The organism is Domibacillus epiphyticus, from assembly GCF_001975785.1.
In the GTDB taxonomy this organism is placed as follows: Bacteria; Bacillota; Bacilli; order Bacillales; family Domibacillaceae; genus Domibacillus; species Domibacillus epiphyticus.
In genome coordinates this window covers 57672-288357 of the sequence record NZ_MSFI01000009.1, presented here as the reverse complement: position 1 = coordinate 288357, position 230686 = coordinate 57672, and the positions used below count along the sequence as shown (strand labels likewise).

Here is a 230686-nt window from a genome sequence, read left to right as displayed (position 1 = left end):
AAGTTGGCACAAGCACATTTGTTTTTTCAAGACCGAGCGCGCCTGCCAGCATATCATTAACACCGCCTTTCGCCACATCAAGATTCGTATGCGCTGCATAAACGGCGATATCATGTTTTATGAGCTTTTCAATGAGACGTCCTGCAGGCTGTTCTGTTAACACTGAAGCAAGTGGACGATAAATGATTGGATGATGGGCAATGATTAAATCAATTTGTTCGGCAATTGCTTCATCAACGACACTTTCCAGTACATCAAGCGCAACCATAACCCGTTTGCAAGGCTTATTCAGACGTCCAACCTGCAGCCCAATTTTGTCTCCTTCTACAGCATATGATTTAGGGGAAAATTGTTCAAATAATTGGATAACCTCATGACCGTTCGGTGTTTTCAATTTCCAGCACATCCTTTATCCATTGCTTTTTTTTCAGCATTTCTTCTTTTTTACGTGCCGCACTTTCACTGTCTTTTGCCTCTGACAGCTGTTTGAGCACCTGTTCAATTTGTTCAAGTTCACGCTGCCATTTTAACCGGAATGCATCGTTTTGATTATCTATTAAAATCGGACCGAAATAGATTTCTTGTTCTGTCAGCCTCCCTTTTAATCCGGATATAGCAGAAATCACTTCATATAGCTGACCGTCTTCTTCCAAAATGGCTTCGTCATCAATCATCCAGCCATTTGAATCAAGCCATGTTCGGACAGAATGTGATGCGATATTTGGCTGCAGAACGAGTTTGGTAACACCTTGCAGCTTATCCACACCATCTTCTAAAATCGAGGCAATTAGGGGACCGCCCATACCAGCAATCGTAACACATTCTACTTCCCCCGGCTCAAGTACCGCCAGGCCATTTCCTTTTCTTACATCGATATGTTTTGAAAGACCTTCTGACGCCACCTGGCGCTTAGCTGACTTAAAAGGGCCGTCTACTACTTCACCAGCTACTGCACGGCTCACAATGCCCTTTTTCACGGCATAGCACGGCAAATAAGCATGGTCAGATCCAATATCGGCAAATGAGTCTGCCGGTTGAATGAAAGAAGCCACTATTTCTAATCGCTTCGATAATTGATTACTGTTCATTTTTTTCACCGCTTTTTTTATAATTTCCCGTTCATTTTACCATAACGAATGAAATAAGAGGTCTTTGCAGTGTGCAAAGACCTCTTTTATTGATTATTTAATTTCCGCTACCCATGCAGCCATTGCTTCAGCGTTTTCAGCTGGAACTAGACCCGGCGGCATTGAGCCACGCCCATTCACAAGAACATCTTGAATTTCTTCTTGAGAAAGCTTTTCACCAACTCCTTTAAGAGCCGGACCTGCGCCGCCCTCATAGCTGCTGCCATGACAGCCGATGCACGAAGATTGATAATGACCTTCAGGATCAAATTCTCCACCTGCAGCTGATTCTCCGCCTTCTTCACCCTGTTTTTCCTCTTCTGCCACTTCTTTAGCGTTGTCTAGTCCATCAAGTGACAGGAAGAACATCAAACCGAGGCCGAATACCGCGATCAGTAAAAATGGAATGATCGGATTACGATTCATTGTTTACCCTCCCTTTATGTATACATATCAAGCTAAAAGTATAAACACCTATTATTTTACCTGACAAATGAGTTCACGAAAAGGCTTACGTACAAGATTTTTCCTGTCTGTCGCAATTTAGACACATTTATCCCCTAATTAAAAAGAAAAGAATGACAATAAAACCGAATACAGCAGAAATCGAAAAATATAGAAGCCTTAACTTCATTCCGGTATAAAACCAAAGGAGGCAATTAAAAAATAAAATCCCGTATAATGAAATGGCATTTCCTTCAAAAAAATGTGTATTTAACTCCAATGATAGCAGTAATAGCAGAACAGCAGCGCCTAAAAACAACAACGGGGCGAGTATTTTTTTTCGGGAAAAATACATAGCTAGCAGCAACAGCAATCCGACAAAACTTGTCAAAATCACTGTTTGCAAAATGAATGACAATTCCGTAAAATAAAGGACAAATACAGCGATTGGCAAGAGCATAGCGGCAATCAATGCGGCTGTTAAGTGGACTCGCCGGGTTCTTGCTCGCCTTCCTGACTCTGTATATTCTTCACCCTGTGTGTATAGTGCCAGCAAATAATCGCAATAATGCGGCGGCAGCATATGATTATCTTTCCAGACCAATATTTCATTAATGATAATTTCTTTTTTTTCTTTTTTCATCTTGCGTCACACCTCAATTTATTAATATTCGTGACGAAAGAACAATGTCCTTCTTTTTTACAACATAAAAATAAGCCGGGACATAGCCCGGCGTTCATTTATTCGAGAAAATCTTTTAGTCGTTTACTACGGCTCGGATGACGCAATTTCCGAAGTGCTTTCGCTTCAATTTGGCGGATCCGCTCGCGGGTAACACCAAATACTTTCCCTACTTCTTCAAGTGTTCGGGTCCGTCCATCATCAAGGCCAAAGCGGAGGCGAAGAACGTTCTCTTCCCGATCAGTCAATGTATCCAGAACGTCTTCCAGCTGTTCTTTTAACAGTTCATACGCTGCGTGTTCAGAAGGTGAAGTCGCTTCTTGATCTTCAATAAAGTCGCCAAGATGGGAATCGTCCTCTTCACCAATTGGCGTTTCAAGTGAAACCGGCTCCTGGGCAATCTTTAAAATTTCCCGTACCTTTTCCGGCGTTAAGTCCATCTCTTCAGCAATTTCTTCCGGTGCCGGTTCACGGCCTAAGTCTTGTAGAAGCTGGCGTTGCACCCGGATCAGCTTATTAATTGTTTCGACCATATGAACAGGAATACGGATGGTCCGTGCCTGATCGGCTATCGCACGTGTAATGGCCTGGCGAATCCACCAAGTTGCGTACGTACTGAATTTAAATCCTTTACGGTAGTCGAATTTTTCAACGGCTTTAATTAAACCCATGTTCCCTTCCTGAATTAAATCAAGGAACAGCATCCCACGGCCAACGTAGCGTTTAGCAATGCTGACCACCAGACGCAGGTTTGCTTCTGCAAGACGCCGCTTTGCTTCTTCATCGCCTTCTTCTATACGATGGGCAAGTTCAATTTCTTCCTGGGCTGACAATAAATCAACACGGCCGATTTCCTTCAAGTACATACGGACGGGATCGTTTATTTTCACCCCTGGCGGCACACTCAAATCATTTAAATCGAACTCTTCACTTTCCTTTTCGAGTTCTTGAATATTTGGATCGCCTTCACTGCTTTCTTCTTCATCAACCAGGTCAATGCCCTGTTCGGTAAGCGATTCATAAAATTCATCAATTTGCCCGGAGTCCACTTCAAATGAAGCCAGTTTATCCGCCACATAATTGTATGTTAATTCACCGCGCTTTTTACCGGTTTCAATAATGAGTTCTTTTGCTTTATCAAGTGTCAATTCAGTTTCTTTGGAACGTGTTGACTTTTCAGTCATAAGTCCCCCTCCTTCCAGCATCCTGGCCGTAACTTTTAACGGGTAAGCGATTTTTCAATCGCTATAATGTCATTTAAAATACGTGCAGCACCTACATAATCATGTCGTTTTTCAGCTTCATCCCGCTCTCTTTTTTTCTCTTCAATTTCAAAGCGGCGGCGCTGTTTATTTATTTCTTTTACATAATCCAGTAACTCTTCTTCGCCTGGCTCGCCGTTTACCGTCATCAAACTGATATCAACGGCAAGCCTGCGCAGCTGCTCATCAGTCAGCACGGTTAAAAATGATGCGGTATCTGGTTCATCCGCTTGTTCATAATACCCTAATAGGTACGTATAAAGTGCCTGATGCTCATCAATCGTAAACGATTCACCCTGCATCATGACACGGACACGCTCAGCGACATCCGGGCTGTTCAGCATATGAGCAAGCAGCCGCCGCTCCGCTGTTTCATGTCGGGGATACTGCTTTACCGGTCTTGCCTTCAAAACGACGCCATGTTTATTCAGTTCTTCTTTACGGCCGGGCTGGTCTGCTCTTTTTTTCAAGAATAACGCTTTTTCCTGCTCCTGCAATGCCTGCAGTGATAAGGAAAACTCATCCGCCAGCCTCCGTAAATAATGATCGCGCTCTACAGCTTTTTTTAAACCAGCAATTTCCACAAGAACATCTTCAATATAGCGGAATTTCTGCGAGTCCTCCCGCAAATTTTTCCCACGCTTGAAATATTCCATCTTAAATGCCATTAATGTTAGCGAAGCATCTTTCACATATGCCGCAAATGATTCGTGCCCATTTCGTTTTATAAACTCATCAGGGTCCAGACCATCTGGCAGCATTGTTACATTTACAGATATGCCGTTTTTATCTAGCATGTCAGCAGCTTTATATGCTGCATTTAATCCGGCATTATCACCGTCATAACAAATAATTGCTTCATTTGCAATTTTTTTTAACAGACGGACATGTTCCTCTGTAAGTGAAGTTCCCATCACGGCAACAGACTGATCAAAGCCGGCACGTACAGCGGCAATTACATCCGCAAATCCTTCAAACAAAATAAACTGTTTTTGCCGCTTAATTGCTGTTTTGGCAACGTGAAAGTTGTACAGAAGACTACTTTTATGGAACAACGCGGTTTCCGGAGAATTAAGGTACTTTGGCTGCACATTCTCGAGGCCGCGTCCTGAAAAGCCGACGACGTTCCCTCTTTCATCATGAATTGGAAACATGATCCGCCCGCGAAAACGATCATAATAACGACCGGTTTCTTCTTTTTTCAGCAAAAGCCCAGCCTCTTCCATTCGAGCAGGATCAAAGCCGCGTTTTTGTAATACATTTAGGCTAAATTCGTTCTGCGGCAATGACCAGCCGATTTGAAAACGGTCAATGTCTTCATCAGTAAATCCGCGTTCATGCAAGTAGTGAAGCGCCTCATTGCCTTCATTTGTATTCAATAAAAGATGCCGATAAAACTTCGCCATAAGCGCATGAGCTTCTAGAAAGTCAGCATACTCATTCGATTTTGACGGCTGAATGGTTTGTGAAGGAGAAATATCAAGTGTGACACCCGCAAGATCGGCAAGTCTGGCGGCGGCTTCTTGAAAAGGAATTTGATCAATTTCCATTAAAAAAGTAAACGCATTTCCACCTGCACCACACCCGAAGCAATGATAAATTTGCTTTTCAGGCGAGACAGAAAAAGAAGGCGAATTTTCTCCATGAAATGGACAGAGACCAAAATAGTTTCGCCCCTGCTTTTTTAGCTGTACATAATCGCCAATTACATCGGCAATGTCAACTCCCTGTTTAATTTGCTGAATTGTTTCTTCGGGAATTCTTCCTGCCATGTTTTTATCACCAGCTGTAAAATCGTATTTTTTATTTATTCTACACGCTTAATTATAATCCTTCTTTCAAACGAAAGTTCGTTTAAAAAAAGAACATTTCGTGCAAAATAGACCCCATCAATATCGATTTACATACTTAGTTTATTCTTTTGAAGGGGGGTCTAAACCTGTTTTGATCACATTTTTATCACAATTTTTTATTATAGAACATTTTTATGAAAATGAAAAGTACATAATCGAATGATTATGTACTTTTTCGACCGCGATACATGCTCATAATAATGTTGGCCGTCTCTTCGACGGCTTTGTTCGTGACATCAATGACTTCACAATCGATACGGGCTGTTATATCCTCAAAATATGTCAGTTCTTTTTCTATTCGCTCAAGATCTGCATAACTCGCACTGTCATCAAGACCGAGCGAAATAAGTCGTTCTCGGCGGATTTGATTTAGTTTATCCGGACTGATTTTAAGTCCGATGCATTTTTCTTTCGGCACTGAAAACAACTCTTCTGGCGGATCAACTTCCGGCACGATCGGTACATTCGCCACTTTCACCCTTTTATGGGCAAGAAATTGTGACAATGGTGTTTTCGATGTGCGGGACACGCCGATTAAAATGATGTCAGCCTTCAACAAACCACGTGGATCACGTCCATCATCGTATTTTACTGCAAACTCAATCGCATCCACTTTTTTGAAATACTCTTCATCAAGACGCCGGACAAGACCTGGTTCAAAAAATGGTTCCATCGAATACATAGATTCAAGCTGATCCATTAGCGGGCCGATCAAATCGAACACTTTTATATTTTCCGAACCCGCAGCTTCGACCATATAACGTCGGATTTCTGGTTTAACGAGCGTGTAAACCACAATTCCTTTATCTTCCTTCGCCATACTAACGACTTCATCAATATGTGACGGATCTTCTACATAAGGAAAACGCTTAATGACCGCGTGTGGGCCGCTAAACTGGCTGAGTGCTGCTTTTGTTACGAGCTCAGCTGTTTCACCAACCGAGTCGGATACGATATAAATAATTGGATCGTTCACGTATTTTTTGCCGCCTTCCTGTTAATGATCATCATCTGTTAATGACACAAACGCTCTAGAGATCGTTGTTTTCGTTACACGCCCTGTTACCTCAAACCCTTTAGCTGTCTTTTTGATAACTGGTACACAGTCGATTTGTCTTTCGAGCAAATTTTTCGCCACATCTATAAGCAAATCATCTTTTTCGCACACTGCAATATTTGGCATACGCGTCATAATGACATTGACCGGCAATGTATTTAAATCCTGCTGGCCGATGCTGGCACGAAGTAAATCTTTCCGCGATAAAACACCCGATAAACAAACGGAATCATCGACCACAAAAAGTGTACCGACATCTTCCAGAAACATTGTCACGATTGCTTCGTACACGGTTGACTGCTCTTTTACGACAACAGGCACTGCCTGAAAATCACGCACGTACAGCTTCATTAAATTTTCTGTAAGGAGCTGTGTCCCGGATTTTCCTGTATAAAAATAGCCAACGCGGGGACGTGCATCCAAAAACCCTGCCATTGTAAGAATAGCCAGGTCAGGACGCAAAGTCGCCCGGGTTAAATTGAGTTGTTCCGCTATATTTTCACCGGTAATCGGTCCATTTCCTTTAACGATTTCCAGTATTTTTTCCTGCCGTTTATTCAGCTCGATTGTCCTCACCACCCTGTCAAAATAAATCCTGTTTCCAATGTGTTATACGATTTATTCATTATTATATACTATTTTAGCAAAATACACACCGGGCAGTGCAGGAAGAGCCGTTTTATTTTACTAAAACTGCCGGAACATCAGCGAACTTCAGAATATAATGTGCCAGATGGCTCATGAAAGCCAGACGGTTTTGCTTCACTTTTTCATCTTCTGCCATAACCATTGTGTTATCAAAATATTGTTCAATCATTGGTTTTAGTCCTTCAAGAAGAACATATCGTGCTTCCATAGAATCAGCTTTATTCCATGATTTTTCAAGTTCTGTGTATGCAAGGTGCAGCTGCTTTTCTTCGTCATTTTCAAAAAGTGAAGTATCTACATTATGGCTGCCTTCTGCCTTTTTAGAAATATTCACGACGCGGCTGAGTGCTTCAATCGTTTCTTTAAAATCATCGTCCTCTTTGTGGTTCATTAATACTGAAGCAGCTTCTTCTGTTTCTTTTAACGTTCCGCCATTTTTTGCAAGAACGGCATCAATGATGTCATAGCGGATCCCTTTTTCCTGCAGGATGTGTTTTACACGAAGCATAAAGAATGCAATCATTTCCTTTTGCAATGTATCCGTGTCTTTCTCTCCAACACCGTCTTGTAGAATTTCTTTTACTGCTGTCCCAATCACGTCTTCAAGCGGAACGTTCCAGTTATGTTCCATCATTGTCTGTACTACTCCGGCTGCCTGGCGGCGAAGTGCATTCGGATCTTGTGACCCCGTTGGAATAATCCCGACTGCAAAGCATGCCGTTATCGTATCCAGCTTGTCCGCCAGACTGACAAGGGCTCCTGTTTCAGACGATGGAACCGTGTCTTCTGCAAAGCGGGGTTTGTAATGTTCGTTTATCGCTGCAGCCACTTCTTCTTTTTCGCCTTTTTGACGTGCATACTTTTCGCCCATCACTCCTTGTAGTTCAGGGAATTCGTATACCATTTGCGTCACAAGGTCAAATTTACATATTTGCGCCGCACGGTCTGCCGCTGCTTTTACTTCTTCTGACACATGAGTCAAGTTACCAAGTGCAGCAGAAATACGGCGTATACGGGCTACTTTCTCAGAAAGTGTTCCGATTTTTTCATGATAAACGATTTTTTCAAGCTTTTTCACGAGATCATCTATGTTTGCTTTTTGATCCTCTTTATAAAAGAAATCGGCATCCGCAAGACGGGCACGCAAGACTTTTTCATTTCCACGTGCTACTTTGTCAATCTCGTAGTCATTCCCGTTGCGCACCGTCACAAAATACGGCAGTAATGTACCATCCGCATCTTTCACCGGGAAATACCGCTGATGTTCTTTCATGGATGTAATAAGAACCTCTTCAGGCAGCGCAAGAAACTCTTCGTTAAAAGAACCGAATAAAGCCGTTGGAAATTCAACGAGATTGTTTACTTCTTCCAGAAGAGATTCATCCACAGGAATGGCCCAATTGTTTTCTGTTTCAAGTTTCTTTAAACCATCTAAAATTAATTTGCGGCGTTCATCGGGATTTGCAATAACAAATTGCTTCCGCAGCGTGTCCTCATATGAAGAAGCGTCTAAAACATTCGCCGTCTTCCCGAGAAAACGATGCCCTGTCGTCACGTTTCCTGTTTGTACACCCGCAAGCTCGAACGGAATCACGTTTGAACCAAACAGCGCAACTACCCATTTGATTGGGCGGACGTAGCGAATGTCGCTGCTGCCCCAGCGCATATTTTTACCAAATGTTAAATTCAGGACAACTTCTTTTAATAAAGGCAATAGATCTGCTGTGTGACGGCCTTTTACAAACTTATTAACGTAAGCATATTCAATTCCGTTCAATTCCTTAAAGAATATATCCTCAACAGACATTCCCTGTCCTTTGGCAAAGCCGGCAGCTGCTTTTGACCAATCTCCATTTTCTGATAGAGCAATTTTTTTAGCTGGGCCTTTTGCTTCTTCGTTAATGTCTTTTTGAGCTTCTGAAACGTCCTTGACAATGACTGCAAGGCGGCGGGGTGTAGAGTAAAGTTGTATGCCGCCGAATTCAATGTTTTGTTCCGTTAAAAATTTGCCGACTTTTTCGCCAAGCTGATTCATTGACTGCGTGACAAAACGAGCCGGCATTTCTTCCAATCCAATTTCAAGCAATAAATGCTGGTTATTCATGGTCTGCATCCCCTTTCCGATTTAAAATCGGGAAGCCTAATTTTTCCCGCTCATCATAAAATGTTTTTGCAACCTGACGGGCAAGATTACGCATCCGGCCAATATAAGCTGTGCGCTCTGTGACAGAAATTGCTCCCCGTGCATCCAGAACATTAAAGACATGGGAACATTTCAATACGTAATCATATGCCGGGTGAACGAGCCCTTCATCCATTTGGCGTTTTGCTTCTTTTTCATAAACACCAAATAGGTTAAATAGCATGTCTGGGTCAGATGTTTCAAATGTATATTTAGAATGTTCAAATTCCGGCTGATAAAAAATGTCATGCACCGTAAATCCGTTCGTCCACTCTAATTCAAAGACGTTTTCTTTTTCTTGGATATAAGAAGCAAGTCGTTCGATACCATATGTAATTTCAACAGATACCGGCTTGCACTCAAGGCCTCCAACTTGCTGGAAGTATGTGAACTGGGTAATTTCCATACCGTCAAGCCACACTTCCCAGCCTAAGCCTGCACAGCCGAGTGATGGATTTTCCCAGTTGTCTTCAACAAAGCGGATATCGTGCTCTAAAGGATCAATCCCAAGTGCTTTTAATGAATCAAGGTAAAGCTCCTGAATGTTGTCAGGCGATGGCTTCATGATAACCTGGAACTGATGATGCTGATAAAGACGGTTTGGATTATCACCATAGCGTCCATCTGCCGGACGACGGCTTGGTTCCACGTATGCCACATTCCATGGCTCAGGTCCAATCGCGCGTAGAAATGTATAAGGACTCATTGTCCCCGCGCCTTTTTCTACATCATACGCCTGCATTAAGATACAGCCTTGATCAGACCAGTGCTTTTGCAGCGTCAAAATCATGTCTTGAATATTCATGTCTTTTTCCTCCTTTTTTTCAACAAAAAACCCGTCCCTATGTACAACAATGTTGTGTACATAGGGACGGGTCATATTTGCCCGCGGTTCCACCCTACTTGCCTGAAAACCGGCCGCTTTTTTTACATTGATCTGCTCCAGAGTGCCTATTCAGCGCTGTTCTTTCCCCGGCTTCCACTATCCCGGGTTCGCTAAGAAAGAATACATCGCGTACTTTTTTCCTTCATTGCAGTGACTATTTGCTTTTATCTATTAAAAAGTAATCCAAAAATGAACTTTTGTCAATCATCATCCGACTCTTCCTTCACACTAAAAACGTGATCCATTCGTTCCATCTGCTCCAAAAAACGGCGCGATTTTAAATACAGGCCGGCATATTCATCATAATACATGGAAATCGCAGCACGGAGTTCTTTTTTTGTCGCTTCCTTTACATCAATATTTCCGAGCCGTTCAAGGTCAAAAAAATAAAATAAACGTAGGAGACGAAGCGAGACTTGTGACAGCGGCAAAAAGTGTGGATCGTGCTCAAAGCAGCGGTGGCAAATTAGTCCGTTTTCCCGGATTGAAAAGCCAAACTTCCCTTCCGTTTCCCCGCACACCGCACAGGCAGACATCTCTGGACGCAAACCAACTTGCGAGAGCATTTTCATTTCAAATATGTTCGTCACAATCGCCGCGTCGGCACCTTCATTTATGTAATCAAGGCTTTTTTGGAGCAAATGAAATAAATATGGATTTGTTTCACCGTCTTCTGTCGTTCTGTCTGTCAATTCAACGATATAGGCTGCATAAGCTGTTTTCGTTAAATCTTCTCGAATGTGCCGCATCGATGAAAGGGCTTCCCCTTGCTGCATCGTGCCGAGGCCGCGGCCTCCCTGCACAAGAAAAAATCCATGGGTAAACGGCTGCGTTACACCAGATAAGCGGCTGTTTGTTTTCTTTGCGCCTCTTGCTACAGCCGCTTTTTTTCCTTTTTCACGTGTAAACATGGTCACGATCTTATTCGTTTCACCATAGTCATTTGTCCGAAGTACAATGCCTTCCCATTTTTCAAGCATGATCTCAACCCCTCATGCGGACCATTAATACTCGTCTTCTTTAAAGCCAAAGTCTCGTAAATTGGATGCTTTATTGCGCCAGTCTTTTTGCACCTTCACCCACAGCTCAAGGAACACTTTAGATCCAAGCAAGTTTTCAATGTCATGACGCGACCGTTTCCCAACCTCTTTAAGAAGGGAACCCCCTCGGCCAATGACGATTCCTTTTTGAGAATCACGCTCAACAACAATTGTAGCCATTACATCAATCACGTCTTTTTCATCACGTTTTGCAATTTTGTCGATTACAACAGCAATGGAGTGAGGCACTTCCTCCCTTGTTAAGTGAAGGACCTTTTCACGGATTAATTCCGATACAATAAACCGCTCTGGATGATCGGTTACTTGATCAGCCGGATAATATTGTGGCCCTTCCGGAAGGAGTTTTTCTATTTGATCAAGTAAACGGTCAACGTTATTGCCTTCTAGTGCAGAGATTGGAACAATTTCCGCAAAATCAAGCAAGTCCTTATACTGTTCAATAAGCTGCATTAATTTGTCCGGATGGATCCGGTCTATTTTATTAATGACGAGAAAAATTGGTGTTTTTACGCCTTTCAGCTTTTCAATAATAAATTCGTCTCCGCGGCCAAATCCTTCTTCCGCGTTGATCATAAACAAAACAAGATCGACTTCTTTTAATGTGTTCGTTGCGGTTTTCATCATGAAATCACCGAGCTTATGCTTCGGCTTATGAATACCAGGTGTATCAATGAAAATTAACTGCGATGCATCCGTAGTGTACACACCTTGTACTTTATTACGTGTTGTTTGCGGTTTATCGCTCATAATGGCAATTTTCTGGCCGATTACACGGTTTAAAAAGGTTGATTTGCCGACATTTGGACGGCCAATTATCGAAATAAATCCTGATTTATACGCTGTATTACTCATTCAAATCCTCCGGTGAAAAAGCACCCGGCAGTAGTTCCGCTACGGTGAGCGTCTGCACGTCGCCTTCTAAATTAGTTAAAATAACGGTCATATCTGGCGGACAAAGTTCTGATAGAACTTGGCGGCACGCACCGCAAGGCGGTACAGGCCGTTTTGTATCTGCCACTACTGCAACAGCCGCATATTCTGTTACTCCTTCTGACCACGCTTTAAAGATAGCCGTCCGTTCGGCACAGTTTACTACGCTATATGCTGCATTTTCAATATTGCACCCGCCAAAAATACGGCCGTCTTTTGAAAGCAGCGCGGCACCCACTTTAAATTTTGAATAAGGGACATAAGCACGTTCACGCGCTCTTTTCGCTTCTTCAATTAATCGCTGCTGATCCATACCGATCACCTCTATTATAATTTCGGGATAAATATAAACAATCCGATTACGACTGCTGCACAGGCATATAACAGAACAGCACCGGCAGCAAGATCTTTCGCCATACCAGCGAGCGGCTTGTATTCTTCTGTGACGAGATCAACGGTTTTCTCAATCGCTGTATTAACGATTTCAAGAGCCATCATTCCTGCCATAACGAGAATGATGATGCACCATTCTATACGGGTGAGCGAGAAAATAAAACCAGCTGCCGATACAAAGGCACCGGCAGCGATATGAATACGCAAATTCGGCTCTAAACAAGCCCATTTCAATCCGTTTCCGGCAAACCGGAATGAAGACTTGAGCCTTCCTACGCTAAGCGTTCGTTTATCTTTCGAGTCCAAACGCATCAAGAATCTCTTTTTGCCGGCCAAACATTTCTTTTTCGTCTTCTTCAGTCATATGGTCATATCCAAGCAAATGAAGAAATCCGTGTACCGTTAAAAAGCCCAGCTCCCTCTCAAATGAGTGTCCGTAATCCTCAGCCTGTTCCTTTGCGCGTTCAATTGAAATGATAATATCACCAAGGACACGCGGCATATCGGCTCCTGTAATGGCCACTTCGTCTTCACCCATTTCCTCCAAAGCAAAGGAGATGACATCTGTAGGTGCGTCTTTATCGCGATATTCACGGTTAATTTCTTGAATACGGTCATTGGTTACGAACGTTACGGAAATTTCACTGCCATCCGGAATGTTTTCTTTTTCTGCTGCAAGCTGGAGGAGAGTCTCTGACAGCTTCGCCGCGTCCTCTGCCAGACTGTTCGTTTCATCGAGAAAATCAACGTCGAGTGCCATTCTTGTCGTCTCCTTTTTCCGCTTTTTCATATGCATTAATGACTTTCGCCACGAGTGGATGCCGGACAACATCATTTTGATTAAGATAAATAAAAGAAATACCGCTCGTGTTTTCCAATATCCGCTCTGCCGAAACAAGCCCTGATACTGCTCCTTTCGGCAAATCAATTTGCGTCCGGTCACCGGTAATGACCATCTTTGATCCGAAACCAAGCCGTGTTAAAAACATTTTCATTTGTGCATTCGTCGTATTTTGTGCCTCGTCAAGAATAACAAATGCATCATCAAGTGTCCTGCCGCGCATGTATGCAAGAGGTGCAACTTCAATTGTACCCCGTTCAATCATCCGTTCCGTATGTTCTGCACCAAGAACGTCATGTAATGCATCATATAGCGGACGTAAGTACGGATCAACTTTTTCTTTTAAATCACCTGGCAAAAAACCAAGACTTTCGCCTGCTTCTACGGCCGGGCGTGTTAATATAATACGTTTTACCCGGCTGTTCTTAAGTGCACGGACGGCCATGACAACTGCAAGATACGTTTTCCCTGTGCCGGCTGGACCGATTCCGAAGACTAGATCATGGCTGCGAATCGCTTCTATATAATCACGCTGTCCGAGTGTTTTAATACGAATCGATTTTCCTTTGGCATTTTTCGTAATTTCTTCTTCGTATAACTCATCAAGATATTCAATCGTACCGTTTTTTGCCATTTGAACGGCGTTGATCACATCACGTTCACTAATGTTTATTTGCTTGCGAATGACTGCCAGAAGCTGCTCGACCACAATACGGGCCTTTTCAACGTTATCCGCCGGTCCGGAGATATGAACCGCTTCCCCGCGTGTGACAATGGAGACATGAAATTCTTCTTCCATAATCGTTAAATTACGGTCGGATACTCCGAATAATAATATCGTTTCATTTTGGTCGCCAATTGCGACGGCTGCTGACTTTATTTCTTCCTGCATTCACTGATTCTCCTTAGTTGACAGGTTAGTTTGCAATATTTTCAAGTACTTGGAAGTGTATAATCATTTTAACTTTACCATTATCAACCCGCTTCTGTAAAACGTTTTCGCCTTGAATACGAGCCTTTTCAGGGAGGCGCATCATCATAGCTGTCCGGGCTGTCTGAATTGCTCTTCTTTGCATTTCCTCCTCTGTTTCCACCGTGTTTATTTTCTCTACCTCATAATCAGTCACCGTAAGGATCGAGAAGGGCAATGTATAAGAGAAAAAATGAAGCTCATATCGGTGCTCCTCGGACTGAAATGGCTTGCGCAATGAAGATGGTTTCCACAGGACATATTCTTTATCACCCAATGAAACATACACATTCAGTCTTTTTTTACCGCTCCTTGTCAACAGCTTGTCATTCCCCGCTGTTACTGTTACTTTATACCACGTCTCCGCTGTTACGGTGCCGCGTGCCGGATGTTTTTTTGAGCCTTTAATCAGCCTTTCACCTTTTTCAACAAATTCTCCTCGTCTCGCTTTTGTTTCACCATACTCAACAAACAAGTCGTGAATGACACCCGCTTTAGAAGCATATAAATGACGTCTGTCTGAGGCCGTTTCTTTTTGTTGTTTACTCAAAGAAACGTCTGCTTTGTAAACGACGCCGCTTTTTTTAAGTGAAAATCGAGTGACATTCGGTACGTGTAATAAAATGTTTTGTGACAACTCCTGTTCATTGACCCGCTCAAACCGTATGGCACCTTCACGAATTCCTTCTTTTTTTAAAAAAGCTCTGATCTGCTTTTCTGTCTGTACATCAGCTCCTGTTACATCAATCCGAATAATCATTGCTGAAAGGAGAACGATAATGAAAAAAAAGCAAATACTACACAACAAAAAAGTATAGTTTTCTATCATCCTACGCAAAAGAAACGGCAAGCCCGTCCCTTTTTCCAGACGAACTTTTCCTTTAAAATGACGTGCTTCTTTTCGCAGCAGACCGAGATGACGAACAGGCATTTGAAAGCGAATGATGTCTTCTTTTTCGTAATGAATGTGAACAAGGACAGCTCCGCACTCATGCAGCCTGCCGGGAAACAATGAAGCTTCCGGACCTGAAACAACAACTGTCACTGCACCCGACAAAAAAAGATTAGCCAAAACATTTCCCCTGTTTCGTCTCAAATTGAACATTTGTAATGGTTCCTTCAACGACAATTTCTGAAGGCATTAACTCTTTTACTTCTAGTAATTTACCTGTTATTCTTATCTTCGCTTCAGGCAGTTTAATGAGGACATCCTGATCCGTAAATTGTTCCAGTCTTTCAGGATGATGAATCAATATCTGCTTATTTCCGATTATCGTCATTCGTGGCACATGGCCGGTCACATCTTCAGGAAGCCCGGCCAATTTGCTGATAAACGCAGCACCATCTCTCCTTCTCATAAAAAACGCCCCTTTCTTTTCATATCGTATGAAAAGAAAGAGGCATTCATCACTTTTTGCGCTTTGATTTTGGCGGACCAAGTACTTCAGATAATATAATCCCTCTCAAGAAATCTTGATCGGACCATTCTTCAGCACCTTTTATTGGAGGTGATACCGGTTTGCGCGGACGCGGCTGTCTTTGTTCGCTTATTTGAACCGGTTTTGGGATAGGAGGATGATCGGACAGCTCTTTTACTTTCTTTTCTGCTTTTTCCGCCAACTTTTTTTCATGCTGCTCCCCTTTTTTTGGGGCCCGTTTTTTATCTTTATTTTTTTCTTTATTAAAAAACATAGAGATCAAGCCGGCAATGATGGCTAATATAAGTCCTTCCATTGCAAATGACCTCCTATTTACTGTCGTCTTCTTTTTTCTTTCCTGTCATACCACCGATCGCACCCCGCATATCCGTATCGGCTGATACGTTCTGGATATTTAAATAATCCATAACGCCGATATTTCCGGATCGAAGGGCTTCACCCATCGCCCGCGGTACATCCGCTTCCGCTTCCACTACTTTCGCCCTCATTTCCTGAACGCGGGCTTTCATTTCCTGCTCATTAGCAACTGCCATTGCACGGCGTTCTTCCGCTTTTGCCTGGGCGATGTTTTTATCGGCTTCTGCCTGTTCTGTTTGCAGCTCTGCACCGATATTTTTGCCGATATCAACATCCGCAATATCAATGGAAAGAATTTCAAAAGCCGTACCGGAATCCAGACCTTTGTTTAAAACAGTTTGTGAAATCATATCCGGATTTTCCAGAACTTTTTTGTGATGATCACTTGAACCAATGGTGGAAACAATCCCTTCCCCTACACGAGCAACAATGGTTTCTTCACCAGCACCACCGACTAGACGGTCAATATTCGCCCGAACCGTTATACGCGCTTTTGCTTTTACTTCAATTCCGTTCATCGCTACACCGGAAATAAACGGTGTTTCGATTACTTTTGGATTAACTGACATCTGTACCGCTTCTAACACATCACGCCCCGCTAGGTCAATTGCGGCTGCACGTTCAAATGATAAATCAATATTTGCACGGTGTGCGGCAATTAGCGCATTGACAACACGGTCAACGTTCCCCCCCGCTAAATAATGGCTTTCTAGTTGATTAATTGATACATTTAGTCCCGCTTTTGATGCTTTTATGAGCGGGTTTACAACTCGGCTCGGAATTACCCGGCGGAGACGCATCCCGATAAGGGTAAAGATGCTGATCTTTACACCTGCTGCAAGGGCCGATACCCAGAGCATTACAGGAACGAACGTAAGTAAAACACTAAGTAATATAATCGCCGCCACAATCGCGACGATAAGCAAAATTGTACTGCTGACTACCATAATATTTCCTCCTCTATTCGAGTTCTCTTACAACAATGCGGGCGCCTTCTGTTTTTACAACCGCAACTTCCTTGCCAGTTAATATAAAAACGCCTTCTGCGACGGCATCGATTCGCTCGCCGTCTATGTCAACTGTGCCAGACGGACGAAGGGGTGTTTTTGTAATCCCTTTTTTCCCAATTAAGTCTGAGCGATTTTCGTTCGACACGTACCCATGCTCTGTATTCGTCGAATCATTTAAAATGAATTTTTTGAAAAATTTCATTTCTTTTCCCAACACCTTTACCATCAAAATCAATGCTGCTGTTGAAATGGAAAAAGCGATTAAGAGTGAAATCGCCATCCAGTGCATACTTGCTCCAGCAAACAGAACACCGGCGGAAAATAGGATAAATCCAATTAAGCCGACAATTCCGCCTGGCAGAATTACTTCTGCCAGAATAAAGAGAATACCAAATAAAATAAGCAACACTGTCATAATATCAGCGTCTCCAGACATAACATGACCTGTTATAAACAAAATGAGTGCCAATGTGCCTGCTGCGCCGGGAAATCCGAAACCAGGTGTAAATAATTCCAGAACAAAACCCGTCAACATAACCGACAATAAGACTATCACAACAAAAGGATTTGTCGCAAATTGAACAAATGGTCCCCCTCCGTCATTTGCTGGAAGCATCGTCCCGGCTGCCAATATGCCGCTCCATTTAATGAATTGAATCGTTCTCACCGCCCTTCCTGCCGGCTCTTTTTTATTAATACGGAAAAGACATAAAAAGGTTTCAAAAAAGTATGGGTGTAAAAGATGTTTTTAAAATAAAACTAACCCCTATTTCATTCAAAGAGCGACTGAAACATAAAAAAACTGCCGTCCTAATGGTCGGCAGTTTTTTTTCATTACAACAGCTTTTGCTGGACAAGGCGGTTGACAAGTGATCCGTCTGCTTTACCTTTTACTTTTGGCATAAGAGCACCCATTACCTTCCCAATATCCGCTTTAACAGAAGCACCTGTTTCTGCGATTGTTTCATCAACAATGGCAGAAACTTCTTCTTCTGAAAGCTGCTCAGGCATATATTCGTTCACGTAAGTTAGTTCAGTCTGAATTTTCGCCACAAGATCCTCGCGGCCGGCTTTTTCAAACTCATGGAGGGAGTCTTTGCGCTGTTTCACTTCGCGAGAAAGGACTGTCAGTTCTTCCTCTTCCGTCAGGTCGCGGCCGCCTGCCTTAATGCCTTCATTTTGCAATGCAGCTTTAAGCATACGGATGACTGTCAGCTTTTCTTTCTCTTTGCTCTTCATCGCTTGCTTCATGTCGTCGTTAAGACGTCCGAGAAGACTCATAGTAAAACCTCCTCTTAGAACTTACGTTTGCGAGCTGCTTCTGATTTCTTTTTGCGTTTCACGCTTGGTTTTTCATAAAATTCACGCTTTCTGTATTCCTGCAGGGTACCTGTTTTAGAAACAGTACGTTTGAAACGGCGCAGTGCATCTTCAAGCGATTCGTTTTTGCGAACAACAGTTTTTGACATTTCTTTTTCCCTCCCTCCGAACACATTACGATGGAAATTCCATGTACTGAACTATTATAATACAACGAAAGTACATGGTCAAGAAACTTTCTTTACAAAAAAAGCGCGGTTAATAAGCACTTTCCCCTTTTAGACCTGTTACAATACTGACACCGGAGCTGGCACCGATTCGGGTTGCACCGGCTTTTATCATGGCCATCGCGTCTTGCATCGTTCGAACGCCTCCAGACGCTTTCACACCAATTTTTGGGCCCACTGTATCACGCATTAGTCTGATGTCGTCTTCTGTAGCACCGCCGGTAGAAAAACCAGTCGATGTTTTCACATAATCTGCACCCGCTGCCACTGCAAGTTCACACGCTTTCTTCTTTTCTTTCTCCGTTAAAAGGCTCGTTTCAATAATGACTTTCAAAAGCGCTTTCCCCTTTGCGGAAGCAGCTACCGCTTTAATGTCTTTTTCAACTGTATCAAAATCAGCGTCTTTTAATGCGCCAATGTTAATGACCATGTCCACTTCGGCTGCTCCGTGATCAATCGCTGTTTTCGTTTCAAATGCTTTCACTTCAGCCACCACAGCCCCGAGCGGGAAGCCGATCACTGTACATACTTTCACCTCTGATTCACGGAGTATTTCCGCAGCCTGTTTCACACGTGACGGGTTGACACATACAGATGCGAAGCCATAACGTTTTGCTTCTTCACATAGTTTTTCAATTTCTTCTTTTGTAGCATCAGCTTTTAATAACGTATGATCAATCGTTTTTGCAATATCTCCAAATGTATCCGAGATCATAGACAGCGCCCCTTCACAATAGTTATCCGAACGTTTTTATCATATCATCATTATGTATACCCCGCGAGAAAATTGACGTAAAAAAGCCGGCAATATGCCAGCTTTTTACCAATTAATATCCTATTGCTTCGATTTAAACAGCCGCGTGAGGTCTCCCTCAATTTTTCTGATAAACATCTCAGCTATATGTTAAGCGTGAAGCGCATCCAACACCCGGACAAATTGGCCTTCGTTGTACGGGTAGCCTGCTTTTGTAATTTTTACTTTCACAATTTTCCCAACCATGTCTTCTGTTACTGGGAAAACGACTTTCAAATAATTATCTGTATAGCCGCTATATAGACCCTCTCCGCCTTCTTTAAACGGCTCTTCCGGAATCACTTCAAGTACTTCGTTTTCAAAATCTGCAGCGTATTCTTTTGCAAGCTGATCAGAAAGAGCAATCAGTTTGTGAACACGTTCATTTTTCACGTCCTCGTCAACCTGGTCATCCATACGCGCTGCCGGTGTTCCTGTTCGTTTTGAGTAAGGAAAAACATGCAGTTCAGAAAAGCGGTGTTCTTTAATAAAGTTGTATGTTTCCATAAATTCTTCTTCTGTTTCACCAGGGAATCCTACGATAACATCAGAAGTTACAGCAAGGCCTGGAAGTGCTTTTTTCAAGCGATTCAGGCGATCTGCAAAAAAGTCCATCGTATATTTGCGGCGCATCCGTTTTAACACCGTATCCGATCCGGATTGAAGCGGAATATGCAAATGACGTACAACGATGTTGGATTTATCAATAACGTCAATGACTTCATCCGTTAATTGACTTGCTTCAATCGATGAAATGCGAATTCGTTTCAATCCTGGCACTTTCGCTTCGAGATCACGCAAAAGCATGGCAAGGTTGTAATCTTTGAAGTCAGAACCGTAACCACCTGTATGAATCCCCGTCAGCACGATTTCCTGATAGCCCGATTGAACAAGCTGATTTGCTTGACGTATAACCTCTTCCGGATTTCGTGAACGCATTAAACCACGGGCCCACGGAATAATACAAAACGTGCAAAAGTTATTGCAGCCTTCCTGGATTTTCAAAGATGCCCTTGTCCGATCTGTGAATGCCGGTACATCAAGCTCTTCATATACCCGATTTTTCATTATGTTTCCGACTGCGTTGATTGGCTGACGTTCCTGTTTATACTGCTCGATGTATTCAAGCATTTTTACACGATCTTGTGTACCGACGACAACGTCCACACCGGGAATGGCCATAATTTCAGCCGGGGACGTCTGAGCGTAACAGCCGGTTACACAAATAACAGCATCTGGGTTTTTCCGGACAGCACGGCGAATGACCTGCCTGCTTTTTTTGTCTCCTGTATTCGTTACGGTACACGTATTGATCACATACACGTCCGATGTCTTTTCGAAATCGGTCCGTTCGTACCCATTTTGTTCAAACAACTGCCAGATCGCTTCAGTTTCATAATGGTTAACCTTGCAGCCTAATGTATGAAATGCCACTGTTGGCATTGTAATCACCTCATCAATTCTGTATAAAACGAAATAGCGGAAAGCACATATAGTGGCGCTGTTTCGGCTCGCATAATTCTGGGTCCCAACGCACACGCTGTAAATCCGCCAGCTGTAAGCTGCTCCGCTTCTCTATCCGACAATCCGCCTTCAGGTCCACTGACAACAATTACTCTTTTTCCTGCAGTCAACCCATGTAGAGCTTCATAAAATGCAGACATGTCTCCCGCTTTCGCTGTTTCCTCATACGCATACAGCTTTATATCAAAGTCTTTTCCACTTTCAATCACCTTAGCAATAGAAAGAGGCTCTGAAACAGCTGGTATACGGGTCCGATGGGACTGTTCCGCTGCTTCCTTTGCAATTTTTTGCCACCGCTCTGTTTTTTTAGCACCTTTTTTCTGGTCCCACTTCACAACAGAACGGCTTGCTTCAAATGGAATAAACCCGGCTGCGCCGAGTTCGGTTCCTTTCTGTATAATATAATCGAATTTATCACCTTTCACAAGACCACACGAAATGACAACGTCCGCCGGCAGTTCAACTGATTTTTCCACCCATTCTGTCACTTCCGCTTCAGCAGAAACTTCATGAATGGCCGTAATTGTTGCTATAGCTGTCCGTCCGTCCGGAAAAACTGTATAAATGCGGCTGCCTGCTTCCATCCTCATGACACGGCTAATATGATGAAAATCTTCGCCGGAAATGGTGACCAATTTGTCTACAGGCATATCCGGTAAAAAATATCGCTGCATTTTAGCACCTCATTTAATTATTTTTTGGCTACAATGCATACCCAGTCTTCCATCACAACAGTCTCTTCGACAATGAGTCCTGCATCGGTCATTGCCTGTTTCACGTCTTCTTTTTTCTGACCAATAATACCGGATGCAATAAAGTAACCGCCAGGCCGCATAATTGTTTCGACATCCTTCGTAAACGATATAATCACTTCCGCCAAAATGTTTGCTACAACGACATCTGCATGATCATCGAGCCCATCGATTAAGTTATTTTTCGATACAGATACGATATTCTCTACTTTGTTAAGAGCTGTGTTTTGACGGGCAGCAGACACCGCAACTTCATCAAGATCGAGTGCGGTGACTTTGCTTGAACCTAGAAGCGCAGCTCCAATCGCAAGAACACCTGATCCGGTTCCAACATCCACCACATGATCGCCCGCTTTTACAAACCGTTCAAGCGCCTGTAAACACATAACTGTTGTCGGATGTGTTCCGGTTCCAAACGCCATGCCGGGGTCTAGTTCAATAATTAATTCATCGGTAGAAAAAGGTTCATAGTCCTCCCACGTTGGGACGATCGTAAATTTTTCTGATATTTTGACGGGGTTGTAATACTGTTTCCACGCTGTAGCCCAATCTTCTTCATGCACTTCATTTACCGACACACGCAAATTGCCGGTGTCAATTTGATAAGCAGCTAGATTTTTTACGGCTTCCGTAATATCCTCAACCGTTTCCTGCAAAAAGCTGTTAACTGGTAAATACGCTTTGACGGCTACGCCTTCATCCGGATAATCATCAGGATTTAACTCATATAATTCGCCGAACAAGCCGCCTTCCCGCTTTTTATCCAGTTCCGCTCGGTCTTCTATCACCACACCGCTCGCTCCTGCTTCATGCAAAATATTCGAAATCGGTTCCACTGCATCATTGACTGTTTCAATGCATATTTCAGACCACTTCATTCGTGCCAGCTCCCATCATGCAATTAGTCACGCTTTAATGCGCGCTTTACTTTATCAAAAAAACCATCTTCTTCACTAGGCTGTTCACCGCTTACTTCTGCAAATTCCCGAAGAAGCTGTTTTTGTTTTTCATTCAATTTCACCGGTGTAATGACTTTAACGTGTACATGCTGATCACCTGTACCATATCCTCGTACATTTGCCACACCTTTGCCGCGCAGACGGAATGTTGTACCACTTTGTGTCCCAGCCGGCACCTTTAATTTCACTTTCCCATGAATGGTCGGTACTTCGATCTCATCGCCAAGCGAAGCCTGGACGAATGTAACTGGCATTTCGCAGTAAATATCGTCGCCGTCCCGCTCAAACAGCTCATGCCGCATTACGCGAAAAACAATGTACAAATCCCCAGCAGGACCGCCATTTATACCGGCTTCCCCCTGGCCGGAAAGTCGAATTTGCTGACCCTCATCAATACCAGCTGGCACTTTCACATTAATTTTTTTATTTTTCGTAACGCGTCCTTGACCCGAACATGTTGAACATCTTTCTTTAATTACTTTACCCGAACCGCTGCACTGCGGGCATGTACGACGATTGACCACACGGCCAAATGGCGTATTTTGTTCTACACTAATCTGGCCGCTTCCTGCACAATGTGAACATGTTTCCGGCGATGAGCCCGGTTTTGCTCCATTTCCACCGCATGTAGAACAGTTTTCTTCTTTTGGGATGGTAATATCTTTTTCTACTCCAAATACCGCTTCTTCAAAAGTCAATGTCATCGTATATTGAAGATCATCACCTTGCCGTGGAGCGTTCGGGTCACGACGGCGCCCTCCGCCGCCACCGAAAAAGGTGCTGAAAATATCCTCAAAACCTCCGCCGAAGCCGCTGAAGCCTCCACCGCCAAAACCGCCTTGGTTCGGTCCTTCATGACCAAATTGATCGTACTGGGCTTTTTTAGCATCATCACTAAGCACTTCATATGCTTCCGTTATTTCTTTAAACTTTTCGTCTGAACCAGGTTCTTTGTTAATATCCGGATGATATTTTTTCGACAATTTCCGGTACGCTTTTTTAATTTCATCTTTTGTGGCGCTTTTTGCAACACCTAAAACGTCATAATAATCCCGCTTGCTCAACATTCCTCACTCCCGTTTCATTCACATAACCGCTATTTTAACACAGATCAATAAAAATATGGTGAATTGTTTCACGAAAAAAGCCAAAGCCGGAAAACGCTGACTTTGACTTTTTCGTGTAGCACTAACTTAGTTTTTATCTTTCGAGTCGTCGACTTCTTCAAATTCAGCGTCTACAACACTGTCATCTTTCGGTGTGCCTTCTGCACCTTGCTGTTCCTGCGCTTGTTTCGCTGCTTCTTCATACAATTTCATGGATAACTGTTGAACGATCTCGTTTAATGCATCGCGTTTAGTGCGGATGTCTTCGATGTCGCCTTTTTCTACTGCATCTTTCAACGCATCTTTTGCTTCTGTTGCTTTTTGCAATTCCGCTTCTTCTACTTTGCCTTCCAGTTCTTTTACTGTTTTTTCAGTTGTGAAAACAAGCTGATCCGCTTCGTTTTTCAATTCAACTTCTTCTTTTAGCTTTTTATCGGATTCAGCATTTTCTTCCGCTTCTTTTACCATGCGTTCGATCTCTTCATCAGAAAGACCTGAAGAAGACTGGATCGTAATGTTTTGCTCTTTTTGTGTACCTAGATCTTTCGCTTTTACATTTACGATACCGTTTTTGTCGATGTCAAATGTCACTTCAATTTGCGGAATACCGCGTGGTGCTGGCGGAATATCCGTTAATTGGAAACGGCCGAGTGTTTTATTGTCTGCTGACATCGGGCGTTCGCCTTGAAGGACGTGGATATCAACAGCCGGCTGGTTGTCAGCAGCAGTCGAGAACACTTGTGATTTTGATGTTGGAATCGTCGTGTTGCGTTCAATCAACTTAGTAAACACGCCGCCCATCGTTTCAATACCTAATGAAAGTGGTGTCACATCAAGAAGTACGACATCTTTCACATCACCTGTTAACACACCGCCTTGAATCGCTGCTCCCATCGCAACAACTTCGTCAGGGTTAACTCCTTTATGCGGCTCTTTCCCTGTTTGTTTGCGAATTGCTTCTTGTACAGCTGGAATACGAGTAGATCCGCCGACTAGAATAATTTTATCGATTTCAGAAGCCGATTTGCCCGCATCTTGAAGAGCTTGACGGACAGGCCCCATTGTACGCTCAACAAGGTTTGATGAAAGTTCATCAAATTTCGCACGTGATAACGTTGTTTCTAAGTGGAGCGGTCCTGCTTCACCTGCTGTAATGAACGGAAGCGAGATTTGTGTTGATGTAACGCCAGACAAATCTTTTTTCGCTTTTTCCGCTGCATCTTTCAAGCGCTGCATCGCCATTTTGTCTTTTGACAAATCGATGCCGTTTTCTTTTTTAAATTCTTGAATGAGGTACTCGATAATTACTTCGTCAAAATCATCGCCGCCTAAACGGTTATCTCCGGCTGTTGAAAGCACTTCAAATACGCCGTCACCCAGTTCAAGAATGGATACGTCAAATGTACCGCCCCCAAGATCGTAAACAAGAATTGTTTGATCTTCGTCCGTTTTATCCATGCCATATGCAAGTGCAGCGGCAGTCGGCTCGTTAATAATACGTTCCACTTCTAAACCGGCAATTTTACCAGCATCTTTTGTCGCCTGGCGTTCTGCATCATTAAAGTATGCAGGAACGGTGATAACAGCTTTGTTTACTGTTTCTCCAAGATAGTCTTCTGCATAAGCTTTCAAATGCTGTAATATCATTGCGGAAATTTCTTGTGGTGAATATTCTTTACCGTCAATTTTTTCTTTATGAGTTGTACCCATATGACGCTTAATTGAAATAATCGTGTTCGGATTTGTAATGGCCTGACGCTTAGCAACTTCCCCAACTTGACGCTCTTCGTTTTTAAAAGCGACAACAGATGGTGTTGTGCGGTTGCCTTCTGGATTTGGAATAACTTTCGCTTCTCCACCTTCAAGTACAGCTACACAAGAGTTTGTTGTACCAAGGTCAATACCGATAATTTTGCTCATTTTTAAATTCCCTCCTGAAATCATTTGCCTATAAAATTTATTCCACCTTAACGGACAGTAAGGCTCCCTATTTAGGGAAATGCCCCTTAAGGACCGATTCATTCAACTAAATAATAATGAAAATGAGAATACTCCCATTCATTGAAGGATCCGTTTATTGGTTTACTTTCACCATCGAGGCCCGGATCACCCGGTCCTTCAATTTATAACCTTTTTGAAGTTCGGCTAAAACCGTATTTGGTTCTGCGTTTTCATCTGTTTCCGTCATAACGGCTTGATGTATGTTTGGATCAAATGGGTGGCCAACTGTATCAATCGGTTCTACCCCTTCGCTCTCAAGAGCAGTTAAGAGTGTTTTATACACCATTTCGATCCCTTGCAGAACCGATTTTGTTTCTTCATGTTCCGGTGTTACCTGAAGTGCCCGCTCAAAGTTATCAAGCACCGGTAAAAGGTCCGTGACCAATTTTTGCGCGCGGTATTTCTCTTGCGCTTCACGGTCAAGGTTTGCGCGGCGTCTAAAGTTATCAAAATCCGCGCGAAGGCGCAAATACCTGTCTTCGGCTTCATCAAGCTGTTTTTGAAGAAGCTCTTCTTTACTTTCTGTTGCTTCCTCTATTACTACTTCATCATTTACTTCTTCTTTTTCTTTTTCATCAGTAGGCAATTCAGTTTTATGAATCTCCTCTTCTGTCAATGGCTTTTGTTCTTCTGCCACTGATTCCACCTCCAGACCTGTTCATTCAAGTGCGCTATAAACGCGTATTGTATAGCCGTGTCAGCACATTTGTCATATCGTGACTTAAAAAGTCAACAAGCGTAATAACACGGGAATATTCCATCCGTTTTGGACCAAGAATAGCAATCGTTCCAACCGGTTCGTCACCGACAGAATACGAAGCCGTAATTAAACTGCAGTCTTCCATTGCTTGTTCCGCGTTTTCAGTGCCAATTTTGACCTGAATTCCTGCTTCTGTGGGCCTGACCAACTCGTAAATGTCGCTTTCTTTTTCCATCATATCCATCACAAGCCGTACTTTTTCAATATCACGGAATTCTGGCTGGTTAAAAATATTTGTCTTCCCGCCGATAAAGAGCTTTCCTAGTTCCGGTCCACCCGCTGCATCCGCAAACATTTTCAGCACAGCTTCATAATTTTGAATGTGACGTTTCATCAATTCGGCTGTTTCCTGATATATTTTCCGCTGCAGCTCGGATAAAGGCAAACCAGTCAATCGGTCGTTCAAAATGTTGACCATTTTTTCAATGTCTGCCGCTTCAATCCCTTCCGGCAGAGAAAAAAGGCGGTTTTCAACATGACCGGTATCGGTGACAATGATGGCGACTGCTGTATCATCATCAATTGGGATAATTTGTAAGTTTTTCACTTTATGATCATTAAACTTTGGACCGAGCACGATCGATGTGTAGCTTGTCAGCTCCGATAATATGGTTGCGACATTTTGCACCGCTTTTTCAATACCATGCTGCCTGTCAGTAAAAATAGAATGAATCGCTGTTTTTTCACTTCGGGCAAGCGAACCAGGTGCCAGTAAATGATCGACGTAATAACGGTACCCTTTTTCCGATGGAACCCGCCCTGAAGACGTATGTGTTTTTTCTAAAAACCCCATTTCTTCAAGATCTGCCATTTCATTTCGAATTGTAGCCGGGCTGTAAGACACGTCCTCTTTTTTGGCAAGGTTTCGCGATCCAACCGGCTGTGCGGAACGAATAAAATCATCAATAATAATCTGCAAGATGAAAAGTTGGCGATCTGTCAGCACGATTCATCACCTCTGTTAGCACTCTTTATACCCGAGTGCTAAATCTACATTTAAATTATCAAAAACAATGCTTGCTGTCAACGAGTACGCTCACAATTCCGGACCTATTAAAAAAGATTGAAATACTTCGTTTCCAAGAAATTTCCCTTCATGTGTCAGCCGAATCGAATCGTCGTTTACTTCAAGCAAATTCCGATCCGTCATTTGTTTCAAAGCACCTTGAAACAATGACAGAGGATCTTCATTATACTTTTCTTGAAAATCTGTAATGGATACACCAGACATCTTTCTTAAGCCAAGAAACATTTCTTCTTCCATTTGTTCTTTCTTTGTCGGTTTCTGACTGGTCATGCGGGGCCAATGTCCTTTTTCTATCGGCTCCATATATTTTTTAAGCGGACCATAATTTGCATAACGAATTCCTTTTACATATCCATGTGCACCTGCACCAAATCCGTAATACTCTTCATTATTCCAGTATGTTAAGTTATGAATACTCTCAAAGCCAGGCTTCGCAAAGTTGCTGATTTCATACTGTTCTAATCCGGCCTCAGCCATCTGCTGCATGACCGCTTCGTACATTTCCGCTTCTGCTTCTTCTTTTGGCAGCGGCAGCTTGCCTTTGGTCATTAAATTGTAAAAGACCGTTTTCGGTTCAATAATTAATGAATAGGCTGAATAGTGCGGCAAGCGAAGTGCAAGTGCCTGTCGCGTTGTTTCAACAGCATCATCCACCGTCTGCTCCGGCAAACCGTAAATTAAATCGATGCTCAAATTGTCAAAACCAGCCTTTTCAGCATTTCGAACTGTTTGAAGCACATCCTCTTTCGTGTGGGTCCGGCCGATTCTTTTCAAATGGTCATTATTAAAAGATTGGACACCGATGCTAAGACGGTTCACGCCGCCTTCCTTTAAAATGCGCATTTTTTCCGGTGTTAAATCTCCGGGATTCGCTTCGAATGTATATTCCACTTCTGCTGCGGGCGGCAAATTCCGGGCAATGGATTCAACAAAATCGTGCAGCTGCTTTTCATCAAGAGACGTCGGTGTCCCGCCTCCGACAAAAATCGACTTGTATCCGGATATGTTCTCCGCCATTCCCATTTCTTTGTCCAGACTATGCAAATATTTTTCCACGGGCTGGTTTTTCATAAACACTTTATTAAAATCACAATAATGACATATGTGATGGCAAAACGGGATATGAATGTATGCTGCATTTGTCATGCTGTTCACGCCTTCCTTTTAAATAAAGGAAAGGTGCCCGAAAACCGGACACCTTTTCATTATTTTATTTCGATTGGTCATCCATTTTTAGGACAGCCATAAACGCTTCCTGCGGCACTTCAACTGATCCAACCTGCTTCATCCGCTTTTTCCCTTCTTTTTGCTTTTCAAGAAGCTTTCGTTTTCGGGAAATGTCACCGCCGTAACATTTGGCAAGGACATTTTTACGCATCGCTTTAATTGTAGAACGTGCGACAATTTTATTCCCGATAGCCGCTTGAATCGGTACTTCGAATTGCTGGCGCGGAATCAATTCTTTTAATTTCTCAACAATTACTTTTCCACGATCATATGCAAAATCGCGGTGAACGATAAAGCTTAGCGCATCTACTTGCTCACCGTTCAATAAAATATCCATTTTCACAAGTTTCGATTGTTTGTATCCAATAAGCTCGTAATCAAATGATGCATAACCTTTTGTACTTGATTTCAACTGGTCAAAGAAATCATAAACAATTTCAGATAGCGGCATTTCGTATATTACGCTGACACGATTCGTATCAAGATATTGCATGTCGATAAAAATTCCGCGTTTTCCCTGGGCCAGTTCCATAACTGCACCAACGTAATCGTTCGGCACAATAATAGATGCTTTCACGTAAGGTTCTTCCACGTGAGCGATTTTTTGTGGATCCGGCATATCCGACGGATTATCGATTCTAAGCTCTTCACCATCAGTCATCGTTACTTGATAAATAACGCTCGGTGCAGTCGTGATTAAATCAATTTTAAATTCACGTTCAATACGCTCCTGAATAATTTCCATGTGCAATAGGCCAAGGAAGCCGCAGCGGAACCCAAAGCCGAGTGCCTGTGATGTTTCGGGTTCATATTGCAAAGCGGAGTCATTCAATTCGAGCTTTTCAAGTGCTTCACGCAAATCGTTATATTTCGATGAATCAATCGGGTACAGGCCACAGTAAACCATCGGGTTCAATTTACGGTAACCCGCCAATGCTTCCGGCGCACTGTTTTTCGATGATGTTATCGTATCACCTACCTGAGTATCACCAACGTTTTTAATTGCCGCAGCTAAGTAGCCAACGTCCCCTACTGTTAGTTCATTACGAGGTGTCGTTTTGGGTGTGAAAACACCGACTTCTGTGACATCGAATTCTTTTCCAGTTGCCATCATTTTAATTTTATCGCCGACTTTTACCGTTCCATCGACAACGCGTATGTACGCAATAACACCACGATAAGGATCGTACAACGAGTCAAAAATCAGCGCTTTTAGCGGCGCATCAGGGTCTCCAGTCGGCGCTGGCACTTTTTCAACAACCTGTTCTAAAATTTCCTCAATCCCAATTCCTGCTTTTGCAGAGGCAAGCACCGCTTCAGATGCGTCCAGACCGATCACATCTTCCACTTCCTGGCGAACACGTTCCGGTTCCGCAGCCGGCAAGTCGATTTTATTAATGACAGGCAATATTTCCAGATCATTATCGAGTGCAAGATATACATTCGCGAGTGTTTGCGCTTCAATGCCCTGAGCAGCATCAACGACGAGAATCGCTCCTTCACACGCTGCAAGACTGCGAGACACTTCATACGTAAAATCAACGTGTCCCGGTGTATCAATAAGATGGAATATATATTCATTTCCGTCTTTCGCTGTATACGTAAGCTGGACAGCATTTAATTTAATTGTAATGCCGCGTTCCCGTTCTAGATCCATTGAATCAAGAAGCTGACTTTTCATTTCACGCGCGCTAAGCGCCTGTGTTTTTTCTAAGATGCGGTCCGCAAGTGTCGATTTGCCATGGTCGATGTGGGCAATAATCGAGAAATTGCGAATTCGCGTCTGCCGTTCTATTCTTTCGTTACCATTCATTATCATTGTTCACTCCTGTTATCGGCACATGTATACTAATGTGATTATATCAGCGTGCTATGCAATTGACAACGAACATTGAAAGGGAGCTTATTCCTTTTGTTCCGCTTTTACATATTGAGATAAGATATCGGCAAAAGCATGCGCGCTGCGTTCAAGTTCTTCGAGTGTGTTTTCTACCCCGCCCATTTCAATTAAGATCGCTCTTTTAGATAAGTCCTGATTAAACTTTCCATTCGTTTGACTGCCTGATTTTACAATGACACCACGGGACAGTCCCGGGTAGTGCTTTTCAAATAACCCATGGAGTGCTGCAGCAAAACGGGCGTTTTCTTCGTACCCCCTGTGTTCACCCCCCACAACAAAAACCGTTTTCGCCATTGATTTCCCATTGATAATGGCGGTTGTCACGTCCTTCGGCTGTGAATCACGGTGAATATCAATCAAATATTCAAGTGATGGGATCTCTTTTTGTGCGGAAGCAACAACCGTTCTTGATTCTTCGTAAGACGCGCTGTATCTTTTCCCTTTTTCATTTAAAATCTCCCCGATATCTGTTTTATTGACCGAAACTCCAATTTTATTTTCTTGAAGTTTTTTCGCAATCATGTCTCCTACTTCAACAATGTTTACAGGGGCTTGTCCATTTTTGGGCGTAAATGCTTCAGACGTATGCGTAAAATAAAGAAGAATCTTTTTTTTATATAAAGCCGGTGTCGGCTCTGGCGTTTCCTTCACAGGCGGCTGTGTAATGGACTTCGGATCAGGTTCGGCTGATTCAACCGGCATATTCGTATAGTTTGTCCCCTCACCGGCAATTAAAATGCGGCCATCATAAATTGAAAACCCAGGCAATTCCTTCCCTAGAAACGTCCGCGGATCCCGTAGGCTGATACTGGCGGCTGCGTTAAACGCTGCATCCACCCACTGCATCGTGTCCACTTGTTTCATATGTGATGACTGTTGAAACGTTTTGTTTTCAAAAGCCAGCAGCCGGTAAAAAGAAGCGACAGGTATTTCAGCCGCTGCCTTGCTCATGGACTCGGAAGAAAGGTGATAAGAAAAAGGCATTACGTTAAACAAACCCGCTGTCCAAAAAGGCATGGCAATAAGCGCCGCACACGCCGGGGCGATCCAGACAGCAGCATTTGATTTTTTTTGCAGAAGGATACGCGCCATCCCCTTTTCACGTCTTTCCCCTATACATATGCACAAAAGAAAAAAGCAGACCGAATTTCAGCCTGCAAAAAAAGAACGCGTTTCCTCTGGAGGACGGTTGTGAAGTGCTTCATTTAATGCGCTAGAAATAACAGCGGCTGCCCCATGAATAAATGAATCTGCTTCCTTCGGTGTTACGATCATATTCAATCCTGCAGGTGAAAGAACTTCGTGAATCAACTGCCGTTTTTCCTCTTCAGAGAGCATGCCAATGTTCCCTAAAAAAGCACGCTTCCAATTATCATCCACTCTGCCGCTTTTTTCTTCGAGATGCTTCATGACAAACTCGACCGCATCCCGCGTAACTGTTGCTGCGTCAATGACCGTCGGAATGCCTATTGCGATTACAGGTATCCCTGCCGTCCTGCGGCTTATTTCTTTTCGTCTGTTGCCAATACCGGCTCCTGGTTGAATACCCGAATCGGTCATTTGAACTGTCGCATTTAATCGTTCAATTGAACGGGATGCCAACGCATCAACAACAATTAAAAAGTCTGGTTTCTCACGTTCAATCAGCCCAAGCAGAATGTCTCCTGTTTCAATCCCGGTCATCCCCATCACCCCTGGCGAAATCGCACTGACAGGGCGATAACCTTTCTGCACATGCTCCGGGTGCAATTTAAACAAGTGATTTGTGACAATGAGCCGGTCCGTGACTCGCGGGCCAAGTGAATCCGGAGTTACTAGATCGTTTCCGAGACCGGCAACTAAACACGATGCATCCTTACTAATACCTGCAGAATCAATAAACGTTCTGATCTCTTCTGCCACAATACGGCTGATGGATGCGTGCCGTGAAGAATCCGTCCCCCGCAAATCGGTGGATTCAACTGTCACGTATAGTCCTTCCCTTTTTCCGGTGATCCGTTCACCATCTTCATTAATTTTTACAGTGGTGACAATTGTATTGTCCCGCTGTCTTTCAGTAGACACAATTCCATCTAATTTGCCTCCATGCTCCTGTTCTGCTATAAGCGCTGATTCAAGAGCTAAATCCGTTCTTACTGAAAAATTTTCCATTCGGCACACACCTCTTTTTTTCATGTAGTATGTGCGCTAGTGTAAAAGTTTATTCCTTTACACAGGATTGCTATTGCAATTATCTATTACCTTTGCTAAAATATCACTTGTTCTTTACTACAATAAATGAATGATAATAGGGTACGAATAAAACTTCGATCCATTTTAGGAGGTGACAGGAATGCCAAATATTAAATCTGCCATCAAACGCACAAAAACTGCACAAACTCGCACTGCCCGCAACGCACATGTGAAATCTTCAATGCGTACTGCTGTGAAAAAGTTCGAAACTGCAGTTGCTAATAACGATGAAAACGCAAAAGTATTGCTTGTTGAAGCAGTCAGCAAACTTGATAAAGCAGCTGCAAAAGGTCTTATCCACAAAAATGCTGCCAACCGTCAAAAGAGCCGTCTTATGAAGAAGCTCGCTAACTAATAAAAAAAAGTGTCCATAAACGGACACTTTTTTTATTTAAGTTTCATCATAGTCTGCAGCCGGAAGAAAAACATCTCAATGATCATTTTTTTCTCCATTCCACTGCTTTTCATTTCATAATCACTTTCTGCCAACAGCTGCACAATTGAAGACAGTTGGTTTTCTGAAAAAGAAAGGCTCTGACCGGAGGCAATTTTCACTCGAAATGGGTGTACTTTGAGCTGGCCAGCAATTTGCTGCTGTCCATACCCTTTTTTTGACAACTCTTTCACTTGGTAAATAAGCCTAAATTGACCGGCAATCACTGCTAATATTTTAAGAGGTTCTTCGTTTAATCGAATTAAATCATAATAAATACGAAAAGCAGCCTGCCATTTTCCAGTGACGATTTGATCAACAAGACGGAAAATATCACTTTCTAGTGTTCGTGCAGTTAATTTCGTGACGTCTTCTTCCGTTATTTCGCCACCAACACCCGCATGAACGGCAAGTTTTGCTATCTCCATTGCCAGAACAGACAAATTAAAGCCCGCTATATTTAACAATTGATGAATGGCAGCTTCTTCTATTGACGCCCCTTCTTCAGCCGCTTTGCTTTTAATCCAGCCTGACAACTCTCTTTCGGCCGGTCTCTTTGCTTCCAGGACACCCGCTTGCTTTTTAATTAGTTTCGTAATTTTTTTTCGTTCATCCATTTTTTCAAAACGAGCCAGAAACACGAGAATGGAATACGGCGACGGATCTTGTAAATATTGCTCCAGCTTTTTAAGATCATGATCGATCTTTGATTTTTCTGCGGTGAAAAATAACGGATTTTGAACGAAAACTAATTTTCGTTCTCCTAAAAAAGGGAGTGTCTCCGCTTCTTCAATCGCCGCATCAATCGGCACTTCTGTCATATCAAATGATGTTACATTTAAATCTGCCGCATCTCCGTCCAAGACGTTTTTAATCAATAGATTCCGAGCTTCCTCAATAAAATATTGCTCGGGTCCGTAAAGTAAATACAATGAGCGGAACCGGCCGTTTTTTAATTCCTTTAACACATCCATTCATTCTTCTCCCATCATTAATCTTTCTTCATTTTAGAAAAACAACAATCATTTCGCAAGGTCAGTGAAAATTGTGAACATTATTTGTCTTAAAAAATGGAAATACACAGCAGAGTCTGGATTTTTTATCATTGATTGTCTATACTTAAATTGAAATAGGAGGGGTAGTTGTGAACGAATTCGAAAAAAATGTACAATCTAAACGCAACGATGCAGTTGACTCCGCAGTTGGCTTTGTTGTCTCATTCGGCTTCTTTGCTACAATGTTTATCCTTGCCACTGTTATTCAACTCGTCGGTTGATTATCGTTTAGAAAAAGCCACCTGCCCATGCAGGCGGCTTTTTTATTCTGGCTGGATTGCGGTTGAAACTATACCATGTTCCCCTTTAAATGTATAGGAAATGCTTCCATGCTGATCCGTTCTATAAACGTATACCCCGGATAAATTTTCGAGCACTTCTTTATGGGGATGGCCATACCGGTTGTCTACTCCGGCTGATATAACCGCAAACTCTGGCTTGATCGATTTTACAAACCCATCAGAAGTTGATGTGCGGCTGCCATGATGGCCAACTTTTAGCCAGTCTACGTCGATCTTATATTTTTTCTGAAATTCTTGTTCCCCCGGCTCCTCAAAATCACCCGTAAAAAGCCAATTCTCTCCGCCTATGGATGCATACAGAACGAGTGAATCGTTGTTTCCTTCATAATTGCGGTCATTCGGAGATAGAAAGTGAAAAAATGAGCCTCCTGCCGTCCATTGCTCTCCTTCAAATCCTTCACGCACCCTGATCTTTTTATCCGAAGCGGCGGCTAAGATTTCTTTCATCACGTCCACATTTGCTGAACCGGGTGAAATAATGATCTCGTCAGCAGAAATGTATGACAGTACCTCTGCCGCAGCACCTGCATGATCATAATCCGCATGCGTTAAAATTAGCTTGTCCAGTTTTGTTACACCTTTCCTTTTTAAGAATGGAACCACTGTGTCCTTCCCAACAGAAAAACCGCCAGACCTGTCAGCCCACGCCTCTTTTTCAAATGGCAAACGACCGCCTGTATCAATCAAATACGTTCCCTTTCCATATGGAAGCCGAATAAAGATACTATCTCCCTGGCCGACGTCAATAAATGTCACTTCCCCTTCTGAGGAAAAACGGCTTAAACCTGTTAAAACCCCAATGAGCAACCCGCACAAAATTAGACTGTACCATATTGTTTCTTTTTTTTCCCACAAAATAAAAGATGAAATCGCAACCGTACATGCAATCAAAATCCATTCCATATCAGGTTGTCCGGTGACGACAACAGCAAAAGGTAAATCAGCCATCTTTGCGGCTAAGCTGTCCATCATTTTCAGAAATAAATTCGCTAGATCAGTCAGAAGATTCACCGGCATGAAAAAAGATAGGACAAAAGCGGCGAACAAAGCAGGCATCATAATAACAGAATAAAACGGTACGAACAGCAAATTTGCGAATGGCGCAATGATCGACAACTCAGAAAAATGGTAAATCAAAAATGGAAGGGCAGCCATTTGCGATATAACAGATACAGCCAATGACAGTTCAATGACATTCCGGGATCGTTTTAAAATAACTCCCGAGCTTAAGACAAGTGCCAAAGTAACGACATATGACAATTGAAAACCCGCCTGAAAAACTAGATAAGGGTCAAAGGCGAGCATAACAAGAAATGCCGCTCCAAGTGCCGATGCAGGTGTAAGGAGAACGTGTGACGAAATTGCCGCAATGATTGATCCCGTCATGAAGCAAGCACGGACAACAGGCGGAGAGGCGCCAGTCAGCAAAGCATAAAGAGGAAGAAAAATCAAAATAATAAATCGTGCCTGTTCACGTGTAATCCCGGCCCGGATCAGGACAAAAAAAATCAAACCCGTCATCATTGTGACATGCAGTCCGGAGATCGACAAAATGTGAACGATCCCGAGCTGTTCGTAATCCTCATTGACACTTTCACTGCTAGAAGTTCGGTCACCAAATAAAAGTGCGGCTGCAGTGGAATTAAGTGGTTCTGGAAACAAGTTGTAAACATGTTGAAGTGCGGCAATACGCCATCTGGCAGGCGCATAGTGGATGGAATCATTTATCGTGCAATGCTCCTTGGAGATGGATTCAGGAGATAAAATATAAAATGTGTGAATCGTAGATAAATACGTCCGGTAATTAAATTCCCCCGTATTTCTAGCTTCATTCGGTTTCACAGCTTCTGCTCTTATTCTGCACGTCAATCCGGGAGAAATCATAGACGCCAGCTGCTGTTTTTCTTCTTCTGATTTCATTCGATAAGAAAGACGTAAATTTTCACCAGTGAATACTTCATCAACACCTGCATTTAACCGATCGCCGTCCATTTTCAGATCATCTGAAAAGACAACTGTCCATTCGGTTTCGTCACCGGTGAAATGAGACATATGATGTGTCTGATGAAACAGTCCTATTCCATAAAAAACAACAAGTGCGCCGGTCATTAACATGCGATGATGACGACCGGCACCAATCCAAAGTAAACACGATAATGCAAACAGGAAGAATATAATCAAATACGGTGCCTCAAGAGCAGCTAGAGTTGAAGTAAGCGCGGCTGCACCCATTCTGAGAAGCTGCATTCACAACACCCTTTCGTTAAGACGAAGGTAAATGCATAACATCAATATCTTTCAGAAAATGACTATTCCATTTATTAGGATAGGCATTGCGGTATACAATTTTTGAGACACCAGCCTGCGCCAAAGTTTTCGCACAGTTTTCACACGGTTCATGTGTTACGTATGCGGCTGCACCTTTTAGTTTGTCACGTTCCGCATGAAGTACGGCATTTAGTTCAGCGTGCAGGCAGCGAATACAGCGCCCTTGATCAGACAATAGGCAGCCTGCTTCATTACAATGCTCATGCCCGTGTATGGACCCGTTATAGCCCGTTGATACAATGTGCTTGTCCTTTACAATAACACAGCCGACATTTAATCGATTACATGTTGATCGAGTGGCAACCACCTCGGCAATGTTTAAAAAATATTCATCCCAGCTTTTTCTCTCCATGAAAAAAACCTCTTTTCTGTCTTTCCCGATCGGTACCGGTTTCTCATAATAGTTTATCGACAACCTTTAAAGTACGTCAAATCCATTTTTACTTTACTGTAATATGTGATGCAAGCTTTTCAAATGTTTTGTCACCAATTCCGGATACATTCTTTAAGTCCTCCACCGCCTTAAAAGGTCCATCAGATTCCCTGTAGTCAAGAATCGCCTGCGCTTTCGCTTCGCCAATACCAGGCAACTCCTGCAGGCCCGATAAATCAGCGGTGTTTAGGTTAATCAATGGATGATCCACTCCTTCAGGCGTACCAGCACTACCAGCACTACTTCCCGCCTGGGTAGAAGAAGTAGTGACAGGCGGAGCTTCTTCGCCAATCGTTGGTACATAAATAACCATTTCATCGTGCACTTTTTGTGCAAGATTCACCGCTGCCGGATCTGCTTGTTCTGTTAAACCGCCCGCTTTCTTAATGGCATCGTTTACCCGATTATCGCTCGTAATTGTATAAATGCCAGGCATTTTCACAGCTCCTTTCACATCAATCGCGACTTCGACCGGAACCGGATCTTCTTCTTTCTGAATCTCTTCCGAAGCGGTTTCAACCACTGCTTCTGCTTCTTCTACTTGTACAGGCTCAGGCGGCAATTCTTCCTTTTCTGTTAATCCATACAACCAGAAGACCAAAACGACAAGACCCCCTGCGGCCGGAATCTTATACTTGTTAACTATCTGTTTTACATCCATCTTTCATCCTCTCTTTCAAATGGAATAATTGTTTATTTTGTACGTACAGTTAAAGGATGAACAGGAAAGGAGAATGCATCATGAATATTGGCATAATCGGGACAGGGAGTATCGGGACCGTGTTGACGGAATCACTGATCACGTCAAAAGCCGTAGCACCAGAAAAGATTTACGTGTATAACCGTTCACCAGAAAAAGCATATCAGTTGCAAAAATCATTTCCAGGCATTCACGTTGCAAGAAATATAAATGAAATAGCAGAAGAAGCTTATCTGCTATTCGTTTCTGTCCGTCAGCCGGATATGAAGCCTCTCCTTGAAACACTTTCAAAGTCGACAACGGTTCATCACTGTGTTATATCAACAGCTAGCGCCGTGTCCACCACTCAAATGGAATCGGTTCTTCCCTGTTCATGTGCGCGTGTGATTCCTTCTGTCACGAATACCATTTCATCAGGTGGAATTCTTTATTCATTTGGTGATTCATGCGGAATTGATTGGCAGAAAAAAGTAACAGGTCTACTTGATAAAATAGCGGGTGCTGCATTTAAAGTGGACGATGAAACCATTCGGGCCGCATCTGATTTAACAGGATGTGGACCTGCTTTTTTTTCAAAAATGGCCAAAATGTATGCTCAGCAGACGGTTAAATACGGGCTGGAAAACGAGCAGGCGGAAGAAATGGCGTTTCATATGATGATTGGACTTGGCGAGATGTTAAAAAAGAAAGAGTGGTCACTGGAAACATTGACAGAACGGACAACGGCTAAAGGTGGTGTTACGGAACGCGGTATGGTTGTCATTGAAGAATACGCGGTTGATCTGTTTTCATCGCTGTGCAGGATGACGCAGAAAAAAGCAGCTGAGGACAGAAAAGAGGCATCTGCCGCATTTGGCATTACTGAATCATTTCGACGGAACTAATCAATCCCCTTCTTATTTACAAAATCTTCACAAAAAAAGAGCGGCTTATTTGAACTGCACCTCCAAATTTTAGACACAATCTAAAATTTGGAGGTGTTTTTCTTTTGGCTACATTTACGAATAAAGAAAAAATAAAAAACGTGAAACGATATTTAAAAGAAAATGATGGTTGTCCAACAATAGATATTCGGAGAGAAGCTGTATGTATCGCCGGCGCTGACTGTTTAATGGGGAGATTATCACCTGCACGACCGGCTCAAGACCAGCCTATTCGCTTGTCCTTATATCGAGTACTATAACAAACAGCGCATTAAGGCAAAATTAAAGGGCATGAGCCCGGTACAATACCGGACTCATGCCCAACAAGCTGCCGAATGAAATAACCTGTCTATCTTTATGGGGTCACTTCAACTCAGCTGCTCTTTTTCGCTTTAAGAAAGATTCGTTCACTTGTCTCGGAAGGTGGATGTTCAGTAAAATCAGCGGTGATCGCTTCAATCGTAAAACCCGCTTCCACCAACCACTTTCCATACAATTCAGGGGAAAACGTGCGCTGATGATGCAGCTCATCAAACCGTTCATACAGGCCGTTTTCCAGCTGAACAAAAAAGGTCAATTCATGTTCTATACTGTTCTGTTTCTCCCCGGGAAATGCGTTCCAAATAAATGAAATGTCATCACGTGCATCTGCAAACGTTTGTGATTGAAACACATGGCTTATTTTATATACGGAATGGACATCAAATAAAAACAACCCGTCATCTTCAAGATGTTTATATACTGATTGAAATGTTTTTTTTACATCCTCTTCTGTTTCGAGGTAATTTAACGAGTCACAAAAAATCACCGCTGTTTGAAAACGGCCAATGCCGTCAAGCTCTCTCATATCCTGCTGAAAGAGCGGTATATTCAAGTTCTGGATATCTGCTTTTTCACGGGCAATCGAAAGCATTTCATCCGATAAATCTACACCGGTCACATCATATCCTGCTTGTGAAAATCGGATAGCAAGCTCTCCAGTCCCGCAGCCTATATCAAGGACACGCCCTCTTGGTGCTTCAGCCTGTAATAGAGCCGTCCATTCATCGTATGGGGCGTCCTGCATAAGGGCATCATACACAGACGCAAACCGGTTGTAACTCATGACGTTATAATATCGACGTGTGGTGCATCGCCCCATAAACGTTCTAAATTGTAGTACACACGTTCATCACGGTGGAATACATGAACGACAACGTCTCCAATATCTATTAGTACCCAGCGGGCTTCGTCAAAGCCTTCCATACGCTTAATGTCTGCACCAAGCTCTTCTGCTTTTTCTTTTACTTCACGGGCAATCGCCTGTACTTGCTTATCAGAATTACCATGGCAAATAACGAAAAAATCAGCCACAGGGGAAATGCCGTTCATATCAAGCGCGGTAATATTTTCCGCCCGCTTATCATCCGCTGCTTTCGTCACTGCATGTAAAATCGTTTTTTGTTCCGTCAATTAAACATCTTCTCCATTCTGAATATAATCATTGTACGTATCCAGGGTCACCGGAAATACAGGCTGTTGTTTGCTCATCAAAAACATAATTGAATTCTTCACAGCAGCAAGTACTGCTTTGTTCAAGCTTTGTGCTGCGATCTGACGTACTTCATCAACCCCTGGAAAACGGCGTCCTGGTTCTATATAATCCGCCAGATACACAATTTTTTCAAGCGTTGTCATGTTCGGACGGCCGGTTGTATGCCAGCGGATGGCTGACAGGATCACTTCATCTGTTATTCCCGCTTCTTTTTGAACTAGAAACGCTCCAACAGGCGCATGCCACAGTTCATGATGAAATTGAAGAAGCCGCTTATCCATCTGTTCGTCGATTAAGATCTGTCTCATTTCTTCTTTTTTACGAAATTTAGCATAATCGTGAAAAATAGCAGCAAGTTCTGCTTTCTTCACATCCGCCCCGTATTTTTCAGCCAAGCGGATCGCTGTCTCCGCGACACCTAATGTATGTGTATATCGTTTTTCCGTAAGCTGTTTCTCCACTATTTGAAGTGCTTCATACCGCTCCATAAAGACCGTTCTCCTTAATATACCGAATCACACCATCAGGCAGTAAGTATAACAACGGCTCCCCATTCGCTGCTTTTTTGCGAAGAACAGTGGAAGACAAATGAATTTCAGGGGTTTGAATAAGTGTAATTGGGTACGGTGTATCGCTCGAATAACCAGGCCGGTTTACACCAACAAACGTAATCATCTTACTCAATTCATCAATCCCGCGCCAGTTTGGTAAATACTCAATCATATCTGCACCGATGATAAAATAAAAAGATGCATCCGGTTCTTTATTCATTAATTCCCTCATCGTATCAACAGTATACGAAATGCCAGAACGATTCATTTCCGCCTTTTCTATTAAAAAGGAGTCATTTCCTTCAATCGCCAGTTCGGTCATGCGCAGTCGCGATTCATCACTCACATTCCCTTCCAGCTTTTTATGGGGCGGTGCAGCATTTGGCATAAACCTTACTTCTTCAAGACCCAGTGCGTGCTTCACTTCATTTGCCATGACTAAATGTCCGATATGAGGTGGATTAAATGTGCCGCCCAGTATCCCGATTTTTCTCATTTTGGCAGGACGATTTTTTTATTTTCTTTTGATTCTTTATATAATACAACCGTATGGCCGATTAACTGAACGAGCTCTGCTTTAGAACCTCTGGCAAGAGCTTCTGCCACCTCATGTTTGTCATCTTCGTTATTTTGTAAAATGCTTACTTTAATTAATTCACGCACTTCAAGCGCTTCAGAAATTTGCGTTGTCATATTTTCATTTACGCCGCCTTTTCCAACTTGAAAAATGGGTGTTAAATGATGAGCTTCCGCTCGCAAAAATCGTTTTTGTTTTCCCGTTAGCATGTTTTTCCTCCAAGTTTGTCAATAACTATTTTCTCCATCCGATCCGGATCGGCCAGTTTGCCTGTCCATTTTTCAAAAGCAAGAGCACCTTGATAGACAAACATTCTTAAACCATTTTGAACTCTGGCACCTCGCTGTTTTGCTTCTTTCATAATCGCCGTTTCAAATGGGTTATAAATTATATCCGATAAAAAAGCATCTGTGCGGATAGTGCTGAGACGAAGCGGTAAATCTTCCACTTTCGGCGACATGCCAATGGAGGTTGTTTGAATAATAATATCATATTCAGCAAGCTTCGCTTCCGCCTCTTCCATTGTCAGAATCGCTGTATTAACCGGATACGGGCAGCGTGCTTTTAACTGTTGAGCGTTATCGAGCGTACGGTTCGCGATATCGACATGCACAGCTCCCTGCTGGCTAAGCGTATAATAAATTGCCCGTGCAGCACCACCGGCTCCTATGATTAAAATATGTTTATCCAGCACCGGCTTTCCATACTCCTCATGCAGTCCCCGAATAAAACCTTCACCGTCTGTATTATATCCAATAAACTTTCCTTTTTCATTCACGACAGTATTGACGGCGCCGATAGCAGCCGCAAGTGGATCAATTTCGTCAAGCAATGGTAAAATAGCCGTCTTGTGGGGTACTGTTACGTTAAAGCCCGCAACCCCGATCACTTTCATTCCTGCAATTGCCACAGGTAAATCTTCTCTCGTAATATGAAATGGCTGGTAGTGCGCATCCAGCCCTAGCGCCGCGAATGCATCATTATGCATTGCAGGAGACATTGAATGCGCAATCGGATCGCCAATTACACCGTATAGTTTTTTCATCAAGCTTCCCCCAACATCATATTAACGACTTGCGTAGTGTTACAGCTGCTCCTTTTGGGACATACGCTGCGACCTTAGCTCCCGCTTCATTCACCGTTATCCAGCCAAGTCCAGAAAATACAATGTCTGTTTTCGCTTCTTTTATCGTCCATTCCTGACGGACCAATTCAAGCGCCTTTCCATCTTTCCCAGCCGGCTTTAATAGTTCGCCTGCATGATTTTCATACAAATCATCCGCTTTTTCAATTTTTGTACGGTGAATGTCAATCTCGTTGGACACGTGGCAAATAAATGAACGACGTCCCCCGCTTATATAATCAAAGCGTGCAAGCCCGCCAAAAAATAACGTTTGCCCTTCATTTAATTGAAATACTTTCGGCTTAATTTCTTTTTTCGGTAGAAGTACTTTTAAATCCTCTTTCTCAACAAAATGCGCCATTTGATGATGGTTAATGATTCCAGGTGTATCAATAAGTGCACGTCCATCAGATAGAGGGATTGCAATCATATCAAGCGTTGTACCCGGAAAATGCGACGTTGTAATAATATCGCCTTCACCAGTGATTTCTTTAATAATTCGGTTAATAAACGTTGATTTACCGACATTTGTACAGCCGACAACGTATACATCTTTACCATTTCTGTAATGCTCAATGGCATCAGCCGCTTCATGCACTTCATTCCCCTTAGCTGCACTTGTTAAGAGAACGTCCACCGGTTTTAGACCGAGCTGACTTGCTTCATGACGCATCCAATGAATAAGCTTTTCCCGCTTCACTGATTTTGGAAGCAAATCTGATTTATTACCGATTAAAAGTACGGGGTTTTTTCCGGCAAACCGGTGAAGACCAGGCAGCCAGCTTCCATTAAAGTCAAAAATATCGACAATTTTTACGATTAATGATTCTGTATCGCCAATCGTATTTAAGATTTTTAAAAAGTCATCGTCCGTCAATTCAACGTCCTGTACTTCATTATAATGTTTCAGTCTAAAGCAGCGTTTGCATACGACCACTTCTTTTTCAAGTGCTGATGCCGGGGCATATCCAAGACTATCCGGATTTGCTGTTTGTATGGCAACACCGCATCCATCACATGTTATTTGTTCATTGTTCACTGTCGTTCCTCCCATTGAATCATTCCTTTGCGGCGGAAGAAATTCATTAACCTGCGTTCAATTTTACGGTTAATTCTTGTCCAGAAACCATCTGTCGCCGCAATCGGAATGACCAAGATTGTATAAATACCGCTCCGGTTGCCGCCAAATACATCGGTCAATAGCTGGTCGCCAATCACAACCGTTTCATTTTTTTTTACGTTTAACAGTTTAATCGCCTTTCTGAATGCACGCCCCATTGGTTTACGCGCTTCAAAAATAAACGGCAAGTCAAGCGGTGTTGAAAACGAACTGACCCGCTTTTGATTATTATTGGAAACGATGAGCACTTTGATGCCAGCATTCTTCATTTTATTAAACCAGCTTAACAGCTCTGGCGTTGCATCCGGACGATCCCAGGCAACTAGCGTATTATCAAGATCAGTAATAATCGCCTTAATCCCCTTTTGCTTTAAGCGTTCTGGTTCAATCTCCAGGATGCTTTTCACTTGCTCATTTGGCAAAAATAATTTCAGCACAATTTACACCTCTAATTTCAGTCTGCTTACCTTATCATAGCCGATTTTTTCTTATGTGACAAAATAATAATCAGAACAAAAACTTTTCGACAAATTTTTCATTTTCTCCCTGTGGATAACGTTATACACAAATTCACACCATATAAATAAAGGTTTACCGCTATTTTTCAATGTACCATACGAAGTTATCCACGATACCTTGTGGAAAAACGAACGGTTGTTCTGATGTTAATTTTTTGGTACACTGTAAAAAAGATAACTATTACTTTCTGGAGATGAATGTTTATGCATACACTATCCGACAAACTGCTTCTTTCTTCTTATAAAAAAGCAAACGAGCTTAAATTGAACGATGAATTTATTGCATTAATAGAGAAAGAAATGAAACGACGAGCTATTCGTCATCAAAAATACACGACAAAGTAATATTGGAAGATCTCCCGCATACGATAAGCGATAAAGGGGGGATCACCATGATTGAACTTGCCGCCGCTCTCTCTTTTTTATTGAAAGAAGCGGTTTTTTTCGTTTCTTACGTAAAGCACAATGCCTTTCCGCATCCACTTTCGTCTGAAGATGAAAAAAAGTATCTTGCACTTCTTGAGCAAGGGGACCGTCACGCTCGTACAAAACTTATTGAACATAATCTCCGCCTTGTTGCCCATATCGTCAAAAAATTTGAAAAGACAAACGAAGATACAGAAGATCTCATTTCTATCGGTACAATTGGACTAATCAAAGGTATAGAAAGCTATTCCGGCAAGAAAGGAACAAAACTTGCCACCTATGCAGCGCGCTGTATCGAAAATGAAATTCTCATGTATTTTCGCGCACTAAAGAAAACAAAAAAAGATGTATCTCTATATGATCCTGTAGGACGTGACAAAGAAGGAAATGAAATCAGTCTCCTTGATTTGCTGAAAACAGAAGATGAAGATGTTGCAGCCCGTCTATCACTCGAAATGGACATTGAACAGATGAAAAGCTGTCTCTCTGTTTTAGACGACCGTGAAATGGCGGTCATTGCAGCAAGGTACGGTATTGGCGCCGGCAGCGATAAAACACAACGTGAAATAGCAGCTGAGATGAATATTTCACGCAGCTATGTGTCCCGCATCGAAAAACGAGCCTTGGCAAAAATGATGCAGGAATTTAAAAGGCTTTCGGCCAAACAAAAAAGGGGTCCAAAAGAAACCCTTCTGGAGCACCCTTCTTCACGTATGCCATCAGTCGATTGATGCAGAAATCATAACACCTGTCACTGTCGCCAACAGCAAACCTAAAATCATCATGACCATCCTTGCAACACTCCCTTTAAGTTCACTTCAATCGTTACTTCTACTTTATCATAAAAAGGAGTGCCTTGTTATCGTTTTCTTATCCTTTTCCCAGCTCTTCTGTCATTTTCATCACGAGGTTTGCTGAGTGAAGACCTGCTTTTGGCAAAAACTGCTCGAAGGAAATGTTTGATTTCTTTCCAGCAATGTCGGAAAGGGCACGAATGATCACAAATGGTATGTTAAACTGATGCGCCACTTGAGCAATCGCAGCCGCTTCCATTTCAACTGCCTGTAAATCAATAAACTTTTCAGCAATCGACTGTACACGCACCGGGTCACTCATGAATGAATCGCCGGTTGCAATCAGTCCTTTCACTGTTTTAACATCATCGCCTTCCGCACAAGCTGCTGCGATTTGAACGAGGCGCTCATCAGCTTGAAACGCAGGTGGGAGCTGCGGCACCTGTCCATACTCGTATCCGAATGCTGTAACGTCTACGTCGTGATGACGCACTTCTGTAGAAATGACCACATCCCCGACTTGAAGCTCAGGAGAAAGTCCGCCCGCAGACCCTGTATTAATAATAACATCGGGTTTGAATTCGTGAATTAATACAGCTGTAGTCATCGCCGCATTTACTTTGCCTATTCCCGATCTGAGCAATACCGCATCGACACCTCGTAATGTGCCAGCCGTAAATTCACTTCCCGCAATCGTTCTAACTTCTTTGTTTTCCATTTGTTCACGTAAAATGAGCACCTCTTCTTCCATGGCACCAATAATTGCTACTTTCATATTTTTCGCTCCCTTGTGTTTTTTTCTCTTTCAGCCGCAAAAAAACCCGCCGTCAAAAGCGGGAATATGCATTAACGCCCTTTGTCATTTTGTTCGAGCTTTTGTACCTTGACCGGTTTCCAGCCTTCACCATCCACCCATTCAATGTAAACACGGTATGCATCATTTTGATCCGTTTTAGGCGATACGGTACCGATCGCTCCCTGAGGACCGTTTCCGCTTATAAACCAGACTGTCATATTATCCTCGGGTATCCCCGTTGCATATGAGAGAGCATTAACTTTTTCCTGCCAGTCTGTGGAGTCTGTTTCAAAAGAGGATGTGTGATCCCCAGTTTGTGAAGTACCTACGCCTTTCCAATTCGGGTCGACAATATCCTGCTCCACATTCGGATCTGTTCCTTCTGTTATCACTACTTCTTCATCAGAATTTTCCTCTTCTTCAACTGGTTTTTCTGTTTCAGTCAAATCTTCTTCAGATTCTTCTTCCGTCACAGTTGCTTCCTGCTCTTGAGCAGGCTTCGATTCTTCAGGAGCTATTGCTTCTTCGTCATTCCCGCCTGCAAAAATTGTAAATCCAACAATAATAATAAGCAGGACCACAACTGCGATCGCTGTATTTAAAATGCGGTTCGTTTTTCTCCGCTTCGTTTTGCGCTCGGCACGCGACGTATGTTCCATAGCTTTCTCCTCCTCGTTACGCATCCATTTTAACATGTCTTCTTTACATGAAGAAAGGATTTACATAAAAAAAGCGCAAAAGGCTCATTCGCCTTAAGCGCTTTTTACTTACCCGATTGAAATAATTTTGACGTTCATTTCGCCTGCCGGTGTTTGTACTATGACTTTATCACCAACACGTTTACCAATCATGCTTTTAGCGATTGGAGAATCATTTGAAATTTTCCCTTCAAACGGATCCGCTTCAGCACTGCCGACAATTGTATAACTTTCTTCTTCACCGTCTGGAAGTTCAATAAAAGTAACTGTTTTTCCAAGTGACACCATATCGGAATTCAATGAATCTTCTTCAATGATCTTCGCGTTGCGAATCATTGTTTCAATTGTGCCAATCCGTCCTTCTACAAACGCCTGCTCTTCTTTCGCTGAGTCATACTCAGAGTTTTCTGACAGATCGCCGAAGCTGCGTGCGATTTTAATCCGCTCCACTACTTCTTTACGTTTTACTGATTTTAAATGTTCTAATTCTTGTTCAAGCTTTTCTTTTCCTTCCCGGGTCATCGGGTAAACTTTTTCGTTCGACAACTTCTTCCACTCCTTTAAATTCAAAAAAAACACTAAAATATGAGCGCGCGACCTCTTAATGAGGGCGCGCGTTTTCCCAATTATATGCCTGTTTCATAAAAACATACTATAAAATGTCTTTTTGTTCAAGAATTGTTTGTATTTTTGCAATTAATAAATCAATCGCGACTTTATTTTCTCCGCCAATCGGAATGATGACATCCGCATAGCGCTTAGTCGGCTCTATAAACTGATTATGCATAGGCCGTACAACGGATGTATACTGCTCCACAACGGAATCAAGCGACCTTCCTCGCTCCTGAATATCCCGCGTCAACCGGCGGATAAAGCGCAGGTCTGCGTCTGTATCTACATATAATTTAATATCCATTAAATCTCGAAGACGCTTATCCTCGAGTACAAGAATGCCTTCCAGGATGATTACATCTTTCGGATCAAGCAGAATGGTTTCATTCGATCGTGTATGCTGTGCGTAATCGTACACGGGCATTTCAACCGGACGACCGTTCATCAACTCTGTCATCTGCTCAATTAAAAGATCATTATCAAACGCAAAAGGATGATCGTAATTTTGCTTTAACCGTTCTTCAAACGTAAGGTGAGACTGATTTTTATAATAATAATCCTGCTCGATCATCATTATGGATCCGCCTTGAAAAAAATCATATATAGCACGCGCTACACTCGTCTTGCCCGAGCCTGATCCGCCGGCTACTCCGATCACAACCGGCTTTTTGTTCATAGGTGTCACAAACCTTTCCGCATCATATCGTCTTTAGAGACAGGATGGTCTACTTTAAATTGAACAATTTGAAGTGGATGGCGGGCTGCATCCAATTCATTGCCGTCTTCATCAACAACGGTTCCAACAACCTGAGAAAATGTATCCATGTTTGGACCAAAAAATTCAACCGTATCACCCGGACGGAAAAAGTTGCGCTGCTGAAGCGTCACAATTTGAGTCTCTTCGTCATAATCCACAACAAGCCCGGTAAAATCATGCGAAGCTTTTTTACCATGCACACCGAATAACTGTTCATCAGCACCAGGTGTCCCTTCGAAGAAAGCAGGCGCGGCCGGACGGTTTGCACACTTCTCAAGTTCCTCTAACCATTCAGGTTGAATTGAGAAGTTTTCCGGATCAGCGCAATACGCATCAATGACTTTCCGGTATACGCCAACAACTGTCGCAATGTAATGAATCGATTTCATGCGTCCTTCAATTTTCAAGCTGTCAATTCCGAGTTCAATCATGCCAGGGATAGACTGAAGCAAACGCAAATCTTTCGGACTCATCGCAAATGGTGAATCGCCTTCTTGGGTGATCGCTGTCTCAATACCATCTTCCATTTCCACAAGGTTGTAATCCCAGCGGCACGACTGGCAGCACCCTCCGCGGTTTGAATCACGGGCGGTCATATGGTTGCTGAGCACACAGCGGCCAGAATAAGCAATACACATCGCACCGTGAATAAATGTTTCGATTTCGATATCTACCTTTTCTTTCATTAACCGCATTTCTTCCCCTGTTGTTTCTCGTGCTAACACTACACGATCGAGGCCCTCTTCTTTCCAATACTGTACGGCACGCCAGTTAGACAACGACTGCTGTGTGCTTAAATGTACTTCCACATCGGGCGCAACACGTCGGCATGTTTCAATAATGAGCGGGTCAGCGACGATAATGCCTGTCACACCGACTTCACCAAGACCACGCAAATACTTTTCCAGTCCGTCAATATTTTCATTATGGGCATAAATATTCGTTGTGACGTACACTTTCGCACCATATTCCCGGGCAAACTCGACCCCTTCCTTCATTTCGTCAAATGTGAAATTCCCGGCATTCGATCGCAGCCCATATTCCTGGCCGCCAATATATACCGCATCCGCTCCGTAACGGACCGCGATTTTCAATTTTTCGAGTGTCCCCGCAGGCGCCAGCAGCTCCGGTTTTTTCACGATGACCCGTTTACCATCGACAATTGTTGAAATGTTGTCGTTTTTCAATGCTTCCATCATCGTTCCTCCTTATTTAATAAACTGTTTCTTTAAAGAAAAAGCCTGAATCAAGCGGTCTGTGGTCCTGTTGAAGTGCTTCTGCCGCTTCAAGCAGTTCTTCCTTCTCTTCTTCATATTGATCCGGGTATTCTACACACATATCTATTGCTTTTCGGTATAATTTTGTCACAGCAACACGGTAGTCTTCCGTTTGCAGGACTCCGTCAATTTTAAATGAATCAACACCTGCTTCGATCATATCCAATAATTCATCAATGATGCACATGTCGTTCGGGCTCATAATATGCGTCCCGTTTTGATCTTCATAAATCGGATATTTATTATTTCTTTCCTCGTCATGAAGAAGCATATTTTGCGCACCCTGCCGCTCTTCGATTTCCATGTTTTTTCCCATATATTCAAAGTAATGCCCAAGGAGCGGCCGCTTCGATTGAAACATGCACGTCATGCCATGCACCTGCACTTCAATCGCCACTTCTGCATTTTCTTTTGTTTCAATAATAGCATCCATGCTCAGTTCACGCGCCAGCACAACCCGGACAGCACCGCGTTTTCCCCAGTAGTTTGCTGTATACCAATTGGTTGCAGTAGTTTCGGGGTTCCAATGCAGAGGGAAGCCTGGCACCGCAGCGCGTACGGCCATTAAAACTGCCGGATCGCCAAATACAATCGCGTCTGCACCTGCTTCTTTTACAAACGACACATATTCATCAAGTTCCCCCGCAATTTTATTATGAAAAATGGCGTTTACAGCCACATATACTTTTTTACCGTATTCATGCGAGATTTTGATCGCTTCTTTTATTTGCTCCCGGTCGAATTCACCAGCAAGGCGAAGCCCATACCGCTGTTCACCAATGATAAACGCATCTGCACCAGCTTCGATTTGACGTTTGATTTCACTGACGCTGCCCGGCGTCACTAACAATTCTGGTTTTTTCACTTTTCTTCACTCCGTTTTAAGCTGACGGCAATTCCGTCTCCAGACGGCAAGATAATCGTCTGAAAATGATCGTGTGCCATCAGCCATTCATTGTAATCCGTTATCTTTTTAACCATTTTTTCTATTCTTTTTGATGGCGCCTCTATACCTGCCGCATACCCTTTAAACAAAACATTATCGGAATAAACCACTCCATCGTCCGTAAGCATTGGCGCATATAAATCAAAAAAACGCTTGTATTGTCCTTTTGCTGCATCAATAAAAATGGCATCATACGGTCCGTTCTTTTCGGCTTCTTCTGCCAGTTCAAGCGCATCACCTAATAATACACGTACTCGATCTGTATAGTTTGATCGTTCTATATAATGAATTGCCTGAGCGTGCCGTTCCACGTCCCGCTCCATCGTTATAATTTGGACGCCCGGAACCGCATCCGCTATACGAAGCGCGGAGTAGCCAATGGCCGTTCCTATTTCTAATATTCGGACCGGTTTTTGCAGCTTCAGCATGGTGAGAAGCGTTTCCATTCCAACCGGTTCCATAATCGGCACTTGATATTCCATCGCATACTGTTCCATTTCCGCAAACAATTCGTTTCGCGCCGGCAGCAACGATTCAATGTAGCGGTGTATATCGTCTTTCATTAAAAATAACCTCTTTTCTAAGAAAAAGAGAAAGCTGCAATAGCTTTCCCGAGTCTTCAGTGCCCGCATTATTCTACCATAGAAAAGAAAGAAAATCCATGCACGCATCTTATTGATTGTTCGTAATATATTTCCGTTTTAATGCATTATGTTCATCAAGTGTTTTCGCATAATATACATCTCCAGCCGGCGATGCAAGGAAGTAAAGAAAATCGGTTTGTTCCGGATCTAGTACCGCTTCCATAGAATCAATTCCACTGTTGCCGATTGGTCCAGGTGTCAACCCCTTTACCTGATACGTGTTATAAGGGGATTTAAACTCCAGGTCTTCATACAGCACACGGTCTTTATGTTCACCCTGCGCATACAAAACCGTTGGATCCGTTTGTAGTGGCATGTCGATCTTCAGTCGATTATAAAACACACTCGCAATTTTTTTTCGATCCGTTTTACCAGTTGCTTCCTCTTCCACAAGTGAAGCAAATGTTAAAAATTCATGAACAGTCATCCCGGATGCTTTAATTTGATCTGCGTACGGTTTCACCACTTCATCCGTTTTCGCAATCATTTCTTCCGCGATATCTTCTATTGGACGCGATGGATCAGTGATTTCATATGTCGCTGGATACAAGTACCCTTCAAGTGGATAACGAACGTTTTCATTCCACACCTCTTCTGTAATAAGTGCGGGGTGGTTACCCATCATTCTCTTTACAAAAGCTTCATTATTTAAAGCTTTCAGTACATCGTCTGCACTATGATCCGTTTCTGACGCAATGACATCGGCAATTTGGTTCAGTTGAAATCCTTCCGGAATCACAAGCCTGCCGTCTACAGCACCCGTTACTTTTCCTTCTTTTAATGAAGCGATTATATCATCCGGTGTCATGGAAGGAGAAAGTGCATAATGGCCCGCCTGAAAATCTGATTCTCCTTTATATTTCACATAATATTTAAAAAGTGCTGCATTTTTAACAACTCCATTTTCTTCAAGTATCCGGGCGATCGATGATAAACTTGACCCTAATGGAATGGATACAGCTACTTTTTCTATACTGTCCGCATCAGCCGGTTTCGCGGCACTTTGCCAGATGTAATACACTCCCGCTGCCCCTCCAGCCATCATAAGAAGGAACAAAACAAGCACTAATAAAACAGCCCGTTTCAGGCGCCCTTTTTTTCGGGCAGCCGGCGGATATAATTTATTCGACATAAAAATCCCCTTTCGACAACATCCTGCACTTTTCTTTATTATACAAGAAGGATGTCAAAAGAAAAAGGACAGGTGCTAAAGCGTCACCTGTCCGTCAAAATTATTCCTGTTCTTCATCATCGAGAAACGTATTGAGCATTTCTTCAATCATTTCCCACTCTTCATCCGACTCGATCGGCTGAAGTTCGCCGTCTTCTCCATCTTCGCCTGGAAGGAAAGATGACGCGTGGATTTCAATTTCTTCATTCTCGTCTTCTTCTGCTCCTACCGGAAAATAAAGCACGTATGATTTTTCGAATTCATCAGAATCGAAGGTGAAAAGCACTTCACAAAGCTGCTCGTTGCCATTCTCATCAATTACTGTTATTTGTTTTTCTCCATGTTCCATTATTGGTCACCTCGTTATTTTTGACTGTCGAGATATCCTTGAAGGATCATCACTGCAGCCATTTTATCGATCACTTTTTTTCTTTTCTTCCTGCTGACATCCGCTTCAAGCAATACGCGTTCCGCTGCCATTGTCGACAGCCGTTCATCCCAAAGAACAACGGGGAACCCAAACGTTTCCTCAAGCAGCGCCGCAAAACGCTGCGCCGCTTCACCGCGGGGACCTACTGTATTGTTCATATTTTTTGGAAACCCGACAACAAATTTGCTTACCTCATGCTCCCGGCACAGTTCACCGATACGCTCCATGCCAAAGATGCCAGCTTCTTCATCAATCTTTATTGTTTCTATGCCTTGCGCTGTCCAGCCAAAGGCATCACTGATGGCAATGCCTACTGTTTTCGTGCCGGCGTCAAGGCCCATTGTTCTCATGATGTCAAATCCTCCTGCTGTCCTTTCAAGTACGTTTTGACAAGTTCTTCAATGATTTCATCCCGTTCGAGCCGCCGGATTAAATTGCGTGCATCGTTATGACGCGGAATGTACGCTGGGTCACCGGATAGTAAATAGCCGACAATTTGGTTAATTGGATTATAGCCTTTTTCTTCCAGAGCCCTATGCACTTTAAACAATACTTCTTTTACATTTTCGTCATACGGTTCTTCAGGAAAGTTAAACCGCATTGTCTTGTCAAAAGAACTCACTGTCAGCACCTCACTTCATGCGGGGAGAATTCTGCCCGCTCCCGTACGTTATGTTCATTGTACAACAAATGGCGACATATTCAAATGGATTTCACCCATTCTTCCGCACTTTGTAGTGCTTCCTCTATTTTAGACGGATCTTTGCCGCCGGCCTGTGCCATATCCGCACGTCCTCCGCCGCCTCCTCCGAGACGTCCTGCTACTTCTTTGACAAGTTTCCCAGCATGATAGCCTTTCTCTGTCAAATCTCCTGTTACCGCCGTCACAACATTCACTTTGCCATCTGCAGGCGCCGCAAGAACGATGATACCAGGTGTCACTTTTTGTTTTAGTTCGTCCGCCATCGTACGGAGTGAATTCATATCTGCTGCCTGAACGCTTGCAGCAAGAAGCTGGACGCCATTAATCGTTTTAATTTGATCTGTCAAACTGCCTGCTTCTATATTTGACAACTTTTTCGAAAGTGATTCATTTTCACGCTGTAATTCTTTTAGATCCGCTTGAAGGCTGTCCGCTTTTGCTAAAATATCTTTCGTGTTTGTTTTTAATTTTGCTGCAGCCTCTTTTAATACTTCCGCCTGTTCGTTCAAATAGCGGAACGCGCCTTCACCTGTAACAGCTTCAATACGCCGAGTCCCCGCACCAATTCCACTTTCAGACAACACTTTAAACAACCCGATTTCTGCCGTACTTACGACGTGGCAGCCGCCGCAAAGCTCCAGGCTGTAATCCCCGATTGAGACGACTCGGACAATATCACCATATTTTTCGCCGAACAGTGCCATCGCCCCCATTGCTTTCGCTTCCGCAATTGGTTTAAGAGCGGTTTCCACAGCAATCCCCTGCCAAATTTTTTCATTGACGATCGCTTCAACCCGAGAGATTTCCTCAGCTGTAACCTGTCCGAAGTGTGAGAAATCAAAACGGAGACGATCCGGTTCTACAAGTGATCCCGCCTGATTGACGTGGGTGCCAAGCACATCTTTTAACGCTTGATGCATCAAATGTGTTGCAGTATGGTTTTTAACGATTTTCCCACGTGACACGACATCTACCTTTGCTGTCACACTGCTGTTTACTTTCAATATACCGCTTTCGACCACCGCGCTGTGAACATTTTGTCCATTCGGCGCTTTTTGTACGTCTTTTACTGCAACTCGCACCTCATCGGATTCAAGAACGCCTTTATCGGCAATCTGTCCGCCGCTTTCTGCATAAAACGGGGTTTCCGTTAAAATAAATTGAATTTCTTCTCCTTCATGCGCTTCATCGACCAGGGTACCATCTTTTATGATGACAGCTGCTGTTGTATCTACAGTAAGGCGGTCATATGTGAACGTGCTTTCAGTTGTGATAGATGATAAAACACCACCTTGCACTTGCATCGAATCTGTATCCTGACGCGCTGCACGTGCACGATCGCGCTGCTGTTTCATTTCCTCTTCGAAGCCTTCTCGGTCTGCTTTCATACCTTCTTCTTCCGCATATTCTTCCGTCAATTCAACCGGGAATCCGTACGTATCATATAAACGGAAAACATCCGCGCCATCAATTGTACCGGATCCGGCATCTTTGGCTTTTTTAATAACAGATGACAAAATGGCAAGTCCATCATTCAACGTTTCATGGAATCGTACTTCCTCGTTTTTGATTACTTTTTGAATGAACGATTGTTTATCGTTTACTTCCGGATAGTAGTCTTTCATGACGTCTCCAACAACCGGGACAAGCTCATACATAAATGGACGGTTAATGCCGATTTGTTTCGCATACCGTACTGCTCGGCGAAGCAGCCGTCTCAATACATAACCGCGGCCTTCATTTGATGGCAGTGCACCGTCACCGATGGCAAATGCAACCGTACGAATGTGGTCGGCAATTACTTTAAAAGCCGTATCTTTTTCTGCATCCACACGGTATTGCTCACTTGAAATACGTTCTGTTTCACGAATAATCGGCATAAATAAATCTGTGTCAAAATTTGTTGGTACATTTTGGACGACTGAAGCCATTCGCTCAAGGCCCATCCCTGTATCAATGTTTTTCTTTGGCAGCGGGGTGTACGTGCCATCCGGGTTATGGTTAAATTCTGAGAATACGAGGTTCCATACTTCAAGATAACGGTCATTTTCCCCGCCAGGGAACAATTCTGGATCGTTTTCATCATCACCATACTCCGATCCCCGGTCGTAAAAAATTTCTGTATTTGGTCCGCTTGGTCCTTCGCCTATGTCCCAGAAGTTCCCTTCCAAGCGAATAATACGCTCATCCGGTACTCCGACTTCATTCTTCCAAATTAAATATGCTTCTTCATCTTCCGGGTGAATCGTTACAGACAACTTGTCCGCATCAAAACCAATCCACTTTTCATCCGTCAGGAATTCCCAAGCCCAGTGAATCGCTTCTTTTTTAAAATATTCACCGATCGAAAAGTTCCCGAGCATTTCAAAAAATGTATGGTGACGTGCCGTTTTTCCTACGTTTTCGATATCGTTCGTCCGGATTGATTTTTGTGCATTCGTAATCCGGGGATTATCTGGAATAATACGGCCATCAAAATATTTCTTTAATGTCGCTACACCGCTGTTAATCCAAAGCAAGCTCGGATCGTCAATTGGCACAAGCGGTGCACTTGGTTCTACCCTGTGGCCTTTCTCCTGGAAAAATTCTAAATACAGGCGGCGAATGTCAGCGCCAGTTAATGCTTTCATAAAAAAATTCCTCCTTTAACTTATTTTATGTAAGATGTGGGAAAGGACGAAAAGACAGCAAAAAAAGCCCCATCCCCATAACAGGGACGAAGCTTCTTCGCGGTACCACCCTGATTGCGAATCAAATGGATTCGCCTCTCAAACGCCTTAACGCGGCATACGGCAGTGATTGCTGCACTCGGGACCCAGCTTTCTATCATTCTTCATCCAGAATTCCTTTCAGCCTTAGGGAATTCTTCTCTAATCGAATGGGCTATGATGTACTTTTGTCCTTCTCCGATTTGTCAAAATAAATTGATACCCGAATTATAAAAAGGATTAGACTGTTTGTCAATGCAGCAAGCACGCTTTACGACCATTCATCAATTGGACTAAGTGAACCGTCTTCTTCCACTTGGTGGATGACAAGGCCGCCTTCAAGTTCTGACATTTCCACACAGCAGTCACGGCAAAAAAATTGACCGGTGCCGATTTTCCCGATTTCGCGACTTCCACAGTTCGGACAAGTTGTCATTTATGGTCACCCCATCTTTTTTTAACAGTATGTCCGCCTGCCCTGTTCCTTATGCTTTACGCATGTAAAAAATCGAATGGCGTGATGCCTTCCATACCAATCATGGGATCAACTGTCATCCAGGTTTCTTCTGTCAGCTTTTGGTCAGATGATACAACGAGTGCTGAACCTTCTTCTGCAAGGCGCTCCGCCAGTGCCGTTTTACGGATCAGATCATCGTTTCTTTCGATCCCGATGTTAAATGCCTCTTCTTCGCCGCACAAAATAAGAAATTGCTTGCTGCGTGTAATCGCCGTGTACAGCAAATTGCGCCGCAGCATCCGATAATATGATTTCACAACCGGCAAAATGACAATTGGAAATTCACTCCCCTGCGATTTATGAATGGAGCAGCAGAACGCATGTGTAATTTGATTTAAATCATTACGCGTATACGTCACTTCGTTGCCTTCATAAGACACAATGACCATGTCCTCTTTTTCCGTGTTTTCTTTTGCAAAAAAGATTGAAATAATTTCACCAATATCACCGTTAAACACATTTTGTTCCGGCTGATTGACGAGCTGAAGCACTTTGTCACCGATGCGGTATGTAACCGAACCAAATGGAAGTTCTTTTCGCCGGTCGTCCGTGTTCGGATTGAGCACTTGCTGCAGCACTGCATTTAATTTATCGATTCCTGCCGGTCCTTTATACATGGGTGCGAGCACTTGTATATCTCGTGATTCGTATCCTTTCCCTGCCGCATTTTTAACGACTTTTTCTATCACCTCGGGAATTTGTTCCGTCCGGCAGCGTAGAAATGACCGATCTTTCTGCGGCTGTGTAAGCGCATCCGGTACATATCCGTCTTTTATGCTGTGTGCAAGGCTGATGATGGATGAACCTTCTTCCTGCCGATATATATCCGTTAACCGGACGGAAGGAATTACGGAAGATGCAAGCATATCTTTTAGGACTTGCCCAGGGCCCACCGACGGAAGCTGATCTTCATCACCGACGAGGACAATCTGCATGTCGTCTGGCACTGCTTTAAACAATTGATGAGCAAGCCAGATGTCCACCATTGACATTTCATCAACAATAAGAAGGCGGCCGCCAATTTCACGTCCATCCTCTTCCGGCTCTTCCTGACCGTTAAATCCGAGCAGCCGGTGAATTGTCACTGCCGGTAGACCGGTCGACTCCATCATCCGCTTCGCAGCCCGTCCGGTTGGTGCACAAAGTTTAATCGGAAACGGCTCTTCTTTGTCATATTGTTTCGGATCAAGCGACAATCCGTGCAATTCGCCATATAGTTCAACGATTCCTTTGATAACCGTCGTTTTCCCCGTACCCGGTCCTCCTGTTAAAATCATAAGTGGAGAAGAAAGAGCCGTTTGAATGGCGTGCTTTTGCGAAGGTGCATACGAAATACCCGTACGATCCTCGAGTTCACCGAGCGCCAATAAAAATTCAGATTCCGGAAACGTATTTGATTCTTGATCCAGCACTCGCTTTACGTTTGTAACGAGCCCTTTTTCAGAAAAATAAAGAGACGGCATGTACACACGTTTATGTTCTCCGGCTACTTTTCCGCTTTCTTCAAGTTCAATAAGGCGGGTTGCAATGTCGTCAAATTCAGCGGTGCCATTCGCACTTTTATCAAGCAGCTCTTTCACACTTTGCAAGAGCATTTCCGCTTCTGCATAACAATGTCCATCCTGCAGGCATTGTAATTCAAGCGTGTATAAAATCGCGGCTTTTAAACGGTCTGGATGCGCGCCGCTAATCCCGATTTTGGCCCCGATTTCATCAGCGCGAATAAAGCCGATTCCTTCAATGTCTTCAACAAGCCGATATGGATTTTCTTGAATGATTGAAAGCGATTCGTCAAAATACATTTGATAAATTTTCATGGACAGCTGCGGACCAAATCCAAAATCATTTAAAGCAACCATTATCTGCTCAAGACCTTGGTGTTTCATTAACGTATCATATATGGAGTCCGCCTTTTCTGCTGCGAGACGCGGAACGCTTTGCAAACACGTGCGATCGCCAATAATCTTCGAAATAGCCTCCTCGCCAAGCGTTTCCACAATGGACTCGGCCGTTTTTTTGCCGATTCCTTTAAACAGGTCTCCGGATAAATACGCAATGACACCTTGCTTCGTCTGAGGCATTTCTTTTTGAGCAGTTCGGGCTATAAACTGTCGGCCAAACCGCGGGTGATCTTTAAAATTCCCATGAAAGATATACATTTCATGTTCATGAACAGCTGGAAAATAGCCGGTGACAACGGCTTCTTTTTCTTCGTAATTTCCGTCTGTTTCGGTGACACGGACGCGAAGAACGGTGTAAAAGTTTTCATCGTTTCGGAAAATCGTCACAATATGCCGGCCTTTAAGAAACTGCTCCTCTTCCGTAAATAAATCTCTCGTTTCATGCGCCATGTCAGTCACCTCGCTATTCTAATTTTTCAAGCAATTTCTTTCCGTATCCGGCCAGCATATGATCCGGCTGAATCTCAAGCGCCTTATCAAAATATTCATTGGCTTTTTCAGCATTTTCGTGATGACCCGCATAAAGAACACCCAAATTATAATATGCATCCGCATGTTCCCGGTCCTGTTCAACCACTGTATTCAGATGTGTTGTCGCTTCCTCATACTGTTCTGTTTTAGCAAGTGCTAATGCAAACTGAAACCGTGCTTCCGTATCATGTTCGTCGAATTCAACTGCCCGCATTAAGTATGGAAGTGCCATGACAGTTTGATCGAGATAAAGAAAAGAAAGCCCCAGCATAAAATAGGAGTCGGCCTCCTCCATACCGTTTCGAATCGCTTTTTCAAATGATTGCGCTGCTTCCTCAAAACGCTCCTGGCCAAATTGAAAGGAGCCTAGCGCATAATGGGCAGCTGCAGCAAATGGATCAACTTCCACCGCTTTTTCATAAAATCGAACAGCCCGTTCCCCGTCTCCCATCTCCGCAAGTACATGTCCAAAATTTATGTATGCTGCCGCATCATTTGGCTTTTCTTCAATTTGCTGTGTAAACAGCTTCAGCGCTTCTTCCATTTTCCCTTCGCGCAATAGTTCAATACCCTGTTGATTTTTATCCATCGTAGCCTCCGAAAAAGGTTTTTTTTCATTATAACAAAGAAAACCGCCCCATCGTTAAATGGAGCGGCATGATTTATCCGACGTAATCAAGTTGTGTTCCTTCTTTAAAAACCCCGTCAATCGTGCCGCCGCCGAGACAGACGTCGCCATCGTAGAAAACGACCGCTTGGCCTGGTGTAATCGCACGGACGGAATCATCAAACGTAACATATGCATGGCCATTGCCAATTAATTTTACTGTCACCCCTGTGTCGGCCTGGCGGTAACGGAATTTTGCTGTACACTGGAATGTTTCCGGCATGTTGCGATCTGTTGTGAAGGAAACATTTACCGCACACAATGAATCAGAGTACAGTTTTTCATTATCAAAACCTTGCACGACGTACAATTCGTTTTTCTCAAGATTTTTTCCGCCGACAAACCATGGATCACCCGAACCGCCAATGCCAAGACCATGGCGCTGACCGATTGTGTAGTACATCAACCCATCATGACGGCCCATTTTTTCACCGGTGAATGTAACCATATCTCCCGGCTGCGCCGGCAAATACTGCCCTAAAAACTCCTTAAAGTTGCGTTCGCCAATAAAGCAAATACCAGTCGAATCTTTTTTCGCTGCCGTTGCGAGTCCTGCTTCCGCTGCAATTTCACGCACACGTTTTTTCTCAAGTTTACCAATCGGAAACATCACTTTTTCCAGCTGGCTTTGCGACAGCTGATTTAAAAAGTATGTTTGATCTTTATTATTGTCCATACCTCGAAGCATTTTCACTTCTTCACCGTTCCGCTCGATACGTGCATAGTGGCCAGTAGCTAAATAATCTGCACCGAGTTTCATCGCATGATCGAGAAATGCTTTAAATTTTATTTCTTTATTGCACATAACATCTGGATTCGGCGTGCGCCCCGCTTTATATTCATCTAAAAAGTACGTAAAGACTTTGTCCCAATACTGCTTTTCAAAATTGACCGCATAATACGGAATGCCAATCTGATTGCAGACGCGGATGACATCATCATAATCTTCCGTCGCCGTGCAGACGCCAAATTCATCTGTATCATCCCAATTTTTCATAAAGATGCCGATGACGTCATACCCTTGCTCTTTTAGTAAAAGAGCCGCAACCGAAGAATCAACGCCGCCTGACATGCCGACAACAACACGTGTATCTTTCGGTGCTTTCATTTCTTTCCTCTCTCTTTCCTAAGACAGCCGCTTGACGATATTCGCCGTTTTTTCCGCTGCCTGTACAATTTGTTCCTTTGTATTGTATAACCCGAAGCTGAACCGGATAGATGAACGCAGTTTGCCAGAATCCGCTCCGAACATCGCCGTTAATACATGGGAGGGTTCAATTGAGCCAGCTGTGCAGGCTGATCCGCTAGATGCAGCGATCCCTTCCATATCAAGATTGACCAGAAAAGCTTCAACATCCGTTCCGGGAAAAAATAAGTTTAGCACATGCGCAAGCGACTCATCAACTTTGCCGTTTCGAGAAAATGCAACATTATGTTTCTTTAACGTTTCAATGAAAAGAGATTTTAATTCTCGATAGTGATTCGTTCTTTCTTCCATCGATTGAACTGCAACTGAAGCAGCGGCAGCCATCCCAGCAATCGCTGCCGTATTTTCCGTTCCCGGGCGACGTTTTCGCTCCTGTTCCCCGCCAAATAAAAATGGGGATAGCGGCACGCCCGATTTAGCATACAAAACACCAATCCCTTTTGGACCGTTAATTTTATGGCCCGAGACCGCAAGAAAATCGACGTGCAACTCTTTCACATCAATCGGTAAAATACCATACGCCTGAACAGCATCTACGTGAAAAACAGCAGGGTGATCTTGGAGAAGGATGCCAATTTCTTTAATTGGCTGTATTGCCCCTGTTTCGTTGTTGCCATACATGACCGAAACAAGAAAAGTATCGTCCCGAAGTGCTGATTTTACATCAGCAGCAGAAACGACACCCGTTTCATCGACAGGCAAATACGTCACATCAAATCCTTCTTTTTCAAGCGCTTCACACGCATGTAAAACGGCATGATGTTCAACAGCGGTCGTAATAATATGACCGTTTTTTTTCAGGCGGGCGGTACCGAAAATCGCCAGATTATCCGCTTCTGTTCCGCTGCCTGTAAAAATGATATCGTTGAAGCCCCCATTCATTGTATCCGCAATAACAGTTCTTGCTTCATCAATAATTCTTCGTGCATCCCGCCCGAATGAATGAATACTCGATGGATTGCCAAATGTTTTCGTTAACACTTCCATCATCGCTTTTGCCGCATCTGGATGAACAGGTGACGTTGCAGCATGATCTAAATATATTCTTTCCATTTCAGCACCCCGTTAAATATAAAACATGTACGCATCTGATTCACCTGTTGTAGTATGTTTCGCAAGGTCATCAAGTGTCGTATTTTCAAGCACATTTTTAATCGCTTCACTGATCCGAATCCAGAGCTCCCTTTTGGCAGGCTCTTCTTCTTCAATTCCTTCGACTAACGTAATGGGTCCTTCGAGCACACGAATGATATCCCCTGCTGTGATTGTGTCCGGTTCATGACCAAGCACGTAGCCCCCGTATGCACCGCGAATACTGCGGACAAATCCTGCATTTCGAAGCGGCGCAATAAGCTGCTCCAAATAATGTTCGGACAAATCATGCGTTCCTGCAATCACACGTAAAGATGTCGGTCCTTCACCGTGACGTTTTGCGAGTTCAATCATAATGGTAAGTCCGTAGCGTCCTTTAGTAGATATCCTCATTCTTTTACACCTCTTCTTTTCGATTCAATCTATTGTTTATTATTATATCCGATAGTCTTTCACATTGCGGCAATGAAATACCAACAATGGTACCAATAAGAATACTGAAAACGAATGTACCGATACTGACCGGTCCTCCGATCAGCCAGGCGAGTCCCATCACAATTACTTCAATGCCCCTGCGGATGCTGGATACTTTCCATCCTTTTTTACGAACAAGAGCGAGCATAAAATGATCCCGGGGACCCGCACCGAGACGGCCGGAAATGTAAAATGACATTCCATATGCATGAAGGATAAGGCCTGATAAAAACATAAGCCATTGCCCTGAAAGAGAAGGCGGCGTCTCAATAAACGGAAGCCATAAAAAGAAATCGACAAACAATCCAACTAGAAGCATATTTAAATAAGCCCCGGCTTGCGGCCATTCTTTTATGTAAAGTGACCCAAGCATCAAAATAAAAAAGCCGGCGATAATCGTCCACGTACCGACTGTCAAACCGAATATTTGATACAGCCCGACATGCAGTGCGTCCCACGGGGTTGCGCCGACTTTTGCTTCTATAAGCAAAACAATGCCAAATGACATGACAAACAAACCGACTGTAAAAATCGTCAGCCGTATTCCAATATTTCCGTTCTTATTCACAGGCAGCATACTCCAATCTTCAATTTAGTATATCATTTTATATGTACAAAAAACATGCCGGAATACTGTGAATTATGATACATTGAGACAAAATACAAAAAAGGGGTTTTTTTATGAAGCCGCTTGCGTTCAGAATGAGGCCACGAACAATCGATGAAGTTGCCGGCCAAGACCATTTAACAGGAAAAGGAAAAATTATACGACGCATGACAGACGCTAAACAGCTGTCATCGATGATTTTATACGGACCCCCTGGCACTGGGAAAACATCCATTGCAGGTGCAATTGCCGGCAGTACAAAGTATGCGTTTCGGATGTTGAATGCCGTAACAAGCAATAAAAAAGATATGGAAATCGTTGCAGCAGAAGCAAAGATGTCCGGCAAAGTGATTTTGCTATTGGATGAGGTCCACCGGCTGGATAAAGCAAAGCAAGACTACTTGCTTCCCTTCCTCGAAAACGGGATGATTACGCTGATCGGCGCGACAACAAGCAATCCATATCATGCCATTAATCCGGCCATTCGGAGCCGATGTCAAATTTTCGAGGTAAAACCACTTACAGCAGAAGACGTAAAAAAATTACTCATTCGCGCACTTGAGGACTCAGAACGGGGGCTTGGCAATTTTCACACTGAAGTAACGGAAGATGCCCTTAACCATTTTGCTGCAGCATCAGGCGGTGACGTGCGAAGCTCCTTAAATGCTCTCGAACTTGCTGTCACATCAACGCCAGCTGGATCGAACGGCGTTATCACTATTTCACTTGAAACAGCAGAAGAATGTTTGCAAAAAAAAAGCTTTGCACACGATAAAGACGGAGATGCACATTATGATGTGCTAAGCGCGTTTCAAAAATCAATACGGGGCAGCGATGTAAATGCAGCGCTCCACTATTTAGCCCGTCTGATTGAAGCAGGTGATCTTGTCAGCATCGCCCGCCGGCTCATCATTATTGCTTATGAAGACATCGGACTTGCCAGCCCGCAGGCTGGCGCCCGTACACTCGCAGCAATTGACGCAGCAGAGCGTACCGGTTTTCCGGAAGCCCGTATTCCACTAGCCAACGCTGTCGTGGAATTATGTTTATTGCCAAAATCCAACTCAGCTTACAAAGCAATCGACGCAGCACTTGCGGATGTACGCGCCGGGCGTGCAGGAGAGGTTCCTGCTCATTTGAAGGATGCTCATTATAAAAGCGCGGCTAAACTCGGTCGGGGTATTGGTTACCAGTATCCGCACGATTTTAAAAATGGATGGGTCAATCAGCAATACTTGCCGGATACACTAAAGAACAAACGATACTACGAACCAAAAGCAACCGGGAAATTTGAACAGGCATTGTCCGGTGTGTACGAGAAAATTGAAAAAAGAAATGAGTAACCACTGTAACGAGTATTCAGTGCCGGATGAAACATTATATACAGAAACACAGCTCGTTGATAAAGAGTTAAACGAACGTGGAGAAGTAGTTGGCGGAAAGTGATCTTAGTTCTTATTATCATAAGTTTGCTGATAATGTTTTAACAGGGATTAGAAAAAGGAAAGAATGTCCCCATATAGAAGAAACGGGCAAGTATGATATTTTTATAGGAAGTTTTGTTTAGGGGAGATGCATGCATTAGGAAAATGAGGTGAAATATTAGGATAGAAAGAAATACCAGGAGGATCGTGATGGAAATTTTAGATTTTTTTAATCAACCAGCTAATCGTTTACCTGGTTTTGTAATTTTAGCTATTTTTTTCAGTATGATTGTAGTTACCGCTTTGTTGCTTAGGCGAAAGTATAAGTTATTGTCTACTTTATCATTGACAACAGGTTTCTTTATATATCTCCTATCTTCAATAATTTCTTTAGGAATACTAACGACTTTTCTCTTTTTAAATAATGATTCCTATAATAATTATGGTGTGGGTGGAAGCATAATAAGGCTTTTTATTAGTAATATTTTATCTGTGTTAGTTGGCTTTTTCCTAACAACTTTATTTTACTCCAAACAAATAAAAAGAAGAGATTGAATTTAAACGCTATTGTCTTCTGAAGTATTCCCTTTGTTAGTAGGGGTCATATTTGAATAATCCAATTAAATTTTATAAGAGCATGTTTTGATCCAAGGTTATTAGTAATAATTTGAGCAAACTTTATTATAAAGCAACAACAGTGTCTGTGCTTTCTATCTAAGGTACAATAACTATAAGAATAGTCATTTCAAGCAAGGGACAGAAATCGTATTTGCTATAGATAGGGGGACTATATGATTAAGTCTTTAAAGGGACAATTTATTTTATCCATAATAACTGCTATTTGTTTTATCTACCTTGTTCTTTCATACACTGACTTTACAGGTGAGGCAAAGTTTTCTCGAATCCTTTTTTTCACTGCGATGATTTTATCCGTATATAATACAGGAATGCTAACACAAAAATATATTAAATCTAAGAAAAGTTAATTTACTTTTGGGCGTTGGTCGAAGATTCGCCTAACTTTGAAAAATCCACTTCTCAATTAATAAGAATTAATTAACTTTAACTACATGATTTTGTAGCAAGGCTCTGGCTTATTAAGCCCAGAAGTAAACGACTTTATTATCCAATGGAGCAAAATCTCTTGACCACCAGAAAACTCCGGCGCAAATTGCACCGGAGTTTTTTAGCTGACCATAAAGAAAAACGGTATATACAAAGCGATGTATACGATGAAAAGAATACATGGTGTCCACCAGTGGATCTCTTTCCATCCTTTGTTGAAAACTTGCATAAAAAGTGATAAAACACTTCCCCCAAGTGCGATTACCGCGACGATTAAAAGAACCTGCTCCACAGTCCTCATCCCTCACTTTTTCTTTTTCATAATGCAGAAGCCATAATAGTATATTATGCGGCCACATCACGCTTTGAGAAAACGAAGAAAGCCAGCAGTTGGAAAATGATAAAATACAACGCAAGGACGATAAACGAAAAGCCCATCGTCATTCCTTCCACCATTACATTACCTGTTTCATACTGCAGCAAATTGGTGTTTGCGAATAATGAATATTTCGCCCAGTCGTAGCGCATAGCAATTAAATAGGTTACGTTTGGTCCCATAAACAAAAGGAACAGTGATAATCCGATTGCAAGTGAGCTGTTCCGGAATACAGCTGAAATCATAAACGCCATTGTCGCTAATATAAATACATCAACTGATTGCAGCACATACAACTTCATTAAATGGAAGAACATATTCTGCTCGACAATTTTTCCGTCAACATAGGCCAGATGAATCGATTCCCCCGTAATGCCGAAAAGTAATGCCCCAAGAATGACTGAGAACAAAAACAATATGGTGATCAAAAATAATCCAAACAGAACAACCGCGGCATACTTTGAAAATAACACGCTTGACCGGCCAATTGGTCTAATCAACAATAGTTTAATGGTTCCCCATGTGTATTCACTCGCAACAATCCCACTAGCCACAATAATCATAAACAAACCGGTAAAACTCAATAAATCACTAGCTCCTTCTACAAACGACCATACATAGGAAGATGTGGACACCGGTACATTTTCCGCTAAACGGTATTCATTAATGGCTATTTGACCTTCAATGTATTCTTTTTGTTCTGCGCTCATTTCCGGCTGATCCTGCAGCTGCTTTTCGTACGCTGCATTCTCACCTTTGACAACTTCCTGCCAGGATGGTTGTTTTGTCTCCTTGCTTTCATCATATTTCGTAAACGCAGCAAATGCTGACACCATTATAAACAGCAATCCAACCATTACATAAGTTCCCGGACGTTTAAACAATTTAATCCATTCGTTTTGAATAAGACCGATCATTAAACTACCTCCCGTTTTTCTGTAATATCTAGGAATCGTTCTTCGAGTGATTTTGATACTTTTTTCACTTCGTATATACTAATCCCTTTTCCGGCAAAAAGACGGATAAGAATCGGTATTTGCTCTTTGTCCATTTCAAAAATAAGACGGCCTTTAGAATTTTCCGGTGCAACATCTGGAAATAATGATTTTAAATACATGGTAGCTGCTTCCAAATCATCCACTTCAATACTGTACATGTCGACACCCTCTGCCAGCCATCCTTTTACTGATTGCACGTCAATCATTTTCCCTTTTTGCAAAATACCGATCCGGTCGCACATCATTTCCATTTCACTTAGTAAATGACTGGACACGATGACGGCCATACCTTCTTTTTCTGCGAGATCACGAATGTATTGACGAATTTCTTTAATACCGGCAGGATCAAGGCCGTTCGTAGGTTCATCTAAAATAAGCACTTTCGGACTATGAAGGAGCGACTGGGCAATACCAAGGCGCTGGCGCATCCCAAGTGAGTACGTTTTCACTTTGTCATGGATGCGGTCATCAAGTCCGACTAGTTTCACTACTTCATCAATACGCTCTCGGCTCACATTTTTTTGCATACGAGCATATTGTTTTAAATTGTCATAGCCGCTTAAAAATTTGTACATTTCTGGATTTTCAACAATCGCGCCGATGTGATGGATCGCCTCTTTGAATTCATCTCGAATGCTATGACCCGAAATCAAAATATCTCCTTCAGACATCTTCATGAGACCAACAATCATCCGAATCGTTGTTGTTTTCCCGGCACCATTCGGACCAAGAAAACCAAATACTTCTCCTTCGCGAATCGTAAAATTCAGAGAATCTATAATCTTTTTTCCTTTAATTGTTTTTGACACATTTTCTAATTGTATTAAAGTTTTCATGATACGTCCTCCTGCTTAAAAGTACTTTTTAGCCATTCCAAAATGGAAAGTCCTTGTTCCTCACGAATCTCTTCCACATTACAATGCGCTCTGATCTGTCCTTTTTCTAAAACAATAGCTTCTTCTAACACAGGTTCAATTTCCGTGATTTCATGTGTTGTAATGATCACTGTTTGTTTGCCATAATCGATGAATGATACAAGCCCTTTTACAATGGTGTCCCGCACCATCGGATCAAGTCCCATAAACGGCTCGTCAAGCAGCAGTACATCCGTCTGTCTTGAAAGTACGAGAAGCAGTTTTAGCCTCCCTTGCTGCCCTTTTGACAGCTGGCTCACTTTTTGATGTCGATCCAGCTCCATAAATACGAGTAATTCTTCTGCCTTTTCCATTGAAAAGTCACTGTACTGTGAATGAAAAAAATCGATCATCTGGTCAATTTTAAAACTCGGGTATAACATGCCTTCACTTGCTAAAAACGCCAGGTTAGATGCAATTTTTCGATCTGCTTTTTTTTCGCCTACCTTCACAATTCCTTTTGATGGATATACAAGACCGGCCATCATTTTCATGATCGTCGATTTTCCACTTCCGTTCGGCCCAAGAATGCCGTACACTTTTCCTTTTTCAAATGTGAAGGTGACATCATTAAGTGATTTTCTTTTTCCATATTCTTTTGTGATGTGCGTTAATTCAATCATGACCGCTCTCTCCTTCCTTTAAAAACCGGTTGACTGATTCATGAATTTCACGGTCTTCAAGCCCGATGCTTCGCATGTTTTCAATAAAAGCAGCAATCATTTCCTGTTGAATATCCAACCGCAGCTTCCGTTTCATATCGTTCTCTTCCGTCATAAATGTTCCCTGCCCCCGCTTTGTCTCAACGACACCAAGGCGTTCAAGTTCGCCATATGTTCGTTGAATCGTATTTGGATTCACACCGGACTGAATCGCCATTTCCCTTACAGACGGAAGCTTTTCACCCGGGCTTAATTCACCGCGCACAAACTGCTGAATAATCCGATCCGCAATTTGGCTGTAAATCGGCTTTGAAGTTTTAAATTCCGCGCTCATGTTTTACACCTCTACTTTTCGATCAAGAAGCCACCCGGCTGCCAGAAACAAGATGAGCAAATAAATCGCCCCCAGCACGATCGGCCATACTTGGATTTCTCCACCAGTCATCGTAAAACTAAAACTCATCGCATTATACGTTTCAAACTTTGATTCAGGCAAGCCGACTTGAATCGTCCACTGATTAAAGAATGACTGCACCATTTTCCATTCCGTGATTCGTGCAATAACTGTTTGAATAATGAGATACATCGCAATAATGATCACCCAGCGTATTTTTTTCAGAACCGGGTATTTCGTCAATGAATGGTAGAATGCCCATAAAAACAAGCCCCATAATGTAAAATAAAATGCGCCTAATGTAATGCCGCCATTCAACAGTACTCCTTCAAAGAACGGAAAACTCCCATTTTCCATGAGCGGAAAATATGGCAGCGGAACCGAAATCATCAAACTAATAAGCATCAGCACATTTGTTACGAAAAGCGACGTCATCGTGACGAAGAATGAGATCATCATTTTGGATAAAAGCAATTTCTTTCCGCCCGCTGTCCCGTGAAGCCAATACTGTCCTTTTTCTTCCGCTTTAAGTAGAATCCAGGCGGCAGTCGGAAGCATGACGATATGCCCCATATACAGCATCATTAAAAATGGAAAAACAAGATGAAATTGATCATGGTACGACGCAAACCCGGCGCCTGCTGCATAAATAACAACTACAGCACACAGCCATACCAACATGTACGTTTTTATCAGCCAAAAATCCTTTTTCAATAACCCTTTCAACATGAATCATCACCCCGTGTATTAGTGTACTATTGGTATAGTACACTAATACACAAATACAGGCAACCATTTTTTACAAATAAAAAACGTCAACCCTTTTAAAAGGTTGACGATTCATTTAACTTATTTGCCCACTGTCGGGCTTCGGAATAATATCTTGTAATTGATTTCTCATCAAATTTAAGTTTTGTCATTAATTCTTGCATCGCATCCCAATCGACTTCATCCATCGCGATGGCCAGCTCTAAATATGGTGTAATATTTGTTTTGTTTCCTAATAAAGTGGAATAAACATCATCCGATAACGGCATGTGTTTTAAAATTTCCGTTACCGGCCGCTTCAATAGCGCATCGATTAATGAAAACATTCCCGCTAAAAAAAATTCTGAAGCGTTGCCTGCATCCGTATCTTTTGCCATCAGCTCACAGGCTTTTGCCCTGAACAGTGAAGAATCCATTAGTGCTTTCGTGTTTCCAGAACGATCATTTCTCCCCTCACGCAGTGCAAGGACATAAAGCCATTTCTTTAGTTCAATAAACCCCAGCATCATTATTGCTTGTTTAATGGATTTAATTTTCGAACGTGTTCGGAGTGCAGGTGAATTAATCAGCTTCAGTAAACTATAAGATAGCGACACATCCCGTTCAATGACCGAAACTACTTCATCTATTTCGGGTTGTTCTCTTTGAAGCAAATTAATTACATGAAAATATGGCGCCACATTTGGCGGGATATCAGCTGCCTGAATAATTTGCGGCTTTGAAAAAAAATAGCCTTGGAAAAGCTCATACCCTGCACACTTCGCTTCTTCAAACTGCTCTCGTGTTTCCACTTTTTCCGCCAGCAGTGAAATGTGCGGATATTTATTTTTAACAAGCTGCTCTATTTCGTACCTCTCTTCCCGAGTGGCGTACAAGAAATCAACTTTTATGTACTTCGTGAGCATAAACAATTCATCGTATAAATGGAAATCCTTATTTAATATAAAATCATCCAGTGCAATCGAAAAGCCTTTCCACTTCAATTCACGTGCAATTTCAATTAAAGAGGAAGTAATAGGGACATCTTCAAGAATTTCGACGACCACGTGCTGTGGATTGAAATGTTCGGCAATATTTCGTTCTAAAAGATTTTCTGTGAAATTAATAAAACAAGGGTGTCCATTCGCAATCTTTTCAACACCAATCGTGACAAATGAATGAATAAGGACTTCAATTGTCGCCTGGTCCATATCTATTTCCGGGAAGGCATTCATCTTCCCGTTCCGGTATAACAGTTCGTATGCATGAACTTGCTCTTTTTTATCAAATATTGGCTGCCTTGCAAGAAAGATGTCCATTTTGCGATGCTCCGTTCTTCATCAATTATGTTTATTATACCAAATTTTTGGTATAAAAGTACTTTTTTGATGAATAAAAAACCATCCTATTGAATTGGATGGTTTGTTCGGTTTAATCATTTACTCGAGCTATTTTAATGTCTTTTAACACTTCACGAACGACATAGCTCGCCATAATTAATCCAGCGACAGAAGGAACAAATGCATTTGAAGCAGGCGGCATTTTTGCTTTTCTGATTTCCGCATCATCATTTCCGACGATCTGGCGTACATCCTCACGGATAACAATGGGACTTTCGTCGGAAAAGACAACAGGAATCCCTTTTTTAATTCCTTCTTTACGGAGGCGAGTACGGACAACTTTCGCAATCGGATCCGTGTGTGTCTTCGAAATATCCGCTATTGTAAAACGGGTTGGATCCATTTTATTAGCCGCACCCATGCTTGATATAATCGGAATGTTGCGCTTTAAACATTCTTTCATTAAGTGAATTTTGTAAGAAATCGTATCTGATGCATCAATAACAAAATCGAGCCCATAGCTAAAAAACTGTTCATACGTTTCTTCTGTATAAAACATTTTTAAGGCAATGACTTCACATTCCGGGTTAATATCAGCAATCCGTTCTTTCATTAAGTCCGCTTTCGGCTGGCCAACAGTTGATAATAGGGCAGGAAGCTGACGGTTTACGTTCGTAATATCGATCACGTCTTTGTCAACAAGAATCAGCCGGCCAACACCAGAACGGGCAAGCGCTTCAGCTGAAAACGAACCAACACCCCCAATGCCAAGTACAGCAACCGTTGTATTTTTTAATAATTCAAGTCCTTCTTTTCCGAAGGCCAATTCATTTCTCGAAAATTGATGAAGCATATAGAATCACTCCTGTTTTTGAACATAAAAAAAGACGGCGAATCCCAATCGTGCCGTCGTGTGAAATTATATGTTTTGAACCCGCTCATCGCAGGTGGGTGCCCTGTTATAGGCGTTGCAAGTCCCCGCAAAGGGCATGTGCGCTGTCCAAAAAACCCGGACTCCCTAAACATACAGCGTTCGGTCAAAACAAATAGTAAAACAAACGTACACATCAGGATTCGCCTTATTGATTACATATTATCATACGGTTTTTAAGTGGTCAACTCATAAAACCAATATAAATCAGAAAATTTAAATTATTCGGTCATTCCATTTATTTTGCTGTTTGACGGATACGCAAATGCAATTCTTCCAACTGCGCTTCCGACACTTCGCCTGGTGCATTTGTTAATACATCAGCAGCACTCGCTGTTTTAGGGAACGCGATTGTATCACGCAAGTTTGTACGGCCTGCAAGAAGCATAACCATACGGTCAAGTCCAAGTGCGATTCCGCCATGTGGAGGTGTACCGTATTCAAACGCCTCTAGTAGGAAGCCGAATTGTTCTTTTGCCTGTTCTTCCGTAAACCCAAGCAGTTTAAACATTTTTTCTTGAATGTCGCGTTCGAAAATACGGATGGATCCGCCGCCAAGCTCATAGCCGTTTAAGACGATATCGTACGCCTGTGCACTAACAGCTCCTGGATCGGATTCAAGTTTATCCAGATCTTCGCGTGCAGGCATTGTAAACGGGTGGTGTGCAGCATAGTAACGTCCTTCTTCTTCGTCATACTCAAGAAGCGGCCAGTCTGTCACCCAGAGGAAGTTGTATTTTGTTTCGTCGATCATGCCAAGCTCTTTGCCTAGTTTTAAACGAAGAGCACCAAGTGCATCAGCAACGATTTTCTTTTTATCGGCGACAAACATAATTAAATCGCCTGTTTTTGCGCCGGCCGTTTCAAGCATTTTCGCCTGTTCTTCTTCAGTAAAGAACTTTATAATCGGTCCTTTTAAGCCATCTTCTTCGACTTTCAGCCAGGCAAGGCCTTTTGCCCCGTAAATGGCCGCGAATTCTGTCAAATGATCAATGTCTTTCCGCGAATATTTTTCACCGCCGCCCGGTACACAAAGTGCTTTTACCTGGCCGCCTGATTCCACAACTTGTGCAAACACTTTGAAACCTGAGCCGCGGACAACATCCGCCATGTCGATCAATTCAAGGCCGAAACGTGTATCCGGTTTGTCAGATCCAAAACGGTTCATTGCTTCATCATATGTCATTCGCTGGAATGCACCTGTAATGTCTACATTTTTTACACGTTTTACGACTTTTTTCAGCATTTCTTCCGTCATTTGCATAATGTCTTCTTGACTCATAAAGCTCGTTTCAATGTCGACTTGTGTGAATTCAGGCTGACGGTCTGCACGCAAATCTTCATCACGGAAGCAGCGGGCAATTTGATAATAGCGGTCCACGCCGGATACCATTAATAACTGTTTAAAAATTTGCGGCGACTGCGGAAGCGCATAAAATTCACCCGGATGAACACGGCTTGGGACTAAATAATCACGTGCGCCTTCCGGTGTTGATTTTGTTAAAATCGGCGTCTCCACATCAAGGAAGCCATGATCGTCTAAATAGTCGCGAATCGTTTTTGTCACATCACTGCGCATTTTCAACGTATCGAACATAACCGGGCGGCGAAGGTCAATATAGCGGTACTTCAATCGAACATCTTCGTTTACCTCAGTTCCGTCTTCTATCATGAACGGTGGTGTTTTCGCTTCACTCAGCACGTTAATTTCTGTAACATGTACTTCAATCGTACCAGTTGGGATGTTTTCATTTACTGTTTCGGGATCCCGTTTAACGATCGTTCCTTTTACATCCAGTACATATTCATTCCGCACTTTTTCTGCTGCCGCAAGTGCTTCAGCTGAAATTTCCGGATTAAAGACGATTTGCATAATCCCTGTGCGGTCGCGTAAATCAATGAAGATTACGCTGCCGAGGTCACGGCGGCGCTGCACCCATCCCTTTAATGATACTTCCTGTCCAATATGTTCTTCTGTCATTTCTCCGTTATAAAACGTGCGTCCAAACATCTAGTTCGCCTCCAATTTTGTTTTTACGTAGTTCGCGAGCTCCTGTAAAGTCACATTTTCCTGAGAGCCTTCTGCCATATCTTTTACCGTAATGCGGTTTTCTGCCAGTTCATCCTCACCGAGAATAGCCGTAAAGCGGGCATTTTGACGGTCGGATGCTTTCAGCTGGGCTTTCATTTTACGATCCTGATAATCGCGGTCTGCAGAGAGCCCTGCTGTGCGAAGCTGGTGGACTAGCGCAACAGATCGATCTTTTGCTTCCTCGCCGAGCGCAACAATATAGCAGTCCAGACCTTTATCAACTTGCCATTCGATTCTTTCTGCTTCCATGGCGGCGATAAACCGTTCAATACTGAACGCGAAACCGATACCGGGTGAATCCGGCCCGCCGAGATCCTTCACAAGACCGTTATACCGGCCTCCGCCGCAAAGTGTTGTGATCGCGCCGAATCCTTCCGCTTCGCTCATTACCTCGAATGCAGTATGGTTATAGTAATCAAGACCGCGCACAAGTTTCGGATCAATTGTATAGGAAATGTTTAGCGCATCTAAGTAGCCAGTCACTTTGCTGAAATAGGCTTTTGATTCTTCATTTAAATAATCCAGTATCGATGGAGCGGTTGCCATCAACTCGTGATCCCGGTCTTTTTTACAATCAAGTATGCGGAGCGGGTTTTGTGCCAGGCGTGTCTGACAGTCTGAACAAAACTCCATAATGCGCGGTTCAAAATGCGCAATGAGCGCTTCCCGGTGTGCGTTACGGCTTTCAGCATCACCAAGCGAGTTGATCACAAGGTTTAGTTTTTTCAAACCGGCTGATTTGTATATATCCATAACAAGCGCAATCACTTCCGCATCAATGGCCGGATCTTCACTGCCGATTGCCTCCACGCCAAACTGGACAAACTGCCGATAACGTCCAGACTGCGGGCGTTCGTACCGAAACATCGGGCCCGTGTAGAACATTTTCACCGGCTGATCAGGATGACCGAACATTTTATTTTCAACGAATGAACGGACAACGGCTGCAGTCCCTTCAGGGCGGAGTGTTAAACTCCTTTCACCCCTGTCCTCAAACGTATACATTTCTTTTTGAACGATATCGGTTGTATCACCAACACCCCGTTTAAACAGCTCTGTATGTTCAAAAATTGGCGTGCGAATTTCTTTGTAATGATAGCGGCGGCATACGTCTTTCGCTATCGCTTCAATATACTGCCATTTTTCTGATTGTCCGGGCAAAATATCCTGCGTGCCGCGTGGAATCTTCACTGACATCCTCATTCCTCCTTATGTATTGCCCACATAAAAAAACTTCCATCCCTACAAATATTTGCAGGGACGGAAGTTTTCCGCGGTGCCACCCTCGTTAAAGCCGGAGCTTTCACTTTTTTGATAACGCAATACGCGGTTTTTCCTACTTTTGTTCAGAAAAACGCCTCGAAAGTGTCTTTTCATGAAGGCGCACCGTAAATGCTCTCAGTCTTGGCATTTTTCTCTGTCCGGGCGGTTATTCATTACTTTTCTTCGTCAACGGCTTTTATTATTCGTTATGGAACAAAGGCTGCATACGTAATGTCATACGGTGTTCAGCAGTACATCATAGCCGTGCAACACCTTTGTGGCCTGCTAACTGGCAGAACCGATGAAAAAATTATAAAAAACTTTCCCCTGTTTTTCAAGCTTGTTTTATTGCTTGCTGTCAAGAATCAGTGTGACCGGACCGTCATTGACGAGTGAAACCTCCATCATTGCTCCGAACACACCGGTTTCAACACATACACCTTTTTCCCGGAGAAGTTGATTAAATTGTTCATATAAAACGTTTGCCTGTTCACCGCCGGCCGCCTGCATGAAATTTGGGCGGCGCCCTTTTTTGCAGTCGCCGTAAAGCGTAAACTGTGATACTGATAAAATATCGCCATCGCATTCAAGCAACGATTTATTCATTTTCCCTGTTTCATCTTCAAATATGCGCAGGTGAACAATTTTTTCAGCTAACCAGGCGGCATCTTGATCCGTGTCATCATGGGTGACGCCGACAAGCAGCACGAGTCCAGATTCGATTTGACCGGTTATTTTTCCATCCACAGCAACAGAGGCTTTTTTGCTTCGCTGCAAGACTACTTTCATTTAAAACACCTTCAATCAATTCATAATGCGGCGGACCGAGTAAATATCCGGGATCTGCTTTATTCGCTCGACCACTTTTTGCAAATGATTCACGTTGCGAATGAAAATTGACATATCAATTTTTGCCATTTTATTGCGGTCCGAACGTCCGGAAACCGCAGAAATATTTGTTTTCGTTTCACTGACTGCCTGCAGCACTTCATTAAGAAGGCCTTGGCGGTCATAGCCGGAAATTTCAATATCAACGAGATATTCCTTTTGATTGGCCGCACCAGATTCCCATTCCACCGGGATGAGCCGGTTTTCCGTGTCTTCATCAGCCACAACATTTGGACAGTCGTCCCGATGCACCGAGACGCCTCTTCCTTTTGTAATGTAGCCGACAATATCATCGCCTGGCACAGGATTACAGCAGCGCGAGAGCCGGATTAATAAATTGTCAATCCCTTTAACTGTAACACCGGCATTTCTCTTCTGTGCTGCCGGGTTCTGCGGCGTTTTAATTTCCTTGACAACTTCTTGAATGGCTGCTTCCTGATCGCGCTGCTTCCGAAGTTTCTCGGTCAGCCGGTTTGCCACTTGAAGTGCTGTAACACCGTTATAACCAACAGCGGCATACATATCTTCTTCATTTAAAAAGTTGAATTTTTCCGCGACTCGTTTTAAGTTTTGCTGTGTAAGAACTTCTTTTACGTCAAACTCCATATTTTTAATTTCACGTTCAACCATGTCACGGCCTTTTTCAACGTTTTCTTCACGGTTTTGCTTTTTGAAAAACTGGCGGATTTTATTTTTTGCTTGGGATGTCTGCGCCATTTTAATCCAATCTTTACTTGGACCATATGAATGCTTCGACGTGAGCACTTCCATTATATCGCCAGTTTTCAGTTTATAATCAAGCGTGACCATTTTTCCGTTTACTTTGGCACCGATCGTTTTATTGCCGATTTCCGAATGAACACGATAAGCGAAATCGATCGGTACAGAACCAGCTGGAAGTTCTATGACGTCGCCTTTCGGTGTAAACACAAATACCATATCGGAAAATAAATCAATCTTCAGAGATTCCATAAATTCTTCGGCATCCTGAGACTCATTTTGGAAATCAAGAATTTCCCGGAACCAAGTCATTTTCTTTTCAAAAGAGGCATTCTCGTCTACAGTACGCCCTTCCTTATACGCCCAATGCGCGGCGACCCCGAATTCAGCAATGCGGTGCATCTCTTCTGTCCGGATTTGCACTTCAAGCGGATCTCCCTTCGGACCGATCACCGTCGTATGAAGGGACTGGTACATATTCGTTTTTGGCATGGCAATATAATCTTTAAAACGGCCAGGCATCGGTTTCCAGCATGTATGAATAATGCCAAGGGCAGCATAACAATCTTTAATACTATCGACAACAATCCGGACCGCCAGCAAATCATAAATTTCATTGAATTGCTTATGCTGCATTGCCATTTTCCGATAAATGCTATAAATGTGTTTCGGACGGCCGGAAATTTCCGCCTGAATGTCCATGTCATCAAGACGGTCGCGCATTTCATCAATGACACCGTCCAAGTAAGCCTCACGTTCATCCCGCTTACGTTTCATTAAATTCACAATTCTGTAATATTGTTGCGGATTTAAGTAACGAAGAGCTGTATCTTCTAATTCCCATTTAATTTTCGAAATACCAAGCCGATGAGCGAGCGGCGCAAAAATTTCAAGTGTTTCGTTGGAGATTCGGCGCTGTTTTTCCTGCGGCAAATGTTTCAATGTACGCATATTGTGAAGACGGTCAGCAAGTTTAATCAAAATAACCCGTATATCCTGTGCCATCGCAACGAACATTTTTCGATGGTTTTCCGCTTGCTGCTCTTCTTTTGACTTATATTTAATTTTCCCGAGCTTTGTAACACCGTCGACAAGCATCGCTACTTCCGGATTAAACGCGTCCGTTAAATCCTGCAATGTGACGTCAGTGTCTTCTACAACATCATGCAGAAAACCAGAAGCGACTGTTGCAGGGTCCATTTCTAAATCAGCCAATATACCCGCCACTTGTACCGGATGAATGATATAAGGTTCTCCTGACTTACGGAATTGATGCTTATGTGCTTCTTTCGCATATTCATATGCTTTCCGGACAAATTCGACATGCTCTTCATTTAAATAGGCACGGGTCCGGTCAATGACCTGGTCGGCGGTTAATATCTGGTCTTTCGCCATATGATTTGTTCACCTTCGCCCTTTCCGAAAAAACTAATTGTTCTTATTATCGAAAAAAAGTGCAGGATGTAAAGCTATCCTGCACTTTTTTTATCGATCGGGCGAATTTTGTCGAATCAATCATATGGTATGAGCGTTAAAATGTCATATCCGTCCAGATTCGCTCGTCCGTTTAAATAATTTAATTCAATTAGAAAAGCAATACCTGCTACAACACCGCCGAGCTGTTCAACCAGTTTAATTGTTGCATCTATCGTCCCGCCTGTTGCGAGAAGGTCATCCGTAATTAATACGCGCTGACCCGGCTTTACAGCATCTTTATGAATCGTTAGCACATCTTTGCCATATTCAAGACCGTACTGCACTTTTATTGTTTCACGCGGCAGCTTCCCTTCTTTCCGAACGGGCGCAAAGCCGACTCCAAGAGAATACGCAACCGGGCATCCGACGATAAAGCCTCGTGCTTCCGGACCGACAACAAGATCAATTTCTTTTTCCCGTGCATATTTTACAATTTGATCCGTTGCATAGCGGAATGCTTCCCCATTATCCATTAACGGTGTAATATCTTTAAATTGCACCCCTTGTTTCGGCCAGTCCGGTACAATTTTAATATAGTCTCTTAAATTCATCTGTTTATTTCCTCCCTGTGTGCAGCCGGCTGCTTGATCCATTCATCGATGACGTTCTTTAGATCACGATAAGATGAATACAGAAGTTTTTGTTCAAGTTCGTATTGCGTCTGCTTACGACTGTAGGCTGGCGATTCGCTTAATTCCCGCTTCACCGCATCCTTTTGCACTTCAATCTTTCCATCGTTTATTTTAACAAATCCAAGCTCAAAAAACACCTTCGACATAAACCGGATGGCATCATAAGACCACCCTTGCTTTTTGGCAAGTAATTCGCCATGATTTTTCACATCAAACAGTCCCGATTTCAACAAAAACGCATAATACCATTTGAAATGATCCCGGGCTGGCATCGTACTGAAAAAATGACCTCCGGAGCTGTGAAAGTGTGCGTAAATCCGAGCCGGCCGCTTTCCAATGAGCAATGCCTTGATAACGGATTCTTCTTCCGGCAAATCAAGGAAAACGACATTTTTTTCATCAATGGAAAGGGCTGAAGCTTCCTCCATTGTTTTTACTGTAATAATGGAAGGATCTGCTGATTCCTCTGAAAACGAAATAACCATTCGGCTTTCCGGCACATCGTTGTACCACTTTGATGCCGGCTGTCCGCCGCGCATATCAAACAGCTGGTATTCATCAACACGCATATCTCGAAGTATAAACTGCGGACGGCGCACATTATTCCATTCGTTAATCGATAGTTCTCCAATGACCGACACTTCGGATGTTTTTGCAATCTGATCCGCGTAGTCTCCCATTCCGAACCCGACTCCATCAATCATTTGTCCATCCTGTTCAAGCGACACTTTTAAATGTGTTTGATTTCCTCCGATTTTTTTCATCGCAGCAAGTTTTGCATCTTTTACGTAAAAAAGGGGTTTCGGGTTGTTCATGCCAAACGGCGCAAGCTTGTCCAAATCCTCAATGGCCTGTATCGTCACATCAGCAAGCTCCGCTTCTGCGTCAACGTTTATAACCGGTGTGAAATCATCTTCTGTCAAGGTTTCGTTCGCAATTTTAACCATCCGCATGCGGAGCTCGTCCACGTCATCAATTGACAAAGTCATGCCGGCTGCCATTGGATGACCGCCAAAGTGCGGCAAAATGTCTCGGCATGTAGACAAGCTTTGAAATAAATCAAACCCTTTTATGCTGCGGGCTGATCCTTTCGCAATGCCTTTTCCGCTATCAAAGCCAAGCACAATCGATGGCCGGTAAAATGTATCAGTCAAGCGTGATGCCACTATTCCGACTACGCCCGGATTCCATCCTTCTTTTCCAACGATAATGACCGGGTACTCATCAGGTGGAAAATCACGGTTCACGATTTCAACTGCCTCTTTCGTCATCTCATTGACGATCGACTGCCGCTCTTTATTCATCGCATCAATTTCTTCGGCGAGCATCAGGGCCTCGTCCATATCATCAGTCATCATTAAGTCAGCTGCCGGGCCTGCATCATCAAGCCGCCCTGCTGCATTAATACGCGGTCCAATCGTAAAGCCGACCGTCTCCTCGTTTATCGATGACTGCTCCGCACCGGCCTGCTTGCAGAGCGCCACGATTCCAGGCCGTTCAGACTGACGAAGCGCTAAAATACCTTTTTTCGCAATTAATCTATTTTCCCCATATAGAGGTACAAGATCGGCAATCGTCCCAATCGCGGCAAGGTCAAGTAAATGTTCCGGCACATAACCGTACAAAGCATGCGCGACTTTAAATGCCACACCCACGCCAGCTAGATAGCCAAACGGATAGGACCCCTCCGGATGTTTTGGATGAATAATTGCCAGCGCTTCCGGCAGTTCAGGACCCGGCTCATGATGATCCGTGATGATTAAATCAACACCAATTTCTTTTGCTACCTGTGCTTCGTGAATGCCAGAGATCCCTGTATCAACGGTAATAATTAAACCGAACCCCATCTCTTTTGCATTACGAAAAGCCTGTTCATTCGGCCCGTACCCTTCTGTAAAACGGTTCGGTATATAATATTCAGCATGTATGCCATAATCACGGAGAGCTGTCATCAACACCGACGTGCTGCTCACCCCGTCTGCATCATAATCACCATAGACAAGAACAGGCTCATTCTGTTCTTTTGCGAGCTTAATCCGTTCAATCGCTTTGTCCATGTCTTTTAATAAGTATGGATCATGAAATGAAACACCTTCTTCAAATAAAAAAGCACGCGCTTCTTCTATATTGTCAATGCCACGACCTAAAAGCAATGATGCTGCGAGCGGGCTTGTCCCAATTTCCTCTGCGAACACTTCGCTTTTTTGCCGGTCAATGTCACGAACAATCCAGCGCATTTTTGATTTCAACATAATTTCACCCCACAACCTACTTATTATACGGCTCCTATAACGAAATGACAATAACGAGAAAACCGGCACCGAAACGATTTCATTTCGTTCCGGTGCCGGTTTTCATTATTCCCCATCCGGGACCAAGCGTATTGAATTTGCATCTGGATGTAATGTTTCTCGATTTTTCTGTTTTATTTCATGCAGCTCTTTTTTTAGCAGCTCATTTTGACGGAGAAGATCTTTATTTTGCTGCTTAAGCTTGGCTGTTTGAAGCAAGCCGAACATGAAAATAACGGAACCACCCATTAAAATAGAAAATAAGATAACAAGAATAAGCGGCCACTCACCTCGGCCAAATACATAGTTTACGGTGACTGGATCAACGTTCACTACCGCAAAAATGGCTGTTGCCAATGCAAAAATCAATCCTAAAATTAGTGCCGTTTGTATTTTCATCTTTATCCCTCCTTGCATGGGGTTCTTTTCCCTATTGTCACGGCTCGCAAAACATACCGAAGAACATTCTCCTTGAAATTCATCTTGAAAACGATCACGATATAAAGAAAAAAGAAAGCAGGATTGTTATGCAGCGGTTTTATGTGAATGTGATTCAAGGCAGAGGAAGCTATTATGACCTCGGGGTTTTAGCAGGGGAAAAATTAAAAGTAACGCCTCTCTTTCATATACATCAAAAGCGGCGAAAAAAATCCATTCGTTCGTATAGCATTGATTTTCAGCGTGTCAAACGGTATTTTAATGATTTTGCGCCCGTTATGTGGGAAGAGTTTGAAGGAATGGCGGAAGCACTTGGCTGGACACTGTACGATGTCATCCATGAATATAGCGGCTTTCAGCTTGATGACGTAAACAGCGGCTGCTCTGCCATGATGCAAAATGGCTTATTTGCCCGGAATTACGACTTTCATCCAAAAACGTATGAAGGAAGGCTTTTGCTTTGGCAGCCGGATCACGGTTATGCTTCAATTGGCATAAGCGGCCGAATGGTTGGACGTATTGACGGGATGAATGAAAAAGGACTCGTTATCGGTTTTCACTTTGTCAATCGCCGACGTGCTGAAGAAGGCTTTACGTGCAGCATGATTGCCCGGCTTATACTTGATTCATGTGCGACGACAGAAGAAGCAATTGAGCTCCTTTCAGCTGTTCCACACCGCCACTCATTTAATTATTCACTTTATGACGCATCGCTTCAGAGCGCTGTTGTCGAAGCATCCCCCCGTGGTGTGCATGTACATCGAAATACATTCGTGTGTACAAATCATTTTTTGTCCGATCAATTGGCGGGTGAAAATAGATACCATACGGCTGAATCAAAAGAACGGCTTGCTGCTTTAGAATCCTATTCACGAAAACCTCATTCCGCTGGAGAAGCCTATACACTGTTTAATGATCCATCATTCGGCGTTTTCAAGAAAAAATATAGCAGCTGGTCCGGCACCCTTCATACGACCGTGTATGAGCCGGCTACTTTGCGCGTACTCGTCGGAATTGGCGAAAATGCACGCCCCGTCCCAATTGATTTCAAGAGATGGAAAAATGGTGAGCGTTTTCCGATCACACGCATTTTCGGAAAAATTGATTCCAGTGAGATGTTCGTACATATGTAAAAAGAGTCAGGGTACAGACCCCGACTCTTTTTCTTATACTTGAAGCTCATCTTTATTTGTATTTTTTTCTTTATAAGTAATAAGTGTGCCTTTTTTCTTTAATTCTTTCTTTTTCCAGATGAGCCACAGCTGTGAGGCGATAAAGATCGATGAGTACGCACCGCCAATTAAGCCGACAAGCAGGGCAATCGAGAAGTTCAAAATAGATGGGCTGCCAAAAATGATAAGCGCCACAACGGCAATAACAACAGTTAAGACTGTGTTTAATGACCGGGTTAATGTTTGACGCAAACTTTTATTGACGATATCGTCCAGTTCTTCCGGTGCTGTAATTTTTCGCTTTTTCATCATATTTTCACGCATCCGGTCAAACGTTACGATTGTATCATTAATCGAATAACCGACGATCGTCAGAACCGCAGCAATAAATGTAATATCTACTTCAAGACGCGTTAAGCTGAAAAACGCGATAATGAAAAATACATCATGCAGCAGTGCCAGAACAGCTGCAACACCCATATAAAGCTCAAAACGAAATGCCACATACAATATGATGCCGATCGCTGCAATCGCCAGCGCCTTCACTGCATTTTTAGCAAGTTCTTTCCCGATAACAGGCGATACAGTACTTACGTTTGGTTCAACCCCAAATGCTTCATTGAACTGTGCTTTCACTTTAGCAATTTCCGTTTGTGTTAACGCCTTATCAAAGCGCGCTGACACAATTGTGTTATCGTTGCCGCCAATAGACGGTGTCCCCGCTTCAAATCCCGTTTTTTCCAGCTCTGCCTGAACAGCCTGTTCCGTTACCGGTTCACTTGCCATAAACTCCAGGCGTGACCCGCTTGAAAAATCGATTCCTAGATTCAGACGGAATATGCCGAGCACGATCATACCCGCAATGATCGCCACTAGAGAAAATGCAAACAGTTTTTTGTGCGGTTTAACGAAATCAAATTTATCGAAGCGCGTTGGCAAATCAAGCGCCTCATACCCTTCACTGATCGGATGGATATCTGATTTTTTCACACCAAATAGTCCGGGTTTATCTTTCAGCCAGTTACTGTTTACAAGCAAACCGAGTAAAACGCGTGCACCCCATATAGAGGTGATAAAGCTAACGATAATACTAATAATTAGAGTCGTCGCAAAACCTTTTACCGAACTTGTGCCAAAATAAAACAGAACGCCCCCGGCCAGCAGGGTAGTCAGATTGGCATCTACAACGGTTAGGAAAGCATTTTTGCTTCCGGTTTGAAACGCCGCACGTATTGGACGGCCAATTTTTATTTCTTCACGAATCCGCTCAAATGTAATAATATTCGCATCCACCGCCATTCCAACACCGAGAATAAGCGCTGCAATACCTGGAAGTGTCATGACACCATTCACCAATTCGAAAAAAAGCAATGTTAAATAGAGAAAGGCTGACAATGTAATGACGGCGACAGCACCTGGCAGGCGGTAATAGATAATCATGAACAGGAATATAAGTCCAATACCGACAATTCCGGCAAAAATGGTTTGATCGAGGGCCTGTACACCAAATTGGGCGCCTACAGATGTCGAATACACCTCATTCAGTTTTACTGGAAGCGCACCTGCTTTTAGCATTGCAGCTAAGTTCTGTGCTTCTTCAGCAGTAAAACTTCCTTCGATCGTCACTTCATTTGTATCAAAGACTTCACTTACATTAGGGGCAGACAAAAATTTGGGATCTTCTTTTTGACTCTCCGCTGCAAATGAATCTTTGCCTTCTTCAAAATCGAGCCAAATGACAAGCTGGTTGTTCGGTGCCATGGCAACAATTTTTTCCGTTACCTCTTTAAACTTCTCGCTATCTTTTAGCTTAATGACTACGTTTGGCTGGCCGTTTTCGGTAAACGACTGCGAAGCGCCACCTTCAACCAAATCGCTTCCGTCCATCATCAGCTTGTCGTTTACATCACGAAATGATAAATTTGCCTGGGTGGACAGCAAACTGCGTGCCTGCTCCTGATCCTCTACACCAGCAAGCTGGACGCGTATACGGTTCCCTTCTTCCACCTGAATACTCGGTTCACTGACACCGAGAACATTGATGCGCTTATCTAAAGCTTCTGCAGTATCCGCTACAACACTTTCGGTAATTTTTTGTCCTTCTTTTACAGGCTCTACTTCATACAGCACTTCAAATCCACCCTGTAAATCCAGACCGAGTTTAATATTTTTCAAGATCTCGTTCGCTGTTCCGCCCATCGTGCTAAATAAGACAACGACGATGAGAAAAAACGACACGATCCGGCTCCGCTTAACCATTTCAATTTCCACTCCTTAATATACTAAAAAAACAATTGATGAAAAAAATTCCGGCATCGTTCACCAGAATTCCTCAGCACAATTCATTATGAATGAGAAAAAAGAGACTGTCAATTTACTCCCTATCTTTACGCGGTTCAAACAAAAAGCTCATTTCTTGATCTGAAAGGGGCTCACTCCATTCAGGAGATTTATACGCGTTTACCTGCCTAAAATTCATATACTCACCCGGCTTCACAGATAATACATCCGCTACAAGTTTTGAAATCGCCAGATCTTTTTCTGACGTTTTCCATTTTTTTTTTGTTAAATAAGACCATAAAGTTGGAACATCCGCCGTTTCATACTGAAACAGCTTGAACTCTTCTACTTTACTAACTAATGCAGGCAAAAGCTTGTGATAGTGTCTTTCATACGGATGCATTTCCATCAATCTTCCCCCCTGTCATGCTCGTCCCTCTTTGTACATATATCTCATTATACAATATTTTCTTCACAATTACTTTTCTGGAAAAGGCGGTGACGCATTGTCCTCATTTATAAAAGGAACGATGTGGCTGGCAGGAGCCATTTTTCTTGTCAAAATACTCGGTTTCGTTAACAGAATGATCATCGCACGTTTAATTGGCGAAGAAGGTGTCGGACTATACATGGCCGTGTTTCCGGCATTTATTTTAACGGTAACTGCCGTACAGTTTGGATTGCCGGTTGCGGTAACGCGCAGTATAGCCGCAGCGGAAAACGATCAGCAGCGGAAACACATTTTCATCAGTTCGCTTTTTTTCACACTGACACTCGCTGCTGTGTTTACTCCACTTTTAATCGTGATTGCTCCCTACTTGGCAGAAACGCTTTTTCAGGACAGACGTGCCGTTTATCCACTATATGCAATTGCCCCATCCGTTCCAATTATTGCGATCTCATCAATTTTGCGGGGATATTTACATGGAAAGATGAATATGAAGCCAGCAGCGCTATCACAGTTAATTGAACAAATTGTTAGAATTGGTCTTATTATTGTGTCAGGCCGTATGCTCCTTCCGTATGGAATCGAATATGCGGCAGCTGGCGCGATGGCCGCTGCCTCTGCTGGCGAGCTTGCTTCCCTTATGTATTTACTTTTGTCATTTCGATTTGAATGGCGGAAAATTCGTAAGTGGCCTGGCAAAAGAACGAACCGTCAGCTGACAACCGAGCTCGCTGAAACAGCACTGCCGGCTGTCGGAAGCCGGCTCATTGGATCTGGCGCCTGGTTTTTAGAACCGATTGTTGTTGTTAAGAGTTTAGCAATCGCCGGAATAACCGCTGGAGCCGCAATGAAAGAGTATGGTGTGTTAACCGGTTATGCGCTCCCGCTTATGTTTTTGCCGTCCTTTTTAACGCTTGCTCTATCTTCTTCCCTTGTGCCTGATATTAGTGAATCATATAGTAAAAAGCAATATAGTGCGATTGCATGGCGCATCAATGAGTCTCTTCGTTTTTGTTTTTCATCAGGCGGTTTGGCGGTGATTGTACTGTTTCTATTTTCAGAGCAGCTTATGGCCGTGATGTATCATACTGAAAAAGGGGCCGGTTTAATTCAATTCATGGCGCCATTTTTTCTTTTATACTACTGCCAGGGACCGCTGCAGGCTGTTTTGCAGGCACTGAATTTATCAAGAGCTGCCATGATGAACAGTTTTTTCGGTGCAGCTGTAAAGCTGTGCGTCATTTATTTATTTGCCCGTCTTCCCCAATTTGGCATTACAGGGGCGGCAATCGGCATAGCTGTGAGCATCGTGCTCGTCACGCTTCTTCATACTGCTTCTATGTTAAAAGCAGTGCCGATGAAACTGCAATACGGTCTTTATGTAAAAATGGCGCTGCTGCTTGTCTTTACGTATTTCGCAGTTAAATCAGCTATGCCGTTTTTAGCTGCAGCACCCGTTCCATACCTGTTAAGCGGTATCGTGTTTTGTTTTATTGTCTATATGTTCGGAGCAATTGCCCTTGGAATTTTTAAGAAAAATGATATATCGACACTGCTGTTTTGGCGTTCATAAAAAGAAAGAGCCTCCAGAGACATTGGCTCTGGAAGCTCCTATTGATTAATTGCCTTTATCAGCAACGTCGCGTACAGCAGAACGGTCAAATGTTAAACGTGTGCCGTCGCCTACAACGATCGTGACAGTCGTTTCATCGGATGATTCGATCATTCCGTGAAGCCCGCCAATCGTGACAATTTTATCACCTTTTTGCAGATTGTTTTGCATTTCCATTACTTGACGCTGGCGCTTTCGCTGCGGACGGATCAGCAGGAAATAAAACAACGCAAACATGACGATTAATGGTAAAAACTGCGCTAATTGATTCATATTCGATTTTCACTCCTTTCTAAAAACAACAACGTCAAAAGTTTTTTGCATCCGGACGGTTGAACCCGTATTGCTCAAAGAACTCCTCGCGGAAATCACCAAGCCGGTCCTCTCGGATCGCTTGACGTACGTTTTCCATTAATTTTATCAGAAAATGAAGATTATGATAAGTCGTAAGTCTAATTCCAAACGTTTCATTACAATGAAGCAAATGACGAATATATGCACGGGAATAATTTTTGCATGTATAGCAATCACAGTTTTCATCAAGCGGACCAAAATCACGCGCATATTTTGCATTTTTGACGACAAGGCGTCCTTCACTAGTCATTAATGTTCCGTTTCTTGCTATGCGCGTCGGCAATACGCAGTCAAACATGTCAACTCCGCGCATAGCACCATCGATAAGAGAATCAGGGGAACCTACGCCCATTAAATAACGCGGCTTATCTGCAGGCAAATGCGGTGTTGTAAAATCAAGCACACGGTTCATCACATCTTTCGGCTCACCAACGGAAAGACCACCGATTGCATATCCAGGAAAATCAAGTGACACAAGGTCTTTTGCACTTTGACGGCGCAATTCCTCATACTCGCCGCCCTGTACTATGCCGAACAATCCCTGATCTTCTGGTCTTTTATGTGCAGCAAGACAACGTTCGGCCCAGCGCGATGTCCGTTCAACGGATTTTTTCATATATTCATATTCAGCCGGATACGGAGGACATTCATCAAAAGCCATCATAATATCTGAACCAAGTGCATTCTGTATTTCCATTGCTTTTTCAGGCGACAAAAATAACTTATCGCCATTAAGATGATTGCGGAAATGAACACCTTCTTCTTCAATTTTTCTAAATTCACTTAATGAAAACACCTGAAAACCGCCTGAATCGGTTAAAATAGCGCCATCCCAGTTCATGAATTTATGGAGGCCGCCTGCTTCCTGCACAATATCATGACCCGGACGGAGCCACAAATGGTACGTATTGCTGAGCAAAATATTCGCGCCCATTTGCTTAATATCTTCCGGTGACATTGTTTTTACCGTTGCAAGTGTTCCGACGGGCATAAAAACAGGAGTTTCAAAACTGCCGTGAGGCGTATGGACTCGACCAAGCCGCGCACCTGTCTGCTTACACGTTTTAATTAATTCATATTTAATGGCTGACATTGTCAAGACCGCCTTTCAAATCAATAATTAGCATCGCATCTCCAAAACTAAAAAAACGGTATTTCTCTTTCACAGCTTCGGAATATGCCTCGAGAACTTCTTTCTGCCCCGCAAGTGCACTGATTAACATAATAAGTGTTGATTTTGGCAGATGAAAATTCGTAATCATCCCGTCAATTGCACCGAATTTAAAACCCGGATAAATAAAAATATCCGTCCATCCGCTCGATGCTTTTACTGCACCATGATCCCGTGCAGCCGTTTCAAGCGTACGGACCGATGTTGTCCCGACGGCAATGACGCGGCCTCCATTATCTTTCGTTTCACGAATTGCCTCTGCTGTTCGTTCTGAAATGGTGTAGTATTCAGCATGCATATCATGGTCTTCTACCGAATCAACAGAAACAGGACGGAAGGTTCCAAGACCAACATGAAGTGTAATAAATTCAACACGGACTCCGCGTTCTTTGAGCTCCATAAGCAGCTGCTCTGTAAAATGAAGACCTGCTGTCGGTGCAGCGGCGGAACCCCGTTCTTTTGCATACACCGTTTGATAACGGTCTTTTTCTTCGAGCTGTTCTTTAATATATGGAGGCAGCGGCATTTCACCAAGCTCATCAAGCACTTCGTAAAAAATGCCTTCATATTCAAAGCGAAGCATACGGCCGCCGTGTTCCTTTTCAGCTGTACATACGGCTCTCAGCTTGCCATCGCCAAATGAAATAATGCTTCCTTCTTTAATACGCTTCGCCGGTTTCACAAGCGTTTCCCATTCATCTTCTTTTCCCTGCTTTAAAAGGAGCACTTCAATATTGGCACCCGTATCTTCTTTCACACCATAAAGACGGGCCGGCAGCACTTTCGTGTTATTTAACACAAGCAAGTCACCTTGCTGCAAATAGTTGACGATATGTTTAAACACCTCGTGGCGAATGTCGCCAGTTTCTTTATCAAGAATCATCATGCGGCTTTCTGCACGTTCTTTTAATGGAGTTTGTGCTATGAGTTCTTCCGGCAAGTCAAAATCAAAATCTTCTACTTTCATCTTCACACCTCTATTTATTTCCATTTTCCAATTACATAAAAAATAAGCGACAGCACAATACTTGCAACGATTGACGTTACAATTGGAAAATAAAAAGTCGCATTTTCTTTTTTTATGACAATATCTCCGGGCAGACGGCCTAGTTTTGTAAACTGCATGAAAAAGCCAAGAACAAGGAGTACTGCCCCAATAATCATTAATAGTTTACCCATTCCTGTCATGAAGTTGGCACCTCCAGATGAAAATGTTCATATGCAGCAGGCAGCGCGATCCTTCCGCGAGGGGTCCGCTGAAGAAAGCCAATTTGCAATAAGTATGGTTCATACACATCTTCAATTGTTGTCGATTCTTCCCCAATACTTGCAGCAAGTGTCTCAAGACCAACCGGACCGCCCTTAAAACGGCCAAGAATTGTCGTTAACAGCTTATGGTCAATATGATCAAGTCCAAGCCGATCAACTTGTAAAAGTTCCAGGGCTTCATTTGCTTTGTCAATCGTAATGTCTCCATTGCCGCGCACTTCTGCATAGTCACGTACACGTTTTAACAAACGGTTCGCAATACGGGGTGTCCCCCGTGACCTGCGTGCCAGTTCTTCCGCTCCTCGCGCATCTATTTTTGTGCCAAAAATGTCAGCCGTTCGTAAAACCACTTCAGTCAGCTGCTCCGTAGAGTAATATTCAAGCCGAGAGTGAACACCAAACCTGTCCCGAAGAGGCGCTGACAAAGAACCCGCGCGCGTCGTTGCTCCAATTAACGTAAATGGGGGCAAATCGAGTCGGACAGACCGTGCTTCGGGTCCTTTCCCAATAACAATATCAAGACAAAAGTCCTCCATCGCCGGGTATAATACTTCTTCAATTGAACGAGGCAAACGGTGGATTTCATCAATAAATAGCACATCCCCGGGTGCCAGCGCTGTTAAAACCGCAGCGAGATCCCCTGGCCTTTCAATGGCCGGTCCCGATGTCGTCCGGAATCCCGCTCCCATTTCATTCGCAATAACAGCTGCCATTGTCGTTTTTCCAAGTCCAGGCGGTCCATATAACAACACATGATCAAGCGTTTCTTCCCTTTTTAAAGCCGCTTCAATAAAAATTGACAGGTTTTGCTTCACTTGATCTTGTCCAATATATTGATTCAGTGTCTTCGGCCGGAGCGACTGTTCTTCAAACCGTTCATCTTCTCCTGCACCGACTGAGATCACACGATTATCTCCCAAACAAGCTCCCTCCTTTTATCCGAGCAGCAGCTGCAGACCTTTTCGAATGTATTCATCTGTTGACATCTTCTCTTCCTTTTCAAGGCGTCCGTTTATACGTTTAATTTCCCGTGCTGAATAACCGAGCGCTTCAAGTGCCAAAAGAGCTTCTTCAAGAGCAGCATTTCCAGATGGGGCGGCCGGTTCGTTCTCTGTTTGAAATAATCCGGAAAGTGGCTCTGGTGAAACTTCATCCAGCTTTCCTTTTAAGTCCAAAATCATTTGACGGGCAGTTTTTTTGCCGATGCCCGGGAACTTGATTAAGTATGCTTCATCTTCACGGTCAATCGCACCGACAACATGAGATGGCTCGCCTGAAGCAAGCACAGCAAGAGCGCCTTTCGGACCGATACCAGATACACTGATTAATTTTTCAAACAGCCGCTTTTCTTCCAACGTCATAAAGCCAAATAAAAGCTGTGCATCTTCCCTTACATGATGATACACATAGATTGTCACATTTGTTTGTTCATATTTTGAAAATGCAAAGGGGTTTGGCGTTAACAGCCGGTACCCGATTCCATTATTTTCGACCACGATATATTCCGGTCCAATGAAAGTAATAATCCCTTTTACGTATTCGTACAAATTGTCCGCTCCTTTAACACGATTCGTTCATTGTATCATACCATAAGTGCCCCGAGAACGAAACGCTTGTTCCCTAATCGTTAGGTAGCTTTAAAATATTCATCAACTGCTACAACAAGCGCGCCCATTCGCTCGTGTTCCGGTGACACAACTCGGATAACACCATGTTCATTCAATGTTCCGGTTGTCACTTTTCCAACTGAACCGGCAACTACTTTTTCATTAAATGCGTTAGCGAGATCAGCAGTTAAATCACGGACCGAAGCCTCCTGAAACAATACGCGCACTTGTGGTGATGCGGTAAAAAGCACCCCTTTAACATTACCGGCAATCACTTCGTCTACAAGTTGTGACACGACATAGGGCTGTGGAACGGTCGTTTTATAAGGCAGGACGTAAGATATGGATACCCCTTTTTCTTCCAGCCAGTTTTCAAGCGCCGGCACATGCTCCCCGTGCAGCTGCAGGAAAATATTTTTGTCGTTTATGTCCTGATCTTTAAGTGCGGACATTAATCCGGCGTTCGTACCGTCTCCGTCCACTACCTCCGGCTCAAAACCGTACTTTTTCAAAGCCTGCACTGTTTTATAACCACGGCTGGCGATCCGTGACTGACCAATTACCTGTTTAAATTCCTTGATAAGTCCCAGTGATTCCGCTGCTTCAAATAACACAGTTGTGCCTATGCCAGTCGTAAAAATACTCCAATCCACACCTTGTCGAACAACTGTTTCAATTGCTGATTTCATTTCGTCCGGTGAACATTTCACTGTCTCCTGCAACGGGCGCTCAAGCGGAATACCACCCTTTTTTTGAACCATTGTGCACATTTCTCCCATTTTTCTGGAACCAGCAATCGCTATTCGCTTATTCGTTAAGTTTCCCATGACGTCTCCCCGTTTCTCTTTTCCTTTAATACTATCTTTTTCAATAATGTTTTTCCATAAAAAAAGACGGTTCAACTAATGTCGAACCGCCTCGCTGTCATTACTTAAGTGGTTTTTTCAGGACGCCAAGCAGTACAGCTGTAACAGCAGCACCGGCAAGAACTGCTAAAAGATAAAGAAGAGGGTTGCCTTCCACGAGCGGGATAACAAAAACTCCGCCATGTGGTGCCCGAAGCCCGATTCCAAATGCCATTGCAAGCGCACCCGCAACCGCTGAACCGGCAATTGCAGCCGGAATGACACGCGCCGGGTCCTTCGCCGCGAAAGGAATTGCTCCTTCCGTAATGAAGGACGCGCCCATAATAAAGTTGGTTTTTCCTGCATCCCGTTCTTGCTGTGTAAATCTTGATTTAAAGAACACAGTTGCTAAAGCGATTCCAAGCGGCGGTACCATCCCACCTGCCATAATAGCCGCATGCGGTGCATAGTTCCCGGCTTCAATCATCGCAATTCCAAATGTAAACGCTGCTTTATTAACAGGTCCACCCATGTCAACTGCCATCATACCGCCAAGAACTAAACCAAGAAGAACAAGGTTGCCTGTACCCATATTGCCAAGAACTGTTCCAAGCCATTCATTCAAACTGCCAACTGGCCCATTAATCACATAAATCATCGTCACCCCGGTAAGGAATATGCCTAAGACTGGATAGATCAATACCGGCTTAATGCCATCAAGTGACTGTGGAAGACCGCTAAATAATTTCTTCAACCCGACAACAATATATCCTGCGAGGAAACCGGCAATTAATCCGCCAAGGAAACCTGAACCCCCTGTTGCCGCCAGCATTCCGCCAATCATACCGGGAGCAAGCCCGGGACGATCCGCAATACTCATTGCAATGAAACCGGCTAAAATTGGCACCATTAGCCCAAATGCTGTTCCGCCGCCAATATCCATTAATGCTTTGGCAAATGCATTATAGGACGGATCATCTGGTTTTACCGCATCAATACCAAAGGCGAAGGAAAGAGCGATCAAAATACCGCCGCCGACAACGAATGGAAGCATTGCTGATACACCGCTCATTAAGTGTTTATAGAAAGCGCTCCCCGCTGTACTTCCTCCTGACGCATCAGATGACGAGGCAGCATTTCCTCCACCTTCAAACACTGGTGCATCTTGATTCACCGCGCGCTCAAGAAGTCCATCCGGATTGCGAATACCTTGTGCAACAGGCACTTGAATTACATGCTTTCCTTTAAAGCGGTCCATATCCACTTGCTTGTCCGCCGCAACGATAATCGCGGTTGCGTTGGCAATGTCTTCTTCTGTCAATGCATTTTTCACGCCACTTGACCCGTTTGTTTCAACTTTAAAGTTAAGCCCTTTTTCTTTGGCTTTTGCTTTAAGCGCATCTGCGGCCATGTACGTATGGGCAATACCTGTCGGGCACGCCGTTACCGCCAGAACAGTCGGTCCTACAGTATTTTCAGGTTTTGATGTATCTTCCTCGACCGGTGCGCCTTCACGTGATTCAAAAGCTTGAACGATGTCATTTTCTGATTGTGCATTCATCAATACTTCCCGGAATGCAGGGTCCATTAAGAAAGAAGAAAGGCTTGATAATGTTTCAAGGTGCGCTTCGTTTGCGCCATCTGGAGCCGCGATCATAAAGAACAGATTCGCTGGCTGGCCATCAAGTGACTCATAGTCAATCCCATTGATGGAACGGCCAAATGCGACGGCCGGTGTCTTTACGGCGTCTGTCTTCGCATGTGGAATCGCGATCCCTTCTCCAACACCAGTAGTACTTTGTGCTTCGCGCGCTAAAATGGCTTCTTTAAAAGCAGCAAGGTCATTCAAACGTCCTGCTTGATCCAATTTCGCTGCAAGTTCATCTATAACAGAGGCTTTATCTGAAGATTTGAGACTCATGATAATCGTATCTTTTTTGAGCAAATCGGTGATTTTCATTGTGTATCCTCCTGTTCTACTTTTACTACTTTCACGCGGCTATATACATCTTCCACTTCTTCCTTCGTACATAAATCATCTGAAAAGGCCGTTGCACTTCCTGCTGCAACCGCCCAGTGAAAAGCCTCATGAGGAGCGAGTCCGGAATCAATTTTCGCCATAAATGCAGCAACCATAGAATCACCGGCTCCAACTGTGTTTTTGACCGTTCCTTTTGGCGGTGAAGCAAAGTAAACGGAATCCCGGTTAACAAAAACCGCTCCTTCGCCGCCCATAGATACGATGACATTTTCCGTACCGCCATCAACTAATTTTTTGGCAATCCCCGCTGCTTCCTCTTTCGTATTGACCTCTGTATGAAAGAGTTCACTTAACTCATGATGATTAGGTTTAATAAAAAAAGGACGATAAGGCAGCAGTGCCTTCAAAGCAGCGCCGCTCGTATCCACAACGACGCGTGCCCTTTTTTTTCGTGCAGTTTCAATGAGCGTGCCGGCATAATCCGCCGGCAAAGAGGAAGGGACACTACCACCAATATGAAGCCAGTCACGTTCTGTTAATTCAGCCGTTACTTGCACAAGACGATTGGCATCTTCTTCTGAAATAACCGGGGCAGGACCATTAATTTCTGTTTCTGTACCTGATTTTAATTTCACGTTAATACGTGTTGTCCCATTAACGGATGTAAATCGGTGGAAAACACCTTCCCGATCCAGTTCACTTTTTATAAATTCACCAGTAAATCCTCCAGCAAATCCGATCGCGCACGTATTGCTCCCCAGGCGCTTCAACAAACGCGAAACATTGATGCCTTTTCCACCTGCATAAAGGTCTGCATTATCCGAACGGTTTAAACCGCCTGCTTGAAAATTCTCAACCCGTATGACATAGTCGACAGCTGGATTTAACGTACAAGTATATATCATGTTAATGCCTCCTTGATGTCCGTTTTCTCTTCGAACATCCGTCTTAAATTATCAGTTATTTTGCCTGTCACTATTATTGCTTTATCCAATTCCGTTATATGAGCAAACGTGCTTTCCTGAAATTTAGATGCATCGGCCACGAAAAATGACTGCTGAGCACGTTTAAAGGCTTCTTTTTTGACAGCTGCTTCTTCAGGATCCGGTGTCGTATAGCCGGCCGTAAGATGAATACCGTTTACACCGAGAAAAGCTTTGTCAAACCAGTACTGCTGCAATCCATGAACCGCCCCTGTACCGGTCATCGCTTTCGTTGACTCTTTCAGCCTGCCCCCAGTGCAGTATGCTTCAAATCCATATTCAGCGAGCAATCGTAAATGATCAAATCCATTCGTTACAGCGACTATATTTTTCGCTTGAATAAATGGAATCATCGATAATGTTGTTGTACCTGCATCAATAAATAGGCAATCATTGTCTTCAATGAGGGAGGCAGCAAGACGTCCAGCTGCACGTTTTTCTTCTGAAAATAAGTTTGTTTTTTCATCCATTGTCGGTTCTGTTCGTTTACGTGATACTTTTGCTGCTCCGCCGTGAACACGCCTTAAAAGTTCAGCGTTTTCTAAATCGGTCAAATCACGGCGGATCGTAGATTCTGATGCACCAGTTACTTCCGTCAGTTCATGAATTTTAACCACTTCTTTTTCTTTTAAAAGATTCAGGATTATCACGTGGCGTTCTTCCGTCAACACTGCTTTCATCCCTCCTATTCTTTTTTTATACCCCTATTATACAACCGCTTTCATTTAAAAACAATCATTTTCAATCACCATATTTCAAAATCAATCACAAACAATCATACTCCCCCCAATGGAGGTTTATATTTAATAAAATCAAGACTGATTTAATGCCAAAAAAGACGTGCCTTTTCAGCACGTCTTCTTGCTTATTTATGACAGCATGGGCATTGCGGCTTCATGTGGGGCCATGCATGTTCTTTCATTTCTTCTGCCTCTTCTTCTCTCTCAGCTTCCACTTCAGGCATATAAGGCATCATGTGATGCATTGGATAGGGCACCGGACAAGGAATTGGATAAAAAAAGCAAGGAATTTGATGAATTGGCATCATCATCATCTCATGTTCAACTGGAGTAGGGGCTGGTACTGGCTGGGTCATCCACTGTTCCGGCATCGCTTCTTGTTCTTGCATTGGCGGTAACTGTATTGGAGGTGGCTGCATTGGAGGTACTGGCATCGGTCTTTCTTTCATCTCTTTCATCTCTTTCTCTTTCATTTCTCCCATTTCTTCCATCTCCATTTCCATGTTTGGTGGGTAAGGCACCGGTTTTTTATCTGCATACGGATGGTCACTGATCTTGTGTCCAGCAGAATCAGGCAATTTAATTTTCATGCCAGGCACAATCATTTCTGGATTGGCGAGGTGAGCATTTAACTTTTTCACTTCTTCAACCGAAACTCTGTGCTTTTCAGAAATCGACTGGAGTGTGTCGCCTCGCTGCACAATATGGATTTTCATCATTTCCCTCCTTAATGAGCATTCAACATATTGTATGCGCCCACTTCACCCTTGTTCCGAAAAAAATTCAATTCATGCAACAAGCAAGCTAGACAAATAGGCATACACGTACAAAGTGTAACGATTTCCTTATAAAATGGAGTCATTCTCAGTATTTCCCGGGAAAAGTTTCAACTGACAGCGCACTCGCATGTTTCCAATCAAGCAGATATGTTATGATAAATTGTGGAGGGATTAAGCATGACAGATAAAAAGAAACTGTCTGGCGAGGAGCGGCGTGAACTTCTTTTAAAGTGGCTTCAAAATGAAAAAAAGCCACTAACCGGAAGCGAGCTTGCTGAAAAAGCACGTGTAAGCCGGCAAGTGATCGTTGGGGATATGACGTTACTGAAAGCCCGCGGTATCCCGGTCATGGCGACGAGCCAGGGATATGTGTATTTGCCGAAGCACGATAGAGAAGGGTTTGAACGAGTTGTTGCTTGTATACATCCGCCAGAGATGGCCGAAAAAGAACTGCTTCTCCTTGTGGATCTTGGTATCCTAGTAAAAGACGTAAAAATTGAACATTCTGTTTATGGGGATTTGACGGCCTCCATTATGGTTTCGAATCGGAAAGAAGTTCATCGTTTTTTAGACCGTATTCAGGAAACAAACGCAGCATATTTATCCGAATTAACGGGCGGTGTCCATTTGCACACAATTTCGGCAAAAGATGAATCCGCATTGGATGAAGCAGAGCAAGCTTTGCAGGATGCTGGCTTTTTGCTAGAGTAGCGATCAAATCAGGATTTGTGTTCAAAAAAATCCTGCCTATAATAGACAGGATTTGAAGCGTTTCGGCTGCCTCGGTCAGGCAGTCTTTTTTATACTTTATTTTTAGCTTGTCCCACTTCATAACCGTAATAACTGCCGAGTACCTGCACGGTGCATCCAAGTGCTTCCATTTCAGCGAATGCGCCTGGAACAAGAACGTCATCGATGCGCTGTGCGACATCAATGATGAAAAAATAGTTGCCAAGCCCGGTTTTCAGCGGTCTTGATTCGATTTTTCCAAGGTTTAAATTTCTCCAGGCAAACGTCGCCAGTACTTGGTGAAGTGTACCCGGGCGATCTGTCGGCAATGTTACAACAATCGTCGTTTTTCCACCCGTTTTTGGCAAAGGAAACGTTAATTCTTCATGTGTTTTCGATAAAACAAGAAAACGTGTATGATTAAAATTAAAATCATGGATATCCGCCTGGACCGTGACAAGACCATATTCTTTTGCCGATAAGGAATTCGCAATGGCTGCTATACACTGCTCTGGATGTTCACTCACATATTTTGCTGCAGCAGCTGTTGACGTCATTTGCTGGGATGGAACACCATAAAATTCGCTACTTAGAAATTTATGGCACTGTGCAATCGCATGAGGATGCGAAAGTATACGTACGGCGTCTTTCCAGTGCTCTGCGTGATCGGGATGCACGAGTAAATGCTGCTGAATCGGCGCCGTTAGTTCACCGACAATGGTCAAATTGGCTTCGTGAAATAGATGATCAATTGTCATATTCACTGTGCCTTCAAGCGCATTTTCAATCGGGACGACAGCCAGATCCGCTTTTTCTTCCAATACAAAATCCATACATTCTGGAATTGTTACACATGGAATGCGTTCATCTTCCGGAAACGCATCCGAAACAGCAATATCAGTAAAGGTCGCTGCAGGTCCTAAAAAAGCAATTTTCCTCAAACCATTCACTCCAGTCTCTTTAAAACAGGTCAAGCACCCGATCCGAGCACTTCCACCGTATCGACAAATTCAAGTTTTTTCAACCGGGCTAGTAGTTCATCGAGCCCCACTTTCATATCTGTTACATTTAAAGACAGCGTTACGTTCGCACGTCCCTGCAGTGGAATCGTCTGATGAATCGTCAGTACATTCCCGCCGCAGCCGGCTACAACCGCCAGCAATTCAGATAGGGTTCCGGACCGGTCTTCCAGATGAAAAAACAGCGTAATGATCCGCTCTTTGACAATCGTGTGAAAAGGAAACACTGTGTCTCGATATTTATAAAAAGCACTCCGGCTCAAATCGACTTTCTGAACCGCTTCCCATACTGAATCTGCTTTTTTACGCTCAATTAATTCTTTCGCATCTAGCGTTTTTTTCATCGCTTCCGGAAGAACATCTTCGCGAACGAGATAAAATTTTTCATTCTGCTCTTTCTTTCCCACGTCCATCCCCCATTTTCCAAACCGCCATTAGCCGTTATTCAACAAACTCAAACTCATAATCTAGAAGACGTACTACATCTCCATTCTCTGCTCCGCGTTCGCGAAGCGCCTCATCGACACCCATCGAACGGAGCTGACGAGCAAACCGTCGAATTGACGCTTCTCTCGTAAAGTCTGTCATTTTAAACAACTTTTCAATTTTGCTTCCTGTCAACTCGAATGCGCCATCCGGACCGCGTGAAATAACAAATTCCGCCGCTTGCTTCTCATGACGGTACATCACTCGGTTTACAGATAGATCTTCCTCTTCGTGGTCAAGCGGAAATTCCGGTGTCTCAGCTACTTTATCCGCAATTGCAAACAACAAATCCCGCAGACCACTTTGTGTTAAGGCAGATACCGGAAATATCACCGCATCTTTATCAATTTGCTTCTTAAATTCTTCCAAATTCTTTTCCGCTTCCGGCATGTCCATCTTATTTGCAACAATAATCTCTGGACGCTCCGTCAAACGAAGATTATATTCTTTCAATTCATTATTGATTGTGACGTAATCCTCATACGGATCCCGCCCTTCCATCCCTGACATATCCAGTACATGAACAATGACACGCGTCCGCTCAATATGACGCAAAAATTGGTGGCCCAGTCCCGTTCCTTCATGTGCTCCTTCTATAAGTCCCGGCAAGTCAGCCATAACGAAACTGCGGCCATCTTCCGTTTCTACCATGCCAAGATTCGGCACGAGCGTTGTAAAGTGGTATGCCGCGATTTTTGGTTTCGCTGCTGTTACAACGGATAACAATGTTGATTTTCCGACACTCGGGAACCCGACAAGACCAACGTCGGCAAGGAGTTTTAATTCCAGTGTAATATTTCTCTCAATACCAGGCTCACCGTTTTCAGAAATTTCCGGTGCTGGATTCGCTGGTGTTGCAAAGCGGCTGTTACCTCGTCCGCCGCGTCCACCGCGGGCAATAATCGCCTGCTGTCCGTGCTCGACTAAATCAGCAATCACTTCCCCTGTCTCATCATCTGTTACGACCGTACCAGGGGGCACTTTGACGATCATATCTTTCGCGTTTTTCCCATGCATATTTTTGCTCATCCCATGCTCCCCACGGGGTGCTTTAAAATGACGCTGATAACGGAAGTCCATCAGCGTGCGCAGACCTTCTTCCACTTCAAATACTACATTCGCGCCATTGCCGCCATCACCACCGGCCGGACCGCCATTTGGCACATACTTTTCACGACGGAATGCAACCATTCCATTTCCGCCGTCGCCGCCTTTTACATATATTTTGACCTGATCTACAAACATATTGTTTATTTCCTCCTAAAAATTCACTTCCATTAGTATATCCTGATCGCCCAATTTCATGACCCTCCCGCTAACTGAATCAGGCTGAAGCAATTTCTCGATCCGTTCGATCAATAAGGATTTGCCGAAAAGCTCGCCATCCCACTCAATCCGCACCATCAGGCGGCCATCTTTTTCACCAAAACCAGCATATAAATATTGGCCGCTGTAATCTGAAATATGCCGGTCAAACAGCGAAAATAATGCTTGAAAAAAACGGACTGCTACTTCGTCGTCCACTTTCTCAATGATGATTTCATCCTCTATCTCAAATTCGAGAAAAAATTTGTGTTTCTCCCAATTAAATGTAATAAACATCTCCGCCATCCCCGGCATGCCAAGATTGCATAGTTTCGATTCCTGTACAGCTTTCACAATAATATGATCTGCTGCACGGGCAGCCTCATCAATTTTATTTAATGCAAGCAAGCCTTTTACTAGCTGCATGTCGTTCATCCAGTCATGCCGCGCATGACGGAGTGCTTCTATGACGGTCCAATCTTTTTCTTTCACCTGATAATACGCACCTCCTGGGCCCAAACAACGAATTCCTTTCTGTTAGTATAGCAGAAAAATTTACAGTTTGAACGTGAAAGATAGCTGTATGTGCATAAAAAAGGAGGCGCTCCGAAAGTTTACCTTTCAGAACACCTCCATTTTGTCTTCTGCTTATTGAGCAGCAGGATAAACACTTACTTTTTTACGATCGCGTCCAACGCGCTCGAAACGAACAATACCGTCCACTTTCGCGAACAATGTATCATCTCCACCACGGCCTACGTTTTCACCCGGGTGAATTTTTGTACCGCGTTGACGGTAAAGGATAGATCCACCTGTTACGAATTGACCATCAGCACGTTTAGCGCCAAGACGCTTCGACTCAGAGTCACGTCCGTTCTTTGTAGAACCTACCCCTTTTTTGGATGCGAAAAACTGAATATCCAATTTCAACATGTGTTTTCACCTCCTATAGGAAGTTTATTTGAATATACTGTCCGTACTCCCGTTCAATCGTCTGCAATGAAACGATCATGCCTTCTAGAAGAAGCTGCACCTGTTCCCGCTTATCAGCCGGCAAACCATCAGGAATGCGGCATGTGAGCAGACCACCGTCCCCCTGATTGATATCAGGAGTAACGTCTGTAAGTGCGATTATTGCATTCAGCGAACCGAATGAAACACAGGATGCACCAGCACAGACGAGGTCTTTGCCTTTTTCATCGAATTCAGCATGTCCTTCCATTGTAAACGATGAAATAAATCCGGATTGATCTTTTTCGACGTTTACATAAATCATCGGATCATCGCCTTATGCGTTGATTTTTTCAATGATTACTTTTGTGTAAGGCTGACGGTGTCCTTGCTTTCTGCGGTAGTTTTTCTTCGCTTTAAATTTGAAAACGATGATTTTCTTCGCGCGTCCTTGCTTTTCAACCTTTGCCGTTACAGTTGCGCCTTCTACGACTGGGCTTCCAACTTTTACGTTGTCGCCGCCTACGAAAAGAACTTTATCAAAAGTGACAGAGTCACCATCAGCTGCGTTCAATTTTTCAACGTAGATTGCTTGACCTTCTTCAACCTTGATCTGCTTGCCGCCTGTTTCAATAATTGCGTACATTTCTGCACCTCCCTGTTTACTCAGACTCGCCACGTACCAGGTGATCCGAAGATGCTTAAACCTGCTGTGTGCGGTTGTAGCACGGGTGCTACAAACAACATATGAATTCTATCACTTTCAAACTGACATGTCAATCGTCATTTTTAAAGACTTCACCCACTGATTGTTTCCCCTGAAAAAAACTATTTAATATTTGGTTTTCTGTTACATCCTCTTCTCCGTCTACAATGAAAAAATGAGTCCGGTTACGCCGAAATCTGCGAACCGTTGCGAGAAGGGTCTGTCGTCTATCTAAATGAAGACACAACATTCGAAGCTGCACTGGTTCGTAAAAGCGGGAGGTCAAAAACCGAATGAACATATACTCTTTTTCTTTCCACATCCTCAACAGCTGAACCGTTATATAGGAAACAGTCAGGAGTAATTGCAAGTAAAATGGAAGAAAACATACCGCAGCTCCCAGCAAACAGACAAGCCAGAAAAATGAAATGTGGATAGCCAGCCGGTAGGCATAATAATAAGGACGGATAAATGATAAAAAAAGGAGTATCATTTTCCCTCCATCAAGTGGCAGGACCGGGAGTAAATTAAACAAAAAAATTAAAACATTCAACTGGAAAAATAACGAATAAACAGCCTGTTCAATAATCCCTGCATGGAAAAGACAAAGTGCTGCTGCCGCTAATGGAATATGCATAAACGGACCAGAAAGAACAACAACCCACTCTTCAATGAGAGGCCTGCCGGAGTGTTCACTCGTTTCCAATTTCCCTCCGAAGGGCAGAAGTTCCACTTTTACAATACGCCATCCATAGATTTTTGCAGCAGCAGCATGACCGAGTTCGTGAACGAGAACAATCGTTAATAAACAAAGTGCTTCTGCAAACATTCCGACTGCCGCAGCCACAGCTCCCATCAGCCATGTAAGCGGATGAATACTAATCAACATCCTCTGTTCCCATCCGTTTTTTTGAGATAACCTGTCCATCTTTTCGTATCCAAATATACACGTATTCCTCCGCTGGCTGGCCGATTGTCGCCCCAGCTTCTATTTTTTCAAATAGCCGAAAATCGTCTACATATACTCCTTTGATTTCCGTTTCATTCCCGTCTCTATGCTGTAACATAATCGAATGATCGTCCCGATTGATTCGTACAACCATTCCCTCTCTTTCTGCTTTTACCCCGTGTGACACGTTTGCAGGAGTTGCTTCATCATAGTTTCTCTGGATTGAAGGCAGAAATGTTCCGAGATGATATTCATAAATATAAGCTGTTCGTGCAAATGTAAAATCACCAGTAAATACCTGAATGACTGCCGGCTGATCCCGATTTACATAGACAAAAAAATATAGAAGTGCTGCCGCAGCTATTTTCCCCTTCACCAATATGCCTCCCGCTTTTTTCTATCTATATGCAGGGGCAAAACTAAATACGAAAAAAACCGCTTCAATAAGCGGCTTTTTTGCTATCGGCCCATACCGATAAATTTCTTGAATTTCGAAATAAACGTTTCTTTTTCTGGATCCAGCTGCTGCAATGGGACAGATTCGCCTAAAATACGGCGTGCAATATTACGATAAGCAATGGATGCACGGTTATTAGGATTGTGCGCCACAGGTTCACCATTATGCGATGATTTAATGACTTCATCATCATCGGCAACAATGCCAATCAATTCTATTGACAAGTGAGCCGCAACTTCATCGACATCAAGCATATCGCCTTCCTTCACCATGTGATTGCGAATTCGGTTCACAATCAGCTTAGGCGGCGCCATCCCTTCTTCTTTTTCTAGAAGACCAATCACCCGGTCTGCATCACGAACGGATGACTTCTCCGGTGTCGTCACAACAATTGCCCGATCTGCGCCGGCAACTGCATTTTTATAGCCCTGTTCAATACCGGCCGGACAATCTATTAAAATGTAATCATAATCCTGCTTTAATTCATCAATCAATTTTTTCATTTGCTCCGGCGCAACGGCTGACTTATCTGTTGTCTGAGCTGCCGGCAGCAAATAAAGCAGATCATTAAAGCGCTTGTCTTTTACGAGGGCCTGATGTGTTTTGCAGCGCCCTTCGACAACATCAACCAGATCGTAAATAATCCGGTTTTCGAGTCCCATCACAACATCGAGATTGCGAAGACCGATATCTGTATCTACGAGGCACACTTTCTTTTCCTGCAGCGCAAGCGCTGTTCCTAGATTGGCCGTTGTTGTCGTTTTACCGACACCACCTTTTCCGGAAGTAATGACGATTGCTTCACCCACTTCAAAAGCCCCCTTTAAACGTCGATATATCAGGCCGCAAATACTTTAATACTTGCAGTCTATCAATTACAATTTGATTCTCATCATTAATAAAAGCGCATTCAGACTCTGTTATTTCTTCTTCATCATAACGGTCTGGTGCTCTGTTTAAATAGCTGCTGATCCGAAGCTGGGACGGCATCATTTTCGCAGCTGTAATGACCGCCTGATCATTGCCGTAACAGCCGGCATGTGCAACGCCTTTTAACGCACCTGCCACATAAATACTGCCTCCTGCCATTACTTTGCCGCCTGGGTTTACATCACCGATTAACAAAAGATCACCCGGAACTTCCAGCACTTGACCGGAACGAATCCGGCCAGCGTATGAAACAATTTCATTTTCTTCTTTCCAGCGCACAGCTTCGTCTATAGTCAAAACATTCGATTTAATCTCTTCGACGACAAGATGGCGTCGCTGGCGTATTAGACTTTTCAACGTTTCTTTTTCTTCTTCTGTTATGTAACGGTTACCGGTCTGCACGGATACAGTAATAAGTGTATCCTGTCCGTCTTTCGTTACTGCATCAAGCTTTTCTGTTAATTCTTCTATTAATTCATTATACGCGCATTTATCATTTAATTGAAGAGTCAGACCGTCTTTCGTCCCTTTAATGACTACGTTTTGTCCTGTTTTCATTGAAAGTATCCCACCTCTGTACGTCTCTTTATTCGACAAGACGGTGCTCATTTCCTTTTTTAAAGGATCAGCCGAATATGATTTTAAATTTTTGAAAAGCATTTCGGAGCGGAATGGCGAACAGGATATAACATAGTGCATTTAACGCAAGTGTCGGCCAGAGCCGTATCATGACAAATTGCTCAAATGAAGCTTCTGTTCGCTGAACAAGCACATTCAGTCCGTAAATCATCATTTCTAACAGCGCAATGTCAAAAAGCACAATTATGAAAAAAATAAAGAGCGTGCTTTGCAGCCATTTTGTTAATTTTGACGTGACGTAGACGATCAGCGGCAGGAAAAACATATAAGCACCCAGCAAGCCTGTGTAAAACATATCAAACAAAAAACCGAATAATAAGCCATATTTAACCGCCGTATTACGGTCAAAGAAGACTGACATAAATAAAAGTCCAATTAAAAAGAACCGTGGTACGGGCACATACGCTCCGTTAAAAGCATTTTCAGAAAAGAAGGTCATAAAGACGCTGTCACTGTAAAAAAGTACAATCATTAAGAGAGGAAGAAGTCCTTTTTTCACGGCCCTTCCTCCTCAATTACTACTTGCTGTCGGTCTTCTTCTTCTGGAAGAACCTTCGTCATAGCGCGTTTAGACACCATCACATGTTCAAGATCATAGAAACTGGCCGCTGGTTGAACGAGCGCTGTCTGTGTTAACCCGAATTCGTCCGGTACAAGATCTGTCACTTTCCCGATAACAAGCCCTTTCGGAAAAACTCCTCCCAGTCCAGAAGTGATGACGCTCTGTCCTTTTTTAACTTTCGAATCAGAAGGGATCTTCGTCATTTTCAGCATCTTTTTCTCTTCATCATATCCTTCAATCAGCCCGTAAACGGCAGTATCCGCCTGGATAAGTGCAGACACTCGGTTTTGCGCATCATGCGCCGATAACAGCTGAACCGTAGAGGTGAATTTCGATGTGCTTTTCACCTTGCCAACAAGTCCATCAGCTGTCATGACAGCCATATCTGGTTCAATCCCGTTTGATTCTCCTTGATCAATCGTAATTAATTCATACCAGCGATCGGGATTTCTGGCAATCACTGTGGCCTGCACCGGCTCATAATCTGATAAACTTTCTTCTTTTTCAAGCACTTTCCGAAGTTCGGCATTATCTTTTTCCAGTCTGGCAACATCGCTTTCAAGCTGCGCAAGTTCAGCCAAATGCACCCGCAGTTTTTCGTTTTCTTCATATGTATTCCGCAATCGGCGGACGTCATCAAAAAACTCTTCTACTGCGCCGGCCGGTTTCGATACGATATTTTGTCCAAAGCCGGTCACATCTTTTACAAATTTCTCCGGCCATGTAATATTAGCGCGATCGCGAAGGGAAAAACCAATCAATGCCACAAGGATAATGATGCTGCCGAGCAAAATAATTAAACGCTTGTTCGTGAAAAATTGCGGCATGAATTCCACCTCAGTTTAATAAGCATTCAAAACGTTAAGGCAGGTTCAATTCGCACCGGCAAAACCGGCGCGGAGAACCGGCCTCTTAAAGAAAATTAATTTATTTGTTTTTAAATAGATGAATATGATCAAGCGCAAGACCAGTACCGACGGCCACACAGTCAAGCGGATTTTCGGCAATAATAACCGGCATATTTGTCTCTTTGCTGATTACTTTGTCGAGATTGCGGAGAAGAGCACCTCCACCAGTTAAAACAATACCGCGGTCCATAATATCCGCCGCCAGTTCCGGAGGTGTTTTCTCCAACGTTCCTTTCACTGTATCGACAATGGCATAAACTGTGTCTCTCAATGCATCAGCAATTTCCTGCGCTGTAATTTCTATTGTTTTCGGAAGACCTGTCAACAAGTCGCGTCCACGAATTTCCATGTTCGGGATATCACTAGACTCCCCAGCTGAACCAATTTCCATTTTTATCGTTTCTGCTGTACGGTCGCCAATTAGCAAGTTATACTGCTTTCGAATGTATGCAATGATCGCGTCGTCCATTTCATCACCGGCAATGCGGAGTGATTCACTTGTGACGATTCCGCCAAGTGAAATAATCGCAACTTCTGTTGTACCACCGCCAATATCAACAACCATGCTTCCTGTCGGTTCCCAAACCGGAAGATTCGCTCCAATCGCTGCTGCAAATGGTTCTTCAATCGGATAAGCATCCCGTGCACCGGCCTGACGTGTCGCATCAATAACTGCACGTCGTTCCACTGCAGTAATGCCTGATGGTACGCATACCATCACATACGGCTTACTTGAAAGAAAACCGGATGAGCCTTTTGTTGCCTGCTTAATATAATATTTTATCATTGTCGCAGTCGTTTCATAGTCTGCAATAACGCCATCTTTCATCGGACGGGTTGCAATAATATTGCCTGGCGTTCTTCCGATCATATTTCTCGCATCGTTTCCGACTGCGACAATTTGTTTCGTATCTGTCTGTAATGCGACAACGGAAGGTTCTCGAACAATAACCCCTTTGCCTTTCGCATAAACAAGTGTATTTGCTGTTCCAAGGTCAATGCCTAAATCACGGCTGCCAATTCCAAACATGTTGTGTATCTCCCTTTCCTAATTGGATCCTTTTTATCTTGATGAATTCATTGTTGATGGTTGTTAAAATTGTACGAAAATCTGCTCAAAAACCATAACTATTATTATAGCGGAACGAAAAAAAAAATCATAGCGTTATAAATAACCTTTTTCTTTCAAACTGACAAATTTCTTCTCTCCGATGATAAGGTGGTCAAGCACGTCAATCCCAAGAATTTTCCCGCATTCGACAAGCCGTTTTGTCACATCTATGTCTTCTCGGCTCGGTGATGGATCGCCTGAAGGATGGTTATGCAAACATACAATCGATGCAGCAGATCGTCTAAACGCTTCTTTAAACACTTCACGCGGATGCACGATGCTGGCGTTCAGGCTGCCGATAAAAAGTGTCTGTTTGTGCATCACCTGATTCTTTGTGTTCAAATATAAACAGACAAAATGTTCCTGGCTTAGAAACCTCATTTCCTCCATCATATAATTTGCTGCATCCTCCGGCGAACGAATCATAAATCGTTCTTCATATTTCAGACGGCCGAGGCGCCTGCCAAGTTCAAGTGCGGCCATAATCTGAACCGCTTTTGCAATGCCGATACCTTTTATAGCCGTAATTTCTTCAAGCGATGCATCTTTTAATAAACGAAGCCCTTCAAATTCATGTAAAATACGGTTGGATAACTGCAGGACCGATTCCTGTTTCGTTCCTGTCCGGAGTAAAATAGCTAGAAGTTCATGGTTAGAAAGACTTTGAGGTCCTGAACCAATCATACGCTCACGCGGGCGGTCATGGGGCGGTACGTCTCGAATCATCAGTGGCTGGGCAGGTAATAATTGATCATTTGCCATTAATCCATTCCCCCTCATTTTTAGAGGAAGAAAAGCTGCCAGTTATAATACCGAGATGTTTTAAATGGCGATAAAGAGAGGATAGCGGAAGACCGACGACCGTAAAATAATCACCGCGGATCGCTTTTACAAAGAGCGCACCGGCTGATTGAATGCCGTAGCCGCCCGCTTTATCAAATGGTTCGCCCGTCTCGATGTAAGAAGCTATTTCTTCCTCCGTCAATTCCCAAAATTCAACATTCGTTTTTTCATGAAAAATAACTTTTTCATTCCGTGTAATAATCGCCACCCCCGTGTATACAGAATGGCCAGTTCCGGAAAGTGAAGAAATCATTTCTGCAGCCTCCGCTTTGCCAGCAGGCTTACCGAGAATTTGTCCGTCCTTGACTACGACTGTATCTGCACCGATTACTGCCGCATCCGGATAAAGTGCAAAAACGGCTTCCGCTTTACGGAGAGCCAGCTGTTCAACAGCATCAGCAGGGGCTGTTCCCTTTGGTATGGTCTCATCTGCATCTGCAGGGTGGACAGTGTAGGAAATATTAACTTGTGATAGCAATTCTTTTCTGCGGGGCGACGATGAAGCAAGAATAATGTTGGTCAAAGAGGATCACCTTTCTATTTAGGGAATAGGGAGAATACGAGTTCATCATACCAAATAAAAGAAAATCCAACAAATAAAAACCTGCCGGATATTGGCAGGTTAAGGAGATAGCGCCTCTTTTAATTGATCCAGCCGTTTTTGGTGATCTGCTTCTGCGGAAAATGTCTTTTCGGCGCTTTCTGTCATCGAAGCGGACACCTCTTTCACGTATACAGCTGTACCCTTTTCCTCAATCAGCTGCGCTGCCTGGTCAGCTTCACTTTTAGAAAGATAAGCCCCGAATAAAAGCATATACTGTTCCCCATGTTTAATAATAGATGCCGGCATCTTCTTTGCTTTAGCCGTCTTCAACCCTTTCTTCGCAGTTTCTTCTGTCGAAAAGAGCCCTCCTTGAATGACCGACAGTTTCACTTTTCCGCGTTTCACTTCCTGTACAGGTGTCTTGCTTACAGCTGCTGCGGCCGGTTTTTCATCCGGCACATTAACTGCCCGGATCATTGTCACACCAAACAGTGTACCGGTGATAAGGGCTGACATTACGATCACAGCACCAGCTGCCGGGCGAATGATTGATTTTTTTTTCTGTATAACAATGGGTTCTGTTTCCGATTCTAGTTCCGCTTCCTCACCGGGCAATTGCCAGATGAGAACATCGCTGCGTTCATAAGACCAATCTGGCTCGTCCATGTTCATCCCTCCTATTTTTTATTATGTATACGATTAATGAGAGAAAAAAGAACAGGGTTTGAGACCACTGTTCATAACGTTAATAGAATGATAAATACCAAACGAGAAATGACTCACCTATGAATAGTGATGTAATGGTTCCTGCGGCAATCCAGGGACCAAATGGAAATGGAACACCTTTCTTGACGTTCCCCCTCATTAGGCCGACAATACCCGCTAGTGTACCGAACAATACAGAAAAGAAAAAGGAAAGCAAAAACCCTGTGAATCCAAGACTTAAGCCAATGACTGCAAATAGCTTTATATCTCCCGCTCCCATGCCCCCTTTAGAAACAATCGCAACTAGCAAGGGCAGCAAAAATCCACTAACAAAACCAAATGCTGCATCCTGCCATGGTATGACAGGAATGACAGCTTGCTCTAATATAAACACAAAGAAAAAATACAACAAAATCGAATTCGGGATAATCATGTAAACAAAATCAGAAACTATGATAATCATGAGTAGAGAAATCAACGTTATGGCGGCAATCCATTCTTTCGTAAATCCAAATTGCCAATAAGCTGCCACCCATAAACAGCCTGTCAACATTTCAATTTGAACATATACGGGTGAAATAGGTGTTTGACAGGCGCGGCATTTTCCACGTTGCAAGACATAAGAAATAACCGGAATTAACTCAAATAGCGACAATGTTTTTTTACAAACAGGACAAGCACTTCGTGGACGAATAACCGATTTTCCAACTGGTATTCTTATGCCCGCTACATTAAAGAATGACCCGCAAATAAGTCCGTACGTAAAAATAAACAACGAAAAGAGTATTGCCTCCATTACGATTTCCCCCTATCAAAATTCCTGCTTACATGTCACATTATATAGAAAGAAAGGGTGTTCATCATTTTTTCAGCAAAACATGCTCCTTTTTACCTCAGAAATAAAGTAAAGAGAACCCGTAATTAAAAGGATATGATCCTGAGTAGCGTTAGCTTTAAATGAACGAATAATCGATTCGTACGAATCTGTTATCGCCTCTGTATCCGTTACAAAAATGGAGTAATCTTCTTTTTGGGCAGCTCTCGGAAAAGAAAACGGTACAAAATACAACTGGTCTGCTGCCGCTTTTAATTGATTGATCATGGCATCTAATGGTTTGTCTTTCATTGCTGCAAATAAAATGGTTATGTGTTTATTAGAAAACCGCTGTTCTAGTGTTTGAACAAGGGCCTTGATTCCTTCCTCATTATGAGCCCCGTCTGCAATAATAAGCGGGCTTTCTGAAATGGTTTCAAATCGGCCTGGCCAGCGGGCTTTTTTCAGTCCAATTTCGACGTGTTCATATTCGATTAAAAACGAATAAAAAGCACGTATAAAGTCAGCAGCCATGACCGCAAGCGCTGCGTTCTGCACTTGATGGATACCGGCTAATCCCGTTTCAAGATGATCCCTCTTGCTGAAAGCAGATTGAAAATGAAACTTCTCCCCCTTTTCGCTTGATCCGATCCATTCCGCACTAAAATCCCGGCCAGCCAGATAAACCGGTGCCTTTCTTTCTTTTGCTGTTCGGTCAATTACATCAAGGGCTTCAGGCTGATGGACGGAAGTGATAACCGGAACGCCGCTTTTAATAATGCCTGCTTTTTCAAATGCAATATCAGCCAGTGTATCACCAAGAAATGCAATATGATCCATTCCAATAGTCGTAATAATCGAGAGGATGGGATGAACAATATTCGTGGAATCCAAACGGCCGCCAAGACCGACTTCAAAAAGGACGATATCTACCGGATGAACAAACGCAAAATAATAAAACGCCATAGCCGTAATAATTTCGAACTCACTCGGTCCTCCAAATTCCATATCTTCCATTTCATCGGCTAGCAAGCGAATTTTTTTTGCAAGTTCCGTAATCTCTTCATCCGAAATCGAACGGCCATTTACACTGATCCGCTCATTAAATTGTTCTATATATGGCGAAGTAAACGTGCCGACTTCGTACCCGGCCTCATTCAAAATCGATCTCAGCATGGTGGTCGTCGAACCCTTTCCATTGGTTCCGCCTATGTGAACCGCTTTTAGTCTTTGTTCTGGATGATTCAGCTGCTCCATCATCCATTCCATGCGTGTAAGCCCAGGTTTAATCCCCGTACGAAGACGGCCATGTATCCACGAAATTGCTTCTTTATATGTTTCCATTCTTCCAGCTCCTTCTATGTACGAAAAAGACGAATCCGCCACATGAGCCGATCCGCCTTCTTCCATTCATTATTTCTTTAAGTCTTCAATCCGTGCTTCAACTGCCGCGAGTTTGGCACGATAATCGTTTTCTTTTGCGCGCTCTTCATCCACGACTTTTTGCGGCGCTTTTGCCATAAACCGCTCGTTTGAAAGCTTCTTCAACACACGATCCACTTCAGACTGCCATTTTGCTTTTTCTTTTTCAAGACGGGCAATTTCCTCATCAAGATTTAGTAATCCTGCAAGAGGCATAAACAGCTCCGCACCCGTGACAACAGCGGTCATTGATTTTGCTGGAGTTTCCGGAGCAAGTTCCATAACAAGCTCTTCCGGATTGCAGAAGCGCTCGATGTAGTAGCGGTTTTCTGTCAATGTCGAAAGAACGATCTCGTCTTTCGCCTTAATAACGAGCGGTACTTTTTTGCTCATCGGCGTGTTCACTTCCGCGCGGATATTACGAACAGCACGGATAATATCAACAAGCAGCTTCATATCCGCTGCCGCTTCTTTATTTGTCAAAGAGGTGTCCGCAACAGGCCACTTTGCCTCCACAATCGTTTCACCATTATGCGGCAGGTTTTGCCAGATTTCTTCTGTGATGAACGGCATAAATGGATGTAACAGGCGCATTGTATTGTCAAGAACATAGGCAAGAACGGAGCGCGTCATTTGCTTCGCCTGCTCATCTTCTCCGTACAACGGCAATTTCGCCATTTCTATGTACCAGTCACAGAAATCATCCCAAATAAAGTTGTAAAGCGTACGGCCAACTTCACCGAATTCATATTTTGCGGACAAATTTGTTACACTATCAATCGTATCGTTCAAACGCGTTAAAATCCATTCGTCAGCAACGGATTTTTTGCCGGATAAATCGATCTGCTCGTACGTCATTCCGTCCATGTTCATAAGAGCAAAACGGGATGCATTCCAAATTTTATTAGCAAAGTTCCAGACGGCTTCTACTTTTTCCGTTGAATAGCGCAAATCCTGCCCTGGGGAGCTCCCTGTCGCGAGGAAATAGCGCAGTGAATCCGCTCCGTATTGGTCGATGACTTCCATTGGATCCACACCGTTACCAAGTGATTTTGACATTTTACGGCCTTCCGCATCACGGACAAGGCCGTGAATAAGAACATCTTTAAACGGACGTTCGCCTGTAAATTCAAGCCCCTGGAAAATCATCCGGGATACCCAGAAGAAAATAATATCATAGCCTGTTACGAGAGCAGCTGTCGGATAGTAGCGTTTAAACTCAATTGATTCTTTGTCCGGCCAGCCCATCGTTGAAAACGGCCATAAAGCAGATGAGAACCACGTATCAAGCACGTCGTTATCCTGCTCCCAGTTTTCTGCATCTGCCGGCTCTTCATGGCCGACGTACACTTCTCCCGTTTCTTTATGATACCAGGCTGGAATGCGGTGACCCCACCATAATTGACGGGAAATACACCAGTCGCGTATATTATCCATCCAATGTAAATATGTTTTCTCGAAACGATCCGGCACAAAATTTACTTTTTCATCTGTTTTTTGCAAATCAACTGCCGCTTTTGCAAGAGGTCCCATTTTAACGAACCATTGCGTTGACAAATACGGTTCAACAACTGCGCCGCTGCGCTCCGAATGTCCGACCGAATGAAGATGCTCTTCAATTTTGAATAAAACGCCTTCTTCCTGAAGGTCCTTTACAATTTGCTTTCGGCAGTCAAAACGGTCCATCCCGTTATATTTGCCTGCTTCTGCATTCATCGTGCCATCCTCGTTCATAACTAGAATGCGCGGCAAATCATGGCGGTTTCCGATTTCAAAGTCATTCGGGTCATGCGCCGGCGTAATTTTTACCGCGCCGCTTCCGAATTCCTGGTCGACATAGTCATCACCGACAATCGGAATGATCCGGCCTGTAATCGGAAGAACAACATTTTTACCGATTAAATGCTTGTACCGGGCATCTTCTGGGTGCACGGCAACCGCTGTATCCCCAAGCATCGTTTCTGGGCGCGTCGTCGCAACTTCAATATATCCCGAACCATCTTCAAGCGGATATTTCATATGATAAAACGCGCCCTGCACATCTTTATATATGACTTCAATATCAGAAAGAGCTGTTTTTGTTGACGGGTCCCAGTTAATGATATATTCCCCTCGGTAGATTAAGCCTTTTTCATACAGCTTGACAAACACTTCACGCACCGCTTTTGACAGGCCTTCATCCAGTGTAAAACGCTCCCGGCTGTAATCCAGTCCTAGACCAAGCTTTGCCCACTGCTCACGAATATGAGAAGCATACTCTTCTTTCCACTTCCATGACTCCTCTAGAAATTTCTCACGGCCCAGATCGTAGCGGGTCGTCCCCTCTTCTTTCAGTTTTTGCTCCACTTTTGCCTGCGTCGCAATACCTGCGTGATCCATCCCCGGCAGCCAGAGCACATCATAGCCTTGCATTCGTTTCATACGCGTTAAAATATCTTGCAGCGTTGTATCCCATGCATGCCCAAGATGAAGCTTTCCCGTCACGTTCGGCGGTGGAATCACAATCGTATACGGTTTCTTCGATTCATCGTTTTTTGCTTCAAAAAATTTGCCGGCTGTCCACCAGTCGTAACGTCCTTTTTCGATCGTCTGTGGATCGTATTTTGTCGGCATAGTTGTTTCATTTTGTGCCATTATGTTTCTTCCTCCTTAACGAAAAAAAGCCCCGTCGTCTGAAAAGGACGAAGAGGATTGTTCGCGGTACCACCTTTTCCAGGTCCACACTTTTCTTTTGAATACCATTATCTTATCCGAAACTGCCAAAGTCCGTCAACCTTGCTCACACGTTTTTCCCCTTTTTACATACAATGAGAAAAAAGGCAGGTGTTCTGAATGATGCGCCATTATGATCGGTGGCCGCCCTGGCTCCGTCAATGCCGCTTTTTTGCGTGCCGGATCATTGTTCCTTTTTGCTGCTTTCAAGGAATCCGTACACTTTTCTTTCCAACAACATTTGATGTCATCTTACTTTCCATTCTTATTCTTCTGGCGGCTGGGCTTCACCTTGAGTGGATATAAGTTCAACATCACCCGATTTCTCAATTGAGAAGCGCCACTGTGCCTGCTGATCGGACCGTTCTCCAAGCCAGCTGAATATAGATGATTCTTCAGTGTTTCCTTTTTGCACAAGAACAGATGCTTCTTCCTCCACAACAGGGGATTCATCTGATAGTGCCTCAAGTCCTTCCTCTTCTATAACAACATGCTTATCATGCTCGTCATATGATTTTGTCTCAAGCGCCGCCTCTTCCATGACAGGCAGCTCATCATTGAAATTTGCTTGAGGTACTACCGGTGTTTCTTGATATCCAACTAGAGCGACTGCAAGCTCGGCTGTGAGCATAAGGCGGCCTGGCTTTTGTACGTCGTAGTCAAATGAATGAATTTGAATATCTGAGTCCGACGCTGCCTGACGGTGTGGCGGTATAAATGCATGAACAGGTATGTGACGGAAAAATTGGCGAATATTTTCCTCTTCTTCTGTGTCAATAAGATATTCTCCCGTTACTTCTATTGTACCGGTAAGAGTTGTCCCTTCCTTTCTCGGTTCGATTATCACCTGCGGGTCGAGTGAAATAGACAGCAGCTCCTCTACATTTTCACCGTCCGGAAATACTACATCTTCTTGAATGGAAACAAAAAATAAATCATCCATTACAATCACTCCTTTTCGCGCTATTGTATGCATAAGAGGCACGAAAAAGAAGTGTTTTTAACACCAATCCTTTCTTCTTTCATTCAATGATAGCGGAGGAAAAGAGCGGTCCTTATTCGGTTTAGTCTATTCGTCCATAAAAAAAAGCAGAAAGCCATTAAAAAGCGGCTTTCTGCTTTTTTACTAATATTGCAGCACAGCTGATTATGAAATCATTATTTTTTTAACCGGCTGAATGCTTTATCCGCTGCTTCAATTGTTTTTTCAATATCTCCATCTGAATGGGCTGTCGATAAGAATAGTCCTTCAAACTGCGATGGCGGCAGGAAGACGCCCTCCATTGCCATTTCACGAAAATAATCCGCGAATAAGGCTAGGTCCGAGTTTTTCGCATCATCGTAGTTGCGAACTGGCCCTTCATGGAAGAAGAATCCGATCATAGAACCTGCACGGTTAAATGTAATAGGAATACCATGCTTTTTCGCTGCTTCTGTCAGCCCTTTTTCCAGAAGATCCGCTTTACGGGTAAATTCCTCATATGAAGCAGGTGTAAGCTGGCGTAATGTTTCAAGTCCCGCCGTCATTGCCATCGGGTTTCCGGATAAAGTACCGGCTTGATAAATGGAACCAGCCGGCGCAATGTTGTTCATAATTTCCGCTTTCCCTCCATATGCTCCAACTGGCAGTCCACCACCGATTACTTTTCCGAGGCACGTAATATCTGGCGTGATGCCAAAGTGGCCTTGCGCACAGTTGTAGCCAACACGGAAGCCTGTCATGACTTCATCGAAAATTAAAAGTGCTCCATTTTGTTCAGTCACTTCACGCAACCCTTCAAGGAAGCCCGGCTGTGGCGGAACAACACCCATGTTTCCGGCAACAGGTTCCACAATAATACATGCAATATCATCACCGAACTGTTCAAACGCATATCGGACACTCTCTAAATCATTGTAAGGCACGGTAATTGTATTTTTCGCGACAGTTTCAGGTACTCCCGGGCTGTCAGGCAGACCTAGTGTTGCGACCCCAGAACCCGCTTTAATTAAAAGAGAGTCACCGTGGCCGTGATAGCATCCTTCAAATTTTAAAATTTTATTTCTGCCAGTATAACCGCGTGCAAGGCGAAGTGCACTCATCGTTGCTTCTGTACCGCTTGACACCATGCGGACGACTTCAATCGAAGGAACGCGTTCAATGACGAGCTCAGCCATTTCATTTTCGAGTAATGTCGATGCACCGAAACTTGTGCCTGTTTCCGCTGTTTTTTTGAGTGCTTCCACCACCCGTTCATTCGTGTGCCCTAAAATAAGCGGGCCCCATGATAACACATAATCAATATATTCATTGCCATCAATATCAAATATATGTGACCCTTTTCCGCGCTCCATAAAAATTGGATCAATGTTGACTGATTTAAACGCACGAACCGGACTGTTTACACCGCCCGGCATCATTTTTACTGCTTCTTTAAATGCTTCTTTAGACTTTTCTAATGAACGCATGAATAGAACCCCTTCCTTTTATTGTTCGCTTAACCAGCGTGCTGCATCTTTCGCATGATACGTCATAATTAAATCTGCGCCTGCACGTTTCATGCTCGTTAATTTTTCCAGCACGATCGCTTTTTCATCGATCCATCCGTTCATCGCCGCCGCTTTCACCATGGCGTATTCTCCGCTTACATTATAAGCAACGACCGGTGCATCAAATTCGTTTCGCACATCACGAATAATATCCAAATAGGATAGAGCTGGTTTTACAATTAAGAAGTCTGCCCCCTGGTCAATATCAGCAGCTGCTTCACGCATCGCTTCACGGCGGTTTGCCGGATCCATTTGGTACGTTTTCCGGTCGCCAAACTGAGGTGTGGAATCTGCTGCATCTCTGAACGGTCCGTAAAATGCGGACGAGTATTTAACGGCATAAGACATAATCGGAATTTCTGTATAGCCTGCCTCATCGAGACCATGACGAATCGCCTTGACGAAACCGTCCATCATGTTAGACGGCGCAATAATATCCGCTCCTGCTTCCGCCTGGCTGACTGCTGTTTTTACAAGCAAATCAAGCGATGGATCATTTAAAACGCTGCCACCTTCAACTACGCCGCAATGTCCATGATCTGTATACTCACAAAGGCAGGTATCCGCAATGACTAAAAGATCAGGGTATTGCCCTTTAATGTATCGTGTCGCCTGCTGGACGATCCCGTGATTGTGGTAGGCTCCTGTTCCAACAGCATCTTTCTCATCCGGAACACCAAATAAAATAACGGATTTAATGCCAAGACTGACAATTTCATCGAGTTCTGCTTTTACATGATCAAGCGACAGCTGGAATACACCAGGCATTGACGATACCTCTGTTCGAACGCCATTTCCTTCTGTAATAAACATTGGATAAATAAAGTCATTTACACTCAATGTTGTTTCGCGGACTAATGCACGCATATTGGCACTTTGACGAAGTCTGCGGTGTCTCGCAAATTCATTTGTCATTTTCTCGTCACTCCTCATAAAAGCTGCTCATTTCTTCAACGAGCGCATCAATGGTATATTCTTCAGGACAAACAGAGACTGCAAGCCCATATTTCAATGCTTCTTGTTTTGTTACCGGTCCTATACAAGCAAAATCCGCTTTAGGAATCGGTTCGTTCTCTTCCTTAATCGTTTGAATAAAATGCCTTACCGCGGATGGACTTGTAAAGGTAAACATATCCGCTTGTTTACGCCGGATAAGATCAAGCAATTTCACTTTTTCATCATCCGGAAAATACGTTTCATATACGATCCAGTCATCTGCTGCAGCACCGGTTTGGCGAATTGTGTGACCGATTATATCTCGTGCAAGGTTTCCTTTTGGAATGAGGGCTTTTCTCGGTGTAAACCTGCCTGCTATTATATCGTTAGCCAGATCATCCGCAGAAAACCGATCCGGAATATAAGAAACCGTCACACCGTATTTTTCCAGCACCTTTGCTGTTTTCGTCCCAATCGCCGCAAACTTCGACGGAATTTTTTTCACTTCAATGTTTGACCTGCTCAATTTTTCTATAAAGAACTCAGCGCCATTTTTGCTTGTGATAATAATCCAATCATATGTAAATAGTTGACTTAACACTTCATCATCTCGTATGTCTTCACACATACGGAACGCGATAAGCGGCACTGCGTATGCTGTGCCGCCCGCTTTTTCTATTTTATCAATAAACGGTGCTGCCTGTCCCGCGGGACGCGTTACAACAATTCGTTTTCCTGATAACGGCTGATCCGTTTTCACTGTGATTCCGCTCTCGCTGCTTCGATCAATTGTGCGGCGCCACGCTCTTTTAACAGGCGTGCAGCTTCTATCCCGATCTGTTCTGCATCGCTGCCTGTCACCGTTTCTTTTAAAACTGTATTGCCATCGGATGAAGCGACTAGTGCTGTCAAAGATAGGTTCTCTCCGTCAACTTTCGCAAATCCGGCAACCGGCACCTGGCACCCGCCGTCAATGGCTGATAAGAAAGCACGCTCTGCTGTAGTTGTTTTTTTCGTGTTTTCACACGTGAATTTTGCTAACAGTTCTAGTAATTCTGAATCATTTTCACGGCATTCAATCGCAAGCGCTCCTTGTCCAACAGCCGGAACTGACAGCTCATCATCTAAAAATTCGGTTACGACATCCGAAGACCAGCCCATTCGTGCAAGACCAGCTGCGGCTAAAATGATGGCGTCATATTCTTCATTCTCAAGTTTTTGAAGGCGCGTATCAATATTCCCGCGAATCCATTTAATTTCAATGTCAGAACGAACCGAAAGGAGCTGAGCGGCGCGGCGAAGACTGCTTGTGCCGATAATTGAACCGGAAGGAAGATCACGAAATGTTGCATGGCCTTTTGAAATGAACGCGTCACGGTGGTCTTCACGAGCGGGAACCGCACCGATCACAAGCCCTTCAGGCAGCACGGCCGGCATATCCTTCATGCTGTGAACCGCCATGTCAATCTCACCGTCAAACATCGCCTGTTCAATTTCCTTAACGAAAAGACCTTTTCCGCCGACTTTTGACAATGTTACATCTAATATACGGTCACCTTTTGTGACGATTTCTCTCACTTCAAATTCTGTTTCAGGAGATAGTTTTTTCAATTGATCGATGACCTGATTTGTCTGCGTTAACGCAAGACGGCTTTTTCTTGATCCAACAATAATTTTCCGCATAATACCATACCCTCCATGTAAACCGAAAGCCGGCGTCACGAATACCAGAAATGGAATGTCGACAGCCGGCTTCCGAGGAAAAAGTTAATTAATATGATAAGGAATGCACCTGCATTAATCCATGCAAGCGTTCTTCCAGACAAACCTTTTCGTACTTTGACATATAAAAATGCACTATATACAAATAGTAAAACAAATGAGGCAATAATTTTCAAATCAAACCAGCTGACATCAGGCAGTTTAATGGTTTTCCAGACAAGTCCGAGAATAAGGCTGAGCAGTAAAAGCGGAACACCCATTGCATTTAACACGACCGATAATTTTTCAAGCTGTCCAAGATCACCGAGCCTCCAAAGCCGCTCGTTCCACTTTTTCATTTTTAACAGCCGGTACTGCAGCAAATAAAGGGCTGAGAAAATGAAAGAAAGAGAAAAGGCTCCATATGATAAAATCGCCATCGTTATATGAATAAGCAAAAGTTCCGAAACAAGTTTTTCAGCTGCTGCCTGCGATTCAACTTGTATCGGTGCAAAGGTGTGCACCGTCATTATTAAAAAGCCGATCACATTTGTAAAAAGAACAGTAAAATCCATTCGAAGCAGTTTATTTAAAATAAGGGAGGCCGTCAGCAGAACCCATGCATAAAAATAAAGCCCCTCAAATATCGTGAGGACCGGGAATCTGCCTGTGTTATACATATAAAGACATAAAAAAATTGTTTGAAGACCCCAAACAATCGATAAAATCCAGAAGGCAATTTTATTCGCCTTCTGGTTGCGCTGTACAAAATCCAGGAAATAGAGTAATACGCTTACTGCATATAGAATAATCATCAATTCATGAAGCCGGGTCATTCCCTGTTCAAACATCGCGTTACCTCACTTAAAACTGGAGTAAAGGCTTTGCCTGAACTGACTGAACGCGCTCTTCTTCTGCCTGTGCCTGCTTCAATCCTTTCACATCTTCTTCAATATTGAAGATTTGCATGAACAATTCAAGCTTTTCTGCTGCACGTTTATCGCCTGCCAGTTCCTTCGCCTGCAAAATAGGATCTTTCAACATTTGATTCACGATGCTTTTCGTATGCTTGCTTAACACTTTCCGGTCGCGTTCGCTTAAATGGGATAGCTTTCGATCCAGGCTCTCCATTGTTTCCGACTGAATCGCCAATGCTTTTTGGCGAAGGGCAGAAATAACCGGCACCACTCCAAGCAAGTTTAGCCATTCATTAAAAGAAACAATCTCTTCTTCAATCATGAGACCGATGTTAGCGGCAGCTTTTTCCCGTTCAGCCATGTTCGCCTGCACAATGCCTTCCAGATCATCAATATCATAAAGAAAAACGCTTTCTATATCCGCAATTTCCGGTGCGATATCACGGGGAACAGCAATATCCACCATGAAAAGCGGACGTCCCTTGCGCAATTTTTGCACGTTTGTCATTAAGTCTTTCGTAATGACATATTCTTTTGAACCCGTTGAGCTGATTAAAATATCCGCTTCCATGAGCGCACATTGCAATTCGTCCATCGTCTTTGCCTGTCCATTAAAACGTCCTGCAAGCGCCTCCGCTTTTTCAAATGTGCGGTTCATGACTGTCACTTTCGTCGCTCCGCTTCCATGCAGGTTTTTAATCGCTAGTTCGCCCATTTTCCCGGCACCGAGGACAAGGACATGACGTCCTTTCAAATTACCAAAAATTTTCTTTGCGAGTTCTACCGCTGCATAGCTGACGGAGACAGCATTTGCTCCGATTTCTGTTTCTGCATGTCCACGTTTGGCAAGCGTAATCGCCTGCTTAAATAAATGGTTGAACACAGTTCCTGTTGAACCCATATCCTGTGATTGCAAAAAGCTCTCACGAACCTGCCCGAGTATTTGCGTTTCCCCAAGAACCATAGAGTTTAAACCAGATGCCACACGGAAAAGATGTTCAACTGCGGCTTCCTGTTCATATATGAACAAAAAAGGCGTGAATTCTTCCTGTGCAATGTTGAACCATTTTGATAAAAATTCTTTAATATAATAACGGCCGGTATGCAGCTGATCGACGACCGCATAAATTTCTGTACGGTTACATGTCGAGATAATGACATTTTCGAGCACACTTTTTTGTTTTTGAAGCTCAGTCATAGCTGAAGCAAGCGTGTCCTCTTGAAAGGAAAGGCGCTCGCGAATTTCTACCGGGGCTGTTTTATAGTTTAATCCAACCGTAATGATATGCATGTTACTGCACCCCCGAAAACGAATCATTGTGATTCCCATTATACCATAATGAGAAATTTTTATTATCCACAATTTGTGAACATATGCTAACATAAATAGCAGTACTTTCTATACGATCAAAGACCACGAACGTGACAACAATCGCCACGTCTTTGTGACCCACATCCTGTGGAAACGGACCAAAGACTACGAGCGCGACAACAATCGCCACATCTTTGTGACCCACATCCTGTGGGCCTCTACTTTATAAATATTATCAAAAAGAAATCATTTTTGCAATAGAACGAATTTGAAAGCGGGGACGTTTAGAAATGAATGAACAGCGTGTTTTTCCGGGCATCATTTTAATTGGGTTCGGCTTGTATTTTTTCTTTCAGCAATCAGCTATTTTATGGGTAAAACCTTACCTTGGATGGCCGGCACTTTTGCTTATTACCGGAATTGCCTTTATTGCGCAGGGATATAAAAATGACGGGAATGGCATCCTGTCCGGTGTGGTGCTGACCGGCTTTGGAATACATTTTTACGTCATCGATTACCTCGGCTGGTGGGCGAATGATACAGGTGTGTTCATACTGATCATCGCACTTGGCTTTTTAGTACAGCATCAAAAAACGGGCAGTGGACTCTTTCATGGAATCTTATTTTTAGTGATTGCGGCAGTAACGCTGTTTTATAACACTGTAAAAGGCTGGTTTGGCGCATTTGAATCGATCTGGCAGTTTTGGCCGCTCATTTTAATCGCAGCGGGCGGATATTTGCTGTTTGTGAAAAAAGGGAATGGTCGGCCGTCAAAGAAATGACAGGGCAAAACCTGATATGTATTTTCTACGTGTTCCCATATAAAAAAACGCTGCTCCGTTTTCTATAGGAGCAGCGTTTTTTATTCTTCATCCATATCAATTTCAGCTTTGTACACCTTATCTTCGTACATCCGCTTTTTGACAGCTTTCCATACTTCGTCTTTTCCAAGTCCTGTTTCCGATGAAAAAACGATGATGTCATCTAAAGGATCGAAGTCAAGTGTTTCTTTAACGACTTTTAAATGTTTCTGCCATTTTCCTTTTGGAATTTTATCTGCTTTCGTTGCAATGACGATGGCCGGAATTTCATAGTGTTTTAAAAATTCATACATCGCTACGTCATCAGCAGACGGCGCATGGCGTAAATCGACAATATGGATACAAGCCGAGAGCTGGGGGCGGTCCGTCATATATGTTTCAATCATTCGTCCCCAAGCCTCGCGTTCTGTTTTTGCTACTTTCGCGTATCCATAACCGGGCACGTCAACAAAAAACAGCGTGTCTTCAATTTTATAAAAATTCAGTGTCTGTGTTTTACCGGGCTTTGAGGAGATACGCGCCATACTTTTTCTGCCGATCATCCGGTTTATAAACGATGACTTCCCTACATTTGAACGGCCGGCCAGTGCAAATTCCGGAAGTCCGAGATCCGGGTACTGGTGCGGTTTAGCGGCACTTATGACCAGTTCTACATTATTTACTTTCATGAACTGCTTCCTCCGATCGCGATATCCATCACTTCATCCATCGTCGACACAGGCAAAAATGTCAGCCCTTTGCGGATGCTTTCCGGTACATCATCGATATCTTTTTCATTATCTTTCGGCAAAATAATGGTTGTGAGACCAGCACGATGCGCACCGAGAGACTTTTCTTTCACACCACCAATTGGCAGCACCCGTCCACGCAAAGTTATTTCACCGGTCATACCGACATCCCTCCGTACAGGACGTCCTGTCAAAGCTGAAATGAGCGCAACAGCCATTGTAATACCTGCTGAAGGACCATCTTTTGGCACTGCACCTTCTGGAACATGAATGTGTATGTCATGATGCTCATGGAAATTCGTTTCAATGCCAAGTTCTTTCGCTTTTGAACGGACATAACTGAACGCCGTCTGTGCAGATTCTTTCATCACGTCGCCGAGTTTACCCGTTAAAAGAAGTTTCCCTTTTCCCGGTGAAAGTGATACTTCAATATGCAGTGTATCGCCTCCAACCGCAGTGTATGCGAGGCCATTAACTACACCGACTTGATCTTCTGTATCTGCCTGGCCATAACGAAAAATCCGCTTGCCGAGAAACTCCTGTAAATTTTTTTCCGTGACAGTCACACGTTTTTTCTCGCCTGAAACGATTTTCTTCGCTGCTTTCCGGCAAATGGCTGCCATCTGGCGCTCAAGACTTCTGACACCTGCTTCACGTGTGTAATAGCGGACGATATCACGAATCGCATCTTCTTTTAAGCGGAGTTGGTTCCCTGATAATCCGTTTTCTTTTACTTGCTTCTGAAATAAGTGATCTTTCGCAATGTGAATTTTCTCCACTTCCGTATAGCCGGCAATCGAAATAATCTCCATCCGGTCACGTAAAGGTCCCGGAATCGCACTTAAATCGTTTGCTGTTGCAATGAACATAACATTCGATAAATCGTACGTTTCCTCAATATAATGATCGCTGAAATTATGGTTTTGTTCTGGATCAAGCACTTCGAGAAGCGCAGACGAAGGATCTCCGCGGAAGTCGTTTGACATTTTGTCAATCTCATCAAGCAAAAAGACCGGGTTAATTGTTCCAGCTTTCTTCATCCCTTGAATAATCCGGCCTGGCATCGCACCGACATACGTGCGTCGGTGACCGCGAATTTCCGATTCATCTCGAACACCGCCAAGAGAAATGCGGATAAAATTGCGCCCAATCGATTCTGCAATTGAACGGGCAAGACTTGTTTTCCCTACGCCTGGCGGTCCAGCAAGACACAAGATCGGACCACGCAGCGACTGCGTCAATTGACGGACAGCTAAAAATTCAAGCACACGCTCTTTCACTTTTTCAAGCCCGTAATGATCACGGTTCAATACATCTTCGGCTTTGTTTACATTGAGATCGTCTTCTGTCGCTTTTGACCATGGCAATGTCACAAGCCATTCCAGATAGTTACGGATGACCGCACTTTCCGCAGCACTTTGTGGAATTTTTTCATAGCGATCAAGTTCTTTCAGCGCCGTCTTTTCAACATGTTCCGGCATGGAAGCGGCTAAAATTCGCTCTGTAAGTTCTTCCACTTCACCTGATTTTCCTTCTTTGTCGCCAAGTTCTTGCTGGATCGCTTTCATTTGTTCACGCAAGTAGTATTCTTTTTGCGTTTTTTCCATCGACGTTTTTACGCGCTGGCCAATTTTTTTCTCTAAATTCAATACTTCCCTTTCATTATGCAAAAGGGCAACGAGACGCTCCAGTCGTTCTTTCACTGGAAAAGTAGCTAATATTTCTTGCTTTTCTTTAACTTTTAACGAAATGTGTGAAGCCGCTATATCTGCCAGACGTCCCGGCTCTTCAATATCCGCTACGGAGCTGAGTGTTTCTGAAGATCCTTTTTTTGATAATTTCATGTACTGTTCAAATTGCTTTAACAGCATTCTCATAAGCGCTTCTGTTTCCGCATCTTTTTGCGTTTCTTCCTCATGCACTTCAACAACCGCTTCATAAAATGACTCCTGGTCAATAACGGAAATCAATTTTGCCCGGTCAAGCCCCTCAACGAGTACACGAATTGTACCATTTGGAAGCTTCAGCATTTGCTTTACTTTCGTTAGTGTACCGACTTCATATACATCGTCACCTGACGGGTCGTCAAGCTCTGGGTCTTTTTGTGCCGATAAAAAAACAAGCTGGTCATTTAACATCGCCTTTTCAAGCGCTTCAATGGAACGGTCCCGTCCAACATCGAGGTGCAGCACCATCGTCGGGTATACGTGCATACCTCTCAATGGCAAAAGTGGTACTGTATAAATCGTTTCTGCCTTCATCACTAATCCCTCCCTGCAAAAACCATCCCAGCATGTACTACCGGGGCGCTTCTCTTTCTTTTTTACTATCTTAACGTAAAATGACAGATGATGTCGATTGAAAAGAAGGGACAGCGCCATTTAGGCACTGTCCCCTTTTCAAATCACATCATTATGCAGATGTTTTATCAACGGAACCGACTTCTTCGCCATTTTCGTCAAGCAGCCTTGGCGGTGCCTGGTCCGTTACAGTTTCTTCCGTAATGACACATGTTTTAATATCATCGCGTGACGGAAGTTCATACATTACTTCAAGCATAATACTTTCAATGATTGAACGCAGTCCGCGCGCACCCGTTTTACGTTCGATCGCTTTTTTCGCAATTTCGCTTAATGCTTTATCGTCGAAATCAAGATCGACATCATCAAGCTCAAGCATTTTTTGGTATTGCTTCACAAGCGCATTTTTTGGTTTTGTCAAAATTTCAACGAGCGCTTCTTCGTCTAGCTGTTCAAGGCTTGCAATGACTGGAAGGCGGCCGATGAATTCTGGAATTAAACCGAAACGAAGCAAATCTTCTGGAACAAGCTGTGAAAGAAGAGACTTATCTTCCACTTCTTCTTTTTTCGTTTCAGAGCCAAAACCGATTACTTTTTGACCTAGGCGGCGTTTAATTATTTGCTCGACACCATCAAACGCTCCGCCGCAAATGAAGAGGATATTTGTTGTGTCAATTTGGATAAATTCTTGATGAGGATGTTTGCGTCCACCCTGTGGCGGCACACTTGCAACCGTTCCTTCCAAAATTTTCAGAAGCGCCTGCTGTACCCCTTCACCCGATACGTCACGGGTAATGGATGGATTTTCCGATTTACGGGCTACTTTATCAATTTCATCGATGTATATAATGCCTTTTTCGGCTTTTTCAACATCATAATCAGCTGCTTGGATCAGCTTCAGCAAAATATTTTCAACGTCCTCACCGACGTAGCCTGCTTCTGTTAATGAAGTGGCATCTGCAATCGCGAACGGAACGTTCAAAATACGTGCAAGCGTCTGAGCAAGAAGTGTTTTTCCGCTTCCTGTCGGTCCTATTAAACAAATGTTTGATTTGGATAATTCCACGTCATCCACTTTGCTGTTAGAATTGATGCGTTTGTAGTGATTGTAAACGGCAACAGCGAGTGATTTCTTCGCCCGTTCCTGCCCGATGACATATTCACCTAGAATTTCGCGAATTTGTGCCGGTTTCGGTACATCTTTAAACTCGACTTCTTCTTCTGTGCCAAGTTCTTCTTCTACGATTTCTGTGCACAGTTCAATACATTCGTCGCAAATATAAACGCCCGGCCCTGCTACGAGTTTACGCACCTGGTCCTGCGATTTGCCGCAAAACGAACATTTTAACTGTCCTTTTTCTTCATTGAATTTAAACATCTGGTTCACCCCTTATGCTATGTTGGTGCAGCCGGAAAAATTCATTTGACCGGATTTTTTATTGACTACCCTTAATTAAGTTATGTATCGCATTGTAGCATATTTGAAGGAAAACAAAAACGAAAAAGCGTTATAGGCATATTTCAAGGTAGAAAACAAGGCACGATCAAGTCGCGCCCTGTCAGTTTGTTCTTTTATTATGCACTAATTTTGCTGTTTTCCACAAGGAATTCGACTGCTTTGCGAATTTTCAAGTCCGCTTTCATACCGTCAAGGCTGCCAAGTGCTTTTTGGATATCTTCTTTAGAAAGGCCAAATTGTTCAGCCATTTTGCTTACTTCAGCATCAACGTCTTCATCTGTCGGTTCAAGGTTTTCAGCTACAGCAATTGCTTCAAGCGTCAAGCTAGTACGCACGCGTGTTTCCGCATTTTCTTTCATTTGTCCACGAAGGTCTGCTTCCGTTTGACCTGAGAACTGGTAGTAAAGATCAAGATTCATGCCTTGCATAGAAAGGTTTTGTGTAAATTCCTGCAGCATGCGGTCGATTTCACTGTCAATCATCACCTCAGGAACGTCTGTTTCTGCATTTGCTACAGCTTTATCGACAAGGTCATCACGCAATTTTTGCTCAGAAGCGCTTTGTTTTTGCTCAGCAAGACGCTCTTTGATTTTTGCTTTCAAATCAGCAAGTGTTTCTACTTCTTCATCTGTTTCTTTTGCAAAATCATCGTTTAACTCTGGAAGTTCCTGTGCTTTCACTTCATGAAGTTTCACTTTAAATACGGCTGGCTTACCTGCAAGCTCTTCTGCGTGGTATTCTTCTGGGAATGTCACTTCTACGTCTTTCTCTTCTCCCGCTTTCATGCCAACAAGCTGGTCTTCAAAGCCAGGGATGAAAGTACCAGAACCGATGACGATTGAATAGTTTTCAGCCTGTCCGCCTTCAAATGCTTCGCCATTAACGAAGCCTTCAAAATCGATCACAACTGTGTCGTCGTTTTCAACAGCACCGTCTTCTTTGACAACAAGCTCAGCGTGGCGTTTTTGCAAATCTTTCAGTTCTTGATCCACATCTTCGTCTGTTACTTCAGTGCTTTCTTTTGCTACTTCAAGACCTTTGTACTCTCCAAGCTTCACTTCAGGCTTAACTGTTACAGTCGCTTTGAAGATGAATGGCTTGCCTTTTTCGAATTGTTCTACATCGATTTCCGGACGGTCAACCGGTTCAATTCCCGCTTCATCAATTGCGTTGCTGTATGCTTCTGGAAGAATCGCATCAATGGCATCTTGGTAAAGAGCTTCAACGCCGAAACGCTGTTCGAATAATGGACGAGGCATTTTTCCTTTACGGAAGCCTGGAACATTAATTGTTTTTACGACTTTTTGGAACGCAGTGTCGAGTCCCTTTTTGACAGTTTCAGCATCAACTTCAACCGTGAGGACTCCTTGGTTGCCTTCTAATTTTTCCCACTTTGCAGACATAAAAAATTCCCTCCAACAATCTATTAATAAATATGAACGTTCGCCCTATGTACATTCTTTCTGATACAAAAAGGACACAATACGACTTTTACATTATACCATACAGCCGCTTTCTTTCAACTAAAAGGCTGAAATTTCATCGAGTTCCTGCATAAACAACAGCGCCTTTGCTGCCTCTTGATCAATGGTTGAAGATGAGTCCACAGATCGATAGAGCGATTCAATGTGAAGAATGGCCGCTTTTGACCAGACAGCCGCCTCTACGTCTGGATCAAATGGCTGCAACAAAAATAACTGCTGCTTAATAAGATCCATCACTTGCTCAAATAAAACCGGATTTTCCTGACCAATTGTTTCTTCCAGATGAGCAGCAGCTTCTTTGAAAAATGGCCGGCTAAAAGCTTCACTCGTTAACACCGGGATTATCTCTTTTTCAAAATGAAATTTCCGCACCGTCACTTTTTGTGTACTTCCGATTTCTGTAAGCAGACCGAGCGCCATAGACTGGATAAATGGGTGTTCAGACGGGTCGGCTAACAGATTAATGAGCTCCCTCTCATACGGCGACGCATCAAGTGTTGATAATTCCGCAAGTTTCATCATTTTTTCTTGCACGGTCTCATTTTTATTGAGAAAAGCAGAGGCAGACTCATATTGTTTGACGGTCATCCTGTCTGCAAGTGCTTTTAAATGAGCAAAGTGTTCATACCGGTCCGGAGGCAGACCTTCTTCGAGGAGCGCCGATAACGTGTCTGCCACTTCTTTAAACCGTTTTTTCTGAATAAGCATCAGTACATGCAGATCGAGAACATCAAAATAATGGCCTTCACCCGCGTGAAGCATTTCACGCGAAAGCTCAATCCCTTCATCTACACTGCCGCTTTCATGAAAAGCAATGAGAAGGGCCATTTTCAACTCTTCCGTGCGATCCGTTTCAAACCGAAGCGCTTCTTTATACAGCCGGATTGCATCATCGAACCTTTTTTCTTCCAGTGCGATCTGCCCTTCTTTTTCAAGGTGAGTTGATGTGCCCGGAAATTGAATGACGTTTCCTTTTTTGATCCGTTTCTTCTTTTTCATCCTTTTCCACCCGTTCATGTTTTATTAATTGAAGTGTAGCACGGCATTTATGGAAAGAACAGAAAAAAGGCGGTACGCCAAAACGTGGCAGACCGCCTTTTCTTAAATAACTTCAAATATGGGTTAACTGCCTCTCGAGTTCCACTATTTTTATTGAACTTATCCCTTTTATCCTGTGCCCCTTCTTTTTTAATTTCGAGTAACTCCTGTTCAATCATTAATTTGTTAAACTATCAGCTAATAGTTTTTGAACCTCTACTTTATTACAAATATTCTCTTCTGCTTTTTCACAAAATACTTCTCCATTAAACGAGCAAAGTACTTATTTAACTATCTCTCTGGAACGAATGTAAGTAAAAATGAAAAAAGACGATCCGCACCATTACGTGTCAGACCGCCTTTTTGAGTTTTTATGTATGGCGTCCCAGGAGAGATTCGAACTCCCGACCGACGGCTTAGAAGGCCGTTGCTCTATCCAGCTGAGCTACTGGGACATCATTTAAAGACAATATTTATAATAACAATGAGAATATAAGATGTCAACATGATTTTTTCATTTTAGAAGGAAAGACGGAAAAAATTTCTGAATCGATTCTGCTCCATGTGTCGTTGCCATCATGCCCCGCATCGAATGTACGGGGCGGTCTGGCAATGGTCAGCGGCTAAATGTTGCTTTCATGTCTTCTACTTCAACATGTTTTTCATCAAAAAAGCGGACGGTGATCTGAAGTTTGTCCACTTCGACGATGGCATAAGTTTTTTCGCTGCGCCCTCTCGGAAGGGAGATGCTGCCCGGATTCAAATAAATAATGCCGTCCTGTTTCTCGACACCCGCAGTGTGTGAGTGGCCAAAGAAAACGAAGTCAGCACTGTTTTCTTTCGCTTTGTATGAAAGATTCATGAGCGTCATTTTGACATTATACCGGTGGCCGTGCGTGACAAAAACCCGGCAGTCTTCCACGCTTTCCAATACATCATTCGGGTATTGATCCTCCGAATCACAGTTTCCCCTTACAATCGTATAGCCCTCAACAGCCGGGTTGTCAGCGAGCAGTTCCGAGTCGCCGCAATGAATCATCACATCCACATTTTCTTCGTAGCGCCGTTTTAAATCAGTTAAAATACTATCCCATCCATGGTTATCGCTGACAACAAGCATTCTCATTTTGGTTCACCCGCCAATTCTGGCAGCGCCGCCCGCAATTTTTGCAGCGCAATCGCCCGATGGCTGATTGCATTTTTTTCAGCGGCTTTCATCTGTGCCATCGTTCCATCAAATCCATCCGGAATAAATAGCGGATCGTATCCAAACCCGTTTACCCCTTGATCTTCATATGCAATTCGTCCTTCACAGGCACCCTCTACAATAATTGGTTCACGATTGTCCGGAAATGATACAGCCAACACACAGGTAAACCGGGCACTTCTTTTTTCCTCCTCTACACCGTCTAATTCTTCCAACACTTTCCTATTGTTCGCTTTGTCATCTTTTTCAAGCCCTGCATAACGGGCTGAATAGACGCCAGGTCTCCCATCTAAAGCATCAATAACGATTCCCGAATCATCAGCAATAGCCGGTCGTCCGGTTAAACGGGCTGCTGATTCTGCTTTCAACAGCGCGTTTTCCGCAAACGTTTCTCCCGTTTCTTCAACATCCGGCAGCTCCGGATAGTCAATTAATGTTTTAACGACAATACCGTACGGTTCAAACATTTGCACAAACTCTCTTGCTTTTCCTTCATTTTTTGTCGCAATAATGACTTCGTTCACAGTTCTGTCTTCCTTTCATTAATCAACTCCGCCGCCGTGCCGAGAACTTCTGACTGTATCTCAAATAGTTTTTTCATTCCGGATTGTGCGGCTCCAAGCAGCTGCTGCAGTTCCTCCATAGAAAATGTCGCTTCTTCCCCAGTGCCCTGCACTTCGACAAATTGACCCGAGCCGGTCATTACGACATTCATATCGACTTCTGCTGCGCTGTCTTCTTCATAATTTAAGTCTATCACGACACCATGCTCTTTGACGATTCCGACACTTGTCGCCGCTAAAAAATCTGTAATCGGGTAAGCAGGAAACTCTTTTTCAATGGAAAGGTTATGAAGAGCCATTGTCATTGCGACAAATGCCCCAGTAATGGCTGCGGTTCTTGTCCCGCCATCGGCCTGTATGACGTCGCAGTCCACCCATATTGTACGTTCACCAATTACGTCAAGATCCACGACTGCCCGCAGTGCCCGGCCAATTAGTCGTTGAATTTCCATCGTTCGTCCAGTCACTTTGCCTTTTGTCGATTCACGCATATTGCGCTGGCCAGTCGCTCGCGGAATCATCGCATATTCCGCCGTCACCCAGCCCTTTCCGCTTCCTCTCATAAACGGAGGAACACGGTCTTCAATGCTCGCTGTACAAATGACTTTCGTGTTGCCGATTGAAATTAAAACCGACCCTTCCGGATGTGTTAAAAAATCCGTTTCAATCTTGACCGGACGTAATTCATGTTCCGTTCGTCCATCTATGCGCATAGTTGATTCCCTCCGTTTTTAACTGTATCCGCTGTCCATTGTCCGGAATTTGTGTACGTCTGTCAATCGTTCATTCTGCTGAGACAGCCATTTCTTCATTCACAAATAAAGGAGCGGTGATCGAAGACGGCACTTGCTCTCCTGTTTCAAGCTGTATGTTCGGCTTTCCCTCCACTTGAATAGCGAAACTTTCAATGCCCGCTGATTCCGTTAGAGTAAAAGCTAGAGGCTTTAATACACGGCTGGAAATGAGCGGTTCTCCATTATTCTCTAAAATCGCTTCGTTAAAATGCAAAACAGCCCGTCCGTTTTTTACAGATGGTTCTTTAACAAGTTTCGTTCCAGCCATAAACTCGGATGTAAGTCCCTTGCCGGCTTCCGGCCCTTTTGACAGTTCAAGTACAGCGGCAGATATGAGATCTGATGTATCAGCCGAAATACGCCGTGTCACCGGTACATAATAGGGACCATTTTCATTTTGCGCCGTGAAGTATACCGTCAACGGTTTCGTCACACCTGAATTAACATAATCGGCATCCATATTAATCCCATCTTCCCTCTTCATTCCTGCCTCTGGAATAGGCATTCCTCCTACAGGCATTGTTTGAAGTCTTTTCCCATCTGTCTCAATATGAACTCGGTCTGCTTTTCCAAAACCGGTGACCGTCCACGTTATGGCCGCAGCGATATTTGCTTCGTCTTCAGGTGCATAATTTTTGAACGAACCGGATAGTTTAACGACAGCGGTGTTCCCCTCAATGGCTACATCATCGACAACGGTTCCTTCTGGAAGCGGCGCACGAAATCCTTTCGCAAATTCACCTTCAATTAAATATTGTAGTGCTGCTTTTTCTTCATTTTCTGTTTTTTCTATCGGCATTGACTGAGGTACGACAAGGTTAGCTTGGTCAATCACATACAGTTCCGCCATGATCGTCTCAATGGCTGACGCCGGTCTGTCCACTTCCGCTTCTGTATAGACAACTCTCTTCGGCAGCGCATCTGTTTCGCTGTCGTTTCCAAATGAATAACTGCAGCCTGACATGACCAAAACCGCGGCAGCAAGCAATGTTTTTTCGTATACACGCAAACAGATCGCCCTCCTGAATATGCAATGGTACATGTATATGAAACGCATTTTATTGCAGAACAAAAAAGCCGGCATTACGCCAGCTGAATGGTTTTAATTTGAATGGATGGATCCCCGAGCCAATCCGAGGCGATCGTGTAAAATCCTTTCGTATTTCCCGTTGTAAAAAAGCGGTGTTCCGGATTCTCATCTTCCGCCATGATCTCATTAAACTCAAGAATCGCACTGACGCCATGAGCTGTTTCATCACCGGAACTGATAACCGAAACATCCGGTCCCATGTAGTCCGCAATAATTGGTTCAAGGAGCGGATAATGTGTACAGCCTAAAATGACCGTATCAGCTGGTGTGTTTTTCAACGGCTGCAGTGTTGCAGCAACAATTTCTTTGGCCTTCTCACTTTTATATGCACCACTCTCAACAAGCGGCACAAAATCCGGACAGGCTAACGGATAAATTTCCGCACTGGAATCCGTTGCTTTTATCGCTCGCTCATATGCACCACTTTTAATGGTTCCAACCGTTCCTAGTACCGCAATATGGCGATTTTTCGTCTCCTTAATAGCCGCCCGCGCACCAGGCTGTATAACGCCGACAACCGGAATTGGCATTTCCCGTCTAATTTCATCCAGTACAACCGCCGTTGCAGTGTTGCAGGCGATGACGAGCATTTTCATATCGTACCGTTCTAGAAATCTAGTCATTTCCCACGTGAATTTCCTGACTTCACCAGGAAGACGTGGGCCGTACGGGCAGCGGGCTGTATCTCCTACATAATAAATGGTTTCTTTCGGGAGCTGGCGCATCATTTCTTTCGCCACTGTCAGCCCTCCGACACCCGAATCAATTACGCCAATTGGTCTGTTCAAAAAAATCCGCCTCATTCCACTTTCATTTCAACATACATTTTTTCAAGGAGGCGATTTATACCGTCCACCTCTTGATCGGTAAAATTGCTTAGCACACCCTCAACGTACTGACGTCGTTTATTAATCACCTCTTCGATTATTCGTTCCCCTTCCGGCAGCAAATGGATGCGGACAATACGCCGGTCTTTCGTGTCACGGACTCGTTCAAGCAAACTCGCTTTTTCCATCCGGTCAATTAAATCCGTCGTTGTGCTGCAGGCAAGAAACATACGCGCAGAAAGCTCACCAATGGTCGTATCTCCCTTTTCAAATAACGAATGCAAGGCAATAAATTGAGGCGGGGTTATATGATAATCGTTTAATATTTCTCGTCCTTTTTGTTTAATAATGCCGTCAATATGACGTAAATTCCGTTCTATATCAGCGACTGCTTCTCCCAGATTGCTTCGTGTGAGAGACATATGCATTGCACCCTTTCATAAAAAACAGTTTCATGATTCTCGTATATTTTCCCTGTTTTCAGACTAAAATGCAAGAGAGCCAAAAGCAGTAAAAAACAGCGCTGATGAATCAGCACTGTTCATAAAGAGAGTTCTCCAAGACGCAATAGTTCGACAATCGCTTGTGCGCGCCCTTTCACACCAAGCTTTTGTATACCGTTTGAAATGTGATTGCGCACTGTCTTTTCGCTTATGCCGAGAAGAACAGCGATTTCATGTGTCGATTTTCCAACAATAAGCCAGTTAAACACCTCTTTTTCCCGTTTTGTTAAAATGGATGCCGCCACACACAATGTCACCCTTTCAAAGAGCAGCCAGTATTGGATAGCCGCCGCTACCATATCATATGCGAGGTATTTCTGATTGGTCGCGGCTATTTCCACACATCGCCTGCTTCACTTCTCCGCTTATCGGAACTGCTCGACCTGTTGATCTTTCAATTTGAACAATTGTACCTCGTCCTGTGAATACGATTTCTTCTTTTTCATTGACAGCCTTGTAATGAAGATCGCATGACGAGGTACCAAAATTCACTGTTTTTACATAAATTCGAAGAGATTCTTCGTAAAAAACTTGCTGTACATAATCACACTGCAAGTCAGCTACAACGAAAACATACTCATCCTTCCCCCATTCTTTTTTCAAACCACATTCACGTAAAAATTGAATTCTCGCTTCTTCAAAATATTTAAATGTCACCGTATTGTTTAAATGGCCGAGCATATCAATTTCTGAAAAACGAATGGTTACCGGCCAATAATATGAAAATTCAGCGGACCATTTTTCGATGTCTTCAATGTAATTAGGTTTTCGCATTGTTCCATCCCCCATAATGAATGATTATTCATTTTTGATTTTCAAAAAAACCTTCAGCTCATGCTGAAGGTTTCCATCATTAATCGACTGCGTGATCGCTTCCGAAGAAACTGCGGAATGACTGCATTGTTGCTTCACGGTTTAGTGCCGCAATTGATGTTGTCAAAGGAATTCCCTTCGGACAAGATTGCACACAGTTTTGCGAGTTACCACAGTTTGCAAGGCCTCCGTCGCCCATGATTGTTTCTAATCGTTCGTCACGGTTCATTGCTCCCGTTGGATGCGCATTGAACAAGCGAACTTGTGAAAGCGGCTGAGGACCGATAAAGTTTGATTTACTGTTTACATTCGGGCATGCCTCAAGACATACACCACACGTCATACATTTCGATAATTCATATGCCCACTGGCGTTTCCGCTCTGGCATACGTGGTCCAGGACCGAGGTCATACGTACCGTCAATTGGCACCCATGCTTTTACACGTTTCAATGAGTCAAACATACGGCTGCGGTCTACTTGCAAGTCACGTGTAACCGGGAATGTACTCATCGGAGCAAGACGGATCGGCTGTTCAAGCTGATCAACAAGAGCCGTACATGACTGACGCGGCTTTCCGTTGATGTTCATTGAGCAGGCACCGCATACTTCTTCAAGGCAGTTCATATCCCACGTAATCGGCGTTGTTTTTTCGCCTTTTGCATTAACCGGATTACGACGGATTTCCATCAAGGCGGAAATAACATTCATATTTGGGCGGTATGCTATTTCGAATTCCTCATTGTACGGAGCAGAATCAGCCGTGTCCTGACGTGTAATAATAAAGCGGACTGTTTTTTGCTCGCTCATTATTTCTCCTCCTTCTTCTTCGAATAATCACGTTTACGAGGCGGAATCAACGATACGTCAATATCTTCATAATGGAAAGCAGGTGCAGTATTTTCACCTGTAAATGTTGCCATTGTTGTTTTCATGAATTCTTCATCGTTACGATCCGGGAAGTCCGGCTTGTAGTGTGCACCACGGCTTTCGTTGCGGTTCAATGCACCGATCGTTATAACACGGGCAAGGTGAAGCATATTTTTCAACTGACGCGTAAACATTGCGCCCTGGTTGCTCCATTTTGCTGTATCGTTTATATCGATATTTTTGTAACGCTCTAAAAGTTCAACGATTTTATCGTCTGTTTGTTTTAATTTATCATTATAGCGGACAACTGTTACGTTCGCAGTCATCCATTCGCCAAGCTCTTTGTGCAGGACATACGCATTTTCCGATCCTTTATTAAGTGTCATAATGTCGTTCCATTTCGCTTCTTCCTGTTTCACGTAGTTGTCAAAAACAGAAGAAGAAACGGCATCTGCACTTTTCTCTAAACCGTTAATATAGCGGACTGCGTTCGGTCCTGCCACCATTCCGCCATAAATAGCTGAAAGAAGGGAGTTTGCACCGAGACGGTTTGCTCCATGCTGCGAATAATCACATTCACCGGCTGCAAATAGACCCGGAATGTTCGTTTGCTGTTCATAATCTACCCATAGTCCACCCATTGAATAATGAACCGCAGGGAAAATTTTCATTGGAACTTTACGTGGATCATCACCCATGAACTTTTCATAGATTTCGATGATACCGCCAAGTTTAATATCCAGTTCATGCGGATCTTTATGCGAAAGATCAAGGTAAACCATGTTTTCACCGTTGATACCAAGTTTTTGGTTTACACAAACGTCAAAGATTTCACGTGTGGCAATATCACGAGGTACAAGGTTTCCATACGCAGGATATTTTTCTTCAAGGAAATACCATGGTTTTCCATCTTTATACGTCCAAACGCGTCCACCTTCACCACGCGCAGATTCACTCATGAGACGAAGTTTATCATCACCTGGAATCGCTGTCGGGTGAATTTGGATGAATTCACCGTTTGCATAGTTTACGCCTTGCTGGTACACAATGGAAGCGGCAGAACCTGTATTGATAACGGAGTTTGTTGATTTACCGAAAATGATACCAGGTCCACCCGTCGCCATAATAACTGCATCAGCAGGGAAAGATTGAATGCTCATGTTCGATAGGTTTTGTCCTACAATACCACGGCAAATCCCTTCATCATCAATGATAGCACCGAGGAATTCCCATCCTTCATATTTCGTAACAAGTCCTTCTACTTCGAAACGGCGAACCTGCTCGTCAAGCGCATACAAAAGCTGCTGACCTGTTGTTGCGCCGGCAAAAGCAGTTCGGTGATGCTGCGTACCGCCGAAACGGCGGAAGTCAAGAAGTCCTTCCGGTGTACGGTTAAACATAACACCCATCCGGTCTAGCAAATGGATAATGCCTGGTGCAGCTTCCGTCATGGCTTTTACAGGCGGTTGATTTGCAAGGAAATCTCCACCATATACTGTATCGTCAAAGTGTTCCCATGGAGAATCGCCTTCCCCTTTTGTGTTGACGGCACCGTTAATGCCGCCCTGTGCACAAACGGAGTGAGAACGCTTTACCGGAACAAGCGAAAATAGTTCAACAGGTGTACCTGATTCCGCTGTTTTAATCGTAGCCATTAGTCCGGCAAGACCGCCGCCGACTACGATAACTTTACCTTTACTCATTGTGAGGTCCACTCCCTTTTCCAGTTCCGTACTTATATCTTTTTTACAGAAACCGGTTCATTACCGGTATTAAACGAATGCAAAGATCGCGCGCAAACCGATGATTGATAACGCGACAAAAACGAAAAGCGTTGCGTATGTAACAATTTGCTGCGAACGCGGTGATACAGCTATACCCCAGCTAACGCAGAACGACCATAATCCATTCGCAAAATGGAAAATAGCTGCGAGTACGCCAACTATGTAAAATGCGAGCATAAATGGATTGTCTAAAATATTCTCCATCATCTGAAAATTCACTTCAGCGCCCAATGCTGCCTGAACTCTTGTTTCCCATACATGCCAAGCTACAAACACAAGCGTAATTACGCCTGACCAGCGTTGAAGCATGAACATCCAGTTACGGAAATAGCTATAACGTCCTACGTTATTTTTCGCTGTAAAAGCAATATACAGACCATAAATAGCGTGGAACAAGAGCGGCAAGAAGATAATTAACGCCTCAAGCACATACACAAATGGCAAACTTGCCATAAATCCTGCTGCTTGATTAAATTCTTCTTCCCCTTTCGTCGCAAAATGATTGACGACTAAGTGCTGTGTCATGAACAGCCCAACTGGAATGACACCGAGCAATGAGTGCAGCCTGCGGTAAAAAAACTCTCGATTGTCAGCCATCATTTTCCCCCCTTAATCTTGAAGCATCCGACAAATATTTTCATTATTCGCACACTGCTTCACATGTTTATATTACGATGTGACAAGTACATTTTACTCTCATAAACTATTAGCGTCAAGGAGAGGTGGGCACATTTTTGTCCGGCTTTAGAAGCGGAATATACTTTTTTCACGACTAGTATTTGTATATAATAATAGCAAGAAAGTGGGGAGTTAATTTTGACGAAAGAAAACGAAGAACAGGAACAGACTGCACAGCCCGATCCGTCCATCTCTGTTTTCGGTTACGAACTGATTCGCGACGTCCTTCTCGGTGACATTTTAGGGAGTGATTCCGCCGACATTTTATACTGGGGTGGAAAAATGCTGGCACGCCGTTTCCCATGTACCGGCACGGAGGAACTGTCCGCTTTTTTCTCTGAAGCCGGCTGGGGACAGATTGAGTTGTTGAAAGAAAAGAAAAAAGAGATGATTTATCGCTTATCCGGCGGCATGACTGAGCGACGATTCGAGGTGCAGACCGACCCATCCTTCACACTCGAAAGCGGATTTATCGCCGAGCAAATTGCAGCCCGCCATGATGCAGCAGCAGAAGCGATTTGCAGTTTGCAAAAACGAAGCAAACAAGTAGAGATTACCGTAAAGTGGGAATAAAAACAGGCTGTCCAACTTCGGACAGCCTGTTTTATTCACCTGTTACTCTTTTATGATTGCATTCAATATCGCTACGGCTGTTTTTTCCGGGATTCCTGCACCCATAATCTCTTCTTTTGTCGCTTCTTTCAATTTTTTTAGAGAGCCGAACGATTTTAAGAGTTGTTTTTTCCGCTGTGGTCCTACCCCTTCAATATGATCAAGAATGGATTGAAACGCTCCCTTGCCCCGAATTTGCCGATGAAATGTAATAGCAAATCGATGCACTTCATCCTGAATACGCTGAAGCAAATAAAATGCCTGGCTGTTATGTTTGAGTGGGACAACTTGCAGCGGATTTCCGTACAGAAGCTGTGATGTCCTGTGGCGGTCATCTTTTGCCAGTCCCGCAATCGGTATTTCAAGCCCTAATTCGTTTTGTAAAATATCACGTGCAGCTTCTATTTGGCCTTTTCCGCCGTCAATAATGATTAAATCAGGAAGCGGCAATTGTTCTTTTAACACACGGGAATAACGCCGGCGGATGACCTCTCTCATCGACCCATAATCATCCGGTCCAGTGACCGTTTTAATTTTATATTTCCGGTATTCTTTTTTTTCAGGTTTCCCATCTATAAATACAATCATTGCGGATACAGGTGAGGTTCCTTGAATATTCGAATTATCGAACGCCTCGATCCGGAGCGGCACATGTATATTCATAGCTTCACCCAGCTGTTCCGCCGCTTTAATGGTTCTTTCTTCATCACGTTCAATTAACGCAAATTTTTCCCGAAGAGCTGCGCTCGCATTATTTTCCGCCAGTTTCACAAGTTCTTTTTTCTTTCCTCTCTGCGGCTTGGTCATCGGCACACCAATCAGCTGCCCAGCCAACTGTTCATCGACCGCATCGGGCAATAAAATCTCCTTCGGTTTAAAATGTTCCGGTGCTTCATAAAAACGCCCGAGAAACGTTAGAAACTCTTCTTCCGGTTCACTGTAGACCGGAAACGTCGACACATCACGTTCGATCAGCCGTCCCTGCCGCACAAAAAACACTTGTACACACATCCAGCCCTTATCAACCGTATAGCCGAACACATCCCGGTCTGTAAAATCAGCCATATTAATTTTCTGTTTTTCCATGAGTGTATCAATGTGTGAAATTTGATCACGGTATTCTTTCGCTCGTTCAAATTCGAGCTTTTCTGCCGCTTCTGTCATTTTATCGGTGAGCGCTTTTTTGACTTCTTGATGGCCGCCATTTAAAAAGCGCGTAATTTCGGCTGCCATCTTCTTATACGTCTCGTTTGACACGTCTTTTACACAGGGCGCCAGACACTGGCCCATATGATAATAAAGACAGACGCGGTCCGGCAATGATGAGCACTTACGGAGCGGATACAGCCGGTCAAGCAGTTTTTTTGTTTCGTTTGCGGCATGCGCGTTCGGATAAGGCCCGAAATACTTCCCTTTATCTTTTTTCACTTTACGCGTAATAATTAAGCGTGGGTGACGTTCTGCTGTCAGCTTAATAAACGGGTAGCTTTTATCATCCTTCAGCATAATATTGTATTTAGGATCGTGCTTTTTAATTAAATTCAATTCTAAAATAAGCGCTTCTAAATCAGATGACGTAATAATGTATTCAAAATCGGTTATTTCACTGACAAGACGTGTCGTTTTCGCATCATGTGAGCCGGTAAAGTATGAGCGCACCCTATTTTTTAATATTTTTGCTTTTCCGACATAAATAATGGTGCCATGACGGTCTTTCATTAAATAACAGCCAGGCTCGTCCGGCAAAAGAGATAATTTATGCTGGATTAATTCATTCATTGATGTCACCTCTTTTTGTACAAAAAAAGCATCCCGGCAATTCGGGACGCTCTACTGTTATTAGGCATTGCGGTTAACAAGTTCCGCCAATGCTTCTTTTGGTTGGAAGCCGATTACTTTATCAACTGGCTGTCCGTCTTTGAAAAGAATCAATGTTGGAATACTCATTACGCCGTATTGACCGGCAGTTTGCTGGTTCTCGTCAACATCAAGTTTAACGATTTTCACTTTGTCGCTCATTTCAGCATCCAATTCTTCTAGAACAGGAGCGATCATTTTACAAGGTCCGCACCATGGTGCCCAAAAGTCAGCGAGAACAAGTCCACTGCCAGTTTCTGCTGAGAAGTTTTCATCAGTTGCTTTTACAATTGCCATGTATATTACCTCCTAAGTTTCTAAATCATATCGAAAGTATACCACCGTTTTTCCGCGCAGGCTATCTATTTGCCTACTGTACAAGACAAAAACCAATAAAACATCGGAAATTTCACGGTGTTTAGGCATCGTGTTCATGTTAAATAAATGTCTCGTCTCCCAAGATTTCAGGAATTTGGAGAAGGTCAAACACGACCTGAACATCCTCCCGTACATTCGAAATGGTTACGTTTATTCCTTTTTCTTTTAACGATTGCACGATATTTAACAAAAGACCCATTCCAGACGAGTCAACGAATGGGACATTTTCAAAATCAATGTTGGCTTTTTTGTATTTTTCCATAGCAGGAAGCAATTCTTCTTCCACGATTTCAGTTGAGTCAATATCCAGATCGCCGTTCAGCCGTACAACAATCTTTCCGTCTTCTGTTTCCTTCATTAAATAGTCAATCATAAGAATTCCCCTTATTATTCAAATGCGATTTGTCCATGTTTATTCAAATAAGCGTGGACCCGACTTCTCGTTTCGTTGAATTTGTATTGTGCATTGCCAATTTTAATCGCGGTCCCTTCCATTACCTTATTTATAGAAATTTTTTGATCTTCCGGAACAGCTACAATTGTGGGTGTTCGGCTTTCTGCCCCTGCTTCATTAATCTCCGCGCCAAATCGACCGAACACCTCTCCTCCTCGTAAAGAACCGTTGATGGTTAATTTGCCGCCAGAATATATTTTCGTATTCACACTGCCTTGATCAAATACATTTACATCTCCGCTGCAATACAGACGACTGCTTAATACGTTCGGGACGGTTATATACGAATTTGGTTCAACCGGCATTTTACTTAGTTCATGAAGTTCTTGCATTTTTTCCGATAATTCTGTAATACTATCTACAGAGATCGCTTCGCTTGATAGAGATAAAAAAAGTTTTGATAGCGAGTTTGCTGTCTCTGACCATATCTTATCCGATAAATATTGTTCACCTTTTTTTACTTTATCTACGTATTCTCTGACTAAAGAAGGAAATTGCTTAAATTTCTTTTCTAATAAGATGTTAATTAAGGGCTGTAAACCGCCTCTGGAAAAATCACTCGCTTTAAAGCCTGGTGACAATGTCAACTGCTTAATTAATTGTATCACTCTAACTAAATCCTGATTAATAGGTCCCAGTAATTGACCAAGCTCCGTCACGAGCATATTATTTTTCCCTGCTGATACTTCCGATCCGATAATACTGCCATACGTAATCACTGCCCCGGAAGCAGTCAAATTCGCCATGTTTACAGTTTGGTGAACGAGGATATTTCCCTCAGCATCTATTTTCATGCGCTCGCACACTTCACCTAACACTTCCACATCACCCATAAAATGAATGTTGCCAGAAGAGAGATCAACATTGCCAGGATGAGTCAGCTTTGACATAATCGAAACTTTAACGATATTCCTTCTCTGCTCAACGTGAGGACGGCCGGATTCAAGCGCAATAATCTTATCATCAATAATCGCGATCCCTTTTCCGCTTTTAACCGATATCGGTATGGTTTGTTTTGCCGGAAGAGGCTCGTTTGTAACAGTTCTGCCCGGCTGACCTGGAACAGGAGGATGCACAATCGCAATAACACTCCCACTGTTTACATTCGGAATTGTTTTCGTTTCCCGGTAATCCACCCGTCCATTTTCTATTTCTCTAGGTCCTATTTGTGCATCCATATTAATTTGAAACTCTATCCACCCGTCTTTCCCAGGTGCAGCTTCTATACCGGTCGCAATTGTATATACCCCTGGTTCAACCGCTTCAATTGCCCGGATAATTTCATTTTGATGAAAGCCATGTTTTATTCTCAGTTCTTCCAGTCTACCCATAATATCTTGATAGGAAAGAGTGTTACTTACTTCTTTCTTTTCGTCTACCAATAATTCAATATGCTGAGCTGGGGCTATATCAAGAAGGAATCTCGTCGTTTTATAACCCGGCTCAATGTGGAGATCGACATTGAGTTTATGTGCATCCATCACCACTCTCCAGACTGTTTCTTTCTCTTCCATTTCCATTTTCACTTCAAAAAGGTCCGTTTCTGTCATCACGAAACTTTTTTCTGTGATTAACTGGTTGTTTTTATAAACGTTCACACCATCCGGAATCGATACGAGCGGGTAATGAGTAGGGGAACATCGGCAAACTAATCTTCCGTTTTCCACCCATGCTTTTCCTAAAAGATCATCAGCCTTTTTAGTGATTCGACGAGGCGCTGACTCTTCTTCCATTACACTATTTGAAACTGGATCATCCATCACATTTTGTGAATTTGTTAGTAATTCATCAATTAATTTGAAAGGATCTGTACTTTCTTCATGGTTTTGTTCTGAGATCGTTGTTTGCTCAAGTTTTGTAATTTTGACAATCGCTTCTTTTGATTTCATTTTGAAAAAGCTTTTTGATTCTTGTTGAATCACTTCAATATTGACTTCATTTTTTGAAGCTTCCAGTAATTTAAGTCCGACATCAATGGCTTCCTGAAGATTTTTCCCTTTTGAAATAATACTCTGCATTCTCTCTTCCCCCTATTTTATCAATGGAGAATTCAGGCTCGTAATTTCCGCTTGCTGATCACTAATTTTTAACAAAACCATTGTAATATCATCCCTTTGAGGAGCTCCTTCTGTAAACTTCTCAATCGATTCCATTACACTTTGTTCTATTTCACCAACACATTTTTGCTTATTTTCTATGAGGGTTTGGATGAGCCTGTCCAATTTATACTGTTCTTTCTCGTTATTTTGCGCTTCAACAATTCCGTCCGTGTAAAAGAAAATGGCATCTTTTTCGTGCAGCTGGATCGTGTAATTTGTATATACTTGATCCGGCAGTCCTCCGACCATAATTCCTTTTACTTTAGGCATTTCTTCCACTATGCTCTCTTTCCCTTTTATATAGAGAGGCAAATTGTGTCCTGCATTTGCATAAGTAAGTGTAAAGGTTGACGGGTCCCAGTCTGCACACAATAATGTGACAAAGGACTTGAGCGTTCTTAAATCACTATATAGCGCCTGGTTCATGGATGTTAACGTATCAGCTGGGCTGCTTGTCGTTTCCGCCGCGCTTCGAAAAGCGCCTCGTGTTAAAATCATCAGCATCGCGGCAGGAATTCCTTTCCCCATTACATCCCCGATCACAATTCTAATTTTCCCATTTAAAAGAGGGTAAAAATCAAAATAATCCCCGCCAATGAGTCGTGCAGGGACAGAAGAACCTAAAACTTCCCCCCCTTCAAAAACAGGGGGTTTCCCGTTTAAAAGCTGGGACTGAATGTTCCTTGCCATATTGATTTCCCGTTTCAATGTTTTATCCATGTCTGCTGATTCACCTGTATTATTATGATGTATACCCGTCATCCCGTCCTTATACATCAAATAACCTCCCCGTGAAATGCCTCTAAAATTTCGTATAATCCTACCATTTCAAACACGGTATGTGTCATCTCATCAATACCTTGAAGTTTCAGAGTGAAGTTTTTTTCATTTGATAAATAAATGGCATTCATAATGGAACCAATCCCTGTCGAATCAATAAACTCAAGTCCCGAGAAATCCAATATGACGGTTTCCATTCCATCAATTTCTTCTAAATACGGGTCAATTATATTGGTCGTAGTAATATCAATAAGTCCCTTAACTTTAAGGATAGTTATCACATTTTGGACTTCTTTTTCAACTGTTAATAACATTAAAACTCCCCCTTAAAGTTTGAATTTGCTAATATGTTCGAGCAATTTGTTAGAAATACTAGTAAGCTCACTAGACTGTTCGTGAAGAGACTGCATTAAATCTGATAATGTAATGGTCGTATTCGTTACTGAAGCCGTACGGTCATTCGCTACCTTTCTCATCTTCTCGATATCCTTTATAATGGTTGAATTTTCCTCGGATGATTCCAACACATTTAATACACTATTTAAAAACTCAGTAATTTCATACAATTGTTCCCTGGATTTCATTGTTGCTTCTGTTGATAATGCGTACATTTTATCAACGGACTGTGCGGCATCAGTTTCCAAAATCATAGAAAGCCGCTGTGTTTTTTTCGCCTGTTCCTGCGTATCCATGACAAGCTGATTCAATTTTTCCACCATTCGATTTGTTGTTTTTGATAATTTGTCCAGTTCGCTTCCGTCATTCACTTTACTTTTCGCTGTTAAATCGCCTTCTTCAAGAAGCTTAATCTGGTTAATAATTTTCTCTATGTTTTCATAGATCCGATTAAAGAATTTAGCAATCAATAAGAATAATGAAACTAGTGAAATTAAACCCGTAACGATTAATATTAAAGAGTGTTTATATAAAGGTCCACTCATTTCTTCATAATCCAATGCAATATAAATCACATTACCATTTTCTGTTGGTAAAAACATCTTATGTAATTTCTTACCATCATGTTCACCGTTCTCTTTAATTACATTAGTACTCTCAACCATACCTGCTAATGTTTTTTTATCCGTTTCATTCACATAGTTAAAAGTTCCGTAAACTACTTCTTTCAACGGGGGATAAACTTTTTCTGCTAGACTTGGATCCTTATACACTCTGGGATCCAACACAGCAATCTCCTCTACATACTCATTGTTCTCTTTGGTTGACTTAATCCAAGATTCTGGACCAACTTCCTGAGTGAATTGGTATACCTCATTTGCTTCAATAAACGGATTTATCAGGTAGTCCGTGCCTGTCTCATGATAGTATGCATATTTGAAAAATAATTGTTCACCATCATTTGCAGCAGATTGTGAAATGGGTAAACTAATCATATCGTCAGTCATATAGGAATAAAATCCATCAGATACAGGTGATTCGTCTTTTAATAACCTATCAAAGTTTGCATAGCCACTCTCACTATATTCTTTTATACTAAATCCTATTTCAGAAGGTTCAGTAGATTTTACACCTACGATATTATCACCATTCTCCGTTCTCGCAATCAAAGTCAATCCAGATAATCCTATTATGTCCCTAATATTCATTAGATCTTCATTTGTAATCTCATCTAAATTTTTATCTTTTAACATATCAGCTACACGTCTTGAATAAGATTCCATTTTTGAGTCAATCTGTTTTTCTATACTTTTTTCAGCTAAGTTAGTTGATTTAATACCTTGTTCAATGCTATTTGCTACCATGAAAGCTTCTTTTTCAACAGTTGTTTTAATTTGTTCATTTATAAATAATAGTTGAAGTACTCCAGATACTGAAGAAAGAGCTAATAGTATAATAAGTGTTTTTGTAATAAATTGTCTTTTTAATGTCTTTTTATTCATTTTAATAATCTCCTGGTCATCCCATATTTCTCAATGCTAATTTATCTACTTTTCCAAGATTCATTGGAAACTCCTTTAATTGATATATTTCATCTGGTACTTTATACTGAGCCATACTACTCTTACAGAATGTATACAATTCACTTATTTCTATTTGAGCATCTCCTACAATAAATGCTACTACCTTTTCACCAAAGATTTCATGAGGAACTCCTATAATTACAGCTTGCTTTATGTGTTTATGGGTTAATAAAAAATTTTCGATTTCTCCTGGTATAATCTGTTGTCCACCCTTTTTAATCATATCCTTTTTTCTACCAACAATTTGAATTCTGCCGTTATCTAACATAACTCCTAAATCCCCTGTGTAAAACCAACCATCTCGCATTACTTCTTTTGTTAGTTGTTCATTTCGATAGTATCCTGTCAAAGCAGCAGGAGAATGAAATACTAATTCATTATCTTCAGTCATTTTAAATCCTACTTCTGGTCCAATCTCCCAACCGGGCTCTTTCAAATCGAGAGACCACATTATTAATCCTTGTTCTGAAAGACCGTAGAGACCTATTAAATCACATTGTTTTAGTTCTTCTAAATCATTTATAAAAGATTCCGAAATAACTTCTCCGGCAAATACCAACATATTTATACTTTTGAAAATTGATTTATCCACCTTTTCAATAAACATATAAAGTGATTTAAATACAGATGGTGTACTTACAATTTTGTTACACTGGTTTTCTTTTAAGTACATGACAGTCTGAAATACATCAAATCGTTCAGGAATCACTAGGCTTAATCCTTCTTTCAAACAAGAAAACAACCATGTTATTCCATAAGGTGCAGTAATCGGAATAATAGAAAAAACTTTATCATCTTCAGATAAAGAAGATCCTTCAGTGATTCTCTTCAACCAGTAACTCCACGCCTCCATGTTTATCATCATTCCTTTAGGAATTCCTGTACTTCCCGAAGAACACCCAATCACATCAATCTTTTCTTCATCGAGTTCACTTTCTAGTCCTTCCTGTACTTCTTTATTCCAAACTTTATATTCCTTAGAACAATACATAATGATTTTCTTCCCGCTACTTAAAGACCAATTCCTTACTACTTCCCTAAAATTAGTATCTTTCGTTTCTTCTATAGTAAAAATTATATGAGGTTCAGTTAACTCTAATATGGAAGATAAGTCTCCTTTTCTAAGTTGAGCATTTATAGGAATGACCGTTCCACCTAACATGTTAACCGCCATGAACAATGAGGAATAATAGAAAACAGATGGAATAATAATTCCAATCCTTTTCCCTCTTAGATCTCCATGCTCACTCAACAACACTTTGTATTTATCTACTTCTTTTTTTAATTCACCATACGTATGGCTTTTATCAATCGTAGATAAAGCCATCTTATTTAAATCGTTATTCTTATCGAATACCCAATTATAAAACGTATCCACTATAATCCCCCTAATTAAAGCACTATACATATTACCAACAATACATCATAAATATTTTAAATAGACATTTAATCAAATTCCTCGGCTGGACAACGTATTCTGCCAGGTAGAAGTGTATGACCCAATATAGGGAGATCAACAGATTTTGCTGACCCGATTTAACCTGTAAGCCGAAGAAATAAGACGAGCACGATTAGAAAACACGGTAAGGGCATAGTTCCACCACTTATGCCGTACAGCTGCTAGATCTTTATGGAGACACGGCTGTCATATGTGTCATTGCATTTAAGCTAGAGACTAAAAAATGGCGATTTTGATCAGAACAATCTTAATCAGCCGTTATCTTTGTTTCTCTTTCAAAAATATATATTATTAATTTTATTATGCATCGATGGTTCATAAAAAGTGCCTGTATTTCTCAACCTCGTGTAAGCAGATTGTACATGCTTCCCACAGTTGCCAGGTCATCATTGCTTTGGATTTTATTTAGTTCCACACCAAATTTTGTATGAACTTCAAGAATTAAATTGACCATTTGGAGAGAATCAATACCTAGGTCATCTTTAAACGAAGAATGTTCTTGAACATCTTTTAAAGGAATGTTGGAAATCTTAGAAATTACTATTCTTAAATTATCAAGCGTCATGGGCCTCGGTACCTTTCATAAACCAATTTATTGTTAACTGCCGGATCTCTGGCAGTTTATAATTACAACAGTGTCCTTCTTCTTCGTATTCCTTAAAGTATTTTCCGTTTGGTAACTGATCGTATAACTTGTAGATTTTCTCGGAGGACACCATTACATCTTGTTTTCCATGTACTAATAACACAGGGTTTCGAAAACTCAAGCCTTCAAAAGAAGGAAGCATGTGTCCTTCCCCTTTTTCCAAAATATACTCTGTACGCTCAATAAAGTAATCCGGTAAACGTATTTTCTCATTCACAAATGCAGGTGATACTGCAACAGCTTTAGTTATTTTAGGATTACAACTTCCGTAAATAGCCCAGGAAGCGCCAGAGCTTGTACCAAATAAATAAAGCGGCAGATGTGGAAATTGAGTATGAGCGTAATCTATTATTGCATCAATGAATATTTGCCAGCGCTCAGTTGTTCCCCTGACTCCACAGTCCATGTATGTTTGTCCTTGTCCCGGTCCATCAAAGCTAACTGTAATGAAATTATTTTTCAAAAAATCCATTTCATACGTATAAAGTTCTTCTTTTGCCGAGTCGATCGGGTTTATAATCATAATCACACCAATCGCGCTATGCGGAACCCGTACTCTTCCAAAACATTTCTTTTTTTCAATTTCAAATTGAACATATTCTGTTTTATACGGTGATAATTCGTCCGCTTGATAAAAGGCATGTAAACTTTCTTGGAGCCATGATCTTTTTTCTTCATTTCTTTCCGGTATCAGCCAGTACATCAGCTGATAATAAAGACCAGCTATTTGAAAACTGCATTCAGCTTCTTCTTTGAAGTCCGCCCCTATCGCGTCTGCAAGGGATTGTTTTGCAAGCTCCTGCCAGCCCTTCATCCATCTATCTTTCGTTAAAAAAGACTCGCGAATCCTATTCAGATGAGCCTCTTTCACACCATGTGCTTTCCATCTATCCCAAAACCCTTCAATTAAAGAAGCCGTTACAAGGGTCTTGTCCATTGTAGATAAACATTTTTGATTTTCATCCTGTCGCATTCAATTCGCCTTCTTTCTCCTTACTTATATCAAACGTCAAAATGAGTGTGGATCCTCTGGAAGAGGTATACAATAATACTTGTTTTGACATTTTCATCATAAGTGTAAAGCCTTGTCCCATCGACTTTTTCGTGGAGTATCCGGCTAACAAAGTAGTGCGAGGCAAATCCTCTAAATTAAATCCCGGACCATTATCCTCGATTATAAATCTGATTTCATGATTTTTTTCATCCTTGATCAGCGTCATTTTTCCTTCTTCCGCATGTTTAATCGTATTCGTAATTGCTTCCGACAATAACAACAGCCAGCTCATAATAGTTGATTTGCTAACATTCTCTGATTCAAGGCTCTGTTTAGCTAAATTTCGGCACTCAGGTATGTCGGAACGATTCTTTATCATTCCTTTACAAAAGACCGTTCCTTGTCGATAGGTGTTCACTTCTTCTTCTGAAATAAGTAAAAACTTCTCTTGTGTGGCTGCGAAAATAACATCTCTGTAAATGACCCATTTTGGATCCATTTGTGTGTTCGAATCAACTTTATTGTCATGAACAGCCGCTTCATAAGACATAGAAAACAAATCCGTTTTGTGCATTTCATACGCTTTTAATAATGCATTTTGTATATCCGGATTAACATCCAAGTTTTTCACTTGAAGTGGAATATTGTGTTTCAACTTATTCCATTTCAGCATTTGTTCACTTAAATAGAGAAGGTATTCATATTGATTTTCTTGATTAGAGTCATCGAAAGAGAGTTGTGAGAAAGAATGATAGAATAGTGCCGCTCCCTCATCTGAATGCAAGCCCACATATTGCCCTAATTTTTTTGCAAGGAAACCTCTGTTTGTCATATAAAAAATGTCTAGGTATGGTAATTGTGGAGGAAGAGACGGAGCACTAAAATTCGGTTCTTTGGAAGAATCTTTAAAAACTTTTTCAATAAACCGTCTCAAAGCATAACCTCCCTCCTTACAAAATGCCTAAAGGAGGCATAATAGTAACTTCGTCCACATAGGCGCCAGACGGTTGAGTAATGATGTTCAATAAATGTTGTGCAACTGTTTTTGTTGGAATCATATTCGATAACTCTGGTTTTGGTTCAATGCTATCCCAAAAACTACTGCTGACAGCCCCCGGCAAAACAGCTGTAACCTGCACCCCTTTTTGCCGCAATTCTAGTTGAAGTACTTTCGTTAACCCGTACAAACCAAATTTCGAAGCAGAATAGGCTCCTCCCCCCGCCAAGGCAGTTGTGCCTGCGATCGAGATTAAATTTAAAATATGCCCCTTCTGCTGCTGTGCCATATGCTGTCCAAAGTACTTGCACAGTAAATACGTCCCGCGTAAATTTACAGCAATCATTTGATCAAATTCATCTGTTGTGGAATCGATAACACTTGCAAATGTCCCAACTCCGGCACTATTGATTAGTACATCCATCGTGCCAAATTGTGCGGCCGCCCGTTCGAAAAATACTTTAACAGATGTTTCACTCTGAACATCCAGCGGGATTTCCAATAGATTTTCACCGACATGTAACTGACTGCTGCGGCTTCCAAGTACTAAATTTGCACCAGACTCTTTCAATAGCTCGGCTGTTTCTTTTCCGATCCCTTTGCTGGCACCTGTAATGACAACTGTTTTCCCTTTCAATAATTCACTTGTCATTCGCTTCTACTCCTTATCCGGCCCGTAATATTCGAAATAGTTTTTTTCCGTTTCGTATAAGCCGATTTTGTAGAGATTTTTAAGCTCAGAGGATAATAAGTCCCAGATCACGACCGTGACATTTTCCGATGTGGGATTTAACTCTTTAAATTCCTCTGTATCTAAGTTCAAATGTTTATGGTCAAATTTTTGCATAATCTCTTTCTCAACAAGGCTGTCAATATCGGCAATATTGGCTGTCATCCCTGTGATCGGATCTGGTTTACCGCTAACCGTTACTTCCAAGTAATAATTATGTCCATGCCCATAAGGGTTGTTGCATTTTCCAAAAAGCTCCATGTTTTCTTCATCACTCAATTGATTGCTGTGCAGCCGGTGCGCTGTGCAAAAGTGATATTTTCTCGTTAATCGAACCACTTCTTCATCCTCCTTTTCTGAATATAGAAAATCGTTCTCATACAGTCTAATTTTATGAAGATCGCAATGATCGATCTTCCCATCCAGTGAATTCCATATATAATCTACAATCACTTCTGTCGTTGGAATCTTTTCTTGAAAATATTTATGTTCTTTATTTAAAAATTTCCCGTCTAATTCATCTTGAACAAATGATTTAACTACTTTATCAATATCGGTAATGTTCACCACGATGCCTGATGTTTTGTCCAGTTTTCCTTTCACCATGACTTCCAGCCGGTAATCATGACCATGACCGCTTGGATTGCTGCATAACCCAAAGACGGTTTTATTTTTTTCCTCACTCCACTCGTCAATCCGATAAGAATGAACAGCAGAGAAGAACATTTTTCTTGAAAGATAAAGCATATTGGATCTCCTCCTATTCACCTCTTAATAGAGCCTGTTCAAACTCCCGAACCAATGAGATATCTTCTTTGAAAGCACCTTTTTTAATCGTCGTAACAGTGGAACTGCCTGGTTTTTTTACACCGCGGGCACACATGCAAAGATGCTGTCCTTCAACAGTGACCATTACCCCATCCGGCTGAAGAACATTTGTGATCGCGTCTGCAATTTGCTGTGTCATACGTTCTTGAACTTGGGGTCTTTTTGATGTAAGTTCTACCAGACGCGCAAATTTACTTAATCCAACGACACGTCCATTCGGAATATAAGCAATATGAGCTTTCCCAAAGAACGGTACAAGATGGTGTTCACAGAACGTATAGTATGTTATATCTTTCACTACTACCATTCCTTCGTATTGCTCTTCGAACGTTGTAGTTAATGCCTGCTCAGGAGCTATGCCTACTCCAGAAAATACCTCTTCCAACATCTTCTTAACACGTTTCGGTGTTTCCTTTAAACCTTCACGGGCTGGATCTTCTCCAATTAATTCCAAAATGGATTCAATATGATAATCTAATCCTTTTTTTAGTTCAATGCTCATTTCGATTCCTCCTGAATTTTATACATTTTAGACGAAAAAAACCCACCAAAAAGAATGGTGGGCGTATACGAAGAAGAGATCGTGTTACAAAAAATTGCAAACTTTCCCTTTGTTCATATATTCCAATCCTTTTCGGCAACCCGGCGGTCATAGCTTTAAGCCTTAGACCCGTAGCTTTGCGTCCTTATCTTTCGATAAGTTTGCCATTATCGTAGAATTACTACTTTTTCTCTACTTCGTGCATTTGTATGCAAAAAAGCCCACCAAAAAGATTGATGGGCGTATACGAAGAAGAGATCGTGCAAAAAAACTGCAAACTTTCTCCTTTGTTCATATATCCAATCCTTTTCGGCAACCCGGCGATCATAGCTTTAAGCCTTAGACCCGTAGCTTTGCGTCCTTACCTTTCGATAAGTTTGCCACTATCGTAGAATTACTACTTTTTCTCTACTTCGTGCATTTGTATGCAAAAAAGCCCACCAAAAAGATTGGTGGGCATATACGAAGAAGAGATCGTGTTACAAAAAAATTGCAAACTTTCTCCTTTGTTCATATATCCAATCCTTTTCGGCAACCCGGCGATCATAGCTTTATTTGCCTTAGACCCGTAGCTTTGCGTCCTTACCTTTCGATAAGTTTGCCATTATCGTAGAATTTACTGACAATAATATAGTGCTTCTGTCATGATTATATTCCTGTATTTTTTAAAAAGCAACATATTTTTTTCTGAAATTTTATAGTTTTAGTTATATAGTATTAGCTGTTTGAGGAAGCCCATTCATGGCTAGCAAAAAGGAATTTTTCTATATAGCCAATTCCAGCAAGTAAGTTCCCTGTTTTCCAAACATAAAAAGCGTGCAGACAAGGATTTTCAAACCTGTCTACACGCTCGTTTCAAAAACTGTTTCTTTTTAAACCTGTGCAGCTTTTATTTTTTTAAATTCCTCCGTCAGCATCGGCACGACTTCAAACAAGTCACCGACAATGCCATAATCGGCGACATTAAAAATGTTGGCTTCAGGATCTTTGTTAATGGCGACAATCACTTTTGAATTGGACATGCCTGCTAAATGCTGAATCGCTCCAGAAATACCGCATGCAATGTATAAATCAGGCGTAACCACTTTACCCGTCTGTCCGATTTGCAAGGAGTAATCACAGTAGTCGGCATCACATGCACCACGTGAAGCGCCGACTGCACCGCCAAGAACATCAGCCAGTTCTTTAAGCGGTTTAAATCCTTCCTCGCTTTTCGCACCGCGTCCACCGGCGATAATGACCTTTGCTTCGGATAAATCAACACCATCCGCTGCTTTGCGGACCACATCCTGAATAACCGTACGTAAATCTGTAATAGATACAGAGATTTCTGAGACATCACCAGTGCGCGATGTATCTTTCTCAAGCGGCTCAATATTATTCGGGCGAACCGTTGAAAAGACGACACCTTCTTTTGCCGTGATCTTTTCAAATGCTTTTCCTGAATAGATTGGGCGAGTGAAGACAATTTCCCCGTCTTCTTCCCCCACGAATGTGGCATCCGATATTAAACCAGCTCCGATTTTTGCCGCGATTTTTGGAGATAAATCTTTTCCAAGGGCGGTATGACCGAAAACAATTCCTTCCGGCTGCTCCTGCTCCACGACCGCCATAAATGCCTGTGAAAACCCATCGGACGTATACTGTCCAAGCTTTTCATCTTCAACGGTCAACACTCGGTCCGCTCCGTATTGAATCAGTTCATTTGCTAGGGATGCGACTGAAACGCCTATTAACACGCCGATGACTTCGCCTCCCTGTGCCACTTTTTTACCGGCAGCAATCGCCTCAAACGATACGTTGCGCAGTTGTCCGTCCCGCGCTTCCCCCAACACCAATACTTTTTTCCCCATAAAAAAGCCCCCTTTTGTTAAATAGAATTTAAATGACTTTCGCTTCAGAACGGAGCAGGCTGATAAGCTCTTGTACCTGATTGGCTATATCCCCTTCAAGAACACGGCCTGCTGCTTTATTCGGCGGCAGGAAAATATCCAGTGTCTTCGTTTTAGCTTCAACATCTTCTTCTTCAAGGTCAAGATCATCCAGTTCTAATTCTTCCATCGGTTTTTTCTTCGCTTTCATAATGCCTGGAAGGGATGGATAACGCGGTTCATTTAACCCTTGTTGACACGTGATGAGCAATGGCAGCGACGTTTTAATTTTTTCTGAATCCCCTTCAACATCACGCGTAATAGTAACATCGGTTCCGTCAATGTCAATGTTTGTGATCGTCGTTATATACGGAATGCCAAGCATATCAGCTACTCGCGGTCCAACCTGGCCGCTCCCTCCGTCAATCGCAACATTCCCGGCTAAAATAAGGTCTGCTTCTTTATCTTTCAAATATTCCGTTATAATCCGTGCTGTTGTATATTGATCGCCTTCTTCAATGTCATCTTCCGTGTTAATCAAGACCGCTTTATCCGCTCCCATAGCAAGAGCAGTGCGAAGCTGTTTTTCCGTTTCATCGATGCCGACTGATACGACGGTTACTTCGCCGCCTATTTCATCACGAATTTGGATCGCTTCTTCAACGGCATATTCATCGTACGGATTAATAATAAATTCCGCTCCGTCATCTTGAATTCGACCGCCGGTAATCGAGATTTTTTCTTCCGTGTCAAAAGTTCTTTTCAACAAAACGTAAATGTTCATCCTATTCCCTCCTATTAATTAGCGGCCTTTAAATTCCGGTGGACGCTTTTCGATAAATGCCTGAATGCCTTCTTTCGCATCATCCGATGAGAAAACGGTTCCAAAATAGTCCGCTTCTTTTTCAATGCCTTTATAATATTCGGCATGTTTCGCATAATTCAATAATTCAATGACAGCATTGACGCTGACAGGGCTTTTGGCCGCTATGGTTTGTGCCAGTTTTCGTGCTGAAGGAAGCAGCTCCTCCTCTGAAAATGCAGCGTTGGCAAGTCCCCATTGAACGGCTTCTCTTCCTGATATCGGTTCACTTGTCAGCATCATTTCTGCCGCCTTAGCCATACCGACATAGCGGGTAAGACGCTGCGATCCCCCAAAGCCCGGTACAATACCGAGCTGGAGTTCCGGCAAACCAAGTTTCGCATTTTCAGTGACATATCGGATATGGCAGCTCATGGCCAGTTCCAGTCCACCGCCGAGTGCTGCTCCGTGGATCGCCGCGATAACTGGCTTTGGAAATGATTCAATTCGTTCCATAACACGCTGTCCTCTTGCAGCCACTTTAGAAAACTCTTTTGCTGTTGATATGGTGGTAAACTCTTTAATATCGGCGCCCGCAGAGAAAAAACGTCCATCACCAAATAAAATAACCACCCGGATATCCGGCTCATTCTCGATTGTATCGAGCGCCTGCTCAATTTCTGAAATGACCAAACCGGCAAGCGCATTTGCCGGTGGCCGGTTGATAACGATTTCCGCGATATGCTTTTCTTTCGTTACGGATATGTAGGTCATATTCTCACTCCTTTTTAGGCTGAAAATCCATTCAACAGCATATCTGCGACTTCTGGTGCTGACGCAGCAAGATCATATTTTTGATCGTTCATCACCCATGTTGTGATCATTTCGTCAATCGTCCCAAAAATCATTTGCCGGGCAAGACGAATGTTCAAATTGCTTCTGAACTCTCCGCTGTCGATTCCACCTTGTAAAATACGATCGATTAGCAGCAAGTACTCTTTCAGCACTTCATTAATTTTCAAGCGAAGCTCTTTATTGGACTGCCGCAGTTCCAGCTGGGTTACAACGGCGAGATGCCGATCTTCTGATAGAAAAGAAAAATGATTTTCAACCAGCAGAAGCAGCTGATCCGAAGCTTTTGATTTTTCATTCATGATTTGCCCTGTTTTTTCAACGAATGACCCCATCTTTTCTTGAAAAAGGGAAATAAGGATATCCTCTTTATTTTTAAAATATAAATAAATCGTTCCATCCGCTACCCCGGCCTGCCGGGCAATTTTGGACACTTGCGTTTGATGGTAGCCGTTTTCAGCAATTGCAATAACAGCGGCATCGATGATTTGATGATATTTTGGTTTGTTTTTTTTCATGTAAACAAGCCGCCTTCCCGATCGAAATAAATGAATGACTATTCATTCATGGTTTTATCTTACAGCCAATTTTTGATTTCGTCAAGTCGGCGGCTCTGAAAAATCAACCGATCTGCTCTTCTGTCTTTTTCTTTTCTTCTTCTATTAAAGAACGCCGCAAGATTTTCCCGACAGCTGTTTTTGGAAGCTCATCGCGGAATTCATAAATTCGTGGAACTTTGTAAGCAGCGAGATGTTTCCGGCAATAGTTGTCCAGTTCTTTTTCGTTAACGTGATGTCCTTCTTTTAGGACAATATATGCTTTCACTGTTTCACCACGGTACGGATCCGGTACACCTGCAACAACCGCTTCCTGGATTGCCTCATGTTCGTATATAACTTCCTCGACATCGCGTGGATAAATATTAAACCCGCCTGCAATGATCATATCCTTTTTCCGGTCCACAACGTAGAAATACCCCTTTTCATCCATATATCCGATATCTCCGGTTAAAAACCACCCATTATGGAACGACTGATCTGTTTCATCCGGGCGGTTCCAATAGCCTTTCATTACTTGCGGTCCTTTTACTGCAATTTCTCCCAGTTCCCCTGGTTTTTCAACGGGTTCGTTCGTCTGCAAGGAAACAATCACCGCATCTGTGTCCGGCCATGGAACCCCAACACTTCCCTTTATCCGATCTCCCCAAATGAAGTTCGCATGTGTCACCGGTGACGTTTCCGTAAGGCCATATCCTTCCACAAGCTTTCCGCCGGTGATGTCTTCAAACTTTTGCTGGACATCAACTGGAAGCGGAGCTGAACCGCTGATACACGCATCGATTGATGACAAATTGTATTTGGTCATGTCTGGGTGATTTAAGAGCGCGATGTAAATGGTCGGTGCCCCAGGGAAAATAGTCGGCTTTTGTTTTTGGATTGTTTTCAGCGTCGTTTTCGCATCAAACTTCGGCAGAAGCAGCATTTTATATCCTTGCATGACCGATAAAATCATGACCGTTGTCATGCCGTATACATGAAAAAAAGGAATGATGCCGAGCAGTGTTTCTTCTCCAGGGCGATATTTATACATCCATGCACCGCACATTGACGCATTCGCCACCAGGTTTTTATGTGTTAACATAACCCCTTTTGGAAAACCTGTCGTGCCACCTGTATATTGTAAAACGGCGGGATCATTTTCAAGATCAATGTCCAATTTCTCTTCTTTTGCAGCTGGCTCCTCCATGATCTTTATAAAATGATGATTATTGTTCCGATTTTCAATGTGCACAACGATGCCGGTTTGCTTTTTTTGTATATACGGGTAAATGATGTTTTTTGGAAATGGCAGGTAATCTTTGATAGCGGTTACAATAATGTGTTCAAGTAACGTACTGCTGATGATTTTTTGAATGCGTGGATATAATAAGTCGAGTGCAATAATTACTTTCGCGCCACAGTCTTTTAGCTGATATTCAATTTCCCGTTCTGTGTATAACGGGTTAAACTGTACGACGACAGCTCCAGCATACATAGCACCGTAAAAACTAATGACTGCCTGCGGACTGTTTGGCAGCATAATCGCCACCCGGTCTCCTTTTTCAACACCGATTTTTTTCAAATAGGCGGCTGCCTTTAATGCGGATTCATACAACTCTTTGTAGGATAGTTCTTTGCCGAGGAAATGAATGGCGGTTTTCTCTCCGTACTCAGCTGCTGCTTTTGTTAAAAAAAGCGGAAGCGGCTGTTCCGGGTAATCAATCGTCACCGGTATTTCCGGCGGATAATGAGCAAGCCACGGTTTTTCAGACATCTTCATCCACCCCTTTGTCAGAAGAATACGTACTCACACATAAGTATAATGAATACTCGTTCATTATACAAGTAAATAAAAAGCCGTCAGAAGACAGCTTTTTAATTTATAAACATATAAATGATCCCGATCAGCAAAAATGCAGCGCAGCATCCCAGCAGTACTTTTGCCAGTGTTTCCATGTGTCGTTCCTCTTTTCTGTTTATAGAAGCGCGGCGCCTATCATATAGGATAACCCCGCTGAAATAATGAAAGAAATAAAGCCGACAGCCCGGTTATCTCGTTCGATTTCTTTATCGACATTAAAGCCGGGTGTTAAAAATTCAAACATAAAGTACCCGATCAGCAATAAAACAAACCCGAACACACCCCAGCCGGCCATCATCAGCACAGAGTCATTATGCAATATGGAGTGGCGGAATACGTTGGCAATCCCGAAGATTTTTCCGCCTGTTGCCATCGCCACCGCCATGTTGCCATTCTTAATTTCCTCCCAGTTCCGGTAAGATGTGACGAGTTCAAAAACAGCGAGACAAATAATGATACAAATTGTCGCAATGCTGTAATAACCGGCAAGCTGTACATATTGATTTTCCCAAAAACCGGTCACATTGTCAGCCTCCTTATTTCAATTCAGCGACCGTTACACCGAGTCCGCCTTCCCCCGCTTCGCCAAAACGAATGTTTTTCACCATGCGATGTTTCGTCAAATACCCGCGAACACCTTTCATCAGTGCCCCCGTCCCTTTTCCGTGAATAATCGACACTTGATGGTACCCGGCGAGCAATGCATCATCCAAATATTTCTCCACACGGTTAAGAGCATCTTCATACCGCTCCCCCCGTAAATCAAGCTCCGGTGAAACATGATGTCCCTTGCCACGAATCGTCGCAATCGGTTTTGGCTCTTTCTTTTTCTCCGATTTAATAAATTGCATATCGGATTCAGCCACTTTCATTTTGATGATGCCCATCTGGACAATCCATTCATCGTCCGCTGCTTTTTCGATAATACTTCCTTTTTGACCGAAGCTGATCACTTTTACTTCATCGCCCGGTTTCCAAAGACGTTTCGCCGGTTCAATCGCCGGTTTTTTCTCTTTTTGTTCCGGTATAGCCCCTTCAAGGCGCTTTCTTGCATCAATCAGTTCGTGTTCCTTAACATTCGCGCCTCCAGCTAAACGAAGCGCACGCAAATCACGCATGACTTCTTCCGCTTCTGATTTTGCTTTTTCAATAATTTCAGCTGCTCCCGCACGCGCTTTTTCTTCTAATTTCTCTTTTTGCTCATGATAGGCAATGACTTCTTTTTGCAATTCCCGGTGTAATTTTTCCGTATCGCGCAAATAATCGCGTGCATCCTGTGCATCTTTTTCGGCCTGTCGTCGGCTTGCATCAAGCGCCGCAATCATGTTATCGACTTCATGAGAATCTGCGCTAATCATATTTCGAGCCCGTTCAATAATCGCTGAATTAAGACCAATACGCTTTGAAATTTCAAACGCGTTGCTTCGTCCTGGAATTCCAATTAGCAGCCGGTACGTCGGGCTCAATGTTTCAACGTCAAACTCCACGCTTGCATTAATCACGTTGTTGCGATTGTAGCCGTACGCTTTCAATTCCGGATAATGAGTCGTCGCGATAATTCTCGCGCCTCGTCCAATTACATCATCAAGAATCGAAATAGCCAATGCAGACCCTTCCTGCGGATCCGTCCCGGAACCGAGTTCATCAAATAAGACGAGACTTTCATGTGTCACTTCTTTTAAAATACTTGAGATATTCACCATATGAGAAGAGAATGTGCTTAAATTTTGTTCAATGGACTGCTCATCCCCGATATCTGCGAAAACAGACTGAAATATTGCTGTTTCCGATCCATCTTCCGCCGGAATAAAGAGACCGGACTGCGCCATTAAAACCGATAAACCCGTCGTTTTCAGCGTCACGGTTTTACCGCCTGTATTGGGCCCGGTAATGACGATGGCTGTGTAATCTTTGCCGATCACAATATCACTCGGCACCGCTTCATCAGCCGGCAAAAGCGGATGGCGTGCCTGAATGTAGTGAATATAGCCCTCTTCATTAATAATCGGTTTCGTAGCGTTCATTGAGCGGGCAAACTTCCCTTTAGTAAAGATAAAATCGATTTCCGACAGCATTTTCGTCATTGTGAATAACGCCGGAGCATGTTCAGCCGTCTCCATAGTCAATTCACGCAAAATTTTCTCGACTTCATACTGCTCTTTTACGGTTAATTCACGAAGTTCATTGTTTACATTCACAACGGACGCCGGTTCCACGAATAACGTTTGTCCGGATGATGACTGATCGTGAACGATGCCGCCGTAATGCGAGCGATATTCCTGTTTCACCGGGATAACATAGCGGTCATTCCGAATCGTAACAATGGCATCAGAGAGCATTTTTTGTGCATTTTGTCCACGTGTTAAGCTCTCCAACTTGGAGCGGATTCGTGATTCCGCTGACCGCATGCCATGTCGTATGTGACGCAATTCATCACTCGCTGAATCAAGTACACGTCCATTTTCATCCACCGTCCGCTTAATCTTATGTTCAAGATCCGTAAGTACAGGGATGACTGCCGTTTTTTCCGGTAAAATACGAAGCGTCACCTGTCCTTCCGATCTGACATCTTCAATAAATTGGCGGATCTGCCGGCTTGCAAAAATCGTACTGGCAATGCGGACAAGTTCCACACCGCTCAAAGTGCCGCCAATTTGCGCACGCTTTGCATGAGAACGAACATCGTAAATGCCATCCAGAGGCACATTCCCTTTTATCCGGATCACAGCTGCCGCTTCTTCCGTTTCATCAAGCCATAGTTGAACTTCTTCTGCACGAACTGACGGTTTTAGATCTTCCGCAAATCTTCGCCCGATTTCTGATGAGGCATGATGGGCAAGTTTTTCAATAATCTTGTTGTATTCAAGTGTTGCCAGCACTTTTTCGTTCAAGTCTAGATCACTCCTTAAAAGGCATCAATTGCTGCGCAAAAAGGAAAGTAACTGCTCTTTCGGCCATGTGTTCACAACTGTTTCCGGACGGAGCCAGCCTTTTCGCCCTGCACTTGCACCTGTTTCCATAAAATGAAGATGTTCAATTGCGTGAGCATCTGTATTAATAAATATTTTCACACCGGCGTCCTGAGCCATTTTTAAATGATCGGCCGATAAATCAAGACGATGCGGATTTGCATTGAGTTCCAATGCTGTATTCGTTTCAGCAGCGAGTTTTACAAGCTCCTGCATATCGACTGAATAGCCGTCCCTCCGTCCAATGATGCGCCCGGTTGGATGAGCGATCAATTTTACATACGGGTTGTGTAAGGCTTTTTTAAGCCGATCCATAATCTTTTTCTGCGGCTGTGAGAAATTTGAATGAATCGATGCGATGACAAAATCAAGCTGTTTAAGTACATCATCATCATAATCCAGCGAACCATCCGGTAAAATATCCATTTCAATTCCGGAGAACACTTCAATGTCGCTATATTTTTCATTCAACTCTTTTATTTCTTCGTTTTGACGAAGAAGACGTTCTACGGACAAACCATTTGCCACTTTTAAATATTGTGAATGGTCGGTAATCGCCATATATTCGTATCCAAGTCGACGGCACGCTTCAATCATTTCTTCTATCGAAAAAGCGCCGTCTGACCAGGCGGTATGCATATGCATGTCACCTTTTATATCGGAGAGTGAGATTAGCGTGCCTTCTTTATATTTATCTGTTTCTGTCCCGTCTTCACGAATTTCCGGCGGAAACCATGGAAGACCAAGATGTTTGTATACTGCTTCTTCCGTATCAAATGTTTTCACGGATCCGTCCGGCTGTTCGATGCCGTACTCGCTCACTTTTTCATTACGTTCTTTTGCGATCTGGCGAATTTTTACATTATGATCTTTTGATCCGGTAAAATGTTGGAGCGTACTCGCGTACTGTGCCGGTTCCACAATACGAAAATCAATCGACACGTCAAACTCTCCATCAATGATGATTGAGACTTTCGTCGGTCCAGCCGCAATAATTTCCTTTATCCCCGGAATAGCGAGGAGCTCTTCTTTTACTTTTTCCGGTTCCTCTGTTGCAATTATAAAATCAAGGTCTTTTACCGTTTCACGCAGACGGCGTAAACTGCCAGCACGTGATGACCGGCTTACTCCCGGCATTTCTTCTAAGTATGTCTCGATTTTTTCTGCAACCGGCAGCATATATGCTATCGGAAGACGATCCGGACGTGTCCCGGCTTTTTCAACTGCGGCGAGAATTTTCTCTTCCGTTTTCGACCCAAATCCAGCAAGTTCCCGTACACGGTGCTGCTCACACGCTTCCTTCAATTCTTCCATATTCGAAATGCCTAGCTCTTTATACATTTTGGCAATCTTTTTCCCGCCAAGTCCAGGAAGGCCGAGCAATGCCACGAGTCCTTCAGGCACTTCACCCGAAAGCTCAGTCAGCACCATCGATTCACCTGTTTCGATATATTCGGCAATGACAGAAGCAGTCCCTTTCCCAATTCCAGGAAGCTTTGTGAAATCCTCAATCTCAGACACACTGCGGTCATCTGCTTCCAGTGCAGCTGCTGCTTTTCGAAATGCAGATATTTTAAAAGGATTATCACCTTTTAATTCCATGTATACAGCGATTTTTTCCAAAAGACGGATAATATCTTTTTTATTCACCATGTGCATGCACCTCTTTCATTAATAGTAGCAGAAAAAAACTCCTCTACCAAATTGGAGAGAAGTTTTTCAGCCATTGGCGGCATTTCTGTTTTTCACTCGGCTTACTTCCATTTTCATTTCCTGCAGTTCTTCTTCTAATTTTAAGTAGTCGCTCACCATATTAACAGCGGTCAGCACTGCTATTTTTTGCGTATCCAGTGAGGCATTACGGGCGCCGATTTCGCGCATTTTTTCATCAACCATTTCCGTTACGCGGCGTATATGGTATTCTGATTCAGTTCCCACAATGGTATACTGATACCCGTAAATGTCAACTGTTAGGCGATTTCTTTGTCCGTTCGACAAGGTTACGGCCCCCATTTCTCATGCAATCCTGTTATATATCATACCACGACAGTTTTAGTGTGAAAAGGATGAAAGTCAGGAGGTTTGTCAAATTGAGTCATACTGTATTAGTTGTTAACAATGAAACATTGGAAAAAATGAAGAATCATTATGGTGTTCCTCCCAAACTTCCGGCTGGTGCAGTTTTTGCAGCGAAAGCGGACGGCTGTTCTGTGACAGGCTACCGTTCGGGGAAAGTGCTCTTTCAAGGAAAGAATGCGGAATCCGAATCATCAAAATGGGCGGGTGAAACAGCAGCCCCTAAGAAAAAGTCAGTACCGAACGCTGTTTTGCCGGATGGATTTGCATCCATGTCGGTTATAGGAAGCGACGAGGTCGGAACAGGTGATTATTTCGGACCGATTACGGTTGTTGCCGCTTATGTAGAAAAAAGCCGTATTTCAGAATTAAAAGCACTAGGCGTTCGGGATTCGAAAGATATGAAGGATCCTGAAATCATTTCTGTAGCAAAAAAACTGTTAAAGGACATTCCATACAGCCTTCTCATCCTTCGCAATGAAAAATACAACGAGCTGCAGGAGAGTGGTATGTCCCAAGGGAAAATAAAAGCGATTTTGCACAACCAGGCACTCTTCAAACTCCATGAAAAAATAGCACCCGAACTGCCGGAAGCTGTGTTAATTGATCAATTTGCTGAAAAAGCGATTTATTATAGACATTTGAACGGTCAAAATGTGATTGTTCGCGATAACGTGTTTTTCAGCACGAAAGGGGAAAGTATTCATATCGCCGTCGCTGCGGCATCGATTCTTGCCCGCTATGCGTTTTTAAAAGAAATGGATAAACTTTCAGAAGAAGCAGGGTTTCCCATTCCAAAAGGAGCAGGTCAGCTTGTTGACGAGGCAGCCGCCCGTTTAATTAAAACTTACGACGAGAGCATCCTTCGTCATTTTACGAAACTTCATTTTGCCAACACAGGAAAAGCGAAGAGCATTGCCCGGAGTAAATAAACAAAAGGACCCGATCGGCATGATCGAGTCCTTTCTGATTATTATCCGCGCAATTCAGCGTCAGCCTGTTCTTTTAATGCAATGAGTACTTTCTCATGAACGGCTGTTACTTCTTCATCCGTTAACGTTTTTTCCGGATCGGCATATGTCAATGCAAATGCGACGGACTTTTTGCCCTCTTCCATGCGCTGGCCTTCATATACATCAAACACGCGAACACTTGTTAAAAGTGACCCGCCTGCATGCTTAATAACAGCTTCAAGTGCCGCTGCTTCTACTGTGCTGTCCACAACAAGAGCGATATCACGGCCGATTGACGGGTAGCGCGGAATCGCTGCATAGGAGAGGTCTTCACGTGCTGCATGCAACATTACATCAAGCTTCAATTCAAAAAGATATGCTTCTTTTACATCTACTTCTTTTGCGAGTGACGGATGAAGCTGGCCGATAAATCCTACCGGTTCAGAATCAAGCAATACTTCTGCCGTACGGCCAGGATGGAAACCGGCCGGCGCCGCTTTCTGGAATGTCAGGCGGTCTTGAAGTCCGATGCGGGCTGCAAGTCCCTCAACGATTCCTTTTACCGTAAAGAAATCAACAGCTTTCTTTTCCCCCTGCCAAAGGTGCTCATGCCACATGCCTGTGACAACACCCGCAAGACGCTCTTCTTCTTTCGGCTGTACATTCTCGCCTTCGTTTAAATAAATAGAGCTTGTTTCATACAGAGCGACAGATGCCATTTGTCGGGCATTATTGTACGCTGCAGCTTCAATCAAATGCGGCAGTAAACTTTGGCGCAAAAACGCTCGTTCTTCACTCATAGGCATCGAAAGTGCTACAGGTTCACGTTGTTCAAGCGCAAATTCAGATGCGCGTTTAGAAGACGTGAGTGAATACGTAATCGCCTGGTTAAAACCTGTTCCCTCCAAATAACGGCGGACAATGCGGCGTCCAAGCTGATAAGGAGACAGTGAACCGGGCTGGACAGCTCCTTCCGGTAAAGTGAGTGGAATATGGTCATAGCCATATAGACGTGCCACTTCTTCTGTTAAATCTTCCGGAATCGCAATGTCGCCACGGCGTGTTGGCACCGTAACGGTAATTTCACTGCCAACCGTTTCTGTTTCAAATTGCAGACGGCGGAAAATATCTTCTACACTATCCATTTGAAGATCAGTTCCAAGAACAGTATTTAATTTTTCAAGCGTAATGGAAACTTGTTTCTGTTCCATGCTCAAATCCCCTGCAATGACAGATCCTGAAAGAACCGTTCCGCCTGCCAGATCTGCCATTAATTCAGCAGCACGATCACATGCAGCCTGAACGCGGGATGGATCTACCCCTTTTTCAAATCGGGCGCTGGCTTCAGAACGAAGCACATGGGCTTTCGACGCTGTACGCACGATCTGTCCGTCAAAGTAAGCAGATTCAATTAAGACGTTTACGGTTCCTTCGTGTACTTCAGAGTTTGCGCCACCCATAACGCCCGCCAGTGCTACCGGTTTTTTCCCGTCTGTAATCACGAGCTGATCGGAAGACAGCGTCCGTTCTGTATCATCAAGAGTAACGAATTTTTCCCCGTCAGCCGCACGGCGGACAACAATTTCTTTTGAACCAAGACGGTCAAGATCAAATGCGTGAAGCGGCTGGCCATATTCCATAAGGACATAGTTCGTTATGTCTACGACGTTATTATGTGGACGAACTCCAGCATTCATTAAATACGTCTGCATCCAGAGCGGAGATGGACCAATTTTCACGTTTTTTACAACACGTGCAATGTAAAGCGGATTATCCGCTGGCGCATCAATTCGAATGCTAATCGAATCCGCCGATTTTTCATCTGCTTCAGCAGGATTAGGTTCAGGCAGTTTAACGTCACGGTCTAAAATAGCTGCTACTTCATAAGCTACGCCAATCATGCTAAGAGCATCTGAACGGTTCGGGGTGAGTGACAGTTCCAAAATCGCATCGTCTCGGTTGAGCGCCTCGAGTGCATCTTCACCAGGCGTCACATCGTTCGGGAAATTAAAAATACCTTCTGCGTATTCTTTCGGTGCCAAACGGCTTTCAATGCCCAGCTCCTGCAATGAGCAAATCATGCCATTTGACTCTTCACCGCGCAGTTTCGCGCGTTTAATTTTGAAATTGCCCGGCAGCACAGCACCTGTTTTTGCAACGGCTACATATTGCCCGGCATCAACATTTTTCGCACCGCAAATGATTTGCACCGGCTCATCTTCACCAATATCAACGAGGCATTTGTTTAATTTATCCGCATTAGGGTGCTGTTCACGCTCTTTTACATACCCGACGACAATATTTTTCATTTCGGAAGCAGGTGTTTCCACTCCTTCAACTTCAATGCCGGCACGTGTAATTTTTTCCGCCAGTTCCTGCGGTGTAACGCCGGACAGATCGACGTACTGTGCCAGCCATTTATATGAAACAAACATATGAATCCTCCTTTTTATTCATGTACCGAAAATTGTTTTAAGAAGCGTAAATCATTTGTGTAAAAATGGCGGATGTCATCAATGCCGTATTTCAGCATCGCGATACGCTCCTGTCCCATTCCGAATGCAAATCCCGTATATTTTGTCGAATCGAAACCGGCCATTTCCAATACGTTTGGATGAACCATGCCGGCACCAAGAACTTCAATCCAGCCTGTTCCTTTACAGATCGAGCAGCCTTTTCCACCGCACATGCAGCTTACATCTACTTCAACAGACGGTTCTGTAAACGGGAAAAAACTTGGACGGAGACGTATTTCACGGTCTGCACCGAACATCTTTTTCGCAAAAACATCCAGTGTCCCTTTCAAATCGCTCATTCGAATGTTTTCACCAACAACAAGCCCTTCAATCTGTGTAAATTGATGAGAGTGAGTCGCATCATCACTATCTCGTCTGTACACTTTACCCGGGCAAATAATTTTAACCGGGCCTCGCCCTCCATGTTTTTGCATTGTCCGTACCTGAACTGGTGATGTGTGCGTCCGCATTAACAGTTCAGGTGTAATGTAAAATGTATCCTGCATGTCACGTGCTGGATGGCCTTTTGGTAAATTTAACGCTTCAAAGTTGTAATAATCCTGTTCTACTTCAGGTCCTTCCGCAACGGTATAGCCCATTCCGATAAATAAATCTTCAATTTCTTCTGTGATGCGTGTTAGCGGGTGCTGTGCTCCTATTTTTACCGGGCTGCCCGGCAACGTTACGTCGACGGTTTCCAGTGCGAGCTGCTGTTCAATGGCAGCTGCTTCAAGCACCGTCTGTTTCTCTTCAATTGCATTCGCAATCGTTTCGCGCACAACATTGACGAGCGCCCCCATTTTTGGACGTTCTTCGGCGGAAAGTTTCCCCATCCCTTTTAACACTTCAGTTACCGGCCCTTTTTTGCCAAGATACGCAACGCGAATATCGTTTAACTCTTTTAAGTCCGCAGCCGCAGCAATTTTTTCAAGAGCCTGGCTTTGCAGTTCGTTTAACTGTTGTTCCACATTTGTTCCTCCTTTTTTACAAATAAAAAAAACCCCGTTCCCGGAAAGGGACGAGGCTTTGATTCGCGGTACCACCCTTTTTAACGCGCAAAAACACACGCGTTCACTTCATTCGGATAACGGCTGTTTAAAACCGGTGTGCCTTTACGCTATAGCGGTCCAAGCACCAGCTCAGGAGGTGAACTTCTTCCGTCTCTTTTTAAAAATGCTTTCAGTCTGGGGCATTTTCTCCCTAAAAAAAGAGTTGAGGCGTACTTTTCTCCGTCACAGCCTTTAATTTATCAAATTCTCACTCATTATTATAGACAACACTTTTTTGAAATTCAATTGTTTTCCCGAAAATGATAAAGAAGAATGCCGGCTGCGACCGCTACATTGAGCGATTCACTTCGGCCAAAAATCGGAATATATATATTTTTTGTTGTCTTTTGAAGCAATTCCGGCCGGACACCGCTTCCTTCATTACCGACTAACAACGCAAATGGACCAGTCTTTTCACTTCGGTAGTCAGATGCTCCTTCAAGAGCTGTCCCATATACCGGAATATCACGGTCCATTATTTGCTGAATGGCTGCTTCCAAGTCCAGATTGATGATTGGCACATGAAAGTGGCTTCCCTGAGCGGAACGCAGTACTTTTGGATTATATACATCCGCAGAACCAGAACCGAGTACAACAGCATCAATCCCCGCCGCGTCAGCTGTACGGATCATCGTTCCGATATTTCCCGGGTCCTGCACCTCGTCGATTAATAAAAAGGTGCTGCCCTCGCTTAGTTCTGTTTGGCTTGATTTCCGGCATACCGCAAAGACACCCTGGCCATTTTCTGTATCAGATAATTTTGCAGCGGCTTCCGATGACACCATTGTCACATCAAGATCATCTATGTTCCATGATGGCGGAATGACAGCTTCTTCTGATAGTAAAAGTTCCTCAATATATGGTTTATACTTGAGCGCTTCTTCCACTAAATGAAAACCCTCTAATAAGTAAAACCCTGTTTTATCACGTTCTTTTTTTGTTAGTAATTTTTTCACTTGTTTTATGTGCGGATTGCTCGCCGATTGGATATAGTTCACGATTAGAATCCCCTTTCGTCGATTCATTATAGCATTTTTCTGTATAACATAAGCCACTCCGGTCAAAATAAGAGCAACAAGGAGGGGAAAAAATGAATTTACGAAACGCAATCATAAACAATTTGCAAGGCCAAAATCCGAATCAGCTGTCTGAAACGATTCAAGACGCCGTTTCAAATGGAGAAGAAAAAACGCTGCCTGGTCTTGGCGTTATGTTTGAACTCTTCTGGAAAAATAGCCAGCCTAATGAAAAGCAAGCCGTTCTTCAAAAAATGGCCACTGCTCTTCAATCTTGAGCGCTTCGCTATAAGGAAAAGAGGCCTTGCTGAAAGCAGCGGCCTCTTTTTTATTAATCAAACGTAATGGTATTAACTGTTTCGCGGTCAAGGCGAAGAATCACTTCACCGAGAAGTTTCACAGCGTTTTCGTAATCATCACGATGAAGCATTGCTGCATGTGAATGTATATAGCGTGTTGCAATCGTCACTGACAGCGTTGGAACACCGTTTGCGGTCTTATGGATTTCACCGGAATCCGTACCGCCTCCAGCCATTGAATCAAATTGATATGGAATTTCGAGTTCATCAGCCACATCCGTTACAAAATCACGTAGCCCTTTATGAGACACCATCGAAGCGTCGTACAAAATAATTTGCGGCCCTTTTCCCATTTTCCCCATCGCTTCTTTTTCCGTCACACCTGGTGTATCCCCTGCAATCCCGACATCCACGGCAAATGCGATATCCGGTTCAATCATATGTGCTGATGTTTTCGCCCCACGCAATCCGACTTCTTCCTGCACTGTTCCGACACCATACACAATATTTTCATGCTGTTTATCCTTAACATATTTCATTACATCAATGGCAATAGCACAGCCAATCCGGTTGTCCCAAGCTTTTGCAAGCATCATTTTTTCATTATTCATGACCGTAAACTCAAAGTATGGCACGACCATGTCACCCGGACGAACTCCCCATTCCGCAGCTTCTTCACGGCTTGACGCACCGATATCGATAAACATATCTTTAATATCAACTGGTTTTTTACGCGCTTCTGCCGGTAGAATGTGCGGAGGTTTTGAACCAATGACACCCGTCACATCGCCTTTTTTCGTTACTATTGTTACGCGCTGTGCAAGCATGACCTGGCTCCACCAGCCGCCTACTGTTTGAAAACGAATAAACCCTTTATCATCAATGCGGGTTACCATGAATCCAACTTCATCCAGATGGCCGGCGACCATAATTTTCGGTCCATTTGCATTACCTGTTTTTTTAGCGATTAAACTGCCAAGCCCATCCGTTGTCACGTCATCTGCGTACGGTTCAATATATTTTTTCATTACGCCACGGACTTCACGTTCATTTCCGGCAATGCCTTTTGCATCCGTTAATTCCTTCAGCATCCTTAACGTTTGATCAAGTTTCTTCATTAATATATCCTCCTTTAATAGCCTGATTTTTGGCGTTCATAATTCACTTCATTTTTCGAAATATACGCTGCTTCTACCTCATCCGGTGTAAATCCGAGCATTTCTCCGAGTGAAAAATACCGGTTCATCAGTGTTTGATAATTCTTCGCTGTTTTCTCTTTTTGGAATGCGTGAACAGACTCCATGACGAGGAGAAATTGCCCAGTTTGATCGGCCGCAACCGCTTCAACAGCCGGCTTCGTTCGATCAAACCCTGTAAGCAACCCTAACGATAAAACAAAATGGACGCCATCGACGAATTCTTCCAGTATGATATTTCGTTCGGACGGTCCTTTTGTACTCCAAAATTTAAAGCAGCGCGTTTCATTGGCCAGCTCACCGATTTCAACGAGCAAGGCAAGCACTTTTTCATCAAATAAATCCCTTCCCGCAAGGCTATGTCCTTCTTCTATGTAACGATCAAGTCCGTGCTGCATCTCAAACAACTTTTCAATCTTCACATTACTCCCCCTATCATGCCCAATATAAAGAGATCCAAAACAGCAAGAATCGGCATTCCGTATTTAAAGGCCGCATGCTTTGTTTTATGCCGGTGTGTCCGCATCGCTACAAAGCTGCCTGGCGCGCCGCCTAACAGAGCAAGCAGCCAGAGTGTATTTTCGCTCGTCCGATACTTCTTTTTTCGTGCTTTTTTCTTATCGCCCGCCATAACGATATATGAAATAAAATTAATGGCAGTAAAATAGATAAATATGATTGGCACAGCTGCACCTCCACTTTCATTCTACCAAAATTAACCCTCAGCCGCATGATTTGAAGTGTTTCGAACCACAAAAAAACTGTCCTGAAATTATTTCAGGACAGTTTGTCAGTTACGATTAACCGAGTTGTTTTTTTGCTGCATCAGCAAGCTGCGCAAATGCTTTTTCATCGCTGACAGCTAGATCAGCAAGCATCTTGCGGTTTACTTCGATGCCAGCAAGTTTCAAACCGTGCATTAAACGGCTGTATGAAAGACCATTCATGCGAGCTGCTGCATTGATACGTGTGATCCATAATTTTCGGAAATCACGCTTTTTCTGACGACGATCCCGGTATGCATATTGCAGGGATTTCATCACTTGTTGATTGGCTACTTTATATAAACGATGTTTCGAACCGAAATAACCTTTTGCTAACTTAAGAACCTTTTTACGACGTTTGCGTGTTACAGTACCGCCTTTTACGCGTGGCATACTATTTCCCTCCTAATGATGTTACGTTAATTTTCTTACAGATTATCAAGCATGTGGCGAATGCGTTTGAAATCGCCTTTAGACACAAGAGTGCCTTTACGCAATTTACGTTTTTGTTTCGTAGACTTGTTGGCAAACAAGTGGCTTGTGTAACCGTGTGAACGTTTCAGTTTACCTGAACCTGTTTTTTTGAAACGTTTGGCAGAACCACGGTGAGTTTTCATTTTTGGCATTTCGACTTCCTCCTCAAACTGGTTTACTTTTCGTTTTTCGGTGCCATGACAAGAAACATGCTACGGCCATCCATTTTCGGCTTTGACTCAATTGTCGCAACGTCTTTACATGCTTCTGCAAAGCGGTCAAGTACACGTTGGCCGATTTCTTTATGAGTAATCGCACGACCTTTAAATCGGATCGACGCTTTTACTTTGTCACCCTTTTCCAAAAACTTAATCGCATTGCGAAGTTTTGTATTGAAATCATGATCATCAATCGTTGGACTGAAGCGAACTTCTTTCAATTGGATGATTTTTTGGTTTTTGCGGGCTTCCTTCTCTTTCTTCTGCTGTTCGAACTTGAATTTTCCATAATCCATAATGCGGGCTACAGGCGGTTTCGCGTTCGGTGCTACAAGCACAAGATCAAGATTAACGCGGGCTGCAATTTCAAGAGCTTCCCGTTTTTGTTTAATGCCGAGTTGTTCGCCGTTTTGATCAATCAGGCGTACTTCACGTGCACGGATGCCTTCATTTAAATTCATATCTTTGCTAATAATAAGCCACCTCCAGGTCATTTTAGAAAACACGTCTCGTTAAAAGAACGGGGTTCCCGGTGAAAACAGAGCGCTCTGCCTGCATGAAAAAGGCGGGGCATCCAGTAGAATGCCCCGCCAGTAAAAAGCTGTCCAAACAGCTTTGTCGTTTACCATGTCAACCTGCCGACTGTTGTCAGACGAGGTGAGAAGCGGGCGCTTCTGCTTTCTTTTCTCGTGTGTTCTATTCACCTAAGTAACTGTATCATATAATCTCTCAAATGTCCAGAGGAGCAATTGAAAGAACCAACGTTTTAAATAATACCATTACATGTTGAAAAAAACAACTCTTTTTTTCAGATAATAAGCCGGCACGAACTCACTCTGAATATGTTTATCTTTTTCCTTCTTGCTGAACATGCGAACTGAAATCATCAAATGACATTGTTTCCGAGTTTTGTTCGCCGTATTTGCGGACGTTAACAGAACGAGTCTCAAGTTCCTTGTCGCCGACAACGAGCATATACGGAATTTTTTTCATTTGCGACTCGCGGATTTTGTAGCCGAGTTTTTCTTCACGGCTGTCCATTTCAACGCGGATGCCGGCCGCTTTCAGCTGATCTTTCAGCCCTTTTGCATAATCATAGTGGACTTCGTTTGAGACAGGAATAATTTGTACCTGCACCGGCGCCAGCCATGTTGGGAATGCCCCTTTGTACTCTTCAATTAAGAAAGCAACAAATCGCTCCATTGTGGAAACAACGCCCCGGTGAATAACAACTGGACGGTGCTGTTTGCCGTCTTCACCGACATACGTTAAGTCAAAACGTTCCGGCAATAGGAAGTCTAGCTGTACAGTAGACAATGTTTCTTCTTTGCCTAGTGCTGTTTTCACCTGTACATCCAGCTTCGGTCCGTAGAATGCCGCTTCGTCTTCTGCTTCCACATAGTCCATTCCAAAGTCATCCATCGCTTCTTTTAGCATCGCCTGTGCTTTTTTCCACATTTCATCGTCATCGTAATATTTCTCTGTGTTTTCAGGATCACGATAAGACAGACGGAATGAGTAATCGTTTAAATCAAAATCCTTGTACACAGCGAGAATCAATTCAACAACACGCTTTAATTCCTCTTTAATTTGATCCGGGCGTACGAAAATGTGAGCATCATTAAGGGTCATACCACGGACCCGCTGCAGGCCGGCAAGCGCTCCTGACATTTCATAGCGGTGCATTGTGCCAAGCTCTGCAATACGGATCGGCAATTCACGGTAGCTATGAATGTCGTTTTTGTATATCATCATATGGTGCGGACAGTTCATCGGTCGAAGAACAAGGTCTTCATTATCCATTTCCATCGCCGGGAACATGCCTTCCTGGTAATGCCCCCAGTGTCCACTCGTTTTATACAGCTCTACACTTCCAAGCACCGGTGTATACACATGATCGTAGCCGAGGCTTACTTCTTTATCAACAATATAACGTTCAATAATACGGCGGATTGTCGCACCTTTTGGCAGCCAAAGCGGCAAACCTTGTCCTACTTTTTGCGAATTTGTAAATAAGTCTAGCTCTTTCCCGATTTTTCGATGGTCGCGCTCTTTCGCTTCTTCAAGCATTTTCAAATGATGGTCAAGATCTTCTTTTTTGAAAAAGGCTGTGCCGTAAATGCGCTGAAGCATTTTATTATCGGAATTGCCGCGCCAGTATGCACCGGCAATATTTAGTAATTTGAATTCTTTCAGCTTCCCTGTTGAGGGCACATGCACTCCGCGGCAAAGATCAGTAAAATCGCCCTGCTCGTAAAGTGTCACTGTTTCGTCAGCTGGGATCGCTTCAAGAAGCTCAAGCTTATACTCATCATCAATTTCTTTAAAAAACTGTTCCGCTTCCGCACGCGAGACTTCTTTCCGGATAACCGGGACATTTTCATTAATAATTTTTTTCATTTCTTTTTCAATCTTTGGCAAGTCTTCCGGCGTGATGGATTCATCTAAATCGATGTCATAGTAAAAACCGCCTTCAATGACCGGACCAACACCAAGTTTCACTTTATCAGCGCCATAAATACGTTTTATTGCCTGCGCCATTAAGTGAGCCGTACTATGCCGCAAAATTTCAAGCGCGTCATCATGTTCCGGTGTGATGATTTCAATTGCACCATCCTGTTCAATCGGCGTACGCAAATCAATATGCGCCCCTGATACTTTCCCTGCAATTGCTTTTTTCTTTAAGCCCGGGCTGATGGACTGGGCGACTTCTTCCATTGTTGTGCCCTTTGGAAATTCCTTTACAGCTCCATCCGGGAATGTTAATTGAATTGACATATTTCTTCCTCCTTTTTGTTAAAAAACGTCAAAAAACCCCGCTCCTTCGATAACGAAGGGGCGAGGTTTAATCGCGGTTCCACCCAACTTTCCAGCATACGCCGGCTCATTGCAGTCAGATAACGGTCTGTTGCCGCCGCCCGATACTAACAAAATACGTGTTCACAGGCAGAGCTCAAGGGTGGTGAAAGGATTTTTCGCGCCGGGAAAGTTGCAGCCGTATTGCTTTCCCTCTCTGTAGACGTTCCGAATCTAACGTGTCCCTGTCGTCGCTTTTCATATGACGTTATTATAGTATCACACTGCGTGAAAATCAAGAGTGATTTATTTGCGCCGGTTAACACCGGTCATTTCTACCGGAACGGTTAAATATTTAATCCGTTCCATAATTCGTGCCGCTTTCAACGCTTCTGATTCACCACGCTGCGAATACGTTAAATGATGTTCAAGACCATAATAGTCAAAATTCGATGTAAACAAAACAGGCAGTCCTTCAAGCATCCGGTGTTGCAAAATAGTCCCTAAAATGTCGTCGCGAATCCAGCTCGACATCGTTTCTGCACCAATATCATCAATCATCAGTACTGGAGCTGACTTTACTGCTTCTACTTTCGCACCAGTTGTCTGATCATTAAGCGACTGTTTCATTTCACGAACAAACTCCGGGAAGTATACAATCATAGATGCAATATGTTTTTCGGCGAGCTCATTGGCAATGGCGCCAAATAAAAATGATTTTCCAACGCCGAATTTACCGTGAATGTACAATCCTTTTGACATTTCCCCCGGTGTAAACCCATCCACGAAATCCCTCGCCGATTTGACAGCTTCAAGCCTGCTCCTATTGTCTATTTCCACTGCAGGAAAAGTCGCTTTCAATACATCTTTCGGCATATAAAAACTTTTTACATGACGCTGCAAATGCTTCATCTCATCCTCACGCAATTTTTGAGGACATCGTTTATATTCAATTTCAACTGCACCCCGGCTTACGACAAGCTCGGGTTCATATCCCTTCATAATATTTATACAGCCATCAAGTGAGGGACATTTGCTGCAGGAATGACTTTGTGATCGATATTCATCCAATTTTACAATTCCTTTTGAAATCGCTTTGTCACTTAGATTATTCTCCTCTATAAATGAGCGGATCGCTTTATCACTCATCACTTCCTGTCTCGATTTTTCATATAAATCACTAAATCCGGGTGACGTTTTCAAATTCCCGAGTGCTTCATTAATCTTTTTCACCGGCAGGCGCCCTTTCTGTACGTTTTCTTAACGCTTCTTCAAGCTTTCGTTTTTCTTCTTCAAAACTATGATCAACCGTTTCTTTTTCTTCTTTCTGTTCTGTAAACCACGCCGGCAATTTTTCCTGACGCGTTGTTTTTCTATTACCTGATGCTTTCGGCTTGTCTTTATTTTTTGCCCATTCATCGTATTGCCGCTGTTCACTTTTCGCTAGGTTCATTGCATCCACTACGGTCTTTACTTTTTTACGTGCCCAGTGTGAAGCAATTTTATCAACGTAGCTTTTCGAAAGCTTCATATCCGTTTTTAGCATAACATATTGAATAAGGACGTTGGCCACGCCCGGCTCAAGATTATACTGAAGCATGACCTGCTCGATTATTTGCATATCTGATTTAGACGGAACGCTCCCAGAAATATCGATTAGCAGCTGTCGCGGCGACACTGTCTCCAAATAGTGAATCAGTTTTTCCTCCTGCGTTTTTGGCTCAATAACAGCCGGTGAAGGAACCGATTGATTACGCGGCGTCATATCGGGCAGACGGCCGCCAGATTCGAATTGGTAGGCATCACGCGCAGACTTCCTTAATTCTTCTACATCGATTTCATCGTGTTCATTAATCGCTGACAAGACAAGATTTTTCATTTCAAGCGGCTGTATGCCATATAAAAACGATAATTTTTTTATCGTTTCTTTTATATAAGGAGTCAACGCTGACTTTGGAATCAGTGCATCTTTCAGCGTTAATTCAAGCGCTGAAAAATCAAAAGTATGAGCTAAAACAGGACCAGAGCTTTCCCCGTTTTTAGCAAACCTGCTTCCAGGCTGTGCGACACTATCCATCTCAGCTTCCTTTCCATCTGTATAGCTTGTCGTAAAAACGTCCGGAAAGTCATGCGTTACATCAAGAAAATCAGCTGTTTTTACTTCTTTATCACAAAACATCTGTTTTAAACGCAAAAAATGCGGCCGGCCGATTTTCCGGTACAAAAATACATTTAAAAGTCCGTCTGAAAAAAATTGATCCGGCGGAAGAGGAGGCTGGATTTCATACAAAAATTCACGAGTAGAATCCGTTCTTTTTACATATGTTTTTAATAGACCAATTCCCTCAAGTTTCAGACGGTCTTCGTAAATTTGCTGTGGACTGCAGCCGAGTGTATTCATTAAATGATAATGAGGAGCTCCGCCGGACGATAGTTTACCGTCTTCCACTTCCGCACACATCGTCATATAAAGGCTCACTGCCTGCGCACCAACGAGCGGCTGATATAACAGAGCGATCACTTTTCGCTCAAGGCTGTCAATACAGCCGAATAGTGAAACCGTATATCCGTCTGCAGGCTGCATTTCATTCCAATGTCTATTCATGCTGTTCACTCCTGACAGAAGAAAAAAAGCCCGGAGCGCCGTATCTCCCGGGATTATTTTTCTTTGTTAATAATTTCTTTTAACTCGTCTAAAAATACGTTAATGTCTTTAAATTGTCTGTATACAGAGGCAAATCGAACGTAAGCCACTTCATCAATATCAGCGAGTCTGTCCATTACCATCTCGCCGACTTTATCTGAATGAACTTCTGAAATACCTTTTGCCCGTATGTCTCGTTCAATGTCCGCTGTCATTTTTTCAAGTGTACCAAGGGGAACTGGCCGCTTTTCACATGCCTTTATTAATCCACGCAGCATTTTTTCGCGGTTGAACTCTTCGCGCATTCCTTCTTTTTTAACAACGATAAGCGGCATATGTTCAACTCGCTCAAATGTCGTAAACCGGTAGCTGCACTGTTCACACTCACGACGCCGGCGGATGGAATGACCATCATCAGCAGGCCGCGAGTCAACCACTTTCGTTCCGTTAAAGCGGCAGTCAGGGCAAATCATAAAAATCAACTCCGATTTTCTGTCTTTACTCCTTATCATACTAAAAAAAAGACGGCATGGAAATAGAAAAGAGGTGTATGATATCATACACCTCTTTTTGTTTACATGACGTTTGCAGCTTCTTTAAGTTGTGATTGCACAGGACCCATACCACGCGGCATTTCAATTGTTTCGCGTGTTTCAGCTTCTAGCGCTTCTGCGATATAGTTTGCAGCAATATTTGGATCTAGATCCCCGCATGTATATACATCAATGCTTGCATACCCATGTTCAGGAAAACTATGAATCGTTAAATGTGACTCGGAGATGATGACGACTCCACTTACTCCCTGCGGAGCAAATTTGTGGAACGCGACTTCGCGGATTTCCGCACCTGATTTAAGAGCGGCGTCGACAAAAATTCTCTCGATTACTTCCATATCGTTTAATTTGTCAAAATTGCAGCCCCATAATTCTGAAATGACGTGACGACCCATTGTTTCCATGATCGTTTCCCCCTTTTACAAAGTAAATTTTTGTGTCAATTGTAAAAGTGATCACTGCCACGGGGGAAAGTTAGTCCGAAGAGGTCCTAACCCTTTAAGCAGAATTTATTTCACAAATTTGAGTATAAAACCTGCCGCAACATTTTGCAACAAGTTTCTTTTAAATTTTTGTATAAAGAAAAACTCCGGCATATGCCGGAGCTTGTTACCGCTTACGTTATGCTGTAATCTTCACTTTCTTTTTCATTTCATCCGCCACAAAATGAACAAGATCAACGACACGGCATGAGTAACCCCACTCATTATCATACCAAGCGAGCACTTTCACCTTCGTTCCGTCCATGACGATTGTCGTCAATCCATCAACAGTGGATGAATGGGGATTCGTGTTAAAATCAACCGATACAAGCGGTTCCGTAGTAAAATCTAAAATGCCTTTTAGTTCATTTTCTGATGCGTCAATAAATGCAGCATTCACTTCTTTAGCTGTAACCGGACGCTTTACATCCACAACGAGATCAACAAGTGATACATTCGATGTTGGAACTCGAAGAGCCATACCGTGAAGTTTTCCCTTAAGCTGAGGAAGCACTAGTGATAATGCTTTGGCAGCCCCTGTTGATGTTGGAATAATTGATTGCCCGCACGCACGTGCGCGGCGCAAGTCTTTATGTGGATTATCAATATTTTTTTGATCATTTGTATACGCATGAACGGTTGTCATTAAACCGTTTTCAATACCGAATTTGTCTTCAAGCACTTTTGCAACAGGTGCTAAACAATTCGTTGTGCATGAAGCATTTGAAATAACATCATGATGTTCAACATCAAGTGCTTCTTCATTCACACCCATTACAATTGTCACGTCTTCATTTTTGCCTGGCGCCGTTAATACCACTTTCTTCGCCCCGGCTTCCAGATGAAGTGCTGCTTTTTCACGCGCATTGAATTTTCCAGTTGCTTCAATCACAATATCAATGCCGAGTTCACCCCAAGGCAATTCGAGCGGATTACGGCTTGAAAGCAGCTGCACGCGTTTTCCGTTAATGATCAATGCGCCTTCCTCCGATTGTACGTCTCCCTCAAACTTTCCATGATTCGTATCGTACTTGAGCAAATGCGCTAGCGTTTCCGCCGGATAGCTGGCATTCACCGCTATAATATCAAGTTCATCATCTAAAATCGCCTTGCGGAATACCATGCGGCCAATACGGCCAAATCCGTTAATCGCTACTTTCGCCTTTGTCATAAATCGGGGCCTCCTATACTTTAATGTTATACTTTTTATTTAAATTACCTAGAAATAGTATAACATATTAAAAATAGAATGGAATAATAAATTGCCCCAATTTTAAAATTCTTTAAATTCTGATAAATAGGGACATAAAAAGACCCGATTAAGTTTCCAACCTTAATCGGGCAATCCATTTATTTACCTGCTTTACCGTTTCATCGAGTGATCCACTATTATCAATTATATAGTCAGCCAGTTCCTTTTTCTCATTAATCGGCATTTGCGATCGAATTCGGGCATGCGCTTCCTGCTCCGTATAGCTGTTTCGCTTCATTAATCTCTTTAGCTGCGTTTCTGGATCAACATAGATCAGAAGGCTTTTGTCTACCATCCAGGTAAGCTTGCTTTCAAATAAGAGCGGAAGATCAAAAATAATGGTTCTTTTTCCTGCTTCGACAGCCTTCTCTTTTTCATCTAACATCCATTTTCTAACAGATGGATGAACGATTTCGTTTAACTGTTTCCGCTTTTCTTCATCATGAAACACAATTCCCCCCATTTTTACCCTATCAAGGGTTCCTTCTGATGTTAGAATAGCAGAACCAAATACATTAATAATTTTCTGTAATGCCGGCTGTCCTGGTTCAACCACAATACGTGCAGCTTTGTCAGCATCAATGACCGTAAATCCTTTTTCCGCCATAATGCTGCTGACTGTACTTTTCCCACTCGCTATCCCGCCAGTTAACCCTATAATAATAGCCATTACGATTGTTCCTCCGGGAGCGGCTGACAATGAAGGCATATATGCGTGCCGCGGCCGCCCGTTTTGGTTTTCACAATTTCCTCACCACACTCAACACAAGCCTCTCCAGCACGGCCATACACGTTTAGCACTTCTTGAAATGTCCCTTTTTTTCCTTGACTATTCACATACGAGCGAATTGTACTTCCACCGCGGTCAATTGCTTCAGCTAGTACACTTTTCGTAAAGTAATGAATGCGCCCAGCTTCTTCTTTTGAGATCGAGGTGGATCGCCGGTGTGGATGAACACGTGATCGGAATAATACTTCATCGACATAGATGTTTCCGAGCCCGGTCACAATTATCTGATCTAAAAGGGCTGTTTTTACCTGGCGTGATGTTCTCTTAAGCCGATCGTATAAATAATCAGCTGTAAATTGAACATCAAAAGGTTCTGGCCCGAGACCAATCAACGGTGCATGTCTGTTTTCTGTCCCTTTTTCAAATAAATGCATCGTCCCAAATTTACGCACATCACGATAGCGCAGCTCTGTCCCATCTGTAAATGTGAACACAACGTGCGTATGCGGTGCTTCCGGTTCTGACTGTTCCTTTACAGAAAATTTCCCTTCCATGCGCAAGTGCGTAACGAGTGCGTAATGATCGAGATGGAAAATTAAGAATTTCCCCCGCCTTGAAATATCCTGAATGGTTTCACCTGCAAGCGCATCTTGAAACTGTACCGTCTCTTCTGGACGCTTAACGATTTTAGGCCAGCGGACATCCGCTTTTGCAACTGTTTTTCCAACGGCAAGATCAATCAATGTGCGCCGGACCGTTTCGACTTCTGGCAATTCCGGCATATTGTTTCACTCCTTATTTTGCATCGTACCATGTCGGTCCGAATGAATAATCCACTTTAAGCGGTACATCAAGTTCAAATGCGTGCTCCATAACTTCTGGTACGATTCGTTCCATTGCAGCAATTTCTTCTTTCGGTACATCAAAAATTAATTCATCATGTACCTGCAATAAAAGCTTCGATGTTAATGATTCCTTTTCAATCCGTTCTGCAACATCAATCATCGCCTTTTTAATAATATCTGCAGCACTTCCCTGGATAGGTGTATTCATCGCCGTCCGTTCACCAAACGAGCGCAAATTAAAGTTGCGGCTTGTGATCTCAGGAATGTAGCGGCGTCTGTTCAATAATGTTGTCACATATCCTTTTTCTTTCGCTTCCCGGATGATATCGTCCATGTATTCCTTTACACCCGGATATGTGTTTAAATAACGCTCAATAAATTCTGCTGCTTCTTTTCTCGTAATGCCCAGGTTTTGAGATAATCCGTAGTCACTAATGCCGTATACAATTCCAAAGTTCACTGCTTTTGCCTGACGGCGCATATTTGATGTAACATCTTCCTGACCGACATGGAAAACTTCCATTGCCGTAGCAGTATGAATATCCATATCTTGACGAAACGCCTCCATTAACTTTTCATCACCACAAATATGTGCAAGAACGCGCAGTTCAATTTGGGAGTAATCGGCCGCAAACATAACCGAATCCTTTTTTTCTGGAATAAAAGCCTGTCTGATTTTCCTTCCTTCTTCCAGGCGGATCGGTATATTTTGCAAATTCGGTTCAGTTGAACTTAGACGACCAGTCTGCGTCAACGCCTGATTAAAACGAGTATGAATTTTGTTCGTTTCCGGATCGGCTACTTTTAAAAGCCCTTCAATGTAGGTCGACTGCAATTTCCCAATTTGACGGTAATCAAGAATATGCCGGACAATTTCGTGAGATGGTGCGAGCTTTTCAAGTACTTCAGCTGATGTGGAATAACCTGTTTTTGTTTTTTTCAAAGGAGGCAGACCAAGTTTTTCAAACAAAATAACGCCGAGCTGTTTTGGTGAATTAATATTAAATTCTGTACCAGCAAGCTCATGAATCGTCCGCTCCATTTCCTCCAGACGTTTTTTCAGTTCTGCACCCATTTCTTCGAGTCGGTCCATATCAACGCGGACTCCTTCAGATTCCATATCCGCTAGAATTAAAGCAAGCGGGAGTTCCAGCTCATCAAATAACTCATTCTGGCTATTTTCGGAAAGCTCCCTCCGGCACGTATCATCCAGGCGACTGAGCGCTTCCGCTTTCGCACTAACGTGCTTTGCGAAATCTTCTTCAACAGGAATTGCCCGTTTGGCTCCTTTTCCGTATACCGCTTCATCGGATGCAATCCCGGTTTCACCATGTAATTTTGCGACACCTGCAAAATCATCAGGTGATTCAGACGGATTAATCAAGTACGAAGCAAGAAACACGTCAAAATCAATGCCTGCGAGTTCAATACCGTGTCTCCGTAATGCAATGACCGTCCGTTTCGCATCAAAAACAGTTTTACGAATTGATTTCTCTTCCGCCCAATTTTTAAAGGCATCAGACGCAAGTGCTGTTTCACCAGTCATGAAATACGTCATACCGCTGCCAGATACGGCAATGGCTGCAACTGGTGATTTATGATAATTCACGTCAATCATTTCCACATAAAGGGATTCTGCGCATTCAAAGTGCTTGGGCTCCGGCTTTGTAATGGTGTTGAATAAAACATCAGAAGTTTCTTCTACTTGTTCTGTACGGTTCAATCCCTCAATCAATGTTTTAAATTCTAGTTCGCGAAATAAATCATATAATTGATCTTCATTCGATCCACTGTAGATGAGCCGGTCTGTTGTGACATCTAAAGGTACATTTCTCATTATGGTCGCAAGCTCTTTACTTAACAGTGCCATATCTTTGTTGTCGTGCAGTTTTTCTTTCAATTTGGCACCACTAACATCATCAATAGATTCAAGAAGGGCTTCAACAGAGTGAAATTGTTTCAGCAATTTGACCGCTGTTTTTTCACCAATTCCGGGAACGCCAGGAATGTTATCAGATGAATCCCCCATTAATCCTTTCATGTCAATAATTTGATCCGGCGTCAAACCATACTTTTCCCTTACATGTTCAGGGGTATATTCTTCAATATCAGTAATGCCTTTTCTTGTAATACATACCGTTGTTTTTTCCGTTGCAAGCTGTGTTAAATCTTTATCCCCAGAATACACTTTTACTTGAAACCCATTATTTTCAGCTTCGAGCGAGAGTGTACCAATAATATCATCCGCTTCGTAGTTTTCTAATTCATAATATGGAATGCCATATGCTTTTAACAGCTCACGCACATATGAAAATTGCTCGGACAACTCGGGCGGCGTTTTCTGGCGCGTTCCTTTATATTCTTTATACGTTTCGTGGCGGAAAGTCGTTTTACCGGCATCAAATGCCACGAGAATGTGTGATGGTTGTTCATCTTTCACAATTTTATTTAACATCATCGCAAATCCGTATACGGCGTTCGTATGTATCCCTTTTGAATTGCTCAAAAGCGGCAGTGCAAAAAACGCTCGGTATGCAATACTGTTACCATCGATCAATACTAATTTTTTGTTCATGTTGCCTCCTTTGCACTTCTAAAAAGTGCGCGTAAAAAAGCCGTTATTTTCTTTCTTATTCTACCATGTGCAGAACAAAAAAAGAAAACAACGGCTTATTCGTCATCCTGATAAAAAAAGCGGAGGTCCCTCGACAAAGAAGGGATCCTCCTCCAACAAAAAGCTGGATAAAGGGGGTTGATATTTATACTATATCAGTTAAATATAAACAGGTTGTAAACCTTTCGTTAATATTTTGTAAAATTGTTGGAAAGTTTTTTTTGAAAAGAAACAGTGAATGCTGTTCCTTTGTTCACTTCGCTCTCCACACTTATTTTTCCATGGTGCGCTTCCATTATATGTTTTACAATGGCAAGGCCAAGTCCAGTCCCGCCTGATTCACGGCTCCGCGCTTTATCAACTCGGTAAAATCGCTCAAAAATACGCGGCAGTTCTGCTTTCTCAATCCCTATACCGTTATCTGAAACAGTAACATTTACTGTTTCACCAGCATCACATCCCTCAATTTTTATATTACCTCCTTGAGGTGTGTATAGTATAGCGTTCGTAATTAAATTTAGAAAAACCTGCTTTAATCTGTATTCATCACCCGGAATGATCAGTTCCTCTTTCAGCTGCACACTCAAATCAATTTGCTTTGATTCAAGTCTTGTTTCAAGTGTTACAATGACTTCATTAAGCAATTTGTTTAACAAAACAGGTTTTATATTTAATACAAGCCCTTTTTGCTCAATTTTCGAAAGATCCAGTAAATCAGCTACGAGTGTTTCCATCCGGCCGCTTTCTTTCCAGATAATATCGAGAAACATTTTCGCCGCTTCTGGATCATTTAACGCACCGTCGAGCAATGTTTCCGAAAACCCTTTTATAGACGTAATCGGCGTTTTTAACTCGTGCGATACATTTGCTACAAAATCTTTTCTCATTTGTTCAAGGTGTTTCAACTCGGTAATATCGTGGAAAACAACTAAAATGCCTTTCCATTCATCATTCGTTCCGATAATAGGTGCACCTGACACTTCCAATACTTTTTGTTCCAACTGAAACGGGATCGTCATCTGACGGCGGACATTTTTTTCAGTCATAAACACATCTTCTACAATTTTCGTAACTTCATCTTGTGTTATCGCTTCATGATACCGCTTTTTAATAATACGTTCATTTCCGAACATCTTTTTAAACGAACGGTTCGCCATTATAATATATCCACGGTCATCAATTAAGAGAAGTCCACTTTCGATGTTTTCAATCAATGTCGTTAAACGATTTTGATGTACTTCCTGCGCCTGCATCATTTCCTGCAGATTTCGGGCAAGAATATTAATGGATGTATTCAGCATGCCCACTTCATCCGGCGGTGTTTCATACGTTCGCGCCCGGTAATTCCCCTTCGCCAATTCAATTGCAACAGCGGTTGCAGACTCGACTGGTTTGACATAGCGGCTTGTAATTTTCGTTCCAATAAAAATAATTAAAATTAGCGACAAACCAAGCGACGTTAATAAAATCAGCCATATTTGGCTATAAATATCATCTAATGCATCCACCCGCATGCTCATGACAATATACCCTTCTTTTTCACCATTCACGTTGACGATATCTTTCCAATGATATTGAATATCCATTTTACGCCGCAATGCATTTTTATAATGTTCCGGATTTACTGTTTCTGAAATACGGTGAACGACATCACGGTGAATCGCTGTGTGCTGTTCATTACTGGCGCCGCTGTCATATAATATGTTTCCTTCATTATTAGCAACTGTTAATCGATTATCCATTTTACTGCTCCACTCATTGAGTAAGACTGGATTAAAGAAAGCAATACCACCTGAGTTACTAATTTCATCTGCAAGCAGCGCGGTTTCTTTTTCCAAACGATCATTAATTGTGGCTAAATAATACGTTTTAAAAAGTTGCCCAAGCCATACACCAAGAGCTACCAGTACGACAGCGATAAGTGTCACAAGTGACAAAATGAGCCGTGTACGAAAATTGATCATGCTTCTTTCGGTTCTTCCAGCTTGTATCCAAGCCCGCGAATCGTTTTAATGTATTGCGGTTTTTTCGTGTTTTCTTCGATTTTTTCACGCAAGTGGCTAATATGGACGTCAACAATGCGCGTGTCACCAACGAAATCGTATTTCCACACAGCGCTAAGAAGCTGATCCCGCGTCAGCACACGAGTTTTATTTTCTGCCAGGAACAAGAGCAATTCAAACTCTTTGGGTGTCAGTTCCAATAAATTATTTTTGAAATATGCTTCATACTTTTCCGGAAATAATGACAAATCGGCTACCTCAATATTTTGATCTGTTTCTTTTTCCTCTTCAGGCTGCTCCACCGGTGATTGCTGCACACGGCGCAAGATTGCTTTTACTCGGGCAATCAATTCTCTTGGGCTGAACGGTTTTGTCATATAGTCATCGGCTCCAAGTTCAAGACCAAGCACTTTATCAAACTCTTCATCCTTAGCTGTAAGCATTAGAATAGGTGTCGTTACGCGGCGCTGCCGCAAATCTTTACATACTTCCATCCCATCAAATTTTGGAAGCATCCAGTCAAGGATAATTAAATCTGGTGATGTTTCTTCCGCACGGAGGAGGGCTTCTTCTCCATCGCATGCGGTTTCTACCTCAAATCCTGCTTGCTCTAGATTATATTTAATTAATGTAACGATAGATGACTCATCATCTACGACTAAAATTTTCTTCATTGCGCCCTCCCTGGTAGTAATGTCTATCTTCCATTATAACGAAATTGTTCTCCATGAGAAAGAGCCGTTGTTCTTACATATAGAATTAAAAAAACCGCCTGGTTAGGGCGGATTCCTTGACTCATATTAAGCAAGAATGGACATAACGTTACGGACAGCATTAGCAGATTTATCAAGACCTGCTTTTTCTTCTGCAGTCAGATCAAGTTCGATAACTTTTTCAATACCACCGGCACCAAGAATAGTTGGAACACCTAAGTACAAATCGCGGTAGCCATATTCCCCTTCAAGGTATGCAATAGCCGGAAGAATACGGCGTTGATCTTTTAAGATCGCTTCTGCCATTTCAACAAGTGAAGCGGCTGGTGCATAGTATGCAGAACCGTTACCTAGAAGCTGCACGATTTCGCCGCCGCCTTTACGTGTACGCTCAACAATTGCATCTAGGCGGTCTTTCGGAATCAATGTTTCAAGTGGAATACCGCCAGCATAAGAGTAGCGTACAAGCGGAACCATGTCATCACCGTGGCCGCCTAATACAAATCCAGTTACATCTTTCACCGATACTTGAAGCTCCTGAGCAACGAACGTGCGGAAACGAGCAGTATCAAGAACACCTGATTGGCCAATAACGCGATTTTTCGGAAAATCTGATTCCTTTAATACTGTGTAAGTCATCGCATCTACCGGGTTCGTCAATACAATAATTGTGCAGTCCGGAGAATATTTTACAATTTCAGAAGTTACTGCTTTCATTACTTTTTGGTTTGTTTGAACCAGATCGTCACGGCTCATGCCTGGTTTTCGTGCAATACCAGCCGTAATAATGACAATATCCGAACCGGCAGTTTCTGCGTAATCAGAGGTACCAGTAATATTGGCATCAAAGCCTTGGACCGGACTTGCTTCCAGCATATCAAGTGCTTTCCCTTTTGTCGGGCCATCCGCTTGTGGAATATCAACAAGAACTACATCAGCAAGTTCTTTTTGAGCAAGAAGGAATGCTGTTGTGGCACCCGTAAAACCGCCGCCGATTACAGAAACTTTTTTACGATTATATGTTGTCATAATCAAAAAATCCTCCTATTCGGTAAAGTCTATATGAATAAATGCCCCCTCAAAGAGGGAGCATTTTTCATTAAAGATTTTTGATCAATTCGTCCGCAAACTCAGAGCATTTCACTTCTGTTGCACCATCCATCAAGCGCGCAAAATCGTAAGTAACGACTTTAGACGAGATTGTTTTCTCGACTGATCTTGTGATCATGTTTGCTGCTTCATTCCAGCCAAGGTGTTCAAGCAGAAGAACGCCTGAAAGAAGGACTGAAGATGGATTAACTTTATCAAGACCTGCGTATTTAGGAGCTGTACCATGAGTCGCTTCAAAAATCGCGTGGCCAGTTTCATAGTTAATATTTGCGCCCGGAGCAATGCCAATTCCGCCAACTTGTGCAGCAAGTGCATCGGAAATGTAGTCTCCGTTCAAGTTCATCGTTGCAACAACATCAAACTCTTTCGGACGAGTCAAAATTTGCTGTAAGAAAATATCGGCAATCGAATCTTTAACAATTAGCTTGCCAGCTGCTTCAGCATCAGATTGCGCTTTATTTGCTGCTTCTGTGCCTTCCGCTTCTTTGATTTTATCGTATTGCGCCCATGTGAAGACCTTGTCACCGAATTCTTTTTCAGCGAGGTCATAGCCCCAGTTTTTGAACGCACCTTCTGTAAATTTCATAATGTTGCCTTTATGAACGAGAGTAAGAGATTTACGGCCTTCTTTCAGCGCATAATTAATTGCTGCTCGCACAAGGCGTTCTGTACCTTCTTTTGATACAGGTTTAATACCGATTCCTGATGTTTCAGGGAAGCGGATTTTATTGACACCCATTTCATTTTTAAGGAATTCAATGACTTTATTCACTTCATCAGTGCCTTCTGCGTACTCGATACCCGCATAAATATCTTCAGTGTTTTCACGGAAAATAACCATGTCTGTATCTTCAGGACGCTTAACTGGTGAAGGTACTCCGTCAAAATAGCGAACCGGACGAAGGCATGTAAAAAGATCCAATTCTTGACGAAGTGCAACGTTCAACGAACGGATACCGCCGCCAACTGGAGTTGTAAGAGGACCTTTAATTGCGATCAAATACTCTTCAATCTGGTCAAGTGTTTCTTTTGGAAGCCATTCACCTGTTTGATTGAATGCTTTTTCGCCAGCAAGAACTTCTTTCCAGACGATTTTCTTTTCGCCGTTGTATGCTTTTTCAACAGCTGCGTCCAATACGCGTGAAGCTGCAGCCCAAATATCAGGACCGATTCCATCGCCTTCGATAAAAGGAACAACTGGATTATTTGGTACGTTTAATACACCATTTTGCATTGAAATTTTTTCGCCTTGAGTCATCTTGCATTTCCCTCCAATTCCATGATCAAAGGTTAGAGGACGAGGCCTCTAACCTTCGTTTGCCACATTCATATTACACTAGTTTTTCAGTTTATTGCAAATACTTCCTTAATTAGACACGTTGGTAGATTGGTACGTATTTTTGCTTATCTGGCCCTGTATATTCAGCGCGTGGACGGATCAGTCTGTTGTTTGCATACTGCTCCAAAATATGAGCAAGCCATCCGGAAGCACGGCTTACTGCAAAAATCGGTGTGAATAGATCGTGATCAATTCCCAGGCTGTGATATACAGATGCAGAATAAAAATCTACATTCGGCGGTAGATCTTTTTGAGAAGTCACAATTTGCTCAATCTCAACAGACATGTCATACCATTGTGGTTCACCTGTCTGTTCTGTTAAACGCTTTGACATTTCGCGTAAATGTTTTGCACGCGGGTCGCCTTGTCGGTAAACCCGGTGGCCGAATCCCATAATTTTTTCCTTGTTGTTTAATTTTTCGAGAATATAAGGCTCAACATTATCTGGAGAACCGATCTCAGACAACATTTTCATTACTTGCTCGTTCGCCCCGCCATGCAGCGGTCCTTTTAATGCGCCAAGAGCAGCTGTTATACCTGAATAAATGTCAGATAGCGTTGCAACGCACACTCGTGCTGTAAATGTAGACGCATTCAATTCATGGTCTGCATGAAGAACGAGGGCTTTATCAAACGCTTCGATTTCAACATCAGTCGGCTCCTTGCCTGACAACATGTATAAAAAGTTTGCTGCAATGCTAAATTCTTTTTTCGGTGCAACGGGTTCCTGGCCTTTGCGAATGCGCGCAAATGCCGTTACGAGTGCTGGGATTTTCGCCTGAAGACGAATCGCTTTGCGATAATTCGCCTCGTCTGTCATCACATCTGCTTCTTCATCATATAGACCAAGAAGTGAGATAGATGTACGAAGAGCAGCCATTGGATGAACTTTGTCGATAGGATACATTTTGAAATGGTCAATTATTTCTTGAGGGATGTCATAGCTTTCCGATAGTTGCTGCTTTAATTCATCAAGCTGTGCCTGTGTCGGAAGGCTTCGGTGCCAGAGCAAATAAATTACTTCTTCAAAACTTGCATTTTCAGCTAAATCATCAATATCATAGCCTGCGTATGTAAGTGTGTCATCAATAATGGAACTGACAGATGACGTTGTAGCAACTACTCCTTCAAGTCCGCGTGCAGTTGTCATAAAGTATCTCTCCTTCGCCTTTTAATTTCCCCTTACCCGCTTTTTTATTTATGTATGTATGTGGCCGAGCAACTGCTCAGTACCATTTAGAAAAATAAAAAAGCTCGTTTACTACTTATGTACACTTTTTCAAACGGAAAATTGCAGCAATGTTCAAAAAGGTGTGCGCTTACATTCCCTATTATAAACAATTGGCGCATGTTTGTGAATCAAAACGTGTCAAAAAGTTCAAAATTTTTTTGCGAATCGTTTAAATTTCGAACATGACACGTGTTTGATTTATGTTATTATTAAATGTTTCACTTAAAAATTCTGGTTTTTATTGTAACGCTCCGCGGTTTTATAGGCGTCATATATTCCCCAGATCCATACGATTGGATACGTAATAAATCCAATAAGCAAAAACATTAATGCCGCATTGACCATCTGTATAACAATTAAAAGAAGACCCTTCAATATCTGTCCATTATAGATTTGACCGACTCCCGTCCAAAAAAAGCTCAGTACAGCTGCAAGACCTGCATTTTTCACGATGTATTTCCCCCTTCGATGTTATTACCTACACTATACATTAAAAACGCGGCAATAGTTTCGTTCTTTTGCAAATTTATTGAAATGACTCAAAAATTTTCATTGCAAAATAAGCAATTCCCGCACCTATAAGCGGTCCAACTGCAACACCATTAAATAGTGCGACAGCAAGGATCGTTCCGAAAACAAGTGCTGTCGTTATATGTGGATCCTCCGCAAGTAAAACAATCCCATTCTTTGCAATGAGTGCAACGAGTATCCCTGCCGAAAGGGCAATCCATGCATATGGAGATTTCAGTGCAGCACCCAGATCCTTAAAGCCGATTGCACCAGTTGCGATCGGGATAAGTACTGCAATTGTAATAATCGTCACACCCCAGTTGATGCCATTTTTTTGAAGAAAATCAAACCATTTTGTATCAAGACCTGATGCTTTTAATACAATCAATAATCCTGACGCAATTAAAAGGGAATGGTTTTTAGCAATTAAGCTGATTCCCAGCAGTAATATTAAAAATAAATAGGCGTACATTTCATCACTCCTAAAAAAAAGACGCATGGCTGTCCCCATCTCTACATACGTGTATAGAAGAAATGGAGGATGGCGCCATGCGGTTATGGAATATGCTACTGATACTATCGATTATAGGATTTACATTCTACTTGTTTTTACCCGTGCTAAAACCATTTTTAATCGGGGCATTTTTTGCCATTGCAGCACAAAAACCAGCCCGCATAATGCAAAAAAAATTAAGTATTTCCGAACAAACGGCTGTTTTTTTCGCTCTCTGTTCTGTTGCGTCTCTATTTTTATTCATTTTATTAATCATTGGTTTTGTCGGAGCGAGGACAGCTGCCCATCTTACCTCTGTAATCCCAAAATATAAAGACATCATCGTTTTAAACATAGAAGAGACGATTCAAACAATATCAGCGGCTCTAAGTGATCAACAAAAAGAGAATGTCATATTTTTTATTGAAACAATGAGTGATTCAGCCGTTACGATCGCCGGTCAATATGCTGAATCCTGGCTCCTTTCAGGTACAGCTTTTTTTCTTCGGATACCCGGTGCCGCTTCTGAAATCATTGTGGCTGTTTTGTCCGCATTTTTTATTGCGAGAGATGGACGGCGTATCATCCGTTTGATTCCAGCCCTTGTGCATGAACGGATTTTACTGGCCATTTCTTATTTCGTAACGGCTGTTCAATCATTTATGACAGCACAAATCATTTTGTTTATCATCACATTCGCTGCCGCTTCTGGGGGCTTTTTTCTTCTGAGATATCCACATGCGATAGAGGTAGCATTTTTAGCTGCCATTGCGGATTTAATCCCGCTGCTTGGGTCCAGCCTATTATTTATTCCATGGATGGCTTTCTCAGCACTCACCGGTCAGTATATGGCTGCCATTTTACTCGCCATTCTTTATGTGGTGCTCGTTATCATGCGACAACTGCTGGAGCCGAAGCTTGTATCTGGTGCTATCGGTCTTCACCCGCTCGCCGTTTTGTTTTCCGCTTTTGCTGGATTAACCTTTTTTGGTGCAGCCGGCATGGTCTCTGGACCATTACTCCTTTTAGCCTGTCAGTCTATTTATCGCTCAGGATTAACTCAGCTGCTGTTTATAAAACGTTAGCGTGTCCATTATAAATAGTGCCTCTGGCTGCATCGACCGTAATTTCCTGTCCATCTTCAAGCTTTGTAATAGCACCTTCTACGTCAACGATAACTGGAATGCCAAGGCTGATTCCCACAACGGCCGCATGGCTTGTCAATCCGCCTTCTTCAGTAATGATCGCTGCACATTTTTCAATCGCCGGCATCATGTCCCGGTCTGTTCCATACGTGACAAGAATATCTCCTTGCTGTACTTTTCGAATTGCTTCCTCTGCTGTTTTTGCTTTAACAACTTTTCCATAAGCAGAGTGACGTCCGATTCCTTGTGCTTTTAATAAAATGTCGCCGACAACATGAATTTTCATTAAGTTTGTTGTACCTGATTCGCCGACCGGTACACCTGCTGTAATGACAACAAGATCACCATGTTTAATAAACTCCTCGTCCAGGCAGCGAATGATCGCATTATCTAGCATTTCATCAGTAGAGGAAACACGCAGCCCGATAACCGGGAAAACACCCCATACGAGTGATAAACTTCTTGATACACGTTCACTGTCTGTTACGGCAAAAATCGATGCCTTTGCGCGGTATCTTGAAATCATGCGGGCTGTATGGCCGCTGGATGTCGGTGCGATAATGGCATGTACGTCAAGCGCTTCCGCTGTTTTCGCTACAGATTGACCAATCGCATCAGTCATTGTTAATCGTCCTGTTTTATTTCTACGACGCGGTGGAATATCTCTCATGTGCAATTCTGCTTCCGCCCGCACTGCAATGTTGTGCATCGTTTTAACCGCTTCAAGCGGGTACAAGCCTGCTGCTGTCTCGCCGGAAAGCATAATGGCATCCGTACCGTCAAAGATCGCATTCGCTACATCACTAGCTTCCGCTCGTGTTGGACGAGGGTTTCGCTGCATAGAATCAAGCATTTGTGTAGCCGTTATCACTGGTTTCCCCAGCATGTTACATTTTTTAATAAGTTGCTTTTGAACAATTGGTACTTCTTCGGCCGGGATTTCAACACCAAGATCCCCGCGGGCAACCATCAACCCATCCGAAACTTCAAGGATGTCATCAATATTATCGACGCCTTCCTGGTTCTCGATTTTCGGTACGATTTGAATGTGTGTAGCATTATTCTTTTCAAGCAGTTCACGAATCTCGAGAACATCTGATGGACGGCGGACAAAAGATGCAGCGATAAAATCAACATCCTGTTCAATGCCAAAGCGTATATCAGCGGCATCTTTTTCCGTAATACCAGGCAAATTAACAGAAACACCCGGTACATTAACTCCTTTTTTATTTTTTAATGTACCGCTGTTTAATATGCGGACAGCAATTTCCCCATTTTCACGATCTGTGCCTGTTACTAAAAGAGCAATTAGACCATCATCAAGCAAAATACTTGAGCCTGGTTTCACATCATCAATAAGACCTGGGTACGTAATAGAAAACTTTTCAGGGGTGCCTTTCACTTCTGTCATAGAAATGACTGCGTCTTTCCCGCTGACTAATTCAATTGACCCGTTTTCCATGTCATGTGTACGGATCTCTGGACCTTTCGTATCAAGCAGAATCGCAACCGTTTTTCCCGTGTTTTTTGCTGCTTGGCGAATGTTTTTAATGCGGGCGGCATGCTCTTCGTGACTTCCATGAGAAAAGTTTAGACGGGCAACATTCATACCAGCTTCCAATAATGATTGCAACGTTTCAAGACTTTCACTTGCTGGACCGATCGTACAGACAATTTTAGTTTTTTGCATCGATTGTTCCTCCTGTTTTCTCGTTAAATCGAAAGCTCCTGTGATAATTCATACATGCGCTGATCAATTTTATGAGGTTTCGCCAACGCTTCAATAATATCATAATCAACTATTTGATTTTGTTCGATTCCAACTGCGCGTCCACCTTTGTGTTCCATAAGCAGTTCCACTGCATGCGCACCGAGGCGGCTTGCGAGTACACGATCAGATGCAGTTGGTGAACCACCGCGCTGCATGTGGCCAAGTACAGATACACGTGTATCAAAATTGGTTAATTCTTCAATGATCGCACCAAACTTCGCACCGGTCATTACACCTTCTGCAACAATGATAATACTATGTTTTTTTCCGCGCTCCTGTCCCCGTTTTAATTTTTCAGCAATTTTTGTCATATCGTAAGGAGCTTCTGGTATTAATATTGTTTCTGCGCCTCCTGCTAGACCTGACCAGAGGGCAAGGTCACCCGCGTGCCGGCCCATTACTTCGACAATAAAGGTGCGCTCATGGGAACTCGCAGTATCGCGAATTTTATCAATTGCATCTATCACGGTGTTTAGCGCTGTGTCAAACCCTATTGTAAATTCTGTACCGGGTATATCATTGTCTATCGTACCTGGTACACCTACGCAAGGAAAACCATGTTCTGTCAGTGCTTTTGCACCCATATAGGAACCATCCCCGCCAATGACTACCAGTCCTTCGATGCCGAATTTTTCAAGTTGTTCAATGCCTTTTTTTTGGCCCTCAAGTGTTTTGAATTCAAGGCATCGAGCAGAACGGAGAATGGTTCCGCCGCGGTGAATAATATCTCCTACTGAACCGCGATCAAGCTTTTCAATATGTCCATTTATCAAACCGTGGTAGCCTTGATACACGCCGAACACTTCCATATCATGATAAATTGCTTTACGAACAACTGCCCGTACCGCTGCATTCATCCCTGGCGCGTCGCCACCACTCGTTAATACACCTATTCGTTTCATTTTACCTTTCACCTCAAGCTCATTATTGGCAGTCAAAACTCCCATATGACTATCTTCTTTTAAGATAACAGAAGGCTTTCTTCTTCACAATCTTTAGCCTGGAAGTAAGCGCTCACACCAAAAAAAAGCCTATTTCGGGACATTTTTAAACCCGAAAGAAAGACCCAAAAAGGTTATCTTTTTGGGCCTGTTTTTTGATCAGCATATCCACCGATCTTTTTATATTTCTCATATCGCTGCTCGATCAGTTCATCGTGATGTATCGTCTGCAACAACTCAATCGCCGGCTTTAATACTTCATCAATTAATTCTGCCTGGCGCTTTGCGTCTCGATGTGCACCACCGCGCACTTCAGGTATAATTTCGTCCACGATGCCGAGTCCTCGTAAGTCGGGTGCGGTAATTTTCATTGTCTCGGCCGCCCGTTTTGCAAGAGAAGCATCTTTCCATAAAAGGGCTGCTGCGCCTTCCGGGGAGATAACAGAATATGTTGAGTTCTCAAGCATGAATAAACGGTCGCCAACGCCAAGTGCAAGTGCACCACCGCTTCCGCCTTCTCCAATGACAATACAAATAATTGGAACATGAAGTCCTGCCATTTCAAAAATATTGCGGGCAATCGCTTCACTTTGGCCTCGTTCTTCTGCTGCTTTCCCCGGATATGCACCTTTCGTATCGATTAGGCATATAATCGGACGATTAAACTTTTCAGCCTGCTTCATAAGGCGAAGTGCTTTCCGGTACCCTTCTGGATGAGGCATGCCGAATGTGCGCTGTATATTTTCTTTCGTGTCACGGCCGCGCTGATGGCCGATGACCGTGACAGGTACGCCGTGATATTTGGCAACCCCAGCGACAATCGCTGCATCATCACCGTACGTCCGATCCCCATGCAGTTCAAAAAAGTCCTCAAATAAGTGAGAGATGTAATCAAGCGTTGTCGGACGATTCGGGTGACGAGCCATCTGCACTCTATCCCATGGTGTCATACTGTTATAAATATCATCTTCAAGCTTTTTTAGCCGAAGTTCGAGCTTCGCAATTTCATCCGACAAATCCACATCAGATGTTGAGGTAAAGTTTTTTAATTCCGCAATTTTTTGCTGCAGCTCCCGAACCGGTTTTTCAAATTCTAGTCCAGTCATTTTTTATCACCGCCTGGTTGATGAATATCAAGTAAAAACGATAGCTTTTCTTTCATGTCACTGCGGTGAAGAACAGCATCGAGTTGACCATATTTCAATAAGAATTCAGCAGTTTGAAAGTCTTCAGGCAGCTTTTCACGTATCGTCTGCTCAATAATTCTGCGGCCGGCAAATCCGATTAAGGCACCTGGTTCTGCAAAATTATAGTCACCTAGAGACGCAAAACTTGCCGAAACACCTCCTGTTGTAGGATGTGTCATAACAGAAATAATGAGCCCTCCCCGGTCACTGAGCCGCTTTAATGCTGCTCCCGTTTTCGCCATCTGCATGAGAGACAAAATGCCTTCCTGCATACGCGCACCGCCGGAAGCTGTAAAGATAATAAACGGAATATGAAGACGAATCGCTTCTTCTACGGCACGGGCAATTTTTTCTCCAACGACAGATCCCATGCTTCCCATACGGAAAGATGCATCCATAATGGCAAATACTGCCTCGCGTCCTTCTATTGAGCCAACACCGGTTACAATTGCTTCGTCCAAACCGGTTTTCTTGCGGTCAGCAGCTATTTTTTCATCATAGTCTGGAAAATTAAGCGGGTTTGCTGTAGAAAGATCAGCATCCAATTCACGGAACGATCCTTCATCGAGGAGTGATTCAATCCGTTCATGTGCGGTCATTTGATAATGATAGCCACAACCGAGACAGACGTGAAGATTTTTTTTCAATTCTTTTGTATACATTATTTTTTTGCATTTCGGACACTTTTGCATAATTCCTTCAGGTACATCCTGCTTTGCTGCTTCCGATGGAATGGTTGCGTATTTTCTCTTCTTAGGTTTTTGTTTTGAAAACATATCTTTAATTGCCACTTTTCCACCCCTTTAAGAATCCTTACGAGTGATTAGTTTTCTTTATTCCTTCTATAAGCTCATTTAATCGGTCATGATCATAGGCAGCACTGCTTCCGGCATAGTCGGAAATGACCAGCCATATTTTTTTCAGCAGACTGTTACCTGTAGCATCCATTAATTCATGAAAATCCAACTTGTTACGAATGATTTTTTGATCGAAATCAGGCTGCCCTGCCAGTATGGCTAGACAGCCCATCTCTAAAACGGCTTTCATATCATAAACATGTTCTTTTTTTTGATCGTCATTAAAAATAAATGCTCCGATAAGCGGGACAAGATGATGGTCTTTAAAATCACGAAGAAAAGTCCCTTCCCCCCGTCTCGTTTCAATTAGACCAAGAAGTTCGAGCGCACGAAGCGCTTCGCGAACAGAAGAGCGGCCAATTGATAGCCGCTCTGATAGTTCACGCTCTGACGGAAGTTTGTCACCTGGACTGATCTGATCCGCTTTGATCATCTCTTGAATTTGTGAAATAGCTGCCACAAACTTTGATGGCGGACGATGTGATCCCGTCATTTACTCACCTTTGCCAATTAATGAAACTTGAATCGTTTTTTCACGAACTTCTTCCGGGTCTACTTTTATACGGGCAACACCCGTCTCCATTGCAGTTTTCGCAACCGCTGCTGCTACAGCCGGCGCAACCCGTGGATCGAATGGACCAGGAATCACATAATCCACATTAAGTTCATGTTCTTCAATAAGTCCAGCAATGGCTTCAACCGCTGCCTGTTTCATTTTTTCGTTTATATGTGTTGCACGCACGTCGAGTGCCCCCCGGAAAATACCAGGGAATGCAAGGACATTATTTACCTGATTGGGAAAATCTGAACGGCCTGTTCCAATCACTTTTGCACCGGCCAATTTTGCTTCCTCCGGCATAATTTCCGGTGTTGGATTTGCCATTGCAAATATGATCGGATCGTCATTCATCGATTCAATCATTTCTTTCGTAAGCGCACCAGCAACCGATACGCCGATAAAGACGTCCGCATCTTGAATCACATCTGCCAGACTGCCAGACTGCTTTTCCCGGTTTGTGAATTTTGCGACTTCTTCTTTGACCGGGTTCATGCCTTCCGCACGCCCCTCATAAATCGCGCCGCGGGAGTCACACATAATAATATTTTGCACGCCATAGCCTGTCAATAGTTTAATAATTGCAATACCAGCCGCTCCAGCACCATTTGCAACTACTTTAATATCGGTCATCTTCCGTCCCGTAAGCTTAAGCGCGTTAATCAGACCTGCCACGGTTACGATTGCTGTACCGTGCTGATCGTCATGGAAGATAGGTATATTCGTTTCTTTTTTCAGCCGTTCTTCGATAATAAAACAATTCGGTGCAGCAATATCTTCAAGATTGACGCCGCCAAATGTCGGCTCCAACAATTTAACAGTTTCAATAATTTTTTCAGGATCTGTTGAATTTAGGCAGATCGGAAACGCATCTACGCCGCCAAAACTCTTAAACAAAACTGCTTTTCCTTCCATGACCGGCAAAGAAGCTTCGGGACCAATATTGCCAAGTCCTAGCACAGCAGTCCCATCCGAAACAACGGCGACCATATTCCCTTTCATTGTATAATCATACACTAATTCTGGTTTTTCATAAATTTCTTTGCATGGTTCCGCTACACCCGGTGAGTACGCCAGACTCAAGTCACGCGCGTTTTTCACTTCTGTTTTAACAGCTGTAGCCAGTTTCCCTTGGTTCTCTCTGTGTAAATGTAGTGCTTCCTCACGATTGGACATATTCTCATCTCTCCTGTATGTTCATTCAAGTGGTCTGACCACATGATTTACTATAACACTTTAAACGATTACCGTTTAATTGTAAAGCGTTTACGTTACTTTAGCACGACATTTTTTGTCCCACACTCCTCTTTCAATGCGTTTAGGAGATGTTTTTCTGGCGAAACAAGGTATTTTTTTCCGAGCCGAACCGTCTCTTTCGTCCTTTCATAATGAATAACAACAGATGCAAACCCTGGATATTCCATTAACAAACGATATACTCGCTCAGCACGGCTGTCGGTGTCTGTGCCTTCTGGCAGTTTAATATAAAGCGTCTGCTTCTCTTCAAGCACTTGATTTATCCCTTTGTCTAAAGGCAGAATCTTTTGTACAACAATCTGCACACTATTATTTCGCTCCTCTGCTGCACCGGTAATGTACACCCGAGCTCCCTTTTTAATGAGAGCTGCTGCATTGCGGTACACATCCGGAAACACGACAGCATCCCGTTCACCAGTCTCATCCAATACTGTCATGAACACCATCTTATCGCCTTTTTTCGTACGGATTTCACGGATCGCGCCAATTAACCCCGCTGTCTGCACGTGACTGCTTGTTTGAATTGACAGCAGCGGTATAGCACCGGTCTTCGTCAATAAAGGACGAAGGCTCGTAAGGGGATGATCGGAAACATAAACACCAAGTACCTCTTTTTCTTTTTCCAGCTTTATTTCACCAGGCATCTCCTCTGCATCTGTATACTTTGGTTTAAACGATATGTCCAATCCCTCAAATAAACTGCCTTCTTCTGTATTTAGTAGAGCCGCATGTTCTATTGCTGCGTCTATGCTTGCAAGCAGAACGGCTCGATCCTGACCAAACTCGTCCATTGCACCGGAAATAATAAGCGACTCGATTGCGCTGCGATTGATTGCATGGGAAGGAACACGCAGGCAAAAATCAAACAGGTCTTTATAAGGCTCATTTCGCCTTTCCTCAATAATGGCTTTAGCTGTTGATTGGCCAATGCCCTTCACCGGGACAAGCCCGAACCGGATCCCTTCTTTCACAGCTTGAAACGAATAGCCGCTTTTATTTACGGATGGCGCAAGAAACGGAATAATAAATTCTGCTGCTTCCGCTATGTAATGCCGAAGTTTTTCTTCATTTCCGGAAGATGACTGCAATAGTGACGCGAGAAAATGGGCCGGATAATGGGCTTTGAGCCAGGCGAGCCAATAGGCAATCATGCTGTAGGCAACCGCATGGCTTCGATTGAACCCATAGTCTGCAAATCGGACGATTAAATCATAAACCCCGGAAGCAGTTTTGCCTTCAATGCCTTTTTGGGTCGCGCCGTTCAGAAAATGACGCCGTTCTTCTTCAAGTACTTCCTTTTTTTTCTTGCTTACAGCACGCCGAAGCATATCTGCTTCACCCGGGGTGAATCCGGCCATTTCAACAGCGATTTTTATAATTTGCTCCTGATATACAATAATCCCGTACGTCGGCTTTAAAATAGATTCTAGAATCGGGTGCAAATAAGTGACTTTTTCCTCGCCATGTCGACGTTTTATGTAGACGGGAATCTGTTCCATCGGACCTGGCCGATACAACGCATTCACCGCAACCATATCTTCAAAACGATCCGGCTTTAGCTGCATAAGCACTTTTTTCATGCCGTCAGACTCAAACTGAAAAATGCCACCCGTTTTTCCTTTTGAAAGGAGTTCAAATACTCGCGGATCATCAAGTGGCAGCAAATTTAGATCGATGGATTTACCTCTCATCCGTTTAATAGACGATAGAATCCGTTCGATAATCGTTAAATTACGAAGCCCAAGCAAGTCAATTTTTAACAGACCGATCGATTCCAAAGCTTCCATCGCATATTGGGTTAAATAAACGCCATTATGACCGTCCATTACAGGAACTCGGTTTGTAAGCGGCTCTTCGGATATAATCATGCCTGCTGCGTGTGTTGACGTGTGTCGGGGCAAACCTTCAAGCTGAAGCGCTGTTCGATAAATACGCTCATTTACCGGCGATTCATTCATCCACTGTATTAAATCAAGTTCCGCCAGTTTCGTTCCTGGGATGGAGGGAATTTGTTTTGACAGGCGGGATAATTCAGCTGAATCAAGCCCAAAGACCCGTGCCACGTCACGCATAACGGCTTTGGCGGATAAAGTACCGAATGTAACAATCTGTGCGGCATTAAGCGCACCATATTTACCGACAATGTATTGGATGATTTCTTCCCGCCGGTTATCCGGAAAATCGATATCGATATCCGGCATCGTGATCCGCTCCGGATTTAAAAACCGCTCGAATAAAAGTTCGAATTTGATCGGATCTACATTTGTAATACCAAGTGCAAAAGCGACCAGCGAACCGGCTGCTGAACCGCGTCCAGGTCCGGTTAAAATACTCTGGCTTTTTGCATACGCCATAAAATCATGCACGATTAAAAAATAATCGCTGAATTTCATCCTGCTGATCACGGTTAATTCGTAGGAAAGCCGTTCCATATAAACTTTACTTTTATCTCCCAGTCCTTCCATACATAGCTTTTTTAATAGAGAACCAGCTGTTTCCCCAGCTGGCAGCGGGAAAGAAGGAATTAGACGTTCTCCAAATGATATAGTCACCTGGCATAACCGGGCAATTTTCTCCGTATTCTTCACAGCTTCCGGAATGTGAAGAAATTTCTTTTTTATTTCATCAATTGTTTCAAAAGCATTCGTCGGTTCAGCCATTTCATCTGCTGTGTCAAGCAATCTATTTTCACGAATAGCCTGCAGGCATCTTGACGCAAACGCGTCTTTTTTATCGGCATATAGGACGTTTCCAATCGCAACAAGTGGAGTTTCAGTAATCTCCGCCATATCTCTTAGTACCTGTTCCGAATCATATCCGCGGATGCCAATGTAAAACTGCTCAAATAGCTTTTTGAATAAAACCGCGGCTTGTTCCGTTACTTCGCCGTCCATTCCCGGCATGACTGCGACCAACCCTGCGGCATAGGCTTCAAGCCACTTAAGCGGCAGTCCGTCTTTCGCTTTTGTTTGTATCGCACTTGAAATTTTAACTAAGTGGGAAAGTCCTGTTTCATTTTTTGCATATAAAAGGAGCGGAAACGACTGCCCGCTTTCCGACTGCGCTTGAATAGATGCTTTCAAGCCGATAATCGGTTTAATGCCCTTTTCCATGCACGCTCTGTAAAATGGAATTGCTGCATGAAGCGTATTAAAGTCTGTTAAAGCGATCGCACTACAGCCGGCCTCCACTGCTTTGTCAACGAGTGAATGCGGTGTTAACGTTGCTGCTCGAAAGCTAAATGCTGTTTCCGTTTCTAGATGAATGAACATGTTCTCCGCTCCTTTCTAATAAAGTGAATGTATGTTCTTCTTCATGTATAAAAAAAGGAGAAATATATCTCCTTTTATTTTTCCGAAATTAATACTTTTAAGTCTGTCAATACATTTTCTGCTTCTTCCCAAGAATACACACTCGCACCGGCTGCAAGTGGATGACCTCCGCCGCCGTATTTCATCGCGAGACCGTTGATCACAGCTCCTTTGGATCGAAAACGGACACGGATTTGGTCATCTTCTTCAATGAAATACACCCAAGCTTGAATGCCTTTTACACCGTTTAAAATACTGACAAGCTGCGATGCTTCCGCCTGTGTGGCGTTAAAACGGGCAAGCAGCTCTTTCGTCAGTCTCACTTCCGCTACGCCGGATTCATCCATTTCGAAATTCTGCAAAATGTACCCTTCTATTTTAAGCACGTGCGCATCTTTTTCGTACATGTTATTGAACAATTCTTGACGGTTAAAATCATACTGCATTAATTCACCGGCATAAATCATCGTTTCAATCGTGGTCGATGGATATAGAAAACGGCCTGTATCGCTGACGATGCCGGCATATAACAACCGAGCTGCTTCTTTGCTCATTTTTAGTTGACCATCGGATGTTTTGTATAGATCATAAATCATCTGGCTGCATGCTGCAGCATCTACATCAACCCATCGCATATCACCATATGGATCCTCGTTGGGATGATGATCAATTTTAATTACTTCTTTCCCAAGTTTATAACGCTGGTCGCATATACGGGCTTGGTTGGCTGTATCACATACAATAACGAGAGCCTCATCATATACACTGTCTTCAATTTGATCAAGACGACGCATAAAGTAAAGCGTCGGTTCTTCTTGACCGACTGTATATACATTTTTTTCCGGGAATGTTGCCTTAATAATTTCTGCGAGGCCGCCCTGCGATCCGTATGCATCCGGGTCGGGACGTACATGCCGGTGAAGAATGATCGTATCGTATTCTTTAATTTTGTCAATTATGTGTTGTTTCACTTGGTATCTCCTTCTCCAAAAGGCTTATCCTGGTGGAAATCTACCACTTTTCCCGTTACAATAAAAAAAGAGTTTACTAAACGGAGGAATCAAATTCATGCCTTTTCTTGTCATTATTATTATCACTGCGTTTGTTTTTTATATTTTTTACAGAGTGCAAAATGTTCGCAGCAAACGGCCAATGGAAAAAAAGTGGCTGGCAGCGAAATCAAGTATGGCACTTGGACTATTTGTTGGTGTTTTCGGGATTAATACGTTGTTTGTCCAGCAAACGACTGTATCATACATCGTCGCCGCAATTTTTATTTTATTCGGATTTGCCAGCATGATAGCCGGCTACAAAATGTATAAGTATTATTTGCCATTTGCTCAAAAAGAAGCAGATGAGTTCAACAATTAATTTGTTAAAAGCAGGCTGGAAACAGTCTGCTTTTCTCATCTGTCGATCAATTGACACATCATCATAACCTTACCTGCAAGAATACCTGCATTATACACTTCCACATCTACTTTTCCGAACTTCCGGCCAATTTCCATCACTTTCGGGTAAATTTCAAGAGTTGATTCCATCTGTACCGGTTTCAAAAAGTAAATTGTGATATTTTCCACAACAAGATCGCCGCGTTTATGCGCACGAAGCGCACGATTCGCGGCTTCTGTTACAATCGTTGTAAAAACACCGTATGATATTGTTCCCAACTGATTCGTCATTTGCGGTGTCACTTCAAACTCGTACACATCTCCTGCTTCCCTATCTTCAGTAAGTATAAGCTGTTTTGCAATCGTATCATCAAGCGTCTCGGCAGCTTGAGGCTGACGCTGCGCCATTTGCATTGCTTTCAACACGTCTTGACGGCTAATAATCCCCTGAAGACGGTTTTGTTCATCTACAACCGGCAGCAACTCAATACCTTCCCAGATCATCATATGAGCAGCTGATGCAACGCTCGTTTTCATCGTCACTGTAATCGGGTTTTTCGTCATCACCTTATCAATGATGACTTCACGGCCGCTTCCCATGATATCTTTCGCCGTCACCATACCAAATACCTTTAAATGTTCATCCACAACCGGAAATCGACTGTGGGAAGTGTCACGATTTTTGTCAAGCCAGTCACCGACGGTATCACCAACTTCTAAAAATACACTGCTTTCAACAGGAGTTAAAATATCTCCAACAAGCACAATTTCTTTTTTTATAAGCTGATCATAAATTGCCCTGTTAATCATCGCAGCTACGGTAAATGTGTCATAGCTTGTAGAAATAACAGGCATCTCAAGATCATCAGCGAGTTTTTTCAATTCATCGCCAGCTTCAAATCCGCCTGTTATTAACACAGCGGCTCCTGCCTGCAGAGCAAGTTCATGTGCTTTTACCCTGTTACCGACAATAAGCAGGTTCCCTGGTTCTGTATATCGCATCATCGCTTCAAGCTGCATTGCGCCGATAACGAATTTATTAAGTGTTTTATGTAAACCATTCCGTCCACCTAGCACTTGTCCGTCAACAATGTTGACGACTTCTGCGAATGTTAGCTTTTCTATATTCTCTTTCTTTTTTTGCTCAATACGGATCGTGCCGACACGCTCGATCGCACTGACAAGTCCCTTCGTTTCCGCATCTTTAATCGCGCGATACGCCGTTCCTTCGCTCACCGAGAGTGCTTTTGCAATCTGTCTGACGGAAATTTTTTCACCGATTGGCAATTCCTCTATATACTGAAGAATTTGTTCATGTTTCGTTATCAACTGATCCACCCGTCCCTTTCCGTACATAGGCCCACATGATGTGGGTCTCAAAGGCGTGGCGATGCTGTCTCGTTCCCAGCCTTTGATCCATTCTTTTATTATAGAACAAAAGAACCGGAAAAAAAAGAAGCCGCCTCAAATGAGACAGCTCTATACTTATAGTTCAATCGTGTCGCCAGGTTTCATTACTTTTCCATTTCCGGATTTTATTTTAGCCGTAAACGCCTCAGGATCCTGCTTAATCGGCGGGAATGTATCGTAATGAATAGGAACCACTGTTTTCGCCTGTAAAAAAGCTGCCGCGAGAGCCGCATCGTCCGGACCCATTGTGAAATTATCCCCGATCGGCAGAAAAGCAAGATCGATGGGATGAAGTTCGCCGATTAATTTCATATCGGAAAACAGCCCTGTATCCCCCGCATGATATATCGTTTTCCCATCATCCATAATCAGGACTCCTGCTGGCATCCCCATATAAAGGAATGTTCCATCTTCCTGCTGGAGACCGGATCCGTGAAACGCCTGCGTGAATTTTACTTTGCCGAATTCAAACTCCCGGCTTCCGCCAATATGCATCGGGTGGGCATTGAGACCCTGGTGCTGCAAATAAAGGGCCAGTTCATTTACCGCGATAACAAGGGCACCGCTCCGTTTGGCTATCTCGACTGTATCGCCGACATGATCACCGTGACCGTGTGTCAAAATAATAAAATCCGGATTTTGTTCCTCGGCCTTCAAGTCTGTCAATTCATTGCCTGTAATAAACGGATCAATTAAAACGGTTTTACCGTTTGATTCAATTTTTACAATAGAATGTCCATGAAATGATACTTTCATTTTTCATTCTCCTCTCTGTTTATAATTCATTCTTATTTCCTTTCCCTTGTATCATTAGATCAAAACGGAAGAATTCCTTTATTTTTTCAGTTAAAAATAAACGCCATTAATCGATTTATTAATAAATTGAGGGAATTTTCACACTTATCACTTTCTATTTTTTGTGGTTGTTTGTACAATAAAAAGAGAAGGGGGGAAATAACTTATGTTAAAGTATACAAACGTATTAGTGGCTGTTGACGGTTCAAAAGAAGCGGAATGGGCGTTTAAAAAGGCCGTTCAAATTGCAAAACGGAACGACGCTGCCTTGAACCTTATTCACGTCATTGACACACGTTCATTCGCTGCTATTGAAGCTTACGACCGCTCTATTGCGGAACGAGCAAGAAAATACGGCAACGATCTGCTTGACGATTATAAAAAAGAAGCAGCAACGGCCGGAGTGAAGAATGTAAATACATTTGTAGAGTATGGTTCTCCTAAAGTTGTCATTCCAAAAAATGTGGCCAATCAAGTAAAAGCTGATCTCATCATCTGTGGGGCAACAGGTCTTAACGCAATGGAACGGTTCTTGATCGGGAGTGTTTCTGAACACATTACACGCGCGGCAAATTGTGACGTATTAATCGTCCGTACAGACGAAGCAATCTAAATTACCATCGCTTCCCCAAAATGCAAGCCATAACAGCATTCGACTGGGTACTTCAAGAGGTTTAGCCTTTGTTTCTAAATAGAAGTAAAAGATATTAACATTTGAAATTTCACATATAAAAATCCGCCACTCCATTGGCGGATTTTTGTTTTATTTGAGCAGTTCTTTCGCCGCGTTGATCTGGTTTTCAACCTGATCAAAACCCGTACCGCCAAGAGACTTCCTTCTCTTGACCGCTTCATACGGAGAAAGGACACCATAAATATCTTCTTCAATGACACTTGATGCTTCTTTTAGCTCCTCTAATGAAAGATCAAGCAGGAAACACCCTTTTTGAATACATGTAAATACGAGTTTGCCAGTGATTTCATGTGCTTCGCGGAATGGAATACCCTTGGCGGCCAGGTAATCCGCAAGCTCTGTTGCATTAGAAAAATCATTTTGCACAGCGTCTTTCATGCGGGCTTCATTTACCGTCATTGTATCAACCATGCCGGAGAATATTTTCAGAGAACCAAGAACCGTATGGACCGTATCAAACATGCCCTCTTTATCTTCTTGCATATCCTTATTATACGCAAGTGGAATGCCTTTTAAAATTGTCAGCAGACTGAACAGGTTGCCATATACTCGCCCCGTTTTGCCACGGATGAGTTCCGCCATGTCCGGGTTTTTCTTTTGCGGCATAATGCTTGAGCCTGTTGAGAACGTATCGTCCATCTCGACGAAGCGAAACTCCTGGCTCGACCAGAGAATGATCTCTTCCGCAAAGCGGGACATGTGCATCATAAGAATCGATGAAGCACTTAAAAATTCTAAAATAAAATCGCGGTCGCTCACGGCATCCATGCTGTTTTGATACACAGCAGAGAAACCAAGCAGTTCTGCTGAACGTTTACGGTCAATCGGGAACGTTGTGCCAGCAAGTGCCCCTGCCCCGAGCGGGGACACATCGATGCGTTTTAACGCTTCCTGATACCGTTCTTTATCACGCTGCAGCATCCAGAAATACGTCATTAAATGATGACCGAACGAGATGGGCTGTGCACGTTGCAAATGGGTATAACCAGGCGCAATCGTTTCTTTATGTTGATCGGCTTTCTCCACTAAAACCGATTGAAACTGGCTGATTAGACCGATAATCTCTTTGACTTGCTTCTTCAAGTACAAATGCATATCTGTCGCAACCTGATCATTCCGGCTCCGTCCGGTATGAAGTTTTCCTCCAACCGGACCGATCGAATCAATTAACGCTTTTTCTAAATTCAAATGGATGTCTTCAAGTGAAGTCGCATACTCGATTTCGCCTGCTTCCGCTTTCTTCTTTAAAACTTCCAGGCCTGACTTGATCTGATCCATTTCTTCTTTTGTTAAAATGCCTGTTTCACCGAGCATCGTAACGTGGGCGATGCTGCCTTCGATATCTTCAAAAACGAGCTCCTGGTCGAATGAGATGGACGCACCGAATTCGTCTACCCATTCTTCCGCTGATTTTTGGAACCGTCCGCCCCACAATTTTTTCGTCATGATTATTTTAACCCTTTCTCTTTATGAACACGGGAGCTGACGACTGTCGGTAGCCCGTACAGGTTAATAAAGCCAATTGCTGAAGCGTGGTCGAATTCATCATCTTTCGAATACGTTGCCAGTTTCTCATCGTACAATGAGTAAGGTGATTTTCTGCCTTCAACAATGGCATGACCTTTAAACAGCTTTACGCGGACTGTGCCCGTTACGTATTTTTGTGTTTCTTTTAAGAACGCAACAAGTGCTTCACGAACCGGGTTAAACCATAATCCATCATAAATAATTTCTGTCAAACGTTTTTCAATAACCGGCTTGAAATGAGCCAATTCTTTTACAAGAGTAAGGTCTTCCAATTCTTTATGAGCTGTGATCAATGTTGTGGCACCAGGCGTTTCGTATACTTCACGAGACTTAATGCCGACGAGGCGGTTTTCGATATGGTCGATACGGCCAACACCATGTTTGCCCGCCACTTCATTTAAGTGAAGGATCAATTCAGCCAGTTCCATTTCCTGTCCGTTAACTGCTGTTGGAACGCCTTCTACAAAATCAATTTCAATGATTTCCGGCGTGTCCGGCGTATCTTCCAAATGCGCTGTTAAATCATACGCATCAAGCGGCGGCGCAGCCCACGGATCTTCTAGTGCACCACACTCGTTTGCGCGTCCCCATAAGTTTTGGTCAATCGAAAATGGACTTTCTTTCCCGATCGGCACCGGAACGTTATGTTGTTTCGCGTATTCAATTTCTTCTTCACGTGACCATGCCCAGTCACGGACAGGCGCAAGTACTTCCAGGTCTGGGTTTAAAGCGCGGATGGCAACTTCGAAACGCACCTGGTCGTTTCCTTTTCCAGTGCATCCGTGTGCAACTGCTGAAGCATTTTCTTGTTCCGCAATTTCAACTAATTTTTTAGAAATTAATGGACGCGACAGTGCAGATACAACAGGATATTTGTTTTCGTACCATGTATGTCCCTGTAAAGCAATTAAAGCAAAGTCTTCTGCGAACTCTTTTTTTGCATCGATCATATAGCTTGAAACGGCGCCGACTTGCAGCGCTTTATTTTTAATAAATTCAAGGTCTTTTCCTTCGCCAACATCAAGGCAAACCGCCACAACGTCATATCCTTTTTCTTTTAGCCACGGAATCGCGACGGATGTATCTAAACCACCTGAATAAGCGAGAACTACTTTCTTACCCATCTATATTGCCTCCTCTATATTACGTTCACTAGTATAAATATTCATTAATCTTTATTTTTATTCTGTTAACATGTATAAAGAATATCACGTTATCCCTTGCCTTTCAAGTGCTTTTCATAAAAAAATACAGTTTTTTGTGTATTTATGTAGAAATCCTGTATAAACGCCTATTTTGCCATTTTCACTGAGTTCTATTAATATAGAAAAAAATATTTTAGTAGGTGATACCCATGTTTCAGCACGATGATCGGCTCGGTATTTCGATTCCTGTTTTGACTCGCGAATGGACAGAATATCCTCTTGAAAAACAGCAGCAGATTATGCATAAATGGGAAGCAGTCCGCGGCATAATCCCTGATCGTATTCAACAATTGGAAAAGTGTATCAACGAAAAGCAAGCCGCATTAAATAATGAAGAGAACTTCATCGTTTCATGCCGTCTTAATACAGAAATAAGCGAACTCGCTTCTATTATTAATGATTTATGGCTCTGGTTTCGTACCGTACCGGATGTACATCCCTCAGATCCGATTGAAAAAAGACATTCTTAAACAGACGAAAGAACCGGGATCATCACTTTCCGGTTCTTTCTTTTTTTTCATTTAAATAACGGTATTGGTAGTAACTTTCCGCAAATTCCGTCACTTTCTTCGTCAGCCGATAATTGACGCCCGCTCCGATTGCAACAGATAAAAGCGAAATGTTGAATACCTTTTTATTTCGCAGGGCCATCACCGCAGCAATTTTCATACTTTGACGGATCTGCTCTTCCAGCCATGTTTCATTGGCCATCCGTTCTTTACCTTCATAAAAGTAAAAAGGCTCTTTTCCGTCTTCTATATCGGAAATAACCTGTGCCCATCCTTCAGCTTTTAACCGATCCGGGAGCATGGCCGCATGAAAAACATTTAATGAAGCAGTCATTTCAAACGGGATTTCAACATCATATCCATACGATAAAGCCGTTAATTGCACGGCCCTTAAATTAACAGCAGTCATCCCTAAAAAATCAGCCGCAACGGGCAATGCCGCACCGGTTCCCGTTATCGCACCCTGCACGGCTGAATAAAATCGATTACGCGTCATTTGCTGACGGCTTATGTAGCGAAGCTGATCGATCGTCAATTTTCGTAAGTCCTGTATATGTTCAATATCCTCACGGATAATGCGGGCTGATGCAAGAATACGTTCTCGGGCTTCCTTTTGCTGAGAACCTTGTAAAAGAGAGTGTACATTAAACAAGGTCTGATCAACCCAAGCAAAGGTCCGATCCCGCACCTCTTCGGGAATTTCCTGTATGAGACGCTCCAGCACATTCGCCGCCTGATACTCAAGATCATTTCCTTCATACGAAACGAGCTGCTGTTCCCAATCCATGAGACGGTCCCAGCATGCATGGTCCCGTTCTGTCCACATAAACGTCACCCTTTCTGATGATCGCTGAACCAGCGGTCAATTTTTTGCACAATGCTAGCCGTTGCTTTTTTATCTGTCAGAGAAGGCATTGACGCAAGAAGCACTTCCTTTGGCTTTTTCAAACCAGGTGCTTTTTTACGCATCATTAAAATGCTTTTCGCTGCCTGCTTATTTTTAAACAATGATTCCGGCAGTTGAATAACTCCTTCAATATAGACTTCTTCTGTTAAAAAGGCTTGTAATTTTTTTGATTCCGGTGATTCAAATAGGCCGTTTGGTATGATAAAAAACAACTGTCCCCCCGGTCTTGTATGGCGCAAACTTTGCTCGATGAATAGATGATGCGCATAGGAGTGACCGCTGTCCGCGTTCAGCCGGTAGTCTGCTGCCCGAACATCATTTGGATAATAGCCGACTGGCAAATCACAGACAACAACGTCAACCGGATCGATCAAGAGTGGTTCAAGAGCATCCTGGTTATATAATGTTATCGGGTGACGCAAAAGGTTTGCACCTGCATAGGCCAGTTTTAAAAGCACTTCATCAAGATCTACACCGTGTGCTTCAACCATACCGTCAAATTCATTTAACACGGTCGTGACAAGGTTGCCAGTTCCAATTGCCGGATCAAGTAATATAAACGGCTTTTTACTGCCATTGCTTTTTCTCATTAAATACGCAATGAATACCCCAATGGAATCCGGCGTCATCTGATGATTTGGCTGTACATGTTCTTTCATGCCTTTTAAAATCGCAAGCTGATACGATTTGCGGATTGATTCTTTTGAATAACGTTCCAAACGGGCATTGTCATACAATTTTTGAACCCGTTTTTTATCTATTTCTGTAAGTTCTTCCTGAAGAACATATCCATGAAACAAATTTTCCGCTGTTTCACCGAGTGCTTCGAGATAGGTGACCGACAATGCTCGACCGAGTATAATAGCTGATTCATCAAACGTAGAAAAAAGCTGTTCAACTGTTACTTGTTGATTCATAATAAAAATCCTCTCTTTCACTTCGCAAAAAACAGCCGGCTCCGACAAGAATGTCAAAGCCGGCTGAGACTAGGCCGTACTGAATTAGTTTGCTGCTTTCGCTGCTTCGATAGCTGCTTCGTAGTTCGGATGGTCTGTTCCTTCCCCAACGTATTCCACATATGTAACCGTATCGTTAGAATCAACCACGAATACAGAGCGTGCTAGTAGACGAAGTTCTTTCATGCCGACGCCATATGCTTCAGCAAAAGAAAAGTCACGATGATCAGACAATGTTTTCACATTCTCAAGACCCGCAGCAGCACACCAGCGTTTTTGAGCAAATGGAAGGTCAGCTGAAATCGTCAACACTTCAACATTGTCTACATTCGCTGCTTCTTCGTTAAAGCGACGTGTCTGAGCATCACATACACCAGTATCAATTGAAGGAACAACGCTGATTAAGCGGACTTTACCAGCTGAATCTGCAAGAGTCACCGCAGAAAGATCGTTTGCAAGCACAGTAAAATCTGGTGCTTTATCACCTGCTTTTACTTCGTTGCCAATCAATGTGATTGGATTTCCTTTAAATGTTACGTTTGCCATATATAATTCCCTCCAAATTCAGCATTATACCTATATCATACTGAAAAAATTGCCATGATTGCAATGAAAAAGAGTTAAATGACCGCTTTTTTCTTTTGCGGACCTCTTATCTGTCCAAATGTAAAGACGGCTAGTGCGCTCCAAATGAACATGAACGACAATATCTGCGAGGATGTAAATGGTTCATGATAGACGAGGACACCAAGAAGAAGTGTCATTGTCGGAGCAATATATTGTAAAAATCCAATCATATAAAGCGGTATTTTTTGAGCCCCGTGCCCAAATAACAATAATGGTATCGCCGTCAGGATGCCGCCGCCCATTAGTAGCAGATCCGTTTTTACATCACCTGAAAACAAACTGATGCTGCCTTTCATAGATACATAGATTAGAAAAAGAATCGCAAAGGGCATGACAACCGCAGTTTCAATCGTCAAACCTACTGCTGCATCCATTTTTATCATTTTTTTCGCCAGTCCATAAAATGCAAAGGATACCGCAAGCGATAATGAAACCCATGGAAATGAACCATACGAAAATGTCATTATGAGGACACCTGTCGCGGCGAGCAGAAAAGATAGAAGCTGTGTTTTGGAGAGCGCTTCTTTTAACACGACGATGCCCAGAAGCACACTCATAAGCGGATTAATGTAATACCCCATACTCGTTTCAATAATATGATCATGATTAACCGCCCAAATAAAAACGAACCAGTTGATACTAATTAATAACGAAGCAATGGATAGAGCGATTGACTTTTTCGGATGTGTTTTAACTTCTATCAGTACATCCCGAAGCGGTGCCAGCTTTTTCATTAGCAGAAGCAGGATGATCATAAAAACGAAGGACCAGATAATCCGATTCGCCAGTATTTCATACGATGACACACTGCTGATCAGTTTCCAGTAAATCGGAATAAGCCCCCATATGATAAATGAACTTGCTGTAAACAGTATACCTGATTTCATTTCATTCCCCATTTTTACACCCCATTTATTTCTGAACTCGAAATATATTGCAATAAAAACCCGTGCCTTTTTTTAGGCACGGTCTTCTTACAATAGATCGTCCAATTCTGTTGCTTTTTTCGGCAGCATGATGATTTCCGTATCGTGGATTGCCTGATCAATCAGTGGGTCAAAGTCCAGAAAACTTTCAAAAAACTGGACTTTCTCTGTTTTAGGCCGTGTTTTGGGTGCTGCCGGTGTAAAAATCGTACAACAATCTTCAAACGGTAAAATGGAAATATCGTGCGTACCGATTTTTCGGGCAATCTCCATAATATCAAGCTTGTCCGAAGCTATAAGTGGACGCAGGACAGGTGTATTCGTCACATCGTTAATCGCCGCCATGCTTTCCATCGTCTGGCTTGCAACCTGTCCCAAGCTCTCACCCGTCACAAGTGCAAGTGAGCCAGTCTGTTGACGAATACGATCCGCAATACGCATCATTATTCTGCGCGTAGACGTCATCGTGTAGTTTTCCGGTACCTGCTTATGGATGGTTTCTTGAATGTGTGTAAATGGAACAATATGAAGCCGGATATTACCGCCAAACTTCGTCAATGTGTCCGCTAAATCAACAACTTTTTGCTTTGCCCGTTCACTCGTATATGGAGGGCTGAAAAAGTGGACTGCTTCGATTTCTACGCCTCGTTTCATCATCATGTAGCCTGCAACAGGGCTGTCGAGACCACCAGATAACAGCAGCACTGCTTTCCCTGCAGCACCAGCCGGCAAACCGCCTGCTCCTGGATACGTTTCACATGATAAATAAACCGCCTCTTTCCTTACTTCAACAACAAGTGTTATATCAGGATTACGCACATCAACAGTTAATTGTTCAGTACCGCGCAAGACATGACCTCCAATGGCATGATTTAACGCATGTGTATCCAAGGGAAACGTTTTATCTGCACGGCGTGTTTCCACTTTAAAAGTCGTCTTCCCACTCATTGACCTTTTTACCAGTTCCAGCGCCGCTGCTTTTATTTCATTCAATTCCTGTGACGTTTTTACGACCGGACTAAACGACTGAATACCCGATACATCAGCTAGATTCACCTTTACTTTCTCAAAGGATGCACCATTTAAATAAATAAACATGCGGTCACGCTGTGCTTCGATTTGTATACGGTCATCCGAGAGCAGACGCTTTATATTTGATTTCATTTTATTTGTAAATTTACTCCGATTTCGGCCTTTCGTCGACATTTCACCATAACGGATTAAAATGCGATCATAGTTCATGTACGTTCATTCCTTTTTTTCGCGAGAACCGGTATAACGCGGTCCAATGCGTCAATAAATTGTTTTGCTTCTTCTATTGTATTATACCGTGACAGACTGACGCGAATCGCGCTGGCAGCCTGTTCACTACTCACATTCATCGCTGCAAGAGTTCGACTCGGTTTGTTTTGCTTTGACGAGCACGCACTTGTTGTAGAAACAACGATCCCTTCCTGCTCTAATGCGTGAACAAGCACTTCACCCTTTAATCCCAATGCAGAAAAATTAAGTATATGCGGAGCTGCCTGAATCGGCGTATGAATAACTGCCCACTTTCTGCTTTCAAGCTGTTCACGAATAAATTGAGTAATGCAGCGCAACTCATCAGGATTATCATTTTGGAGCAGCCGCACCGCTCTGGCAAGCGAAGCGATTCCCGCTGCGTTTTCTGTCCCGCTCCGCAAGCCGTTTTCCTGGCCGCCGCCTGACAATAAGGGGGCAACATTTACACCGGTCCGTTTATATAAAAAACCAGTCCCGTTCAATCCGTGCAATTTGTGACCGGATACAGATAATAAATCGATACTCGTGTTGTTCAAAGAAAGAGGTACTTTTCCAAACCCTTGAACGTTATCCACATGAAAAACGGCTCGGTGATTTAGCAGCATTTCGCTGATCTCTTTTATCGGCTGCAGAGCACCCGTTTCATTATTTACATGCATAACCGATACAAGTATGGTCTCTTTTGTCAACGACTTCTCAATATCTGTTTTTTGTACAACGCCATTTTTATCAGGATTCACAAATGTGATGCTGAATCCTTCCTTTTCTAAATCGCGGCATGCTTCATAGACAGATGGATGTTCAATCGATGTCGTAATAATATGACGGCCCCGGCCTTTGTAAAAAGCAGCTGTTCCTTTGATGGCCAGGTTGTTAGATTCCGTTCCACCGGATGTAAAAATAATTTCATCCTGCGCTGCACCGATTAATCCAGCAATTTGCGCCCGTGCTTTTTCAATAAGACGCTCTGCCTCCATTCCCGGTGTATGAAGGGATGATGGGTTCGCAAAATAGCGGGTCCCCGCTTTCAAAAAGGTCTCCATGACTGATTCATCCGGCATTGTTGTCGCACTGTTATCAAAATAAATCATGTTCCATACCCCTCACATTTTTTCACCTATCCATGTTAGCACAACCGCATAAAAAAAGCCGCCTCTTTTGTTTCGAGACGGCCTTTTCTATTTTTTCAGCTCTTCGTTATATTGGGCATCAAATTTCTTTAAGCCTTTGGAATCGACCTTATCGATTGCCGCCGCACACAATTCAAGCGCCTTTCCGTAGTCCGCGTGGCGGAAAGCGAGTTCTGCTTCATTCAGTTTTGGTCCGATATTCGGATGCGTCCGGCGGTACCGGTTGCCAAATTGAATCATACGCTCGGATAGCGCAACCTGCTCGATTAATTCATCTGTTTTATTAGCAAGGAGATCAATCGCCCCATTTGCCGCATCCAGTTTCTCCCGGACCGCTTTCATATTAAGCGGTTTTTCATTTAAATACATAGTTGTTTCATTTAAACGCTGGCTCGCTTCTTCCGTCAAATCTCGATAGTAATCTGGAAGAGCCGGAAAATTACTTTGTTTCACAGTTCGCGAAATATTCTGTATCCGTAAACGCAATGACTGAAGCTCTTCACCTGCTTCCACTTCATCTTTACGAAGCGTCTGCAAAAATGCCGCAAACCCATCCTGTTCTTTTTTCATTTCATCAATCCGCGCTTGAATATCTTTCAATTCATCATATAAAAACGAATATGCTGTTTTTTCTTCAGCAATACGTCCGTGTAAAATTTCATATTGTTTTTCGAGATGATATATTTCTTCCTTCAAGCGGCGTGGTACCCCGGCTTCTTCCCCGTTCAGCTGATAACTTTGTTTCACGATATCCGTTTCTTCGATCAACTTACTATTGTATTCACTTATATTTTCAATGGTTGAACCTGTTTGTTCATCATCTTTAAACAGATTATGTTTTGCCATTACCTCTTTTTCAAGAAGATCATAGAAAAATTCGATGCTGTCTTTTGCCTCTGAGACGATCAAGTCCGTTTCTTCCACTTCTGTTTTCATGAGAAATTCGCGGCAGCGTGCTAAACCTTCTTTCAACTGAGCGATTTCTTTTTCGATTTGCAGGTGATCAAGTAAATAGCCATCCTGCTTCATTTCTTTGTATCCATTTTCGATTTCGGCAAGTTGTGCAGGCAATGTATGATTCACTTCCGCCATAAGTGCCGGAATTCGATCCATTTTTTGCTGCAGCATATCCATTTCAGATTGAATTTGCATTAACAGCTCTCGCGCTTCCAAATAGTTCCCTTCTTCTGTTAAATCGGCAAATGTATCGAAACGTCCTGTTAATACATCTAACTGCACCTCAAGTACAGGAGCTGCTTTCCCAAACGTATGACGATGCGCAAGAAGCCGTTTTCTGGCTTCACGCTGCCTTGCATGCACCTCTTCCCCTTCGGCCCGGTTTTTTTCTTCACTTCCGACAAGTTGGTCAAGCTCCATTAAGATTCCATCGACTTTTTGTTCAATATGGTCGAGGCGGGCGGCGATTTCGGCATTTGTCTTTTTTGCAGTTCCAAATCGAAATTTATCAACATGCTCTTCAGATGCAAATAATTCTTCGTCGATAGCCGGGATATCAACCGTCACAATCTCATCCCATTCTGAACGCCATCTGTCAAAAAGTGCTTCTGTCTGGCCAGTCATATTGAGACGCTTTACTTTTGTCAGCTCTTCATTGACAGGACGATGCAAAAGCTCCGTCTTTTTCATATCCAGCCGATCAATTTCTGCTTCATGTTTCTTTCTGCTTACCATTGAATAGATAAACAGAATTAATACGACAACTATCGCTCCAATGACGAATTCCACCATCATAAGCCCCCTCGTTACAACGAATAAAATAAAATGTATGTAAAATAGACGCCGTTGCGCCCTTTAATTCAATTACGTATAATTTCACTATTCATTAATAATAGCATGACTGCGCATATTTTGGATGGGAACTTGTGTTTTTTCGTACAGTTTTCGCAAAAAAATGCCAAAATAGATGCTAATTACGAAAAAAAGGTGGTTTTTATACGTGTTCAGAGATGGCCATATTCACACTTCTTTTTGTCCACACGGGTCAAAAGACAAATTGAATGAATACATTGAACGTGCGATTCAACATGGGTTTACCGATATCACATTTACCGAGCATGCACCGCTGCCGAAAAACTTCAAAGACCCTGCACCGGAACAAGACAGCTCAATGAAATGGTCAGATTTAGATCATTATTTAAAAGAAGTCGAGTCAGCAAAAAAACAGTATGAAACAACGATCCGGATCCGTACCGGGCTTGAAGTTGATTTTATTGAAGGTTATGAGAATGAAACAACAGATCTGCTCAATGAATATGGGCCATACCTCGATGACAGTATATTATCTGTGCATTTCTTGCGGCATGCAGACTCTTATTACTGTGTTGATTTCAGTGAAGATGAGTTTGGCAATATCGTAAGAAAAGTCGGATCAGTTGAAGCGGTGTATAAACTGTATTATGATACATTGTTACAATCAGTTGAAGCAAATCTCGGTTCATATAAACCGGGACGGATTGGTCATATCACCCTCGTGCATAAATTTCAACAAATGTATCCTTGCAATGCGTCATTTAATGACGGTATCACAATGATTTTACAGGCCGTGAAAAAAAGGGGCTATTCGCTGGATTACAATGGAGCAGGTGCCGTTAAGCCGCTCTGCCTTGAAACATATCCACCTGAGAACATTGCGCGCACCGCTCATTTACTAGGTATTCCGCTTGTGTATGGATCTGATGCTCACGCGGCAGCCGGGATTGGACAGGGGTTAGACAAAATCAATCGTATAATAATAGAAGGAAGTGTTTAATCATGTTTCAAACAGCACATTATTCAGGAACAAAACAGGAGCAATTTTCACTCGTCGCAAAACAACTGGAAGCACTCTTGGCCGGTGAACCGAACCAGATTGCTAATTTGAGCAATGCCTCGGCTTTACTCGGTCAATTTTTAGACCGGATTAACTGGGTCGGTTTTTACCTTGTTGACGGGAACGAACTTGTGCTTGGACCGTTTCAAGGACTTCCTGCATGTGTCCGCATTCCATTTGGAAAAGGGGTATGCGGGACTGTTGCGGCCGAAAGAAAACTGCTTCGTGTGGAAGATGTTCATCAATTTCCAGGCCATATTGCCTGTGATGCAGCCTCCCGATCGGAAATCGTCATTCCTCTTTTAAAAGACGGTAAATTGATCGGTGTGTTAGATATCGATAGTCCGGAAATAAATCGGTTTGATGAAGAAGACGAAGCTGGACTTAGCTATTTTACAGATGTGCTCGTTCGCTTCCTTTGAGAAAAGGTTGACAGTCATATTTGTGCGTTATATACTATTCTTTGTGTAAAATAAATGCAGCCTATGTGTACGCTGTTTTGATGTCATTTTGTTTCTTTATCCGGCACGATCCGGAAAAGGGGCATCGTGTAACCCGTTGCTGCAGGGCGATGGTGCATGAAAACAAAATGTGCTGACAGTCGGATTCACACCGGTTTTTATTTTACAACAAAATAAAAACACAGAAGGAGGAGTCATATAATGGCTCGTTACACAGGTCCAAGCTGGAAAATTTCCCGCCGCCTAGGCATTTCATTAAGTGGTACAGGTAAAGAAATCGAAAAACGCCCTTACGCTCCAGGTCCACACGGTCCTAACCAGCGTAAAAAATTGTCTGAATACGGACAACAACTTCAAGAAAAACAAAAACTTCGCCACATGTACGGCGTGACTGAGCGTCAATTCCGTAACTTGTTCGACCGCGCTGGCAAATTGAAAGGCGTATACGGCGAAAACTTCATGATTCTACTTGAATCACGTCTTGATAACCTTGTATACCGTCTAGGTCTTGCACGCACTCGTCGTCAAGCTCGCCAACTTGTTAACCATGGCCATATCACTGTTGATGGAAAACGTCTTGACATTCCATCTTACCAAGTAAAAGTTGGTCAAACAATCGGCGTTCGCGAAAAATCAAGCAACTTTACTATTATCAAAGAAGCAGTCGAAGTAAACAACTTCGTACCTGACTACTTAACTTTCGATGCTGATAAACTTGAAGGTACATTTACACGCCTTCCTGAGCGTTCAGAACTTCCAGCTGAAATTAACGAAGCGCTTATCGTTGAGTTCTACTCTCGTTAATAAGCAAGTCAATAGCCCCGCAAATTGTTGTTTCATCAACGTTTGTGGGGTTTTTTATTTATTCATTTCTTTTACGCTGCTTTTTGGCTATGGTCAAAGACCTTTTCCTAACCCCATTTTTTTTAAGCTATGTCATTCATCTAACAATTTCAAAACCCAAACGTTACAAAATTAGAAAAAGCCCGCCCCCTTATGAGTAGAACAGGCTTTTCCATCAAAGCGTTCCCTTGCGCTTATTGTCATTATAAATCATCTGCAAGACCTGCTGCCGGGTAATCGGTTCGGCTGGGTCCGATCCGTCAAAGATACTGTTCATCCTCGCCCATTCAACTGCTTTTTTATGAATTCGGGAGGGGGTCTCACGATTACCCTCACCCACCGTTGTTTTCACTGTAACGCCAAGGGCTTTCGATATTCCAATAACAATCGCTTGGCAAAAATCGCTGAAAAATGCGCTATTTTGAAGTTTTTTTACGTCTTCTTCCGAATCCAAAAATAAACATTCAAGCAAAAGTGCCGTTGCCTTTGTATCTTTTAAAATAGCAAGATCAGTTCGAATTTTGATTCCTCTGTCTTTCACACCATATTTACCTAATGTTTTGGCTATTTCCGAATGTACAGCGTTACCTTTTTCATTCGGTGAATAGACTAATGTTTCATAGCCCGTTCCGTCACCCGCATTTAAATGAATGGAAACAAACAAATCCGCGTTTGCGTTATTTGAAATGGCACAACGGGTGTTAAGATCATTCGTTTTCACTTTATGAAGTGCTCTTCTTCCAATGCGTGTAAGTACGACTTTAATTTCATCAGGCAGACGATTCACCACTTCTCTCACAATTTTCAGCGTCCACTCATACTCAATTAGGTAACCAATCGCTCCTAAATCAGGCAATCCATGACCCGCGTCCAGTACAACGATTTTTTTCATTTTAACCCCCTCCGTGCCTTTTGGCTTATAATAGTTGATCATTTCAATGGCTGTCATCACGACAAAACAACTTATATTAGCTTCAAAGGTTCAATTCTACGAAAACCTCATCTGTCCTGCATCGTACGTATGAAAAAATCACTATTTTAAAACGTTGTGTGATTTATGCAAAAAAGCCGCTCATATTAATGAGCAGCTCACTTTTATTTATATTGAATTAAGTAGTATTTCTTTTTCCCACGGCGGATGACGGTAAATCGTCCGTCCATTTTGTCCTCTTCAGACAATACATAAGCTGTGTCCGTCATTTTTTCACCGTTAATGGATACTGCACCATTTTGCACATCCTCACGCGCTTGACGTTTCGATGGCGAAATTCCAGCCGCAACGATAAGATCCACTATATTCGGGATTTCCCCTTCTTGTACATACGTGGGCACATCTTTCAAGCCCTGTTCAATTTCATCCGCTGACAACGATTTTATGTCCCCGCTGAATAATGCTTTCGTAATGCTCTCCGCCTGTTTTAACGAATGCTCTCCATGAACCAGGCGAGTCATCTCTTCCGCCAGGGCTTTTTGCGCCTTGCGAAGGTGAGGTTCTGCCGCTAATGACGCTTCAAGCGTTTCAATTTCATCATGATTCAAGAACGTGAAAATTTTCAAGTAACGGACAACATCCGCATCAGCTGTATTAATCCAGAACTGATAAAACTCGTATGGCGACGTTTTTTCAGGATCAAGCCATACTGCGCCGCTTTCCGTTTTGCCGAATTTAGTACCGTCTGATTTTGTTACAAGCGGGATCGTCATGCCATATGCCTGCTCGCCTTCTGGGTTCATTTTACGGATCATCTCAAGACCTGTTGTAATATTGCCCCATTGGTCACTCCCACCTATTTGCATACGGCATTTGTGGTTTTTATGCAAGTAGTAAAAGTCCATTGCCTGTAAAATGGTATACGCAAATTCCGTAAACGAAATGCCGCTTTCAAGACGGGATGATACGGTATCTTTTGCGAGCATGTAATTGACACCGATATTCTTTCCAAAGTCTCGAAGGAACGTGACAACATCCATCGAACCGGTCCAGTCATAATTATTTACCATCGTGGCGCCATTATCGCCTTCAACTGTAAAGATTTTTTCTAATTGCGCGCGTAAACCATCAACATTTTTTTGCACCTGTTCCATCGTCAGCAATGTGCGTTCTTCTTTTTTTCCGCTCGGATCACCAATTGTGCCCGTTGCGCCGCCGACTAACACGATTGGCTTATGACCGTGCATTTGAAACCGGCGCAGTGTTAAAAATGGCAGCAAGTGCCCGATATGCATGCTATCTGCTGTCGGATCAACACCGCAGTAAAGAGTGATCTTTTCTTTTTTAAGCAACTCTTCAATTCCTTCTTCATCTGTCTGCTGATAAACGATCCCTCTCCATTTTAAATCATCCAACAATTCCATTTTCGTCATCTCCTTTTTTAACAAAAAAAACGCCCCTGCTCTAATGCAGGGACGCTTAAACACGCGGTACCACCCAGGCTTGAGAAAAAAAATTCTCCACTTAAACCGGTAACGACGGCTACGTCAACCGCTACTTTTAGTTCACGGCGAAAGCTCCGGGAGGTAATTCATCCTACTGTTTGTGCTTTCTTTCACCGGCCGAAAGCTCTCTAAAAACAGGGACAGCAGACTACTGATTCCGTTCAACGCTTGTTTATTTCATATAAAAAACATTGTAGCCGCCTTATTTCTGTTTGTCAAATCGTCTTTATCGTTCAATGACTGCACCGTCATGCAAACCTTGGCGGTCTTTGTTTTTGACTGTCCTTTCCCTTCTAAGGAAACTTTTTCACCATTCATCTAATCATGTACATGTGGTTCTCAAAAAAAGGCGGAACTATCTCAAATGATAGTTCCGGCTTCTCATTTAATCTTCCATCGTTGACAAATCGCCTGTTGGCAGGTCAAGTTCCCATGCTTTTAGGACGCGGCGCATAATTTTACCTGAGCGTGTTTTTGGAAGTTTGTCGCGGAATTCAATTTCGCGTGGGGCAGCATGTGCTGCAAGACCCGTTTTGACAAACTGGCGAATTTCTTCTTTCAAATCATCTGATTGATCGTAGCCATCGCGCAGGGCGATAAAGGCTTTAATAATTTCGCCGCGAACCGGATCCGGTTTCCCGATAACGCCCGCCTCGGCGATAGCTGGATGTTCAACTAGTTTGCTTTCTACTTCAAATGGACCCACGCGCTCACCCGCTGTCATGATGACATCATCAACACGGCCCTGGAACCAGAAGTATCCATCTTCATCCATGTATGCGGAGTCACCCGAAACGTACCAGTCTCCCGGCATGAAATAGGATTCATATTTTGCTTCGTTGTTCCAAATTGTCGCCATCATCGACGGCCAGCCTTTTTTAATAGCAAGGTTGCCCATGCGATTCGGCGGCAGTTCGTTTCCTTGATCATCAACAATCGCTGCTTTTACACCTGGGATTGGCTTGCCCATTGAGCCCGGACGAATATCCATTGCTGGATAGTTACAGATGACCTGTGCGCCAGTCTCCGTCATCCACCATGTATCATGAATGCGAAGATCGAATACTTTTTTACCCCAGCGGACCACTTCAGGGTTGAGTGGTTCACCTACGCTTAAAATGTGGCGTAGCGACGAAAGATCAAACTTTTTCACCACTTCATCCCCAGCACCCATTAACATGCGGAAGGCTGTTGGTGCGCTGTACCAAACCGTTACTTTATATTCTTCAATTGTACCGTACCATGCTTCCGGACTGAAGCGTCCCCCAACAATCACGTTCGTTGAGCCTGTAAGCCATGGTCCAAAGATGCCGTATGCTGTTCCAGTTACCCAGCCCGGGTCCGCAGTGCACCAGTACACATCATTTTCCTGCAGGTCCAGTACCCATTTTGCGGTTTGATATTGTTGAATCATTGCATTATGTACATGCAAGACTCCTTTAGGTTTTCCGGTTGAACCGGATGTGTAATGAAGAAGCAATCCATCATTTCGATCTACCCATTGAATATCGAATTTATCAGATGCATCGTTCCATTTCGATAGGAAATCAACATGTTTCTCATCTTCTTTCACATTGTCTGCCACGACAAATACTTTCTCAAGATGCGGCAGCTCACTTACTGGCACGCGTTCAAGGAGATCAGGTGTCGTAATAATCACTTTTGCTTCGCTGTCTTCCAGACGATCCCGCACAGCACCTTCCATGAAAGCTTCAAATAATGGTCCTACGATCGCTCCTGCTTTGATCGCACCGAGTACCGAGAAATAAAGTTCCGGCGAACGCGGCATGAAAATAAAGACGCGGTCTCCCTTTTCTACACGTCCATACTCTTTCAATACGTTCGCTGCCTTGTTTGAGCAGGCTTTCATATCAGCAAATGTGTATTGCTCGTTTCGATTTGCATCCCTGTAATAAAGAGCTACTTTGTCTTTTCTGTCAGACTCGGCATGACGGTCAATCGCTTCGTACGCAGCGTTCACTTTTCCTGTCTCAGACCAAGAAAAAGCTTTCTCTGCTTCTTTCCAATCAAAAGAAGCATACGTGTCTTCATAACTTTGCAAATTATAATTACCCTTTTCCGCTGATAGCGCTTCCAATTTCATAGACCGATTCCCCCTTATGTATATGAATAATACAATTCTATTATATAATACATTGAAAATTTTCACAATTTATTCAAAATTCTTTTTTTAAGATTTTGTTGATTCTTTGAAAATTTACTGAAAACGCTTTATTAATTTCATATTTATGTATAATGGTAAGTAAGGATTAATGTTAAGGCGGTGACCCAATGGAGCATAGTAAAACATATCATTCAAAAGAAGTAAAAACACCCTCTGGCACTTTATTAATTGAAGGGCCTGTGACAGCGGAAGCTCTTGCAGAATATGAATTTCATGAAGGCCTGACCGCCTTTCGCCAGCCCGAACTTCAACACAAGGCACTCATCGAAATTGCGGAACTTCCAGAAGGACGAATTATAATTTCCCGCCGTGAAAATACAATCGTCGGCTATGTCACATTTTTATACCCCGACCCGCTCGAAAGATGGTCTGAAGCAAAAATGGAAAACTTAATCGAACTCGGAGCAATAGAAGTCGCTCCTGAATTCCGCGGAGCAAGAGTGGGTCAGAATATGCTTATTGTCGCAATGATGGATGACCAAATGGAAGATTATATCACCATCACAACGGAATATTACTGGCATTGGGATTTAAAAGGAACGGGTTTGAACGTCTGGGAATACAGGAAGATAATGGAAAAGATGATGAATGCCGGTGGATTGGTCTGGTATGCAACAGATGATCCCGAAATCAGCTCCCATCCGGCAAATTGCTTAATGGTGCGGATCGGTTCGCGGGTCGACCAAGATTCCATTCAAAAATTCGATCAAATCCGTTTTATGAACCGGTTTATGTATTAACGAGTCAAGGGGGACTGACCTATGATTGTAGAAGAAGTAATGCAAATGGACATACATACGCTTTCACCGGAAGATACGATTGCGACAGCTCTTCAACTTTGCCGTGATCATAAAGTCCGCCATATACCCATCACTGATGGAGGAGGTGTATTAGTCGGTCTCGTTACAGACCGTGATATTAAAGATGCAACACCCTCTATCCTGCAAAAAGACGTCGGTGAGGAAGAATTAAATAAACCACTGAGTTTAATTATGGAGGAAAATGTCATTACGGGTCATCCGCTCGATTTTGTGGAAGATATTGCAGCAACCCTTTACGAACATAACATTAGCTGCATGCCGATCGTCCAAAACGGCGACATAGTAGGTATGATTACAGAAACAGATGTGCTCCACACATTTGTCGAGTTAACGGGTGTGAATCAGCCAGGTTCGCGTGTTGAAGTGAAAGTCCCGAATAAAGCGGGAATGCTATTTGAAATTTTGCAGGTTCTTAACAAACGGCGTGCTAATATTCACAGCGTGCTTATTTATCCGGATCGTATTGATGAAGACTATAAAGTTATTGTCTTCCGTGTTCGGACAATGAATCCAGTCGGGGTGATCGACGATTTAAAAAAAGCGGGCCATCATGTTCTCTGGCCCAATATGCCGGGAGTATGTCCATGAAACTCGATGCCGTCTTCGTGTATTCTGATCAACTATTACGCTATCGTTTTTCAGAAAATCACCCTTTCAATCAGTTTCGTCTTACTCTAACAATGGATCTGCTCCGTAAAATGGGGGCACTGAATGACAGCCACATAATTAAACCTCGCAGTGCAACAGACGAAGAATTAATACTTATCCACGACAGTGAATACGTAGAAGCAGTTAAAAAAGCAAGCCGCGGTGAATTGTCTGAATCGGCCGGTGAAGGATATGGTCTCGGCACGGAAGATACACCGATGTTTAAAGGCATGCATGAAGCAAGCTCTCTTCTCGTTGGCGGCACCCTTACGGCAGCGGATCAAGTTATGCAGGAAAAAGCCAACCATGCGATCCATCTCGGCGGAGGACTCCACCATGGATTCCGAGGAAAAGCTTCCGGGTTTTGTATTTATAATGACAGCTCTGTCGCCATTAAATACTTACAAGAAACATATAAAGCACGTATACTGTACGTCGATACAGATGCGCATCACGGCGACGGTGTTCAATGGTCTTTCTACGACGACCCTGAAGTATGTACATATTCTATTCACGAAACAGGCCGCTATCTCTTTCCCGGAACAGGAAATGTTAATGAACGGGGGCACGGGCAAGGTTACGGCTATTCATTTAATGTACCACTCGATGCTTTTACAGAAGATGAGTCGTGGCTCGAGTCGTATGAAACTACACTCCGAGAAGTCACTCATTTTTTTAAACCGGATGTTATTTTAACACAAAATGGAGCCGATTCTCATTACTACGATCCGCTTACACATTTATCAGCATCGATCAACATTTATAAGCGGATTCCGGAACTCGCCCATGAACTAGCTCATGAATATTGCGATGGCCGCTGGATTGCTGTTGGCGGTGGCGGTTACGACATATGGCGTGTCGTTCCGCGTGCCTGGTCGCTTCTCTGGCTTGAAATGAGCGGGCAGTCCCATTTAGCGGACAAGCTGCCGGCGGAATGGATCTCACATTGGCAGAAAAAAGCACCTTATCCTCTCCCGGTCGACTGGACCGATCCGGCTACTATGTATCCAGCCATCCCCCGAAAAGAGGAAATTACAGAGAAAAACCGACTGACAGTGGAAAAGCTGCTATATCCGCTGCGCGATCAGAAAAATAAAAGCAGTGCAGCCGACTAAGACGGCTCACTGCTTTCGTTTCATTTATTAAAGCCGGATCAGTTATAATAATTTCGACACGGCGGTTTTTTTGCATATTCTTTTCAGTTGTATTAGGCACGAGCGGTCTCGTATCTGCGTAGCCAACTGCCGAAAACCTGTCCGGGGAAAGCGTAAATTCATCGATAAAATAGCGAATAACACTCGATGCACGTGCAGTGGATAGTTCCCAATTAGATGGGTAGACAACACTTTGAATCGGCACGTTATCCGTGTGGCCTTCCACTTTAATCATATTCGGCATATCTGCAAACAAATTTCCGATTTCTGCTAAAAATGAATACGATTCGGGCATTAATGACGCATCACCGCTCCCGAATAACAGCTGCTCCTCTAATACAAGAACGACGCCCCGCTCATCACGAATGACGTTGGCTGTCTCCTCCAGACCATTTTTCTTCAAATATACTTTCACATCTTCATACAATTTATCAAGTGACTCCTCGCCGCCAGGCTCAATTTCCTCATTCGGATAGTCACCGGGTACAATTGATGGGTTTTCATTAAATGATTCCTCATCACGGAACGATTCTGCAATCGATTGAAACTTTACTTTATCGACTTGAGACATGGAAAACATCAAAATGAAAAAGACGAGAATGAGCGTAACGAGATCAGAAAATGTCACCATCCATTTCGGCGCACTGCTTTTCTGTGACGGTTTACGGCGCCTTGTCCTCATTCTTCACCCGCCTCACCAGCTTTTTTTGGCTTCTTCTTGCTGCTGGTGTCTTTTAAAAACACGCTCAATTTTTCACGAAGCGTATTGGGATTCTGACCAGACTGTACACCTGCCACCCCTTCGATCACAATCTGACGGTAAAAAATTTCCTCTTCTGTTTTTAACTCCAGTTTTGATGCCATTGGCAAAAAAACAAGGTTGGCGAGAAGTGATCCATATAACGTCGTCAACAGCGCAATCGCCATATTGGGACCAAGCAACGAAGGATCATTTAAATTTTTCAGCATGAGTACAAGACCGATCAATGTACCGATCATTCCCCACGAAGGAGCGTATTCACCAGCTTTTTCAACAATGAGACGCCCTTTTCGATGCCGTTCTTCTAACACATCAATTTCCGAATTCATAATCTCGACAAGTTCTTCCTGTTCAACGCCATCTATTGCCATCATTATGCCTTTTCGTAAAAACGCTTCATCTTCCATACGAAGATTCTCTTCTAAAGACAGCAGGCCTTCGCGACGGGCTTTATCCGACAGATTTACAAGACGATCAATCAATTTTGGAATATCGTGCGGTTCTTCTGTAAATGATTCTTTCATAACATGGAAAAAACGCTTAATATCTTTCAAGGTAAAATTAATCAGTAAAGCTGCAGTTACGCCGCCAATGACGATGATGAAAGAAGCAAAATCAACAAATGAAGCAAATCCGGACGTACCGCTGGTTGAAATAACAGCGAACGCAACAAGAGTCAAACCAATTGCAATCCCAATTGGTGTTAACATGTCCAGCTTTTTCATTTCTTTCAGCCATCCTTCAATAAATAATTAGGATTTTGTTGAACCTCTTTTTTCGATGCGGTGCGGCAGAACGACTACCGGACTTTCTACTTCTTCTTTGTTCATTAACTTTGTTAAAAGACGCATCGCAACAGCTCCGATATCATATAACGGCTGGACAACAGCCGTCAGCTGGGGACGTACCATTAGCGACAATTTTGTAGAGTCAAAGCTGATTACTTCAAGGTCTGCAGGTACATTCAAGCCCGCTTCCTGCGCACTATGGACTACTCCGAGTGCCATTTCATCGTTATAGACAAAGACAGCTGTTGGGCGATCGCTTACGTCATTCAGCTTCTGCCAGGCTTCAATACCGGAGTCATACGTATAATCGCCTTCTATTACAAACTCTTCTGAGTAAATACCAGCTTCTTCAAGTACTTCTTTATAAGCTGAGAGCACGTATTCTTTATTAATTACATCATGGAAAGGGCTCGCTACATAGGCAATTCGCTTATGACCGTTATCGATTAATGACTGGACGACTTCCCGAGCAGCTTCTTTATAATCGATGTTAACTGATGCTATTTTGCCTGACTGCTCAACAGATCCAGCCAGTACAACCGGTACTGGTGAACGATCAAATTCTTTTACGTGTTCTTCATTAATATGATTACCCATGAAGACAAGTCCATCCACTTGTTTTCCGAGCATCGTTTGAATGAGGTGCATTTCTTTGTCTTCATTCTGGTCTGAATTGCTCAAAATAATA

The 230686-nt window shown here is 43.0% G+C and carries 237 protein-coding genes, 1 tRNA gene, 1 other RNA gene, 2 pseudogenes, 3 riboswitches and 6 other annotated features (2 of these 250 only partly in view); of the genes and pseudogenes, 28 read left to right on the top strand and 213 right to left on the bottom strand.

The features are described 5' to 3' along the window. The 35 genes from BTO28_RS06855 to gpr all read right to left on the bottom strand — a co-directional run. A protein-coding gene (locus BTO28_RS06855; protein ID WP_076764788.1) for a Nif3-like dinuclear metal center hexameric protein crosses the window boundary here: on the bottom strand, nucleotides 1–394 show its start. The gene continues 725 nt to the left of window position 1, outside the view; 394 of the gene's 1119 nt are visible here — the first part of the coding sequence; the start codon lies at nucleotides 392–394; its stop codon lies beyond the left edge, outside the window. Further along, nucleotides 372–1088 carry a tRNA (adenine(22)-N(1))-methyltransferase gene (locus tag BTO28_RS06850; RefSeq protein ID WP_076764787.1) on the bottom strand — a complete coding sequence of 239 codons (717 nt, stop codon included), beginning with the start codon at nucleotides 1086–1088 and terminating at the stop codon, nucleotides 372–374. Before BTO28_RS06850 ends, BTO28_RS06855 begins: the two co-directional genes overlap by 23 nt. 93 nt (nucleotides 1089–1181) lie before the next feature. Further along, nucleotides 1182–1553, bottom strand: a complete 372-nt coding sequence (gene cccA, locus BTO28_RS06845) for a cytochrome c550 (RefSeq protein WP_076764786.1) — start codon at nucleotides 1551–1553, stop codon at nucleotides 1182–1184. A gap of 127 nt (nucleotides 1554–1680) precedes the next feature. Then, the gene (locus BTO28_RS06840) at nucleotides 1681–2214 is read right to left on the bottom strand and encodes a hypothetical protein (RefSeq protein ID WP_076764785.1); all 534 of its coding nucleotides are present in this window, start codon (nucleotides 2212–2214) and stop codon (nucleotides 1681–1683) included. A 98-nt stretch (nucleotides 2215–2312) separates the two neighbouring features. After that, nucleotides 2313–3437, bottom strand: a complete 1125-nt coding sequence (gene rpoD, locus BTO28_RS06835) for an RNA polymerase sigma factor RpoD (RefSeq protein WP_076764784.1) — start codon at nucleotides 3435–3437, stop codon at nucleotides 2313–2315. Between the two features lie 35 nt (nucleotides 3438–3472). After that, nucleotides 3473–5287, bottom strand: a complete 1815-nt coding sequence (gene dnaG, locus BTO28_RS06830; RefSeq protein ID WP_076764783.1) for a DNA primase — start codon at nucleotides 5285–5287, stop codon at nucleotides 3473–3475. 244 nt (nucleotides 5288–5531) lie between these two features. Further along, nucleotides 5532–6344: a pyruvate, water dikinase regulatory protein gene (locus BTO28_RS06825; protein WP_076764782.1), complete on the bottom strand. Its 813-nt coding sequence runs from the start codon at nucleotides 6342–6344 to the stop codon at nucleotides 5532–5534. Between the two features lie 21 nt (nucleotides 6345–6365). After that, nucleotides 6366–7004 (bottom strand): helix-turn-helix transcriptional regulator, encoded by a 639-nt coding sequence (locus BTO28_RS06820; protein WP_076764781.1) that lies wholly within the window; start codon nucleotides 7002–7004, stop codon nucleotides 6366–6368. A gap of 100 nt (nucleotides 7005–7104) precedes the next feature. Then, entirely contained in the window at nucleotides 7105–9177 is a 2073-nt protein-coding gene (gene glyS, locus BTO28_RS06815; protein ID WP_076764780.1) for a glycine--tRNA ligase subunit beta, read from the bottom strand. Then, nucleotides 9170–10060, bottom strand: a complete 891-nt coding sequence (glyQ, locus tag BTO28_RS06810; RefSeq protein WP_076764779.1) for a glycine--tRNA ligase subunit alpha — start codon at nucleotides 10058–10060, stop codon at nucleotides 9170–9172. Before glyQ ends, glyS begins: the two co-directional genes overlap by 8 nt. 281 nt (nucleotides 10061–10341) lie before the next feature. Beyond that, nucleotides 10342–11121 (bottom strand): DNA repair protein RecO, encoded by a 780-nt coding sequence (gene recO / locus BTO28_RS06805; protein WP_076764778.1) that lies wholly within the window; start codon nucleotides 11119–11121, stop codon nucleotides 10342–10344. A gap of 24 nt (nucleotides 11122–11145) precedes the next feature. Then, on the bottom strand, nucleotides 11146–12054 hold the full coding sequence (gene era, locus BTO28_RS06800) for a GTPase Era (protein ID WP_076764777.1): 909 nt from the start codon (nucleotides 12052–12054) through the stop codon (nucleotides 11146–11148). After that, entirely contained in the window at nucleotides 12047–12445 is a 399-nt protein-coding gene (locus tag BTO28_RS06795) for a cytidine deaminase (RefSeq protein WP_076764776.1), read from the bottom strand. The genes era and BTO28_RS06795 overlap by 8 nt, the downstream gene beginning before the upstream one ends. Before the next feature lie 14 nt (nucleotides 12446–12459). Further along, a complete protein-coding gene (locus BTO28_RS06790) occupies nucleotides 12460–12837 on the bottom strand; it encodes a diacylglycerol kinase family protein (protein ID WP_076764775.1) in 378 nt (125 codons plus the stop codon). Beyond that, nucleotides 12815–13285, bottom strand: a complete 471-nt coding sequence (ybeY, locus tag BTO28_RS06785) for an rRNA maturation RNase YbeY (RefSeq protein WP_076764774.1) — start codon at nucleotides 13283–13285, stop codon at nucleotides 12815–12817. Before ybeY ends, BTO28_RS06790 begins: the two co-directional genes overlap by 23 nt. Then, nucleotides 13269–14258: a PhoH family protein gene (locus tag BTO28_RS06780; RefSeq protein WP_076764773.1), complete on the bottom strand. Its 990-nt coding sequence runs from the start codon at nucleotides 14256–14258 to the stop codon at nucleotides 13269–13271. Before BTO28_RS06780 ends, ybeY begins: the two co-directional genes overlap by 17 nt. A gap of 25 nt (nucleotides 14259–14283) precedes the next feature. After that, a complete protein-coding gene (locus BTO28_RS06775) occupies nucleotides 14284–15408 on the bottom strand; it encodes a sporulation protein YqfD (RefSeq protein WP_076764772.1) in 1125 nt (374 codons plus the stop codon). After that, complete coding sequence (locus BTO28_RS06770) at nucleotides 15401–15694, bottom strand: YabP/YqfC family sporulation protein (RefSeq protein WP_076764771.1); 294 nt, start codon at nucleotides 15692–15694, stop codon at nucleotides 15401–15403. The genes BTO28_RS06775 and BTO28_RS06770 overlap by 8 nt, the downstream gene beginning before the upstream one ends. A 49-nt stretch (nucleotides 15695–15743) precedes the next feature. Then, on the bottom strand, nucleotides 15744–16070 hold the full coding sequence (locus BTO28_RS06765; RefSeq protein ID WP_076764770.1) for a hypothetical protein: 327 nt from the start codon (nucleotides 16068–16070) through the stop codon (nucleotides 15744–15746). A gap of 13 nt (nucleotides 16071–16083) precedes the next feature. Continuing rightward, a complete protein-coding gene (gene floA / locus BTO28_RS06760; protein WP_076764769.1) occupies nucleotides 16084–17079 on the bottom strand; it encodes a flotillin-like protein FloA in 996 nt (331 codons plus the stop codon). Nucleotides 17080–17092: 13 nt separating this feature from the next. Beyond that, entirely contained in the window at nucleotides 17093–17809 is a 717-nt protein-coding gene (locus BTO28_RS06755; RefSeq protein WP_233129834.1) for an NfeD family protein, read from the bottom strand. A gap of 167 nt (nucleotides 17810–17976) precedes the next feature. Beyond that, nucleotides 17977–18423, bottom strand: a complete 447-nt coding sequence (locus tag BTO28_RS06750; RefSeq protein WP_076764768.1) for a GatB/YqeY domain-containing protein — start codon at nucleotides 18421–18423, stop codon at nucleotides 17977–17979. Nucleotides 18424–18437: 14 nt separating this feature from the next. Next, nucleotides 18438–18611 carry a 30S ribosomal protein S21 gene (gene rpsU, locus BTO28_RS06745; RefSeq protein WP_039238310.1) on the bottom strand — a complete coding sequence of 58 codons (174 nt, stop codon included), beginning with the start codon at nucleotides 18609–18611 and terminating at the stop codon, nucleotides 18438–18440. 109 nt (nucleotides 18612–18720) lie between these two features. Further along, entirely contained in the window at nucleotides 18721–19404 is a 684-nt protein-coding gene (deoC, locus tag BTO28_RS06740) for a deoxyribose-phosphate aldolase (protein ID WP_076764767.1), read from the bottom strand. 189 nt (nucleotides 19405–19593) lie between these two features. Next, entirely contained in the window at nucleotides 19594–20925 is a 1332-nt protein-coding gene (mtaB, locus tag BTO28_RS06735) for a tRNA (N(6)-L-threonylcarbamoyladenosine(37)-C(2))-methylthiotransferase MtaB (RefSeq protein WP_076764766.1), read from the bottom strand. Between the two features lie 5 nt (nucleotides 20926–20930). Then, nucleotides 20931–21680 (bottom strand): 16S rRNA (uracil(1498)-N(3))-methyltransferase, encoded by a 750-nt coding sequence (locus tag BTO28_RS06730; protein ID WP_076764765.1) that lies wholly within the window; start codon nucleotides 21678–21680, stop codon nucleotides 20931–20933. A 17-nt stretch (nucleotides 21681–21697) separates the two neighbouring features. Further along, nucleotides 21698–22636: a 50S ribosomal protein L11 methyltransferase gene (prmA, locus tag BTO28_RS06725; RefSeq protein ID WP_076764764.1), complete on the bottom strand. Its 939-nt coding sequence runs from the start codon at nucleotides 22634–22636 to the stop codon at nucleotides 21698–21700. A 23-nt stretch (nucleotides 22637–22659) separates the two neighbouring features. Then, a complete protein-coding gene (gene dnaJ / locus BTO28_RS06720) occupies nucleotides 22660–23781 on the bottom strand; it encodes a molecular chaperone DnaJ (protein ID WP_076764884.1) in 1122 nt (373 codons plus the stop codon). Nucleotides 23782–23910: 129 nt separating this feature from the next. Then, the gene (gene dnaK, locus BTO28_RS06715) at nucleotides 23911–25743 is read right to left on the bottom strand and encodes a molecular chaperone DnaK (protein ID WP_076764763.1); all 1833 of its coding nucleotides are present in this window, start codon (nucleotides 25741–25743) and stop codon (nucleotides 23911–23913) included. A gap of 154 nt (nucleotides 25744–25897) precedes the next feature. After that, on the bottom strand, nucleotides 25898–26461 hold the full coding sequence (grpE, locus tag BTO28_RS06710; RefSeq protein WP_083711345.1) for a nucleotide exchange factor GrpE: 564 nt from the start codon (nucleotides 26459–26461) through the stop codon (nucleotides 25898–25900). Nucleotides 26462–26495: 34 nt separating this feature from the next. Continuing rightward, nucleotides 26496–27530 carry a heat-inducible transcriptional repressor HrcA gene (gene hrcA, locus BTO28_RS06705; RefSeq protein ID WP_076764761.1) on the bottom strand — a complete coding sequence of 345 codons (1035 nt, stop codon included), beginning with the start codon at nucleotides 27528–27530 and terminating at the stop codon, nucleotides 26496–26498. A 90-nt stretch (nucleotides 27531–27620) separates the two neighbouring features. Beyond that, nucleotides 27621–28757 carry a radical SAM family heme chaperone HemW gene (gene hemW / locus BTO28_RS06700; protein WP_076764760.1) on the bottom strand — a complete coding sequence of 379 codons (1137 nt, stop codon included), beginning with the start codon at nucleotides 28755–28757 and terminating at the stop codon, nucleotides 27621–27623. 64 nt (nucleotides 28758–28821) lie between these two features. Continuing rightward, nucleotides 28822–30651, bottom strand: coding sequence for a translation elongation factor 4 (gene lepA, locus BTO28_RS06695; protein ID WP_408606638.1), 1830 nt, complete (start codon nucleotides 30649–30651; stop codon nucleotides 28822–28824). A gap of 90 nt (nucleotides 30652–30741) precedes the next feature. Then, nucleotides 30742–31830, bottom strand: coding sequence for a stage II sporulation protein P (gene spoIIP, locus BTO28_RS06690; RefSeq protein WP_083711343.1), 1089 nt, complete (start codon nucleotides 31828–31830; stop codon nucleotides 30742–30744). Between the two features lie 57 nt (nucleotides 31831–31887). After that, nucleotides 31888–32913, bottom strand: a complete 1026-nt coding sequence (gpr, locus tag BTO28_RS06685) for a GPR endopeptidase (protein WP_076764759.1) — start codon at nucleotides 32911–32913, stop codon at nucleotides 31888–31890. 157 nt (nucleotides 32914–33070) lie between these two features. Between gpr and rpsT the strand changes: the two genes are divergently transcribed. Beyond that, complete coding sequence (rpsT, locus tag BTO28_RS06680; RefSeq protein ID WP_076764758.1) at nucleotides 33071–33325, top strand: 30S ribosomal protein S20; 255 nt, start codon at nucleotides 33071–33073, stop codon at nucleotides 33323–33325. A 32-nt stretch (nucleotides 33326–33357) separates the two neighbouring features. On the opposite strand, the gene holA is transcribed toward rpsT, so the two are convergent. Next, nucleotides 33358–34377: a DNA polymerase III subunit delta gene (holA, locus tag BTO28_RS06675; RefSeq protein WP_076764757.1), complete on the bottom strand. Its 1020-nt coding sequence runs from the start codon at nucleotides 34375–34377 to the stop codon at nucleotides 33358–33360. A gap of 170 nt (nucleotides 34378–34547) precedes the next feature. Here holA and BTO28_RS06670 point away from each other — a divergent pair, with 170 nt between their 5' ends. Next, nucleotides 34548–34679, top strand: a complete 132-nt coding sequence (locus tag BTO28_RS06670) for a YqzM family protein (RefSeq protein WP_076764756.1) — start codon at nucleotides 34548–34550, stop codon at nucleotides 34677–34679. A gap of 42 nt (nucleotides 34680–34721) precedes the next feature. Here BTO28_RS06670 and BTO28_RS06665 read toward each other — a convergent pair whose 3' ends face one another. The 3 genes from BTO28_RS06665 to BTO28_RS06655 form a co-directional block, all read right to left on the bottom strand. Next, the gene (locus tag BTO28_RS06665) at nucleotides 34722–37007 is read right to left on the bottom strand and encodes a DNA internalization-related competence protein ComEC/Rec2 (protein WP_076764755.1); all 2286 of its coding nucleotides are present in this window, start codon (nucleotides 37005–37007) and stop codon (nucleotides 34722–34724) included. A 16-nt stretch (nucleotides 37008–37023) separates the two neighbouring features. Next, nucleotides 37024–37440, bottom strand: a complete 417-nt coding sequence (locus BTO28_RS06660; protein WP_076764754.1) for a deoxycytidylate deaminase — start codon at nucleotides 37438–37440, stop codon at nucleotides 37024–37026. Between the two features lie 88 nt (nucleotides 37441–37528). After that, a complete protein-coding gene (locus BTO28_RS06655; protein WP_076764753.1) occupies nucleotides 37529–38182 on the bottom strand; it encodes a helix-hairpin-helix domain-containing protein in 654 nt (217 codons plus the stop codon). A gap of 80 nt (nucleotides 38183–38262) precedes the next feature. Here BTO28_RS06655 and BTO28_RS06650 point away from each other — a divergent pair, with 80 nt between their 5' ends. The 3 genes and pseudogenes from BTO28_RS06650 to BTO28_RS16950 all read left to right on the top strand — a co-directional run. Continuing rightward, the gene (locus BTO28_RS06650) at nucleotides 38263–39105 is read left to right on the top strand and encodes a pyrroline-5-carboxylate reductase dimerization domain-containing protein (protein WP_076764752.1); all 843 of its coding nucleotides are present in this window, start codon (nucleotides 38263–38265) and stop codon (nucleotides 39103–39105) included. A 104-nt stretch (nucleotides 39106–39209) separates the two neighbouring features. After that, the gene (locus BTO28_RS16955) at nucleotides 39210–39404 is read left to right on the top strand and encodes a hypothetical protein (RefSeq protein ID WP_076764751.1); all 195 of its coding nucleotides are present in this window, start codon (nucleotides 39210–39212) and stop codon (nucleotides 39402–39404) included. Then, nucleotides 39388–39483: pseudogene (locus BTO28_RS16950) on the top strand (IS3 family transposase); the annotation flags it as partial. The gene BTO28_RS16955 and the pseudogene BTO28_RS16950, both read left to right, overlap by 17 nt. Before the next feature lie 34 nt (nucleotides 39484–39517). Here BTO28_RS16950 and BTO28_RS06635 read toward each other — a convergent pair. The 8 genes from BTO28_RS06635 to BTO28_RS06600 are packed head-to-tail and all read right to left on the bottom strand — an operon-like array spanning nucleotide 39518 to nucleotide 44486. After that, nucleotides 39518–40249 carry a class I SAM-dependent DNA methyltransferase gene (locus tag BTO28_RS06635; RefSeq protein WP_076764750.1) on the bottom strand — a complete coding sequence of 244 codons (732 nt, stop codon included), beginning with the start codon at nucleotides 40247–40249 and terminating at the stop codon, nucleotides 39518–39520. Continuing rightward, on the bottom strand, nucleotides 40246–40596 hold the full coding sequence (gene rsfS / locus BTO28_RS06630; protein WP_076764749.1) for a ribosome silencing factor: 351 nt from the start codon (nucleotides 40594–40596) through the stop codon (nucleotides 40246–40248). Before rsfS ends, BTO28_RS06635 begins: the two co-directional genes overlap by 4 nt. Continuing rightward, nucleotides 40597–41166 carry a bis(5'-nucleosyl)-tetraphosphatase (symmetrical) YqeK gene (gene yqeK, locus BTO28_RS06625; RefSeq protein ID WP_076764748.1) on the bottom strand — a complete coding sequence of 190 codons (570 nt, stop codon included), beginning with the start codon at nucleotides 41164–41166 and terminating at the stop codon, nucleotides 40597–40599. Continuing rightward, the gene (locus BTO28_RS06620) at nucleotides 41153–41725 is read right to left on the bottom strand and encodes a nicotinate-nucleotide adenylyltransferase (RefSeq protein ID WP_076764747.1); all 573 of its coding nucleotides are present in this window, start codon (nucleotides 41723–41725) and stop codon (nucleotides 41153–41155) included. The genes yqeK and BTO28_RS06620 overlap by 14 nt, the downstream gene beginning before the upstream one ends. Next, on the bottom strand, nucleotides 41722–42015 hold the full coding sequence (gene yhbY / locus BTO28_RS06615; RefSeq protein ID WP_076764746.1) for a ribosome assembly RNA-binding protein YhbY: 294 nt from the start codon (nucleotides 42013–42015) through the stop codon (nucleotides 41722–41724). The genes BTO28_RS06620 and yhbY overlap by 4 nt, the downstream gene beginning before the upstream one ends. Then, nucleotides 42009–42851 (bottom strand): shikimate dehydrogenase, encoded by an 843-nt coding sequence (aroE, locus tag BTO28_RS06610; RefSeq protein WP_076764745.1) that lies wholly within the window; start codon nucleotides 42849–42851, stop codon nucleotides 42009–42011. The genes yhbY and aroE overlap by 7 nt, the downstream gene beginning before the upstream one ends. A gap of 16 nt (nucleotides 42852–42867) precedes the next feature. Further along, the gene (gene yqeH, locus BTO28_RS06605; RefSeq protein WP_408606637.1) at nucleotides 42868–43983 is read right to left on the bottom strand and encodes a ribosome biogenesis GTPase YqeH; all 1116 of its coding nucleotides are present in this window, start codon (nucleotides 43981–43983) and stop codon (nucleotides 42868–42870) included. Further along, nucleotides 43965–44486, bottom strand: coding sequence for a YqeG family HAD IIIA-type phosphatase (locus BTO28_RS06600; protein WP_076764743.1), 522 nt, complete (start codon nucleotides 44484–44486; stop codon nucleotides 43965–43967). Before BTO28_RS06600 ends, yqeH begins: the two co-directional genes overlap by 19 nt. 285 nt (nucleotides 44487–44771) lie before the next feature. On the opposite strand from BTO28_RS06600, the gene BTO28_RS06595 reads away from it, so the two are divergent. Together BTO28_RS06595 and sigK are read left to right on the top strand one after the other, a co-directional pair. After that, on the top strand, nucleotides 44772–44912 hold the full coding sequence (locus BTO28_RS06595; protein WP_076764742.1) for a sporulation histidine kinase inhibitor Sda: 141 nt from the start codon (nucleotides 44772–44774) through the stop codon (nucleotides 44910–44912). 47 nt (nucleotides 44913–44959) lie between these two features. Then, entirely contained in the window at nucleotides 44960–45724 is a 765-nt protein-coding gene (gene sigK / locus BTO28_RS06590; RefSeq protein ID WP_076764741.1) for an RNA polymerase sporulation sigma factor SigK, read from the top strand. Nucleotides 45725–45863: 139 nt separating this feature from the next. On the opposite strand, the gene mtnN is transcribed toward sigK, so the two are convergent. From mtnN to BTO28_RS06500, 19 genes are all read right to left on the bottom strand, one after another. Then, on the bottom strand, nucleotides 45864–46562 hold the full coding sequence (gene mtnN / locus BTO28_RS06585; protein WP_076764740.1) for a 5'-methylthioadenosine/S-adenosylhomocysteine nucleosidase: 699 nt from the start codon (nucleotides 46560–46562) through the stop codon (nucleotides 45864–45866). 71 nt (nucleotides 46563–46633) lie between these two features. Beyond that, the gene (locus tag BTO28_RS06580; RefSeq protein WP_076764739.1) at nucleotides 46634–47242 is read right to left on the bottom strand and encodes a DUF1510 family protein; all 609 of its coding nucleotides are present in this window, start codon (nucleotides 47240–47242) and stop codon (nucleotides 46634–46636) included. A gap of 108 nt (nucleotides 47243–47350) precedes the next feature. Further along, nucleotides 47351–47827, bottom strand: coding sequence for a transcription elongation factor GreA (gene greA, locus BTO28_RS06575; RefSeq protein ID WP_076764738.1), 477 nt, complete (start codon nucleotides 47825–47827; stop codon nucleotides 47351–47353). 106 nt (nucleotides 47828–47933) lie between these two features. Then, nucleotides 47934–48569: a uridine kinase gene (gene udk / locus BTO28_RS06570; protein ID WP_076764737.1), complete on the bottom strand. Its 636-nt coding sequence runs from the start codon at nucleotides 48567–48569 to the stop codon at nucleotides 47934–47936. A 5-nt stretch (nucleotides 48570–48574) separates the two neighbouring features. After that, nucleotides 48575–49846 (bottom strand): peptidase U32 family protein, encoded by a 1272-nt coding sequence (locus BTO28_RS06565; RefSeq protein ID WP_076764736.1) that lies wholly within the window; start codon nucleotides 49844–49846, stop codon nucleotides 48575–48577. A gap of 16 nt (nucleotides 49847–49862) precedes the next feature. Further along, nucleotides 49863–50792, bottom strand: coding sequence for a peptidase U32 family protein (locus BTO28_RS06560; RefSeq protein WP_076764735.1), 930 nt, complete (start codon nucleotides 50790–50792; stop codon nucleotides 49863–49865). Continuing rightward, nucleotides 50789–51436, bottom strand: a complete 648-nt coding sequence (locus tag BTO28_RS06555) for an O-methyltransferase (RefSeq protein WP_076764734.1) — start codon at nucleotides 51434–51436, stop codon at nucleotides 50789–50791. Before BTO28_RS06555 ends, BTO28_RS06560 begins: the two co-directional genes overlap by 4 nt. Nucleotides 51437–51545: 109 nt before the next feature. Beyond that, nucleotides 51546–52649 carry an endolytic transglycosylase MltG gene (gene mltG / locus BTO28_RS06550; protein ID WP_076764733.1) on the bottom strand — a complete coding sequence of 368 codons (1104 nt, stop codon included), beginning with the start codon at nucleotides 52647–52649 and terminating at the stop codon, nucleotides 51546–51548. A gap of 100 nt (nucleotides 52650–52749) precedes the next feature. Next, nucleotides 52750–53037, bottom strand: coding sequence for a DUF1292 domain-containing protein (locus BTO28_RS06545; protein WP_076764732.1), 288 nt, complete (start codon nucleotides 53035–53037; stop codon nucleotides 52750–52752). A gap of 14 nt (nucleotides 53038–53051) precedes the next feature. Continuing rightward, nucleotides 53052–53468 (bottom strand): Holliday junction resolvase RuvX, encoded by a 417-nt coding sequence (ruvX, locus tag BTO28_RS06540; protein ID WP_076764731.1) that lies wholly within the window; start codon nucleotides 53466–53468, stop codon nucleotides 53052–53054. Next, nucleotides 53465–53740 (bottom strand): IreB family regulatory phosphoprotein, encoded by a 276-nt coding sequence (locus BTO28_RS06535; RefSeq protein WP_076764730.1) that lies wholly within the window; start codon nucleotides 53738–53740, stop codon nucleotides 53465–53467. Before BTO28_RS06535 ends, ruvX begins: the two co-directional genes overlap by 4 nt. An 80-nt stretch (nucleotides 53741–53820) precedes the next feature. Beyond that, nucleotides 53821–56451 carry an alanine--tRNA ligase gene (alaS, locus tag BTO28_RS06530; RefSeq protein WP_076764729.1) on the bottom strand — a complete coding sequence of 877 codons (2631 nt, stop codon included), beginning with the start codon at nucleotides 56449–56451 and terminating at the stop codon, nucleotides 53821–53823. 79 nt (nucleotides 56452–56530) lie between these two features. Next, nucleotides 56531–56737 (bottom strand) — a binding site (T-box leader). Between the two features lie 63 nt (nucleotides 56738–56800). Then, entirely contained in the window at nucleotides 56801–56965 is a 165-nt protein-coding gene (locus BTO28_RS17255; protein WP_198936746.1) for a hypothetical protein, read from the bottom strand. 56 nt (nucleotides 56966–57021) lie between these two features. After that, nucleotides 57022–59397, bottom strand: a complete 2376-nt coding sequence (gene recD2, locus BTO28_RS06525) for an SF1B family DNA helicase RecD2 (RefSeq protein ID WP_076764728.1) — start codon at nucleotides 59395–59397, stop codon at nucleotides 57022–57024. A gap of 13 nt (nucleotides 59398–59410) precedes the next feature. After that, the gene (locus BTO28_RS06520) at nucleotides 59411–60067 is read right to left on the bottom strand and encodes a tetratricopeptide repeat protein (protein ID WP_076764727.1); all 657 of its coding nucleotides are present in this window, start codon (nucleotides 60065–60067) and stop codon (nucleotides 59411–59413) included. 73 nt (nucleotides 60068–60140) lie between these two features. Next, on the bottom strand, nucleotides 60141–61253 hold the full coding sequence (gene mnmA / locus BTO28_RS06515) for a tRNA 2-thiouridine(34) synthase MnmA (protein ID WP_076764726.1): 1113 nt from the start codon (nucleotides 61251–61253) through the stop codon (nucleotides 60141–60143). An 18-nt stretch (nucleotides 61254–61271) separates the two neighbouring features. Next, on the bottom strand, nucleotides 61272–62405 hold the full coding sequence (locus tag BTO28_RS06510) for a cysteine desulfurase family protein (protein ID WP_076764725.1): 1134 nt from the start codon (nucleotides 62403–62405) through the stop codon (nucleotides 61272–61274). A 12-nt stretch (nucleotides 62406–62417) separates the two neighbouring features. After that, nucleotides 62418–62837, bottom strand: coding sequence for a cysteine metabolism transcriptional regulator CymR (cymR, locus tag BTO28_RS06505; protein WP_076764724.1), 420 nt, complete (start codon nucleotides 62835–62837; stop codon nucleotides 62418–62420). Between the two features lie 4 nt (nucleotides 62838–62841). Next, nucleotides 62842–63495: a YczE/YyaS/YitT family protein gene (locus BTO28_RS06500; RefSeq protein ID WP_076764723.1), complete on the bottom strand. Its 654-nt coding sequence runs from the start codon at nucleotides 63493–63495 to the stop codon at nucleotides 62842–62844. 104 nt (nucleotides 63496–63599) lie between these two features. On the opposite strand from BTO28_RS06500, the gene BTO28_RS06495 reads away from it, so the two are divergent. The 3 genes and pseudogenes from BTO28_RS06495 (at nucleotide 63600) to BTO28_RS06490 (ending at nucleotide 65504) form a co-directional block, all read left to right on the top strand. After that, nucleotides 63600–64868: a replication-associated recombination protein A gene (locus BTO28_RS06495; RefSeq protein WP_076764722.1), complete on the top strand. Its 1269-nt coding sequence runs from the start codon at nucleotides 63600–63602 to the stop codon at nucleotides 64866–64868. 13 nt (nucleotides 64869–64881) lie between these two features. Continuing rightward, nucleotides 64882–64968 (top strand): annotated as a pseudogene (locus BTO28_RS17650) (hypothetical protein); the annotation flags it as partial. Nucleotides 64969–65159: 191 nt separating this feature from the next. Then, entirely contained in the window at nucleotides 65160–65504 is a 345-nt protein-coding gene (locus BTO28_RS06490; protein ID WP_076764721.1) for a hypothetical protein, read from the top strand. A 631-nt stretch (nucleotides 65505–66135) separates the two neighbouring features. Here the strand turns inward: BTO28_RS06490 and BTO28_RS17090 are convergent. The 16 genes from BTO28_RS17090 to BTO28_RS06410 all read right to left on the bottom strand — a co-directional run bounded on the left by BTO28_RS17090 (nucleotide 66136) and on the right by BTO28_RS06410 (nucleotide 82137). After that, on the bottom strand, nucleotides 66136–66306 hold the full coding sequence (locus BTO28_RS17090; protein ID WP_158068787.1) for a hypothetical protein: 171 nt from the start codon (nucleotides 66304–66306) through the stop codon (nucleotides 66136–66138). Nucleotides 66307–66359: 53 nt separating this feature from the next. Further along, entirely contained in the window at nucleotides 66360–67307 is a 948-nt protein-coding gene (locus tag BTO28_RS06480; RefSeq protein WP_076764719.1) for an ABC transporter permease, read from the bottom strand. Continuing rightward, nucleotides 67307–68224, bottom strand: a complete 918-nt coding sequence (locus tag BTO28_RS06475) for an ABC transporter ATP-binding protein (RefSeq protein ID WP_076764718.1) — start codon at nucleotides 68222–68224, stop codon at nucleotides 67307–67309. The genes BTO28_RS06480 and BTO28_RS06475 overlap by 1 nt, the downstream gene beginning before the upstream one ends. Next, nucleotides 68221–68925, bottom strand: a complete 705-nt coding sequence (locus BTO28_RS06470) for an ABC transporter ATP-binding protein (protein ID WP_076764717.1) — start codon at nucleotides 68923–68925, stop codon at nucleotides 68221–68223. The genes BTO28_RS06475 and BTO28_RS06470 overlap by 4 nt, the downstream gene beginning before the upstream one ends. Continuing rightward, a complete protein-coding gene (locus tag BTO28_RS06465; protein WP_076764716.1) occupies nucleotides 68918–69298 on the bottom strand; it encodes a GntR family transcriptional regulator in 381 nt (126 codons plus the stop codon). The genes BTO28_RS06470 and BTO28_RS06465 overlap by 8 nt, the downstream gene beginning before the upstream one ends. Nucleotides 69299–69301: 3 nt before the next feature. Beyond that, a complete protein-coding gene (locus BTO28_RS06460; protein WP_076764715.1) occupies nucleotides 69302–70087 on the bottom strand; it encodes a hypothetical protein in 786 nt (261 codons plus the stop codon). 95 nt (nucleotides 70088–70182) lie between these two features. Beyond that, nucleotides 70183–71424 (bottom strand): EAL and HDOD domain-containing protein, encoded by a 1242-nt coding sequence (locus BTO28_RS06455; protein WP_076764714.1) that lies wholly within the window; start codon nucleotides 71422–71424, stop codon nucleotides 70183–70185. A 112-nt stretch (nucleotides 71425–71536) separates the two neighbouring features. Next, complete coding sequence (locus tag BTO28_RS06450; RefSeq protein ID WP_076764713.1) at nucleotides 71537–72298, bottom strand: tRNA threonylcarbamoyladenosine dehydratase; 762 nt, start codon at nucleotides 72296–72298, stop codon at nucleotides 71537–71539. A 37-nt stretch (nucleotides 72299–72335) separates the two neighbouring features. Next, nucleotides 72336–72522: non-coding RNA, 6S RNA (gene ssrS, locus BTO28_RS06445), on the bottom strand. Between the two features lie 92 nt (nucleotides 72523–72614). Continuing rightward, entirely contained in the window at nucleotides 72615–74387 is a 1773-nt protein-coding gene (gene aspS / locus BTO28_RS06440) for an aspartate--tRNA ligase (protein WP_076764712.1), read from the bottom strand. Continuing rightward, complete coding sequence (gene hisS, locus BTO28_RS06435) at nucleotides 74388–75665, bottom strand: histidine--tRNA ligase (protein WP_076764711.1); 1278 nt, start codon at nucleotides 75663–75665, stop codon at nucleotides 74388–74390. A gap of 56 nt (nucleotides 75666–75721) precedes the next feature. After that, nucleotides 75722–75930 (bottom strand) — a binding site (T-box leader). Nucleotides 75931–76076: 146 nt separating this feature from the next. Continuing rightward, nucleotides 76077–76520, bottom strand: coding sequence for a D-aminoacyl-tRNA deacylase (gene dtd / locus BTO28_RS06430; protein WP_076764710.1), 444 nt, complete (start codon nucleotides 76518–76520; stop codon nucleotides 76077–76079). A 15-nt stretch (nucleotides 76521–76535) separates the two neighbouring features. Then, on the bottom strand, nucleotides 76536–78734 hold the full coding sequence (locus tag BTO28_RS06425) for a RelA/SpoT family protein (protein WP_076764709.1): 2199 nt from the start codon (nucleotides 78732–78734) through the stop codon (nucleotides 76536–76538). 116 nt (nucleotides 78735–78850) lie between these two features. After that, on the bottom strand, nucleotides 78851–79366 hold the full coding sequence (locus tag BTO28_RS06420; RefSeq protein ID WP_076764708.1) for an adenine phosphoribosyltransferase: 516 nt from the start codon (nucleotides 79364–79366) through the stop codon (nucleotides 78851–78853). Next, nucleotides 79363–81699, bottom strand: a complete 2337-nt coding sequence (gene recJ, locus BTO28_RS06415) for a single-stranded-DNA-specific exonuclease RecJ (protein ID WP_076764707.1) — start codon at nucleotides 81697–81699, stop codon at nucleotides 79363–79365. The genes BTO28_RS06420 and recJ overlap by 4 nt, the downstream gene beginning before the upstream one ends. Nucleotides 81700–81804: 105 nt before the next feature. Further along, nucleotides 81805–82137 (bottom strand): LapA family protein, encoded by a 333-nt coding sequence (locus BTO28_RS06410; protein WP_076764706.1) that lies wholly within the window; start codon nucleotides 82135–82137, stop codon nucleotides 81805–81807. A 128-nt stretch (nucleotides 82138–82265) separates the two neighbouring features. On the opposite strand from BTO28_RS06410, the gene BTO28_RS06405 reads away from it, so the two are divergent. Beyond that, the gene (locus BTO28_RS06405) at nucleotides 82266–83309 is read left to right on the top strand and encodes a C45 family autoproteolytic acyltransferase/hydolase (protein WP_076764705.1); all 1044 of its coding nucleotides are present in this window, start codon (nucleotides 82266–82268) and stop codon (nucleotides 83307–83309) included. Between the two features lie 33 nt (nucleotides 83310–83342). Here BTO28_RS06405 and secDF read toward each other — a convergent pair whose 3' ends face one another. Both secDF and BTO28_RS06395 read right to left on the bottom strand, forming a co-directional pair. After that, complete coding sequence (gene secDF, locus BTO28_RS06400) at nucleotides 83343–85607, bottom strand: protein translocase subunit SecDF (protein ID WP_076764704.1); 2265 nt, start codon at nucleotides 85605–85607, stop codon at nucleotides 83343–83345. A 115-nt stretch (nucleotides 85608–85722) separates the two neighbouring features. Continuing rightward, a complete protein-coding gene (locus tag BTO28_RS06395; protein ID WP_076764703.1) occupies nucleotides 85723–86037 on the bottom strand; it encodes a post-transcriptional regulator in 315 nt (104 codons plus the stop codon). Nucleotides 86038–86134: 97 nt separating this feature from the next. Here BTO28_RS06395 and spoVB point away from each other — a divergent pair, with 97 nt between their 5' ends. After that, on the top strand, nucleotides 86135–87649 hold the full coding sequence (gene spoVB, locus BTO28_RS06390) for a stage V sporulation protein B (RefSeq protein WP_076764702.1): 1515 nt from the start codon (nucleotides 86135–86137) through the stop codon (nucleotides 87647–87649). A gap of 45 nt (nucleotides 87650–87694) precedes the next feature. On the opposite strand, the gene yajC is transcribed toward spoVB, so the two are convergent. The 11 genes from yajC to BTO28_RS06335 form a co-directional block, all read right to left on the bottom strand. After that, nucleotides 87695–87961, bottom strand: coding sequence for a preprotein translocase subunit YajC (gene yajC, locus BTO28_RS06385; protein ID WP_076764701.1), 267 nt, complete (start codon nucleotides 87959–87961; stop codon nucleotides 87695–87697). A 34-nt stretch (nucleotides 87962–87995) separates the two neighbouring features. Beyond that, nucleotides 87996–89135, bottom strand: coding sequence for a tRNA guanosine(34) transglycosylase Tgt (gene tgt / locus BTO28_RS06380; RefSeq protein WP_076764700.1), 1140 nt, complete (start codon nucleotides 89133–89135; stop codon nucleotides 87996–87998). Beyond that, complete coding sequence (queA, locus tag BTO28_RS06375) at nucleotides 89122–90180, bottom strand: tRNA preQ1(34) S-adenosylmethionine ribosyltransferase-isomerase QueA (RefSeq protein WP_076764699.1); 1059 nt, start codon at nucleotides 90178–90180, stop codon at nucleotides 89122–89124. Before queA ends, tgt begins: the two co-directional genes overlap by 14 nt. A 14-nt stretch (nucleotides 90181–90194) precedes the next feature. Continuing rightward, entirely contained in the window at nucleotides 90195–90401 is a 207-nt protein-coding gene (locus BTO28_RS06370) for a DUF2905 domain-containing protein (RefSeq protein ID WP_076764698.1), read from the bottom strand. Continuing rightward, nucleotides 90398–91402: a Holliday junction branch migration DNA helicase RuvB gene (ruvB, locus tag BTO28_RS06365; protein ID WP_076764697.1), complete on the bottom strand. Its 1005-nt coding sequence runs from the start codon at nucleotides 91400–91402 to the stop codon at nucleotides 90398–90400. The genes BTO28_RS06370 and ruvB overlap by 4 nt, the downstream gene beginning before the upstream one ends. A 15-nt stretch (nucleotides 91403–91417) precedes the next feature. Continuing rightward, a complete protein-coding gene (gene ruvA, locus BTO28_RS06360) occupies nucleotides 91418–92029 on the bottom strand; it encodes a Holliday junction branch migration protein RuvA (protein ID WP_076764696.1) in 612 nt (203 codons plus the stop codon). Nucleotides 92030–92109: 80 nt separating this feature from the next. After that, nucleotides 92110–92916, bottom strand: coding sequence for a uroporphyrinogen-III synthase (locus BTO28_RS06355; RefSeq protein ID WP_076764881.1), 807 nt, complete (start codon nucleotides 92914–92916; stop codon nucleotides 92110–92112). 100 nt (nucleotides 92917–93016) lie between these two features. Further along, nucleotides 93017–94894: a PTS fructose transporter subunit IIABC gene (locus BTO28_RS06350; protein WP_076764695.1), complete on the bottom strand. Its 1878-nt coding sequence runs from the start codon at nucleotides 94892–94894 to the stop codon at nucleotides 93017–93019. Beyond that, a complete protein-coding gene (gene pfkB, locus BTO28_RS06345; protein ID WP_076764694.1) occupies nucleotides 94891–95820 on the bottom strand; it encodes a 1-phosphofructokinase in 930 nt (309 codons plus the stop codon). The genes BTO28_RS06350 and pfkB overlap by 4 nt, the downstream gene beginning before the upstream one ends. After that, on the bottom strand, nucleotides 95817–96569 hold the full coding sequence (locus BTO28_RS06340; protein ID WP_076764880.1) for a DeoR/GlpR family DNA-binding transcription regulator: 753 nt from the start codon (nucleotides 96567–96569) through the stop codon (nucleotides 95817–95819). Before BTO28_RS06340 ends, pfkB begins: the two co-directional genes overlap by 4 nt. A gap of 194 nt (nucleotides 96570–96763) precedes the next feature. Further along, entirely contained in the window at nucleotides 96764–97354 is a 591-nt protein-coding gene (locus BTO28_RS06335) for a LysM peptidoglycan-binding domain-containing protein (protein WP_076764693.1), read from the bottom strand. A 240-nt stretch (nucleotides 97355–97594) separates the two neighbouring features. Here BTO28_RS06335 and BTO28_RS06330 point away from each other — a divergent pair, with 240 nt between their 5' ends. Then, complete coding sequence (locus BTO28_RS06330) at nucleotides 97595–98128, top strand: transcription repressor NadR (protein WP_076764692.1); 534 nt, start codon at nucleotides 97595–97597, stop codon at nucleotides 98126–98128. An 89-nt stretch (nucleotides 98129–98217) separates the two neighbouring features. Here the strand turns inward: BTO28_RS06330 and pheA are convergent, their stop codons facing one another. The 20 genes from pheA to BTO28_RS06230 form a co-directional block, all read right to left on the bottom strand. After that, complete coding sequence (gene pheA / locus BTO28_RS06325; protein ID WP_076764691.1) at nucleotides 98218–99087, bottom strand: prephenate dehydratase; 870 nt, start codon at nucleotides 99085–99087, stop codon at nucleotides 98218–98220. Between the two features lie 29 nt (nucleotides 99088–99116). Continuing rightward, complete coding sequence (locus BTO28_RS06320; RefSeq protein ID WP_076764690.1) at nucleotides 99117–99578, bottom strand: ACT domain-containing protein; 462 nt, start codon at nucleotides 99576–99578, stop codon at nucleotides 99117–99119. 28 nt (nucleotides 99579–99606) lie between these two features. Next, a complete protein-coding gene (gene obgE, locus BTO28_RS06315; RefSeq protein ID WP_076764689.1) occupies nucleotides 99607–100896 on the bottom strand; it encodes a GTPase ObgE in 1290 nt (429 codons plus the stop codon). Nucleotides 100897–100911: 15 nt separating this feature from the next. Continuing rightward, entirely contained in the window at nucleotides 100912–101448 is a 537-nt protein-coding gene (locus BTO28_RS06310) for a Spo0B domain-containing protein (RefSeq protein WP_144289453.1), read from the bottom strand. A 156-nt stretch (nucleotides 101449–101604) separates the two neighbouring features. Continuing rightward, nucleotides 101605–101889: a 50S ribosomal protein L27 gene (rpmA, locus tag BTO28_RS06305; protein ID WP_076764687.1), complete on the bottom strand. Its 285-nt coding sequence runs from the start codon at nucleotides 101887–101889 to the stop codon at nucleotides 101605–101607. Nucleotides 101890–101902: 13 nt separating this feature from the next. Beyond that, nucleotides 101903–102232 (bottom strand): ribosomal-processing cysteine protease Prp, encoded by a 330-nt coding sequence (locus BTO28_RS06300; protein ID WP_076764686.1) that lies wholly within the window; start codon nucleotides 102230–102232, stop codon nucleotides 101903–101905. 12 nt (nucleotides 102233–102244) lie between these two features. After that, nucleotides 102245–102553 carry a 50S ribosomal protein L21 gene (gene rplU / locus BTO28_RS06295; protein WP_076764685.1) on the bottom strand — a complete coding sequence of 103 codons (309 nt, stop codon included), beginning with the start codon at nucleotides 102551–102553 and terminating at the stop codon, nucleotides 102245–102247. 12 nt (nucleotides 102554–102565) lie between these two features. Then, nucleotides 102566–102639 (bottom strand) — a sequence feature (ribosomal protein L21 leader region). A gap of 44 nt (nucleotides 102640–102683) precedes the next feature. Continuing rightward, nucleotides 102684–103502, bottom strand: coding sequence for a site-2 protease family protein (locus BTO28_RS06290; RefSeq protein ID WP_076764684.1), 819 nt, complete (start codon nucleotides 103500–103502; stop codon nucleotides 102684–102686). Then, the gene (locus BTO28_RS06285; protein ID WP_076764683.1) at nucleotides 103492–103938 is read right to left on the bottom strand and encodes a hypothetical protein; all 447 of its coding nucleotides are present in this window, start codon (nucleotides 103936–103938) and stop codon (nucleotides 103492–103494) included. Before BTO28_RS06285 ends, BTO28_RS06290 begins: the two co-directional genes overlap by 11 nt. 83 nt (nucleotides 103939–104021) lie before the next feature. Then, nucleotides 104022–104828: a septum site-determining protein MinD gene (minD, locus tag BTO28_RS06280; protein ID WP_076764682.1), complete on the bottom strand. Its 807-nt coding sequence runs from the start codon at nucleotides 104826–104828 to the stop codon at nucleotides 104022–104024. A 1-nt stretch (nucleotide 104829) separates the two neighbouring features. Then, the gene (gene minC / locus BTO28_RS06275) at nucleotides 104830–105507 is read right to left on the bottom strand and encodes a septum site-determining protein MinC (protein ID WP_076764681.1); all 678 of its coding nucleotides are present in this window, start codon (nucleotides 105505–105507) and stop codon (nucleotides 104830–104832) included. A gap of 67 nt (nucleotides 105508–105574) precedes the next feature. Next, on the bottom strand, nucleotides 105575–106087 hold the full coding sequence (gene mreD / locus BTO28_RS06270; protein ID WP_076764680.1) for a rod shape-determining protein MreD: 513 nt from the start codon (nucleotides 106085–106087) through the stop codon (nucleotides 105575–105577). Next, nucleotides 106084–106977: a rod shape-determining protein MreC gene (mreC, locus tag BTO28_RS06265; protein ID WP_076764679.1), complete on the bottom strand. Its 894-nt coding sequence runs from the start codon at nucleotides 106975–106977 to the stop codon at nucleotides 106084–106086. Before mreC ends, mreD begins: the two co-directional genes overlap by 4 nt. 100 nt (nucleotides 106978–107077) lie before the next feature. Next, nucleotides 107078–108088 carry a rod shape-determining protein gene (locus tag BTO28_RS06260; protein WP_076764678.1) on the bottom strand — a complete coding sequence of 337 codons (1011 nt, stop codon included), beginning with the start codon at nucleotides 108086–108088 and terminating at the stop codon, nucleotides 107078–107080. 135 nt (nucleotides 108089–108223) lie between these two features. Next, nucleotides 108224–108931 carry a RadC family protein gene (gene radC, locus BTO28_RS06255; protein ID WP_076764677.1) on the bottom strand — a complete coding sequence of 236 codons (708 nt, stop codon included), beginning with the start codon at nucleotides 108929–108931 and terminating at the stop codon, nucleotides 108224–108226. After that, on the bottom strand, nucleotides 108921–109535 hold the full coding sequence (locus BTO28_RS06250; RefSeq protein ID WP_076764676.1) for a Maf family protein: 615 nt from the start codon (nucleotides 109533–109535) through the stop codon (nucleotides 108921–108923). The genes radC and BTO28_RS06250 overlap by 11 nt, the downstream gene beginning before the upstream one ends. 99 nt (nucleotides 109536–109634) lie before the next feature. Next, nucleotides 109635–110222: an SPOR domain-containing protein gene (locus BTO28_RS06245; protein WP_076764675.1), complete on the bottom strand. Its 588-nt coding sequence runs from the start codon at nucleotides 110220–110222 to the stop codon at nucleotides 109635–109637. A gap of 79 nt (nucleotides 110223–110301) precedes the next feature. Next, a complete protein-coding gene (locus BTO28_RS06240) occupies nucleotides 110302–111057 on the bottom strand; it encodes a prepilin peptidase (protein WP_076764674.1) in 756 nt (251 codons plus the stop codon). Between the two features lie 72 nt (nucleotides 111058–111129). Continuing rightward, nucleotides 111130–112419 carry a bifunctional folylpolyglutamate synthase/dihydrofolate synthase gene (locus BTO28_RS06235; RefSeq protein ID WP_076764879.1) on the bottom strand — a complete coding sequence of 430 codons (1290 nt, stop codon included), beginning with the start codon at nucleotides 112417–112419 and terminating at the stop codon, nucleotides 111130–111132. A 69-nt stretch (nucleotides 112420–112488) separates the two neighbouring features. Then, nucleotides 112489–115131: a valine--tRNA ligase gene (locus BTO28_RS06230; protein ID WP_076764673.1), complete on the bottom strand. Its 2643-nt coding sequence runs from the start codon at nucleotides 115129–115131 to the stop codon at nucleotides 112489–112491. A 198-nt stretch (nucleotides 115132–115329) separates the two neighbouring features. Between BTO28_RS06230 and BTO28_RS17440 the strand changes: the two genes are divergently transcribed. Continuing rightward, nucleotides 115330–115515 (top strand): hypothetical protein, encoded by a 186-nt coding sequence (locus BTO28_RS17440; RefSeq protein WP_083711335.1) that lies wholly within the window; start codon nucleotides 115330–115332, stop codon nucleotides 115513–115515. Here BTO28_RS17440 and BTO28_RS06220 read toward each other — a convergent pair. The 8 genes from BTO28_RS06220 to BTO28_RS06185 all read right to left on the bottom strand — a co-directional run bounded on the left by BTO28_RS06220 (nucleotide 115475) and on the right by BTO28_RS06185 (nucleotide 122809). Further along, the gene (locus tag BTO28_RS06220; protein WP_076764671.1) at nucleotides 115475–116152 is read right to left on the bottom strand and encodes a hypothetical protein; all 678 of its coding nucleotides are present in this window, start codon (nucleotides 116150–116152) and stop codon (nucleotides 115475–115477) included. The genes BTO28_RS17440 and BTO28_RS06220 overlap by 41 nt on opposite strands. A gap of 215 nt (nucleotides 116153–116367) precedes the next feature. Further along, nucleotides 116368–117657 carry a glutamate-1-semialdehyde 2,1-aminomutase gene (gene hemL, locus BTO28_RS06215; RefSeq protein ID WP_076764670.1) on the bottom strand — a complete coding sequence of 430 codons (1290 nt, stop codon included), beginning with the start codon at nucleotides 117655–117657 and terminating at the stop codon, nucleotides 116368–116370. A gap of 18 nt (nucleotides 117658–117675) precedes the next feature. After that, a complete protein-coding gene (hemB, locus tag BTO28_RS06210; RefSeq protein WP_076764669.1) occupies nucleotides 117676–118653 on the bottom strand; it encodes a porphobilinogen synthase in 978 nt (325 codons plus the stop codon). 7 nt (nucleotides 118654–118660) lie between these two features. Further along, entirely contained in the window at nucleotides 118661–119434 is a 774-nt protein-coding gene (locus BTO28_RS06205) for a uroporphyrinogen-III synthase (RefSeq protein ID WP_076764668.1), read from the bottom strand. After that, nucleotides 119431–120357 (bottom strand): hydroxymethylbilane synthase, encoded by a 927-nt coding sequence (gene hemC, locus BTO28_RS06200; RefSeq protein ID WP_076764667.1) that lies wholly within the window; start codon nucleotides 120355–120357, stop codon nucleotides 119431–119433. The genes BTO28_RS06205 and hemC overlap by 4 nt, the downstream gene beginning before the upstream one ends. A gap of 35 nt (nucleotides 120358–120392) precedes the next feature. After that, complete coding sequence (locus BTO28_RS06195; protein WP_076764666.1) at nucleotides 120393–121226, bottom strand: cytochrome C assembly family protein; 834 nt, start codon at nucleotides 121224–121226, stop codon at nucleotides 120393–120395. 13 nt (nucleotides 121227–121239) lie between these two features. Next, nucleotides 121240–122583: a glutamyl-tRNA reductase gene (gene hemA / locus BTO28_RS06190; RefSeq protein ID WP_076764665.1), complete on the bottom strand. Its 1344-nt coding sequence runs from the start codon at nucleotides 122581–122583 to the stop codon at nucleotides 121240–121242. Between the two features lies 1 nt (nucleotide 122584). After that, nucleotides 122585–122809, bottom strand: coding sequence for a hypothetical protein (locus tag BTO28_RS06185; RefSeq protein WP_076764664.1), 225 nt, complete (start codon nucleotides 122807–122809; stop codon nucleotides 122585–122587). Between the two features lie 85 nt (nucleotides 122810–122894). Between BTO28_RS06185 and BTO28_RS06180 the strand changes: the two genes are divergently transcribed. Next, nucleotides 122895–123386 carry a hypothetical protein gene (locus tag BTO28_RS06180; RefSeq protein ID WP_076764663.1) on the top strand — a complete coding sequence of 164 codons (492 nt, stop codon included), beginning with the start codon at nucleotides 122895–122897 and terminating at the stop codon, nucleotides 123384–123386. An 80-nt stretch (nucleotides 123387–123466) separates the two neighbouring features. On the opposite strand, the gene yihA is transcribed toward BTO28_RS06180, so the two are convergent. The 17 genes from yihA to BTO28_RS06095 form a co-directional block, all read right to left on the bottom strand. After that, the gene (gene yihA, locus BTO28_RS06175; protein ID WP_076764662.1) at nucleotides 123467–124093 is read right to left on the bottom strand and encodes a ribosome biogenesis GTP-binding protein YihA/YsxC; all 627 of its coding nucleotides are present in this window, start codon (nucleotides 124091–124093) and stop codon (nucleotides 123467–123469) included. Continuing rightward, nucleotides 124090–126414 carry an endopeptidase La gene (lon, locus tag BTO28_RS06170; RefSeq protein ID WP_076764661.1) on the bottom strand — a complete coding sequence of 775 codons (2325 nt, stop codon included), beginning with the start codon at nucleotides 126412–126414 and terminating at the stop codon, nucleotides 124090–124092. The genes yihA and lon overlap by 4 nt, the downstream gene beginning before the upstream one ends. A 151-nt stretch (nucleotides 126415–126565) precedes the next feature. Then, complete coding sequence (clpX, locus tag BTO28_RS06165) at nucleotides 126566–127831, bottom strand: ATP-dependent protease ATP-binding subunit ClpX (RefSeq protein ID WP_076764660.1); 1266 nt, start codon at nucleotides 127829–127831, stop codon at nucleotides 126566–126568. A gap of 197 nt (nucleotides 127832–128028) precedes the next feature. Then, complete coding sequence (tig, locus tag BTO28_RS06160) at nucleotides 128029–129315, bottom strand: trigger factor (protein WP_076764659.1); 1287 nt, start codon at nucleotides 129313–129315, stop codon at nucleotides 128029–128031. 120 nt (nucleotides 129316–129435) lie between these two features. Beyond that, nucleotides 129436–130395 carry a tetratricopeptide repeat protein gene (locus BTO28_RS06155; protein ID WP_076764658.1) on the bottom strand — a complete coding sequence of 320 codons (960 nt, stop codon included), beginning with the start codon at nucleotides 130393–130395 and terminating at the stop codon, nucleotides 129436–129438. A 417-nt stretch (nucleotides 130396–130812) separates the two neighbouring features. After that, nucleotides 130813–130889 (bottom strand) — tRNA-Arg (locus tag BTO28_RS06150). Nucleotides 130890–131050: 161 nt separating this feature from the next. Then, entirely contained in the window at nucleotides 131051–131560 is a 510-nt protein-coding gene (locus tag BTO28_RS06145) for a metallophosphoesterase (protein ID WP_076764657.1), read from the bottom strand. Beyond that, nucleotides 131557–132165 carry an XTP/dITP diphosphatase gene (locus BTO28_RS06140; RefSeq protein ID WP_076764656.1) on the bottom strand — a complete coding sequence of 203 codons (609 nt, stop codon included), beginning with the start codon at nucleotides 132163–132165 and terminating at the stop codon, nucleotides 131557–131559. Before BTO28_RS06140 ends, BTO28_RS06145 begins: the two co-directional genes overlap by 4 nt. After that, nucleotides 132162–132917 (bottom strand): ribonuclease PH, encoded by a 756-nt coding sequence (rph, locus tag BTO28_RS06135; RefSeq protein ID WP_076764655.1) that lies wholly within the window; start codon nucleotides 132915–132917, stop codon nucleotides 132162–132164. Before rph ends, BTO28_RS06140 begins: the two co-directional genes overlap by 4 nt. A gap of 70 nt (nucleotides 132918–132987) precedes the next feature. Then, a complete protein-coding gene (locus BTO28_RS06130) occupies nucleotides 132988–134007 on the bottom strand; it encodes a GerMN domain-containing protein (RefSeq protein WP_158068786.1) in 1020 nt (339 codons plus the stop codon). Between the two features lie 74 nt (nucleotides 134008–134081). Next, on the bottom strand, nucleotides 134082–134876 hold the full coding sequence (gene racE / locus BTO28_RS06125) for a glutamate racemase (protein WP_076764654.1): 795 nt from the start codon (nucleotides 134874–134876) through the stop codon (nucleotides 134082–134084). Between the two features lie 11 nt (nucleotides 134877–134887). Beyond that, nucleotides 134888–135337, bottom strand: coding sequence for a MarR family winged helix-turn-helix transcriptional regulator (locus tag BTO28_RS06120; RefSeq protein WP_076764653.1), 450 nt, complete (start codon nucleotides 135335–135337; stop codon nucleotides 134888–134890). Between the two features lie 119 nt (nucleotides 135338–135456). Beyond that, a complete protein-coding gene (locus tag BTO28_RS06115; protein ID WP_095532655.1) occupies nucleotides 135457–135663 on the bottom strand; it encodes a helix-turn-helix domain-containing protein in 207 nt (68 codons plus the stop codon). Nucleotides 135664–135718: 55 nt separating this feature from the next. Continuing rightward, on the bottom strand, nucleotides 135719–136192 hold the full coding sequence (locus tag BTO28_RS06110) for an acyl-CoA thioesterase (RefSeq protein ID WP_076764652.1): 474 nt from the start codon (nucleotides 136190–136192) through the stop codon (nucleotides 135719–135721). 79 nt (nucleotides 136193–136271) lie between these two features. After that, nucleotides 136272–137039, bottom strand: coding sequence for a succinate dehydrogenase iron-sulfur subunit (gene sdhB / locus BTO28_RS06105; RefSeq protein ID WP_076764651.1), 768 nt, complete (start codon nucleotides 137037–137039; stop codon nucleotides 136272–136274). After that, complete coding sequence (gene sdhA, locus BTO28_RS06100; protein WP_076764650.1) at nucleotides 137039–138802, bottom strand: succinate dehydrogenase flavoprotein subunit; 1764 nt, start codon at nucleotides 138800–138802, stop codon at nucleotides 137039–137041. Before sdhA ends, sdhB begins: the two co-directional genes overlap by 1 nt. A gap of 69 nt (nucleotides 138803–138871) precedes the next feature. Then, nucleotides 138872–139480, bottom strand: coding sequence for a succinate dehydrogenase cytochrome b558 subunit (locus tag BTO28_RS06095; protein ID WP_076764649.1), 609 nt, complete (start codon nucleotides 139478–139480; stop codon nucleotides 138872–138874). Between the two features lie 219 nt (nucleotides 139481–139699). On the opposite strand from BTO28_RS06095, the gene BTO28_RS06090 reads away from it, so the two are divergent. After that, on the top strand, nucleotides 139700–140134 hold the full coding sequence (locus BTO28_RS06090; protein ID WP_076764648.1) for a YslB family protein: 435 nt from the start codon (nucleotides 139700–139702) through the stop codon (nucleotides 140132–140134). A 42-nt stretch (nucleotides 140135–140176) separates the two neighbouring features. Here BTO28_RS06090 and uvrC read toward each other — a convergent pair whose 3' ends face one another. The 23 genes from uvrC to zapA all read right to left on the bottom strand — a co-directional run bounded on the left by uvrC (nucleotide 140177) and on the right by zapA (nucleotide 164807). Beyond that, nucleotides 140177–141952 (bottom strand): excinuclease ABC subunit UvrC, encoded by a 1776-nt coding sequence (uvrC, locus tag BTO28_RS06085; protein ID WP_076764647.1) that lies wholly within the window; start codon nucleotides 141950–141952, stop codon nucleotides 140177–140179. Nucleotides 141953–142012: 60 nt separating this feature from the next. After that, nucleotides 142013–142327 carry a thioredoxin gene (gene trxA, locus BTO28_RS06080; RefSeq protein ID WP_076764646.1) on the bottom strand — a complete coding sequence of 105 codons (315 nt, stop codon included), beginning with the start codon at nucleotides 142325–142327 and terminating at the stop codon, nucleotides 142013–142015. A gap of 139 nt (nucleotides 142328–142466) precedes the next feature. Continuing rightward, the gene (locus BTO28_RS06075) at nucleotides 142467–142781 is read right to left on the bottom strand and encodes an STAS domain-containing protein (RefSeq protein ID WP_076764645.1); all 315 of its coding nucleotides are present in this window, start codon (nucleotides 142779–142781) and stop codon (nucleotides 142467–142469) included. A 14-nt stretch (nucleotides 142782–142795) separates the two neighbouring features. Beyond that, a complete protein-coding gene (locus BTO28_RS06070) occupies nucleotides 142796–144880 on the bottom strand; it encodes a flagellar assembly protein A (protein ID WP_076764644.1) in 2085 nt (694 codons plus the stop codon). A gap of 12 nt (nucleotides 144881–144892) precedes the next feature. Further along, entirely contained in the window at nucleotides 144893–145738 is an 846-nt protein-coding gene (locus tag BTO28_RS06065) for a PP2C family protein-serine/threonine phosphatase (protein WP_076764643.1), read from the bottom strand. After that, nucleotides 145738–146055: an STAS domain-containing protein gene (locus BTO28_RS06060; protein ID WP_076764642.1), complete on the bottom strand. Its 318-nt coding sequence runs from the start codon at nucleotides 146053–146055 to the stop codon at nucleotides 145738–145740. The genes BTO28_RS06065 and BTO28_RS06060 overlap by 1 nt, the downstream gene beginning before the upstream one ends. A 12-nt stretch (nucleotides 146056–146067) precedes the next feature. Then, nucleotides 146068–147639, bottom strand: a complete 1572-nt coding sequence (locus BTO28_RS06055) for a methyl-accepting chemotaxis protein (RefSeq protein ID WP_076764641.1) — start codon at nucleotides 147637–147639, stop codon at nucleotides 146068–146070. A gap of 16 nt (nucleotides 147640–147655) precedes the next feature. Then, nucleotides 147656–149098, bottom strand: coding sequence for a class I adenylate-forming enzyme family protein (locus BTO28_RS06050; RefSeq protein WP_076764640.1), 1443 nt, complete (start codon nucleotides 149096–149098; stop codon nucleotides 147656–147658). Between the two features lie 418 nt (nucleotides 149099–149516). Continuing rightward, nucleotides 149517–149744 carry an acyl carrier protein gene (locus tag BTO28_RS06045; RefSeq protein ID WP_076764639.1) on the bottom strand — a complete coding sequence of 76 codons (228 nt, stop codon included), beginning with the start codon at nucleotides 149742–149744 and terminating at the stop codon, nucleotides 149517–149519. Next, complete coding sequence (locus tag BTO28_RS06040; RefSeq protein ID WP_076764638.1) at nucleotides 149734–150798, bottom strand: alpha/beta hydrolase; 1065 nt, start codon at nucleotides 150796–150798, stop codon at nucleotides 149734–149736. Before BTO28_RS06040 ends, BTO28_RS06045 begins: the two co-directional genes overlap by 11 nt. Beyond that, nucleotides 150785–151753 carry an ATP-binding protein gene (locus tag BTO28_RS17250; protein WP_076764637.1) on the bottom strand — a complete coding sequence of 323 codons (969 nt, stop codon included), beginning with the start codon at nucleotides 151751–151753 and terminating at the stop codon, nucleotides 150785–150787. Before BTO28_RS17250 ends, BTO28_RS06040 begins: the two co-directional genes overlap by 14 nt. A 16-nt stretch (nucleotides 151754–151769) precedes the next feature. After that, a complete protein-coding gene (locus tag BTO28_RS17245; RefSeq protein ID WP_076764636.1) occupies nucleotides 151770–152468 on the bottom strand; it encodes an SDR family oxidoreductase in 699 nt (232 codons plus the stop codon). Nucleotides 152469–152474: 6 nt separating this feature from the next. After that, complete coding sequence (locus tag BTO28_RS06025; protein WP_076764635.1) at nucleotides 152475–153293, bottom strand: 6-carboxytetrahydropterin synthase; 819 nt, start codon at nucleotides 153291–153293, stop codon at nucleotides 152475–152477. Nucleotides 153294–153306: 13 nt separating this feature from the next. Beyond that, nucleotides 153307–153876 (bottom strand): GTP cyclohydrolase I FolE, encoded by a 570-nt coding sequence (gene folE, locus BTO28_RS06020; RefSeq protein WP_076764634.1) that lies wholly within the window; start codon nucleotides 153874–153876, stop codon nucleotides 153307–153309. A 131-nt stretch (nucleotides 153877–154007) separates the two neighbouring features. Next, nucleotides 154008–154091, bottom strand: a riboswitch (cyclic di-GMP riboswitch). Between the two features lie 132 nt (nucleotides 154092–154223). Then, a riboswitch (cyclic di-GMP riboswitch) is annotated at nucleotides 154224–154307 on the bottom strand. Between the two features lie 135 nt (nucleotides 154308–154442). After that, nucleotides 154443–154528, bottom strand: a riboswitch (cyclic di-GMP riboswitch). A gap of 259 nt (nucleotides 154529–154787) precedes the next feature. Continuing rightward, a complete protein-coding gene (locus BTO28_RS06015) occupies nucleotides 154788–155768 on the bottom strand; it encodes an electron transfer flavoprotein subunit alpha/FixB family protein (protein ID WP_076764633.1) in 981 nt (326 codons plus the stop codon). A gap of 28 nt (nucleotides 155769–155796) precedes the next feature. Continuing rightward, nucleotides 155797–156570, bottom strand: coding sequence for an electron transfer flavoprotein subunit beta/FixA family protein (locus tag BTO28_RS06010; RefSeq protein ID WP_076764632.1), 774 nt, complete (start codon nucleotides 156568–156570; stop codon nucleotides 155797–155799). Nucleotides 156571–156588: 18 nt separating this feature from the next. Then, entirely contained in the window at nucleotides 156589–157362 is a 774-nt protein-coding gene (locus BTO28_RS06005; RefSeq protein ID WP_076764631.1) for an enoyl-CoA hydratase, read from the bottom strand. A 14-nt stretch (nucleotides 157363–157376) separates the two neighbouring features. Beyond that, entirely contained in the window at nucleotides 157377–157958 is a 582-nt protein-coding gene (locus BTO28_RS06000) for a TetR/AcrR family transcriptional regulator (protein WP_076764630.1), read from the bottom strand. Between the two features lie 103 nt (nucleotides 157959–158061). Next, complete coding sequence (locus BTO28_RS05995) at nucleotides 158062–159753, bottom strand: long-chain-fatty-acid--CoA ligase (protein WP_076764629.1); 1692 nt, start codon at nucleotides 159751–159753, stop codon at nucleotides 158062–158064. A 202-nt stretch (nucleotides 159754–159955) separates the two neighbouring features. Further along, nucleotides 159956–160363, bottom strand: coding sequence for a DUF350 domain-containing protein (locus tag BTO28_RS05990; RefSeq protein WP_076764628.1), 408 nt, complete (start codon nucleotides 160361–160363; stop codon nucleotides 159956–159958). 13 nt (nucleotides 160364–160376) lie between these two features. After that, complete coding sequence (locus tag BTO28_RS05985; protein WP_076764627.1) at nucleotides 160377–162731, bottom strand: endonuclease MutS2; 2355 nt, start codon at nucleotides 162729–162731, stop codon at nucleotides 160377–160379. 24 nt (nucleotides 162732–162755) lie between these two features. Further along, nucleotides 162756–164462 carry a DNA polymerase/3'-5' exonuclease PolX gene (gene polX / locus BTO28_RS05980; protein ID WP_076764626.1) on the bottom strand — a complete coding sequence of 569 codons (1707 nt, stop codon included), beginning with the start codon at nucleotides 164460–164462 and terminating at the stop codon, nucleotides 162756–162758. Nucleotides 164463–164528: 66 nt separating this feature from the next. Then, nucleotides 164529–164807, bottom strand: coding sequence for a cell division protein ZapA (gene zapA / locus BTO28_RS05975; protein ID WP_076764625.1), 279 nt, complete (start codon nucleotides 164805–164807; stop codon nucleotides 164529–164531). Between the two features lie 92 nt (nucleotides 164808–164899). Here zapA and rnhC point away from each other — a divergent pair, with 92 nt between their 5' ends. Beyond that, nucleotides 164900–165817 (top strand): ribonuclease HIII, encoded by a 918-nt coding sequence (rnhC, locus tag BTO28_RS05970; RefSeq protein ID WP_076764624.1) that lies wholly within the window; start codon nucleotides 164900–164902, stop codon nucleotides 165815–165817. 41 nt (nucleotides 165818–165858) lie between these two features. Here the strand turns inward: rnhC and pheT are convergent, their stop codons facing one another. From pheT to BTO28_RS05955, 3 genes are all read right to left on the bottom strand, one after another. After that, on the bottom strand, nucleotides 165859–168273 hold the full coding sequence (gene pheT / locus BTO28_RS05965) for a phenylalanine--tRNA ligase subunit beta (protein ID WP_076764623.1): 2415 nt from the start codon (nucleotides 168271–168273) through the stop codon (nucleotides 165859–165861). Between the two features lie 14 nt (nucleotides 168274–168287). Beyond that, a complete protein-coding gene (pheS, locus tag BTO28_RS05960; RefSeq protein WP_076764622.1) occupies nucleotides 168288–169322 on the bottom strand; it encodes a phenylalanine--tRNA ligase subunit alpha in 1035 nt (344 codons plus the stop codon). Nucleotides 169323–169365: 43 nt separating this feature from the next. Next, nucleotides 169366–169599, bottom strand: a binding site (T-box leader). A 46-nt stretch (nucleotides 169600–169645) separates the two neighbouring features. After that, nucleotides 169646–170401, bottom strand: a complete 756-nt coding sequence (locus BTO28_RS05955; RefSeq protein ID WP_076764621.1) for a TrmH family RNA methyltransferase — start codon at nucleotides 170399–170401, stop codon at nucleotides 169646–169648. A gap of 92 nt (nucleotides 170402–170493) precedes the next feature. On the opposite strand from BTO28_RS05955, the gene sspI reads away from it, so the two are divergent. Further along, nucleotides 170494–170697 (top strand): small acid-soluble spore protein SspI, encoded by a 204-nt coding sequence (gene sspI, locus BTO28_RS05950; protein WP_076764620.1) that lies wholly within the window; start codon nucleotides 170494–170496, stop codon nucleotides 170695–170697. 53 nt (nucleotides 170698–170750) lie between these two features. On the opposite strand, the gene BTO28_RS05945 is transcribed toward sspI, so the two are convergent. From BTO28_RS05945 to BTO28_RS05840, 22 genes are all read right to left on the bottom strand, one after another. Next, nucleotides 170751–171836: a M42 family metallopeptidase gene (locus BTO28_RS05945; RefSeq protein WP_076764619.1), complete on the bottom strand. Its 1086-nt coding sequence runs from the start codon at nucleotides 171834–171836 to the stop codon at nucleotides 170751–170753. A 14-nt stretch (nucleotides 171837–171850) separates the two neighbouring features. Next, nucleotides 171851–172336 (bottom strand): dUTP diphosphatase, encoded by a 486-nt coding sequence (locus BTO28_RS05940; RefSeq protein WP_076764618.1) that lies wholly within the window; start codon nucleotides 172334–172336, stop codon nucleotides 171851–171853. Further along, nucleotides 172333–172599, bottom strand: coding sequence for a DUF1294 domain-containing protein (locus BTO28_RS05935; protein WP_076764617.1), 267 nt, complete (start codon nucleotides 172597–172599; stop codon nucleotides 172333–172335). The genes BTO28_RS05940 and BTO28_RS05935 overlap by 4 nt, the downstream gene beginning before the upstream one ends. Before the next feature lie 115 nt (nucleotides 172600–172714). Then, complete coding sequence (rplT, locus tag BTO28_RS05930; protein WP_076764616.1) at nucleotides 172715–173071, bottom strand: 50S ribosomal protein L20; 357 nt, start codon at nucleotides 173069–173071, stop codon at nucleotides 172715–172717. A 35-nt stretch (nucleotides 173072–173106) separates the two neighbouring features. Continuing rightward, nucleotides 173107–173304, bottom strand: a complete 198-nt coding sequence (gene rpmI, locus BTO28_RS05925) for a 50S ribosomal protein L35 (RefSeq protein WP_076764615.1) — start codon at nucleotides 173302–173304, stop codon at nucleotides 173107–173109. A 23-nt stretch (nucleotides 173305–173327) separates the two neighbouring features. Further along, complete coding sequence (gene infC / locus BTO28_RS05920; RefSeq protein WP_144289458.1) at nucleotides 173328–173831, bottom strand: translation initiation factor IF-3; 504 nt, start codon at nucleotides 173829–173831, stop codon at nucleotides 173328–173330. Nucleotides 173832–173922: 91 nt separating this feature from the next. After that, nucleotides 173923–174056 (bottom strand) — a sequence feature (ribosomal protein L20 leader region). A gap of 160 nt (nucleotides 174057–174216) precedes the next feature. Beyond that, nucleotides 174217–176148: a threonine--tRNA ligase gene (gene thrS / locus BTO28_RS05915; protein WP_076764613.1), complete on the bottom strand. Its 1932-nt coding sequence runs from the start codon at nucleotides 176146–176148 to the stop codon at nucleotides 174217–174219. 324 nt (nucleotides 176149–176472) lie between these two features. Then, nucleotides 176473–177399 (bottom strand): primosomal protein DnaI, encoded by a 927-nt coding sequence (dnaI, locus tag BTO28_RS05910; protein WP_076764612.1) that lies wholly within the window; start codon nucleotides 177397–177399, stop codon nucleotides 176473–176475. After that, the gene (locus tag BTO28_RS05905) at nucleotides 177386–178771 is read right to left on the bottom strand and encodes a replication initiation and membrane attachment family protein (protein ID WP_076764611.1); all 1386 of its coding nucleotides are present in this window, start codon (nucleotides 178769–178771) and stop codon (nucleotides 177386–177388) included. The genes dnaI and BTO28_RS05905 overlap by 14 nt, the downstream gene beginning before the upstream one ends. A 53-nt stretch (nucleotides 178772–178824) precedes the next feature. Then, nucleotides 178825–179283 carry a transcriptional regulator NrdR gene (gene nrdR / locus BTO28_RS05900; RefSeq protein ID WP_076764610.1) on the bottom strand — a complete coding sequence of 153 codons (459 nt, stop codon included), beginning with the start codon at nucleotides 179281–179283 and terminating at the stop codon, nucleotides 178825–178827. 101 nt (nucleotides 179284–179384) lie between these two features. Then, entirely contained in the window at nucleotides 179385–179768 is a 384-nt protein-coding gene (gene speD / locus BTO28_RS05895) for an adenosylmethionine decarboxylase (RefSeq protein WP_076764609.1), read from the bottom strand. 217 nt (nucleotides 179769–179985) lie between these two features. Next, nucleotides 179986–181017 carry a glyceraldehyde-3-phosphate dehydrogenase gene (locus BTO28_RS05890; protein ID WP_076764608.1) on the bottom strand — a complete coding sequence of 344 codons (1032 nt, stop codon included), beginning with the start codon at nucleotides 181015–181017 and terminating at the stop codon, nucleotides 179986–179988. A 148-nt stretch (nucleotides 181018–181165) separates the two neighbouring features. Further along, nucleotides 181166–181768 (bottom strand): dephospho-CoA kinase, encoded by a 603-nt coding sequence (gene coaE / locus BTO28_RS05885; RefSeq protein WP_076764607.1) that lies wholly within the window; start codon nucleotides 181766–181768, stop codon nucleotides 181166–181168. Beyond that, entirely contained in the window at nucleotides 181768–182610 is an 843-nt protein-coding gene (mutM, locus tag BTO28_RS05880) for a DNA-formamidopyrimidine glycosylase (RefSeq protein ID WP_076764606.1), read from the bottom strand. The genes coaE and mutM overlap by 1 nt, the downstream gene beginning before the upstream one ends. A gap of 13 nt (nucleotides 182611–182623) precedes the next feature. Continuing rightward, entirely contained in the window at nucleotides 182624–185248 is a 2625-nt protein-coding gene (gene polA / locus BTO28_RS05875; RefSeq protein WP_076764605.1) for a DNA polymerase I, read from the bottom strand. Nucleotides 185249–185475: 227 nt separating this feature from the next. After that, the gene (pnpS, locus tag BTO28_RS05870) at nucleotides 185476–187251 is read right to left on the bottom strand and encodes a two-component system histidine kinase PnpS (protein ID WP_076764604.1); all 1776 of its coding nucleotides are present in this window, start codon (nucleotides 187249–187251) and stop codon (nucleotides 185476–185478) included. Beyond that, nucleotides 187248–187964 (bottom strand): response regulator transcription factor, encoded by a 717-nt coding sequence (locus BTO28_RS05865; protein WP_076764603.1) that lies wholly within the window; start codon nucleotides 187962–187964, stop codon nucleotides 187248–187250. The genes pnpS and BTO28_RS05865 overlap by 4 nt, the downstream gene beginning before the upstream one ends. A gap of 126 nt (nucleotides 187965–188090) precedes the next feature. After that, complete coding sequence (mdh, locus tag BTO28_RS05860; RefSeq protein WP_076764602.1) at nucleotides 188091–189032, bottom strand: malate dehydrogenase; 942 nt, start codon at nucleotides 189030–189032, stop codon at nucleotides 188091–188093. 70 nt (nucleotides 189033–189102) lie between these two features. Further along, entirely contained in the window at nucleotides 189103–190371 is a 1269-nt protein-coding gene (icd, locus tag BTO28_RS05855) for an NADP-dependent isocitrate dehydrogenase (protein WP_076764601.1), read from the bottom strand. A gap of 112 nt (nucleotides 190372–190483) precedes the next feature. After that, a complete protein-coding gene (gene citZ / locus BTO28_RS05850) occupies nucleotides 190484–191602 on the bottom strand; it encodes a citrate synthase (RefSeq protein WP_076764600.1) in 1119 nt (372 codons plus the stop codon). A gap of 303 nt (nucleotides 191603–191905) precedes the next feature. Next, the gene (locus BTO28_RS05845; protein ID WP_076764599.1) at nucleotides 191906–192136 is read right to left on the bottom strand and encodes a hypothetical protein; all 231 of its coding nucleotides are present in this window, start codon (nucleotides 192134–192136) and stop codon (nucleotides 191906–191908) included. Nucleotides 192137–192209: 73 nt separating this feature from the next. Continuing rightward, on the bottom strand, nucleotides 192210–192665 hold the full coding sequence (locus tag BTO28_RS05840) for a DUF441 domain-containing protein (RefSeq protein WP_076764598.1): 456 nt from the start codon (nucleotides 192663–192665) through the stop codon (nucleotides 192210–192212). Nucleotides 192666–192742: 77 nt separating this feature from the next. Between BTO28_RS05840 and BTO28_RS05835 the strand changes: the two genes are divergently transcribed. Then, nucleotides 192743–193771, top strand: coding sequence for an AI-2E family transporter (locus BTO28_RS05835; protein ID WP_076764597.1), 1029 nt, complete (start codon nucleotides 192743–192745; stop codon nucleotides 193769–193771). On the opposite strand, the gene pyk is transcribed toward BTO28_RS05835, so the two are convergent. From pyk to BTO28_RS05795, 8 genes are all read right to left on the bottom strand, one after another. After that, nucleotides 193758–195521 (bottom strand): pyruvate kinase, encoded by a 1764-nt coding sequence (pyk, locus tag BTO28_RS05830; RefSeq protein WP_076764596.1) that lies wholly within the window; start codon nucleotides 195519–195521, stop codon nucleotides 193758–193760. The two genes, BTO28_RS05835 and pyk, sit on opposite strands and share 14 nt — an antisense overlap. Before the next feature lie 23 nt (nucleotides 195522–195544). Then, the gene (gene pfkA, locus BTO28_RS05825) at nucleotides 195545–196504 is read right to left on the bottom strand and encodes a 6-phosphofructokinase (protein WP_076764876.1); all 960 of its coding nucleotides are present in this window, start codon (nucleotides 196502–196504) and stop codon (nucleotides 195545–195547) included. Nucleotides 196505–196677: 173 nt separating this feature from the next. Beyond that, nucleotides 196678–197649: an acetyl-CoA carboxylase carboxyl transferase subunit alpha gene (gene accA / locus BTO28_RS05820; protein WP_076764595.1), complete on the bottom strand. Its 972-nt coding sequence runs from the start codon at nucleotides 197647–197649 to the stop codon at nucleotides 196678–196680. Next, a complete protein-coding gene (accD, locus tag BTO28_RS05815; protein ID WP_076764875.1) occupies nucleotides 197646–198506 on the bottom strand; it encodes an acetyl-CoA carboxylase, carboxyltransferase subunit beta in 861 nt (286 codons plus the stop codon). The genes accA and accD overlap by 4 nt, the downstream gene beginning before the upstream one ends. 37 nt (nucleotides 198507–198543) lie before the next feature. Continuing rightward, nucleotides 198544–199080: a FadR/GntR family transcriptional regulator gene (locus tag BTO28_RS05810; RefSeq protein ID WP_076764594.1), complete on the bottom strand. Its 537-nt coding sequence runs from the start codon at nucleotides 199078–199080 to the stop codon at nucleotides 198544–198546. Next, nucleotides 199081–200319, bottom strand: a complete 1239-nt coding sequence (locus BTO28_RS05805) for an NAD(P)-dependent malic enzyme (RefSeq protein WP_076764593.1) — start codon at nucleotides 200317–200319, stop codon at nucleotides 199081–199083. A 95-nt stretch (nucleotides 200320–200414) separates the two neighbouring features. Continuing rightward, the gene (gene dnaE, locus BTO28_RS05800) at nucleotides 200415–203672 is read right to left on the bottom strand and encodes a DNA polymerase III subunit alpha (protein ID WP_076764592.1); all 3258 of its coding nucleotides are present in this window, start codon (nucleotides 203670–203672) and stop codon (nucleotides 200415–200417) included. 74 nt (nucleotides 203673–203746) lie between these two features. Beyond that, nucleotides 203747–204682: a DHH family phosphoesterase gene (locus tag BTO28_RS05795; RefSeq protein WP_076764591.1), complete on the bottom strand. Its 936-nt coding sequence runs from the start codon at nucleotides 204680–204682 to the stop codon at nucleotides 203747–203749. A gap of 97 nt (nucleotides 204683–204779) precedes the next feature. On the opposite strand from BTO28_RS05795, the gene BTO28_RS05790 reads away from it, so the two are divergent. Next, entirely contained in the window at nucleotides 204780–205082 is a 303-nt protein-coding gene (locus BTO28_RS05790) for a YtpI family protein (RefSeq protein ID WP_076764590.1), read from the top strand. A gap of 35 nt (nucleotides 205083–205117) precedes the next feature. On the opposite strand, the gene BTO28_RS05785 is transcribed toward BTO28_RS05790, so the two are convergent. Together BTO28_RS05785 and BTO28_RS05780 are read right to left on the bottom strand one after the other, a co-directional pair. Continuing rightward, a complete protein-coding gene (locus BTO28_RS05785) occupies nucleotides 205118–206431 on the bottom strand; it encodes a CBS domain-containing protein (RefSeq protein WP_076764589.1) in 1314 nt (437 codons plus the stop codon). 156 nt (nucleotides 206432–206587) lie between these two features. Further along, complete coding sequence (locus BTO28_RS05780; protein WP_076764588.1) at nucleotides 206588–207268, bottom strand: metal-dependent hydrolase; 681 nt, start codon at nucleotides 207266–207268, stop codon at nucleotides 206588–206590. A gap of 205 nt (nucleotides 207269–207473) precedes the next feature. Between BTO28_RS05780 and BTO28_RS05775 the strand changes: the two genes are divergently transcribed. Continuing rightward, a complete protein-coding gene (locus tag BTO28_RS05775; RefSeq protein WP_076764587.1) occupies nucleotides 207474–207920 on the top strand; it encodes a universal stress protein in 447 nt (148 codons plus the stop codon). Between the two features lie 150 nt (nucleotides 207921–208070). Here the strand turns inward: BTO28_RS05775 and argH are convergent, their stop codons facing one another. Then, nucleotides 208071–209447, bottom strand: a complete 1377-nt coding sequence (gene argH / locus BTO28_RS05770) for an argininosuccinate lyase (RefSeq protein ID WP_076764586.1) — start codon at nucleotides 209445–209447, stop codon at nucleotides 208071–208073. A gap of 2 nt (nucleotides 209448–209449) precedes the next feature. Continuing rightward, a complete protein-coding gene (locus tag BTO28_RS05765) occupies nucleotides 209450–210652 on the bottom strand; it encodes an argininosuccinate synthase (protein WP_076764585.1) in 1203 nt (400 codons plus the stop codon). A gap of 230 nt (nucleotides 210653–210882) precedes the next feature. Here BTO28_RS05765 and BTO28_RS05760 point away from each other — a divergent pair, with 230 nt between their 5' ends. Continuing rightward, nucleotides 210883–211203 (top strand): hypothetical protein, encoded by a 321-nt coding sequence (locus BTO28_RS05760; protein WP_076764584.1) that lies wholly within the window; start codon nucleotides 210883–210885, stop codon nucleotides 211201–211203. A 22-nt stretch (nucleotides 211204–211225) separates the two neighbouring features. Here the strand turns inward: BTO28_RS05760 and BTO28_RS05755 are convergent, their stop codons facing one another. From BTO28_RS05755 to ezrA, 7 genes are all read right to left on the bottom strand, one after another. Continuing rightward, complete coding sequence (locus BTO28_RS05755; RefSeq protein WP_076764583.1) at nucleotides 211226–212068, bottom strand: EcsC family protein; 843 nt, start codon at nucleotides 212066–212068, stop codon at nucleotides 211226–211228. Nucleotides 212069–212073: 5 nt separating this feature from the next. Then, a complete protein-coding gene (locus BTO28_RS05750) occupies nucleotides 212074–213066 on the bottom strand; it encodes a class I SAM-dependent methyltransferase (RefSeq protein ID WP_076764582.1) in 993 nt (330 codons plus the stop codon). A gap of 84 nt (nucleotides 213067–213150) precedes the next feature. Then, on the bottom strand, nucleotides 213151–213651 hold the full coding sequence (gene tpx / locus BTO28_RS05745) for a thiol peroxidase (protein WP_076764581.1): 501 nt from the start codon (nucleotides 213649–213651) through the stop codon (nucleotides 213151–213153). 74 nt (nucleotides 213652–213725) lie between these two features. Beyond that, complete coding sequence (rarD, locus tag BTO28_RS05740; protein WP_076764580.1) at nucleotides 213726–214631, bottom strand: EamA family transporter RarD; 906 nt, start codon at nucleotides 214629–214631, stop codon at nucleotides 213726–213728. Nucleotides 214632–214706: 75 nt separating this feature from the next. Next, nucleotides 214707–215900: a tRNA uracil 4-sulfurtransferase ThiI gene (thiI, locus tag BTO28_RS05735; protein ID WP_076764579.1), complete on the bottom strand. Its 1194-nt coding sequence runs from the start codon at nucleotides 215898–215900 to the stop codon at nucleotides 214707–214709. Beyond that, entirely contained in the window at nucleotides 215897–217033 is a 1137-nt protein-coding gene (locus tag BTO28_RS05730) for a cysteine desulfurase family protein (protein WP_076764578.1), read from the bottom strand. The genes thiI and BTO28_RS05730 overlap by 4 nt, the downstream gene beginning before the upstream one ends. 87 nt (nucleotides 217034–217120) lie before the next feature. Next, entirely contained in the window at nucleotides 217121–218818 is a 1698-nt protein-coding gene (gene ezrA, locus BTO28_RS05725; RefSeq protein ID WP_076764874.1) for a septation ring formation regulator EzrA, read from the bottom strand. Nucleotides 218819–219029: 211 nt separating this feature from the next. Between ezrA and hisJ the strand changes: the two genes are divergently transcribed. The 3 genes from hisJ (at nucleotide 219030) to rpsD (ending at nucleotide 221167) form a co-directional block, all read left to right on the top strand. After that, nucleotides 219030–219842 (top strand): histidinol-phosphatase HisJ, encoded by an 813-nt coding sequence (gene hisJ, locus BTO28_RS05720; protein ID WP_233129832.1) that lies wholly within the window; start codon nucleotides 219030–219032, stop codon nucleotides 219840–219842. A gap of 2 nt (nucleotides 219843–219844) precedes the next feature. Further along, a complete protein-coding gene (locus BTO28_RS05715) occupies nucleotides 219845–220324 on the top strand; it encodes a GAF domain-containing protein (RefSeq protein ID WP_076764576.1) in 480 nt (159 codons plus the stop codon). 240 nt (nucleotides 220325–220564) lie between these two features. Next, complete coding sequence (gene rpsD / locus BTO28_RS05710; RefSeq protein WP_076764575.1) at nucleotides 220565–221167, top strand: 30S ribosomal protein S4; 603 nt, start codon at nucleotides 220565–220567, stop codon at nucleotides 221165–221167. A gap of 214 nt (nucleotides 221168–221381) precedes the next feature. Here the strand turns inward: rpsD and BTO28_RS05705 are convergent, their stop codons facing one another. From BTO28_RS05705 to acsA, 3 genes are all read right to left on the bottom strand, one after another. After that, complete coding sequence (locus BTO28_RS05705) at nucleotides 221382–222098, bottom strand: N-acetylmuramoyl-L-alanine amidase (protein WP_076764574.1); 717 nt, start codon at nucleotides 222096–222098, stop codon at nucleotides 221382–221384. Between the two features lie 203 nt (nucleotides 222099–222301). Further along, entirely contained in the window at nucleotides 222302–223561 is a 1260-nt protein-coding gene (gene tyrS / locus BTO28_RS05700) for a tyrosine--tRNA ligase (RefSeq protein ID WP_076764573.1), read from the bottom strand. A 44-nt stretch (nucleotides 223562–223605) separates the two neighbouring features. Then, nucleotides 223606–223816: a binding site (T-box leader), on the bottom strand. Nucleotides 223817–224027: 211 nt separating this feature from the next. Continuing rightward, nucleotides 224028–225746 (bottom strand): acetate--CoA ligase, encoded by a 1719-nt coding sequence (gene acsA / locus BTO28_RS05695; protein WP_076764572.1) that lies wholly within the window; start codon nucleotides 225744–225746, stop codon nucleotides 224028–224030. 188 nt (nucleotides 225747–225934) lie between these two features. On the opposite strand from acsA, the gene BTO28_RS05690 reads away from it, so the two are divergent. The 3 genes from BTO28_RS05690 to BTO28_RS05680 are packed head-to-tail and all read left to right on the top strand — an operon-like array spanning nucleotide 225935 to nucleotide 228411. Further along, entirely contained in the window at nucleotides 225935–226567 is a 633-nt protein-coding gene (locus tag BTO28_RS05690) for a GNAT family N-acetyltransferase (protein ID WP_076764571.1), read from the top strand. 21 nt (nucleotides 226568–226588) lie between these two features. Beyond that, complete coding sequence (locus tag BTO28_RS05685; protein ID WP_076764570.1) at nucleotides 226589–227236, top strand: acetoin utilization AcuB family protein; 648 nt, start codon at nucleotides 226589–226591, stop codon at nucleotides 227234–227236. Then, nucleotides 227233–228411: an acetoin utilization protein AcuC gene (locus tag BTO28_RS05680; RefSeq protein WP_076764569.1), complete on the top strand. Its 1179-nt coding sequence runs from the start codon at nucleotides 227233–227235 to the stop codon at nucleotides 228409–228411. The genes BTO28_RS05685 and BTO28_RS05680 overlap by 4 nt, the downstream gene beginning before the upstream one ends. Here the strand turns inward: BTO28_RS05680 and motS are convergent. The 3 genes in view from motS to ccpA are tightly spaced (at most 27 nt apart) and all read right to left on the bottom strand, a layout consistent with a single transcriptional unit that may run on beyond the window. After that, nucleotides 228329–229132, bottom strand: a complete 804-nt coding sequence (gene motS / locus BTO28_RS05675; protein WP_076764568.1) for a flagellar motor protein MotS — start codon at nucleotides 229130–229132, stop codon at nucleotides 228329–228331. The two genes, BTO28_RS05680 and motS, sit on opposite strands and share 83 nt — an antisense overlap. Further along, complete coding sequence (gene motP, locus BTO28_RS05670) at nucleotides 229129–229935, bottom strand: flagellar motor protein MotP (protein WP_076764567.1); 807 nt, start codon at nucleotides 229933–229935, stop codon at nucleotides 229129–229131. The genes motS and motP overlap by 4 nt, the downstream gene beginning before the upstream one ends. 27 nt (nucleotides 229936–229962) lie before the next feature. Continuing rightward, nucleotides 229963–230686 carry the 3' portion of a catabolite control protein A gene (gene ccpA / locus BTO28_RS05665; protein ID WP_076764566.1) on the bottom strand. The gene runs 275 nt beyond the window's last position, so only the last 724 of its 999 coding nucleotides appear in the window; its start codon lies beyond the right edge, outside the window; it ends in the stop codon at nucleotides 229963–229965.

What these genes read in the sequence shown, in the direction of transcription:
- BTO28_RS05890 (WP_076764608.1), bottom strand. Translation starts at nt 181,017, where the DNA reads ATGACAAAGGCGAAAGTAGCGATTAACGGATTTGGCCGTATTGGCCGC.
- BTO28_RS06000 (WP_076764630.1), bottom strand. Translation starts at nt 157,958, where the DNA reads ATGAAAAAAAACAAACCAAAATATCATCAAATCATCGATGCCGCTGTT.
- hisS (WP_076764711.1), bottom strand. Translation starts at nt 75,665, where the DNA reads ATGTCAGTGAAGATTCCACGCGGCACGCAGGATATTTTGCCCGGACAA.
- BTO28_RS05905 (WP_076764611.1), bottom strand. Translation starts at nt 178,771, where the DNA reads ATGAATAGACATTGGAATGAAATGCAGCCTGCAGACGGATATACGGTT.
- BTO28_RS06765 (WP_076764770.1), bottom strand. Translation starts at nt 16,070, where the DNA reads ATGGAAGGACTTATATTAGCCATCATTGCCGGCTTGATCTCTATGTTT.
- BTO28_RS06015 (WP_076764633.1), bottom strand. Translation starts at nt 155,768, where the DNA reads ATGGGGAAAAAAGTATTGGTGTTGGGGGAAGCGCGGGACGGACAACTG.
- secDF (WP_076764704.1), bottom strand. Translation starts at nt 85,607, where the DNA reads ATGGTTAAGCGGAGCCGGATCGTGTCGTTTTTTCTCATCGTCGTTGTC.
- thiI (WP_076764579.1), bottom strand. Translation starts at nt 215,900, where the DNA reads ATGAACTATGATCGCATTTTAATCCGTTATGGTGAAATGTCGACGAAA.
- hemA (WP_076764665.1), bottom strand. Translation starts at nt 122,583, where the DNA reads ATGCATATCATTACGGTTGGATTAAACTATAAAACAGCCCCGGTAGAA.
- minC (WP_076764681.1), bottom strand. Translation starts at nt 105,507, where the DNA reads ATGAAAACAGGACAAAACGTAGTCATTAAAGGGACGAAAGACGGTCTG.
- yihA (WP_076764662.1), bottom strand. Translation starts at nt 124,093, where the DNA reads ATGAAAGTAAATAATGTAGAACTGGTCATAAGTGCCGCTAAACCGCAC.
- era (WP_076764777.1), bottom strand. Translation starts at nt 12,054, where the DNA reads ATGAGTAATACAGCGTATAAATCAGGATTTATTTCGATAATTGGCCGT.
- BTO28_RS06405 (WP_076764705.1), top strand. Translation starts at nt 82,266, where the DNA reads ATGCAGCGGTTTTATGTGAATGTGATTCAAGGCAGAGGAAGCTATTAT.
- recO (WP_076764778.1), bottom strand. Translation starts at nt 11,121, where the DNA reads ATGCTTGAAAAATGGGAAGGCATTGTACTTCGGACAAATGACTATGGT.
- acsA (WP_076764572.1), bottom strand. Translation starts at nt 225,746, where the DNA reads ATGAAATTGGAAGCGCTATCAGCGGAAAAGGGTAATTATAATTTGCAA.
- glyQ (WP_076764779.1), bottom strand. Translation starts at nt 10,060, where the DNA reads ATGAATATTCAAGACATGATTTTGACGCTGCAAAAGCACTGGTCTGAT.
- pheT (WP_076764623.1), bottom strand. Translation starts at nt 168,273, where the DNA reads ATGTTTGTTTCATATAAATGGCTGGCACAGTACGTCGATCTGTCCGGC.
- BTO28_RS06300 (WP_076764686.1), bottom strand. Translation starts at nt 102,232, where the DNA reads ATGATTTATGTAAACGTCGAAAAAGATCAATCCGGATTTATTTCATCG.
- BTO28_RS05775 (WP_076764587.1), top strand. Translation starts at nt 207,474, where the DNA reads ATGTTAAAGTATACAAACGTATTAGTGGCTGTTGACGGTTCAAAAGAA.
- recJ (WP_076764707.1), bottom strand. Translation starts at nt 81,699, where the DNA reads ATGTTGAAATCAAAAATGCGCTGGATTGTTCGTGACATTGACCGGCAA.
- BTO28_RS06335 (WP_076764693.1), bottom strand. Translation starts at nt 97,354, where the DNA reads ATGAAAATCCATATTGTGCAGCGAGGCGACACACTCCAGTCGATTTCT.
- rpmI (WP_076764615.1), bottom strand. Translation starts at nt 173,304, where the DNA reads ATGCCAAAAATGAAAACTCACCGTGGTTCTGCCAAACGTTTCAAAAAA.
- BTO28_RS06425 (WP_076764709.1), bottom strand. Translation starts at nt 78,734, where the DNA reads ATGGCGAAAGACCAGATATTAACCGCCGACCAGGTCATTGACCGGACC.
- BTO28_RS05945 (WP_076764619.1), bottom strand. Translation starts at nt 171,836, where the DNA reads ATGAAGAAACTTGATCAAACGTTAAGGATGCTGAAGGAATTAACGGAT.
- BTO28_RS06220 (WP_076764671.1), bottom strand. Translation starts at nt 116,152, where the DNA reads ATGGATGATTTATTTTTTGTTTCCATTCAAGAAGATGTAGTATTTCCG.
- rpsU (WP_039238310.1), bottom strand. Translation starts at nt 18,611, where the DNA reads ATGTCAAAAACTGTTGTTCGCAAAAACGAATCGCTTGAAGATGCACTG.
- BTO28_RS06595 (WP_076764742.1), top strand. Translation starts at nt 44,772, where the DNA reads ATGCATACACTATCCGACAAACTGCTTCTTTCTTCTTATAAAAAAGCA.
- folE (WP_076764634.1), bottom strand. Translation starts at nt 153,876, where the DNA reads ATGAGCATTGAACTAAAAAAAGGATTAGATTATCATATTGAATCCATT.
- BTO28_RS05755 (WP_076764583.1), bottom strand. Translation starts at nt 212,068, where the DNA reads ATGTGGACAGAACGGGACCATGCATGCTGGGACCGTCTCATGGATTGG.
- accD (WP_076764875.1), bottom strand. Translation starts at nt 198,506, where the DNA reads ATGTTTTCAAAACAAAAACCTAAGAAGAGAAAATACGCAACCATTCCA.
- BTO28_RS06260 (WP_076764678.1), bottom strand. Translation starts at nt 108,088, where the DNA reads ATGTTTGGAATTGGCAGCCGTGATTTAGGCATTGACCTTGGAACAGCA.
- BTO28_RS06010 (WP_076764632.1), bottom strand. Translation starts at nt 156,570, where the DNA reads ATGAACATTTACGTTTTGTTGAAAAGAACTTTTGACACGGAAGAAAAA.
- BTO28_RS06180 (WP_076764663.1), top strand. Translation starts at nt 122,895, where the DNA reads ATGAATGAACAGCGTGTTTTTCCGGGCATCATTTTAATTGGGTTCGGC.
- mdh (WP_076764602.1), bottom strand. Translation starts at nt 189,032, where the DNA reads ATGACAACATATAATCGTAAAAAAGTTTCTGTAATCGGCGGCGGTTTT.
- BTO28_RS06075 (WP_076764645.1), bottom strand. Translation starts at nt 142,781, where the DNA reads ATGATTGACTATTTAATGAAGGAAACAGAAGACGGAAAGATTGTTGTA.
- BTO28_RS06665 (WP_076764755.1), bottom strand. Translation starts at nt 37,007, where the DNA reads ATGCAGCTTCTCAGAATGGGTGCAGCCGCGCTTACTTCAACTCTAGCT.
- sigK (WP_076764741.1), top strand. Translation starts at nt 44,960, where the DNA reads ATGATTGAACTTGCCGCCGCTCTCTCTTTTTTATTGAAAGAAGCGGTT.
- BTO28_RS06040 (WP_076764638.1), bottom strand. Translation starts at nt 150,798, where the DNA reads ATGCGACAGGATGAAAATCAAAAATGTTTATCTACAATGGACAAGACC.
- BTO28_RS06470 (WP_076764717.1), bottom strand. Translation starts at nt 68,925, where the DNA reads ATGATTGAATTAACGCACATCACAAAAGAATATGGAAAAAGAAAATCA.
- BTO28_RS06520 (WP_076764727.1), bottom strand. Translation starts at nt 60,067, where the DNA reads ATGGATAAAAATCAACAGGGTATTGAACTATTGCGCGAAGGGAAAATG.
- yqeK (WP_076764748.1), bottom strand. Translation starts at nt 41,166, where the DNA reads ATGGAGCGGTATGAAGCACTTCAAATAGTGGAGAAACAGCTTACGGAA.
- icd (WP_076764601.1), bottom strand. Translation starts at nt 190,371, where the DNA reads ATGACTCAAGGCGAAAAAATTTCAATGCAAAATGGTGTATTAAACGTA.
- BTO28_RS06465 (WP_076764716.1), bottom strand. Translation starts at nt 69,298, where the DNA reads ATGAGCGCGGAATTTAAAACTTCAAAGCCGATTTACAGCCAAATTGCG.
- clpX (WP_076764660.1), bottom strand. Translation starts at nt 127,831, where the DNA reads ATGTTTAAATTCAATGAAGAAAAAGGACAGTTAAAATGTTCGTTTTGC.
- BTO28_RS06620 (WP_076764747.1), bottom strand. Translation starts at nt 41,725, where the DNA reads ATGAGAAAAATCGGGATACTGGGCGGCACATTTAATCCACCTCATATC.
- BTO28_RS06840 (WP_076764785.1), bottom strand. Translation starts at nt 2,214, where the DNA reads ATGAAAAAAGAAAAAAAAGAAATTATCATTAATGAAATATTGGTCTGG.
- BTO28_RS06045 (WP_076764639.1), bottom strand. Translation starts at nt 149,744, where the DNA reads ATGACGCTTGATAATTTAAGAATAGTAATTTCTAAGATTTCCAACATT.
- BTO28_RS06330 (WP_076764692.1), top strand. Translation starts at nt 97,595, where the DNA reads ATGACAGATAAAAAGAAACTGTCTGGCGAGGAGCGGCGTGAACTTCTT.
- mtaB (WP_076764766.1), bottom strand. Translation starts at nt 20,925, where the DNA reads ATGCCAACAGTGGCATTTCATACATTAGGCTGCAAGGTTAACCATTAT.
- BTO28_RS06495 (WP_076764722.1), top strand. Translation starts at nt 63,600, where the DNA reads ATGAAGCCGCTTGCGTTCAGAATGAGGCCACGAACAATCGATGAAGTT.
- hemB (WP_076764669.1), bottom strand. Translation starts at nt 118,653, where the DNA reads ATGACAAATGAATTTGCGAGACACCGCAGACTTCGTCAAAGTGCCAAT.
- tpx (WP_076764581.1), bottom strand. Translation starts at nt 213,651, where the DNA reads ATGGCAAACGTAACATTTAAAGGAAATCCAATCACATTGATTGGCAAC.
- mtnN (WP_076764740.1), bottom strand. Translation starts at nt 46,562, where the DNA reads ATGAAAGTAGCAATTATTGGTGCCATGGAAGAAGAGGTGCTCATTTTA.
- obgE (WP_076764689.1), bottom strand. Translation starts at nt 100,896, where the DNA reads ATGTTTGTAGATCAGGTCAAAATATATGTAAAAGGCGGCGACGGCGGA.
- BTO28_RS05690 (WP_076764571.1), top strand. Translation starts at nt 225,935, where the DNA reads ATGGAGCATAGTAAAACATATCATTCAAAAGAAGTAAAAACACCCTCT.
- BTO28_RS06730 (WP_076764765.1), bottom strand. Translation starts at nt 21,680, where the DNA reads ATGCAGCGATATTTTTTACCGGATATGCCTGTAGACAAATTGGTCACC.
- hemW (WP_076764760.1), bottom strand. Translation starts at nt 28,757, where the DNA reads ATGACAAATGCAGCATACATTCATATCCCGTTTTGCCATCACATATGT.
- tyrS (WP_076764573.1), bottom strand. Translation starts at nt 223,561, where the DNA reads ATGGAATTGTTGGATGATTTAAAATGGAGAGGGATCGTTTATCAGCAG.
- BTO28_RS06500 (WP_076764723.1), bottom strand. Translation starts at nt 63,495, where the DNA reads ATGCTGCCTGTGAATAAGAACGGAAATATTGGAATACGGCTGACGATT.
- BTO28_RS06195 (WP_076764666.1), bottom strand. Translation starts at nt 121,226, where the DNA reads ATGTTTGAACAGGGAATGACCCGGCTTCATGAATTGATGATTATTCTA.
- BTO28_RS06455 (WP_076764714.1), bottom strand. Translation starts at nt 71,424, where the DNA reads ATGGACATCTTTCTTGCAAGGCAGCCAATATTTGATAAAAAAGAGCAA.
- BTO28_RS05685 (WP_076764570.1), top strand. Translation starts at nt 226,589, where the DNA reads ATGATTGTAGAAGAAGTAATGCAAATGGACATACATACGCTTTCACCG.
- gpr (WP_076764759.1), bottom strand. Translation starts at nt 32,913, where the DNA reads ATGAAAAAAAGAGGTGTGTGCCGAATGGAAAATTTTTCAGTAAGAACG.
- ruvX (WP_076764731.1), bottom strand. Translation starts at nt 53,468, where the DNA reads ATGAGAACAATGGGCCTTGACGCCGGCACGAAAACAGTAGGCATTGCC.
- glyS (WP_076764780.1), bottom strand. Translation starts at nt 9,177, where the DNA reads ATGAATAACCAGCATTTATTGCTTGAAATTGGATTGGAAGAAATGCCG.
- nrdR (WP_076764610.1), bottom strand. Translation starts at nt 179,283, where the DNA reads ATGATTTGCCCTGACTGCCGCTTTAACGGAACGAAAGTGGTTGACTCG.
- BTO28_RS06095 (WP_076764649.1), bottom strand. Translation starts at nt 139,480, where the DNA reads ATGGCTGACAATCGAGAGTTTTTTTACCGCAGGCTGCACTCATTGCTC.
- BTO28_RS06660 (WP_076764754.1), bottom strand. Translation starts at nt 37,440, where the DNA reads ATGGAGAGAAAAAGCTGGGATGAATATTTTTTAAACATTGCCGAGGTG.
- BTO28_RS06420 (WP_076764708.1), bottom strand. Translation starts at nt 79,366, where the DNA reads ATGAATTTAAGAGACTATATTAAAATTGTACCGGACTGGCCGAAACAA.
- sspI (WP_076764620.1), top strand. Translation starts at nt 170,494, where the DNA reads ATGAATTTACGAAACGCAATCATAAACAATTTGCAAGGCCAAAATCCG.
- BTO28_RS06580 (WP_076764739.1), bottom strand. Translation starts at nt 47,242, where the DNA reads ATGGAACATACGTCGCGTGCCGAGCGCAAAACGAAGCGGAGAAAAACG.
- BTO28_RS06450 (WP_076764713.1), bottom strand. Translation starts at nt 72,298, where the DNA reads ATGCTTCATCAATTTTCGAGAAATGAATTGGCCTTCGGAAAAGAAGGA.
- BTO28_RS05750 (WP_076764582.1), bottom strand. Translation starts at nt 213,066, where the DNA reads ATGAATCAACAAGTAACAGTTGAACAGCTTTTTTCTACGTTTGATGAA.
- BTO28_RS06350 (WP_076764695.1), bottom strand. Translation starts at nt 94,894, where the DNA reads ATGAAAATCACCGATTTGCTCAAAAAAGATACGATTATCATGAGTCTC.
- BTO28_RS05765 (WP_076764585.1), bottom strand. Translation starts at nt 210,652, where the DNA reads ATGGGTAAGAAAGTAGTTCTCGCTTATTCAGGTGGTTTAGATACATCC.
- aspS (WP_076764712.1), bottom strand. Translation starts at nt 74,387, where the DNA reads ATGTTTGGACGCACGTTTTATAACGGAGAAATGACAGAAGAACATATT.
- BTO28_RS06460 (WP_076764715.1), bottom strand. Translation starts at nt 70,087, where the DNA reads ATGTTGAAAGGGTTATTGAAAAAGGATTTTTGGCTGATAAAAACGTAC.
- BTO28_RS06555 (WP_076764734.1), bottom strand. Translation starts at nt 51,436, where the DNA reads ATGAAAGACGATATACACCGCTACATTGAATCGTTGCTGCCGGCGCGA.
- pfkB (WP_076764694.1), bottom strand. Translation starts at nt 95,820, where the DNA reads ATGATATATACTTGTACGTTAAATCCAGCTGTCGACTATGTCATACGG.
- hemC (WP_076764667.1), bottom strand. Translation starts at nt 120,357, where the DNA reads ATGCGGAAAATTATTGTTGGATCAAGAAAAAGCCGTCTTGCGTTAACG.
- rpsD (WP_076764575.1), top strand. Translation starts at nt 220,565, where the DNA reads ATGGCTCGTTACACAGGTCCAAGCTGGAAAATTTCCCGCCGCCTAGGC.
- sdhB (WP_076764651.1), bottom strand. Translation starts at nt 137,039, where the DNA reads ATGAGCGAGCAAAAAACAGTCCGCTTTATTATTACACGTCAGGACACG.
- sdhA (WP_076764650.1), bottom strand. Translation starts at nt 138,802, where the DNA reads ATGAGTAAAGGTAAAGTTATCGTAGTCGGCGGCGGTCTTGCCGGACTA.
- dnaK (WP_076764763.1), bottom strand. Translation starts at nt 25,743, where the DNA reads ATGAGCAAAATTATCGGTATTGACCTTGGTACAACAAACTCTTGTGTA.
- BTO28_RS06780 (WP_076764773.1), bottom strand. Translation starts at nt 14,258, where the DNA reads ATGCAGGAAGAAATAAAGTCAGCAGCCGTCGCAATTGGCGACCAAAAT.
- BTO28_RS06750 (WP_076764768.1), bottom strand. Translation starts at nt 18,423, where the DNA reads ATGAGTCTTCTCGGACGTCTTAACGACGACATGAAGCAAGCGATGAAG.
- mutM (WP_076764606.1), bottom strand. Translation starts at nt 182,610, where the DNA reads ATGCCGGAATTGCCAGAAGTCGAAACGGTCCGGCGCACATTGATTGAT.
- BTO28_RS06565 (WP_076764736.1), bottom strand. Translation starts at nt 49,846, where the DNA reads ATGGAAGCATTGAAAAACGACAACATTTCAACAATTGTCGATGGTAAA.
- hemL (WP_076764670.1), bottom strand. Translation starts at nt 117,657, where the DNA reads ATGCGTTCATTAGAAAAGTCTAAAGAAGCATTTAAAGAAGCAGTAAAA.
- BTO28_RS05865 (WP_076764603.1), bottom strand. Translation starts at nt 187,964, where the DNA reads ATGAAGAAAATTTTAGTCGTAGATGATGAGTCATCTATCGTTACATTA.
- BTO28_RS05810 (WP_076764594.1), bottom strand. Translation starts at nt 199,080, where the DNA reads ATGACGGGATCACATCGTCCGCCATCAAAGTTTGTGGCAGCTATTTCA.
- polX (WP_076764626.1), bottom strand. Translation starts at nt 164,462, where the DNA reads ATGGTGAATAAAAAAGATATTATCCGTCTTTTGGAAAAAATCGCTGTA.
- BTO28_RS06795 (WP_076764776.1), bottom strand. Translation starts at nt 12,445, where the DNA reads ATGGATCAGCAGCGATTAATTGAAGAAGCGAAAAGAGCGCGTGAACGT.
- accA (WP_076764595.1), bottom strand. Translation starts at nt 197,649, where the DNA reads ATGACTGGACTAGAATTTGAAAAACCGGTTCGGGAGCTGCAGCAAAAA.
- BTO28_RS06510 (WP_076764725.1), bottom strand. Translation starts at nt 62,405, where the DNA reads ATGGAAAGAATATATTTAGATCATGCTGCAACGTCACCTGTTCATCCA.
- BTO28_RS06475 (WP_076764718.1), bottom strand. Translation starts at nt 68,224, where the DNA reads ATGAAAACTTTAATACAATTAGAAAATGTGTCAAAAACAATTAAAGGA.
- udk (WP_076764737.1), bottom strand. Translation starts at nt 48,569, where the DNA reads ATGAACAAAAAGCCGGTTGTGATCGGAGTAGCCGGCGGATCAGGCTCG.
- BTO28_RS05705 (WP_076764574.1), bottom strand. Translation starts at nt 222,098, where the DNA reads ATGAAAAAAATCGTTGTACTGGACGCGGGTCATGGATTGCCTGATTTA.
- thrS (WP_076764613.1), bottom strand. Translation starts at nt 176,148, where the DNA reads ATGTCAATTCAATTAACATTCCCGGATGGAGCTGTAAAGGAATTTCCA.
- BTO28_RS06025 (WP_076764635.1), bottom strand. Translation starts at nt 153,293, where the DNA reads ATGCTTTATCTTTCAAGAAAAATGTTCTTCTCTGCTGTTCATTCTTAT.
- BTO28_RS06320 (WP_076764690.1), bottom strand. Translation starts at nt 99,578, where the DNA reads ATGGACGTGGGAAAGAAAGAGCAGAATGAAAAATTTTATCTCGTTCGC.
- BTO28_RS05835 (WP_076764597.1), top strand. Translation starts at nt 192,743, where the DNA reads ATGCGGTTATGGAATATGCTACTGATACTATCGATTATAGGATTTACA.
- BTO28_RS05780 (WP_076764588.1), bottom strand. Translation starts at nt 207,268, where the DNA reads ATGAAAGTATCATTTCATGGACATTCTATTGTAAAAATTGAATCAAAC.
- BTO28_RS06005 (WP_076764631.1), bottom strand. Translation starts at nt 157,362, where the DNA reads ATGACCTACATATCCGTAACGAAAGAAAAGCATATCGCGGAAATCGTT.
- BTO28_RS06110 (WP_076764652.1), bottom strand. Translation starts at nt 136,192, where the DNA reads ATGCGAAAACCTAATTACATTGAAGACATCGAAAAATGGTCCGCTGAA.
- BTO28_RS06770 (WP_076764771.1), bottom strand. Translation starts at nt 15,694, where the DNA reads ATGAGAAGGAGAGATGGTGCTGCGTTTATCAGCAAATTGGCCGGGCTT.
- BTO28_RS06490 (WP_076764721.1), top strand. Translation starts at nt 65,160, where the DNA reads ATGGAAATTTTAGATTTTTTTAATCAACCAGCTAATCGTTTACCTGGT.
- motS (WP_076764568.1), bottom strand. Translation starts at nt 229,132, where the DNA reads ATGAGGACAAGGCGCCGTAAACCGTCACAGAAAAGCAGTGCGCCGAAA.
- BTO28_RS06850 (WP_076764787.1), bottom strand. Translation starts at nt 1,088, where the DNA reads ATGAACAGTAATCAATTATCGAAGCGATTAGAAATAGTGGCTTCTTTC.
- pnpS (WP_076764604.1), bottom strand. Translation starts at nt 187,251, where the DNA reads ATGATCAATTTTCGTACACGGCTCATTTTGTCACTTGTGACACTTATC.
- polA (WP_076764605.1), bottom strand. Translation starts at nt 185,248, where the DNA reads ATGAACAAAAAATTAGTATTGATCGATGGTAACAGTATTGCATACCGA.
- cccA (WP_076764786.1), bottom strand. Translation starts at nt 1,553, where the DNA reads ATGAATCGTAATCCGATCATTCCATTTTTACTGATCGCGGTATTCGGC.
- dtd (WP_076764710.1), bottom strand. Translation starts at nt 76,520, where the DNA reads ATGAAAGTAGTCTTGCAGCGAAGCAAAAAAGCCTCTGTTGCTGTGGAT.
- BTO28_RS06410 (WP_076764706.1), bottom strand. Translation starts at nt 82,137, where the DNA reads ATGAAAATACAAACGGCACTAATTTTAGGATTGATTTTTGCATTGGCA.
- BTO28_RS17245 (WP_076764636.1), bottom strand. Translation starts at nt 152,468, where the DNA reads ATGACAAGTGAATTATTGAAAGGGAAAACAGTTGTCATTACAGGTGCC.
- yqeH (WP_408606637.1), bottom strand. Translation starts at nt 43,983, where the DNA reads ATGGGAGGAACGACAGTGAACAATGAACAAATAACATGTGATGGATGC.
- rplU (WP_076764685.1), bottom strand. Translation starts at nt 102,553, where the DNA reads ATGTACGCAATTATTGAAACAGGCGGCAAGCAGATCAAGGTTGAAGAA.
- BTO28_RS06635 (WP_076764750.1), bottom strand. Translation starts at nt 40,249, where the DNA reads ATGAGTTACAACCGGTTTGCGTCTGTGTATGATGCCCTTATGCAGGAC.
- mreC (WP_076764679.1), bottom strand. Translation starts at nt 106,977, where the DNA reads ATGCCGCAATTTTTCACGAACAAGCGTTTAATTATTTTGCTCGGCAGC.
- mnmA (WP_076764726.1), bottom strand. Translation starts at nt 61,253, where the DNA reads ATGAAAGCACCGAAAGATACACGTGTTGTTGTCGGCATGTCAGGCGGC.
- cymR (WP_076764724.1), bottom strand. Translation starts at nt 62,837, where the DNA reads ATGAGGATATCTACTAAAGGACGCTACGGACTTACCATTATGATTGAA.
- yajC (WP_076764701.1), bottom strand. Translation starts at nt 87,961, where the DNA reads ATGAATCAATTAGCGCAGTTTTTACCATTAATCGTCATGTTTGCGTTG.
- BTO28_RS06065 (WP_076764643.1), bottom strand. Translation starts at nt 145,738, where the DNA reads ATGTATAAGGACGGGATGACGGGTATACATCATAATAATACAGGTGAA.
- tig (WP_076764659.1), bottom strand. Translation starts at nt 129,315, where the DNA reads ATGTCTGCAAAGTGGGAAAAATTAGAAGGCAACCAAGGAGTCCTCACG.
- speD (WP_076764609.1), bottom strand. Translation starts at nt 179,768, where the DNA reads ATGGAAACAATGGGTCGTCACGTCATTTCAGAATTATGGGGCTGCAAT.
- trxA (WP_076764646.1), bottom strand. Translation starts at nt 142,327, where the DNA reads ATGGCAATTGTAAAAGCAACTGATGAAAACTTCTCAGCAGAAACTGGC.
- BTO28_RS17255 (WP_198936746.1), bottom strand. Translation starts at nt 56,965, where the DNA reads ATGACAACTTGTCCGAACTGTGGAAGTCGCGAAATCGGGAAAATCGGC.
- BTO28_RS06230 (WP_076764673.1), bottom strand. Translation starts at nt 115,131, where the DNA reads ATGGCACAAAATGAAACAACTATGCCGACAAAATACGATCCACAGACG.
- pyk (WP_076764596.1), bottom strand. Translation starts at nt 195,521, where the DNA reads ATGCAAAAAACTAAAATTGTCTGTACGATCGGTCCAGCAAGTGAAAGT.
- yhbY (WP_076764746.1), bottom strand. Translation starts at nt 42,015, where the DNA reads ATGCTAACGGGAAAACAAAAACGATTTTTGCGAGCGGAAGCTCATCAT.
- prmA (WP_076764764.1), bottom strand. Translation starts at nt 22,636, where the DNA reads ATGAAGTGGTCTGAAATATGCATTGAAACAGTCAATGATGCAGTGGAA.
- lepA (WP_408606638.1), bottom strand. Translation starts at nt 30,651, where the DNA reads ATGAATGGTAACGAAAGAATAGAACGGCAGACGCGAATTCGCAATTTC.
- BTO28_RS06055 (WP_076764641.1), bottom strand. Translation starts at nt 147,639, where the DNA reads ATGAATAAAAAGACATTAAAAAGACAATTTATTACAAAAACACTTATT.
- BTO28_RS06650 (WP_076764752.1), top strand. Translation starts at nt 38,263, where the DNA reads ATGAATATTGGCATAATCGGGACAGGGAGTATCGGGACCGTGTTGACG.
- rph (WP_076764655.1), bottom strand. Translation starts at nt 132,917, where the DNA reads ATGCGCATAGATGGACGAACGGAACATGAATTACGTCCGGTCAAGATT.
- citZ (WP_076764600.1), bottom strand. Translation starts at nt 191,602, where the DNA reads ATGACAACTGCACGCGGACTTGAAGGAGTAGTTGCTACAACGTCATCT.
- BTO28_RS06480 (WP_076764719.1), bottom strand. Translation starts at nt 67,307, where the DNA reads ATGATCGGTCTTATTCAAAACGAATGGATTAAATTGTTTAAACGTCCG.
- aroE (WP_076764745.1), bottom strand. Translation starts at nt 42,851, where the DNA reads ATGAAAAAACTATACGGTGTAATTGGCGATCCGATTGCGCATTCAATG.
- BTO28_RS06145 (WP_076764657.1), bottom strand. Translation starts at nt 131,560, where the DNA reads ATGAGAATGCTTGTTGTCAGCGATAACCATGGATGGGATAGTATTTTA.
- BTO28_RS05790 (WP_076764590.1), top strand. Translation starts at nt 204,780, where the DNA reads ATGCCTTTTCTTGTCATTATTATTATCACTGCGTTTGTTTTTTATATT.
- BTO28_RS06120 (WP_076764653.1), bottom strand. Translation starts at nt 135,337, where the DNA reads ATGTCTCTCACACGAAGCAATCTGGGAGAAGCAGTCGCTGATATAGAA.
- BTO28_RS06060 (WP_076764642.1), bottom strand. Translation starts at nt 146,055, where the DNA reads ATGTTATTAACAGTTGAAAAAGAAGTCCAAAATGTGATAACTATCCTT.
- BTO28_RS05715 (WP_076764576.1), top strand. Translation starts at nt 219,845, where the DNA reads ATGTTTCAAACAGCACATTATTCAGGAACAAAACAGGAGCAATTTTCA.
- BTO28_RS05760 (WP_076764584.1), top strand. Translation starts at nt 210,883, where the DNA reads ATGTTTCAGCACGATGATCGGCTCGGTATTTCGATTCCTGTTTTGACT.
- ybeY (WP_076764774.1), bottom strand. Translation starts at nt 13,285, where the DNA reads ATGGCACTCGACGTTGATTTTCTCGATGAAACGAACAGTCTGGCAGAG.
- uvrC (WP_076764647.1), bottom strand. Translation starts at nt 141,952, where the DNA reads ATGAATGAATTAATCCAGCATAAATTATCTCTTTTGCCGGACGAGCCT.
- BTO28_RS05840 (WP_076764598.1), bottom strand. Translation starts at nt 192,665, where the DNA reads ATGTACGCCTATTTATTTTTAATATTACTGCTGGGAATCAGCTTAATT.
- BTO28_RS05680 (WP_076764569.1), top strand. Translation starts at nt 227,233, where the DNA reads ATGAAACTCGATGCCGTCTTCGTGTATTCTGATCAACTATTACGCTAT.
- BTO28_RS17440 (WP_083711335.1), top strand. Translation starts at nt 115,330, where the DNA reads ATGATGCGCCATTATGATCGGTGGCCGCCCTGGCTCCGTCAATGCCGC.
- motP (WP_076764567.1), bottom strand. Translation starts at nt 229,935, where the DNA reads ATGAAAAAGCTGGACATGTTAACACCAATTGGGATTGCAATTGGTTTG.
- deoC (WP_076764767.1), bottom strand. Translation starts at nt 19,404, where the DNA reads ATGATCTCGGATACATTTGGAGATATTGCAAAAACGATTGATCATACG.
- floA (WP_076764769.1), bottom strand. Translation starts at nt 17,079, where the DNA reads ATGGTAGTCAGCAGTACAATTTTGCTTATCGTCGCGATTGTGGCGGCG.
- BTO28_RS05730 (WP_076764578.1), bottom strand. Translation starts at nt 217,033, where the DNA reads ATGATTTATTTTGATAACAGTGCGACAACAATGCCGGATGAATCAGTC.
- BTO28_RS06395 (WP_076764703.1), bottom strand. Translation starts at nt 86,037, where the DNA reads ATGGAAATGCATCCGTATGAAAGACACTATCACAAGCTTTTGCCTGCA.
- BTO28_RS06070 (WP_076764644.1), bottom strand. Translation starts at nt 144,880, where the DNA reads ATGCAGAGTATTATTTCAAAAGGGAAAAATCTTCAGGAAGCCATTGAT.
- BTO28_RS06370 (WP_076764698.1), bottom strand. Translation starts at nt 90,401, where the DNA reads ATGACAGGAATGGGTAAACTATTAATGATTATTGGGGCAGTACTCCTT.
- rpoD (WP_076764784.1), bottom strand. Translation starts at nt 3,437, where the DNA reads ATGACTGAAAAGTCAACACGTTCCAAAGAAACTGAATTGACACTTGAT.
- rplT (WP_076764616.1), bottom strand. Translation starts at nt 173,071, where the DNA reads ATGCCACGCGTAAAAGGCGGTACTGTAACACGCAAACGTCGTAAAAAG.
- BTO28_RS06290 (WP_076764684.1), bottom strand. Translation starts at nt 103,502, where the DNA reads ATGTTGATTAGTATTCATCCGCTTACATGGCTGATGGGAGCTGTGGCT.
- BTO28_RS06240 (WP_076764674.1), bottom strand. Translation starts at nt 111,057, where the DNA reads ATGGAGGCAATACTCTTTTCGTTGTTTATTTTTACGTACGGACTTATT.
- BTO28_RS06245 (WP_076764675.1), bottom strand. Translation starts at nt 110,222, where the DNA reads ATGGACGAGCCAGATTGGTCTTATGAACGCAGCGATGTTCTCATCTGG.
- spoIIP (WP_083711343.1), bottom strand. Translation starts at nt 31,830, where the DNA reads ATGGCGCGTATCCTTCTGCAAAAAAAATCAAATGCTGCTGTCTGGATC.
- pfkA (WP_076764876.1), bottom strand. Translation starts at nt 196,504, where the DNA reads ATGAAACGAATAGGTGTATTAACGAGTGGTGGCGACGCGCCAGGGATG.
- dnaG (WP_076764783.1), bottom strand. Translation starts at nt 5,287, where the DNA reads ATGGCAGGAAGAATTCCCGAAGAAACAATTCAGCAAATTAAACAGGGA.
- tgt (WP_076764700.1), bottom strand. Translation starts at nt 89,135, where the DNA reads ATGTCAGCCATTAAATATGAATTAATTAAAACGTGTAAGCAGACAGGT.
- BTO28_RS05995 (WP_076764629.1), bottom strand. Translation starts at nt 159,753, where the DNA reads ATGTCTGAAAAACCGTGGCTTGCTCATTATCCGCCGGAAATACCGGTG.
- queA (WP_076764699.1), bottom strand. Translation starts at nt 90,180, where the DNA reads ATGAAAGTAGAAGATTTTGATTTTGACTTGCCGGAAGAACTCATAGCA.
- mltG (WP_076764733.1), bottom strand. Translation starts at nt 52,649, where the DNA reads ATGTCGAATAAATTATATCCGCCGGCTGCCCGAAAAAAAGGGCGCCTG.
- BTO28_RS06655 (WP_076764753.1), bottom strand. Translation starts at nt 38,182, where the DNA reads ATGGATGTAAAACAGATAGTTAACAAGTATAAGATTCCGGCCGCAGGG.
- argH (WP_076764586.1), bottom strand. Translation starts at nt 209,447, where the DNA reads ATGACGAAAAAATTGTGGGGCGGACGGTTCCAAAAATCAGCGGAAGAA.
- rpmA (WP_076764687.1), bottom strand. Translation starts at nt 101,889, where the DNA reads ATGTTGAAATTGGATATTCAGTTTTTCGCATCCAAAAAAGGGGTAGGT.
- rarD (WP_076764580.1), bottom strand. Translation starts at nt 214,631, where the DNA reads ATGGGGAATGAAATGAAATCAGGTATACTGTTTACAGCAAGTTCATTT.
- holA (WP_076764757.1), bottom strand. Translation starts at nt 34,377, where the DNA reads ATGGATGTGTTAAAGGAATTAAAAAACGGCCGGTTCCGCTCATTGTAT.
- BTO28_RS06545 (WP_076764732.1), bottom strand. Translation starts at nt 53,037, where the DNA reads ATGGAACATGGAGAAAAACAAATAACAGTAATTGATGAGAATGGCAAC.
- dnaE (WP_076764592.1), bottom strand. Translation starts at nt 203,672, where the DNA reads ATGTTCATTCATCTAGAAACGGAAACAGCATTTAGCTTTCGAGCAGCA.
- alaS (WP_076764729.1), bottom strand. Translation starts at nt 56,451, where the DNA reads ATGAAAGCATTAACTGGCGCTGACATTCGCCGCCTGTATTTAGAATTT.
- lon (WP_076764661.1), bottom strand. Translation starts at nt 126,414, where the DNA reads ATGAAGGCAGAAACGATTTATACAGTACCACTTTTGCCATTGAGAGGT.
- rpsT (WP_076764758.1), top strand. Translation starts at nt 33,071, where the DNA reads ATGCCAAATATTAAATCTGCCATCAAACGCACAAAAACTGCACAAACT.
- radC (WP_076764677.1), bottom strand. Translation starts at nt 108,931, where the DNA reads ATGGCAAATGATCAATTATTACCTGCCCAGCCACTGATGATTCGAGAC.
- BTO28_RS06790 (WP_076764775.1), bottom strand. Translation starts at nt 12,837, where the DNA reads ATGCGTTTGGACTCGAAAGATAAACGAACGCTTAGCGTAGGAAGGCTC.
- recD2 (WP_076764728.1), bottom strand. Translation starts at nt 59,397, where the DNA reads ATGGCGCATGAAACGAGAGATTTATTTACGGAAGAGGAGCAGTTTCTT.
- BTO28_RS06355 (WP_076764881.1), bottom strand. Translation starts at nt 92,916, where the DNA reads ATGGGAAACTTAACGAATAAGCGAATAGCGATTGCTGGTTCCAGAAAA.
- BTO28_RS06235 (WP_076764879.1), bottom strand. Translation starts at nt 112,419, where the DNA reads ATGGAAACATATAAAGAAGCAATTTCGTGGATACATGGCCGTCTTCGT.
- infC (WP_144289458.1), bottom strand. Translation starts at nt 173,831, where the DNA reads ATGAATTTAAATGAAGGCATCCGTGCACGTGAAGTACGCCTGATTGAT.
- BTO28_RS05805 (WP_076764593.1), bottom strand. Translation starts at nt 200,319, where the DNA reads ATGTCCAATCGTGAGGAAGCACTACATTTACACAGAGAGAACCAAGGG.
- BTO28_RS06155 (WP_076764658.1), bottom strand. Translation starts at nt 130,395, where the DNA reads ATGAAAAAGAAGAAACGGATCAAAAAAGGAAACGTCATTCAATTTCCG.
- coaE (WP_076764607.1), bottom strand. Translation starts at nt 181,768, where the DNA reads ATGGCTATTATTATAGGGTTAACTGGCGGGATAGCGAGTGGGAAAAGT.